The organism is Lachnoclostridium phytofermentans, from assembly GCF_000733755.1.
In the GTDB taxonomy this organism is placed as follows: Bacteria; Bacillota; Clostridia; order Lachnospirales; family Lachnospiraceae; genus Lachnoclostridium; species Lachnoclostridium phytofermentans_A.
Genome location: NZ_JPOF01000003.1, coordinates 722,501 through 953,186 on the forward strand (window position 1 = coordinate 722,501; position 230,686 = coordinate 953,186).

The window sequence follows — 230,686 nt, forward strand, 5'->3', positions numbered from 1 at the left end:
CTTCCTGCCTTACATAAACGCTTTGCAAGCTGTAAATCATTTTCGCCCAAAACATACTCATGTGCTTCATTATAATAGCTATCCATTCTTGCCCAGCTATTCATTGGATTTCTTGCTCCTCGAATAGCATTTTCCATATTCATTACACTTGTGTTCTTTACACTTAACATCCCTTATCCTCCTTGCATACTTCCATGAATTATAATTTACTCATGTATTCATCCATGGCTTCTGCCACCATTTTTGAATAATACACTGCCTCTACTACGGTCTTTGCACCATTTACAACATCTCCTGATGCAAATATACCTGGGCGTGAGGTTTCTCCACATTCATTCGTAACAATTAATCCTCTCTTGTTAACATCGATTCCCTTCGTTGTGGAAACAATCTTATCCTTTGGTCCCTGACTAATTGCGATTATAATAGACTGTGCAGGATAAAGTTTTGCACTTCCTTCTACAATTTCCATATTACCTTCTTCATCCCAGGTTACTGTATTCATAATAGGACCATCTTCGGTTAATTCAACGGTAGACTTACAAGTTTCAAAGCGAACACCATCAATTTTTGCATACTCTACTTCATGCACACTTGCTTTGATTTCTTCACGATGAGAATATACTGTAACTTCCTTAACCCCTTTTCTGATTGCGGTTCTTGCAACATCCATTGCAGAATTCCCTGCACCAATGATTGCAACAGAATCTCCAAGTTCAAAGGAATCTGGATTTACAAGATAGTCAATTGCATAATGAACGTTACCAAGAGTCTCACCCTTTAAGTGTAACGCATTTGGTCTCCAAACACCAGTACCAACAAAAATTGCTAGATAACCATCACGGAATAAGTCATCAATCCCGATAGCACCACCAATCGTAGTATTAGGACGGAACTTAATGCCTAATTCTAACATCTTTTTTTTGTAATTATCAAGAATTCTCTTTGGAAGGCGGAATTCAGGAATACCGTAACGAAGGACTCCACCAATTTTTTCTCTCGTTTCAAATACCGTTACATCGTAACCTTTTTTTGCTAAAAGAATAGAGATTGTAATTCCAGCAGGACCAGAACCAATCACTGCTGCTCGTTTATTTTTCTTTTCTTCTCGATCTAACTTCATATGTTCAAAATAAGTGCTAGAAATATAATTTTCTATGCTGCTTATGTGTACCGGCATACCCTTCTTACCTAAAATACAATGTCCTTCGCATTGCTTGTCGTGGTCACATACTAATGAACAAACAATAGACAGTGGATTATTCTCAAAAACCATCTCTCCAGCTTTCGCTATACCACCATTTAAAAATTCTTGTATCATGGTTGGAATCTGTGTGCTGATTGGACAACCAGTCATACAGAGTGGTTTCTTACAATTTAAACATCTTTTCGCTTCATATACTACATGATCTGCCATAAAAAAGCCCTCCTTATTACGGTCAGTTAGTTACAATATCCGTTTGGAATTTAATTATATACGAAAATGTTCAAATAGCAACAATCGTTAATAAATTGACATTTTCCGAGTATTATTCTATGAAATCTCCAACAATATCATATGCTAATTTCTTCAATGCTTTTAAAGAGAAGTCCTTTCCCCGTTTTCCTTTTAATATATAGTGTTTTGAGGCAAGTTTTTGCGTATAATCGGATAATTTATATACGGAAAAGTTATAATCACCACCACGTTCATAATGTGTCACTATAGGAGTTAACAACGCTTTTTTAATAAAAGTTTTATTATTTTCCTTCACAATAGTAACATTGGCTATGCCACCAAGCATACGGTCAGTATAATCCATACTTGAGACATAATTACCAAGAGAATAGTACACTAGAGTTTTTTTACCATTCTCACCTTCTATCCATTCAATTGGTTGTAATACATGTGGGTGTGTGCCTATGATTAAATCCACACCTTGCTCGTTAAAAAATTTTGCATATTCTTTCTGATATTTATTCGCCTCATAAACATACTCCGAACCCCAATGGGGAAAAACAACAATAAAATCCGCTTTCTTCCTAGCCTCTTTTAGCTGGCTTTTAAGCCTATTCTTGTCCATAATATTGACAAGGTATGATTTGCTAGCTGCTAAAGAGTTCCCATTAAGGCCATAGGAATAATTTAAAAAAGCGAAGGTAATCTCATTTTTCTTAACATAGGTAACCTGATTTGCCTCTTCTTTCGATTTATATATACCGATTGGTGTTATCTTGGGATATCGATCCCAATAGTTTAATGTAGTAAGAATTCCTTTCTCTCCCTTATCCATTGTATGATTATTAGCATGAAGAACGATATCAAAACCCGCCTTAGCAATGGCATGTCCCACTGCTGTCGGAGAACAAAATCTAGGATATCCACTATACCCCATCTTTTTTGTACCAAATATAGTTTCCTGGTTAATTACTGAAATATCCGCTGCCTTAATATCTTCTGTCAATTGTTCAAATAGATGATCATAATTATACTTCCCGTCGCCCCTCTTGCCGCTATCAATTACTTTCTGATGAAGTAAATTGTCTCCTACCGCTAGTAAGGTAACCATAGATTGTTGATCAGTTTCAGTTTCAGTTTCTTCAGATTTAATAGGATAATCTTCTGATTCCTGATTATCGCTTTGTTCCTTACTATTTTCTAGTTCTATACTATCTTTTTGATTTATATCTGTTTGATCTATATCCTTTTGCTCCGCACCGTTTTTTTCTTCTACATTGCTTTTTTGTTCTTCTTTTTGATCTATATCACTGTTTTGTTCTATACTGTCCTTTTTCTCTGTATCGCTTCCTTGCTCTGAGTCTCCTTCTTTGTAAAAACTAATATCGTACTTTACTGCTGCAGCCTTCTCCAAAATTCTTTCTAATTGGTTATCCTTATCTTCGGGAACTGCCTTAATACCTGTATCTACAGATAGAGTAAACACCCCTGTTTGTTTTGTATTTACTCCACACCCTAACAAAAAGAAAGTAAGAGTTATCACTAGTCCAATGAGTCTCAAATATCGCAGATTCGTTTTCATAATCCCTCCAAAAAATAATTTTGAAACAATACATGTTAATACTAACGAATTAGCAAATATTTGTCAATCTTTTACATTTTGTATTCTGCCTTTCCTTTTGTATTATGGTACCGAAAACCATTGCATATTTAGATTAAATCTTCTATAGTAGTTATGATAGTATCGTGATACTAAGGACCCAACAAAATGGGGCCAAGGAATATAGATCAATATTGAGGATAATTATGGACACAAAGAAAAGTATATTAATATTAACGACTGGTGGCACGATAGCCTCCCTTAACAGTAACGAAGGTCTTGCTCCGGGTTTAAGTGGCTCAGATCTTGGAGGTTTTCTTGCTGGGATTTCAGAAAATTACCTTATTACAATCAAGGACATTTTAAATTTAGATAGTTCTAACATTCAGCCTGAAGAATGGATGTTTATCGCAAAAAATATTTTTGATAATCATAACTCCTACGATGGTATCGTAGTAACCCATGGTACTGATACAATGGCGTATTCCACTTCCGTTCTTTCTTTTATGTTAAAGAACCTACCGATTCCAGTGGTATTCACTGGTTCTCAGCTTCCACTGACACATCCACTTACAGATGCTATGGATAATTTAAGATATGCGCTTGCTATGGCAGCAACAGGAATCCCTGGTATTTATCTTGCATTTCATCGGAAAGTTATCTTAGGATGTCGTGCTGTTAAAGTTCGAACCACTGGTTTTGATGCTTTTGAAAGCGTTAATTATCCACTGGTTGCAACCATTGATGCTAATGGCTTTAATATCAATACGAATGCAATTCAACCAATAACAGGAAAAGTCGTTTACAAAGATAAACTTTGTAATGATGTTTTCTTAATAAAGTTGACACCTGGATTAAATCCCGAAATATTCGATATGTTAGTAGAAATGAATTATAAAGGCATAGTTATAGAAGCATTTGGCTCTGGTGGCTTGCATTTTGTAAACCGAAATCTTATGGAGAAACTAAAAAAACTTGTGGATGCCGGGATTCCAATTGTTGTCTCAAGTCAGTGTCTTTATGAACGCAGCGACTTATCCATCTACCAAGCAGGTCAACTAGCACTAAAGCAAGGTGTGATTCCAGCTTATGATATGACTACAGAAGCTGCTGTAACAAAGCTTATCTGGGCCCTAGGCCAGTCGAATGATGAGGAAGAAGTTCGTAAAATGTTCCAGACAAATTATGCAGGAGAAATCAACTTAAATAAACCTGCACATGCATAGCGATTAATTCATATGATAATATTGGAGTATTCCTAGTGAATACTCCAATTCTATATTGAAGGTAGTAATTATTTCATCAACTTAGCGTTCTTTGCTAATCTTATCTCATCACTAAACTATGACAGACACTTGTTGACTTTCCATTTACTTTCTTGTAGAATGTTGATGTCAGTCCAAGGCAATCACCTGACAGAAATGTCTTCTCCAATTTTAGGAGATAAAATTAGCGCCATGTACCTCTATTGGACGGGAAATTTAGAGGTTAACGAGGTAGGGAGTTAGCGAATTTTCGGCGGATGCTCTCTCGTACAGTTTGAGTGCGTAAGGTACTGAAAAAATGGCAGGTAACTGCAGCACAACAGCAGTGCTATCAAACAACAACGTAATGCACTTTGACAACTAAAAACAAAAAGGAGAATTTTTATGTGTGGTATTATTGGATTTACCGGGCACTTAAATTCGGCCGAGGTACTGCTTAAGGGACTCGGAGAATTAGAGTATCGCGGTTATGACAGTGCAGGGATTGCATGTTTTATGGACGGAGGAATTCATGTAATCAAATCTGTAGGAAAAGTAGCAGCATTGAAGGAGAAAGTACCGGCTACAATTACCTCTTCTTGCGGTATTGGGCATACCAGATGGGCTACTCATGGTGGAGTATCCGAAGTAAATGCTCACCCACATTCCTGTGGAAAGGTTACTTTAATTCACAATGGTATTATTGAAAACTATCATGAACTGGAAAATGAACTGAAAAATGGTGGACGTCATCCAATTTCTCAAACAGATACCGAAATAGCGGCAATGCTTCTCGATAGCTTATATGACGGTGATGCCTATAAAGCAATCAAGGCAGCGGTAGATAAATTGGAGGGCGCTTATGGATTCTGTATTCTATTTTCAGATCAACCTGACGTAATCTATTGTATTCGAAAAGGCAGTCCGCTTGTGGCCTGTAGCACAGAACAAGGCTCCGTAGTCGCTTCGGATATGGTAGCTCTACTCCGTTATTCGAAGGATTATTTCGTATTGCCTGAATTTCATATAGCAAAGCTTACGAAGACTTCCATTACGCTTACTGACTTAAACGGAGAGCTCGTTGAACCAGAGATATTAAGTGTTACCTGGGATATGTCAGCGGCACAGAAGAACGGATTTAAGCACTATATGCTAAAGGAAATCTATGAGCAACCAGAAGCAATTACGCGTACGATTGCTCCTAGAATCAAAAAGTATAGTTCAGAGGACGATTTCAAAAATGAATATTTCCTTCCTGACTTAACTTGCGATCATATTCCGGATTCGTTATTTTCTGATGTCAATCGAATCATTATTACAGCCTGTGGTACTGCAATGCACGCTGGACTGATGGGCAAGGTATTAATTGAACGCCTTCTTCGTATTCCTGTCACCGTGGATATTGCTTCAGAATTTCGTTACCAGAATCCGATCATCGATCAAAATACGTTAGTGATAACAGTATCTCAATCGGGAGAAACTGCGGATACCTTAGCAGCATTAAGACTTGCTCATGAAATGGGTGCAAAAACTCTATCCATTGTAAATGTGAAAGGTTCTGCGATAGCAAGAGAAAGTGACTATGTATTCTATACACATGCAGGTCCAGAGATTGCAGTTGCAAGCACGAAAGCTTACACTGCCCAACTCTCCGCATTTTATGTGTTAGCCTTCCGTTTTGCTTATGCAAAGGGTTGTCTTACAAAAAATGAGGTTTCCAATTATCTTAAACAGTTGTATGGTGTTGTACCAGCAATCGAAGAGGTATTAAAGCAAGCTGATTACTTTAAGAAAATTAGTAAGGAGCTTATCTATACAGAAAATCTATTCTTTATCGGTCGTGGTATGGATTCTGCTCTTGCCTGCGAAGGATCGATTAAGTTAAAAGAAATAACTTATATACATTCGGAAGCTTATGCTGCTGGCGAATTAAAACATGGTACTCTTTCCTTAATTACGGAAGGAATTCCTGTCATTGCATTAGCAACTCAGTCTAACGTATTATCAAAGATGGTGTCTAATATGAAAGAAGTTCGTGCAAGAGGTGCTATGGTTATCTGTATTACCACTGCGGATGCAGTGATAGAAAACTCCCTCTACGATTTCCGCATTGACATTCCAGCTACAAAAGATCTCTTTGCTCCTTATACAGCAGCCGTGGCTCTACAGATGATTGCGTATTATACTTCTGCTGCAAGAGGCTTAGACGTTGATCAACCGCGTCATTTAGCAAAGTCTGTAACGGTAGAGTAAATAAGTTGCTTCAGCAAGCTGTCGCACTTATTAACAAGGAAAAGCACGCTAAGCGAACTATTCCTTGTCATGAATTATAAGAACAAAAGGATGGGAAAACTTTTCCCATCCTTTTATATTCTTCTATATGATAACCTCATGTTTTATGTATGAATTTATCTATCCTTCTTTTTTATGCACTTCACTTAATTCTAATACTACAATATTCTTATATGGTACTTTCTTTGAATCCTCTGTTTTTCATAACTACTATATAAGAACATCTACGTGCTTATCATACCTATTATCCATATCTTTTTGGTTTTCTTCCTTGTCTACCATCTCAGTATTATTCTCTGTATGATCCTTTGCTACTTTTAATTCACCTTTTTCCTTATCTGAAGAAATAGTAATTTTCGAATCCTTTTCCTTACTCTTTAACTCCTCTTTTTGGTCCTTAGCGAGTTTATTTAACTTGCCTAGTTTCTCACTAAATCTCATATCAATCCGAGATAATCTTTGGTTAGTTTCTGAAACATTATTAGAGAGACTATCGCTAACCTCACCTGACTTTGCCATGGATAATTCCAACTCTTTTGTAGCGACTCTTAACTCTCCTTCTGTTTTTACCTTTAACCGGTGAATCGTACCAACCTCCGACATAACCGTGGACGCCTCTGTGAGAAAACTCTGATGTAACTGTTTTTTGTATTCCTCTTCCGTCATATCCTTATGATTTGTTACTGATTCTCTCTGTTTCTTTTCAATCTCTTCTTGGGCATTTTCCTTTTCTAATTGCTGTAATTGCTGCTGCCTTGCAACAATTTGATCTTTGATACCACTAATCTGCTCTTGAATTTCTTTTCTTCGCGCTAGTTTTTCTTTCGCTGATAACTCTTCATTCGCACCCAGTGAATTTAATTCTTCTTGATATTGCCTATACTGTTCTTTTAAAGACTCTAAAAACGAGTCTTCTCGCTTGTTAAGACTTAAGTCTGTGGCAAGAATACTATTTCTTTCTTCCTCTTTCTTATTATCTTCTTGCGACGACAACCCTTGAGTATATTGGTTCTGTCCAAAGGAAAGCGATGAAGTATAGGAATATCCCCCCGTAGCACCTATGTTCATAAAAGTCACCTCTCATTCTCTGTATTAATTCTTTATGTTCTAACATAAACTCTAACATACATATCGTCAACTCCTTCTAAAAATTAACTATTCTATAAAGAAATGTGATTACGCATGATACTTCCTTGTCTGGGTATGCTATGTAGGATTCTTAATCGAATTTTAATTGTATTTTCTTTTCCCTCTCTCTATAATGGAACTACTATATTATCAAAAACAAGTGGAGTTAATTCTTTCACTCCATGAACATGTGTATGAATAGAGGTTATTATGCAAAAGTTTAAAAATCTATCCCGAAAAAAGAAAATACTATATAGTATTCTCTCTGTGTTAATTGTCTATCTAATATATGTCGTTATTAGCGTAACCATCCCCTTTGCAAATCCACCTGAAGTTAGCGAAGATTTTAAAAATAACTTTAGTTTAAATAGTTTTTACAGTGATACCAGATCCGTAGACCGTGCAGCTGTGGTAGAAACTAGTCAAGATGCGCTTGATGTTCGTATACATATGATAAATCAAGCCAAAGAAAAGATTGCAATCTCTTCTTTTTCCATTAAACATGACCGCAGCTGTAAAGAAATTGCCAGTGTAGTCTTAGCAGCAGCCAATCGTGGCGTTAAGGTTCAGATATTAGTGGATGGTTTAACTGGTTTTATCGATATGGGAGCTGACCCAATCTATTATGCCCTTGGAACACATGAAAATGTTGAAATCCGTTATTATAATATGCTGAATTTACTAAAACCCTGGACAGCAAATGGTAGGCTACACGACAAATATCTCATTATCGATGACTCGTTACTACTCCTTGGTGGCAGAAATATCTCTAACTATTTTCTTGGTGAATATAATACCAATGTCTTAAGTTATGATAGGGATATCTTTGTATATAATACTGCAGCTGAAACAAGTAGTAGTAAGGAAAGTGTTTTAACTCAAATATGGAGCTATTTCGAATCCGTTTGGAATGCAAAAGAAAGTGAACCAGTCTTTGATCGCGTTCCGAGACATAAGAAAAATAGCGTTACAAAAGCTTATGAAACTCTTGGTTCCATCTATCAGGACTTAAAAACAACGCAACCACAACTTTTTACCGAGGGTGATTACGTGCCAGTTACCGTCCCAACAAATAAAATCACTTTAATCACAAATCCAATTCATATTATGGCAAAAGAACCTCTCATCTGGTATCAGATGGTGGAACTTATGAAAAATGCGAAGAAACGTGTTTATATTCAAACTCCATATGCTGTATTTGACTCCAGTATGTACAATGACATGAAAGAAATTAGTAATAAGGTATCAGATTTTCGAATGTTAATTAATTCTACCGCTGGGGGCGATAATGTTATGGCATCTTCGGACTATACTTTTAATAAGCCTAAGGTTATCAAAACTGGTGTACAGATTTATGAATTTCAGGGAGATCACTCGATGCATGATAAATCTGTTTTAATAGATGATGATATTTCCATTATTGGTTCTTTTAATGCTGATATGCGAAGTGCTTATCTGGACACAGAAGTTATGATTGTCGTTCATGGTACTGAATTTAACAAACAGTTGGAATCGTATATGTATGCTATGCAAGATAAGTCCCTTCCAGTTCTTTTAGATGGAACCTATGGATCCAATGGAGATGTGATACCTCTTGAACTTTCAACTGGAAAGAAGATGCTCTATAACATTACCTCAGTTGTATTTCAGCTGTTCCGCTTTTTGTTGTAATTTAAAATAATCAGACTAATATATCAATCGCAAAATAAGGTGGTATTCTATTCGCAGGATATTCTTATCAGATTTATACTGTAATTAAAAAAGCGAAGAGGATAGTGATAACATCTCACTCCTCTTCGTTTTATTTTTCTGCAATTATTCCGTACTGATTTCGATCATTCCATCATACCTGCTGGAGTAATAGACTTTAATATCATTTACTTCTTGTTATAATATCCTTTAGCTCCTGCACAGAAAACTCATAATTTGTATTACAAAAATGACAATTTACTTCAATTGGCTTTCCGTCATCAATCATCTCTTGTAAGTCCTTCTTACCGATACTTACAATAGCCTTTTCTACACGTTCTTTCGTACAGTTACAGGTAAACTTGGTTGGTACCTTATCTAATATGGTAAGACCAAATTCCCCTAGAATTTCTTCTAAAATTTCTTCTGGTGTCATCCCTTTATCTAACATTGAAGTAACGGATGTAATTTCTCCGATTTTTTCTTCTAATTTTGAGATCACTTCCTCTTCTGCAAATGGTAACAACTGAATAATGAATCCTCCTGCACACCGTACGGTATTGTCACGATTCATCAACACTCCAAGTGCTACTGAGGATGGAACCTGTTCTGAAGTTGCAAAGTAATAAGTTAAATCTTCTGCAATCTCTCCGGTAACCAAATCTGTCTGTCCAACATAAGGCTCTTTCAGTCCCATATCCTTAATTACACTAAGAACTCCGATATCAAGGGCTTTACCAACATCTAATTTCCCTTTAGGGCTAGGAGGGAGATTAACAACATTTTGATAGGCATAACCTTTGACATTCGCACTTGAATCCGCGGTAACAGTTAATCCACCAATTGGCCCGCTACAAGTAATCTTTAATGTTAAAAGATCCTTATCTCCCTTCATCATACTACCCATCATTGCTCCAGCAGTTAATAATCTTCCAAGTGCCGCAGTTACAACAGGGCTTGTATTGTGAGCTCCTCTCGCAGTTTCAACAATTTCCGTTGATACACAAGCGAATGCTCGTATCTGGCTATTGGCTGCAGTTGCACGTACTATATAATCATTCATCATTTTCCTCTTTTCTGCGCTGCTTTTTTCTCTGATGTTTGTGAAATCAGCGCTACACAAACATACCAATTAAGTAAATTATAAATACAACTTCTTCTCTTGTTTTTTCTCCCGTGCAATGACATAAATACGTTCACTATCATTGGTTGGTGCGTCCTTCGTCATTGCATCATAAGCAGTCACATATTCCATACCTGCTTCTATTAATAAAGATTTGATTTCCTCAAGCTCATAGGCCCTTTGGTAATGGGTTTCCTCCATACGCTCATAAAGAGAAGTTGTCTCTAATTCCTCATCCTCAAGCTCAATTTCTGTTTTTTTATAGATTGTAATATCATATTGATTGATTGCTTCTTTTTCATGATAATAGTTTTCCCAGATAAAGCTGCAATCCTCTCTGTTCTCTGCAATCGTAGTCTCACCAAGGATATCTCTGTATTTATGAACTGTGTTCATATCAAAAATAAATATTCCTTGTGGATCCAAATAGTTATTTACTAAACGAAAGACCTGCTTAAGCTCCTCCGGTTTTGTAATATAATTCATACTATCACAAATACTAACCACTGCGGCAACAGTACCATATAACTCAAATTCTCTCATATCTTGATTCAGGTATAAAATATCGTCAAAGGAATAACCTGCATCCATATCTTTTTCCCTGGCAATCTCTAACATGTCTTCTGATAAGTCAATTCCAATCATATCATACCCAAGTTCAAATAATCTTCTGGTTATACTTCCAGTACCACAACCAAGTTCCAGTACTAAACCATCCCTTACTCCGTATTCTCTTAATAAACCAGCAAGATACTCTGACCATTCCTCATAAGGAACATTATCCATAAATGTATCATAAACATTAGCAAAACCTGTATATGCTTGCATTCTTGTTCTCCTTCCAGTCAAAGGGTATTCTAACCACTGTTTCCCTTCCTCATTCCCTCATTGATGCTACCTAGTATTGAAGCTGTAGTCTTAAATTTTACTAAATTCAGTACTATTTCTATAAAAAAACAGATGACATTTTCAATACCATCAAAAAGGACTGAAGTAAAGTAGTATCAAAATTTCATACCAAACTTTACAACAGCCCTTATTATATCATTATTCCATTGTCGCTTCAATGTATTCTAGAAAATGAAAATCGGCAAATTTCTTCTATTATATAATTTATGATATATTCTTTCCATGCATTTTACCTAATGTTCTATCGAATCTTACAGCTTACGATATACCGGTTTTAGCGTTGGGTATAATTCACGGAATACCTCGTATTTCTTATTATACTTTTCTACCAAAGCTGGATCTTTTGATATGGTATCTGTTACGCGGATTAATTTATCTGCTGCCTCAGACACTGTCTCATAAGCACCGCATCCAACTGCTGCGAGCATTGCTGCACCATATCCAGGTCCTTCCTCGCAAGCTAATTTTTCAACTGTGACATCTAAGATATTGGCTACTAACTTACACCAAAGATCACTCTTTGCTCCGCCACCGATTAATCTAACGCGCTCTACTGTAACACCAAATGAACGAGCGATTTCAACAGCATCGCGAAGTGCAAAGGTAACTCCTTCTAAAACAGCAAGTGTCATATCTCCTCTTGTTGTGTTCATTGACATACCGATAAATGCACCACGTGCCGAAGGATCATTATGAGGGGTTCTCTCGCCCATAAGGTATGGGAGGAAATAAACCTCATTTTCCCCTAAGTTTCCAATCTCTTGTTGTTCTTTTGCGAACTCTTTGGTTCTTAAGATATCTTCCATCCACCATTTGTTTGCAGATGCAGCGCAAAGCATACAGCCAAGGAAATGAAATTTACCATTTGCATGTGCAAAGGAGTGAAGTGCATTATTTTCATCTACTGCAAAGTTATCCGAAGCAATAAATACAGTACCGGAGGTTCCAAGAGATACACTACACATACCATGTTCTATTGTTCCCGTACCAATCGCGCCTGCTGCATTATCACCAGCTCCTGCGATTACCTTAACATTTGTCGTAAGACCCAATTCTTTTGCAGCAGTCTCAGTAAGTGTTCCAACTACTTCATAACTCTCATAGATTTTAGCGAGTTGATTTTTATGTATTCCTACAATTTCAATCATCTCATCGCTCCAGCACTTATGCTCGACATCAAATAACAGCATTCCGGAAGCATCTGAAACATCAGTACAGTGTACTCCTGTAAAACGATATGCAAGATAATCCTTTGGTAACATAATTTTTGCTATGCGATTAAAAATCTCAGGTTCCTGTTTCTTAACCCACAACAATTTTGGTGCGGTGAATCCGGTTAACGCCATATTCGCTGTATATCTAGAGATTTTTTCTCTTCCGATTACATTATTTAAGTAATCACATTCTTCTCCGGTTCTACCATCGTTCCAAAGAATTGCAGGTCGAAGTACTTCGTCGTTACTATCTAAGATGACAAGTCCATGCATCTGTCCACCAAAACTAATTCCTGCAACTTCTTCTTTCTTCACATCCTTGATTAATTCCTTTATACCTGCAACGCTCTGGCGATACCAATCTCCCGGATTTTGTTCCGACCATCCGGTTTTTGGGAAGAACAATTCATATTCCTTTGATACCACCTTAGTAATCTCACCATTCTCCCTCATCAACACAAGCTTCACAGAAGAAGTTCCTAAATCCACACCAATATAATACATCTGCTACCTCCCATATCACTCTATCCTATTTCATTTAGCTCTGCCAAGCGGTACTTGGAATCCGTTTCGCTACTTCCTCGTAACCTTACAGCTTTGCTACTAACTCAGTAGGTGCTTTAGCACTCACTGAGATGAAGATGTTCCCCCTGCTTAGAAGCAGAGGACTTCTCCCGTAAGATTATATTGTTTATTTACTAAACAATATGATTATGGTATAATCATATCAATATACAAAACGAGTGTCAAGAGAGATTCTTACGGTTTCATTATAAGAAATTAAGAACATCGGCACGTTTAAGAAAGGACGAAATTCTATCATGGTTTTAGGTAGTAAAGAACTGATACGAGATATTAATAGTAAGCTTGTGCTTGAAACAATTTTACAAAATGAGCCAATCTCCCGTGCAGCCATCTCGAAAAAATTAGGACTAACCAAAGCCACTATCTCTGCTATCGTTAGTGATTTTATTAATGATAAATTAGTAGTAGAAATTGGAAGTGAGGATACTGGGCTAGGCCGTAAACCAATTCTGTTAAGTTTTCATAAGAAAGCTGGTTATGCTATTTGTGTTGATATCGAGGTTTCCAGAATCTCCTGTATGATATCAGATCTGAAAGGAGAACAACGTAGTGTCAAACAAATCAAAACACCTTCTGAAACAAACCTAGTTCCAGTCTTAATTGATCTCATCCAATCTATGGAGTCTGAATATGAAAAAACACCTTATGGTCTCATTGGTATTGCCATTGGAATCCATGGTGTAGTTCATCAGAACAAGGTATTATTTACCCCTTATTATAACTTACATGACATTAACTTATCAGAACAATTGGGTAGTTATTTTGGAGTTCCTGTATTTTTAGAAAATGAAGCAAATCTATCCGCTCTTGGAGAAAAAGCATTTCTTCCTGAGACCTATACCTCTCTTGCAAACTTAAGCATTCACTCGGGTGTTGGTCTTGGTATCATTTTAAACAAGCAATTATACACAGGATATCATGGAAACGCCGGTGAATTTGGTCACACCATCGTTGTAATGAATGGTCGCACTTGCCCTTGTGGAAATCAGGGTTGTCTCGAACAATATGCTTCTGAACGCGCTCTATTAAAAGAGTATAGAGAAGATGCTTCCTTAGATGATTTATTGTCAGCCTACGAGAAAAGAGAGCCAAAAGCAGTGGAAGTGATGGAGCATTTTATCAAATACATGGCTGTATGCGTAAATAATCTTCAAAACACCATTAGCCCAGAAATTATTATTATTAACAGTGCCTTTACTAACGCTTATCCGGAATTAGCTGAGATGATTACAAAAAAAGTTAGTAATAAGTTAGTGGATAAGATTCCGTTAATCGCTTCCAACCTAAAAGATCATTCTATTCTGCTTGGTGGTATTACTGTATTGGTGAAAAACTTCCTCGGTATTAAAAATCTTAGTTTAGCAACCAAGAATTAACAAGAAACGCATAGAAAATTATTACGTAAAGTTCCAACACTTACTCTAATAATTATCTATGCGTCTTTTTAAATTCTGTCTTTTTTATTTTCTGTCTTTTATATATTCTGTCTTATTTATATTCTGTCTTATTTATATTCTGTTTATTTGTATTAATTAAGATACAAACGATTACAGACTTTCTAACGTTTCTTTTGCTTCGAGCAACTCTGTGCGATCACAGATATAAGGAATGGCTTGTTTATGTATTACAATATTTGCCTCTGTTGTAGTACCACCGTATTCCCCATCTAACGACCAAGGCATATCACTCTCTGAACTAATTTTAACAGAATGGACTCGATGATAATATATGTGTTTTCCCGTAATCACATTATGCATTAAATCATTGACAATACCACTTAATTCCACTAAATTATGTGGTCTACGGATCAGGATTAATTCAAATAATCCATCATTTAATAACACTTGTGAGCCTGTAATTCCTCGAAAACCTCCAATGGAATTTGAATTTGCTAACATTCCATAGATAAAATCATCCTCCACCACCTCATCCTCATGTTCGATACGAAGATGGTAAACCTTAACGCTGTGAAGTTTACTGATACCACTTAAAATATATGCCATACGACCGAGAACATTTTTAAAATTCTGTGGAGTATCGTACGAAACATCCGTAAATAGTCCAAATGCTGCTGTATAAGTAAAATACGAGTTGTTCATTGATCCGACGTCACATAACAAAGTAGCACCTTTCACTATAATTTCAGCTGCTTTTTCCATGTCTTTTGGAATATTTAGACTATACCCAAAGTCATTTGTTGTACCGGAAGGTATGTAGCCAACCGGCAGGGAACAACCAACTTCCATAAGTCCTCCAACTACCTCATTTAAAGTGCCATCTCCACCAGAGCATACAATGGTATCACATCCGTTTTGGGTCGCATATTCCTTCGCTATCTCTCTGGCATCCATTTTTTGTCTGGTAGGATATATCACAACCTCACAATCAGTTCTTAAGAATATTTCTAGGATTTGTGAAAGTTTCGTCCGTATTCTACCTCTACCTGCATTTGGATTATAGATAAATAACATCTTTCTTCGCATTATCAATGTCAACCTTTCTATTTTCCTTGCTTGGAACAAGCATGATTGATCAATCATGATGATTCATTTGCTTTTCCATAGCTTTTCTTTTTCTTGTCATAATGCCACCGATACGGCCAGTTTCTTTTGCCGATAATGACCCCCAGCCCTCACGTAATACTTGATCAAAGAGACCTAGTTCTTTTGCAATCTCGTACTTCATCATATCTTCTGGCTTAACTTTGGACAAATCAATCGGTTTTCTTGTTTTTCCCATATGATATACTCCTTATTGTGTTGCAACAAGGGGAAAATGTCAATCCCTAAATAGTTCCATTTTCCTCCAATTGCAAATAATTTTCATGTAATATTATCCTTTTGGAGTATATCCATTTTAGCCTGCCATAAACATAGCGAATTATATTACTTTAATTTCCTTACCAAGAGAAAATGAATAGATTATCTTTTCCTTTACCTTTTTTTCCAGTAACTGATTCAGAGCTCGTTCATAATATCGTATTTGTTCTTGATATCGCCTTATCAGTTCTTCTTCCCCGAATTCTCCTACTGAATCTGTTTTATAATCTACTAGAACAATTCCATCCTCTTCTTCAAAATAAACATCGATGATACCTTGTATTAAGACTAAGTCCTCACTTTCGTATTCTTCCTTAACTTCTCTAGCCGGAATACCAATCACAAATGGTTGTTCTCTATATAAACATCCCTTTTGCCATGCAATCTGCATACGACGAGCGAGATCTGATTGAAAAAAACCGGAAAGACGATCATAATTGATACTCGTAATAGATTCTTCCTGTATAAGCCCACGATTTACTAGCTGTAAAGTAAAATCCATTAACTCAGCTTTGGTATTACTTTTTGAAAAATCGACCAACTCCAGGATTTTATGAAACAGATTTCCACGTTCCGTCCCTCTTAGTTCTTTTTGCTCTGATAAAAATTTAGGTATCGTTGGCTCTATTAAAGCATCACTTTCCTCCTTACTTTGAGGGAAGATCTCTGTTAATTCCTCATCTACCTGTTGACTTAGCTTTTTTAGTTCACTTACTGTAGTCTTGATTGGTAACATCGCTTCTTTTTCATACGGATATCGGAAAGACAGTTTACTTAAGAGGTTATTTTCTGGTAGATTCTCACCGAATTCTCCCGAACTTTCTAGAAAATTAGTAGGGTCTAGCTCCTCTTGTTTCATCCTAAGATCCGTCTGTTTATCATATTCATCTTCTAATAAATCATTTGGTGTGAGCATGATTACCCGAATTCTAGGGTCACTAAGAGCTACTGGCCCAACAAACGAAAAGTAATCTTTAGCCGAAGCCAGTGTTTGAAACCGTAATGGGGTTACCCCTGGTGTTGCATCTTGTCTCCATCTCACGAACAAATCATTTGCATCGTTTGCGCTACCTATCATAATAAGCTTTTCTTTGGCTCTAGTTAACGCAACATACAAAACTCTTAATTCTTCCCCTAGGTTATCAAGTACAATATTCTTTTTAATAACCTGTTTTAATAAGGTCGGACACTTGGTTCTTAGCTGATAATCAATGCATTCCGGTCCAATTCCATAATCAGCATGAAGTACAATTTTCTCTCTTGCATCCATTGTATTAAATTGTTTTCCCATACCAGCAAGTATTACTACAGGAAATTCCAACCCTTTACTTTTGTGAATACTCATGATTTTAACTGCGTTGTCCTCTTGTGAAAGTCCACCGGCTTCACCATAATCAATTTCAAATTTTAGTAACCTTTCAATATAACGGATAAATTGAAATAGGCCATGGTAGCTACTTTCTTCAAAAGACAGGGCATGTTGAATTAGCTTAGTTAAGTTGTTTTTCCGTTGCTCTCCCCCCGGCATAGCAAAGACAAAAAGATCATAACCAGTTTCCTTAAATAACTCTAAAATTATCTCATGTACCGGAAGGTATACTGCCTTTTTTCTAAGCCGATCAAAAATAGCAAAAAACTTATTTAACTTCACTCCTACTTCTGTAGATTTTAAATCTACAGAATCCATATTCTCTATGCTATCTTGTTCACTTATCCAGTTTGCTTGCGTAATACCATCACATACTGGTTGGTCCATATCCTTTTCTTCAACCTTATAGTCTTTGGCACATTCTCTTGCAGCATCATAAACAGATAACTTCTCCGCTCCTTTGGAATGTTTCAACCTAATCATTGATAGTTGTTCCGCATTTAACCCTACAATTGGAGAATAAAGAATAGCGGTTAACGGGGCATCCTGTCTTGGATTATCAAGTATTCTTAGATAGTTTAAAACCGTTTTTACTTCCAGTGTTTGAAAATACCCTGTCTGTGTATCAGAATATGCTGGGATTCCTTCTTGCTTTAACACTTCCGTAAAGGTTTCCGACCAACCAGACATCGTGCGTAGTAAAATTACAATGTCGCGGTAGTTGCAGCGTTCTTGTCTCTGTTCTTCTCCGCTCCTCTTAGTAACTAAGAATCCACTATCCCCATGCACTAATTGTTTAATACGCATAGCGACGGCTTTTGCTTCCAGTTCTCTCTTACTTAGTTCTATGGGATCTTCATCCAACGACATGAAATCCAATCTATCCGTGGCTTCCGATGTTGTATTTTCCTCTTCCTTTAGATTAAGAATAATTAGTTCTGTTTTTGTATCCGAAGATATGGAAGATGTATTTTCCATATCTATCTCTATCTCTGGGAATCCTGCTCCTGGATAAAGCGAAACTTCTTTGGTATATTCAATTCCTCCTAATCCCTTTGTCATAATCTTTTCAAAGACTCCATTAATGCTATCTAACACTTCTGCTCTGCTTCGGAAATTCTTACTTAAATCAATACGACGGTACAACCCTTCTTCTGTCGAATACCGTTCGTATTTTTCCATAAATAGTTCAGGTCTGGCCATACGGAATTTATATATACTCTGTTTCACATCGCCGACCATAAAGACATTCGGGCAGCCATTTAAATCCTTAGAGATACTGTTTAAGATATATTCCTGAACGTAGTTACTATCTTGATACTCATCAATCATAATCTCTTCAAATTGCTCGCTCATCTCCCTTGCAACTTTGGTAGGGACAAGTTTTCCATCCTCTTTTGTAACTAAAATATTAAGGGCAAAATGCTCGATGTCCGAAAAATCCACAAGATTTTTCTCTTCCTTCGCAGACTCTATTCGATTTAAGAAGTCATGAGCTAACGATAGTAACACCAGCATAGGCTTACGGACTTTCATCATGTCGGAAAGCATGTCTCCCACAGGTTGAAAAAAGAAATCATCGGCGATATCAGAAAGTATCTTTTTGACCATCTGACGCAGTCCTTTTACCTCTTCTTTTCTCTCTTCTGTTGTATCTGCCCATTTTTTGGTTGATAACCTGACAAAGGATATCTGTTGAAATTCCTCTTGATATTCTTCGTATGTCTTTAAGGAAAGAAGTTTCTCTATCATTTCTTGATCTGACAGTAATGCATCGAGATAAGGTCTAGGTCCATCTGGAAAGTTTGTAATTTCAATCGCTCGTATGCATAAATCGGAAGCCTCACGAAGGAGTATCTTAACATATTGAAGAAGTTGTAACATCCAGCTAGTTTTACTTAAATCCTCCGTGCTTTCAACCATAAAGTCCTTTTCTCGCTCTTCTAACCATTCATGCGGATAAGGATAACTCTGAGAGAACTGATAGAGCTTTAATATGAAATTCTCAATTGGCTCATCTGATTTTGAGGCGGAATAACATTCCACAAATTCTAAAAAATCCTCCGAGCCTTCCTCATACTTTTCTTCCAACAATGTAGCTAAAACATCAGATTTTAATAATGCTAGTTCTGCTTCCTCTGCAATACGAAACGAAGGATCTAAATCAATCGTATGAAAATGATTTCGAATTACTGACAAACAAAAGCTATCAATTGTTGTAATTTGAGCATTATATAAAAGTGTCAGCTGTTTTTGTAGATGAACATTGTCTGGCTGTTCTAATACTTTCTTTTCAATCGCAGCACCGATTCGTTCTCTCATCTCTCCTGCTGCTGCCTTTGTAAATGTTACTATGAGTAACTGATCTATATTGATCGGAGAGTTTTCAGACGTAATGCGATTGATAATTCGCTCCACCAAAACAGCAGTTTTCCCAGAGCCTGCTGCTGCAGAAACTAAGAGATTACAATCTCTGATATCAATTACCTTCTGCTGTTCCGGTGTCCAACTCATCTTTGCCAAAAAACTCATCCTCCTCTTTCATTAAACTCCATACTTCATCCTTATTTAAAGTCTTTAAATTACGATACGAAAACCCGTTTACCCTACAGTCAAATCCACAAACAGACTGAAAAGAACAATATGCACAAGCATTTCGATTCTTCGCCTTATAAGGATTATGACGAACCTTACCGTCCATGATTTGTTCACTAAAGCGGTGCATCAAATCTTTGATATAATCCATCAAAGCATTCAGATCCTCTTCTTTTGCAATGGAAGATCTCTTGGTATAGGTTCCATCCTTCCCAGTTTCTACCGGGATTACCGTTGATTTCGTGGATGGTGCCAATTCTCCCTCTTCCCCACGAAAACTGGTATCAAGTAGCGGAACTACAGCCTTAGATGCATTTACAAGTCCATTCATAGCCAACTTCTTTTCAATATCCTCTTCGATAGAGTTTGACTTTGTAACAATTGGATCATCTAAATTGTAGTAAAATACTCCTGCTGGATGTACCTCATGATTTGGATACTGCTCTTTCATTAACTCCATTGCAGCACTTAAGTAAACGCCAAGCTGTAATTGTAAGCCATAATACAAACTCATCAAGTCAAAGGAGGTACTACCTGACTTATAATCAATGACTTTAACATAGAGCTTGCCATCCTGTTCATATAAGTCAACACGGTCAATACGTCCCCTTAAATTTAGATATCGATCTGCATGAGAAAAATATTGCTCGTAGCTTCCAGGTTCAAATACTCCCTGTTGTAGTTGATGTGTTAAAGTCTTCGTAGTCCTCTGTAAAATTCGCTCTACCCTGGTTGCCAAATAGGCACTCCGCTTAGAGCTTTCCAGTATTCCATTACCAAAATTCTCTACTGTCTCTCTTACACATCGCTCTCCCAGTGATATTCGAATGTCATCTGGTAGTTCATTCCACGCAATCCCTAGATCCTTTAATGCTTCCCCAAACCTCTCCAATGCTTCATGAAACAAGCTTCCTATATCAGGCATAGAAATCTTATATTCCTGACGTTCCTCTAAATTTAATCCATACTGTAGAAAATGTGCAAACGCACATGCTGCATATTTTTCCATACGAGTTACACTGCCAAGCAAAGTTTCACCATAAAGTTTCCTTGCAACTTCTCTGGTTAATCCTTGTTCGTAATTTTGATAAAATACCCCCTGCAAGACACGGTCTATCGATATCCGTCCTTTTATTTGTCCGCTCACATAGAGATGATATACTTCCTTCCAAAGTTTCGGTTGCTCCCCCTCATAGTCACGAAGGACAGATATTAGATAGCTTAATCCCTGATCCGTACCAAGTAACTCGTCTTCCCTTAATTTTCTATCTGCATCATAAATCTTTAACTCTGGAAATATTTTGCTAATCTTTCCAAGCAAATAAGAGGCTCGTATCGACTTCCCGGAAGCATCTAATTTACTGTAATAAAGATACAACTTATTCTGTGGCTTTGTTAAATTAAGATAGAGATAAAACTCTGTCAGATAAGCGGTCTGACGTTTTGTAGGAGATAATTCAATTTCATGATCTGCAAATAACTGCCGTTCTGCATCAGATAAGATACCACCACCAGGGTTTGCTTTCGGTACAATACCATCATTAACTCCTAAGAAAAATAATGCTTTAATATCTTTTAATCTAGTACGTTCGATATCACCAACAAGAATCTGATCAATACTTGGGGGAATCAAACCAACCTTCGCTTCACGAAAACCTGTATCAAGAATATCCCTAAATTCCTTTAACGGTAAGATATCCTCTCCTAGTAGTTCCACCATTCGGTCAAAAATCTCAAGAATCATGTGATAGATTTGCTCATACTCTTTTGCTCTTAGCTTATCTTCTTCCTCTCCATGTTCCTTGAATTTCTTGATAAATCTATTTGTTTTTTCTTCGATATGATAAGTACATAATAGGTCATATAAAGAGAGAATACACTCCCTTACAGAGGAATTCTTATCTGTTAATGTCTCATAAAGAGGTGTAAACACTTTTAAGATACAGCCTCTAACAAAATTAATTTTCTCTAAATCTATTTCATAATTAGTCCGGTACTTTTTCTGCCATTCCTGTTCATAGCGGTATTTTCCTCTTATTCCAAATGCTATCACATAGTTTTCAAAAAGGTCTATCTCATCCGTTGAAAAATCCGTCAAACCGCACTTTAAGAAGCGAAAAACTGCTTCATAATCAAAATTATGAGTTACAACATCAAGTGCTGAACGCAGGAACTCCACCACAGGGTTAGCCAAAATATTTTTCTTATGATCCACAAAACATGGAATTCCAGCAAGCTCTAACTCTCTTTTTACTATATCGCCATAAACCTCTATGGCTCCAGAGACGATAGCAATGTCTTTATATCGGTATTGTTCTTCTCTAAGTAATCTTGTAACTTCTATTACTGCATGCCGTGCTTCTGCCATTGGATCTTTTGCAACTGTAATTGTGACGTCTTCTTGCTCTTTCCTGTAGGGCTTATAAGGATAGCGAAAGATGTTCTTTTCTAGTGCAGAAAGTGCCATACTATTGTGAAAACGATAGGAGTATCCTCCATTTTCTTTTGCAACAAGGATTGGTTGTTTTATCTCAATCCTTTCCGTAATCGCAAGATCCGTAAGTTTTTCCATCATCTTACCACTAAGATAAAATAATTGATGCTCCTCCTGTTTACGGTTGATCTGGCTTTCTTCCATCGTAATTGTTATCGTTACGGACTTTGCTTTTTTCATTAAGTGTGAAAGTAACTTATATTGTGATGGTGTAAATCCCGTAAATCCATCCAGAAAAATATCACTGTCATTTACCAAGGAGGAATCCTCAATAACATCGCAAAGAAGGTCTAAGATTTCCTCTGAATTAATGTATTTGTCCCGAAGGAACTCTTCATATGCTTGATAGATTGTCATGATGTCCGTTAATTTATGATTAAGAAGTGGCTTCCCATTTGCAACTTCCTTCATTCTTTGTAGTTCTTCTGAATGAATACTGTACTGAGCTAATTCTGAGATAATGGATTTCATTTCTTCAATAAATCCCTGTTTCTTTACATTAGCACCAAATAAAATTAAGTCTTTTCGCTTCTCCATCATGACTTTTTTAACAATCATGCTTTTCCCAGTATCTTCAAGAACCAAACGATCATTCCCACCCGTTTCCTCAAAAATTCGATAAGCTAAACGAAGGAAGCTAAGAATATCAATGTTATGAATTCCTTTCTTCGGATGCATCGTTACCAAGTCCTTTTGAGTTTGGAGTGTAAACTGTTCTGGCACTAATATTAGATATTTCCCTTTTGGCCCCTTTAGCGAGCTCTCTATTACATTTTTGTATAGTTGATAGGTTTTTCCTGCACCGGAGCCGCCAATTACAAATTGTAGTGACATTCTCTCTCCTCCTTTCAAGTTACTTATTTGGTACATCATGATACCGATGCAATTATAAAATATTTAATTATCTATCCATTAGGTTTCTATTTTAATCTTATCATATTTTTTCTGTTCGATTAATAAACTGTATAAAGCATAATTGGGAGGAAAAACAGATGTCACATACAAAAATAGTTGTAATTAAACTGAAACAGATTATATATGGAGTAATTTTTGCAGTACTTGGTATTATATTACTCGTATTACTTCTGGCTTTGTTTAAATCCGGCAAGAAGGATTCCGGGACGAATGAAGATAGCGCTAAGTATAAACCAGGCGTTTACTCTTCATTAGTTACCCTAAATGACAGTATACTTAACTTAGAAGTCGTTGTTGATAAAAATCACATCAACTCGGTTCAATTAATCAACCTGGATGAAGCAGTTACAACCTTGTACCCACTAGTAGAGCCGTCCATCATTTCCATTGCGAAACAGCTATGTAATGATGTCGATATTGCCTCTATTCAAATCTCCGAGGATAGCAAATACACACAGACTCTCCTATTAGATGCTATAGAGCAAACTTTGGAAAAGGCGCTTATCACACCAGTAGATCAGCAAGTAGAAACAAAATAATAACTTCCTTATCGTGCATAAATACATATGTGAGTACTTATCCTGACTTTCTTTCCCCAAAACGGGTTGTTGCAATTGTTTGCAGCAACCCATTTTTTATATCCTTATATTATGATTATCTTGAAATACTTTCTAAGTCTTTCATCCATAAAGAAACTGATGCATCACTTGGCATACGAAGATCACCACGTGGAGATACTGCAACGGAACCAACTTTGGGTCCATCCGGCAGACAAGAACGTTTATACTGTTGCTGAAAATATCTACGATAGAATATCATAAGCCAACGATAAATTATTTCCTTTGAATAGTCTCCCTCGAATGCATAAACTGCAAGACGATATATTTTCGAAGGTGAAAATCCAAACCTTAATACATAATACAAAAAGAAATCATGTAACTCATATGGTCCCACCACATCCTCTGTTTTTTGAGCAATCTCACCATCTTTTGGAGGAAGAAGTTCTGGACTTACTGGAGTATCTAAAACATCTTCTAATACCTTTTTAAGTGTATCACTCTTTGCTTCTGCTGCAAAATACGCTACAAGATAACGTACCAGAGTCTTTGGAACAGATGCATTTACGCCATACATCGACATATGGTCCCCATTATAGGTTGCAAAGCCCAAGGCAAGCTCCGACATATCTCCAGTACCAACAACGAACCCATTTACTTGACTTGCAATATCCATTAAAACCTGAGTACGTTCTCTCGCTTGTGAATTCTCAAACGTTAAATCATGAGTATTAATGTTATGACCAATATCTCTAAAATGAAGTTCAACTGCCTCATTAATTCTTATTTCACGTAATGTAGCGGACAGCTCCTTAACCAGCAGGATAGCATTTTGATACGTTCGATCTGTTGTTCCAAAACAAGGCATTGTAACCGCTATGATTCCCTTTGGATCAAGCCCTAACATATCAAAAGCCCTTTTTGCTACCAAAATTGCCAGAGTAGAATCTAGGCCACCTGAGATACCAAGCACAACAGATTTTGCTCCAATATGCTGGATACGTTTTTTTAGTCCTAACGCTTGTATATGAATAATTTCATTACAACGCTTTTCCCGTTCTTCCTTATTGGATGGTACAAATGGTGCTTTATCAATGAAACGCGTTAACTCTAACTCGAAATCATAAGTAGTATTATTTTCATCAGAGGTTGAACCATACTCTAGATAAGTATATTCTTTCTTCTCTTCCACAAGATAGGTTGAGATCCTTCTACGCTCCGAGATTAATTTTTCAAGATCAACTTCCGAAACGATAACTCCATTCACAAAACGTTCTGACTCCGCAATTACCGTTCCATTCTCCGCTATCATATTATGCCCTGAGAATACCAAATCTGTTGTAGATTCCCCTTCTCCGGCACTTGCATATAGATAACCACATACCAAACGTGCTGACTGATTACTCACCAATGTTTTTCGATAAATATCTTTTCCGGTAGTTTCATTACTAGCGGATAGATTTAAGATAATAGTTGCACCGGCTTCACATAACCCACCACTTGGTGGCTGTGGTACCCATAAATCTTCGCAGATTTCTATTCCTACTTTTAGATTAGGAATCTCTCTATGGCAAAAGATAAGATTGCTACCAAATGGTACTTTTTTATGATTTATTGTGACGTACTCTACGATATCATTTCCTCTTCTAAAATGACGTGCCTCATAAAATTCAGAATAGTTTGGAATATTTCGTTTTGGTACCATTCCAAGTAATTCTCCTTGATATAGTACTGCTGCAACATTAAATAAATTACCATCCTTTAGAAAAGGTAGTCCAACGGCTATTAGTGCATCAATATCCTTACTATACTCGATTAGCTTAGTTAACCCATCTAACGCTCCCTTTAATAAAGTGTTTTGTAAAAATAAATCTTGGCAGGTATATCCAGTAACACAGAGTTCTGGACATAAAATTACCATTGCTCCCTTTTGTCTTGCCTCTTCTATCCGATGAATTATTTCATTTACGTTATATTCACAATCAGCAACCTTAATATTCGGTGTTATAGCCGCTACTTTCACGAATCCGTGTTTCATTGTCTCTGTCCTTTCTTAATCCGAAACTTATCCTTATGTTATACTAAAAGCCATACATAAACTTAAGTGATATTATACCACATTCCTATTTGATTATCTATGTATTTTGCAGTCCCATTCCATTTCCTTCCTAATTTCAAATAGATACAGTGGTACAAACTAACACGTGATAACACTCTTCTTCTAAGATATATAAAATGATATACGATATTTTACTTTGGATCCATGTTGCAAATGCTTATACAAAATCAATAATGTATACATAACTTAGATTTACAAAAGAATAAATCATTATTATAATACAAGAAGTATCTAACTGTGTTCTAGGATGAAAATTTAGTTTTAGATACTATGTAATTATTTGATGTTATTTAGTTTTTAAGACGTGATGTAGTTTTAAGATATATCGGTTACTAACACCCCTGGGAGGATTCCTAATGTTACCACCTATAGAAAACAAAAATCATAATATGATGAATAATCAATTAATAGAACTCTTATCTAATTGCACTTTATGTCCAAGAGAATGTAGGGCCAATCGTTTTAATAAAACTGGCTATTGTGGCATGCCAGCAACCGTCTATGGCGCAAGAGCTGCTCTTCACCTATGGGAAGAACCTTGTATTACAGGAAAGGAAGGTTCGGGTACTGTTTTTTTTACTGGTTGTACACTTCGTTGTGTTTTTTGCCAAAATCATAATATTGCAAATGGTTCGGTTGGAAAGGAAATTACAATTGAGCATCTTTCTGAAATTTTTTTATCTCTTCAAGAAAAGGGCGCCACGAACATTAATCTGGTAACTCCAACTCACTATGTACCACAAATTGTCCATGCTCTAAAAATTGCGAAGCAAAATGGACTTATTCTTCCGATTATTTACAATACCAGTGGATACGAAAAAGTCTCTACTCTTAAATTATTAGATGGGTTCATCGATGTCTATCTACCTGATTTTAAATATATGGAAGAAGACCTTGCACTTCGTTATTCGAATGCTAAAGATTATCCTACCATTGCAAAGGAAGCGCTAAAAGAAATGGTTCGTCAGGTTGGTTCCCCTACCTTTAAAAAGGATAGGATAGTTCGTGGCGTCATTGTTCGCCACTTAGTCCTTCCAGGACATCGAACAGATTCCAAGAAGATACTACGATACCTTTATGAAACCTACCATGATACCATCTTTCTTAGTATTATGAATCAATATACCCCTCTTACTGGGTTGACAGATTACCCTGAGATCAATCGAAAAGTAACAAAGAGAGAGTACAACGATGTCATCGATTATGCCATTGCGCTTGGGATTACAAATGCGTTCATGCAAGAAGGTCAAACTGCAAGTGAAAGTTTTATTCCTGAATTTAGTTTTGAAGGAATCTAGAGCCAGGGATGGCTTCTTTTTGCTTCGCAATCACTCACGACACCCTTGCTATTGGCTCTGTCTTTTCACTTCAAGGGCAGACTAAGGTCTTTAACCCTTAAGACTGCATCCATACTGGGTACTTTGTCGCGCCGAATCCATAGGGTGAGTGTGCATCTCTCGGAGAGTTTTATTAGATAGGAAATTGCGTTGTAATTTCCTATCTAATAAAAAAAAGACAGCAAACGCTGTCTTAAAAAATCTTTTTTTTATAACCCCCAAAATGCCGGTTCCTGTATTTTGACTCCTAGCACAAGCTAGGTGGGTAACCGCAAGTAAGTTTCTGCCTTCCACTGCAAACGGAGGCTTGACATCCGCTTACCAATATAGGAATCCCTTTTAAAGTATTGTAGGTTCAAAATAACAAGAGTATCGAGCACCCCAGGTAGTTAACTTGGTATTATTATATCCCAATTTTATGACTTTTTCAAGTATTAATAGAATGTAAATATTGGTTTCCAATATTAATTACATTATATGTCGAATTATCACCTTTGTTCCAATTCTTCCTCTGTTATATAATCAAATGAGAATACAAATTCAGTACCAACCGAAAGGGTACTGAATACTTCAATTGTTCCTTCATGTTTCAAAGCAATTTGACGTGCGATAGCAAGCCCAAGACCAGATCCCTTTGCATTTTGACGTAACTTTGATTTATAAAATTTATCAAATATACTAGACAATTCCTCTGTGGCAATTCCAATACCTTCATCTCGAATCGAAATACGAAGTTTTTCTCCTCTGGTTATTGTGATATATATCGTTGAATCTTCCTTAGAAAATTTAATTGCATTATCACAAATTACTAAAAACATCTGACGCAAGCGGTCATAATCTCCATACATCAATTGTACGTCATGATCATTCTCTAAACATACGCTGATGCGCTTTTCTTTCCCCATTGTTCTAACTGTCTTTAAGATATCATCAAAAACTTGAGTTAAATTAACAGGCTCTTTTTCAATGACAAAATCAGGATTTTGCATTTTCGCTAATATTAAGAGATCTCCAACCAAACGCTCCATACTTTTACATTCTAATAGCATCTTCTGATAATATTGCTGCTTTGTGGATTCCTCTTCAATTACACCGTCAACTAAGCCCTCCGTATATGCGCGTACTACAGTAATTGGTGTTCTAAGCTCATGGGATACATTAGCAAAGAAGTCCATTCGCATTTGATCAAGATTCTTTCTAACAACCTCATTTTCCATTAACTTATCCGTTAATAAATCAATAGTTCTAGCTAAATCTCCAATTTCATCTTTCCTATCAATTCCTGTTTTAGACTCATATTTTTTTTCTGCTAACAATAAAGCTGTTTGACGCATCTTCGCGATTGGTCTGACTAGCTGCCTAGCAAAAACAATTGCAAAGATAAAAGATACAATTAAAGCAACTACCATACTGAGGTAAATCATTGATTTGGTATCCCTAATTGACTCTGTTTGTCGCTCTACTTCTGCATTCAATAAGATTGCACCACATACCTCACCATTCGCACCTTTGACTGGAACTCCAACAGAAATCACATCAAAACCATAAGTTTTACTATAACTAATCCGGTAAGTATCTTCACCCGCAAACGCGCCTAGATATATTTCTTGATACTCTTTGGTTAAAGCTTGTAAATCCATCGTTGTCATATCAGGATTCATAGGTGCACTGGCGTTCGGGTTCGAAACTACCCAAACATCCTGTGCAACAATACCAACTTCAAGAAGAACCTTTATATAAGACAAACTGCTTTCATAGTCTTTGTCAATGATAAATTCATTATACCTCTTTGCAATAGCCTTCGCTTGACTAAATAATTGCTGCCTTGTATTATTTTTTGTTGCCTTTTCACTTAGCTGAAGAAAAACACTTCCAAGCACAAGAGCAAAAAGCAAAACCATAAGTGCATAATTTACATATACTTTAAAAAATAAGCGATTATATAATCTGCTCTTTTTTTTTATTTTATCTTGAGTAGTTCCAGATGCCTCTTCCATTCCTTTGCTAATTAAATCTATATTCTTCTCATTCATCGCACATCTTCATCAATCTCAAATTTGTATCCTACACCCCAAATCGTTTTGATGGACCAATTTGGATGATCTATCGCATCAAGTTTTGCTCGCAAGCGTTTTATATGGGAATCTACAGTTCGACTGTCACCAAAATAATCAAAGCCCCATAGACTATCAAGCAGGTTATCTCTCGTAAAAACTTTATTTGGATTACTAGCCAAAGTCCACATGGTTTCGATTTCCTTTTTTGTTAAAGAAATCTTAGTGCCACCGATATGTAACGTATATTCCTCCAGATTAATCTCTAAGTTTGAGAAGGCTAATACATTCTCTGAAATTTGTTCTTTTTCCTTCTTAGTCATTCGCCGTAACACCGCTCGGACTCGTGCCATAACCTCACTCGGACTAAAAGGTTTTACTATATAATCATCAGCACCAATGTCTAGCCCCATAATCTTTTCAAAGTCTTCTCCACGGGCTGTAATTAATATAACTGGTACGTCAGATTTTGCTCTGATTTTTCGGCAGACCTCATAACCATCTTCCTTCGGCATCATAACATCTAATAATACAACGGCTGGGTTGTATTGTCGAAACATCCGGATTGCTTCTTCCCCATCGGCAGCAATCACCGGTACTAAATCTTCCTTTTTCGCATAGGCTGCCAGTACATCTGTAATATCTGGATTATCATCTGCAATAAGAATATGTTGCACTTAAGCCACCTCCATCTCAACATCACAACTTTATCTTATGAATAATTATATTAAATGATACAAATACTAAGGGTATAATAAAACTTATATGAGATTACCTATATTGTATTTTATTACATAATAACCCAAGTATATCTACATTATATTGAATAAAGTCATATAAGACAAGAGTTTTTTCGAAATAAAATCTTAATATTTTAGCATAGATTCTTAAGATTTTTTAACGTTTTGCCATTATTCTGACAAAATATCCTTTTATACTAGACTTGGATGTGACACAAAGAAAAATAGTAAGGAGGACTATGTTATGACCTATAGCAAATTTAAAAAGTGCATATTTGTCCTTAGTTTCCTACTTATCTTTGTATTGTTTTTGCCTTTTACCGGTAAGGGCTCTGAGGCTTATGCAAAAACAAATACAGAAGAGACTTCTTCTGCCTCAAAAGATACCCAATCCGAAATAAAATTAAATGTAAAAAGCAAAGATTTAGTGAAAGGCAAAACTTATTCACTAAAAGTATACAATGTTACAGAAACTCAAACCATCACTTACAAATCCAGTGATACCAATATAGTCACTGTAGATGATAAGGGCGATATTACTGGTGTTGAGATAGGAACCGCATCGGTTACCGTTACTGTAAAAGAAGGTAATAAGACAATTGGAACCTTACAATGTGATATCAATGTTGGCGTACCAGCGATTAGTATTCGTTTTACTAAAACAGAGTTAAAGATGGCTCTCGGTCAGAAGACTACATTGAAGTATATCATTGCTCCGTATAATACTGTCGAAACTGCAAAATTCTCCTCTGCCGATTCTTCGATTGTCTCAATTAGTTCTGGTGGTAGAGTTACTGCAAAGGGAGTTGGAGTTACTACGGTTTATGCAATTGTTGATAATGGAATAACAAAATGTACCATCACAGTGGTAGAAAAAGATGACACAATTCAATTTGAAGATGGCGATGAGTTCGTGGAGCCAAGTAAAACTCCAGAAGCGACCATAAGTCCAACAGCAAAAACTACTTCTAATCAGTCATCTGGCTCAGCAAAATAATTTAGATAGACCATCCTTTCGATGGTCTATTTTTTTTCCAATAATTTTGATTTTTTTGAGAATACTATCGATAAGGAACTCAGCAAAGAAAGATACGTTTCGCGTTCTTCCTTGCCATGATTTAAATTTCGGAGGTCTTTATGATATTTTCCTCAAGTATATTTCTCCTGGTATTTTTACCCTTCGTATTAATAATATACTATACTCTCTATTCCCAACGGTTGGCTCAAAATATTTTTTTATTTTTAGTCAGTCTACTCTTCTATGCCTGGGGAGAACCTTGGTTTGTATTAATTATGCTTCTCTCCATCCTTGTTAATTATGCAATCGGCCTAAATATTGATTTGCATCGCAACAATCAGGTAATTAGTAAAATTTTACTTACTATCACCGTGCTATATAACCTTAGTATCATCTTTCTATATAAATACCTGGCATTTACCATAACTAATATTAACACACTTTTCTCACTAACGCTACCAGTTCCAGATATTGTACTCCCTATCGGAATTTCATTCTTTACTTTTCAAGCTATCTCCTATGTCATTGATGTTTATCGAGGTCAAGGGGAAGTTCAAAAAAATCCGTTAAATGTTGGCCTTTATATCGCCCTATTCCCTCAGTTAATTGCAGGTCCTATCGTTCGCTACGAAACGATTGCGAATCAAATTAATCATAGAAAAGAGAATATAGCAGACTTTTCTGAAGGCTGTGTTCGTTTTATTATCGGTTTATCAAAAAAAGTATTATTATCCAATAACTTCGCTATTGTAGCAGATAAGGCTTTTTCACTACCAAATGATCAACTGTCTACAGCATTTGCGTGGCTTGGAGCAATTTCGTACTCGTTTCAAATCCTTTTTGACTTTTCTGGATACTCCGATATGGCAATTGGACTTGGCAAGATGTTTGGTTTTCATTTTGATGAAAACTTTAATTACCCTTATATCTCTGCTTCCATTTCGGAATTTTGGAGAAGATGGCATATCTCCTTAGGTAGTTGGTTCCGTGATTATGTATACTTCCCACTAGGTGGAAGTAGGGTGGATTCCAAATGGAAACTTATACGTAACCTGTTTATTGTCTGGGTATTGACCGGAGTATGGCATGGAGCAAATTGGACCTTCATTGCTTGGGGTTTTTTATATTTTTTATTAATAACTATAGAAAAATTAACTCGTTTTGAAAGAACTTCTGGATTAAGAATCGTAAGGCACATTTATACCTTATTCTTTGTATGCCTTGGCTGGGTATTGTTCCGCTCTATTGATCTATCTCAAGCATGTACGTATCTTGGCTCAATGTTTGGAATAGGTGGTCGTTACACAGATTCTCTGGCAAGATTTTATTTTCTAGATAATTTAATTTTTATAATTTTTGCAGTTATTTGCTCTATGCCTCTTTTGCCATACATGAAAAAACGTTTCCATTATCACGATTTAAAAATCAGCTATATCCTAACCCCTATTTTTTATATTGTGTTATTTTTTGTATCACTCACCTATATTATAAAGGGTGCTTACAATCCTTTTATCTATTTCAACTTTTAACGTTATTATGGGGTTGGTGTGAAAAATCAAGATTTTTCACATGAAAATTTGGACTAGCACACAAAGTTACCCTCTTTATTAAAAGGCGCTGAAAAGCAGAATAGGGGTTAAGATGGACAATAAAAAAAACTCATTGCATATTGGAAGACTAATTACAGCAATATTATTTCTCCTTGTGATTATGTTTTATTTTATTATTTTATGGATGAACTCACCAAAAATAATTTTGGAGATTAAAAGCTCAGTTAAAAATTCTTTCATAGAAAATGTGGATCAAGATTTTGAGAATGGTAAGCTTAACGATGAGGTGATTGAAGATAGAACAATTGCTACTAAAACCTCATTTTCAGAAAAGCTTGGCAATATATTCTCAAAAACAGAGTCTGTAATCAATGATTCTATTCCTGGCAAACTATCCTTGATTGATTGGAATGGCTTGACACAACGGCTTTTACTAAAACGTATGATACCAGAACCAAATGATAACAATACCGTCTATAAAATGGATAATGGCCAGTTAACCTATACTTATCCAGATATTGGGGTGCGAATTGCTCATAAGAATTTTACAGTACTAAATAGATATCTTAAATCAGTCGGAACAAAACTCCTCTATGTACAAGCACCATACAAAGTAAACCAGGATAATAATGAGTTACCTTATGGTTTAGAAGACTATCCTAACAAAAATGCTGATAAATTGCTAGAAGGTCTACAAAAACTTAATATTGATTTTATAGATTTTCGAGAGGTCTTCTCCAATAACTTTTTAGATTACAAAAAACTTTTTTATAACACAGATCATCATTGGACAACAGAAACTGCTTTTTTTGCTTATCAGTATCTCCTTGATTATATAGAGAAAAATTATGGTTTCCAATATAATAAACAGACTTATAATGGAGCAAATTACAATCAACTCACCTTAAAGCAATCCTTTATAGGTTCTTTAGCAAATAGAGTTGGAAAATGGTATGCTGGTATTGACGATTTTACTTTTATTTATCCAAAATTTAAAACCAAGCTCACTTATATGAAATATGATGCGAATGGGTCCCTCTATCTAGTTCGAAATGGTACCTTTGAAGAATCCGTATTCTATCCAGAACGCATGGATAATCCAGATACTCCTCTTGCTTATCGGGATAACTGCTACCTTGGTGGTAACCCTGATCTCGGCCGAATCATTAATCATAAAGTGCATAAAGGAAAGATTTTATTTGTCCAAGATTCTTTTGGTAAACCGATTGCTTCTTTTATGGCTCTAAACTTTCATGAGGTTGACATTATAGATTTGCGTTATTTTACTGAAAGTTATTTAATGGATTTTATTAAAGACGAAACCATACCTTATGACTATGTTGTTATTTTGTATAACCCTTCTGCATTAAAGCGTTCCACTTATTATAGACAATTTCGGTTTTATGATTATGAATAAAAATTATAAAGTAGATTGTATTTACTAAGTGTAAAATCGGATAATCGCATTCCACTTTCGCTACTAGCTCTACCGCATTACCACTATTTTTTGATTTTAAAACAGGGAAGCCCTCCGCTTACAGAAGCGGTGGACTTCCCTGTTTAGGTTGAATTATTGGACGATAATCGTTTGAATAGGTCCATAACCATTTTTGTTGTAACCATAAACCTTTACTGTTTCACCAGCTACAAGTTTAGGTACTTTAATAGAAAATGTTCCATCTTCAGATATAGTTCCTTGATAATTTACATTATTAATCTTAGCAAAAACTTTTGTTTTTGAATTTTTAACAGTTACATTTTCAACGGAATCTAACAAGAAAATATCAACTTTGCCTTCAATGATCTCCATGCCGCTGGACAAATTCTTCACCTTTGGCATATCAGGAGCATACTTTTCTACAGTTACTACAAGCGGATCACTCATTGTTGTTAAGTTCATCGCATTAAACGTTACTATAGTGCCAGAATCCACCTTATCTATGGAGAAGCTATGAACATACCCTTTCTGCTTCTCGCTATATTTTCCCTGTTTGGATTCATAAAGCGTATTTCCAACCAGAGCATAAAGCATACAATCTTGATTAGTCACTACTTTCATTGTCTTATTGGTGTTGGTAAGTTTGGTAATAAGTTTTGGAACTCCTGGCTTTTCATACTTCACAATTTTAGAGTCAAATGCTAATAACTTTCCTAAATTATTACGCTGATATGCATATACCATCTCACCAGATATTAACTTTTCTTTTAATTTGTAAGTGAAATCTCCATTGTCGTTGGTAGTTCCATTAACAATTGCTTTTCCAGTTTCAGTTGGAATCACAAGTGTGACTTCTCTTTCCGGTAAATAAGTAATGTTTATTTCTTTTGTACCATATTCTATATCGCCTATTGTTAGTTTACCAAATTTGTCATAACTTGATATATCTTCTACTGTAACAGTAGTATGCTTACTATAACGATAGTCCTTGTTATTTATATCTTCAGCATATATGGTGATTTGTTTCCCATATGGTAATGTTGTACCAAGATCAATAGCAAAATATCCACTTTCATCTGTCATATCTTTAATTATAACATCGTCATACTTAACTGTAATCGATAACTGTTTATTATCCGATGATGACTTAACACTACCATAAATTACAGAATCAATATTGGTTAATGACATAACGTCTGGAGTATAAGGTCCACCTTTTAATACGGTTGTCGAAGTGACTCTGCTTATTCTACCAACATGATCAATGTTATATAGCTTAACATTAGAACCTACCTCAATATCAGGAAGATACATTTTAAACCTTCCATCTTTATCCAGTATTTCGTCAACTTCAATAATACTATAACCATCTAAATCCAAATCCGCGCATAATTCAAGTCTTTCTTTGCCACCGAACTTTGGAACATATACTCTACGTCTGATATCAACTATAGCAATTACCAATGCTCCATCTTCGTTTGTCATACCTGTTAACGCCTCTGCATTATTATAATATTTATCAACAGACAATACATCAGGGCCACTTTTTTTAACTTTTACTTTAACTTTCGCACTTACTCGATCATTCACTTCGTCTTTTTGATAAACATTAAGGTAGGTTCCTGCCTTCTGAGCTGGAACTGAGACACTATAAGAACCATCCATTAACGATTTACTTTGATAGCTTTTGCCATCTGGAGTCTCAACAATAACGGTTACATTACCTTCTGCTCTACCTGTTACTGACGCTTTTTTGTTACTATATGACCATACCTTTGGTGCTGCCATTTCTTTTACACCGATATTATCAACAACTAGAGTATATAACTTCTTCGCACCGTTATTATCTTCCACTAGAATTGAACACTTTACATTGCTCGTAATCTTAAACCTATGGTTATCAACTGTTCTTGCAAGTATCCAATCACCAGCCACCCAAGTTTGGTCTCCTAAAATATACTTTACACTCTTAATACCTGCGCTTGAAAATGCATCGACATAAATTTCATAGCCTGTAGCGATAGGATCTAAAACTCCTGGAGCTACGACAATATGAGGTTCATCAATTTTATTATTCTCCTTTTTACTGCATAAATAATAATTATACTCCTCTGTTTTCACTAGCGTTTTGTCATACCAAGTTTTTGCTTTCGTAAAATCATCCGCCATTGCTGGAAGACTTAGAATGAATTTTTGATCCTTCTTTAAAGCTAAACTCCAGTTATTATCAACGAAAGGCTCATAAGCTCCGGCCTTTACTTCATTTTGTAAAAATTCTGTTATTAATACTTGAGTACGATATAAGTTACGTACCATTTGTGTCTTTGCCCACTTAAATAATGGATTTGTATTCGCTAAGGAGGAAAGTGAATTTGCTGCAATAATGAACTCCATATCATCCGTTACGGCTTTTCCATTATAAGTTAGCTCTGTGATTCTTCTTGTATTATTTATCTTAATACCATTAATATTATATCTAGGCTCTACATAAGGATCAATTGTATAATAGATTCCATCAAACACAAAATAGTTCTGCCATTGATCTGCCCATTCATCTGCTATTAACATGGTACCATCTTTATCTTTTGGGTCCATCGTATTATACATACCAGCACACCATTCCATCCACTCACGTAACTGTGCACCAGTCACTTTATAAAGACAAGTATACTGACGATATGATTGAAGCGTAAATAAATCGGACTGCTTTACTTGTCCACTAATTTGAACATAATCATCTGCGGAGTTTGCACCATAGCTATAGTTCGATGCAGCAGCGATTACTGGGTAATTTGCATATGTTTTATCAAACCGCTCAATATACCTTCTAGCATAGGCGATTCTTGCGTCATTTTGTAATTGTAGTGCATTACTATCCTCTAGCAAACTAAAGAAGTTTTGAATGGTTGCTCCGTCTTTTATATTAGCAACGACATGAGAACGATAGCTTTCCATCTCCTCTTTCCATTCAGATAGAGTATCAACGATTGCCTTGTTTTCTGTCGTTTTATAATCAGAAACATGACGATTCGAACCTTTCCTAGAAACGATTTCAAACTTATCTGCAGTTTGATCATATTCAAGAGTTAAATCTGCAATTCCAATCGAACGGGCTAAATTCTTTCCCATTACCATAACTTTTCCATTCACAATCCCATTTACAGGGTCAACCCCTGACATAGAATTATAATAAAGATTCGATTTTGGATCTGGGAAGGCATTGTGCTCATGTCCACATAGTACAACATCTACCTCATCAATTTTAGTCAAGGCGTAAGCAGCATTCGTAGCCATATATTCAGGTTCTTCCTCACCAAAGCCAGAGTGAACTAAAGCTACTACAATATCTGCACCTTGTTCCTTTAGTAACTTTGATTCCTTACGGACATTTTCTACAATGTCTTCCCCTTTCCATATACCAGTATAGTCATCCGTCTTTGTCGATAAAGTAGGAATCGTTTCTCCAATGATACCAATATTAAGAGTAACCTTTTTCCCGGATTCCGTTACCACTTCACGGGTTATCATCATATTTTGTAAAAAGGGATAGGAATTGTCTTTTGAGTTTTTTAAATTAGAAACAACTACTTTATCTATTAAACCAGCACCTGCGAGCTGCTGTAATATATAGTCTTTTCCATAATCAAAATCATGATTTCCTAAGGTGATTGCATCATATCCTACCAATGCCATCGCTTGATATATTGGTTGAATAGCGTCCGAATCCTGATCCATAATATATTCCATACTAGCATCGAATAGAACATCACCAGCATCCAGGGTAACCGCATTACTTCTTCCTACTTCTTCCCTTGCTTTTTCAATTAATTGATAAGCACGAGATAATCCAGAGTTTGGAAAGCTAGTACCTCCAATATAGTCTGTACTGCTGACTGTACCATGTAAATCCGTTGTTAGAATAAATCTAAAATTTACCTTTTCTTTTTCTTCCTTTTTCTTTGAATTATCCTGATTTTTATCTGAAGTGGCGCCCGTAGCCGCTTTCTTCTCTGCCTGGGTTTCGGTCGAACTATTTTCCTGTTTCGTATTCTCTGTAGTGGCAGCCATTGCCTGTTTTTCTGGTACTCCTGCTGCCAAACATCCTGCTGTCATAGCAACGGCCAGCAGGGCTGTAATTGTTTTCTTTAAGTACTTCTTCATTGTTTTATAAGCCATTTCATCATCCTACCTTTTGCCTTTAGTTAACGACATTGCTATCCTTACTATCTTTTAATGTTAGTGAAAAATTAAGGCAAAGATAAGTCAAAAGATTAAACAATTCATAACAGTTATGAAGTAATTATTGATATGAAAAGAAGTTCTAAGACTATATTAAGTAGCATTAGAACTTTTTCTCATACTTTCCTATAAAAAATCTATGATTCACAGTATTAATGAAGAAGTTTCCTTATTCTTTAGCTAAGCATTCCACCCAACATACCACTTGCCGCAATCATTAATAGTTTTTTACCATACTCTAGGAAATCGACCGGGTTATCTCCCTTCACTAAAAGAGATATTAATATGTACACAATAAAGTAGACCATAGCTGCTATTAGTCCCCATAGAAATCTCTTTTGTTCTACATGCTTTCCAAGATAAAAACTCCCAATGAATACTGATAGTACAGTAATTGCAATTACTGCCACACTAACTGCTGTTCCTCCCATACCTGTTAGATGCATCATAAAAGAAACAATAAGTAGTAAAAACAAGGTTATAACATACGAAGTAACCAAGGACTTTAATAAATAAACCGCTCGAGATTTCGTTGCAGACATCCTCTCCATCTTCTTTTCCTTTCTATATGTACAAAATTCTAGTGTATTATATGAGCGAAAACAGGCTATTATAACCTTAGTTTGCATAGATACTTTACTCATGTTATACTAAAATCATGCATAAGAAAGGACGGATGAATCATGAAGTATGTTGACCTCCATGTACATACGAATGTATCAGATGGAACTCTTACCCCAACAGAAGTAGTTAACTTAGCTGTACAAAAGAAATTAGCCGCCATTGCTATCACAGATCATGACACCATCTATGGAATTGAAGAAGCAAAAAAAGCTGTTGCGACACAACAAAAAAATGGATATGAACTAGAACTGATTCCCGGAGTAGAAATCTCCGCTGAATATAAGAAAAAAGATATCCATATCCTTGGCTTATTTGTCAATGAAAAGGATATACATTTACAAGAAATTCTATCAAATGCACTTGACGAACGAGACCAACGTAACCAAAAAATGATAAATAACCTAAGAGCTGATAATATCGATATTACGCTGGATGCTCTTTTATTTGATGAACCAAACACAGTAATAACAAGAGCTCATTTTGCACGTTTTTTAATTGAGCATGGTTATGCTAAAAATAACAACGAAGCCTTCTCTAAATATCTAGGATATGATACAAAGTACTATGTTCCTAGAAATTATTTAACACCAAAAGATGCTATTTTATTAATATTACGTGCTGGAGGTATCCCTGTCTTAGCACATCCACTCTTATATCATCTAACTTTAGAGGAACTCGACGATCTTATTTCTGAACTTAAGAGCTTTGGACTTGTAGGAATAGAAACAATTTACTCCACGAATACGGGCTTTGATGAAGGAATTATTAGACGCTATGTAAATAAATATGGATTATTAATGACAGGTGGTAGCGATTTTCATGGTAGCAACAAACCTCACATTGAGCTTGGCAGCGGTATGGGTAATTTAAAAATTCCATATCAAATTGTAACAATGTTAAAGGATTATCTTAATAGAAAATAGTAGTAACAAGAAAAGCACGCTTTTCGAGCTTTTTGTTGCTAGAAACAAGGAAAAGTACGCCTCGTGAACTTTTCCTTGTCATGAATAAAAAAGCCATTGAAATACAATAACTTGTTTTCAATGGCTTTTTTTCTACTATTAAGTTCTCTTATTCTATAAATGATTTCTTCTTAGATGATTTCTTCTATAAAATAATTCTTCTTTAAATTATTTATTCTCTTCCGTAGCTGGTTTTTCAACTTCAACAACCGCTGACTTCTTCATAGGTATTCTACAGTTCTTATTGTTACCAAACTCTACAATAATAACTTCATCCATTACGTCGATTACAACACCATAGAAACCACTGGTTGTTAATACACTATCACCAATCTCAAGTGAAGATATTAATGCATTCATCTGTTTTTGTTGCTTCTTCTGTGGACGAATAGCCATGAAATAGAACAAACCACCGATGATAATAATGTATCCTATCATCCATGTCCATGACATTGCTCCTCCCGTTGCTGCACCGTCTGCTAAAAATACTAATTGATTCATAGTAATCCTCCTATAGATTCTCATTATAATTCAATGCTGCTGATTCACTAATTTCCCTGTTCTGCAGCAAATCCTTCTAATTTCTTCTTCTTATAATTTGCAAAATTTTGATTTTCTATTGCTTCTCTAATCTCTTCCATCATCTTGTTGTAAAAATACAGGTTGTGTGTTACTAAGAAACGTAACCCTAGCATTTCTTTTGCTTTTAACAGGTGACGGATATAACCACGACTATAGGTCTTACAAACTGGACAACCACAACCTTCTTCAATCGGACGATCGTCTAGTTCATACTTTGCATTGAGTAAGTTCATTTTACCATGATTTGTATAAGCATGTCCATGTCTACCATTTCTGGCTGGATATACACAATCGAAGAAATCTACTCCTCGTTCCACTGCTTCTAATATATTCGCAGGAGTTCCCACTCCCATCAAATAAGTAGGTTTCGCTTCTGGAAGGTAAGGAACTGTTTCTTCAATGATTCGATACATATCGTCATGAGATTCCCCAACGGCAAGTCCTCCTAGCGCATAACCATCCAAATCAAGCTCTGAGATTCTCTTTGCATGCTCAATACGAATGTCTGCATAGGTTCCCCCCTGATTGATACCAAATAACATCTGATGTTTGTTAATCGTATCTTCTAGAGTATTTAACTTTTTCATTTCATTCTTACATCGTATTAACCAACGTGTAGTTCTAGCAACGGAATCCTCCATATACTCTCTTGTTGCTGGATGTGGAGGGCACTCATCAAATGCCATAGCAATGGTAGATGCTAAATTAGATTGAATTCTCATACTCTCTTCCGGTCCCATAAAAATCTTACGACCATCTACATGAGAGTTAAAGTAGACTCCCTCTTCTTTTATCTTTCTAAGACCAGCTAAGGAAAATACTTGAAAACCACCCGAGTCTGTTAATATAGGCTTATCCCATACCATAAATTTATGAAGACCACCCATCTTCTTTACAACTTCATCTCCTGGTCTTACATGAAGATGGTAGGTGTTACTAAGCTCAACTTGTGTTCCTATTTCTTGCAAATCCATTGTGGATACTGCACCCTTAATGGCTGCTGCCGTGCCGACATTCATAAATACCGGGGTTTGTATCTTCCCATGTACGGTTGTAAATTCGCCACGCTTCGCATTTCCATCTTTACAGATTAATTTGTACATTTTTACTCCATTCTGCACATGTTTTTACTCTTTGTGTTGAAATGAGTTTTCTCGCTTTCAGCACTTTGTCCTAATTTTTCCGTACTACGTACCGTAGTACAAGTATACCTTCATTGCACCTGTTTTTCAACTAAATTTTTTCTAAACGGTTTTATTTGCTTCTTTCATATTGTTAACAATATTTCCATTTATAGTCATACATTTATTTTCCTTTGTCTATTGACTTTTTATACCAATATATGTTGGATGTTTGTGCATATTCCCAAAGTATAAAAGGTAAATCCCAATAATACATCCGAACTTTTTTGTGCATTGTGCTAACTGTTTTTGTAGTATATTAGACTTATATTACATAGGATGGAATAGATATGTTGAACAATTGCCAAGTCCTACTTTAATCACCTCAGTTCTTCGTATTTGATAGAAAATACTAAGGAAGCGATGCATTCTCAAGTACCGATCGACGATGCAGAAAGATTCACAAAGGAAATGTAAAATATCACTTAAAAAGGAGATGTGTCTTGTGGATTTTGATGTACTGTTTTTTCAAATCGTATCTATTATTACCGCCGCATTAGCATTTGGAGCTGCGTTTTTCCTTTATCGCTGGGTAAAGCAACAGCCTTCCTCCAATCAAAAAATTGCTGCTGTTGGTAAATTGATACGTAATGGGGCTTTTACATTTTTACGTAAGGAGTATAAAACCTTATCTCGTTTTTGCGCAGTTGCTGCAATTGTTATTTTTCTATTTCTCCCTTCACCAATTTGGGAAGGAAAAGTTTTATCCAATTTACTAATGGCTATTTCTTATGTATTCGGTACAATTTTTTCTGGAATCGCTGGTTATGTTGGTATCAGTATCGCAACGATTGCAAACATAAAATCAGCCGAAGCAAGTACAAAGGGAATTAAGCCATCCTTTATGTCCGGTTTTCGTGGCGGTGCCGTTATGGGTATGGCAGTAGTAGGTTCCAGCCTCCTTGGTGTAACTTTAGTATTGTTATTAACTGACAACACTACTGCATTACTGGGATTTTCCTTTGGTGCAAGTTCCATGGCTTTATTTGCAAAAGCAGGTGGTGGTATCTTTACTAAAACCGCAGACATCAGTGCAGATTTAGTTGGTAAAGTGGAACTTGGTATTCCAGAAGATGACCCAAGAAATCCAGCTGTTATCGCAGATAATGTCGGTGATAATGTTGGAGACGTTGCAGGAATGGGCGCAGATCTATTCGATTCAAACGTAGCCTCGATGTCAGCTTCTTTGGTTATGGCATCTGCAATTGATAAGGCAGCTGGCGGAAATCTAAATGCAAGTATGGTATTTTGTTACGCTTCCATCGGTCTATTCGCTTCCATTATCGGTGTTCTAACAGCAAAGATGGATAAAAAAGGTAATCCAACCAGAGCTCTCAATAGTAATACCTATGTTACTACTGTTATCTTCGGTGTACTTACTGCACTGGCAACCTTAGTTTTTAATTTCAAATGGGAAATATGGTTTGCAAGTACCATAGGTCTAATCGTAGGCGTAGTTATCGGTGTTGCAAGTGATTACTTCACTGATGATCGAAGAAAACCAGTACATCAGGTTGCAAAAGCCAGCGAATCCGGTCCTGCATTCACTATTCTATCTGGTATTTCCTATGGCCTTATGAGTACCCTTCCATCCATGGTAGGTATTGGTATCTCTGCAATTGCAGCCTATAAGATATGTGAACCTTTAGGCGATGGATATGCGATGTTTGGTATCTCTATGGCAGCCGTTGGTATGCTATCGATTGTTGGTATGATAATTTCAAATGATGCCTATGGACCAATCGTAGACAATGCTCGTGGTTTAGTTGAAATGGGGAATTTAGGCGAAAAAGCACTAGAAGTTACTGACTCTTTAGATAGTGCTGGTAACACTGTAAAAGCAGTAACCAAAGGCTTTGCGATCGGTGCTGCGGGTCTTACCGTTATATCTTTACTTGGTGCTTTTATCAGTGAAGTCAATGTGGCTGCTGTTGAACTAGGAAAACCATTAATCGAAGGTTTTGATATAATAAATCCACTAGTTTTCTTTGGCCTATTAGTTGGTGCTGCTATCCCTGCATTATTTTCTTCCATGTTAATGCTTGGTGTTAACCGTAACGCTCAGCGTATGGTATCTGAGATACATCGTCAATTCGAAGAAATTGATGGCTTAAAGGAAGGTCGTGAAGGCGTTACACCGGAATATGACAGGTGTATTGAAATTGCAACCAAAGGAGCAATCAGAGAACTTATTCCAGCTGGACTTATGACAATTGTTTCTACCCTATTGGTAGGACTTATTGGCGGTGTCTACGCAATCGGTGGATTTATTACAGGAAATATTCTTAGTGGCCTACTCTTTGCTTTGTTTATGTCAAACTCTGGTGGTTTGTGGGACAACACAAAGAAGTATGTAGAATCTGGGCATCATGGTGGTAAAAATTCTGCGACCCATAAAGCTGCGGTTGTTGGTGATACTGTTGGTGACCCATTTAAGGATACTGCAGGGCCATCTATTAATACACAGATTACCGTGGTTTCCTTAGTCGCATCCTTAACTGCTGCTATATTCCTTGCATTCTCATTCTTTGGTTAATCAATATCTAGCTCTTGGTTTATGCATTATATTATTATGAAATCGAGAGTATAATATAAAAAATTATGAACTCACAAAAATCCGTCTTACCGAAACTCGATAGGACGGATTTTTATGATTATTCAATTGGCTAACGTATTTTTTAATTTATCTAGATAAAATCTCAGCTCCCTGTTCCGTAATTAAGATGGTATACTCCCATTGAGCAGAAGGTTTTCCATCTTCTGTTCTAATAGTCCATCCATCCATTTGGTCTTCTGTAACCCCTGCCTTCCCCAGATTTATCATAGGTTCAATCGTAAAGGTCATTCCTGGAACTAATAAAATGTCTGTATTCCTTCTTCCTATATGGCTTACCCAAGGTTCTTCATGAAAATCAGTTCCAATACCATGACCACCAATATTTCTAACTACTGTATAACCGTTCTTTTTTGCATGTTGGTTAATCACATATCCGATATTCCCAAGGAATCCCCATGGTTTTGCTTCCGAAAGACCAAGTTCTAAACATTCTTTTGTTACCTTAACAAGTCTTTCCTTCTCTTCTCCTACTTCTCCAATACAGTACATACGAGAAGCGTCACCATAGAATCCATCTACGATTGTCGTACAGTCAACATTGATAATGTCTCCTTCTACTAGGATTCTATTCGGATCTGGGATACCGTGACAAACCACTTCATTAATAGAAGTACATACACTTTTAGGATAACCATGATAGTTTAAGCAAGCTGGAATTCCACCTAGCCTTTTCGTTTCTTCTTCTACTAATTTATTTAATTCTTCCGTAGAAACCCCTGCCTTAACAAAAGGTTCCACATAATCAAGTACAAGCGTATTGATATGACCTGCCTTTCTCATTCCTTCTATCTGTTCTGGTGTCTTAATCATATCTCTGGAGGGTACCATCGCTCCTCCTCTTGCAAACTCTGCAATTCGCTCATCAATTTCCATATGACAGCTTTTATACTTTTTGCCGCTATTACACCAGCACATATCATTTCTACCTATTTTCATTTCCTACCTCCTACAATTTACTTTCTTATATGATGAGAGAAAAAAATACTATACTTTATTTTATAGACTCCCAATAAACATATATGAATTTTTTTCTCACTTAGTATTGTATCTATCATTTATGCTAAGTCTTTCTAAATTATCATACATTCGAATCAAGAATTCAATACCTAAAACAGGAATCTACTATTTTCTCACTCTCTCAAAGGACCTATGAAGCACATTCTTTACACAAATTTTTTCCTATCTATGTTTTTCATTTTACCTAATAATATGCCTACTTATGCAGCATACTCTTATAATAAGAATTCTTCTATAATAAGAAATCCTCCTATTAAATATAATCACTTCACAAAAAAATATTTACCACTCATATCGATTCTCTTAAGATTTTATTACAGCAAAAGAAAATTGTTGAAAAATAGAGAATTATTGGATATTATATTTTTGAAATCTATAAAAAGGAGTTACTATGACTAATCCATCACCAGAATTTCATCTAGCCGAAAAAAGAAGAAAGATTACTAGTATAATTTCACTGCTTTTATTCTTCTTGTTTTCCATTGCCGTTTTTTGGTTTATTGGAATCAGGATGCTAGAATTAGTATCGCAACCCGATAAATTCCGCCAATGGGTGGATGATTTGGGATTTAAAAGCAGACTAATCTTTATTGGAATGGTTGTACTTCAGATTATTGTTGCAATTATCCCTGGAGAACCACTGGAGATTGGTGCTGGTTACGCTTTTGGTGTATTTGAAGGTACTCTACTTTGTATAATTGGTATCCTTATTGGCAGTACCTTGGTTTTCTTATTCACTAGATTTTTTGGTGTGAAATTTGTAGAAGCTATTTATCCAAGAGAAAAGTTTATGAAATATAAATTTCTTCAGAATAAAAAGAAATTGAATCTAATCACGTTTATATTGTTTTTAATACCTGGAACCCCCAAGGATGTTTTAACATACTTTATTGGATTAACCCCTATGAAATTATCTACTTGGATATTAATCACCTGCACAGCTAGAATTCCTTCGGTTGTTACTTCAACGATCGGTGGAAATGCTCTTGGGCTTAAAGATTATAAATACGCTATTATTGCATTTGCAATCGCTGTTGTTATCAGTGTCATTGGACTTTTTATCCACCGACTGATCAATAAAGTTCATAACAAATCCACAATTACTGAATCAAATCAACAAGAGTGATTCAAATTACAAATAAATTCAAACTATTCTGCCTTTTGTATTTACCTTTGCCATGAAAAATAAGTCTAATCAAGTTTTCTTAGAAAAACTTGATTAGACTTATTTTTATGAAACTTTTTCTTTCTTTGTGAGTTTTACTCGTTTTATTACTTTTAATCTTGTAAACTCCTCCCTTTCCTTTTCTTCGAGGGCATTCGCAATTTCCTTCGTAAGTTCGGTATAATAAGGGATTGTGATATTTTTTAAAGCATTCGCTCTTTTCTGGGTTTTCTTAATACTCGTAGCTAATCGATAGGCGGCATTCTCCACCATAGAAAGACGAATGGTTAGCTCTTTTACTTTGTTAAAGTGCTTGCATGCCTCATCCAGTGATAATCTAGTATCATAAAATGCATAACTTGGTACATTATCCTTATTTCTATCATAATCCACGAGCGGTATCTCTGTTCCCATAATACTTCTTGTTTTAATCTTGATAGAATCCTCGATTGGAATTGCATGACTTAACGCATCCACGTGATGAATCCCCATCTCTATGTTGGCTTCTTGTAATGCCAAATAAGCAGCAGAGAACGTTGCATCCAATTCCTTTTGAATGTTCCTCGAGGAATTGATAAGCTCCAATAGCTCACGGATAAGAATGTTACGTTTCTTATCCATCAGCTCATAGCCTTGTTTAGACAAAGCTAAGGAGTTTTTTGCAAGGATATAATTACCCTTGGTTGGAAATGAATTTTGATCCATATGCTCACTCCCTTGCTTTCTTTCCGTAATACTTTGCTAAAATCTTCGTATCGATACGGTCTAACTCCTCTTTTGGCAGAATTGCAAGCAATCTCCATCCAATGTTTAACGTGTCTTCAATGGAACGGTTATCCTCTTTCGTCTGAGTTACAAACTCTTGTTCAAATGCTTTACCAAAGGCAAGATACTTTTTATCAAGATCGGATAATTCGTCCTCACCAATAACGCTTGCAAGTGCTCTTGCTTCTCCAACATGAGCGTAGCAAGAGAATAATTGGTTTGCCACATCCTGATGGTCTTCTCTCGTAAAACCTTCACCGATACCATCCTTCATCAGACGGGAAAGCGACGGAAGTACATTGATCGGTGGATAGATGTTCTTTTGATACAAAGAACGTTCTAGAACAATCTGCCCTTCTGTAATATATCCCGTTAAGTCTGGAATTGGATGTGTGATATCATCATTTGGCATCGTTAAAATTGGTACCTGTGTTACAGAACCCTTACAACCTTTCACAATACCTGCTCTTTCATAAATAGTAGCAAATTCACTATATAAATAACCTGGATATCCTTTACGGCTTGGAATTTCTCCTTTTGCAGAGGATACCTCACGAAGAGCCTCTGCAAAGGAGGTCATATCGGTTAAGATTACTAGTACATGCATTCCTTTTTCAAATGCCAAATATTCTGCTGCTGTCAATGCAACCTTTGGAGTAATCAAACGTTCAATGACGGGATCACTTGCCAAGTTAAGGTACATAACAACATGAGAATTAGCTCCGCTTTCCTCAAAAGTACGACGAAAGAAATCAGCAACATCGTATTTTACACCCATTGCTGCAAAAACAATAACGAACTGTTCGTCTTCCTCGCCTCCAAGAGAAGCCTGAGTAACGATCTGAGCTGCTAACTCATCGTGTGGTAAACCGTTTCCAGAGAATATCGGAAGTTTCTGACCACGGATTAAAGTTGTTAATCCATCAATAGCGGATATACCGGTACGAATATAGTTTCTTGGATATTCTCTCTGACATGGGTTTAATGGCTCTCCATTCACATTACGTTTCATCTCCGGAATGATGCTGCCAAGTCCATCGATTGGTTCACCTACTCCGTTAAACACACGTCCGAGAATTTCCTCGGATAACGCAAGTTCCATTGGATGTCCGGTAAGTTTGGTTCTTGTATTATCAAGTGCCATATCCTCTGTACCTTCAAAAACCTGGATAACAGCTTTATCTTCATAACTCTCAACAATACGACCAATTTTTTTCTTATGCTCATCTACCGTAATTTCTACAATTTCTTCATAGGAGGCGTCATTAACTCCTTCAAGTACAATCAATGGTCCATTGATCTGACTTAAGCCAATATATTCAACTGACATCTCTACCCCTCCTTTATGCGTTTGTCTCTATAAAATGCTGATAGAATTTATCAATCTCAGTTTTATAAGTATCAAATTTTGCGAGTTCTTCATTTCCTACATCGTATTTCATTGAAATAATATGGTCAAAGATTGGATTCTCTCTTAATAGTGACATAGGCATGTTCATCTCAACCAACGACTTTGCTTTTTCATATAAGTAAAGGATTGTTTCCATCATCTTCATCTGTTTCGCAAGTGGCACATACGTGTCGGAAGCATGGTATGCATTCTGCTGTATAAACCCAAGTCTTATAACCCTTGCAATCTCTAAGGTTAGTTTTTGGTCATCTGGCAGAACATCACTACCAATTAACTTAACGATTTCATTTAACTTACTCTCTTCTGTTAAGATACGTAAAACTTCGTTACGATAATCCATAAAATGAGTTCCAACATTCTTTGTATACCAAGGTGTCAAATCATTCAAATACTCACTGTAGCTTGTTAACCACTGAATTGCTGGGAAATGTCTTGCATAAGCAAGAGACTTATCAAGAGCGAAAAAGCAACGAACAAATCGTTTGGTATTTTGAGTAACTGGTTCTGAAAAGTCACCACCCTGTGGAGATACCGCACCGATAATCGATACACTGCCTTCGGAACCATTTAAATTTTGAACATAACCTGCTCTTTCATAGAAAGAAGATAGTCTGGATGCCAAATAAGCAGGGAAACCTTCTTCTGCAGGCATTTCTTCCAATCGACCTGATAATTCACGAAGAGCCTCTGCCCAACGAGAGGTAGAGTCCGCCATAATAGCAACATGATATCCCATATCACGATAATACTCTGCTAATGTCACACCAGTATATATACTAGCCTCACGAGCTGCAACCGGCATGTTTGACGTATTAGCAATCAATACCGTACGGTCTAAGAGAAGCTTTCCTGACTTTGGATCCACCAACTTAGAGAAGTCTTCCAAAACTTCCGTCATCTCATTACCACGCTCACCACAGCCGATGTAGACGATAATATCCGCATCAGACCATTTTGCCAGCTGATGCTGAGTCATTGTCTTTCCAGTACCAAAACCTCCAGGAATCGCAGCGGTACCGCCTTTTGCCAGTGGGAACAAGGAATCTAGAATTCTTTGACCAGTAATTAAAGGCTTACTAGCTGGGAATCTCTTTCCAATTGGTCTTGGAATACGGATTGGCCACTTCTGTGTCATCGTAAGATTTACTTCTTTTCCTTCTCTATTCTTAATTACAACGATCGTATCTTTAATTGTGTATTCACCATCGGATACAATAGAGATTACTTTACCTTCTACGTTTGGTGGTACCATAACTTTATGCACAATTGCAGGAGTTTCCGGTACTTCAGCGATTACTTTACCACCATACACGAGGTCGCCAGGAGTTACGGTAATGTGTGTTTGAAATAATCTTTTTTCATCAAGGGAGGGAATATTAACACCCCTTGAAATAAATGCTCCGGATTGCTTAGCAACCTCACTTAACGGACGTTCAATACCATCAAAGATATTACTAATAATACCAGGAGCTAACGTTACGGAAATAGCACTTCCTGTTGAAGTTACCTCATCTCCTGGGCGTAATCCTGTAGTTTCTTCGAATACCTGAATGGTTGTCATTCCCTTTTCCAAGCTGATTACTTCACCGACAAGATTTTGTTTTCCTACTAATACCATCTCAGCAATACGAAATGGTTGTTTTCCTTTTACATAAACAACAGGTCCATTAATTCCTGTGATTTTTGCTGTTTCATTCATGGAAGCTGCCTCCCTTCAAAGCAAAGCATTCCTTTGCCTCTTCCCACTTACTTAAGAAGGATTCATTTATTACTACATTTTTATCCGGTATTACAGCTCTGGTTCCACCCCAAAAGTCTGTAGTACTGATTTCAACTGTAATATTGAATTCCTGACTTAGCATGGTAGCCTTATCCGCATCCGTACTATTAAGATATAATGTAACAGGGCGATCTTTGGCAAATTCCTTCGCTTCCTTGATTTGTTTTTTTAACAGTTCCACATATTCTTTTGTTTTCATAAACTCTGTAAGACTTAACTTTACCTTTGAGAACAAGTCTTCTGTTATTTCAGTGGCTCTGTCCTTATATAAATGACGAATCTCTAATGTCTTTAGAGCGAGGGCAGTATTTTTTTCACGCATTAAGCGTTCCATCTCTTCTTTTAGATAAGCATCTGCCTTTCTTCTCACTTCTTTTTTATGCTGCTCCAATTCTTTTTCAAGGAGTAGCCTATATTCTTCTACCATAGCTGTATTCTGAGCAGTAGCATTGTCAACTGCCATGTTATAGAAGTGTTCTGCTTTTTCTTTGATGTTCATAACAGACTAACCTCCTTATAATTTCAATCCGATTGCCTGACTTACATAGTCTGTGATAAAGTTAGGATTTCTACCTGTACCATGGCGGTCTGGGATTTCAACAATTAACGGCAAACGGCGATGTAACTTGACATCATTTATAATATCAGGGAAATCTTGCTCTAGCTTCTCTGTAATTAAAATGATACCGATCGATTTATCAGCAACCGCCGCCTTTAATTGCTCCTCCAGATGGTCTTTCGAGTGAATTATAACACCTTCTACTCCCGCCAAGCGCATGCCAGTATAGGTATCCACATTATCACTGATAAGAAACATTTTCATTTAAACTCCTATCCGCGTGCCAAGGCACGCACGAAATCATAATTATCCATCTCTTTATTGGTCTGGCTGTTGACTAAGCATTTAAAATCATAAAGGAAATTAACATACCATAAAGCGCTACACCTTCTGCAAGAGCAACGAAGATTAATGCCTTACCCATAATCTTAGAATCTTCACTTAAAGCACCAAGAGCTGCACTAGCTGCGCTAGCTACGGCAATACCAGCACCAATGGTTGACATACCTGTAGATAATGCTGCTGCAAGAAAACGTAAGCCTTCTCCTGCTGCCGGAGCTGCCTCAGCTGTAGCTTCAGTAGCTGCCAATGCGACTGTACTAGAAGCGCTGTGGAACATAAGTAAAGATCCTACTACTACAGTTGCAAAAAATACAAAAATTTGAGAACCTAATACCCATTTGGTAGTTTTTTGTTGTTTCTGTTTTTTAAACATCATATATCCAATTGGTAAAAAGAAATTTAATACTAAAATGCCTGCTATAATATAATTTGTATACATATCTAACACTCCTTTTTTTATGAGTTAATCGGCTTATTCGCCACCACGTCTTGCTTTGAACTCTTTTCCTGTTCCTGAATAGAAGCGGCTGAACATCTCATAAAACTCCAGTCGCAATACCTGAATACCTACAATCAATCCTTCTAGTCCAGCAACCAATGCATTACCAAGAATAATAACAACGATATTTGGATGTGCTCCTTCCGCATGTGCAAGTAATAATACTACAGACATCATACCTGCATGGCTTAGTGCGAAAGCACCCACACGCACGAAGGAAACTGTATTTGTTATATAACTTAATATAACTTCAAACATCTCAAAAAAGGTTTCAAGGAAAAACATTCCCTTGCTTCCAGGAATTAAATCATTCTTCTTTTCTAGAAATCTTGTAAGCGGTTCTTTTATAAAAATGAGAATCAAAGGAATTACAATTGTTACGATTAATAATAAAACACCCGGTAACGTATGCCCTGTAAATAACAATACCACGATTCCTACTACAGAGGCGTAAAATACAAGACCTGCGATACCATTGGTATCAAAAAATATCTTTTCTATATTCTTTTCACGAATACCATTCACAATATTTAATATCATTGCAATGATTATGAGAAAAACACCAAATCCAACCGCAGTAATTAATACCGTCATCGGATTTTTCATTGGATTCGTCCAAATAGGTTCTAGCCATTCTTCAAATCCAAAGACACTACCATATAAGAAGCCAAATATTGTGGAAAATATTCCTGCACAAGATAATATTGCAGCAAGATTTAATTTTTTAACTTTATATAATATATAGCCACCAATTACAAGACATAAGCCTTGGCCAACATCACCGAACATCATACCGAACATAATCGAATAGGATAATGCTACAAATATGGTAGGGTCGACTTCTTTATAAGCTGGTAAGCCATACATCTTTATGAATGTTTCAAATGGCTTAAATATTCTAGGATTTTTGAGCTTCGTGGGGGGTTTTGAGGTAGTACTACTCGCATGATCATCCACGAAACAAGTTACCTCATGATCCCCTCCAATCTCCCTAAGGAATTGTTCCGTATCCTTCTCAGACATCCATCCGCAAAGAATATAATAAACCTCTTCTTTCTGCCTAGTACAAGCAGCAAGTTTTCTTATTTGTTGGTTATCACAATACTCTTTTAATTTTTCATAGGCGGCAACAAAGTCCGCTGCATGCTTTTTCAGTACATCCTTCATTGTGAGTAGTAATTCATCCTGTTGTTTTAACAAAGCACGGCGTTCCTGTTTTAAGCCCTGGTTGATGTCATTTAAGGTATCAGAATATCCTTCTGGGAAATCCATATCTTCAAAATGCAGGGAAGATAAAATAGCGTCTACCTTTGTTGCATGAATCGTTGGTACAAAATAAGCACCATAAACATAGTTCTTATCTGACTTACATTCTACGAAAATAGTATTCATATCTTCATAGATATATTTGGTTAACTTCTCATAGTAATCAATTGCGATACGTCCAAATTGACAACGTATAAATTGAAAGCTATTCACCTTAGAGAGCTCAAGATCAAAGGAAAGATAAGGTTTTATTTCCGCTTGCCTCTCAGCAATATCTTCTAACTTCTCTTTAATTTCCTTCTTCTGCACCTCAAGATCATCTAGCATCAGGTGCATCTTATCAAGTAAATCTTCTGCCTCTTTATAGGTGATTTCGCGTCCAGAAGGCTTTATTTCTGGACGAAGTTGTTTCATGGTATCTTCTGCTTTTAACACACTTTCCCGATACGTATTCGTGTCCACGTAAGGAGTAAGATTGTGTATATCGCTTAGTTCCGACAGAGCATTTTCAACGTGTAACTCATATTTACTTAAATACTGAGTAATCACACGATTAATATCCTCCTTCGGACCTGTAATGCGTAAAAACTTCATTTTCTCAATCACCGTAATTCACCTCCATGTGGTTAAGTTACATAATTAAATCTTAATAATCAGTTGTAAAATATGATCAGAATCCAATCCATAACGGATACACTCGAGTAAAGTGGTCAAGTTATCAAGCTCTAATTCTTTCAGATAAAGATAATTTAAGATAGGTGCAATACTTACCGGAAACTTTATCTTGCTGTATTGATAAGCAAGAAAAATAGCTTCAAAGTAAGCTCTTTCCATATCATCCTGATTAAGATTTTCCTTCTCAATCCGATAATTTGAGGCTTGTAGAACATTCGTAAATTCCGATATTGAACTCGCATTAATCATATTCATTAATTCATGCTGTTTTAATTTATAGGAAATTGGAATGATGACCGCCAGAATATCTGCTGGTTCTAACGCATAGTATTTTTTACTACGATATATCATCATAATATTCGCAACGTCGATTCTTGTACCGATTGCTCTTGTGAGAACCTCTTGTTCTTTCCCTTTTAGTACTTTATTCTTTCGTTTCCATAACGCCTTATAGTAATAAACATCCAGCTGCATCTCTAAATCAAACAAGGATTTATGAGTCGAATTTAACATTCGTACAAATAATGGATAATATTCCGTCCCAGACAATACGTTTGTAAATTCCTCTAAATTTCTTGCATTCTCTAATTCTATCAGCCGTAGAGAAGAATGTTCTTTAAAAATCTCTCTATATACTCCAAGATTTAATTTAATTTCTGGACTAAACAATTTTTGCAAGCAACTTTTTAGCATTAATACTTCATAATGGAAAAATACTAACTTTAATATCTCTCTTTGCTTTTTATTAGCAAACCGATATAGTTTAGCAAAACTGTCATAGAGCGAGTTTTTTAGTACCATCTCTATCTGCCCTCTGTGTACGGCATTTTCATTAAGACCCGCAAAGAATGGCTGATATGCTTCATGAGATTTAAAATATAGGACAAATTCATTGACTGAGGTCATCTCGGAAAGTTTTCTGTAGCCATCGTCTTTGATGAGTTTGCTCTCCATTGCCTTTGATTTTGTAGTGATACCACTGTACGATAGTAATTTACCTGACACGCGATCACTCTCCTATCAATTGCTTCATAATTTGCTTCACCAAATCATCTTGTTTGTTACTATATTCCTGATTGAGCTTTTCGAGATTTTGTTCATACTCCTGCATCATGTTTGCTCTGGCCGCTTCTACTTCACTTTCATTTTTCTTTCGCAAATGTTCAACCTTTTCCTCAACTTCTCTATTCAGCTGATTATCATACTCTTCAAGGTCTACTCTGCTCTTTTGATAGATTCGTTGCTTTTCATCTTCGGCTAGTTTTAAAATATTGGTTGCTTTCTCTTCAACTTCTACCATTAAACTAAGTATCTGCTCCATGCCACACCTCCTAAATCTCATTTTATTTCAACTTTCACACACTTCCATAACTTCCTCTCGATAGGAGAACATGTATTCTGCCTATTCTATACCCATTTTCAGGAAGTTAACCCAATTATTAGGGATATACTGGAAAAGTAAGAAAATCGTATTCATAATACTCTTTTCTACTACAAAATCAATCCTTTTTTCTTTCCTTAACAAAAACTTAACAGCTAACTTGACCAATTTTAGCGTCGTTTAAGGTATTAATTACCAGAATATCATCCTCCTTTAATATTGTCTCACCATGCGGAACAACCGTTTCCTCACCTCGTTTTATTAGAATAATCAAGGTATCTTTCGGCAATTTAAGTTCTGATATCTTCTTACTAACCCAGGAATGATTGATACCAAGATATTCCTCATAAAGACTAGTCCCCTCGCCTTCATCAAATTGCGGTGCACATAAAATTACAACATCGCCTTTTACTAAAACTGTATCTCCATTGGGAATTAATGTCTTATTTTCTCGAAGGAGCATAGAAAGACGCATGTCAATAGGCAAACTAAGTTCATTCACTTTATAATTTTCCCAAACATGTCCCTTGGATATAGACAATTTAACAAATTGTAATTTTGTTTCTTCTTGATAATCATTAAATGTCTTTAATACATTCGTTGCATCGTCAACCATATCTAGTTTCCTAGATGCAAATGGTAACAGTGTCCCCTGTATCGCCATGGAAAGTAAAACTATACAGAAAACAATATGAAATATATCATTCTCAACAAAAACATCACTTGTCACAGCAAGAATGGCAAAAACGATTGAGGCTGCACCGCGCAAGCCTCCGAAATTTACTACTCCCTGCTGTTTTAAGCTTGCTTTTGCTGGTGTCAAAAATAGTGCAACTGCAATCGGCCTTGCTATAAAACTAAGAAACAAAACGATCGCAATCGATGGTAATAATACCTTTGGTAACTGAGATGGGAAGGATAGTAAGCCTAGCAAGAAGAAAATCAAAATCTGTGCCAAGCCTGTAACCCCATCAAAAAAATGAACCAAGGTAATCTTATTTTTAATATTTTGATTCCCTAATATAATGCCCATTAAGTAAACACTTAAATAACCATTTCCTCCAAGAATGGTAGGCACTGCATACGCCATAACGACAGCTGCAAGCATAAATATGGTGTCCAGCCCACCAGTTAAGAATTTTAGTTTATTAAATAACCATAAGGTAGCAAAGGCAAAGAATATTCCAAACAATACACCATAAACTATCTGTGCAAATAATAGATAACCAAAGGAATATTTATGAGTGCTTCCCATCAAAGATAATACTAAGATGGTCAGCATATAGGAGCAAGGATCATTACTTCCACTTTCTATTTCTAACAAAGATGCTGTATTGTATTTTAAGTTCAGTTTTTTAGATCGTAAAATAGAAAACACAGTAGCAGCATCCGTAGAACTAATGATAGCTCCAACTAAAAGACCCTCTAATGAACTCATCTTTAATACAAAAGTGCAGAATAATCCTGTTAAAACTGCTGTAACTAGTACACCAAATGTTGATAACAATATTGCTTTTCCAACGACTGGTTTGGCAGCTTTCCAGTTTGTCCCGAATCCACCATAAAAAATAATAACAATAAGTGCTGTAGAACATAATTTTTCCGCAGTAGCATAATTATCAAATGGAATCTTTCCCAAACCATCCGTACCAAATAACATACCTAACAGAATAAAGATAAATAATGCAGGTACTCCATAACGTTGTGAAATACCTGAACAAGCGATACATAATAAGATGACTATCGCACACAACAATAAGGCTTCATTCATTTTTTCTCCTTTAAACGTTTAAACAAATTTTTAATTGTTAGCTGCTAACATATTTTTGTATTTGACTAGCTCCCAATTTTTATTCTAATAGAAATATACACATAGTATTCTATAATTTAAAAAAAGTATCAATCCTATTTTAAAGTATTAATTTTTGGCGTAATCTTCCTATTTGATATAACTTTTATTTATATTATATAGGAAAAGGTAGAAACTATCTACCCTTTTTACAAAGAGGTTAAATAATTCCTATATTTTCGTGATTTTCGGGATTTCCTCTATTGCTAAATAACAGAAAATACAGTATAATATTCACATATATTGGTATATTTGATAGGATTCGCCATATTCCTTCTGGTTATGACTATTATTCACAAATGAGAAGGGTATCAACACCTAACACATGGATAACCGCTTACTAGATAGTCCATCGGTTAAATTATCTGATCAGAAAGGAAATAGTATGAAGAAGAAATCATCCATTATTTTCAAACTGCTCGCCTTAGGATTAATTCCTCTCATTGTACTGGATTTCATTGTTACTTTATTCAGTACCCGTATTCTATCCGAGAGTATCGAGGCAGAAATAAAAAATTCCTTAAAATTTGTTACGGCTTCGATTATAGAAACTTATACGAATCTTTACGCAGGGGATTATTCAGTTGATATCACAGGATCTTTGTATAAAGGTAAGACCTCTATATCAGGAGATAATCGACTTTTAGACTCTATTAAAAACAGTGCTGGTTTTGATTCCACTTTATACTATGGTAACAATCGACTTTTAACAACGATTGAAAGGTCTAGTGATGGTGGTAGAGCAGTCGGTACTTCTGCAAATGAACAAATAGTCGAAACTGTACAGAAAAATCAGCAAGAATACTTTTCTCCAAATATTATAATAGAAGGTGTATCCTATTATGCTTATTACGTTCCTCTTCTAAATTCCGATGGCTCTACTATCGGTATGGTGTTTGCTGGGAAACCGAATAGTGAGGTACAACAGAGTATTCAAAATCAAACCATGCGTATCCTATTAATCTCTACAGTGGTTATCATACTATCAAGTATAGTAACAATCATAATTGCAAGAAGATTATCAAAGGCATTAAAATCTACGAAACTTTACATAAAACAAATAGCCAATGGAGATTTAACTACAGAAATTCATCCTAAGTATTTAAGACGAAAAGATGAAATTGGTGAGATTTGTGAGACTTCTGTACTACTTAAAAATACACTGTTATCGATTATACAAGACATTATGATATCTACCAATCAGCTAACAGGAACATCAGAATCACTTGCAATCACTGCAGACAATACAGATTCCACAATTAATGAGGTTACAAAAGCAATTGATGAAATTTCGAATGGAGCAATGAACCAAGCTCAAGAAACACAGACAGCAACAGAAAGTGTGCTTAACATCGGAGAACAAATTGATCATATTATCAATGAAGTGGAAGCCCTAACAGAAAATGCAGGTAAAATGTCAAAAGCAGAGCATGAATCCGCTGCTATCATTGCAAAACTAGGTGACTCCAATGATAAGACGATGATGTCCATTAAAAAAATCTCAGATCAGACCAATACGACAAATACATCTGCCAAAGAGATTCAAAAGGCGGTTGGCTTAATTCAGTCCATAGCAGAAGAAACCGATTTACTCTCCTTGAACGCAAGTATTGAAGCTGCTAGAGCCGGTGATGCCGGTCGAGGATTCTCTGTAGTTGCCGAGCAGATTCGAAAGCTTGCAGACCAATCAAGATTCTCAGCAAAAGAGATTGAATTAATTACCCACAGATTACTTGAGGAATCAAATAATACGGTAGAAACTATGAAAGAAGTAACATCTAATATTGAGAAACAACAAATTCGACTGAATGAGACTAAGAATAAGGTAGTTGAGGTTGCGCAGGGGATTAAAGGCTCTACTCGTAACATAGACTCTATTAAAAATATGATGGCTATCTTAGAAGCCTCAAAAAATACAATAGTAGATGTGATATCAAGCCTCTCTTCCATCTCTGAGGAAAACGCTGCCGTTACGGAACAGACTTCTGCTTCCACTCAAGTACTGAATTCATCAATCGATAGTCTTTCTGATTCTTCAAGAAACTTAAAACAACTTTCTGAAAAATTGAAACAAAAGTTATTGATTTTTAAAATTAACTCTTAATGATAATTTCAGAATAAGCAAATTATCACTAATGCTTATTACTATTTAGAGGTATCTCAGTTAAGCGAAAAAGGCTGCTACAAAAGATAACAAACTTTTGTAACAGCCTTTTACATCGTAGTATATAACAGAAACCTTATTTTTACTTTAATTTATCATTACTCTTCTAATAAACTTTTGCTTTAATCTGCTTTTTTCCATTTAGTATATTAATTTATAGTAATGTAATCCCGTTATTACTTAATTTCTCAATATCCTCTTCTCTCCACAAAGATGATTGAACCTCCCCAATATGGGCTTTACGTAAGAAGAACATACAGATTCTACTCTGTCCAATACCACCACCTATGGTGTAAGGAAGTTCTCGATTTAGAATAGCCTTTTGAAATGGAAGTCCAGCACGATCCGTACAACCAGCAATCTCTAATTGATTTGCTAATGATGTTTCATCCACACGGATACCCATCGATGACAATTCAAGTGCAATATCAAGAATTGGATAATATACGATAATATCACCATTTAATGACCAATCGTCATAGTCTGGTGCTCTTCCATCATGTTTTTCACCACTTGCAAGAGCTCCACCAATCTGCATGATAAATACCGCGCCTTTTAGCTTTGCAATCTTGTATTCTCTTTCTTTCGGTGTATCATTTGGGTACATATTCTCTAGTTCCTGAGTTGTAACAAATGCTATTTCTTTTGGAAGAATTTTGCCTATGTACTCATATTTATCCGAGATGTAGTGTTCTGTATCTTTTAATGCCTGATACACACTGCGTACCACTGACTTTAAGGTTTCCACATTTCTTTCATCATGAAGGATAATTTTCTCCCAATCCCATTGGTCAACAAAGATAGAATGGATATTGTCCGTATCCTCATCACGACGAATTGCATTCATATCTGTATAAAGACCTTCTCCATAAGCAAAGCCATACTTCTTTAAAGCCATTCTCTTCCATTTCGCTAAAGAGTGAACAATCTCCACTTTTGCGTCATCTTGCTCTTTAATTCCAAAACTAACCGGTCTTTCTACTCCGTTAAGATTATCATTCAATCCAGTTTCTGGACGAACGAATAAAGGTGCAGAGACACGTGTTAGATTTAACTGTTTCGCAAGCTGTCTTTCAAAATGGTCCTTAACATGCTTGATTGCTCCCTGCGTTTCCTTGATATCTAGAGCGGAGTGATAGTCCTTCGGTAGTAATAATTCTAACATTCCTCTACCTCCTATAAAAATCTCGCTTTCTATATCATATCCTTACCTGATACGTTAGTCAATAAATATATTTTTATAGTTATCGAAATTGTGTATAATTATAAGTTTTTTATCGTGTTAAGCCAAAGTAGAAGACAGAACTCCCTATTGTCTCAATCGATTATCAAATTGTTGCATTGCTTTCGTTCTAGACTTGAGATACAGCATAATTCCTATAATTGCTACAATCAGTTCCGTTGTTGGGAACACGAGCCAAACACCCAACATTCCTCCAAGCGAGGATAGTAAAAAGGCCATCGGAATAATAATTAAAAAACCACGCAAAATTGATATAATATGTGCTGGTCGTGCATAATCAGTCGATGTAAAATATACAGATATTATGATATTAAATCCAGCAAATATACATGCTGTAAAGTAAATCTCTAAACCTTTTACGGCAATACTTTGCAATAACTCATTCTTCTCACTATTAAAAATACTCGCTATCTGTGGCGCTCTAAAAAACACAGTCAGATAAATAATTCCAGAAACAACTATCATAGAAATCAGAGCATATCGTAAAATAGCCTGTACATTTCCACGATTACGAGCTCCATAGTTACTACTTATTATTGGTTGTATCCCTTGAGCGATACCTGTATAAATCGAAATTACCACCAGTGAAAGATTTGCAATAATTCCATAGGCAGCTATTCCTACATTTCCTTGCAATCTCAGTATGATTATATTAAAAACGATCATAACAATACCAGAGGAAACCTCTGTAATAAGTGATGGAATTCCACTTGATACAATGCTACTAATAAGTTTCCTAGAGAAGTTACATTTCGTTAAGTGAAAACAATTCTTTTTCCGAAAAAAGAATGGCGAGAGAATCAGCATACTAATCACTGGTGCAAGACCAGTAGCTAGAACAGCGCCGAATATCCCCATGTTAAGTGGAAACATAAAAACATAATCAAGTACAATGTTCGAAAAGCTTCCACCAAGCATTGCAATCATGGATAGTTGCGGAGAACCATCATTTCGCACAAAACATAAAAGAACATTATTCAATAGAAACATAGGCGCAAATAATAATATTACTTGTAAATAAGTTTTACTCATATGTAAAACTTCTCCCTCCGCACCCAATAGCATTACAATGTTTTCGGAGTAAAAAAGTCCAAGTACAAAGAAAATAGTAGCAAAACCTAGTGCTAAAAAAACAGTATTCATAAATATTTGATTTGCGCTATCTGTTTCATTCTGGCTACTTTTAATAGAATACCCCGTAGCACCTCCCATGCCAAGCATTAAGCCACTTCCATGTATGAAACTATAAACTGGAATTGCAATATTGAGTGCAGCCAATCCATTCGTCCCAAGCCCTTTGGAAACAAAAAAGGTGTCCGCCAAAATATAACAGGACAACCCTATCATTCCAAGGACGTTTAAGGATGAGTATTTTAAAAAGCTCTTCAGACAATCCGTATTTTTCATAAATTAACCTCCATACAAAAACAAGAAAAAGCGCCAGAGTTTCATATCTTCTATGGCCTAACGATATAAAACTTGACGCTTAATTTCTTTACTCGGCAGTAAAGAATAAGTCAATTGCTTATTCAATTTTGCGTTTAGTGTAGCACAGGATATCCTGGTTGTCAACGTACAATGCTGTCTTTTGCCCTATGTTGTATAAAGATATTGCATTATTTTGTCACTTTGGACTTCTTTTGTATCTACAAATAGGCAAAGAAAAAGCCTTGAAACATTTTGTTTCAAGACTTTCTAAGTAACAGGGGCAGTAGGATTTGAACCCACGACCTGCGGTTTTGGAGACCGTTATTCTACCAGCTGAACTATACCCCTATATTTGATTAAATTGTGTCACTCACTGTGCTTTATTATGATACTATGAATTGTCATAATTGTCAAGAGAAATATGAATATAATCTTTCACTATCACAAACACTGATAAATAGCATAGTTAGGCTTATTTAACAACGTTACCACTTTATTATGTAAATTTTACCATGTTTCATTTCGATTTTTTTCCGTTATTATCTCACTTTTTTTACAGAAAAGAATACATTATTATAGTAAATTAATTCGGTAGACTAATAAATTTGCATGTAAGTAGTCTCTATTTTTTAGTGCGAAACAAGTGCAGGAGAAGGAGTAATGATGTCACAAATAGCAAAAGAATCTTCATTTAGTAATAAAGAGTCTAGGAACCTAGAGGCAAAAGATTTCCATTGTTACTACAAAGCACCATACTGTCCTAATAATCCATATGCGAAGCATTATATTAATTCATATAATGCTGTAATTCATGACTCGCAATCCCAAAATCTTTCGTCTAAAAAACATAGTAATCGCGACTATGAGAAACATTAATTTTATACATCAAAAAAAGATTCCATAAGAGTAGTTTTTATATAAAAAAATTATATTATCTTATATACTATAAAAACTATTCCTTGGTAAAAAAGGGTGCCTCAAAATGCATATATCTACATTCTGAGGCACCTATGTTTTTTTACATAAATTGGTGCTTGGATACCTTTTTGAATCAACAGTTCCAAGCCATACAAACTCTCAAAAATTTGTCATACATATAACTATACTAACTTTCTACCCATTAAGACACCCATGACCGATGCCATCATAAGACCTCTCGTCCATCCAGAAGAATCTCCTAGACAGTGAAGCCCCTTAATGTTTGTATCAAACTCTGGTGTCATCTTAATACGGTTACTGTAGAACTTTAATTCTGGCGAATATAATAAGGTTTCTGTACTTGCAAATCCAGGAACAACATGATCGACTGCCTGAATAAAATTAATAATATTGGTCATAGCACGGTATGGCATTGCTGCAGTAATATCTCCGGCAACTGCATCTGGTAGCGTTGGTTTTACATTGGATTGACTTAATTCCTTAGGCCAGGTTCTTTTTCCAGAAAGAATATCTCCATAACGCTGCACTAGGATATGTCCGCAACTTAACATATTTGTTAATTCGCCAACCTTTTGTGCATAAGCAATCGGCTGATTAAATGGAACACTAAAATTATGAGAAACAAGAATAGCAAGGTTCGTATTGTCTGACTTCATTTCTTTATAGGAATGACCATTTACGACTGCTAAATCATTATCATAGTTTTCCTGACTAACAAACCCTCCAGGATTTTGACAGAAGGTACGTACTTTGTTCTTAAATGGAGCTGGATATCCAATTAACTTGGATTCATATAATACCTTATTTACATCTTCCATAATTTCGTTACGAACTTCCACACGAACACCAATATCTACGGTTCCCGGCTGGTGAGCAATATCATGTTCTTCACATATTTTTTCAAGCCAATCAGCACCTTTACGTCCTGTTGCAACAACAATGCTATCTCCCATTAACTCAATGCAATCCTCTTGCTTTACAACGTTTTCAATAATTGCACCGGTACAGGTATTGTCTTCAATAATAATATTTTTGCATATATAATTAAAATAAATCTCTACACCGTTTTCTAACAGATATTCTTCAATGCTTTGATAAATCATTTGTGCCTTCTCTGTTCCAAGGTGACGAATTGGACAATCTACCAATTTTAAACCAGCATGAATCGCTCTTTTACGAATTTCCTTTGTTTTTTCTGGCTGACTAATTCCCTCAATTTTGTCATCAGCACCAAAATCCAAATAAATTCCATCGGTATAATGAATTGTTTCTTGAGCAAGATCTTCACCAATAAGAGTTGGTAAATCTCCACCCACTTCATAGCTTAACGATAATTTTCCATCTGAAAAAGCTCCAGCACCGGAAAACCCTGTTGTGATATGGCAAAAAGGTTTACAATTTACACATTGCTTTGTTTTTGTTTTTGGACAGCTTCTCTTCTCTACAGGACGTCCTTTTTCAACAATTGCAATCTTTTTTTTGCTTCCTTTTTTGATCATCTCAAGCGCAGTAAAAATACCTGCTGGGCCTGCACCAATAATCACGACATCATAGTGTTTCATCTGCATCTTCCTTTCGGTAATTCCTTCATCAGTTTACTGATTCGAAACTTTATTCTGTTACTATAAAGCGGTGAAAAAAGCAGTTGCGTTCATATCCCCTTATTTTCATTCTGATATGTTTACAAATGTTTCTTAACCTTATTTATTATAGATGACCTGAAAACTTGTGTCAAGCAAAGAACTAGGTACCAAGCTCAAACTATTATATCTTGAATTGTTCCACGATTTTTTGTAAGTCTTTTGCATGTTCCAATGTTTCAGATACTTTCTCAGAAGTTTTTCCAGTAAGTTCAACTGTATTTGAGGTTTTTTGTGCAATATCAGTTACACCAGTTGCTGCCTCAGACACCGTATCGTTGATTCCATTAATCGCCTCTGCTATGTCTTTAATTGTTGTCTGTAAGCCATCAATAGAGGTGTTGATAATCGACATACTATCATTAAATTTTAAGGCATCATCGGAATATTGTGTACTAACATTACGAAATCCTGTATAGTCATTCAAAACTGTGTTTTCTAAGAAATCAAGCGTCTTTGATAAACAATCTGCCATATTATTTACAGCATCTTGTACCTCCTCCACAATATCCGTAATATCTTTTACCGTTCTAGTGGATTGATTTGCTAAGTTACCAATCTCTGTCGCTACTACAGCGAATCCCCTTCCTGATTCACCTGCCCTTGCAGCTTCAATCGATGCATTTAAGGACAATAAACTTGTTTGAGAAGCAATCTCCATAATTGCTTTCGAAAGAGTTTGTATTCTTTCTACAGATTTTGATTTTTCGATTGCTGTCGTAGTCCTCACTCTTACTTCCTCATACATCTGCTTTGTAAGATCACTGGCATGTTCTGTATTGGAATGAAGTTCTTCGGCTCTTTGCATGATTTCCTGAGCCATAGATTTTCCTTCCTCTGTAAGATGACTAATCTCCTTTGTATTATCTTCGATATAAACAATATTTGCATTAATGGATTCCGTTGTTGCTGATGTTTCTTCCATTCCAGCTGCTAGTTCTTCTGCTGTAGCTGAGTTATCACTGGAATTTTCATTTACTTCATTGGCATAACGAGTTAATTCTTCTGCATTGCTTCCGATACGGTTGGAAGTATTTGTTAAACTATTAATCATAGCAATGATATTTTCACGCATTTTTCCTATTGCACGACTCATATCGCCAAACTCATCTCGATGGGTATCCAGTTTCTTTTGCCTATCATCCTCAGTAAAGTTAAGCTCTGAGATTCGATTGACTGCTTCTGTTATAATTAGCGTAGGTTTTGCTAATATGTATGCAATTATTATTCCTACGATAATTGCTATAATTAAAATAAAAATATTACCGTTTATCATTTTACGATTAAACTGTTCCATTGGTAACATAACTTCCGATTCATCAGCAGTAAGAACAAGAATGAAGTTATCAGTGTCAGAAATATAATATCCTGCATATTTCATAACACCTTGAAATTCATAAGTAATCGTATTGTTCTCAGGAATAACTCCCTGTTTTATTTGCTCCACGATTCCCTTTACTACGGAATTCTCAACTTCTGCTCCAACCTTATCCTCGGTCGGATGATACAACATGATTCCAGCTTTATCTACTACATATGCATAACTAGAAGGAATTCCTTCTAATGAAGTATCATGAAGGAGTGTCATATAATCCTCATAAGTAAGAGCTTGGTCTTTTGTATCCATCTCATTTTGCAACAAGTGTCCATAAGCACCAGTTATATCCATCATACTGGTCTTAGTTTTCTCATCGATCGCTTTTTCGAAACTCGGAAAAGCTGTCAATAGGTTAAAAATCGACGCAATAGCAGTAATTATTAGCACAACACCTATAACTTTGACTTTCATAGTACGAAACATACTTGTTTTCACTGTTTTTTTCATCTCTTTTCTTATTGAATGGTCATTTAAATTAACTGTATTCATTCCACATTACCTCCACTCTGTATTATTATCTTCTACTCCTTCTACCATTTTTCTACTTTTTTACCATGCTTTTCAGAAATTAAAATAAAAAATCATATATTTTTCATATTTCATGTATTTATCGGTATATTTTGATTGAATCTTTATATATTTTGTTTATTAATTTTAAAAACTTATTTGTTCCAAATATTACAATAACTTGATATACAAATATTTGTAAATATCTGTTGTTTTTTAGCGCATATTTCACAAAAAGAAAAATTATAATTGACTAATATTTCTAAAACTGATATATTAGTGCGTGGTGAATTGTAAGCCGTTACATACTGAAAAACACATACTGAATATCGTAACTTCCTCACAACAAGTTACGTATCTACGTTACTTTATCGACTGTCTAACTATAGAAGGAGTATCTATGAGTAAATGTTTCAACGTTAGCAAGTATCCTTACTTGTTTTCTCTCATTCTCCTCATGTTGCTATTAACCGGATGCAATAAGACTAGTTCTCCCATTCCCCCTCAGACTTTACATATACCAACAGCATCCTCATCCGGAGCACTTTATCAACTTGGGGACCTATTTTCAACCCTTTGGACAAATGAGTTGTCCTATATTACTGCAAACTCCTATGAAAGTAATGGAGGTATTGAGAACTTAACTCTATTACACCAAGGAGATGCAGAGGTTACGTTTGCTGTAACAAGTATCCTATATGAAGCTTATCATGGGATAGGAGATTTCGAAGAGAAAGCAAACGATAATTTACGTGTTATTGCTGGATTATACTATAACCCAAACCAGATCGTTGTTTCTAAAGACACAAATGCAAAATTTCTTACTGATTTAAAAGGACTTTCTTTCTCTCCTGGGGCAATTGGAAGTACTACCATAAAAGAGGCTACACAACATTTTAAAGTTTTGGGCATTGATTTAGCAGAGTACTGTGACTTAGTGAATTCGGGATTTACAGAATCTGTGGAGTTACTAAAAAATAATGATATCAAAGGTGCATGGATTATGGCAGGTATCCCAAACCAAGCGGTAAGCCAAATGACAAGTGAAGCTGGCGCACATCTCATCAGTATCAGTGACTTAACTATTACACAGCTCCAACAGAACTATCCGTGGTATTCCAAGTATATTATCCCTGCAGGAACCTATGAAAATCAAGATACCGACATAACCACATCTGCTGTCAAATTAGCATTATGTACAACTACTGACTTAGATGTACAAACAGTATATGATTTAACAAAAACCCTATGGGAGCATATGGATTCGTTAAAGGAGAAAAACAGCACATTACGCTCTGTTAGTCTAGAAGGAGCTGTCACAGACCTTGCTGGATTACCCCTTCACGATGGTGCGATGAAATATTACAAAGAAAAAGGCATCATCAAGTAAACTGCGAAACGTTTCCTGATGATGCAATCTTATGCTATACTAAATGCCAAACCAATGAATTTGGTATAGACTGCTTTTTATAGAAAAAGCTGTTGCATTTTTATTTCAGCTCTGCATCTAGTAATGGCGATGTTTAAGAGAAACTCCTCTTAAACTTGATATAGAGCTTATAAAAAAAATGCAACAGCTTTCTAAATTTTAATACTACTCTTCTTTATTAAATTCTTCTAATTCATCTTCAAGGTTTGGAAGATTTTCTTTGTGAATTAGTTCGTCTTCAAATTCTTCTTCTACCTGCTTTGCTAAATCTTTTGTAAATACAAGATAATCTTCATTCTCTAGCTCTTCGGAAGTATCCTCTTTCTGAAATGAAGATTCCTCTTCTTCTGGTAACAAAGAGTCATATTCGTACTCATTCTCATCTTCTTCCTCTACGTCCGGTATTTCATCTGATATACCCAAAAAATCATCTTGCTCTTTTTTACTGGAACGAATTCTCTTAGGACCTTCCATCTCTTCATCTTCATAACTATCTTCTTCTCCAGTTATCTTCTTCTTGATCGCATAGAAGATTCCTTCAATCATTATTGTCATAACAAGGTAAAATATAATACAGACAAAGATAGAAAAGAATGGATACATTGTTCTTTGACCAATCCTAGTCATAACCTCTGTTAAGTCATTTACTGAGATATAGGAAACGATAGTAGTCCATTGTAATAATAAAATTGCTAGTCGTTTTACCATGAATAAGGTATCTTCCACTGTTTGCGGTAAGGTTACTGTAAAATACACCTGTTTTAATCTTCGAATTACAACTGCATCCTGATGTTTTTTTGCTTCCCTCACCTGTCTTGCGATAATTTGTGCAAAATGACCTGCACCATATAATCCTATTGCAATTCCCGATATTAATGTGATACTAAGATGAAGTCGTTTAAACACTACATAATAAAATAGCAATAATAACAATACTACTGGTGTACTACGGAATATAAAACTTATCGCATGCGCTAATCCCGAGATTCCTCTCTTATGGTATGACATAAAGTAACTTAACACAGATCCAATTACTACTGTTACCACCCATGCAATCACTACTAAAATAATTGTCACAATAACGCTTTTTGCGATTAGATAATATGCTCCGCCGGAGATCAGATTGTTATTTATCGCATCAAAGATATTTCTGATAAAACTCATATTCTTTCCTCCTCTCAATTCCAGATATCTCATCAAAGCTAGCATAACATTGGATGAGAAAATTCAAAAAGAATCACTCTGGAATTCCCTATATTTTAGTAATCATCATAGATGATTACCGCCTTTCATACTTTATTCTAAAACCAGGTAAGCGTATTGATTCATTGTATAGTAACCGTCAGTCATACAATATGTTTTTTTCGTATCCACTGTATTTTTACTAGTTCCATAGCTAAAGAGCACATCTACCTTACCACCCATTAGCATGGAAAAACTCGTATCATTTTGAAGGTATACATATCGTATCTCTTTTTCTAATATCTTACCTACTTCATGCATCAAAGCTACGCTAAATCCATATGGTTTTTGCTCAAAGTCTACCATATCGATAGGAGGTAAAGCACCCGTAACACCTACATATATCGTACCATTGGTAGCTTTAATTTTTTCAAAATCCTTCGCATACATCGGTTTGATTTCTTCTGCCTCAATATAGGTAGATACAAGAGTTTCTAAAGTTCCATTTTCTTTTAGCGTGTTCAATGCTTCGTTAATGTCATCTTTCAATGCTTGATTTTTAACAGAAAGTGCCATACCAAACTCAAGTCTATCTTCGGATGCCTTTGGAATCTCAAGCTTTCGGATTCCTTTCTCTGTTCGGGCCAAATAATCTGCTGACACATCAGGAAACCAAGCGACCTGGATCTCATTGGTTTTCAACGCTGATAGTGTTTCATTAACATCAGGGTAGGAACGATATCCTCTTAACTTAACTCCTAGTATACTGTCAAATAAAATCCTTGCACTATTATCTGGCATCTTTGAAGCTACGCCTCCCATTGTCTTTCCGTTAAGTTCCACAACAGCTTCTAGCTTATCTGAGGTTACCTTAGCTCCATCATTAAAAAATCCCGCACCAGCACATAGTAGACAAAGAATTGCTAGAACTGCCACCGTTATCCATTTTGATCTCGTTCTCATCATCTTAAAGTCACCCCGATTATCTTTTCATTTCGAGTCCCTACAACAATTTTATTCTCATATACTGCTGCGGTTGCCTCGATTCCGCCACCAACATCAATACTATCAACGACTTTTCCAGTAGTAGCATCAATTAACATAAGCTTATTATTATAAGCTCCCTGTAACAGATAAGCATCTCCGCTTGCTGTATAAATAATATTTGCAGAGCTCCAAGAATCTGTCCCTAAATCTGTTCTCCAGATTTCCTCCCCAGTCTTTTTATCTAACGATACAAGATAACCACCTTCAACGTTAGGAGTCTTTGAAACAAAGTAAAACACAGAATTTGAAACGATTCCTTTACCGGCAATACCTGTTGCTAAAAAACCGCCTGCTAAACCTGCAACACTATGAACTTCATAAGGTTTTCTCCATACAATTTCACCAGTAATTGCATTTAACTTATATACACTCGCCTCACCCATATTGTGGCTGTCTTTTCCATACTTTAGGGTAGTGGCAACATAAATATACTTTTTACCATCCTCTTCTTTATCAAAGATAATAGAAGAATTCACATCATCTCCAACATCTTGTGTCCATATCAGCTCCATGGTATTTAAATCAATGCAATTTACTACTCCACCATTATCACCAAGATAAAGATAATTTTCCCACACGCTACCGCTACATTCACTACCCCATACATGATAATCTTCTGAGGCACGAGCAGCACTATATACAACACGAACTTCTTCCGATGGTGCGATCGATAGCGTTCCTTTTACCTTATCATATTTTGTATTAAGCTTTAACGTATATAATACACCATTTTCGCCTGGACAGATAATCGTGTCAGATTCCACATGGAAGATGGCTGAACTGTCAAATGCATGCCAAATACGTGGTGCTATAGGATCGTTCATCGCAAACTCGTATAGTTTCGAGCCATCGATCAAACTATAGATATAGATTCTTGGACTTATACACTCTCCATATACACCGGTTTGTGCATCTCCTGATCCCATCACTAACATCGGAATACCACCTGGGTGAAGTGAAGCAGTTCCCTTAAAGGTCATGCCAACGTTGATTGCATCTCTCGTTGGTTCCCCAGTATCCATATCTAAAAAGTGAACATACCCATCCATTCCAGGATAGATTACTTCTACAAGCCCTTCCTTTTTCTTAGCAGCATCATAAAGATTCATGATTCTCTTCGTCTCATCATCCCATTTAACAACCAATGGTTGGCCTGTCCATCCATTGCCAGACCAATAATCAACCCCATTACTTTTTAATACCTTTCCTGTTGTAAAAGACCAGATATTAGAATCAAACTTTTTCTCAATAAGATTAGCATAACCATAAGCTTGGTGATTTCTATAATAGTCACCACGGAACGTATAAACTCCCTTTAATTGATCCATTCCAGACAAATCCTCTTCTGAAAATGTCAGATCATAAGGACGTTTATAACTCTTAACATCTACCCCATTCACCTGAATACGAGTAGACATCGATAGCACATTTGGATTAGTATTTTTCGTTGCCCTTGGATGCGCTTCCTCAGCACCTTTGGCATTATCAAGGTATTGCTCTACTGGAAGACTTCCTCTTGTGTCGACGGTATAATTATATAAATAGCTAAAGCTTCCCTTTACTTTTACTAGTAATTTAAAACCATAAAACCCAGCTCCTAGTATGACTAGAACTAATACGCCGATTAGAATCCGAAATGTAATAGACTTTGTAAATCTTTTCTTTTTATCCATATTCATCCTAACTCCCATCTGCGTGCTTTACACGCATACATATCAAGAAAACCTCTATTTTAGTGCCTTGTCGCCTTTTTCTAACATATTTTTATTACGCACATGTATAATAAAGAAGGGTTTCCCACAGATTCACAGTTATCATATAGAATATTACCATCTTTGTCAACACTTATAACATTATCCAGGAAAGGCAAACAAGGAAAAGTACGCTTCGCGAACTTTTCCTTGTCATGAATAAAAAAGAATGTAAGCAAGTATAAACACAAAACCGTTGTTAATACACCTACATTCCCTCTTCTATTACTTTGAGCCAATTGCGTCCTTCTCTGAATCACAGTTTACACACTCTTCAATTCCCTCAATATCTTCACGATGAACTGCAACTTCATTCTCCATGATATGTACTAACTCACAGGCATAACTAGCCTGTGTAGCCAATGTGTCGATATACTGCGAAACGGTTATCCCAATCAATTCTTGTTCTTCCACCATCGACATCACATGTTCTAACTCTTTTAGTTTTTCCCCTTGTACTCTTGCTAAATGATCTTTCAAATGATTTGCAACACAATAATTGATCGCTTCCATCTTAGAAATAAGCTTTTGTATCTCAAGTGAAGTTTCTGAAACAAGGCAACATAATTTATCTTGTTCATTGAGTACATCAAATGTAGTCTTCTCTACTTGATCTTGAGAACTATACAGCTTTTCCATAATCTCTTGTAAAGATTCGCTTTGCATGATTACCCCCATCTTTTATCTTACTACCCTTTGCACGCTTTCGCTCACAGATAAATTAAGAGTTGAAACTTAGTTATTTTCCACCTAAGACCAATTGCATGCCATAAATTGTAGCATTTATTCTTGCAACAATTTAAATAATTCTCTCACGTTATTAACACCGATGAGACGGATTCCCTGAATTTTAATATGCTGTCGATTTACCTGAGGTAAAATACAGATTTCATACCCCATCTTCTTAGCATCATTCACACGTTGTTCTGCCATGTTTACCGCGCGAACTTCTCCAGTAAGCCCCACTTCTCCAAACACAATTGTTTTACTACTAAGTGCTCTATTTTTATAACTAGATATCAGTGCCATCACAATGGCTAAATCTAGGGCAGGTTCATTTATTTTCATACCACCAGCAACATTTACATAAGCATCACAGAAAGATAACTGTATTCCCAATCGTTTCTCAATAACTGCCATTAATAAATTAACACGATTATAGTCCGTTCCTGCTGCTGTTCTACGGGGCATGTTTAAGTTGGATTGACATACTAAAGCCTGTACCTCAACCAACATGGTCCTTGTCCCTTCCATAGAGGCTGCTATAATAGATCCTGGTTCATCCTCCGGTTTTCCTTGGAGCATATACTCGGAAGGATTCATCACTTCTGCCAAACCAGTATTCTTCATTTCGAATACTCCAATTTCATTCGTAGACCCAAATCGATTTTTCACCGCTCTAAGAATACGATATGCTGCGGTATTATCACCCTCAAAATAGAGTACAGTATCTACCATATGCTCTAAGACTCGTGGACCAGCCACAACGCCTTCTTTCGTCACATGTCCGACAATAAATATTGAAATCCCCATTCCCTTTGCCAAGTGCATCAAGGCTCCTGTTGATTCTCGTACTTGACTTACACTTCCTGGCGATGCACTGATTTCTTCTTTAAACATCGTCTGGATTGAGTCAATAATCATAATCTCCGGAGTATCCCTCGATACAATGTCTTCAATCTGGTCTAGGTTTGTCTCAGAAAGTAATAGCAGTTCGCCTTGAAAGGTTCCAAGGCGCTCTGCTCTCATTTTAATTTGTTGTTGAGACTCCTCACCGGAAACATATAGTACCTTCTTTTTTGCCGTGGTAAGCTGTCTGCACATCTGAAGTAGCAACGTGGATTTTCCTATACCAGGATCTCCACCTACTAATACCAAAGACCCTTTGACAATTCCACCACCAAGTACACGGTCAAGTTCTCCGATTCCTGTGATAGTACGATTTTCTTCTTCTGTTCGTACCTCTGAGAGATACTTTGGAGTTTCCATTTTTCTATTGCTAGTTCTGTTAACCGATGTCTTTTTTACAACAGGTTCTTCGGTAAAGCTGTTCCAAGATTTGCATCCAGGACACTGTCCTACCCATTTTGCAGATTCAAACCCACATTCTTTACAAAAAAATACGGTACTTTTTTTTGCCATGTTTTATTTCTCCCATGTTATTGCATCGACCAGTTTACTAAACAGCCGATGCAATTGCATCGTCCATAAATTAATTTATTACTGTTTACTGAAAGTCGATGCAATTGTTTCCGATACTTCACTCATTAGTGTTTATAATTTTATAACACGTACCTGAACATCTCTCTCGCAATTAAGCTCTGTACTAATCATTAATTTTCCACCTAAATTTGTCTTCATCTTACCAACATTAGTTCCATCAATGAAAATTTTATATTCTTTCTCTGGCTCTAATTCTAATGTAATCTGAGCATCTTCACTGCCCTTTACATAGAAACTAACTTCTTTTTCAGATATATCCAAATGAGATACTGCTGTCCCCGGTACAGACTCATAAACAAATAGTCCATTTTTCTCTAATTTCGTAATCTCATAAAATGTCTTTACTTTATATAAATCTCCGTTATGTTGGAAATCCGAAACTTTCTGTTTCGTCTCTAAGGTATAATCACCAAAGCTAATTGTGCCATCCTTTTCTTCACGAATCAGATTCTCATTTAATGCCATTTTCTTATCCTCCTGGTATTGTTTCATAACCATCTGTTTTTAGGGTTATTAAAATAACTAATACTAACTAGTTGATTTTTCTATATATGCATTATAATATAATCCTTACTATAATGCTACTAAATATTCTGTATTTCGACGAATTTGTATAGAAAATGAGTTAGATATTCCCTTCAAAAGAAACTAATTACAGTTTTAGCATACCATAAACAATACTATGCTTTTTGTCGCCTTTTTTATAGTTGTTCGCAACCTTATGAAATCAGTTGGAAATTTTGTTTACTCTGTCTTAGCTTTTCTGGTTCGTTTCTTTTTCCCTGTCATGACAATCTGATTTTCTTTATAATTAACTGTTACAAAATCCCCCGAACTAATCTTACCTTCTAAGATTTCTTCTGCTAATTTGTCTTCAATATAACTTTGTATTGCACGACGGATTGGTCTTGCACCGTATTTATCATCAAAGCCTTTTTCTGATATAAAATCAATCACACTTTCCTCTATCGTAAGCTTTAAATCCATTTGCTGTTCACAGCGTTTTTCAATAATCGCTAACATAATACGAACAATGTTCTTAATATCTTCTCTTGTTAAGGAATGGAATACAATAATCTCATCAATTCGATTAATAAACTCTGGCTTAAAGATTCGTTTTACCTCCTCCATAACGCCTTCCTTCATTCGATTATAATCTGCTTTCTCATCGACTACGGAGGTAAATCCCAGCTTCTTCGGTGATATAATCCTCTCCGCACCAGCATTTGAAGTCATGATGATAATTGTATTCTTAAAACTAACTTTTCTTCCCTGTGCATCTGTGATATGCCCATCATCCAATACCTGAAGTAAAATATTAAATACATCCGGGTGCGCCTTCTCAATTTCATCGAATAATATCACGGAATATGGATTTCTGCGTACCTTCTCGCTTAACTGTCCACCTTCATCGTACCCAACATATCCAGGAGGAGAACCTATCATCTTCGATACACTATGCTTTTCCATATATTCAGACATATCAACTCGAATCATGGAATTCTCGCTTCCAAACATCGCTTCTGCGAGTGCTTTGCTTAGCTCAGTTTTTCCAACACCCGTAGGTCCAAGGAACAAGAAGGAGCCAATTGGTCGATTCGGATCTTTTAACCCCACTCTGCCACGGCGAATCGCTTTAGCAACCGCCGAAACCGCTTCCGACTGTCCCACAACACGTTCATGCAATATTCCCTCCAGTTTCATGAGACGCTCGCTTTCTTCCTCTTCCAGTTTCTTTACCGGAATCTTGGTCCAGCCTGAAATCACCTCCGCAATTTCACCCTCTGTTACCATTAGTTTATTCTCTTCCCTAGCCTTTTCATGCTCAATCTTCTGACGATTTAGTGTATCTCTTGCTCTATCTTGTTTTTTCTTAATTTCACTAGCTTTCTCAAAGGCCTCTGCTTTAATAGCTTCTTCCTTCTCTGCTTCCAGTTCTGCAATCTTTTCTTCTAACTGCTTCATCTTTGGTGATACTACGTACGTGCTTAATCGTACTTTTGATGCAGCCTCATCCATAAGATCGATTGCTTTGTCTGGTAAATAACGGTCATTAAGATATCTCTTTGATAGTTTTACCGCTGCAATTACAGCATCATCGGTGATCACAACATTATGATGAATTTCATAACTAGTGCGTAGTCCCATTAAGATTTTGATGGTTTCATCTTCAGATGGTTCTTCCACCACAACTGGTTGAAAACGACGCTCTAATGCTGCATCCTTTTCAATATACTTACGATATTCTTCTCTTGTAGTCGCACCAATTAATTGAAGCTCTCCACGTGCTAGGGATGGTTTTAAAATATTAGAAGCATCGATCGCACCCTCTGCTCCACCTGCACCTATAATAGTGTGTAATTCATCTAAAAATAACAGCACATTTCCATCATAAATAACTTCTGATATTACTTTCTTAATACGTTCCTCAAATTCACCACGATATTTTGAACCTGCTACCATACCAGATAAGTCTAAAGTCACTACACGTTTATCCTTAATGGTATCTGGTACATCGCCTTCCACAATCTTTAATGCTAATCCTTCTGCAATAGCAGTCTTACCAACACCTGGTTCACCCACCAAACAAGGATTGTTCTTCGTTCTTCTGCTTAGAATCTGAATGACACGATTAATTTCATTTTCTCTGCCAATGACTGGGTCTAGTTTTCCTTCTTTTGCATAATCCGTAAGGTTTCTACTATACTGATCAAGCGTAGGTGTAGAGGATTTTCCCTTCCCTTTTCCCTTGGTTGCACTGAATTCACTCTTCGCTGCATTCATATCAACACCAGCTGCTGCTAAAGTATCTACATAGAGTTTTTGAATATTAATTCCTAGAGTATTTAGTAATCTTACTGCAATACAGTCAGTTTCTTTCATCAAAGCAATCAGTATGTGTTCTGTGCCTATTTGCTCTGCATTCATTCTTTTTGCTTCTTTGTCACTTTGTTCCAAAATTCCTCTTGCTCTGCTTGTGAAATTGTTATTACCTGTGATTTTCACTGGCGTATTTGGTGCAATTAATTGATTGACTAGCTCTAAAACTTTTTCTTCTTCAACACCATTTGTTTCAAGAACTTTAGAGGCAACTCCGTCAGCCTTTAGCAAACCAATGAGTAGATGCTCTGTTCCAATATAATTATGCATTAAGCGGAAAGCGACATCAGTTGCCAGATTGATTGCCTCTTTCGCATTTTCGGTAAATCTATCTCTCATATATTCCTCCATTCTTCTTTTAAAGCTGTGGTAGCTTTTTATTGATGTATTCCGCACGATAGCGGTCTCGTTCACCACGTCCGATACTCTTTCCCAGACTCTTTTGTAAATTTGCTGGCGTTATCTCCATCATCAACTTATGAATATTAATAGGTTCTTTTAATTTTATAAGATCCTCATCCATTCCTAGCTTTAACTGAGATAACATCATGAGTGCATCAATGGTATTAATACTCTTTGCATATTTTAATACACCATAAGAACGGTATACCTTATCTTCAATTTCATCGCCATTCATGTTTAGCAGAAATTCTCTGCGTTTTCTTTCTTGCAGTACTGCTTGATCCACGATTTTTTCCAAATTATCAATGATCTCTTTTTCTGATCTCCCAAGGGTTGTTTTATTGGATATCTGAAAGATATGTCCTAACCCCTTGGTACCTTCGCCATAGATACCTCGAATCTGTGCTCCGTACCTGCCAATTTCTTCTGCAAGTTTATCAATCTTACCTGAGATATTTAACGCTGGTAAAAATACCATATAGGAGGCCCTAAGTCCAGTTCCAACATTAGTTGGACAACTTGTTAAATAACCATATCGTTCATTAAACACATAGCCCAACTTCTCAGAAAAAAAATCATCGATTCTATCCGCATCTAAAAATGCCTTTTCCATATTCATACCGCTTGCAACAGCTTGAATGCGAAGATGATCTTCTTCATTCACCATAACACTGATACTCTCATCTTGAGAAACTATAAGTCCTGTTTCTACTTCCTTTTCTGCAAGGAGAGGGCTGATAATATGATATTCCACCATGGAGGCTTTATCGATATCTCGTAATTTGTTAACACTGCATTCATAGAACTTCTGATTTTCTTTCAGTTCTAGGTCTTTTGTAAGTCCAGTAACTTTATTCACAAGCTGTATCGCTGACTCTCTATTCATTCGTTCCTGAAAATAAAATCCTTTGATGTTCCTTGCAAGGCGGATACGGCTAGAAATTACTATGTCGTTATCCACCGACTGCTCTTCATACCATTTTTTCATAGCCTACCTCCCTTTAAACCTTTTTCAGTTCTCGGATTCGGTCTCTTATTCTTGCAGCTTCCTCGTATTCTTCTTGTTCAATTGCTTGCTGTAATTGTATTGTTAGTTTATCCTCTTCCGAGAGTTCATTTACGATACGATTCATTTCACTTTCATAGCCTTTCGGCTTTTTCCCTGTATGAGTGTCTGCTCCATGGATACTTCTAAAGTTCTTGTTTAACACCTTACCAAAACTACTATAGCAATCTTCACAACCAAATTTTCCTAGCTTTAAAAATTCTTCGTAACTTAAACCGCAGCTTTTACACTTGGTAATTGGTATTTCTTCCTCATTTTGCTGTTTTCCAATACTATCAAGTAGCCCAAATAGCATCCCTCCTAAAGAGAGGTCATTCCCATCTCCTTGTGGAAAATTTAGAAAGGAACTATTCTTAGATGCACAATCCGAGCATAGATGCTGCTCTTTTTTCTTTCCGTTAATGATTTCCGTATAGTAGATTTTCGCTTCTTTCTTTCCGCAAATATCACATAACATATGGTTACCTCCTATCTGGAATCACAGGAGAACTCTCCCATGATGCTGTCCATCAGCTCATGAATCTCCTCACAACTAATATCTTTACAGATAGCCTGAGCTAAAATCACCCTCATCTGACTCTTCAGTTCAGCAATTGCTCTAATCTTATCATAGTCGAGTGCGATTACAGCTCCTCTTCTTCGGTCAAGTTTTACAAATCCCTCTTGTTTTAATATAGTATAAGCTTTATTCACTGTATGCATATTAATACCAATATTTTCTGCTAATTCTCTCACCGAAGGAAGATTATCCCCTTCTCTGATTTCTGAGGTTGCAATTCCCAGGATTATCTGATTTCTTAATTGAATGTAAATTGCTTCATCACTATTAAAGTCAATGGTTACAATCACATTCTTCACCTCCTTGCTGTATTACAACGTGTTCTCGAAGTTATATCTGTTATATTCATACTATAACACTATGATTCATTTGTCAACTGATACTACTTAAGACTAGTTTGGATGCAATCACAAAGGTACTCAAAAAATCATCTTCATCACAAATATTATGCAACCACGCAAATTCATATCGTTCTGAAAGTATAAATTTAGAACAAATCATCATCTTGGTTCGTTTTCATACGAAGCATTAATCGTATCATACCAATCAGAAGTATAGCGCAAATGCCACACAGTACTATAATAACGATAGTTAATTGACTTATTTTTTCTTCAAACTCTTTTTTCTGTACCTTTAACTCTAGATTATAGTTTGTAACAGGAGAGCTCTCCTCTTTTTCTGTGATTGCCTGCTCTGTATAAAGCTGGATTGTCTTTTCTGTTCGGTCATATCGATAAAGAGAAGTATTCCCAAATGGGTTTTCTAAAATCATTAGTAGAAAATCTTCTTTCAGGCTATCCTTCCGTTGATAAACTGGTATAGCGCAGCCGTCAACAAGAATACTACTCTTTACATATCCTTTAGGTATAATAATATTGTTTTCCTCCGAAACTACGGTATAATTGTACTGACCTAATATCTTAATCTTACCAGCTTCTTTCACTGCTTTAAAACTAGGAGCATCTCCAACGTCATTTTCATTTTTCTCTTCTGACTGATAACTTTCTTCTTTTAGTACTTGAATTCGGTACTCGTCAGTATCTCCACTTTGTGCAGTTACTTTAATCACAATAGTATTATTGCCAAACTTTAACGAGTCATTACCTGTTACACTCACTGTTGCAATAGTATCCTCTGGTATCGCACTAATCACGATTTTCTCTGTCTCTGGTCCAACCATAATGCTATATTCTTTTACGTTTGATTGAAAAGAAGGAGTTAAGGTACCTGGGCTTACTTTTAATATACTTAGATTCGTATTCTCTGAAGCAGCTTCCTGGGCATGAATTGTGATATTCCCAGAATATGCTGACACAGACATCGGGTCTCCTGATTCGAACTCATATGCAATTGGATTTTCGGTCATTAATAGCTGACAGTTTCCAACCTCCAATGCTTTAAATCGCAACACATATTTTCTTTCACTTTCCGAAGCAGATGCATTTGTATCCATAAAACGAAGCATTCCATTGCCACCGGTAACACATGCTGGACCTGAAATAAATTCTATGATTTCTGCATTATAGGAAAGATAACCTTCAAAGTCACCAAGAGTACTATCGGAAGCTATTACAATCGATATCTTAAACTCTTCCTCCTTACTTACCTCTTCTGTTGGTATTTCAATCTTTATGGTTGCACTGGCAGCTAAACTATTCGTACTAGGGAAATGAAGGAATAAAATACAAAGAAGCATGCATAGAAAAAATCTTAAGCTTTTTTTATACCAGAATTTCATAAGTTCTCCTCTCGTTTTAAAAATCCCATAAAATTAACCATTCGTTTTGAAACCTTAGTTTCTTACCGGTTAGTTAACTCTATGGGATTTCGTTTTATTATTGTAGATTGTTCTTCCACTCTATGAGTAATTAATAACCCACTTTGTATTCAACCATCTTTTATTGTAATTCTCGTACAACTGAAATCTTATACTCACGTAAATCTCCACTTTGAGCAATTACCATAATGGTAATCTCGTTAAGTCCTTCATTTAATGGCACAACACCAGTTCCACTAAGAACTGCCTTACTACTTACTGTAGTAGCCGATATATTAATTCCCTCACAACTGTTAGGTACAACCAAAGAGAACTCTTTCGTATTTAGTATGTCAAATGTTGGTGTTAATGTCAAATCATTTCCATTTAGATCTTTTATACTCAAAGTCTTTAAATAATTGTTCGGATTATACTTTGTAGTTGGTGCAGCGCATGGAATCTCAGGCATGTTTAAGTAAACAGGAATGGAAAATACCAATGGGAGATTGCCAATCTGAGCATATGCTGTTCCAACCTTCTTTCCTTCAGAAAATGGCGCTTCTACATTCGCCATATACTGATGAGAATGGGTAGAGGTCGGAGTTACATTAAATTTTTGGAGGTAAATCGTATCTTGACCACGATTGATATAAGAGTCACCAATAATAAATGCACCACCTACGATGGAACGATACCTATTATTCCAAGGGATTAATGATTTCATATTTAAAGTTGCATTTGTACTACCATTTTTCGCATACTTTAAACCATTTGCAATTGCACCACCTGCTACTGTGGAATGATAAGCACCAATATTATAAAAATTATATAACCCTTCCCATCCGCTTACGGTACCAGAGACACTATTACTTAAAGAAGAGGTGCCAGTTACTACCTCCTGCTTTACACGAGAAGCAAGATGATATGGACTTACGCCTGAATATTCTGCTGCTTTCATAAATGTCTCACCATAGGTAATACTTTGTGTTGCACCAAAATCATCAGTATAAGTATACCTAGCATTCGATAGAGGTGTATACTTTAGAATACTTTCAACACCACTTAGGTTCTGATAGGATGGTTTATAGGTTAACACTTCAAACTGGTATACTGACTTTTCATCAAGGAAGTTTCTTGGATCCATGTAATACGCAATTGCTTCTCTTGAGGCAGTAACCCAAGTGGAGCCATCATATACTATAAAACTATCTGTTTTCCAGTTATAAGCTTTCTCCTCTAAGGATTTCCACTCTATTCCTTTACTATTTGATATTAAATTCTTACCAGGAACACTTTGATTATTAATTACAGTATTCCAATCAAGTCCGGTGTGATAAGCCTCGAACTTCCAGTCAGGATATAATTCGTGAAGAGCACGTAAATATGGCTTATAGCTCTCTGGAAATCCCTGTATTGTTAGTTGTTGCTCGAAATCTTGGTTATCTGGTAGTGTTGGGGTTGGCGTTGGGACACTGGATCCAGAATCACCATCCACTATAGTTGATTCATCAATTTTAACGTAATACTCATTCACATAGCCAGAATATTCGATGCCACTTTGGGTGAATTTAATATGAAACCAATAGATATTATCCTCGTAATACTTTCCATACACCTTTACTGTATCATTATTATAGAGTGTTACTGCATAGCCTGCGTTATTTTTAACGAAAGAGCTACTATAACCAGGTGCTTGTTTTACAACGAGAGCTGTTGCATTAATTATTATACCATCCGCTGTGAAAAGTTGAGCTGTTGGAGTTGGGGTTACGGATGGCTTTGGTGTAACAGTAGGTGCCGGCGAGGATGTTGGCTTTGGTGTTGCTGTTGGTGTTGCTGTTGGTTTTGGCGTTGCTGTTGGTGTTGGCGTTGCAGTCGGTTTCGGAGTAGGAGTAGGTGCTGGGCCACTCGCAAGTAATGTTACTGAATTTGCCTGTAGGTAACCAGTTACCGTCTCACCTGATTTTGTATAAGATACCTTGAACCACTTTTCATTCGAGGTTTCCTCTGAGATCAAGGTTACCTTTGTCCCTTTCGCGAGATTTACAATCGTTCCACTCTTATATTTCACATAGCCAGCCGTTGTTTTTGCGGAAGTTCTCAATCTCGTGTTGCTAGTTAAAATTGATGCGGTCGCTTTCTCTGTTAAGGTTAATTTAACATAGTTACTAAGAACATGCCCAATTGTCTGTTTTTTGTTAACAGTAACAGCTACTCGGTACCAAGTTTCACTTCCTACCTTAACCTGATTCAGTACGGTTAGTTTTGTATTCTTTGATAATGTCCCCAATACCTTGCTTTTTGTAGTTGCATCTTGTCTAAGATTTAGCGTTGATGCTGTAATAACGCCCGGTATTTGAAAATCCTCGTCTTTATCAATTGGTTTCTGCGTTGGAGTTGGAGTATTTGTTGGCTTCACCGCTTCGGTAGGTGTAGGTGTTACAGTTTCACCTGGGGTTTCAGTTGGAGTTGGAGGAACTCCAGTATCTTTTTTCTTCCCAATTAACTCTAAGTCATTCTCGGTTACAAATCCAAAATAAGTAATCGAAGGTTCTTTATAACTAATTCGAAACCACTTAGTACCTGCTACTGTTTTCTCCTCAGACACCCATACATAGGAATCTTTCGAAGCTTTAATCAACTCTCCGTCATCGGTATACAAATCCTCTGCTGTTTCGGAAGCTAACTTTTTATAGATGATTTCTTTTGTAGGCTTTGCATAAAATCCACTTCCAACAGTTGCAGTAATATATTTACTAAGCATATAGCCAGTTACTGTTTTTTTATTCTGAACAAAGGAAATCTGATACCATTTATCATTTCCATCGTACTTTTCTTTTAAAATGGTTACTTTGGTATTTTTATTTAGAGAAGTAACCTTAGCACTGCCTGTTGTTGCATCCTTTCTTACATTGACGCCCTCTGCATTTACTTTTCCTGCGAGATTGATCTTATGGCTCGCTGGTGTTGTTGAGGTGTTTGAATTATCCGTCTGATTATCTTCTTCATTACCATCAGAATTAGAATTATCCTGATCACCACCTGTTGTTACTTTTGTTCCATCTAGTTCTACATAACGCGCAGGCAAGTAACCATAATATTTCGCTCCGTCATAGGTAATACGAACATAAAACCATTTTTCATTTCCTATTCTTTTTTCTGCTGTCAAATATACAGCTCGGTTTTTATTTAAAATTAATTTTGTTCCATCCGCAGCAGATACCGTCTTATTTCCTTCTCCTGCATCAAGTTGCATAGCTATTTTATTAGAACGAATCTTACCATAAAGACCACTCTTATAATTCATTTCAATGTAAACAGCTAATACATATCCCTTTACTGTTTTACCGTCTAATTCTGTTTGGATTTGATACCAACAATCCTCACCATTCCACTTTGTCCCTATTACGGTTACTGAATCACCATTTACTAAGGTTCCTAAAACAGCACTTGAGGTATTGCTATCTTTTCTTATATTTAATTGTGATGCGTTTACTGTCGCAGGTTGTTTTAACTCATATGTTGTCGAAGAACCGTTAGTTGGTGTAGGTGTTGGAGTTGGAGTTGTTGTTGGTTTACTTTCTGTATTCTCCACCTTTTTTATGTAGGTTCCTAACGAAAAGCCTGTGATTTTTTTCCCACCAAAGGTAGCTTCAATCTCATACCATCCATCTTTTTCTGATAATATTGTTACCTCCTGATCCCTTACAAGGTATACATCTGCACTACCTGAGGTTACTTTATCATACGAAGTTCCCGGCCCTTTTCTAACATAGAGCGTTGATGCTGTACAAATACCTTTCGATGCTGCATATGCTTCATCTGGTCTCTGCCATATTAGATTTGGAATCAGCATGCTGATGCACAATATCCATATAATTAATCGTTTGTGTTTCATTTCTAATCTCATTCTAACCTCAATTCTGGCGCTTTAACGCCCTTTTATAACGGTAGTCAATTTGTAAGTCAGCACAAATTGACGATTGATATCATTTAATATATCAATAAGAAAAACCATCTACCCAAAAGAATTCACTTTGTCATCTGCAATCGCCTAATCTATATTATCAAAGCTAGTTAATCCTACTTTCACACACACTATTATAACACAATAAACCATTTTAACCGACTTATTTCTCCATTTTTATTGGTTTTTTTCACTCGTTTCCATACTAAATGGGATATATGGCAGTATTGTGGCATCTGAGTTGAATTTATTACTATTTCCATTGGTATATCTGTCATCACAAGATAAAAAAATAAACCGTTTCACTATCTACATGATAGGAAACGGTTCATAACATCACTTTATGGACTAATTCGATTTTAAAGTATTTTTTATTATCCTAACTCTTGAAGCAGCATACAAGCCATGCAAATAACTATCGATTATGCCTCTTCTATCGCTTTTCCAATATCGTTTCTCTTATATTTATTAGAAAACTGTACCCATTCTGTTGCTTCATAAGCTTTCTTACGAGCCTCACGCAGATCTTTTCCGGTTGCGGTTACTCCTAACACCCTACCACCATTTGTTACGATACCCTCATTTGTCTTCTTTGTACCTGCATGAAAAGCATAATAATCTGTTTTATCTTCAAATGCAGAAAGACCATGGATTACAAATCCCTTCTCATAATGTTCAGGATAGCCTTCGGATGCTAACACAACACAAACCGCAGCATTATCGTAAAATTCCAAAGGGATTTCCTCTAGCCTTCCATCAATACAAGCTTCCATTACATCGATGATATCATTCTTCATTCGTGGTAATACTACCTGTGCCTCTGGATCACCAAATCTCGCATTGTACTCAAGTACTTTAGGTCCCTTCTCGGTCAACATAAGTCCACAAAATAGGATACCGGTAAAGTCTCTGCCTTCCTTTTTCATAGCATCAATGGTAGCCTGATAAACGTATTTCTTACAAAAATCATCTATCTCCTTAGTGTAGAATGGGCTTGGAGAAAAGGTTCCCATTCCGCCCGTATTTAGCCCTTGATCACCATCTTTCGCACGTTTGTGATCTTGAGCACTTGTCATAGGCTTGATTGTCTTCCCATCGCAAAAAGCCAATACTGATACTTCTCTACCAGTCATAAACTCCTCTACCACAAGACGATTTCCTGCTTCTCCAAACTGCTTATCAAGCATAATGCTTTTTACACCATCTAGGGCTTCTTCATACGTATTACAAATTAATACTCCCTTTCCAAGTGCAAGTCCATCTGCTTTTAATACGATTGGATAATGAGCAGTTTCTAGATACTTAATTGCCTCCTTGGCAGAATCAAATGTCTCATACGCCGCTGTAGGAATTTGATATTTCTTCATTAAGTCTTTCGAAAATGCTTTGGATCCTTCAATAATAGCAGCATTCTTTCTAGGTCCAAACACTCTAAGTCCTTGCGCTTCAAAAACATCTACGATACCGCCAACAAGGGGATCATCCATACCAATAATAGTTAAATCTACTTCTTTTTCCTTTGCAAAGGCTACTAACTTGTCGAATTCCATTGCTCCGATTGCTACGCACTCTGCGATCTCTTCTATACCGGCATTACCCGGTGCACAATATATTTTAGTAACACGTCTGCTTTCCGAAACTTTTCTAGCAATGGCATGCTCTCTTCCGCCACCACCTACGATAAGTATATTCATAATTACCTCTTTTCTACGTCATCCACTAACTCACGATAGCAATGTTATCTTTTATCTTTACTCTACCGTTCGCTATTGCATCAATAGCCTGAGGAAGAATGATCCACTCTGCTTCCTCCATCACCCGCTTTTGAAGACTTTCTGGGGTATCCGAAGGCTTTACGCAAACTGCCTTTTGTAAAAGAATCGGTCCAGAATCTGTTCCCTCATCTACAAAATGAACGGTTGCCCCCGTTATTTTATTTCCTCTTTCTAACACAGCTTCATGGACACGTAGACCATAAAAACCTGCACCACAAAAAGAAGGAATTAAGGACGGATGGACGTTAATTATTTTATTTGGATAATTTTCTACTAATGCTTTTGGTAAGATGACTAAAAATCCAGCCAATACGATTAAGTCTGGATGATAATCATCAATAGTTTTTAAAAGCGCTTCATGGAATTCTTCTCTTGACTCAAAGTCTTTGGGAGATACGCTACAAGCATCAATGCCATAATTCCTTGCTCTTGTTAGAGCATAGGCATCCTTTTTATTACTTATAACCGATACGATTTCCGCATTGCTAATACGACCTATTCGAATACTATCTATGATAGCCTGAAGATTGGTTCCACCACCGGATACCAGCACTACGATTCTTAGCATAGGCAGATTCCCTTCTCTCCATCCTTAATCTCGCCAACAATATAAGCTGTTTCTCCTGCCGCTTTGATTAAGTTTACTGCTTTGTCTGCATCTGCTTTATCAACAGCAACCATCATACCAATACCCATATTGTAGGTATTATACATCATATGCTCTTCAATACTTCCATCCTTTTGTAACATTTTAAAAATTGGTGGAATGTCATAAGAATCTTTTTTTACAACAGCAGTAACACCCTCACGTAACATTCTTGGAATGTTCTCATAAAATCCTCCACCAGTGATATGAGAGCATGCTTTTACTTCCACATTCTCTGTCTTTAAACTATTCAGTGCTTTTACATAGATTTTAGTTGGTGTAAGAAGAACTTCTCCAAGTGTTGCAGAAAGACTTTCATAATACGTAGTAAGAGCTTCCTTCTTCATATTAAATACTTTACGCACCAAAGAATATCCATTGCTATGAATACCAGAGGAAGCAATTCCAATTAAAACATCACCAGCTTTTAAGTTTTCTCCTGTAATTAATTTCTTCTTGTCAACGATACCAACTGCAAATCCCGCAAGATCATATTCATCCACTGGATAAAATCCAGGCATTTCAGCTGTTTCACCACCAATTAATGCAGCATTCGACTGTTTACAACCTTCTGCTACACCACTAACAATCGTAGCAATCTTCTCAGGCTCATTCTTCCCACAGGCAATATAGTCTAGGAAGAATAATGGCTCTCCACCAGCGCATGCTATATCATTTACACACATAGCAACACAATCAATCCCGATCGTATCATGCTTGTCTAATACAAAAGCAAGTTTTAACTTTGTACCAACACCATCGGTACCAGATACTAAGGTAGGTTCCTCCATGTCTTTAAAGGAGGCCAAAGAAAATGCACCCGAGAAACCACCTATTCCCGTTAACACCTCACTTCTCATCGTTCCCTGAATATGTTTTTTCATCAGTTCTACAGCCTTATAACCTGCTTCAATGTCTACTCCTGCTTTCTTGTAATCCATGGATACCCTCCTGATAATGTATTTTAAAATTTCTTCTTAGCTCTCTTTTGTTTATTTCATGATTGATAGATTCGCTTATCTTCTCTTATTTTCACAACCTATTTACGAGTATCATTCTACCATATGTTCCATCCTTTGTCGTTAATTTTCCATTCTTAATTTCTTATCTCATTTATTATTCTAACTTATAAGCCTATAAGCTATGCTATAAAAATGCACCCATACTCTTATAAATTAGGTTCCTATTTTCAAGATTTTTATTATTCAAATACAGATGCAAAACTATTTTATATTTTATAATATTGTGTTGTTGACAATACTGTATATCATACAGTATAATGTATCCAGGAGGTGGAAATATGGGTGATGAAAAGGACTTAGTTTCTGGCTTAATACTAGAACTAAGAAGAGGTACTTTGATCCTTAGCGTTTTGAGCTTATTAAAAAATCCAAGATACGGATATTCTCTTGTACAAGCATTAGAAGAAAAAGGCGTATCCATAGATCCTAATACATTATATCCACTGCTAAGAAGGTTGGAGAAACAAGGTTTATTACAAAGTGAATGGGAAATGGGTGAATCAAAGCCTCGTAAATATTACCATAGAACTGAATTTGGGAATACAGTCTATTCCCAATTAAAAGAGCAATGGCTTATGATGTCTGAGAATCTGAATCAATTATTAATGGAGGAGTCTTGATGGAAAAACAACAAAATGATTTAATGAATCGGTATATATATCAAGTAATCTCACAACTTCCGAGAGATCAAAGAGCAGAAATAAAGATGGAACTAGAAGAACTCATTAGTGATATGTATGATGCCAGAAATAATGATACTGATATGGAGAATATTTTGCTTGAACTTGGAGATCCAATGGAGTTTGCAAAACGTTACCGAGATGAAAGTAAATATCTCATTAGCCCAGAATACTTCGATGATTATTGCTGGCTCGTTAAAATTGTATTGGCTGCCGTTGCGTTATCCGCAATTGTTTCTTTTATTGTTCAACTCCTATTTAGTGAAAACAGTTTGCTTACTTGCTTAATAAATTTAGCTAGTACTTTGTTTATGGGTAGTATTTGTGGCTTTGGAATAATTACTCTTATCTTTGCTTTTCTACAGCACCAGCATATAAAAGTGGAATTTCTTAAAAAATGGAAACTCGATCAACTAATGAGCACGAATGGAGATTTTGATGTACAGACATGGAAACCAGAATATCTCCCTAAGGTACCTGATAAAAAGGCTCTCATTAACAGAGGGGATAGCATAGCAGGTATTATCTTCACAATAATATTTGCCATTGTTATTATCTTGCTGCCTTCCATTGAACGCTTGGGCATTATGACCAAAAATGGTGTTAAGGTCATATCTCCGATTAACATAGAGGTCTGGAATATTATATTACCAATGATATTAATAAGTTTTGTTATTGGGATAGCTTATGAGATTGTAAAACTAATCACAGGTAGATATAACGTACGAGTAATGATCATGTGTATTATTACTGGGATATTTCAGATTATCATAACTTTTATACTTTTAAAGATGATTCCATTCTTTAATCCTGATTTTATAACTTTTCTAGAAACTGAAATAGGAGCTACATTAAATTCTAATTTTGATTTTATCTCCTGGTGGAATTCGGATTTTATTATTAATTTCCTACTTTTCTTTGGCATCATGGTTGAGTTAATAGAAATGGGAGTAACCATCTATAAAACTTGGAAATATGGTTTAGATTCAAGAGGATAAGTATATAGATTCAAAAGGTTATGATTTTTAGGTATAATAGATTTAGAAGCACGCTTCGCGTACTTCTCCTTGTCATGAATTAACAGCTTTAAGGAATACTATCTTTAAAGCTATAAGATGAATTAACAAAAAGGTGAATATGCCATTTAACCAATGGGCCGATTCACCTTTTTCATATCAATATAATCTATCACCTAAAACTGCACTACAACTCTTTATCACCCTTGCTACATTGCTTATTACGTTTCGTTCTTTAAACAAATAAATTAACATTAGATTCTTCTGCATCTCCAAGGTAAGTTGCAACTCCAGCAAACTCTACCCCGTCAAGTAATTCTTCTTTCGTAATTCCCATGACATCCATCGACATTGTACAAGCAACTAGCTTAATTCCACTCTTCAATGCTTGCATCATCAATTCTTCCACAGAATTTACATTCTTATCTTTCATTACTTTTTGCATCATCTTCGTTCCCATACCGCCCATATTAAGCTTTGACAGCTTTAATTTCTTGCTGCCTCTAGGCATCATAGCACCGAACATTCTATCCATAAATGGCTTCTTTACTTTCACTTTTTCTGGCTTTCTTAATGCATTTAATCCCCAGAAGGTAAAGAACATAGTAACAGGTCTTCCAAGCGCTTTTGCGCCATTTGCAATAATAAAGGAGGCTAATACTTTATCTAGGTCACCGCTGAATACAATTATTGTCTTACCTTGTGGTAGTGTGGTCGGAACAATAGAATTTAAAATCGAACACGATTCATTTCCTTTTTTGATGTATACGGTATTTTCTTTTGAGCCACGCTCTACTTTTACTAAGGTGTTTCCTGTTCGTCTACACCATGCTTCTACATCTCGTGCAAATCCCATATCGGTTGCAGTTACCTTTATTACTTCCCCATCCTTACATTTGGAAAGTGTCTCATTTACCTTTAAAATAGGTCCAGGACACTGAAGCCCACAGCAGTCTAAGATATGGATTTCTTCTACCGGTATCTCTTTTAATGCTTCGCTTCCCATTAACGCTTCACTCTCTTGCATTTTTTTCATAGGAGCTTCTGCTGCCTCTACTTTTTCTGAACCATTCGTTAAACTTTCTTCTGATCTCATATCTTCCTCATTCTTTTTATATGCATTGAAATATACTTCATGATGCATCGCCTTATAAAATGAAGTTCCACCTGATAACACCTTCACTTTATGAAATCCATGTTGTTCCAAAATTCGAGCTGCATTATAGGAACGTACCCCAATTGCACAATATGGAACAATCGTTTTATTTTTATCTAACTCATCCAATCTTTGTCGTAGCTGTCCAAGAGGTATGTGATAAGATTTTGGTATCTGATATACCATTCGTTCTACTTCTTCTGTTACATCAAGTACGATATAGTCTTTCGATTGTTCTTCCTCTGCTAGAATCTCATCAAGCTCCTTAGGTTCAATAAAACTTACGAGACCATTTAAGATATTCTCAGCGGTAAATCCCAGCATATTAACTGGGTCTTTTGCTGAAGAAAATGGTGGTGCATAAGCAAGTTCAAGTTCCGTTAGATCATGTACTTTACCACCTAGCTTCATCACAGTTGCTAATGTATCGATTCTCTTATCTGCTCCTTCCACACCAACGATTTGACCACCATAGATTTGTCCCATCGTACCAAATATAAGCTTTAGTGCCAAAGTAGTAGCCCCCGGATAATATCCTGCATGTGATTTCTGATAAATGAGCGCGGTATGATAGTCAACATCCTTCTTCTTACCAAGCTGCGTTAACATTCTCTCATTTACCCCGACACTAGCGCTTGTTAAGTCAAATACTTTTGCGACCGAAGTTCCCATTGTACCTTGATACTTTAAGTTATCTCCAGCAATATTATCAGCAGCTATTCTTGCCTGCTTGTTAGCTGGTCCTGCTAAAGGAATCATTGTTTTATTTGATAGAATTGGATTCTCTACTTCTATTACATCGCCGACTGCATAGATGGAAGGGTCTGATGTCTGTAGATATTCATTGACAACAATACCACCACGCTCGTTAAGTACAAGATTAGCTTCCTTTGCAAGTTTACTATTTGGCTTGATGCCGATTGATAAGATAACCATATCTACAGTACAAGATTTTCCACTGTTAAGTAATATCTTTGTTTTCTCACCATGTTCCAAGGCTTTCATACCATCGGATAAGATTAACTCCACTCCCTGATTTCGAATCTGTTCATGAAGTAGCTGTGCCATTTCAAAATCCAGCGTTGGCATCACTTGATTTTGCATCTCTATCATGGTTACAGATAATCCTGCGGCATGAAGGTTTTCTGCCATCTCAATTCCTATAAAGCCGCCACCAATTACTGCAGCACTCTTTGGTTTTTCTCTGTTTAAGTACTCCTTTATAGCATCTGTATCTGGAACATTCCATAATGTAAAAACATTCGAAGCTTCAATTCCCTCAATCGATGGGCGAATTGGAGAAGAACCTGTTGCTATAATAAGTGTATCGTAACTTTCTTCGTAAGGTTCTGCTTCTCCAGCCTTCTTTACGATTACTTTTTTCTCCTCGGGATTGATTTTCACTACCTCACTATGAACTCTAACATCAATATTAAACTTAGATTTCATTCCGGCAGGTGTTTGTAATAACAGGGCATCTCTACTTTTAATCACATCACCGATATAATAAGGGAGACCACAATTCGCATAAGAGATTTCTCCCCCTTTTTCAAAAACTATAATTTCCATCTCTTCATCACGTCTTCGTAAGCGTGCTGCCGCAGTAGCCCCGCCTGCTACTCCACCAATAATCACTGTCTTTTTTCTCATCGCTATCCCTCCAATTAAGATTTTTAAAACTAATATTTATAACAAAATACAACTTATGTGAAATTGCGTAGCTATTTCTCATAAAATGTGCGTTATTTTGCACCGTAAATCCGATGAAAGGAACTGGCTTTGGGTTCCATTCATTTAACTGGATCATACTCTTTCGTATTTCGTAAAATCTATTCTTATCTTTATCATTAGATACCACTTATCAAAATAATCTTTCAAAATGATTGATTATTTTTTAACAATATAGATTAGATATGAGGTATCTTACCTTTTATATATTTTATGAACAGTATAGCTCTGTAATAATTATCCGTCAGTGATTAAATCACATATCCTAACTGCAGAACAAAGAGCTATTACATAATAGGGTTAAACCTATTGTTGTAATAGCTCCTTTTGTTTACTTAGGATGATTTATTGTTTCGTTCTAATGTTATACAAAGCTTAATTATTGGGGGATTACTTCATGTATTCTTTGTAGCCAACATTCTCAAGCTTCTCTTTTTTTACTAATACAGAAGCTTTTAACTCTTCTTTGTAAGCTTTTAACTTCTCGAGCAATTCTGGATCAGAAGTTGCTAATATTTTTGCTGCTAAAATACCTGCATTTGCTGCTCCATCAATTGCCACTGTTGCTACTGGAATACCTGCTGGCATTGAAACGATGGAGTATAGGGAATCTACACCGCTTAATGCTTTTGAGTGAATTGGTACACCGATTACTGGCATAGGAAAAATAGCTGCTGACATTCCTGGAAGATGTGCTGCACCACCTGCACCCGCAATAATTACTTTGAATCCCTTTTCTTCTGCTTTTGTAGCATAATCAAAGAAAACGTCCGGCATTCTGTGCGCACTAATTACAGTTATCTCGTAATCAATTCCAAATTTCTCAAGCATTTCTGCTGCCTTACTCATTACTGGAAGATCTGAGTCGCTTCCCATTACAATTCCTACCTTAGCCATGTTAAATACATCCTTTCCTTTTGCTTTCTATCTTTAGGTAACTCCCCACTTTATGGAGAAGTAACTTTTAAAAGGGTGATTACTTCTCTTCTTATTGAAGCTCTTTTAATGCATCATTTAATTGCTCTGTCCCTGGTAGAACAAAACGCCCATCTTCTATAATCATAATCTTTTGATTATCCTTGGTATACACTGAAATCTCTTTGATTTCATCATAAGGAATCGTAATGTCTGTATGACAATTTACATAAGCTTTTGCCATATCGGTATGACGAAGGGCAGATACCTCATTTTCTCTTGCGACAATCTCTTTCCCATCCGGATTATATACCTTATGATCCTCGCTTCTACTGTAGCAGGTATCGCCTACTGCAAAATGTGGTCCTGTTTTTTCTGCAATTAGAATTGGCAATTTGCGCTGAATATCAAATTTACGGCCCATTACATATGCTGTTGTATTAGTTCCTATTGCAAACTCTCCCAGAGGAAGAGTATCTCGGTTCATTAAGATATTCTCTTTAACATAGTTCGCATTTTGATCACTGTCAGTAAAATTTGAACAGCTATAGTCAGATATCATACCATCTTCAAAACAGATCTTTAAATCCTTATATTCTAAACCGTTTAAGAAAACCTTGCTCACATTTAAACAGCCATTCGTTCCTGTCAGCTTTGGTGAAGTAAATACTTCTCCAACCGGAATATTAACATCCGCTGTACAGTTCTCAAATATTGTTTCCTTCTCAGGGTTCTTTAGTTCATAAAGCATTACTTTTAAGTCTGTTGTATTCCCATTCGCACCTAAGATTTGGCAGTATACACCTTGATCAAGTGCATCAATGATGTGTTGCTGGATTGCTTTATATTCTTCATTATCCAGATTATTTACTTTGACAGTCTCAGCAAATATATCCTGGAACTTATCTCCGATAGATGGAAGTGGATAAGCAATAATGGTAAAGGAGATTTCCTCTGATTTGATAAACTCCTGCATCATTTGACTTATCTGTCCTTGTGACTGTGTATTTAATTCTTGTTGTTTTTTATCCAAATGAATTACTTCTGGTTTATTCACTGGCTCAAAGTCTGGTTCTCCAAAAGTTTCTAACACAGCTGGACCTGCGTAGGAAGCACATTCCACACGGTATTTTTCCATTGCTGCTTTGGTAGCGACCAAATGACGCTCTGCATAGTTTTTATCAAAGAAAAGTCCTTTATCAAATCGATGGTCGTATTCATATTGTGGGTTAGGACTTGTTGCATAGTAACCTACTTTTCTACCACCCTTACGATTAATCACATCAGTAGCAACACGGTAAACCGTTACTTTCTTTCCTAGATTCTCAAAGTTTTGAAATGCATAACGCATCATACGTTCAAATCCAATGCAGGTACGAATTCCTACAATGCTTTTCTTTGATAAGTCCGCACCCATCATAACAAAACCACGTACATAACCTTCGGTATAAGTATCTGCCATCGCTTTTACTTCCTTAGGTGAAAGTTCATTTAAAAACTCGGCAATTTTTAATTCATTATCTGTAATATATTCTCCGTATTGATAGAGATATCTAAGGTCTGATAAATCGGAATCCATAATAATATCATAAGCAAAGGTATAAGTTGGATCATACATCTCACGCACACGCATGTCCATAAAGTCTTCTGCATAATCGCTCGCAAAGTAATAAATGGCACGTTTTACGTCTTTATAAGTATATTCATCCTCTTCTTCAAAGTAATTGTACACTTCAATAAAGAGTTCAACAGACATGGTAAATGGTAGTAACTTATACTCAAAAGCACATGGAATTAAAGAACGAACTTCTGTTGCCAAAAAGGTTATAATCTTACCATATTCCTCACCAAATACCGAAACTGCATAAGCAGGATTTGCATAACTTTGGTTATAATTATTATCTAGAATATCTTCATACAGTTCCGTGTTTTGCTGTTTTAACTGCTCTAGTGTTAATTTTGCCTGCTCTCCACTTTTTACTGCTAACGCTATATGATATAACTTTAGTAAAAAGGCAGCATTTTTCTTAAAAAAGTCACGGTACTTCTCACACACAGTATCCTCAGTTAACATTACCTGTAAGCGTTCCATCGATAATGATAGCCTCTCTAATGCTGCTTCATTTTCTTCCTGTAAACGTTGAATCGTTCTCATATTTCACCATTCCTTCTTTCTATGCTTTCTATTTTGCTTTTGTAACTAAAGAAAGATTTTAATCTTCTTTGAACTCTATTTAATTTTTCATTTGCTTTCACATTTATTTAGTAGGCTCTCTACTTTACTATAATCTCTCAATGTTTAAATCACAATTCCTAGAATATACAAGCAAAACAAGCTTATCATCATAATACCATTGATGCCAATCCCTAGAATAGGTGCAACCAGATAAATATCTTTTTCTTGAAAACTCTTATATCCTGCAATAAAACCATAAATAGATGCCAAAAAGGTTGTTATACCAACTGCACCCAGAACGATATCCCCTTGCCCCTTATTGATACCTGAGATAAATGAAATGGTGAAGAAGGATATGATTACAGCTAGTCCTAACAAAAATGACAGGATTCCATTCTTTGAATGCACTCTTCCTTTAAATTTATACTTTGCTTTTTTTAGTATCATGAATTCCTCCTGTTATTTTGCCTGTGATTATTCCATACGATATTTATGGTGACTACTCTTTCTTACTTTGTATACCGTATAAATCGCAAGCATAATCCTGTAGCATATATAGCCAAGTACTCCTCCAATGGTATTAAGTAATAAATCATCAACATCAAAACTTCCTATTTGATAAAGAAGTTGTATTGTCTCAATCGTTAACGTAAGTCCAAAACTCCAAAAAAGAACAGAGAAAAAACCTCTCCGCTTTAAACTAATCATCGGTAGGCAAAACCCAAATGGCATAAACGCAGCTACATTCCCTACCATATTTACCAAAAAACCTTCCAGGCCGACTTCCCTCCGATAAATGAAAAAACGCTTTATTTCTCGAAATAACACTAAATTATAACGGTATCCATTACTCGTATCTGTTCTTCCATATCGTTCACTAAAAAAAAGAAAGTATGACAAACAGGCCAAATAGCCAAGAAAAAGTATCCATACCAATGCTCGTTTTCCCGTAGTTAAATTACACTTCAAAACACATACTCCTATCATGTCATACTAGAATCTCTATTATTATACACTAGCATTTCCACATATTCAAGAATAACAAAATTGTCATACTTAATAAAATAACCAATTTCTATGATTTTAGCCTATGATATGATTTATAAAAAGTTTAAAAAAAGGAGTGCATAAAACAACAATTGTCGTTCCATGCACCCTTTTTATTTATAACAAGGTAAGGTTAGTAAAAGGTACCCTTTCTTGTTTTAGTATGTTCTCTGAACGGACAGCGGTGAACTAATTATCGCTGCATTATTTTGGTAATCTACAAAGTAATTATTGGTTAAAATCAGATAGGAAGCGTTACCAATCGCTTGATTAAAGCTTAGGTAAATCACTTTTCCGCTAACATAGCAGCTTGTAGGTGACACATAGCTACTACCAGTATAAACCTGGAATGTTCCTGTCCCTGTTACTGGTTTGGATAATTCGATTTCTATACCATATGGAGATACTTGCTTACAGCTAACTACCGTAGCAGCTGTATTCTCTATCAAGGTAAGTGTTGTGTTATAGACCTTCATCTCACCATAGGAACCATTATAACCTTTAAGTCCCCTAATAGTTAACGCATGAGTCCCTGTGTTTGTTATTGCACCATTCGCAAAGGTTAAAACTACAACTGCTTTATTATTATCCTGCTGTTCTATTACTGCACTGATAGGATTAGTATAAGATCCTAATGTATAATTCGACACATTTGCAACGCTTGCTAAATCAAGCTTATAATTAAAGGTGACAATTAACTTACTTGGATTGGAAGCATCCTGTATTACTGAAGATGGTGCTGGTAAGTTTGATGAGCTTCCTGTGGATTTTTGAACCTGTATTGTGGTTGAAAGAGAGGCATTACTTAAATTGTCTAATACAAAATCCTTTGGTATTGTAATATTGTAAGTACCACCTTCTAGTGTCAGGTTATCTAATGTAAGTGTTACTGTCTTATCCTCCACTGAACCAGTGTATGTGAAATTCATCGGTAGTATATTACCATTGTTACTATACACTAATGCTGATAAGGAACTACTAATATTCGTAAGGCTAACTGTTTTGTTATAATTCAAGATTAATTTATTAACAGGCACTCCATTTTGCATACTACTTGTTAACTCATAACTTAATAGTATTGGTGGAGTTGTATCTAGGGTAAAGTCAACTGCTCTTGTCTGGTTAGCATTTACTGAATAACTAGCATTATAGTTTCTCCAGCCTGAGAAGGTAACTAACTGATTACCTGTTAAGTTAGTATTAATAATTGTGTAATTAACCTTTTTATTATTATCCGGATCTACCGTACCATAAGAAACTAACCCATCAATTTTAGCATAACCTGCAGTTTCAATTGGTGCGTCAAACGTTGCTGTTAACTGAGTTTTATTTATTCTTTCCACCTTAACTATGTTTGCTAACGCTTTTTCTGTAGCATCACATCTTACAATAACAGAAAGTACATAAGGTTCTGCTTCATTCCCCTTTAAGTCTTTAATTCCGGTCATCTCAACCATTGCATTCACAACCTTTTGTCCAGTTGCCATTAAGTCGATTGTCAATGTCTTTTTATCACTGCTTAAGATATAGTTGTTTGCATTTCCAATATAATTCTTTACATAAGTATTGCTTTCACCATAAACTTGTAAAATACTTAGTTTTGAGATGTCAATTGCTTCACTAAATTGAATTTGCGCTTTGTATCCGTTATCACTTATTGTTGTTTCCGTATAAGTAGGTCCTTTGGTATCAACAAAATCGTTTTGGAAAGCTGCTGCCTGAACTGGAGTTCCATCAACAGTTTCGGTCTTATTAAAGATTGTAGTAACATAAACTCCTGCAAATTCACCACTTGCAATAATATTTAACTCCATTAAATCCTTAGATAGCTTCGCACTTAAATTTCCTAGTGCTGTTGCTTTATTACCCGGTGTAATAGTAATCGCACCACTTATTAAGTTACCATTTCCATCAATAACACTTGATTTACGGATTGGTGTATTAAAGGTAATCTTAATTTCATTCGAACTTACTAAAGAAACTCCTAATGCCTTAGGTTCAGTAACAGGTGTTGGTGTTGGCGTAGGAGTTACCGTTGGTGTAGTCTTAGGTCTTACTAAGATATATGTTCTTGCTACAACTTTATTTGTAGATTTCATTGCTTCTGTCTTATTTACACCAATTCTTGCTTCTAACACAGTAATACCAGGTTTCACACCAGTAACAATACCTGCAGAATTCACTGTAGCATAAGTAGTATCTGAGATACTATAATAGGTAGAATCTGTAGATGTTGATGGAGTTAACTTTGTGTTGAAGTCATACTTACTTCCTACTTCAATAATATGGGCATTAATTTCATCATGTACTACATTAAGAGTAACACTAGTAGCTGGAATACGCTTCTTTACTGTTATCTTACTGCTTAACTGTTTTTGAGTACCATCTTTAAAATAAACAGTTGCTGTTATTGTTGCTGTACCTGGTGCGACTGATGTCACAAGACCCTTTCCGTTTACTGTGGCAACCTTTGTATTCGAAGATTTCCATGAGGTTTTGGACATATTAGTAGCATTTTTCACCGACAGTGTATATGTGTTACCAGCTACCACTGTCTTGCTAGTTGCATTCAGTGCTATTGAAGCAGCATAAGCATTCTGTGTCTGACTTACTGCTATTGTACTGAACATTACTGCAAACATCACCGCAAAAGCTATGAGTCTCGCGTTTATTTTCTTCATTTTTTCTCCTCCTAGTGTCAAATTTAGGACATTTCCCCTTTATATTCTAATATTAGAGATTAGTTTTGTCAAAACTATGTTAAAACACTTATTTAATGGTAAATTAAGAAATATGTAACAAATTCACTACTCGTAAGTTCCATTGCCTTTAATGAATTATATATGATAAAAATATCTCCTTATGTCTGCTAAACTTATATAAATAAGTAACCTCACAAAATATTAATTCCTTATACTTAAGAAAACCGGGTATAACAACCCGGTTTTCTCTATACTTCAGTTATAGCTGTTCGAATGCGCTTATTCTTATCTATCTCTATCTCAAGTAATAGACTCTACTGTCTTAACTCAATTCCAAGTGCTGACAGTCCCTTTAGAATCTTATTCATTACTTCTGTAATATCCTTATCTTCTAACGTACGGTCCAATGCTCTAAAGCTTATAGAGTAAGCCATTGATTTATACCCTTCTTTAATCTGAGCTCCTTCATAGATATCGAATAAGCTATAATGTTCTAATAGCTTACCACCATTCTTACGAATCACTTCTTCTACTTGGCCAGCTAAGATTTCTTTCTTCATAACCATACTAATATCTCTGGTAACTGCTGGGTATTTAGCAATACCTGTATACTTCACATCATAGCTTGCTCTTGCAACGATTTCAGGCATATCAAGAACTGCAACATATGCTTTCTCACCAATATCATAGTTATCAAGCACTTCTGGGTGAACTTCACCTAAGTAACCGATTAAGGTTCCTTCGTAGTAAATATTCGCTTGACGGCCTGGATGAAGGAAGGTTTTTCCTGAATTAGGATCATAAGTTAAGATACCTTTCATCCCGACTTTCTCAATAAATTCTTCCACAACACCCTTTAGGTCAAAGAAATCACCAGCACCATAGAAACCTAGAGTAAACTGCATTCTCTCATCTGGTAATTCAGTTACTGGAAGTGCCTTTGGTAAATAGATATTTGCAAGTTCATATAAACGAACATTTTTATTACGACGATTATAGTTTGTAGAAAGTGAGCTTAGCATACCGTTTAATGGTAAGGTTCTCATCACACTATAGTCTTCGCCAAGAGGATTTGATATGGTTACCGTTTCACGCAGTTTATCCTCTGCTGGTATTAATAATTTATCATATACCTTTGGACTTTCGAAAGAATAAGTCTGAGCTTCTGAGAAACCAAACTGTTCCGCCATCGCTCTTGCTTCATTTTCAATACGAAGTTTAAAAGTAAGCTTACCAGTAGTAGCCTCACCATTAGGGAGCGTTGATGGGATATTATCATAACCATAAAAACGAGCTACTTCTTCATCTAAATCTGCTTGGCATTCTACGTCTTGTCTCCAGCTTGGAACGATAACTTCGTCTGTTGCAGGATCAAATCCTAAGTCTACCATCTTAAAGTAAGAAAGCATTGTTTCTTTATCAAGAGAAGTGCCAAGTACCTTATTGGTACGCTGCCAATTAAACTTCACTCTCTTTTCTCCACGTACTCTTGGATATACATCCACTGCTCCGCCAACAACCTCGCCTACACCAAGTTCTTCGATTAACTGACATGCACGGTTAATTGCTGCCATTGCTGTATTTGGATCTAACCCTTTTTCAAACTTTGAGGAAGCATCGGTACGTAAGCCTAACTTCTTACTGGATAGACGAATGTTAGTACCATCAAAGCATGCTGCTTCGAGTAATAAGGTCTTTACATCATCTGTAATCTTTGAGTTTTCACCACCCATAATACCGGCAATAGCAACTGGCTTTTCTGCATCACAGATCATTAACATACTGGAATCAAGTTTTCTCACCTGACCATCTAACGTTACAAATTCATCTCCATCATTTGCACGTTCTACAATAATCTTATTTCCTGCGATTAAGTCTAAGTCAAACGCATGCATTGGCTGTGCGAACTCTTCCATTACATAGTTTGTGATATCAACAATGTTATTAATCGGACGAATACCACAAGCAGATAGTCTTCTCTGCATCCATAATGGGGATGGGCCAATCTTAACGTTCTTAACTACTCTAGCAACATATCTACTGCATAGATCTGCATCCTTAATTTTTACTTCCACATATTCTGCTACTTTTTCATCATTACCTGTTTCTTTCACAACAGGAGGAACGAATGGCTTGCGAAATGTTGCTGCTGCCTCCCTTGCAATACCAAGTACACCAAAACAATCCACACGGTTAGAAGTAATCTCATACTCAAATGTAACATCATTTAATCCCAATACTTCAATCGCACTAGAACCAATCTTTACATTCTCATATTCCTTTATATCACTAAAGATATAGATACCATCTTCTGGTGCCTCTGGGTACATCTCTTTGGAAGAACCTAACTCTTCGATGGAGCACATCATACCATTAGATTCCACACCTCTTAGTTTCCCCTTCTTAATCTTAATTCCACCAGGAGTTTTACTTCCATCATGTCCGCCAGCAACACGTCCTCCGTCTAATACCACTGGTATTACGTCGCCTTCTTTTACATTCTTTGCACCAGTTACTATTTGTACGCTATCTCCCTCTTCCGATATCTGAACCTGGCATACAATTAATTTATCCGCATCTGGGTGTTTCTCTATTTTAAGAATCTTACCAACGATGATTTTCTCTAAATCAGCGTCAAGTCTTTCAAATCCTTCTACCTTAGTTCCGCTTAAGGTCATCGCATCAGTATAGTCCTGTGCTGTCACGTCTAATTCTGGAACATAAGCTTTAATCCATGAAAGTGGTGTATTCATAATTATTCTCCTTTCCCGCGCATAATGTGTTATGCGCTACCTTCATCTAGAATTGTTTTAAGAATCTCATATCATTCTCATAAAGAAGTCTCATATCATCTATTTCATATTTGAGTAGTGCGATACGCTCAAGACCCACACCGAATGCAAATCCTGTGTACTCTTCTGGATCAATTCCGCTCATTTCAAGAACATGTGGGTGAACCATACCGCATCCTAAGATTTCAATCCAACCGGAACCTTTACAGAAACGACATCCCTTTCCACCACATTTGAAGCAGGATACATCCACCTCAGCGCTAGGCTCTGTGAATGGGAAATGGTGTGGTCTGAACTTAACCTTTGTCTCTTCTCCAAATAACTGTTTTGCAAACTCTGCTAACGTTCCTTTTAAATCAGCAAATGTGATATTCTTATCGATTACTAACCCTTCAATCTGATGGAAGCTTGGAGAATGTGTTGCATCCACTTCATCCGAACGAAATACTCTTCCTGGTGCAATCATACGGATTGGAAGTTTTCCTTGCTCCATAACATGTACCTGAACTGGGGAAGTCTGTGTACGAAGTAAGATATTGCTTGTAACATAGAACGTATCCTGTTCATCTTTCGCTGGATGATTTGCTGGAATATTAAGCGCCTCAAAGTTGTAATAATCGTACTCAATTTCTGGACCTTCTACTACTTCATAACCCATACCAACGAAGATACGCTCTGCCTCTTCTAATGCTATTGTATTTGGATGGCGATGGCCAAGCATAGGTTTCTTAGCAGGAAGTGTAACGTCGATTGTCTCTGCCTTCATCTTTGCTTCACGAAGCAATTTTTCAAATGCTGCCTTCTTACTTTCTAGTGCTTCCTCTAAAATTTCTCTTGCCTCATTTACTAACTGACCAACTTTGGGACGATCTTCTGGTGCCACATCCTTCAATGATTTTAAAACAGAGGTTAATTCCCCCTTCTTACCTAAGAAATTCACTCTGATTTCATTTAACACATCTAAGGTCTCACTTGCATTAATTTGACTCAATGCTCTTTCCTTGATTTCCATCAATGTTTGTTTCATAGTAATGCTCCTTTCTTTTCGCTGACTTAATCTCTTTCACATAGACAAAACACACAATATTCGCTCTAACACGGATTTAAACTTCTCTGGTTCATTTTAACCACAAAAAAACTCCGTCCCCAAAAAGGGACGGAGTATAAAAGCTACCCGCGGTACCACCCTAATTCCCATTATAAAAATAAGGAGAATAACGAATCCTTATTCCTAACATAGGCACTTAAGTTATGCGTAACGTGCATATACGTCATATCCTACTAATGTTAACCCTGTGACTTTATTTTTTTGGAGGTAGGTTAACATATTCAAATATGCAGCTCCGGTGAGAAAATCAATTAAACTCTGAACTCGGGGAAGCTTTCAGCCGGTGACTTCCTCTCTCTGATAGAAAAGTTTAATCTGGTTGCCTGTAGCAACACCTTCATAGCCTTTTTCTTATAGGGGTAATTCTATCATATATTTTTCTATTGTCAAGTGCTCAATTTTGATTTACTATGGATATAATATAATAATTAAGAACTTTTTAAGTTAAGATCGGAGTTTGTGCAATGCTGTTTATTTCAATCGCAAGAGTCATTCGGGTATTTAGTCATAAACTAAGAGATGATTATATCAGTGCCTTTTCCGCGCAGGCAGCATTCTTTATCTTCATCTCCTTTTTCCCGTTTGCTATGTTTTTATTATCCATTATGCAATACCTTCCATTTACAGAAAGTGAAGTAATGCATGCCTGCAGAACTGTTTTTCCTGCAGCAATTCAAAGTTTTATCATCTCTATCATTACTGAGCTTTACAATAAGGCTACTTCAACAACAATACTATCCGTTACTTTGGTTGCTGCGCTATGGTCCTCTTCCAAGGGATTTTTAAGTATTATCCGCGGAATGAATGGAGTTTATGCGAATACTGAAACAAGAAATTATATTATCATACGTATTAAATCAGCGATTTATACCGTTCTTTTTGCCTTGATGATTATTTTATTTCTTGTAATTTTTGTTTTTGGAAATCAGCTCTATCTTTGGATTGTAAGACGTTTTCCAGTATTCACAGAGTTTGCTCTTCTTATCATCAGTTTACGTACTATCGTAGGTCTTTGTTTGTTAATTGCTTTCTTTTTGTTTATTTTTATGGTAGTTCCTAACCGAAAAACCAAGTTGATTAAAGAACTTCCTGGAGCAATATTATCTTCTTGTGGATGGGTGATTTTTTCTTATCTGTTTTCCTTCTATATTGATAATATGAGCAACTACTCTTATACTTATGGCAGCCTTACTGCAATCGTGTTATGCATGGTGTGGCTGTATTCCTGTATGTACATGATGTTTATTGGTGCTGAAGTCAACTCAGTACTATCAAACCCTACTGTTCTTTCTGCACTTAAAAAGTTGTTTAGTAAGAAACAATCACAGGAGTAAACTAAGCCAATTCTGCACCTTGCCCAATCTTTACTACAACTTTTGTCCTATTTGAAATCAAAGATAACGTATAAAAGTGGATACCACCTAGTCTATTCATGGAGCTTAAATTTCCATAGAAACCCTAGTCTGTATCCACTTTGTTCTTTAAAAATTCTATTATTATCCACAGATTAACGCTTTTGACACAATTTCGTGTTTACAAAATACTTTAGAATTCTATTCTGCTTTTCTTAAACCTAAATTCACTCTACTCATAGATTACTTCTAAATTAGCATCAGTATAGTAATGCTTTAAGATTTCCTCATAGCTTTTTCCCCTGCTAACCATCGTTTTCACACCATTTTGCGACATACCAGTTCCGTGACCAAAACCACCACCAGTTAGTGTAAATGTTGTCTTCGAACTCTCGTTACTCTTATCGATGACAAAAAAAGCACTTGGTAATAATGACATTCCATTGACTGTACTGCCATCCAATCTCACCACTTCCGTTGCAACTGGAGCTAATAATTTTCTTATGTTCGTCTGATATCTTACTAATACAGTGTTCTCAGTTCCTTTGATTAGCAATTCCTTTATAATACCGCTGCTTCCTCTCGTAATAACCTTCATATCGGCCAATGTCCCAATCGTAGATACTGGAATGCTTTTAAAGACCTTTCCTTCTACAATCGTTGCTCCCGGGATCTCGGTTGCATCATTTAATTCTTGTGAACGTACGTAGGTTAATATCGATGTCTTATTACTGTTATAACAATCCGCTAAATACTTATTGATCTGTTTGCTTAATGTTGCCACGTCCATGGTTACATTCCATCGATACATTAAAAATCCACTATCATAAGTAGTTACAGCCTCTTCTTTTTTCGTACCATCCGTCATGACAGAAACTTCATCTTTTGCTAAAAAGCCTCGAAACACCTCATCTTTTGAAAAGTCAACAGTCATTCTCTCCTCGGTTTGAAGATTTCCTGTTAAATATTTCGCCTCCTTCGCATCCTGCCAGACATCCTCAATACTTGCAGTATGCCCACAAGAAGTAGAAAAATAGTAAGCTGTAATTACCTTTCCACCTTGCGTTAACACCTTCCCATAAGTATCCTTTACTGCCATAATCGAAGCATCATTTTCTGCCACATTATTGTATACCTGGCAGCTTACACTATCATCAACATGAGCACCGTAGGCACTGTATTTATTGGCATATAACTGATTAAAAGCATAACTTCTTGCACATACTGCTTGCACTTTTAAAGCTTCATTACCGTAACTTACCGGCATTTCACTCGGAACTACTGCATACAAATATTCTTCGATACTAAGTTCGTTAATCACGATGAGGCCTTTTTCATTCACTGAGATTTCCATTGTCCCTCGATATTTTGGTACACCTAAATTACGCTTCACATTCAAAAGCGCAACTTTCCCATGTTCTTCTAATGGAGTAATTTTAATACGCCCATTGGTCATAAGCTTACTATCTTTTGTTATGGTAAATTCCTCATCTTTTTCAAAGCGTACGGTCTCTTCTCCATTGTCAATGGTATACGGGCAATCGACTGTAAAAATAATCGAATCATGATAGACACTTTGATAATTACTCGAATTAATTAGAACACGAATATTTTCTGCCTTGATTTGATCCCTGATTAAGGCTGCACATATCTTTCCTTCCGAGACAACAAAGTCTGTTACACTATATCCCACTAAGATGTTATTGGTTTTTTCCATCTCCATCTCACCAAAAAGCTTGTAAATCCGATAGTTATCATCGAGTGGTAGAACCCCATAGCCCTCCACCTCAATCTCATTCTTACCGGTCACTAAAACCTTCCCTCTGATGATATCAGGCTTTATTGTAACACTCGTAATAAGCCCATCCGTTAAAGTTAAATCCCCGACCTTCTCTGTAAAACTATCCGATAGCGTAAGGCTCGTTTCAAAAGTTCTTGTAATTCCAGAGATAAAGGTTTTTATTTCTTTTCCTTTTCCTTCAATCATATATACATTCTTTAAAACTACTGGCTTGTCTATCTGCGCTCTCACATAAACTAGCTCATCTGCACAGGTTAATACAGAAAGGTATCTCCCGACATAATCATCTTTGTTTTCCTTTCCTCGAAACGGAATTGCTTTACTGGGAGGCTCGTTCTCTGGCTGAAATAAATCCTGATAATTTCGAAAATATGTAGTCTGATATTGATTGCCATCCTGAGCTAATAGATTATCTCCTGCTTCTGATAAGCTTCCAAGGAAATATAGCTCTTGATAGGAAAGTTTGGTCTTACCTTTTAACATTGATATCATTGTTTCATAAATGGAGAGAAATTCAGTTAACAATAATTCATCTTTTTCTCTGACCGTAGAAAATCTATCTGGAAATGATTTTTTAAGTCCATTATAATCTATTTCATACAAATCTGTTATCATAAACAGCATGTCTCGAAATTCTCCGCAGGTAATATTCTCTAACAACCTTGCTTTCTTGTCTTCTTTGGTCGCATTACTAACAAATCCTGCATTAATTGCAGCATTTAAATATTCACTATACTCCTCTTTCGCTGAAACATCAGAAAATTCACTTAGGAAAGATAATTCCTTCCTTTCCTCCGAAGTATAAAAAAGGTAACTAAAGAGTCGCATCGCTTCTGCACGAGTAATACGCTCCCCCTGCAAGGTGTTTGACTGTTCTCCACCATCGTTATCTTTTGTTCCACCTAAAATATTACGAAATAAGAGTATGATAAATATAACAATACAAATCCCTGCTAATATTAATTTTTTTATCCATTCCTTTTTGTTCATTCTATCCCCCATTCTGGCACAAGCTTTCTGCACTTATGAAGCCTTCACCAATACAAGATAAGACAATAAAATGTCTCACTTGTCATGAATAAAAAGTGTAAATTGACTTTTAATTTTCCTGCTACTCTCGATAATTATTTTGCTTTTTTTCAATAGCTTGTATCTCTTATAAGCTAATATATTAGGAACAGAATAATAATATTCATCAAACTTTCTTGTACAATTTTTACTAAGTAAATCACTGAAACAAGAAAAAGTACACTTCGCAACCTTTTCCTTGTCATGAATGATAATTTCCTCATGCATCTTCTTTACAAAAAAAGAGCTGTTGTCATACGGTATCTACTTCACAATAAATACATTTTCAACAGCTCTATTTTCTTATTCAAATAAATCAATCGATAGAAACACACATTGCCTTCTTCACTTTAGCAACAGTCTCCTCACCGATTTTATTCGCTTTTTCACTACCAGCCATTATAATGTCTCTTACCTCTGGCTTACGTGCTTCATAATAGGCACGTCTGTCACGAAATGGATCAAGCAACTCATTTAGTTTTTCCGCCAAACGCTTCTTACAAGCAACACAACCGATATTCGCTGTACGGCATCGATTGCAGATATCCTCATGTTCTGAAGGATTAAACACCTTATGGTATGCCTGTACTACGCAGATTTCTGGATTTCCTGGGTCTTTTAATGTAATACGATTTGGATCAGTAACAGCAGCTCTTACTTTCTCGTTGACTGTTTTCGTATCATCGGAAAGGTAAATCGCATTACCAAGGCTCTTACCCATCTTGGCATTTCCATCTAAACCAACTAATCTAGAGCAAGAGCTAAGCTTTGCTTTTGGCTCGTGTAATGTCTCACCGTATAAGTCATTAAAGCGGCGTACTATCTTTCTTGTCATCTCCATATGTGGAAGCTGATCTTCTCCAACAGGAACTAAATCAGCGTTACAGAAAGTGATGTCCGCAGACTGGCTTACCGGATATCCTAGGAATCCATAGGTTAAATCTTCATATCCATATTGTGCAGCCTCTGTTTTAATCGTTGGGTTATGACGAAGCACATTGACAGATACAAACATAGAATAAAAAACTGTTAATTCTGCAATCGCTTTGATTTGGGATTGTTGAAATATCGTCACTTTATTTGGATCAAGGCCGACCGATAAATTATCCATCGCAACATCATAAATACTCGAATTAATCAATTCTGGTCTTTCAAAATGCGTTGTTAATGCTTGAATATCAGCTAATAAAATAAAAGTATCGTATTCATCTTGTAACTCTACACGTTGGGAAAGACTTCCCACATAGTGTCCAAGATGAAGTTTTCCAGTTGTACGGTCACCAGTTAAAATTCTCTTCTTTACTTCACTCATGATTTTCCATCCTCTCAAATAAATACAAATTGTTTATTAGTGACAACTTTTCTTAATGCTAAGCGAGCGCATCACTTCGGAGCACTTTTTAAATTATTCAAGAAAAGCGCGTATTGCGAACGCTTCCTTGTTATCAATATAAAAAAGCTTCTGCCCCTGCTCCTACAGGGACAAAAGCCTAAACTTCTGCGGTACCACCCAGATTGGTGCAAAGCACCCACTCTATCTGTAACTTACTGATTACAGTCCCATGGATAACGGTTGGGGATCCGTCAACGTCTACTCCCTTACGGTTTCAAGTTGCCCTCACAAGTCCATTCAATAAGCTTTCGTTACTGTATTCCCACCTACAACAGCTCTCTGAAAACTCCTTACTTATCTACTTCTCCTGATCATCGGTTTCTCTTTTACTTGTAGTATATCGTCTGTATTTTCGTTTGTCAAGGCATGAGTATCTACCATTGACAAAAATAGTTCTGCAATTTATCTTAAGCAATCACATCGCTCATAGAATATAGACCAGGACCTTTACCAGCTAAATATTTTGCGGCTGTGATCGCTCCCTTGCCAAAGATAGCCTTGGAATAAGCGGTATGTTTAAACTCAATTACTTCATCCGTACCTGCAAAGATTACTTCATGTTCACCGACAATATTACCGCCACGAACTGCACTGATTCCAATTTCTTTCTTATCACGTTTTTCACGAACCTTAGATCGGTCATACATATAATGATACTCTTTATTTAGTGCTTCATTAATCGCATCCGCAAGTGCAAGTGCTGTACCACTAGGCGCATCCACTTTTTGATTATGATGTTTTTCAATGATTTCAATATCGTAATCTGCTTTCGCAAGTACATTTGCTGCAACACTCACTAATTTAAGTAGTGTATTTACTCCCAAAGACATATTAGCAGAACGAAGAATTGCAACTTCTTTCGAAGCTTCTTCGATTTTTTTAATATCCTCATCAGAATAACCTGTTGTACATAACACCAAGGGAAGATTTCGTTTTTTAGAAACTCGAATTAACTCATCTAAGCTCTTAGGAGAGGAAAAATCAATGACTGCATCCGCTGCAACCGTACACTCTTCCAGATTTTTAAATACCGGATATGGATTTCTTCCATCATCAAAAACATCCACTCCAGCAACAATCTTCGCATTTTCATCCTGTGCTACCAAATTACTGATTACCTGTCCCATCCTTCCGTTACAGCCAACCATTATTATCTCTGTCATGACTTCACCTTTCCTTTGTCTATGTTATCTGAATTTTCAGGGAATCGATTATAACGATTCCCTGAAAACTATTCTAATAGAAAGTTTTAGTGCCACCTTCTAATCCTTATATTTTCTTCCTATCGATCGGTAATAAATCCTTTTTTTTATATTAATTAGATTAAACCAACTTTTTTCATCTCTTCTGCAAGAACTTTTGCATGATCCTCTTCCATCTCTGTTAAAGGTCTTCTTAACTGGCCTACCTCAAATCCCATCAGGTTAAGCGCCTTCTTTACCGGTATCGGATTTACCTCGCTAAAAAGCGCATTAATCACTGGTAAATACTTTAACTGAAGTTCTAAGCTACCCTTTGTGTCCCCTGCAAGGAATTTAGCTACAATATCATGTGTCTGTCTTGGTGCGATATTGGACAATACAGAGACAACTCCAAGGCCTCCTAAGGACATTACTGGAACGATGGATTCATCGCATCCAGAATAAATATCAAGTCTACCTTCACATGCATGCACTAATTCTGCAACCTGAGCAATATTTCCGGAAGCTTCCTTCATTGCAACAATGTTATCTACTGTTTTAGATAATGTCGCAGCAGTTGCTGGTAGGATGTTACAGCCCGTTCTTGATGGAACATTATATAACATCACTGGTAAATCAATAGAATTAGCAATCGCAGTAAAATGCGTGGTTAATCCTTTTTGGGTTGCTTTATTGTAGTAAGGTGTTACCAAAAGTACAGCATCTGCACCAGCAACCTGCGCTTCTTTTGATAAGAATATCGCGGTTTCGGTACAATTCGATCCTGTTCCAGCAATCACCGGTACTCTTTTCTTTGTGTGCTCTACTGCAAAACGAATACACTCTATGTGTTCTTCGTGTGTCAGGGTTGAAGATTCTCCTGTTGTACCACATATAATTATACTATCAGTTCCATTGTTAATCTGAAAATCAATAAGCTCACCTAGCTTTTCGTAATTAACTTCTCTGTTTTCCTTAAATGGCGTAACAATAGCCACACCAGCACCAGTAAAAATTGCCATAACAGCACCTCCATGGATAAATTGGCATAAAAAAAGCCGACGCGGAGTCGACACTAAAGAATTCTACTACATTACCAAGTGATACCCTAACGCTTTGTAAATAGGATATGATTGATACATTCTTTAGGTAGCTCTCCATCAATAAGTTGATGACAGTCCCATGATTCTTCATCATACGACCAGCTTTACATACTTCAGGGTATCTAAAGCTTCGGCATCTCATCCTTTCAACAATCCTCTACTATGCCTGACATATCCGATTGTTTACTGATAATTGATGCACCTCTACCAATTGTTGTTCAATTGTAAAATCATATTATCACCACAATCTCTTATTGTCAACCCAATCTTACACATATTTCTAAATTCTGCGCTTTGACTCCATTTATTCCATCTCATTTGTTATTATTATATTCGAAACATAAAAAAAGGGTGTTGCTTCCAACACCCCTCTTTTTATTATGTTATATATGGAAAGCAGTATACCGCTCTTGCTAATTATTATGCAAGAAGGTTATCGTTATTCTTCCTCACTATTCACATACTCTAGCTTACTTACAGAAACTTCATATGCTACTCTCTTCTCAAAATCAGTTTCACCAGTTTTCTTCTGATACTCACGACTTTGAATTCTGCCCCATACCTGAATATGTCCACCAACTTCGAAACTTTCTGCAAATCTAGCATTTCTACCCCAGCATATGCATGGAATGTAATCAGACTTACCATATGGACGATTTACTGCAAGTAAGATATCTGCAATCTCTCTTCCAAGTGGGGTCTTACGATATACTGGTGGTTTGCAAACGAAACCATCCAAGAAAATGTAGTTTGGCTTTGCATTTTCGGATTCTTCCTCGGTTACTTTAATCTCTCTGGCAAATACAGAAAGCACTAACCGATTCTTACTGTCTTCATGACGATTATAGGAACGGAATTGTCCGCTTACTTCTACGAACTTTCCTTTATAATTTCCTTTCACATCAATCAAACGTTCTGATACCATCACTGGTATTACATCAAATGAGTTACTTAATCTTCCAACAAGTACCTCCAATAAATAGAAGCCTTCTCCAAAGACTTCATGGCTAAAAGTAAATTCACTGATTACCTCGCCTGCAACACTTACTTGATTGTTATCAAATACTTTATCTGTCATGCTGTATGACTCCCTTCTCTTCTTCTGGTTCGTTCAGATTTTCTCTACAACTAATTTGTATTCTATCTGTCTTCATTATATAAGGAATATATTTACAAATCAATCATTTTTGGTATTCAATTTTTGACATAATTCTTGTCAAAAGCACTCCCTTCCTTGTTTCACTATACCATTTTCCTCATAATTACAGTTCTTTTGTGTACTGCTACCTTCACCCTTGCAGTAACTACCGTTGTTAGAACACAACCTTTCCGTCAAAGCACTTCTGACCGTATAGAAACACTTTCATAACCTTGGTTATTTTGGAAATGTTTTACTTGTGAATTTTTACTAATTATAACCTAGAATCACAATGAAAACAAGTTATTTTTTTGTTAAGATTTGTCGTATTATGCTTGACAAAAAGCAGAGAATATCTCTATATTGTTTCTATTGTTAAGATTTTGGCACTTTTACCATTACCTCTGTGTTAGTTATGTGGATAAAGGTCGGAAAATATACTTATACTTTAAAATAAATGTAAGGATCCATATTCATTTTTAAGTCAATTACAATAAATAGATCCAATATTAACTCACAGGAAAACATAATACCTTTTACGTCATAGTAATCTTTTCTATCCATATGCCGAAAATTTTCTGACTACCAAACCAAACATATTAATTTCTATTAATTATAGAACTTATTTTATAGCACTCACATAACCTACCATTTAGTAAAAACAAGAATTTTCTTGTAAATTCATGAAAATATGTTACAATACAAAAGTTGAACAGTGAACGATTAATTGATGGACCATTAAAGAAAGAAGGTTTCAAATGAATACGAAACGTGAAAATGTAAGAAATATCGCAATTATTGCCCATGTCGATCATGGTAAGACTACGCTCGTAGACGAGCTTCTAAAACAGAGCGGTGTATTCCGTAGTAATCAAGTTGTAGAAGAGCGCGTTATGGACTCTGGTGACATAGAAAAAGAACGTGGTATTACTATTCTAGCAAAGAATACGGCAGTTACTTATAAAGATGTAAAAATTAATATCATTGATACACCAGGTCATGCAGATTTTGGTGGTGAAGTAGAACGTGTTCTTAAGATGGTAAATGGTGTTGTACTTGTTGTCGATGCCTTTGAGGGTGCTATGCCTCAGACTAAGTTTGTTCTTAAAAAAGCTTTGGAACTTAGTTTACCAGTAATTGTATGTATTAATAAGATTGACCGTCCAGAAGCTAGACCAACCGAAGTTATTGATGAAGTTTTAGAACTCTTCATCGACCTAGATGCGAACGAAGAGCAACTTGACTGTCCATTCGTCTTCGCTTCTGCGAAATCAGGAATCGCAATTCTTGAATTAGATGACACTCCAAAGAACATGGAGCCACTCTTTGAGACAATCCTTGAATACATCCCTGCTCCAGAAGGAGACCCAGATGCTGGCACCCAGGTACTCATTAGTACCATTGACTATAACGAATATGTAGGACGTATTGGTGTAGGTAAAGTGGATAATGGTGTACTTCGTGTCAATCAAGATGTTGTTATCGTAAATGAACATGAACCAGATAAGTTCAAAAAAGTAAAAATTAATAAGCTTTATGAGTTCGAAGGTTTAAAAAAGGTAGAAGTTTCCGAAGCCACCGTCGGTGCTATTGTTGCTATCTCTGGAATTGCAGACATCCACATTGGAGATACCATCTGTTCCACTGATAATGTACGACCAATCTCTTTCCAGAAGATCTCTGAGCCGACTATTGCAATGCACTTTATTGTAAATGATAGCCCTCTTGCTGGACAGGAAGGTAAATTTGTAACCTCCAGACACTTAAGAGAACGTCTTTTCCGTGAATTAAATACTGACGTCAGCCTTCGTGTCGAAGAGACCGATACGACCGAAAGTTATAAAGTATCCGGTCGTGGTGAACTTCATTTATCCGTTTTAATTGAGAATATGCGCCGTGAGGGCTTTGAGTTTGCAGTTAGTAAAGCAGAAGTATTATACCACTACGATGAAGCTGGTAAAAAACTTGAGCCAATGGAAAGAGCATATCTTGATGTTCCTGAAGAATTCTCTGGTACTGTAATTGAAAAATTAAGTCAGAGAAAAGGTGAACTTATTGGTATGTCAACTGCAAATGGAGGCTATACTCGTCTAGAGTTTTCCATCCCTGCCAGAGGCTTAATTGGATACCGTGGTGAGTTTATGACCGATACAAAGGGAAATGGTATCATTAACACCTCTTTTGATGGCTATGGCCCATATAAAGGTGACATCCAGTATCGTAAGCAGGGAAGCTTGATTGCTTTTGAATCTGGTGAGGCAATTACTTATGGTTTATACAATGCACAGGAACGTGGTTCCTTATTTATCGGACCTGGCGAGAAGGTATATTCCGGTATGGTAATTGGTCAAAATGGTAAGGCAGAAGATATCGAGATCAACGTATGTAAAAGAAAACAGCTTTCTAACACTCGTTCCTCCAGTGCAGATGAAGCGCTTCGTCTTACACCTCCTAGAGTATTAAGCTTAGAGCAGGCGTTAGAATTTATTGATACTGACGAATTATTAGAAGTTACTCCTAAGAGCTTAAGAATTAGAAAGAAGATTCTTGATCCTACGATGAGAAAGAGAGCGAATAGGGGTTAGGTTTTAGATATAGAAATTAGATTTAAGGACTTCGGTTTATGAACTTCAAGTTTATTATTTAGATTCATTGATTATGTTTTCTTGATTGAAATAATATATTTATAAAAGCCCACTATTCTTTATTTTAGAGGAATAGTGGGTTTCTTTCTTGTTTTCATCCTTATCACTATTTTTTGTAGTTTTAATGCTTATAGGCAGTAAATGTTTTTGGATATAATAAACTCCCATTTTGTAGTTTCCCCATTCTAATGCTGTCCCATAAGTGTTGGTCACTATATCTTCTAACTGACAATAGCCTCTCTTCGTCAGGAATTGTAAAAGCTCTAGACATTCACAGGTGCTGTCCATTTAATTTTCACATCATCGAATTTTTGCTTTACGTTATTGCCTTCATCTAACATTCCATATATAATAACCTTATTAAGAAAGGACATCATAATTATGAGCTTATCAAATTACTATTCCTCCGGAGAATTTGCACGCATGGCTAATGTATCAATTCGTACCATTCGTTTTTATGATAATCAAAATATTTTAAAACCTTCCTTTGTCAAGCCATCGGGTGCACGTTTTTATACAGATTCAGACTTTGCTCGCCTTCAACAAATTCTTTTACTAAAGTATCTTGGGTTTTCATTAGATGAAATACGAGAAATGACTATTAATGATACCGATTATCACTTTATGCTAAGCGCTTTAAACCTACAGAAGAAGCTTGTACAGGACCGTATAGAGCAAATGCAGCTCGTGGAGAGTGCTATTGAGAATACAGTATCCGCCATTGATCAACATCATCAAGTTGATTGGTCACAGGTGCTAAACTTAATTCATTTAACAAGTATGGAAAAAAGTTTAAAAAGTCAGTACCAGAGTGCAAAAAATATTTCAACACGTATCAGATTACATAAAGAATACTCTACCAACACTCAAGGCTGGTTTCCATGGATATATCAACAATGTCATATTACCGATGGTATGAATATTTTAGAACTTGGATGTGGCAACGGTGCATTATGGACTGAAAATATACAATACTTGCCTAACAAGACCAATATAATTCTCTCTGATCTATCAGAGGGCATGCTACGTGATGTTCGAAGAAGTATCGGACCAGAGGATAATCGATTTTCTTTTCATGCGTTTGACTGCCATAGTATCCCTTATGAAGAGAATACCTTTGATCTGGTTATCGCAAATCATGTCCTGTTTTACTGTAAAGATATTCCTCTGGTATGTAAAGAAGTCTCTCGTGTCTTAAAACCAGATGGTATCTTTTTATGCAGTACATATGGTGAAAATCATATGAAAGAAATAAGCGAATTGGTGCAGGAATTTGATAATCGTGTAGTACTGTCCGCAGAAAAGTTATACGAGCACTTTGGTTTGGAAAACGGTCAGAAGCTTCTGAAAACTTATTTCTCTAATATTCACTTAAAGAACTATGAAGACTCTATTCAACTTGACCGACCGGAACCATTAATTGAATATATCCTCTCCTGCCATGGTAATCAAAATCAATGGATTTTAGACCGATACAAGGAATTTCGTTCCTTTGTAGAAAAGAAGACAAAAAGGGGATTTCATATTACCAAGGAAGCAGGTATTTTTGTATGTAATTAATAATTATCTTATTGTAAACTTATAGCAATAAAAGTCTTATGCAAAAACTTTTATAAACTGTATTCGTTATCGATTTAAAACCAATTTGTAAATTATTTATAAAAAATAAAAAAAGTACTTGAAGGTGACCTTGCGTCACCTTTTATAATATAACTAGACACCAAGCTACTACTGAATAAGGACATTCATCGTTCTTAAATAAACGTATAGAGGAGTTATTTATGAAAGGAATTATTTTAGCGGGCGGTTCTGGTACTCGCCTTTATCCACTGACCATGGTAACGTCAAAACAGTTACTTCCGATTTATGATAAGCCAATGATTTATTATCCAATATCAGTTCTAATGAATGCAAGCATTCGCGATATTTTAATTATCTCTACGTCTCAAGATACTCCGCGTTTTCAGGAACTCCTAGGTGATGGACATCAATTTGGTGTAAATCTATCTTATGCTGTTCAACCTAGCCCTGATGGACTTGCACAAGCTTTCCTTATTGGCGAAGAATTTGTAGGTAATGATACTGTTGCCATGGTTCTTGGCGACAATATTTTTGCTGGCCATGGGTTGAAAAAACGTTTAAAATCAGCCGTAGAAAATGCGGAAAAAGGAAAAGGTGCAACTGTTTTTGGTTATTATGTTGAAGACCCCGAACGTTTTGGTATCGTAGAATTTAATAAAGAAGGCAAAGCAATTTCAATTGAAGAAAAACCAAAGATACCCAAAAGTAACTACTGTGTTACTGGGCTATACTTCTATGATAACAAAGTGATACAATATGCTAAGGATCTAAAACCAAGTGCTCGAGGTGAACTTGAAATTACTGATCTAAACCGCATCTATTTAGAAAATAACAACTTAAACGTTGAATTACTTGGTCAAGGGTTTACATGGTTAGATACTGGAACACATGAAAGCTTAGTAGAAGCCACTAACTTTGTTAAAACAATGGAGTCCCATCAGCATCGAAAGATCGCTTGCCTCGAAGAAATTGCATATCTTAATGGTTGGATTACAAAAGAGAAAGTATTAGAAGTCTATGAAGTGTTTAAGAAAAACCAATATGGCCAGTACTTAAAAGATGTACTAGATGGTAAATATCTAGATATTTTAAACTAATTATCATTGATTAGATAAAAAAAGGAGAAAAATATGACTATTATTGTAACTGGCGGTGCCGGATTTATTGGAAGCAACTTTATCTTCCACATGTTAAACAAATACCCAGACTATCGTATTGTATGCCTTGATTGCTTGACTTACGCAGGAAACTTATCTACTCTTTCTCCCGTAATAGACAATCAAAATTTTCGTTTTGTTAAAATAAATATAACAGACCGTGAAGCTGTTTATCAATTATTCGAAGAGGAACACCCTGACATTATTGTCAACTTTGCTGCAGAAAGTCATGTTGACCGCTCGATTGAAAGTCCAGAAATCTTCCTCGATACGAATATCAAAGGAACTGCAATACTAATGGATGCTTGCAGAAAATTCGGCATCCAAAGATATCATCAAGTATCTACGGATGAAGTATATGGCGATTTACCACTTGACCGACCTGACCTCTTCTTCACCGAAGAAACACCAATCCAAACTAGTAGCCCTTATAGTTCCTCCAAGGCAAGTGCTGATCTCCTCGTATTAGCTTATCACCGTACTTATGAACTACCCGTTACCATTAGCCGTTGTTCAAACAACTACGGACCATATCACTTTCCTGAGAAATTAATCCCTTTAATGATTGCTAATGCCTTGAACGATAAGCCCCTTCCTGTTTACGGAAATGGTGAAAATGTGCGTGACTGGCTCTACGTGGAAGACCATTGTAAAGCAATTGATTTGATTATTCACAAAGGGCGTGTTGGCGAGGTATACAATATTGGTGGTCACAATGAAATGAAGAATATTGACATTGTAAAAATCATTTGTAAAGAGCTAAACAAACCAGAAAGCTTGATAACTTATGTTACAGATCGCAAAGGTCACGATATGCGATATGCCATCGATCCTACCAAAATCCATAATGAACTAGGCTGGCTTCCAGAAACTAAATTTGCAGAAGGGATCAAAAAAACGATTCTGTGGTACTTAGAACATAAAGAATGGTGGGAAACTATCATCTCTGGTGAATATCAAAACTACTATGAAAAAATGTATAGTAACAGATAACCCTCAGATTAGGTAAATAACCTTTCTCTATCCCTTGATTGTTGCTAAAAACGGAGGACATATTAAAATGAGAATACTTGTAACAGGTGTCAAAGGGCAACTCGGATACGATGTTGTCCTCGAACTTACAAAAAGAAATCATGAAGCGATTGGTGTAGATATTGAAGAGATGGATATCACGGATAAAACATCTGTTGATAGAGTCATGAAAGAAGTAAAACCAGAAGCAGTCATACACTGTGCAGCATGGACTGCAGTAGATACAGCTGAAGATGATGATAAAAAAGAAATAGTCCATCAGGTGAATGCTATTGGAACTATAAACATTACAAATGTATGCAAAGAACTTAACATTAAGATGATGTATATCTCTACCGATTATGTGTTCGATGGTCAGGGAACCGATGCTTGGTTGCCTGAATGCAACGACTATAAACCTCTTAATGTCTATGGAAAGACCAAACTGGAAGGCGAACTTGCTGTATCTACTACACTTTCTAAATATTTCATAGTTCGTATTGCATGGGTTTTCGGTAAAAACGGAAAGAACTTTATTAAGACAATGCTGAATGTTGGAAAAAACCATAATAAACTTACCGTTGTGAATGATCAGATTGGTACACCGACATATACTTATGATTTGGCAAGGCTTCTAGTTGATATGATTGAAACCGAAAAATATGGATACTATCATGCAACTAACGAAGGCGGTTATATCAGTTGGTATGATTTCACAAAAGAAATCTTCCGTCAGGCTGTAAAATTAGGTCATTTAGAATATTCTGAAGACCGATTAATCGTAACTCCAGTTACCACCGCTGAATATGGTGCGTCAAAGGCTAAAAGGCCATTTAATAGTCGCCTAGATAAGAGTAAGTTAGTAGAAAACGGATTCGAACCACTCCCAACCTGGCAGGACGCCCTTAGTAGATATTTAAAAGAAATTGAATTCTAGGAGTGAAAATTATGGGACAGATAAAAGTAGAAAAAAATGTTGGTGGAATTGAAGGACTTTGCATTATCGAACCTACCGTTCATGGTGATACGAGAGGATATTTTATGGAAACATATAATCTAAATGATATGGAAGAAGCAGGACTTACCATGAAATTTGTTCAGGATAATCAGTCTTGCTCCACTAAGGGTGTACTGCGTGGCCTTCATTATCAAAAAGAGTTTCCACAGGGAAAATTAGTCCGAGTAATCAAGGGGATAGTATTCGACGTTGCTGTGGACTTAAGAAGTAATTCTGAGACTTATGGAAAATGGTACGGAGTTGAACTTACCGAAGATAATAAAAAACAATTTTATATTCCAGAAGGATTCGCACATGGATTTCTAGTATTATCCGACGTTGCTGAATTCTGCTACAAATGCACTGACTTCTATCATGCTGGAGATGAAGATGGTTTGGCATGGAATGATCCTTCAATAGGGATTGAATGGCCACAAGTGGTTGGGGAGTATAAGGGGAAGGCTTCAGGGGAAGGATATAGACTTATTGATGGAACAAGGCTAAAGCTTAGCGAGAAGGATCAACACTGGGATAAAATAAGATAGATTAAAATTTAGAACTGTACATTATATTAGCAACAAGCTTACCTCCTAATGATGTTAAAAAATTTAATTAAGAGAGCTAATAGGTTGATATGCTACCCCTATATAAGACAATGAAATATAAAAGTCCTATATGGGGGTATTTCTATGTCTAGAAAAAGAAAGTTGAACCAGTGGATAAAGTAATCATTGTTGAGAATATCCCCTCGTTCTTCTTATGCTGTCATTAGCTCAAAAACAATTTTACTACACTTTACAAGTTCCGAAACAAAAGTGTACTCTTGTGTAGAATGCACCTCATTCATACCGCATGCTATGACAATACCTGTGATTCCATGACGAACAAAATTATTATTATCACTCCCTCCAAAGGTCTTAACATAGTTTGTAGGAATATTTAGCTTATTACATGCTTTTTCATATTTTGTAACGACAGGATGCGTTTGATCAATTTCATACGCGATACAACCAAAGGAGGTTGTAAAATCGCACTCTGCACCATGTTTTTTTGCAACATCCATAAAAACATCATGAATTTTATCAACTTCATGAACTGCCTTATCATGATTTAAGCTTCTAGCTTCCCCCTCGATGGTACAGACTTCAGGTACAATATTTTTTGCCAATCCACCAGTTATCGTACCAATATTTACTGTTGTACTTTCATCGATGCGCCCTTGTTTTATCTGTCCGATAGCATCTGCTACCGCAGCGATTGCATGTATTCCATTCTCTGGAGCAAATCCAGCATGCGCAGCTTTTCCAATCATCTTGGCAGTAAAGGAAACTAGTGTTGGTGCACTTAACGCTGCAGTTCCAACCTCGCCAGTTAAATCAAGTACATAGGCTTCTTTTGAACGAATTAAGGAATAGTCAAAAATCTCACTACCTAGTATATAAACCTCCTCTGCAATCGCAAATAATACTTCAATACTTCTATGAGGAATTCCTTGTTCTTTTATCATTCTTAAAGCTTCTAGGATAGCAACAATTCCAGAAATATCATCAGCTCCAAGTACAGTTGTGCCATCACTAGTGATCTTACCATCTACTTGCACCACTGCTTTTTTATTCTTTGAAGGCTCTACGGTGTCCATATGAGCAGAAAAAAGAATTGGATCTCCTGGTAGCTCCCCTTGTAAATATCCATAGAGGTTACCGCAGTTTCCGTTATAATGTATCCCTGCCTTATCTTCTACTACATCGAATCCTAGTTCTACAAGATCTGCTTTTAACTGGTCTGCCATTTTCCGTTCACCAAATGAGGGTGAATCAATTTCTACTAACTTACAAAACTCCCTAACAATACGTTCTTCCTTCATCTTTAAGCCCCCACCTTTTGACTTAAAATATATTTGCTATTCAAGGCTTTCATAACTCTTTTTTTGTATCTATTTTACCTATACTACTTTAACATCTTTAAATTTTCTATTCCACATTAAGCTTCTGTAATCCCAATAATATCTTTTACTACTTCACCTGCAATTATTAAACCTGCTACCGATGGTACAAAGGACGTACTTCCTGGAATAGCTCTTCTTTGTGTACATTTTCTTTCCGCACCTGGAGGACAGATACAACCAGTTTTACAACTAAGTGCCATATCTGAAAGTGGCTGTCTTACAGGTTCTTTGGAATATACCACTTTTAATTTCTTAATCCCTCTTGTTTTTAATTCCTTACGCATCACCTTTGCAAGCGGACATACTGATGTTTTGTATAGATCTGTAACTTCAAATCTGGTAGGGTCTAATTTATTACCCGCTCCCATACAACTGATAATTCTTGTATTTGCTTGATTTGCACGTAAAACTAATTCAATTTTTGCAGTAACCGTATCAACAGCATCTACAACATAAGAGTACTCGCTAAAATCAAAACTGTCAGCATTTTCAGGCATAAAAAAACACTGATGGGTGTTTACGATGGCATTGGGATTAATCTCAAGAATTCTCTCCTTCATCACATCTACCTTGTATTTACCAACTGTCTTTCGTGTGGCAATCAACTGCCTATTTATATTCGTTAGGCAAACCTTATCGTCATCGAATATATCAAAGGTTCCAACTCCACTTCTAGCAAGAGCTTCTACTGTATAACTACCAACACCACCAATTCCAAACACCGCAACTCTGGATTTAGACAGCTTTTCCATTCCTTCTGTTCCTAATAATAATTCTGATCTTGAAAATTGATTTAACATAAAACTCCTCTTTCTTATAATATCTTAGTGATAGAATTTTTTTTGTAAAATATTCACTAATTAATATTTTACTTATGAATGTCCTACTTATGAATGTCCTACTTATAATGTCCTACTTATAATGCCCTACTTATAATGTCCTACTTATAATGTCCTACTTATAATGCCCTACTTATAATGCCCTACCTATAATGCCCTACCTATAATTTTCAATTATATTCTAATTATTCCTATATATTTAATATGAATTAGTATAGATATTTTCATGCACAAAGTCAACCCTATATCTATAATGATAAATCGATTTTTTTTACTTCTTAACTATGCTTGTTATACATCCTCTGAAAGCTCTTACGAATTATCATACTAAATCTTTACGACGTTTCGCTAAACATTAGAATCAAACAAGAAAAAGCACGATTCGCGGACTTTTCCTTGTGATGAAAAAAAGTTCATGAAAGAAAATATATCTTCCTTCATGAACTTTTTTATCATTATATGTTATAGCAACTTGCTATTTCTATATCTCTTTATGTACATTCGCTGAAAATAAAGCATCTTTTCCAATTGCCTGACTGAGTCTTTGTTGCAAATACTTTGGAAAATCTTGATAGCGTTTTATTTGTAATTGACTAAACATCTTACCATATACAGTTCTTAGATAATCTTTTGTTATGATTTTACTATTAAGCCCTTCTAATAAATCCTCTGTAGCCTTTCTCTCCACGGATGAGATGGCAAAAATAGATTTAGGTCCATACCAACCACATGCATTTTGGACGCAATCAATAATATCTTTTTCAATGCGACTTAGTTTGTCAAGATTCATCTCAATGGTTCGGATCCCCTGCTTCCTTAGCCCTTCATAGAGGCTTAAGTAAGGCATCTGATTGTAAGTTAATTGCGCATCCTCATCAAATATTTCCTCACCCAAAAAAACAAGGGCTAGTATCTGTGAGTAAAACAATATACTTTGAATCTGCCTAGGATTTATTTCAGCATTTGCCTGATTTATAATATATTGTGCTGATACATGAAGCTTCGAACGCATCATTACATCCAATACTGCTTTCTTGCTTTTCTTATAAGCAACATTGGTAATCTTACTTTGATTTTCCATAAGTATCCGATAATAATACATTGGGCTTTCTGCAATCTCTTGTAATTTCTCAGTATATTCCAAAGTTGGAATATCGCCATCCAGATAACGAATTACAGTGGTTTCTCCCCACCCCAGTAATTTCGCTAATGGCTTTTTTCCTATGTTGTACATCTCCAAAATCTCTCTGATTTGGTTTACGCTGATGACTTTTTCATTAAATAATTTTCCTATGATATCCCCGCTCATATTAACCCTTTCCCTTCTAATTGGTTCCCCTCTTAGCTATATCCATTCTTTGAGTCTGATGCTTTATCGCTTACAGCTCTAAATTTAGTATTTTCTGAAATCGTTTATGCCCGTAGCAATAATCTTGATACCGCGTATGATTCGTTCAAACATTCCAAGTCGATAAAGACTAACTAACACCATCCCAACTGGAATACCAAATATCATACCGATAACATTATAGAGTTTATACCCTATAAACATAAAGATCAGAGTATAAAAAGGACTAATTCCAATGCTGTCTCCTACCATCTTTGGTTGTAATACTTGCTTAATGATTTGGCAAGCAAGATATAACACCAATATAACAATGGCTTCCACATATTTTTCATTCAAAAATGCAATGATTGTCCATGGCCAGAACACTAAGCCAGTTCCAAGCACTGGTAAGAAGTCGATTATTGCTATAGTAAGCGCTAGTAAAATTGAGTAACTAATCCCCAGAATCTCAAATGTTAAAAACATTACCAACGTTAGAATACTCATAATCTTAAACTGCGCCTTAAAATATCCACCTACAGCAGTCTTAAAATTATCACTTATAATTCGGTAAAAACGCTTGATCGATTCTGGTAAGACCTTGTTGGCAGCCGCAATAATATTCTCACGATCTGCAATAAAAAAGTAAGTAGCCAATATTGTAATAATAATCATAAATACCATATTGGCAAAATTCATGACGACGCCTCCAGCTTTTAAGACACTGGTGAAATCCACTCCACTTAATAGCTTGTCTAATGATCCTTGTGCACTATTATTTAAATTATCCAAAAACGTTTTCAAGCTTTGTGGGAGTGCTTCATACAGCCTTACAAACTTAGTCGAAATGCCCTCTAAGGTGTCGACAATTTGTTGTGCTATATTTGGTATATCTGAAATCAGATTGGAGATCTCGTGAAATAGCATAGATAAAACCAAATAGAGCAAGCCAAATATTAGGGCCAAAACTAGAATAATGATAATAGCAGAACCATGCTTCCTGGCTATCTTTATCCTTTTTTCCATAAACTTAACAAGAGGATTAGCAATGAGTGACAGTATATAAGCCACTACAAACGGAAGAAAGAATGCTAATAACTTTGGTCCAATCAACAATAGAATTACTCCTAACAGGATGGTCAGTAATAGGTTTACAATAATTTTAATATAAATGACCCAATTGTTCTGCATTTTATCACCTCTAATATGTTGGTCTGAGGTCAGTATAGCAAATAATGTAAAATTTTACAATATCAAACCAACATAATTCCATAATTTTCGCTCATTTTCGTTATCAATAATCGTTGTTCTTTGTGAGTTTCGCACATTTCGCGAGAATATTTTGTTCACATTCACTTTACTGTGACTATTTTAGTTCTGAATATTACTATCTGTGGACAGAAACTTTCTGAATTTCCGAAACTTTAGCTTTCCACTCGCCCCTTCATCCATAACGTAGAAAAGAATATTACTGCAGAAATAATAACTATCATTGGACCAGTAGCTAGATTTAAATAATAACTTAAGATTAATCCCAAGATACCTGAAAACACTGAGATTAAAATGCTAAATAAGTGATACTCTCTCATATTAGAGGAGATATTTCTTGAGGCAGCGGCTGGTAAAATTAACAAGGCATTTAAGATAAGTAACCCTACCCATTTAATGGATAGCATTACAATTAGAGCAATGAGTACTGCAAATAAATTCTCAATCGTAGCTATATTTACTCCTTTACTCCTTGCCAGACTCGTATTTAAGCTTAACGAATGAAGCTTATTAAAACAAGTTACAAAGAATACTAGTGTAACAGCAAAAATAATTACCAATAAACCGATCTCTTTCGGAGTAATACTTAATACATCTCCAACAAATAAAGAGGAGTACTTTGAGAAGTTACCTCCGCTCGATAATATAACTAGACCAATTGCCGTACTGGTAGAGGAAAACACTGAAATTATAGTATCCGTCGATGCGGTGTTATTTCTCTTAATAAAATTAAGCAACAATGCAAATACCACAGCAAATGCAATGGTAGAAAGGTTCGTATCCCCTATTCCAAGTATTACACCAATTGCCATGCCGGTAAACACAGAATGCCCTAGAGCATCTGAAAAAAATGCAAGTTTGTTATTCACGATCATAGTTCCTAACATTCCAAATAGCGGTGTAATCACTAATACCGCTAGTAATGCATTTTTCATAAAATTGTAGGAAATAAATTCAAATGGAAGTACTGCTTCCATTAAGTGATAAATTGTATCCATGGTTTCTTACCCTCTTTGTGAATTCGAATTGAAAAGTATTACAATTAGAATTTATTTTCTTGCTTGCTATATAGCTCGTAATATATATTCACTAAAACTTTACTCTTATCATTTTTTCTAGGATTTTTTTCAATATGATAACCTAATTTACTAATTACTTGAATCATATTAGAGTTCTCTCTTATTAACTATGATCCAAATACTTCTCGAAACTCCTTACTTGATAAAACCTCTTTTGGTGTACCTTCCTTTAAGATATGTTTATCTAGTAGAATTACATAATCCGCATATTGTTCAACAAATTTCAAATCATGTGATACCAAGATAAACGCACAGTCATAGTTATTTTTAAGCATTTCAACATTCTTATAAAAAAGTTCCATACCATTCCGATCAATTCCAGAGACCGGTTCATCAAGTAAAAGCAAATTTGGCGTTGGGGTACATGCAATGGAAAGCATTACCCTTTGTAATTCACCACCGGATAAATCACAAACTCTCTTATCAATTAAGTCCTGAGCTTCAAAAAAACGAAGTTTTTCTTTGATATTCTCATATAGTCGTTTTTTCCTTGGTAAAAATACAGGTCGCCGATCGATTAATCCTGCAAACATATCATAAACACTGGTTGGTGTATTTTTCTCTACATTTAAGGATTGAGGAACATACCCTATCGTCATCTTAGGTAGGGTGTTATTCTTCATATCTTTAAATTCAATGGTCCCCTCATGCTTTAATTCACCCAGAATCGCTTTTATTAAGGTAGATTTACCAGCTCCATTTTTACCAATGATAACTGTTAATTTACCGCAATGAATATGCAGATTGATATGTTCAATAATCGTTGTCTTTCCTATCGTAACACCGATATTGTTCATACGGATACAATGAAGTCCACAGGCTCCTTTTGAGCAGGATTCGTGCTGGTTTATACAAGAAGAACAGGAAAATCCAACCTGTGATTTTGTCTTCTTTATATTAGGGGAAGATTTATGTGATTTTTCTTGTTTCATACTATCCTCAATTCTGGCGTTATAACACCTTACTCTAGCAATTATATCTTTAGCACACTAGCTTAGTTTTCTTTAAAAGATTAATCTTTTCAACAATTCATGAAGCTAAGGAGTGAGTTATCCACATAACACTTATCACTTATCACCTTATCTCAAATCACTTTTGATCTTTTAATAAAGCTTCTTTTAACATCTCAATATTTTTTTTCATACCTTTAAGATAAGAGTCCTTATTGACTCCCCCCGTCACTAAAGAGTCCATCACATAAACCGTTGCATTGGTCTCAGCCTCGATTCGGTCTGCAATGGTATGTTCGTACTGCTCTTCCGTAAAAAGATATTTAATATCGTGAAGATTTATTTCTTCAATTACCTCTGCAATCTCCCCAGCGCTAAGTGCTGTTTCTCCATCGGTATTCACTGCATGTACTACTTCCATTCCAAGCTCTTCCGCTAGATAAGCAAAAGAATCATGGAAAATGATAATTTCAGCACCATTTGCTATCTCTTTTATGGATTCTATCTCTTCTTTTATAGATTGTAGCTGTTCTAAGTATTTATCTTCATTTTTTCGATACATTGCTTCATGGGTAGGATCAAATTCACAAAGCCCTTCGGTGATAGTTTGTATTTGCTGCATGTAACGATGTACATTAAGCCAAACATGTCCATTCAAGTTACTATGAGTGTGAACGTGTGAGCTCTCTGATTGATTACTGCTATCGTCATTGGTATGGATGTGATCATCTTCTGGATGGTTACTACTTTCTTCATCTGTATGGTCGTGGTCATCTTCTGGATGGTTACTACTTTCTTCATCTGTATGGATGTGATCATCTTCTGGATGGTTACTACTTTCTTCATCTGTATGGTCGTGATCATCTTCTGGATGGTTACTACTTTCTTCATCCGTATGGTCGTGATCAATTTCTTCACTATATTGATTATACAACTCATTATCTTCTTGATAAGACTCTCCTGAATGATTATGAGTACTTCCTGTTAAGAAATCCATGCCAGCGCTAGAATCAATCACTTGAATTTCTTCTTGCTGATTTAGTACGTCTTCCATGAATTCTTCCATGTCACCACCGTTTAATATAACGACTTGTGCACCTGACAAAGTTCTCATATCCTTTGTTGTTAACTGGTAATCATGGACACATCCAGTTTGATTTTCCGTTAAGTTAACCACCTGAACCCCATCGATTCCATCCGCTATATTAAGGGCAGCGATATACATTGGATAAAAGGAGGTGACTATCGTAAGTCCCTCCTCCTGATACTGCTTATTCTTTCCCTGTATTTTAATTGCACCATAGCTAATTAGTGATAGTATAAGCATCACTGATAGCAAAAATTTTAATTTTCTTTTCATATAAACCTACATTCTGGTGCATTTTGCACCTTATATCACAAAATTTGTATGATTACCATTCATATGCGAATAAATAAATACGCTAACTGTCTTATAAGCTAACAGCTTAGTGTATTACAAACTACTAATATCCATGAAACCTAACTTATTCTCTTCCTAAATAATAAGCAATGAGAAAACCAATTGCAAATGTCAAAACACTTACGAGAATACTAGCAACCGTAATAACTCCAACACCAATCCCCATATAGATAGCAAATGGTGAGGCAAGCACAAGCCCAAGTATCGCAAAATAAGTCCTTTTCTCATAACGAGAAAGCAAAAACTCTATAATTTTTGCTATAGCAAAGATACCAACAAGAACTCCAATTCCAAATGGTGCAAGAATTGCTACATTATGAAGTATCGTATCGAAATTCCATGGTGACAATGCTTTTATTGTTGAATTAATAGTCTCTATGATTGGATTATAATAGCCTAGGATTAACAGAATCATGGATCCACTCACACCTGGAATCACCATAGTTGCCGATGCAATCACACCTATGATAAATAATTTTACCATCTGAATCACAGAAACTGATAAGGTGATTTTCGCTTCTTTATCACTTCCAAAGATCTGAAGGAGTATAATAAGGGCAAAAAATACTATAAATAAAACTACACTTATTGCATCAAACCCATGAGTTTTGCTCGTTCTTTCAGTCGAAGGTTTTTTACTAACCTTTTTTATTAGGATAGGTACACCACCCAGGATAAGACCAACAAATAGAGAACCTGTCTGTAATGGATACTTTTCAAAAAATGTTTCAATAAAATAGGATAACCCAATAATTGCTACCAACATTCCAATCCCATAAGGAAGCAGAGTCATAACACTTTTCTTAAATTGTTTAAAAAGATTGGTGATTGATCCAATGATACGGTCATAAATTCCCATCGACACAGCCATGGTTCCTCCACTCACGCCTGGAATGATATTGGCAATGCCCATTAATATACCACATAGTATGTCTTTTAAAAATCTCATAGGTGGATCCTTTCTTTTGTTGTTATATATTACTTCTACGCCATAAGCGAAATTGCTTCTTCTAAGTCATATTTTCTTTTAATTCCTAAGATTTCTTCGTTTACTATGATATAAGTATCACTTCTATCACTATAAGTATTGCTACTTACTTAAGAAAATAAACCAAAGGACACTAATGCTGATAAGATTTAGTGATCACTTTCATAGGTTGTAGCAGCAACTTCTTCTTTTAGTTCGGACTTATAGATATAAGTCCCTACAATATCACTAACCATCTCACGAATATAATCACTCTCTTCCGTACAAGCATGGTAAAGCTCTTCTAATTGTAAATAAAATTTTTCTTCATCAAAATTAATAGGTTGCCCTATATGAATTTTACTATTTTGAGTTTCCATCAATCCCTCTTCTTCTAAGAGAAGTTCCTCAAATAGTTTTTCTCCTGCCCTTAATCCCATAAACTTTATTTCAATATCTTCCCCAGGAACATAACCCGATAGACGAATTAAATTTTTCGCCAAATCAAGGATCTTAACCGGTTCGCCCATATCCAGGATAAAAATTTCTCCACCCTTTGCATAGGCACCAGCTTGTAACACTAAGGAGACAGCTTCTGGTATTGTCATAAAGTAACGAATGATATCTGGATGAGTCACTGTTACTGGTCCTCCAGCTTCGATTTGCTTCTTAAAAAGTGGAATTACACTACCGTTACTTCCAAGTACATTACCAAAACGCACTGCTACATAATCTGTTTTGGAGCATTTATTATACGCCTGTATAATCATCTCGCAGATACGTTTTGTAGCACCCATGATATTGGTAGGATTAACTGCCTTATCCGTGGAGATTAATACAAACTTCTCCACTCCGTAACGATCAGACGCCTGCACTGTTTTTAGTGTACCGAAAACATTGTTTTTCACAGCTTCATTTGGACTATCTTCCATCAATGGAACATGCTTATGCGCCGCAGCATGATAAACAATATTAGGACGATATTCATCAAAAATTTTATCCATTCGCATCGTATTACGCACTGATGCTATCAAAGTAACTAAATCTAGGTCAGGATACCTTCTCTGTAATTCTTGTTGTATGTCATAGGCATTATTTTCATAGATATCAACAATAATTAACTGCTTCGGTTTATGACTTGCAATTTGCCTACAAAGCTCGCTACCAATGGAACCACCGCCTCCAGTAACCAATACAACTTTACCTTTGACATAGCTCATGATGGAATCTAGATCCACACTGATGGGGTCTCGTCCAAGCAAATCTTCGACATCAACACTTCTAAGCTGTGCTGTACTTACCTCTCCATTTACTAATTGATAAATTCCAGGTAGGATGTTAAGTTTACATCCCGTTTCTTTACAAATGGATACTATTTCACTAATCACTTTCCTTGAAACAGAAGGCATCGCAATAATAATTTCATCAATATTAAAACGTTCGACATTATCAAGTATTGTATTACGATTACCGACGACGCGTATACCGTGAATGTAACGACCAGCTTTATCTTCTGCATCATCAATAATGCACTTCACAGTCTTATGGATATGGGTACTATTTAGTAGTTCTTTAATAATCATATTGGCAGCTTCACCAGCACCGATTATCATAACATTTTCACCAGTAGTTTCTATGCCTCTTTTCCTTAACTTCATTCGTAATAAACGGTATGTAAAGCGAGAAGCTATTGTGAAAAATACTAGAAAAGCGGCATACATAAAGTAATAGCTTCTTGGAATCGGCAGCCCTAGTATATTCATCCCAACAAATTGGACGATGGAAGCTGATAAGGAAGCCACCACGATTTTTTCAAGTTCTGATATTCCGGCATAAATCCAAAGACTATGGTAGAGCTTAAAAAAGTAGTACGTCAAAAGAACTGTGACTATATTGATTGGCATATATTCCCAAATGCTATCCAAATATCGTAGCTCAATACTCTTATAATTAAAATCAAATCGAATAAGTAATGCAAGTCCACTAGATAGACATATAGCACATACGTCTATTAGAATTAGGAATACTCGTCTGATTAATAGTTGTTTGTCTTTAATATACTGCAACATTTATATTCTCCATAATTTAATTGAATTCACTTAACCTAGTACATAACTAAACAATTATAGCACACAGGTCTATGTGGTGCAATTTTTATTCTATGTCAGAATTATGTCAAATCTATTCTAAATTAAGTTTTTGTAAGAAAGATTTCTTGAAACAACACCTAAATAGTGTATAATGATTATATCATTATTATTGAAAGAAACAATACTTATAAGGAGAAATATAAATGTCTAATAACTTAAAGAAAAAAAGAAATAACGGTTACATAGACAAGAAACATGTAAATACAACTTCACTAATGTTATTATTTCCATTGTTTCTCATAGTTACTGTTTTACCGCTTATCGTAAGTATGCATAGTTATAGTGCTGGATTGGGGACTTACAACTGGTTTCCTGCTGATGATACGGCATATGACTTTTTCTTATATTATAAGCAATGGTTTTTTGTATTTATTGCAGGGCTCTGCCTACTCATTCTAGCTATCAAATCAACCTTAGATAAAAAATTCTTAAAAACACATCTGGCTATTTATCCTCTTATTGGATATGCAGGTTTAGCCTTAATCTCTACAATAGTATCAGAACATCGATCTTTTGGTTTTAGCGGTATTTTTGAACAGTTTGAAAATGTGTTCTGTTTACTCGGATATGCGCTAGTTGTTTATTATTCATTCTTAGTTTTACAATCTTACTCGGAAATTAAGCTACTGATAAATGCATTAGCGATCGGAGCTCTCATCCTTGGAATAATTGGTTCTTTTCAGGCTTTTGGACTCGACTTTTTTAATACCGATTTAGGGAAATCACTTATCGCAGAAAAAGGAGTTGATCCATCTACTCTAGAAATGGCATTTGAAAAGGGAAGAACATATGCTACTTTATATAATCCAAATTATGTCGGGGTTTACGCCTCTATGATCATTCCATTGTTTATCGTTTTATTTTTATTTAAGAATAAAACTTATGAATATGTACTTTATGGACTTGTTATCATAACTCAAGCAGTCAGCATGTTTGGTTCTCAGTCCAAAACAGGTCTTATTAGTATTGTAGTTACAGCAATCCTCGCATTACTATTATTAAGAAAGATATTATTACGCCGTTGGTATATCGTTCTACCTATTATAGCAAGTGTGTGTATCGGCTTTATCGTTATTAATACTATTCAAAATAATGCATACCTTAATGCTATAAAAAATGCATTCAGCAATAAAGAAGAAATAAAACCAAATTTATCGAATATGATAACGACTTCAGATCACATTGAACTTACCTATAAAGGAAATACTCTAATTATATCACACAATAATGACAACAGCTTAATCATTAAAGATACAGCTAATAATCTAATTAATACAGAAGTGATAGAATCAGAAGCATCTGAACATGTTCTTAAAATACTTGATAATCGTTTTGATGGTATATCACTTGTTATTTTTTTTGATGATATTGTCGATTTCGGTTTATTAATTGATGAGACACCTTGGTATTTTAAATATAATACAGAAACTAAGCAATACCAATTTTATAATCGATATGGCCGCTTTTCACCATTAGAAAGCGCGCCTAGCATGGTATTTGACGGACACGAAACTTTTGGCTCTGGAAGAGGCTACCTATGGTCAAGAACTTTTCCTTTATTATCTGATCATATTATTCTTGGTTCAGGAGCAGATACTTTTGTATTTGAATACCCTCAGTATGATTATGTTGCTATGACAAACTATGGTTTCGGTGCTGAATTGATAACAAAACCTCACTCACTATACTTACAAATAGGGGTTCAAACAGGTGTACTCTCACTTCTCTGCTTTATGGTATTCTATGGAATCTATTTTTTTAAGAGTATCGTCTTATATATAAGAAAAAAAGAATTGAATATTAATGATGCTCTAGGTATCGCTGTATTAGTGAGTAGCTTTAGCTATATGGTTAGTGGAATTACAAATGATTCTAGTATAACAGTAGCACCAATATTTTGGTTATTAATGGGGATTGGATTGGCTATCAATAGGATTGTAAAGTTAGATTCTTTATAAAACAGGTTCTATAATAAATGTTGGGGCATGTGAATTAAACTATTCACATCTCCAACATTTTTCTTTATAATAAAAAAACCTCCCAGTGCCAGTCGACAAACAAACCACTAGAAGGCTGCAATAATGCATAGTTATTGTATCAATAAATCATTAAATTTAAAAGAGGTAAAAGTAAAAAATATAGTACATACTGATACTTTTGTAAAAATTTTCATACAAACACTCCCCAAAGAACAAAAATGTCCTTGCTGTGGCAATGCAACCAAACAAATCCACGATTACAGAACCCAAACAATTAAGGATTTACCTTTTCAAGAGAAGAACTGTTATCTGGTACTTTAAAAACGTCGCTACCGTTGTTCTTGTGGTAAACGTTTTTTTGAGAAATACGACTTTCTAGCTCGTTATCAGCAACGCTCCGTTAGGCTTACTCATTCTATAGCGGAACAACTTCGTGACTCTGTATCATTAAAGTATGTAGCCAAAAGAAAGAATGTCTCTACAAATACCGTATCAAGAATACTGGATACTATCAATTACTCTTGTCCTTCTCTCAAAGATACAGTTGCTATTGTTGAGTTTAAAGGGAATGCTGACACTGGTAAATATCAATGTATCCTGGTAAATCCCAAGCAACATACAGTTATGGATATACTACCAGATCGGACTCAATCTCATTTATCAGAATACTTCCGAGGGATTGATCGTAGTCAGCGTAATCGCGTAAAGTTTTTTATTTGCGATATGTGGCAGCCTTATGTAGACATAGCACATGCTTACTTTCCAAATGCTCAAGTTATTATTGATAAATACCACTTTATTCGACAAGTTACATGGGCAATCGAAAACGTTCGTAAAAGACTACAAAAGACTATGCCCGTTTCATTGCGAAAATACTATAAACGAAGTCATAAGCTTATATTAACACGCTATGATAAGTTGAAAGACAAGAATAAAGATGCATGTGATTTGATGCTACATTACAATGATGATCTTAGAAAAGCCCATATGCTTAAAGAATGGTTTTATCGTATTTGCCAAAATCCCAAGTATGCTATTCAAAGAACTGAATTTTATGAATGGATTAAAAATGCTGAATGTTGTGGTATGAAAGAGTTCGAGAAGTGTGCTACAACATACCGACACTGGTCAAAATACATACTAAATGCTTTTAAGTATGGACTAACAAACGGTATTACAGAGGGATTCAATAATAAAATTAAAGTAATAAAACGTATCTCTTACGGAATTCGAAACTTTAAACGTTTAAGAACACGTATTTTACACTCTTGTAACTAAATAAAATCAGACTGGCACGAAGGTTTATTTGTCATGCCCAAAAACAGCTATATTAGAAACCCAACATAAAAATAGCTCTATATCCAGCATGAAGTGCACCCCAAATGTTAGACAAAATAACTTTGGAGGTGCATTTTTAATGTTAAAGAAATATTCATATGATATAAAACTTAAAGCAGTATTAGATGTAATAAATAATGGATTATCTAAAAATAGTGTAGCCAAGTCTATCGGAGCTTCCACTACTGATATTCGAAAATGGGTAAGAATGTATGAATATCATGGACCTGACGGATTGAATATACAGAGCAGAAAATATAGTGGAGATTTTAAAGTATATGCTGTAGAATATATGTATTCTAATAATCTTTCTTCTCCAGAAGCGGCTGCTAGATTAGGTATTCCTTCAAAACATCCTCTTTCTGAGTGGGAACGAATTTATAACACGTTTGGTCCAGATGTATTACGTCTTGGAAAACGAGGAAGGAATAATAAAAAAATGATGAAGAAAGTAGCTCCAGCAAAGAATCTTGCTAATCTTACTGAAAAGGAGTTAATTTTAGAAGTACAACGACTTCAAATGGAAAATGATTACTTAAAAAAATTGAACGCCTTAATTCAAAAGAGAAGAGAATTAGAACAGAAGACAAAGTAGCTGTCATTTCAGAATTAAGGCGTAAATATAAATTGACAGCTCTTCTAGAATATATAGGTATTCCAAGAAGTACATACTACTACTATTTAAATCAATCTATTAAATCAGATAAATATGCTGATATAAAAATAATGATTAATAATATCTATCATGAAAATCAAGGAAGATATGGATATCGACGTATTACTCTTGAATTGAAAAATCGAGGTTTTATTATTAACCATAAAACAGTTCAACGTTTAATGAAAAATATAGGATTAAAATGTATGGTACGAATTAAGAAATATCGTTCATATAAAGGTGAAGTTGGAATAGTAGCAACAAATCTAATTTCAAGGAACTTTTATGCAGATAGACCAAACCAAAAATGGACTACAGATATAACTGAATTTTCAATGTTTGGTGAAAAATTATATCTATCCCCCATACTAGATATGTATAATGGAGAAATATTAAGTTACAGTATTAGTAAACGTCCTGTCTTAGGTCAGGTTTTAGATATGTTGGATGATGCTCTTGAAAAAATAAATGACGATTCAATTATTATCCTACATTCAGACCAAGGGTGACAATACCAACATAACAGATATCAGGAACGTTTAAAAAGTAAGGGGATTATACAAAGTATGTCCAGAAAAGGAAACTGTCTAGATAATGCAGTAATGGAAAATTTCTTTGGGATTCTTAAATCTGAATTACTTTATTTGAGAAAATTTAAATCGCTTGCCGAATTCAAGCTAGAACTTATAAAGTACATAGATTATTATAATAATAAAATAATGGCTCTATAATAAATGTTGGGGTATGTGAATAAATTAATTCACTACTCCAACATTTTATTTTATAATAATAAAAAAGCCTCCCAGTGCCAGTCTACCAAAACAATCACCAGGAGGTTGCAATAATGCATAATTATTGTATCAATAAATTACTAGATTTAAAAGAGGTAAAAATAAAAAATATCATTCATGCGGATTCTTTTGTAAAAATATTTATTGAAACTAAGGCAAAAACTCACACTTGCCCTTCCTGTGGTGCTAAGACAAATAAGGTTCATGATTACAGGCAACAGACTATTAGGGATCTACCATTTCAGATGAAGGACTGCTATCTAATACTTAGAAAAAGACGTTATCGCTGTGCATGTGGTAAAAGATTCAGTGAAAAATACGATTTTTTAGCACATTACCAACAACGTACTACTCGACTTACTAAATACATCGTAAATGAACTTAGACAAAGCGTGACTTTAAAAACCGTAGCCCGTCGAGCGAATGTCTCAGCTACAACTGTGGCGCGAATTCTTGATACTATTCATTATACTTGTCCTTCTTTAAAAGAAGCCATTTCAATTGATGAATTTAAGGGGAATGCTGAAACTGGAAAATATCAATGTATTCTAGTAAATCCAAAGCAACGTTCTATAATGGATATCCTCCCAAATCGTTCACAAGCGCATTTAGCCTCTTATTTTAAAGAAATAAACCGAAGTGAGCGGTACCGCGTAAAGTATTTTGTATGTGATATGTGGCAACCTTATGTTGATTTGGCTCATAGCTTTTTCCCTAACGCTCAAGTCATAATCGATAAATATCACTTTGTTCGTCAAGTTACATGGGCCATCGAAAATGTACGTAAAAGACTACAAAAAAGCATGACTGCAACGATGAGAAAATACTATAAACGCAGTCATAAACTAATTTTAGCAAGGTATAAACAACTAGAAAATAGGGATAAAAAAGCATGTGACATTATGTTACTTTATAATGATGATTTAAGAAAAGCACATATGCTAAAAGAATGGTTTTATGATATTTGTCAGAATACAAAGTACTCAATCCAAAGAACAGAGTTCTATGAATGGATCCGCAATGCTGAAAGTTCAGGTATTAAAGAGTTTGAAAAGTGCGCTGCAACATATCGGTATTGGTCAAATGAAATATTAAATGCTTTTAAGTACGGAATTACAAACGGTTCCACAGAGGGCTTTAATAACAAGATTAAGGTTCTTAAACGTACCTCATATGGTATCCATAACTTTGAACGTTTTCGTACCCGTATTTTACACTCTTGTAACTAAATAAAAACAGACTGGCACGAAGGTTTATTTGTCATGCCCAAAAATAGAATTTCTAGAACCTCTACATAAAAACAGCTCTAAATCCAGTAATGGGGCATGATTGAGTCCAATCATACCCCAACACTTGACAAAGAGCCCATGAAAATAGCTCTATATCTAGTAAAGTAGCGGGTTCCAGCGGAACCCGCCCCAACACTTGACATAGAGCCAAAAGAATAAAGAGTAAACTAAAAGGATTAAGTCCTGTTCAATACAGAATTCAATCCTCGTTAGTTTCATAATAATATTGTCCAACTTTTTGTTGATTGTCAAGTAAAATTGACCCACTTTTATGTTTAAATCTGACCCACCTTAGTTTTTTTATATTGGTGGATCAGATTTGTTTGTTATTTCTGTTTTTTACACTGTGAATTGACCCACCCTGTTAGTGTGTGACCATCTGATAACCATCCTGTATCAATGTAGTTTTATCAACAATGATTCGCTTTGATATGGAATCTATTGTGACATATTTGCTTAATTCCAATAGTCGATCACCAATCAGTTCTTGTATTAGCTTGCCCATTGCTACTGGGCGACTGTCGATTTGGTGTTCTTCCATACTTTTGATATGCTGTGGGATGATTGGCGAACACAGTTCCTCCATACTCATGAATACATTCTCTGTATTCTGTTTCGTATTGAATTTAAAGTAGTCTTTTTCTTTGTCATAAGATAGTTCAGGATGTTCGCACATTCTTTTGAAGACAGAGTAGGGATATTTTATGTTATATTTCGTTTTCAGTAATGCATAAACGGTTTCTTTCCCGTTGGAATTGTATAGTTCAGCAAGTTCTTTCAGTTTTTCAGTTTTTACTTTTGACATATGAATTCCTCCTGGTTGAATGGCAGTTCTACATCTGGATATGACAATCGCCATTCAGCGAACTGTAATGCATGTTTGCTGGATTCTTCTTTTGCTTGTTTGATTTGTACGTTTGCTTCCTCTAGCAGACCATTATTTCGAAGGATCTGTTCATAAATTCTCATACTAAAAAGCACTTCATTCAAATCTTTATGTAGATTATCAATGGTATCTTCTCCGCGAAGTCTGGCAAGATAGTTATCCTGTTCTCTTTTAGGAAGCTTCTTTAAGGTCTGTCGTATTTCTTCTTCATATCGATAAACTTCAAAGAAATCGCATGGCTTACCGGATTCAGAAGTAGCCATGGAACTATTCTCATAAACACTGTTTCCTGCTATAACCCATTCATGTAATGCAGTCCGTTCTTCGGATGTTATTTCTGTATGTTGTTTCTCATATTCAATCAGCTCATTCCATAGATAAGCTGCTTTTTCTTTGCTAACGTTATCCATTTATATATCCTTTCCGTTTTTAACACTTAATTTTGACCCTTTGACACGATAACTATCTCCAGTTATACTTAGCACATGACAGTGATGCAACAGCCGATCAAGAATGGCAGTTGCCGCAAGCTGTCCAGTAAACAGTTCGTCCCATCTGCCCATTGGCAGGTTGGTCGTTATAATGAGGGAGCTTTTTTCGTATCGTTGGCGGATGATCTGGAAAAACAAGCTCTCTCTTTCTCTATCCATTTTTATGTACGATAATTCATCAATGATTAGTAGATCAATTTTTCCTAGTTTTTCAATGATATCCGCTAATCGTCCTATGGTCATTTCTTCATAAAGCTTATCTACCAATTCCTTTGCATTTACAAAAAGTACTTTTTTCCCTTCCTTACACGCATTGATTCCGATGCCTGTAGCAATCATACTTTTTCCAACACCTGGTGGTCCAATGATAATGATGTTCTCATGTAACTGTAAAAAATGTAGTCTCCCAAGTTCTTCTATTTGCTCCTTATCCAAGGTATGATTAAAACTATAGTCGATATCATTCAGTGATGTGAACGTATCAAAGTTCGCCTTTTCCAGCAACAGTTCCTGACGCCTGACATTCTTACCTTCTTCCTCAACAGAGAGCAATCGTATTAAAAAATCCATGTAATCCAGATCATCTGCCTCTGCTTCTGCAATGATATCCGAATACTGCTCACGCATATCTACCAGTTTGAACCTTTTCATCATCTCATCTGCATAGGTCTTTTTATCTTCAGCTATTGTCTGCATGGTATTTCTCCTTTGCAAATGTCTTCATAATAACTACAGTCTCTTGTCAGAGAAGTTTCAGGGATCGGATTCAGCAAATCTGATTTCTGACAGGAAGTCATGAGAGTACGTTCTCCATCATTGTATTCTTTCAGAAGAGCCTTAAATCCTTTGATGTCCATTCTGTCCTCATCAACTGCTATACCAATCAGCTGATCCATTACTTCTAGACTGTACAATTCTTGAAGTTCCATGATCTTTCTTGCATAATGGGTTGGTTGGTCAAACTTTCTTCCCGCAGCATCTAGATATCGGATGCCATTGCTGTATCTTTGCGTAAAATCACGTCGTATCTGTGGAATAGAAGTGCTGACTTTGGGAGCAATTGCTTCATAATGGGTTGGTTCTGAAAAGGTGTGGTGTTTCTCATCCGATTGTTCAAAGCTCATGATATAATTCTCTTTTGCATCATAAAGCTCGATACGAAAGCCATATATTATACGGAATTGCACAGTCTTACCAACGTATTGTACAGGCACACTATATTTGTTACTATTAATGCTTACAAAGCTGTCAGGACTGATTTTTCGATTCTGCATCTTTTTGATACGATATCTACTTTGGGGTAGTGGCAGTAGAAGGGCCTTTTCCTCTAGTAGGTAATGTTGGTTCGGAATCCGCTTTGTGGTAGTATGTTTTTCGTCACACCATGCATCAACTTTTTGTTTCACTCTGTGACTCAGGTCCTCCATATTTGCAAAACGATTCCCCTTTATGAACTGATTTTCTATGTATTTAAATGGGGATTCGATTTTACCTTTTTTTCGAGGCCAGTAACAGGGACATGCATTTAATTCAGTTCCAAGATGCTTAGCCAGCATCAATGCATGGGGATTGTATCGTACTTCCTCTCCTGATTTAGGATTATTTTCGATTACAAGAGCTTTGGGATTATCAATTAGAAGTTCTAATGTAATACCTCCAAGAGCTTTGAATAATTCCTGAATTGCTTCATAGATTGCTTCCGCATCTACTTTGAGTGAAAAACATACTGCCTTTTTGCGTGATGCAGCCAGAATCATAGCAAAACAGTATACTTTCCGATAGCGACCGCCAATCAGCACCTCGTATTCCGTCCAGTCGAACTGTGCTTGATCGCCCGGTGGACTTTCATGTCTTACCGTTGCTTTTTTACTGATGTGATTGCCAACATCTTCGTCAACTTTCCCTAAGAGTCGATAAATCGGGCCAATACTTCCTGTGTACCCTTTGCCTCTTAACTCTCGAAAGATTCGAGTTCCATTAAAGTTGTACGGATCGCAGCGCCATTCAATGATCAGTTCCTTATAGTTATCTAGTTTGGATGAGTACGATGTCCTATGATAAACTGGAGGTTCTGTCATATCAAGTAGTCTCTTTACAGTGTTTCGTGAGATCTTCAGAATCTTTGCCGTTGTTCGCTTAGATTTTGTCTGCTTGTACACTTTTTGTACAGCTGCCCAGTCTTCCAAATCTTTCACCTCTGTTTTCTCCTTCCTGTATGAGTTACATACAGAAGGTATTTTACAAATCATATAGAGGTGGGTCAATTCTAAGTGTTAAATTTTCAAGGAACAGTGTATATCAGAAACAGGATTACTTACTCATTGCCCTTCTAGGGTGGGTCAATTTTCCTCGTAAATCCTGGGTCAGTTTTAAGTATAAATCAACACTTTTTGGGGTCAGTTCACACTTGACATAGAGCCATAAAACAATTCTACAAAATAGATAAAAGAAACGGAAGCATAGTATCAAACTACTTATGTTTCCGTTTCTTTTATTGTTTCTTTAAACTCCACTAATTGATAATTTCCTTTTTCTAATATAGATAACGATTTATCATACGTTAGATCTCCAAATACTTTTTTAAATACACTTATATATTTTCTAAGAACATTGATCATAGGATTAAGTATCTTAATCCCTGTAATACCGTGACCATGACAGCTTGCAATTTCTTGAACTAGATTAAATGTATTTACATATTCTACATTTTGAGGATGGTAAATTCCATCACTACCACTATTAATAATTTCATATAAATATATAGATAAGTTATCAATATAGATCATACTTCTTTCATTTTCAATCTCTGGAAAAAAACGAACTCTACTTGCAAGTCGAGAAAGTACTTTATAATTACCTGGACAGTCTTTCCCATATACCATCGGTGGTCTCACAATAGCTATTTTAAAGTTATCATCAGCAAGTTCTAGTAATTTTTCCTCTGCAATAAGTTTCGTTCTTCCATAGTAATTATCAGGTTGAGGTATAGAATCTTTGTTTATTCTGATAACACCACTTCCATATACAGCCATGCTACTCAAAAATACAAAATGTATTACCCCTGCTTCTTTAGCTAATTGTGCTATTTCTATAGTTTTTTCAACATTACAATGATAGTAATCAGAAAAATCAATTTTTCCTGCTTTCTGATGAACAATACTTGCGACATGAACAATACTATTAAATTGGCTATAATCTAGTTTCTTAAAACTATCGTCACGCATGGAGACCGTCGCTACATCTACTGGTAAATCATTATGACATATGTATTCTTTTAATCCATTACCTATATAACTATGAATTCCAGTAATTAGTATACTCTTAGTAGATGACCTTTCCATAAAACTATGCCCCTCCTAATTGTCTAACGCTCTCTGCCTTCTCTAATCCCATCACGTGAAAGTACGCTGCCTACAGTTCCTAAGATACACTTAGTATCAAAAAGAAAGGAAATATGTTTCACATATTCGCCATCATACTCCGCCTTTTTTTCCAACGTCAAAGTATCTCTTCCATTAATTTGAGCCCATCCAGTTAGCCCAGGTCTAACATCATTAGACCCGTTATGATCTCTAAGTTGAATCAAATCATCTTGATTCCAAAGTGCTGGACGTGGACCTACAAAGCTCATATCACCTTTTAGAATGTTCCATAACTGTGGAAGTTCATCAAGACTTGTCTTTCGAAGGAACCTTCCAACTCCTGTTATGTATTGGTCAGCATCAGTTAAAAGATGCGTAGGACAATCTTTAGGTGAATCAATATACATAGTACGAAATTTAAACATCCTAAATGTAACTTTATTTTTCCCCATTCTATCTTGTACGAAAAAGATTGGACCCTTTGAATCTAACTTAATTAGAATAGCTACAAGGAGCATTATAGGTGATAATAGAATACATCCTATTAACGAAACCAGAATATCACAGATTCGTTTAAGTAATTTAGTATACATATATTTTGCTCCTATTTCTTCCTTTAAAGTTCGTGTGAAAAAGTTAAATACCTTAAGCTCTATGTTAGTTTATAACAGTGGACATAAAAATTTAACTGCCAAGATGCTGCTTGATTACCAACTAACATAAGTTATTTTATCAACTCTCTTGTTATAATAATCGATCATTATAAGTAAATCTAACGCATTTCTCTTCATAACCTATAAAATTATTCTTATATCGGTAATTCAATATACCTCCTTCATATTTAATTACATTCTTTAACTTGATTATTTCGCTATTCGCTAGCTTAATCGCATTACCGTTTATATACATTATAAAATTATTTAAATCAATATAATCTTTATTTATTAATTCATAATAATTATTTTTATCATCTTTTAAAGCAATCTCAGTTTCACTACATATACCTTCAACATAGTTAGAAATTTCGCTACTCTGCTCAAACTGTACATATACTTCTTCATTAATTTTAACGTTTTGTTTTATAACTGTATAAACTTCGTATGCTATTATTGGTACGTCAAAATTATAACTTTTGTTATCTAAACAACAAAATGTAATTCCTGTGCTCTTATCCTCTAAATATCTACTATCATATAATTTTAATGTTAAATGCGCATCATTCACGTCAAATTCCTTAAATCCATATATACTAATTCTAAAATCAACAAATGGTTTTAAATATATTTGAGTATATTCACACAATTTTATAGAAGTATCCCTCTCTGCTGTACCATCAAGTTTTAATCTTCCATTAATAAGCTTTATAATTTTTATGCCGTCTTGACAGTTTGGTAATTTATCTAGTTGTAACTTAATAAGGTTTTTATTACGGCTCTCTACTACTAATGGATATTTACCGTTTTGATTCCAAAAACCTTTCCCAAGTATTCTACATTCCTTATACTTAGAACCATTTATAGTTACTACACCTGTTGTTCCTCCACAATGTGTAGCTAATAACCTATCACATTTTGCTAATAATGCAATAGTGACATAGTATTCTTCTCCTCTTAAGTATTCTTCATTTACCCTCTTTTTAGAAGTATTTTCCCTCATTATTACAGCTAACCTTGAATCACCAGTATCTGTATATCTATTTTGGCTAGTGAATAGTAATCTAGATTTAAAAACATCCTGAAATTTATTTAGAATATACTCATCTTCTGTACATAAATATATGTACTCATATTTATATTTTGCAACATATTGCTTTGCAATTTCAATCATTTCAAAAACATCAATAGGTATTGCATGATCTTTAGGTTTCGCATAGATGTAATCTGTTCCTCTACATAATATTCCTAGTACTTTATTTTTTTTAGGAAATAACTTTCTATATTCTTTATTTACTTTTTTAATTAATTCATTTCTTTCATGTATATAATTTTTATAAATATACTGACGATCGGACATATGAAAGTTATCATATTTTATGACATTCATATTATTAGATCCAATAATCACACATTCACTCGAATATACTTCTGATAACTTATATTTAGAAAGTGGTTCAAAGTAATTTTCCCATGCATTAACTAGTCCGATGCTATTTTCATCTAAATACAAATTCTTATAATTTTGCATATCAATTACAGGTATTAATTTATTATCTAAACAGAATTTTAGCTGTCTTATAACATAATTAAACATCCAAAATAATCCTGTGTTCTGAGCTGGAATCATTACATAGAATTTAACATTATCATTTAACACTCCAAAATTAAATTCAAATAGAGGCTCTTTTAAATCTTTTTCATTTATATACTCTGTATATGAAATAATCTTCTCATTCTTTATATTGTAATCATTAACTAGTCGATTACACATTTCTTTAGATTTCTTTAAATCTGTGATTATTATTTTATCAAATTGAATAGTATTTATATCTTTTAAATCTAGATATTGAACGTTTAATTTATTTGTATTAACATAATTTTCTTTGTTATCATCAGTACAAGCAACTATATCATAATATGGCAAGGGAAAATACTTTATTATTAAATTTAAATTTTTCTCTTCTAAACCATAAATAATTAACTTTTCTTTATTATTCTTTTCTCGTCTTTTAAACATTATATTCGCTCCTATCAATCTTTATAGGTTAATTAATCTTGTACTAATCAATGCTTATTCTGAGATTATTTCCATCCAGATTGAATTAGTTAAAGATAAGCTATCTTTTCATTACCTTAATATATTCATCACAAACATCAACAGCGTTTCCCACCATCTTTATCTCACCCTTATTCAACCAAATTACTTTATCGCATATACGTTTAACTTCATCTATCGAATGAGAAACATATAATAACGTTACACCTTTATTTCTCATTTCTTCCATCCTTTTTTCACACTTTTGTTTAAAACTAATATCCCCAACAGAAAGTATCTCATCAACAATAAGAATCTCTGCATTCACTATTGTTGCAACTGAAAAAGCCAACCTTGCCACCATACCAGATGAGTAATTTTTTATTGGTGAATCTAAAAACTCATCTAATTCAGCAAATTTAACTATTTCATCGAAATGCTCCTCCATGAATTTTATGGAATGTCCTAAAACACATCCATTTAAAAATATGTTTTCTCTAGCTGTCAAATTGCCATCAAAACCTGCTCCTAATTCAATTAATGGTGCTACTGTACCATTAATTTTTATATTTCCAGTATAAGGTTTAATAATACCACTGATTACTTTTAATAAAGTTGATTTACCAGAGCCATTAGAACCTATTATTCCCCATGACTCACCTCGATGTACATTAAATGATACATTTTTTAAAGCAAAAAATTCTTGAAATACAAGCTTTCGTTTTATCAGTCTTATAAAATATTCTTTCAAATTATCTATTTTTTGATTTGATAAATTAAATCTAACACTAATATCTTTTACCTCAATCATTATATCATCACTACTATTTTTATGCTGATTTATTGCTTCTACACTCATTTTATTTGATGAATAGTTATTATTCATACCTTCCTTTCCAATACTTAATCTTTATAAATAATACTCACTTATATTAATCAAAAGACTATTAGATTTTCAATACTTAACTACTTATTATTAAGCTAATTTAATTAGATGTATAAGATAAATCTATCTTGACTTCTTCTAAAACACAAAACACCAATTAAGATACTTATTATTGCTGAAACTATGCCACCCATAATTAGTTGTTCATCTGGAAGTACTCCATCATATACTATAGCCCTAAATTGTGAAACATAAAAGTACATAGGATTAACCCTTGAAACCCATTTTGCTACCAGATCAGGTAGCACTTCCATCGGATATATAACTGGTGTAAGATATACCCACGCAGTTGTAATAGCATTATATATATATTTAATATCTCTAAAAAAAACATATGCTTGAGCTAAAAAAAACCCTAATCCTAAACAAAAAACGAAAAGTTGAATAATTACTATTGGTATAAAAAGTAAGGTTAATGAAAACTTAGCCTTTGTTACAATCATAACAATAAATAGTGCAGCAAGCGAAAACACAAAATCCACTAAGGAACTGCTGACTTTAGCTAAAGTAAATATACCTTTAGGCACATATGTTTTCTTTAACAGTGCACCATTATCTACAATAGACCCTAACGCTAAATGTGTAGATGAGTTCATGTAATTAAATATCAATTGACCTGAAAACAAATATACAGGAAAGTTTTCAATATTTCGTTTAAATAATTTTGAAAATACAATAGTCATTACAATCATAACCAGTAACGGATTTAGTACACTCCATAGATATCCTAAAAAGCTTCTTCTATATTTCAATTTTAAATCTCTGGTAACAAGTTGCCTTAATAAATCTTTGTACTTAAAGTTTCTTTTAATATTATTTATAATTTCAAACACATTTTACTCCTAATCTAATTTACTTTATTCTATTGTTTTTAATATATCTTCATATACACGTTTTGTATTATGATTATCGATGTGATTGAAGAATTTATCACGACGATTCTTAATATATGAGTAGTCATAATCTCCCTCTAGTATTGATATTAAATCATCCAAAGTGTCTACAGCAAGCCCACAATTTGCTTCTTTAAAAACATCTCTTATAGTATAATAATTATCATATTTTGCTAATGGAGTATAATATATTGCTACACCATTAAGTTTATATATAAAATCATATGCAACTGACGAATAATCAGTTATTAGATACTTTGATTTGCTAAAATAGTTATTAAACTCTTCTCTGTCTGAAGAACTAATAACATTTATTCTATTAGATATTGTTTGTAGCATCAATTTCAGATTACGAAATTTATCTTTGGATATAGATGGATGACTGGCATAAATAATAGATAAATTTGTACATTTAATAATTTTATAACAAATATCAATTATATGCTGTATGTATTCATTTTCTATATTTTTTCTCCATGTAGGAAATAGAAAAACGTAGTTCTCGTCAATCTCGGAATTATACCATTTATCCATTCTTGGATATCCTAATACTTTAATATTACTGTGACCATTACATTTTTCCAAAAATTCTTTTTCATAATTTGAACAACAGTAAATACAATCAACATTACCAAAGTTGTTTTTATTTAAATAATAAGAATCCTTATCATAAGATATACCGTGTAAGACAGCTATAAAATTATAATTAAAATATGGATATAAATATAAAGATTTTTCATATCCATATATAGGAAAACACCACCATGATACAATCATTGTTTTAGCTTTTATAGCATAATCTTTATGTTGTTTTGAGTTAAGTATTATCATATGATCCTTGATTTTTATATTTTTTTCTCTCTCATAATTAAATTTAGATGTTACAAAATAAGCATTATTATTGTATTTTAAGTCTTCTAGAAATAGCATGTATGCATTATCATTCGCATTATCTAGTGTCTCAAAATATAGTATATATTTTTTATCTTGCTCTTTCATTAGTTCCTTTAAAAGTTGGCTTTCTTCTTTCTTGTTGATTACAGATGCCTTAGAATATTCTAAAAACTCATTTTTATTAACTAGTGATAAATGATTTTTATTTATAATAATAAAGTAATTTTTTTTAGATAATTTATACATATTAATAAAATTAGCTATTTCTAAATTTAAATTATCATTATCTTCTTGATAGAATTTAATACTAATCTTACCATTTTTAGATATTGGAAGTTCGAAAATATATAATCTCTCATTACTTTTATTTAAATAGCAATTAAAATAATGCTCATAATCAAATTTATATTGATTTAAAGCATGATAATATTTATTTTGGTAATATACCTTTATGTTATCTATTATATCACTTGAAACTGATATTCTCAAAAAATCATTATCTTCTTGTATATCAAATATTTTTATGTTTTTTATATTATTACAATTATATACTTGAATTTCTTTTTGAAAATCTATTTGATAATTTTCTAAATCATTATTAGCTTTTTGATTTTCATTGTAAAATAATCTTGTAAAAATATCTTTAATTGTATTACTAAATACATGCATTGAAAAATGATTTTCATATATTTTTCTTGCTTCCTCTCCAATTTTGCTTAATTCATTCTTCTTATTATGTATCTTAATAATGACATCAGTTAAATCCTCTACATCACCAGTCTTTATAACATATCCATTATTTCCATTTTTGATATAGGATGCAGTTCCAGTATTGTCTGAAACTATAACTACTTTATTTAACATCATACCTTCAGTTGCTGTAATTGGCATTGGATCATCTAATGATGGATTTATAATTACGTCAATAAAAGATAATAAATTAATAACTTCATTATTATTTAATTGTCCTAAGTATTTTACGTTCGAATATTGTTTTGATAATTTTTGAATTTCATTAAGTATATCATCATCATTATTTGGTCCTATAAACCAGAATTCTGACTTACTTATTATATGTTCAGATAAATGTTTTATTGAGTTTACTAAAATTTTTTGTGCTTTTCTTTCACAAATAGATCCTATTAAAGCAAATATAATTTTGTCTTTATTATATTCAATTGAAGAAGAATATTTATCTTCAATTCCATAGAGTAATAATTTAGATTTACTTGAATCGACATATTTATCAGTAAACTTTTTACAATACTCACCTACAGAATAAACCTCATCTATAAACTGAAATATATTTTTAAGATCAATTACACTATTTTTTTCAAATTCCATTGATCCTTCATGAACCCAACATAATTTATATGGTTTGGTATTTTTTAGTGAATTTACTAATTGTAGAGTAACTAAAGTATTGAATATTATACAATCGAATATATTAATAAATCTATAGGAGATACTATCTAATGGACAATATTGAAAACTTGATAAATTTTCTAGAATTACTGGTATATTATTACTTTCTAACTCACTTAACATTGGACCATTCTTTAATGACAAGAATATTGGATAATAACCTATTTTCTTTAACTCTATAGCCATGTTTAATAACGCCCTCGGTGCACCCGTTAAATCTAAAGTGTGGGTTATCAGAAGTAATATTTTACTATTAGGGTTTATTTTTTTATATTCATTTATTAAAGAAAGTAACGAAGGCCCAATATTGCTAATACTATTGCTACTCGTTGAAAAAATCTTTCTATTTTCGTATTTCCCATATATCTCATAATGGAATAGAGGGTTAATATTACAATCTTTAACATCTGTATATGTTTTTAAGTACAATTGACCATCAAATTTATTACTAGGATTTCTACCTTCTTGCCAACCAAATTTAATATAATGTTCTACAGCATCAATTCTCTCATTTTTTACATCTGGATTATTACATAGATACCATTCTTTATCAAATAATTCTGAGTTTTTTATACTCCTATATTCTCTTCCAAAATATAACTTAATTTTACATATTGATTTTATGTGATTATATATATTTTTTTTAATACTATTAACTGTAATCATTATAGTTTTTACTCCTATGTCTTTAATTAAATTTATCTTAGATTATATTATTGATATATTCAAATTTTTTTGAGAAAAGTTAATATTATAAAAAGGATCATAATTCTTAAACTCAGGATGCTTTATATACAAGTAGTCTCTTTCATTTTCTAAACGTTTTAATTTTGTTTTATCCAATAAATCAGAGCCACGGCTTAATGATTCATGATGTAATACCTTAACATCATTTCTAACAACATTATAAAAACCACTCTTATATAATCTTATACATAAATCTACATCATTGTAAGCAATAGATAAACTTTCATCAAACTGTCCTATTTTATTAAAGATTTCTCGCCGTATAAGCATACAAGCTCCTGTAACAGCTAAATAATTATACGTGTAGATATTCCTTCCAAAATAATACATTTTATCATCTCTTTTATTCAATAGTATATGACTTGGACCAGCATCTAAATTAATAATACCTACATGTTGTATCTTATTTGTGTTAGGATATAATAACTTAACGCCAACTGCGCCAACATGGGAAATCATACCTTGACCAACTAATATATCTAACCAATTATTATCTAGAATTTCTGTATCATCATTCAAAAATAGTAATAATTCACCGTTTGCATAGTTTTCAGCAGTATTACACATTTTTGAAAAATTAAATTGGGTTTTATAATAAATATATTTTACAAACATTCTGTCACATAATTCTTGATACTTTTGCTTATTTACGCTATCGCTACCATTATCTATAACAATAATTTCATAATTTTGATACTTCGTAATAGAAATAGATGACAAACATTTTTTTAGTACTGCATAATTATCTTTCGACGGAATAATTATACTTACTTTAGGACTTGATTTATTAACATACATTATATTATGCTGAAAATATCTTTTATTATATGTCACTGCTCCATCTAAGTGCCTACGCTTCAATGCATCCTCTTTACATCTTTTTATAGCATCGATAACATATGGTTTTGAGCTAATACTCTGAGCAGTAGAGTTCTTAGTTTTTCTCCAATGATATAATATTTGGGGAATATGTCCTATATTATTACTTAACTCAGTGAATCGTAAGACAAAATCATAGTCTTGTGCCCCATCATATTCACTACGGTAACCACCAATTCTCAAAGCTATATCTCTTCTAAATGCAGATAAGTGGCAAATATAGTTAAAAGACATCAAAGTATCAGGGGACCAGTCAGGTTTAAAGAATGGGCAATGTCTACCTCTAAGAAATGAATACTTATCCTCATCACTATATATAAAGTCAAGATTTCTATTTTCATTCAATAATATAGCAATCTCATTGAGAGCATATTTTGATAATATATCGTCACAATCAAGCATTACTATAAAATCACCTTTAGCCATCGCTATCCCATCATTTGATGCTTTTGATATATTACCATTAATACCTCTATACTTTATGTGTATTTTATTATATAACTCATATTTAAGTAACTCTTTTTTCACTGATTTTTTAGTTGAACAATCATCTACTATACAAATCTCCCAGTTTGAATAAGTTTGCTTAATAACCGATCTAATACATTTATTTAATATCTTACTATTCACATTATATACTGGTATTACAACAGAGAAAAGTGGCGTATAACTTAAATTCAAATGAGTAGTTTCTCCATAATTTCTCTTTTCTTTAGCTAATATCCAAATTTTAAAAATGAGTTCTTTTAATATATTATTATCAAGCTTTTTTAATAAAATATAAAAAAATGTGCAAATTCCTTCACTTTTAATAATACTTACTACTTTCTTAAAAATTGCTATCATATATTTTACCTCTCTACAATAAGCCTAATATTAGTAAAACCTTCATAATTAAATTATCTAGCTTATTTTGTCTAAATAATTCCTTTTTATATAAAATTTTTATTCTATAACTAAAACTGGTTTTAGAAAGTAAGAAATCTTTTAAGATTTCTTTGTTAACATCTTCTAAAGAATAAATATTTTGTAGCTCCTTAGCTTGTAGATAAAGTAACGAACGATTACGATTAAAATTTTTAATTCTTTTGAGATAGTGAAAAAAAATACCACGAGATACGCCTATTACATTATTCTGATGTTGCCTATATAAAACATATGACTCGTTGTCTCTATAAACAGTACCAAAACAAGAGGCAACTAGATAAAACCAAAAATCATGCATTATGGCGAAATTAGGTCTTTTTACTTGTAACAATTCAAATAATTTTTTATTAAGTACAGCTGTACATCCTGTACACATATTTTCTACTAAAGCATTTCTAAAATCTAGTTTAATATTATTATATTGAAACGGTGGCTTAATACTTTCTAACTTTTCATTAACAATATTGGGTTCACTGCAATAAAGATACGGTATGTTCTCATTTTGTGATAAAATTTTTAATGCTTTACTTAATTTATTAGATAACCAAACATCATCTTGATCTGAAAACGCATAATAATCAGCATTTATTTTACATTGCTCAATTAATTCAAAAAAACTATTAGAAGCACCAATGTTACTTCCGACATAATAAGCTATACGTGGATCTATTTTTGCATATTTTTCTAAAATATCTACTGTTCCGTCCGTCGAACCATCATCCCTGATAAATAATGCTGTCACCCTATAATCTTGTTTTAATATACTTTCCAACTGTTCTTCTAAATACTTTTCTCCATTATATGTAGATAACAAGATAATAACTTTTTTAGTCATTTGTTCTTTCCTCAAGATTCTCTTTAATATCACTAAAAATTTTATACATCTGCTTGTTTACCACATTTTCACTAAAATTACTAAGAGTATTATAGTTTTTATCGATCATGCATCTTTTCTGTTTTTCTTCCAACGTATATATTCTAATTATAGATTCCATTACATTATCAACATTACATGGATTTAACATAATTCCTCCCTGGTTTTTAATCAGATCTTTATTGCCTCTAATATCTGAACAAATAATAGGTAATCTAAAGGCCATCGCTTCCATTAAAGCAACTGGTAGTCCTTCTTGACGTGAAGGAAATATAAACGCATCCGATACCATAAGGATTTCTTTAACATCACTTTGATATCCTAAAAACTTGATATATTTATTTAACTGCAAATCATTAACTAGCTTCTTTAATTTTAGTTCTTCTTTTCCCATTCCACATATAACATATACTAATCTTTTTTTTATTTCGTCAACCTTTTCTTCATTTAAATATTTTAGTAATGTTACAATTTTACGTGATGATGTATTTACTAATTTATAAACAGCTCTAATTACCACTTCATGATTTTTCCTTTTTGTTAACTCACCTATACTCAATAAAATAAAAGCGTTAGTATTTAGAAGCAATTTTTTTTTTGTATTCTCTTTATTACTTACTATACATTCACTAAGGTTTATCCCAACCCCTGGAACATAAATAGTTTTACCATTAGAAGGTAGTTTAAATTTTTTACTTCTATCATAATCCTCGGAATTAATTGTTATTAATATATCCGTATAATGAGCTAAAAATTTTTCAATCGGAAAATATACAAACCAACTTATGAGAGATGAACCTTTGAAAAAATGGAATCCATGTGCAGCATATATTATTTTTAAATGTCTTTTTTCCTTTATCTTTATTAAACTTAATCTAGCCAATGCACCTCCTATTGGCGTTTGACAATATATTAAGTTATAACTATTACTATAATATAGTTCTAACAATTGCTTAAAGGAATTATAGTTATTTTTAACATCATAAATCTTTCTTGGAAAATCTATTTGATGGTATATTATTTTTAACTTTTTTAAATCTTTTTTAAAGACTTCAATACTATCTAAATCACATGCATTACCCTCTAAAAAATTACATGCTATCTCTACTTCAAAACCTAATTTTTGAAGTAGACTTATGTTATTCATATTAAATTGTTTTATCATCGATGCTACTGAAGCTATCATTAACACTTTCATTTAATCTCCTTACAGCTCAACCTATCTTTTTATAATAAACTTAAAATAATTTTCATATTTATTAATATTTCATTATAATATTCAATAAGCAAAAGATACATATAAATAATTGCCGTTAGAAAACTAAGTAATATGTCTTTCACATTCACAGATTCACTAACCATCGTAAATTTATTTAATAAATTCTTACTGCTCCCTAACTATTATCATTTGAATAAAATCTTATACTAACACCCTTTGCTTATGGCATTAAGATTTTACAATTTTTATTAATACTTTAATATTCAAAAAGCATCACAAACAGCGTCATCTTTGCAAATTATACGCTGTACCGATGCTATATTATATTATATTATCATAAATATTACATAATTTCAATAATGAAGGTAAGATCAATACGATGAACTGTGTAGGATTTCAATACATGTGTTACAACTCTGATGGCTTAACTGAGTCTTTACGTGAACTATCACGCAAACCTCATTCACACCCTAACCAACACACTGGAACTGAAATTAAACTTACTCGTGATACACGGTGCCGTAATCCTCATGAAGGACTTGTATTTTCCGGGTAAAACTCATGCAACGTGGACATAAAAAATCTATCTCTGTTTTATACCGCTTTTCTAGAAAGGAAAAATTAATGGCTATTAAACCACCTAACCCAAAGTATATTCAAACTCTATGAATAAAGGAAGTACCCTGAACAGCGCATCCAAGTCACCGAAAATCCCATTCCTGTTTCTTGTACCGTTGTTGCTACAAAAGGTCAGAGTTTCTATCACTATAGTGCAATCGACGAGTACTCCAGATTTCATTTTGTAGAGGCCTTTAACAAATCCAACATTGTGATGAACCTATTTAAAAATAATCTTTCATATCAACATCATCATTTTCTTCATCTCTTCCGCCTTCGTCTGCGGCAGCACATGCGTATATAAATCGAGTGTCATCGTGATACTACTATGCCCCAATATCTCCTGCACCACCTTGGGAGGGATTCCATTCTCTAAGGCTCTCGTAGCAAATGTGTGCCGTAAGGTATGAGGAGTAAAATATTCAAACTTCTCATCCATCCCTTTGTCTTTTCCCATTGAATTTTTGGAAAAGTACTTTTCATTAATGCTATCCACAATATGAACAAGCTGTTGTCTAATATGCTGACCTGAAAAAGGTTTTCCACCCTCTCTTAAGAACACCAGGTCTTCTAGTCCTTCCATCGGCTTCCAATCGCTCCCCATAGAAAGTTTATGTTCCTTTTGCACTATTCGATATCTCTTTAACATCAATTCAATATTTGCTAACAACGGTATACTCCTATTACTCTTATCAGTTTTTGGTGTATCCTTATAATATTCCATTCCTTTTCTCGTACACTTTAAGGTTCCACGGACAGTTATCTCATTTTTATCAAAGTCTATGTCACGCCACTCTAATCCTGTCACCTCTCCAACTCTTAAACCTGTTGCTAATGACAATTTTATCATTGGTTCCAATTCATGCCCTGTAATTTCTTTCAATAATATCTCTTGTTCGTTTAAAGTAAGAACCCTTCTTTCTTTTTTCTTTTCTCCCCTTGGTAATGTAGTTAAATCTACAGGATTCTTTTTCACTAACTCATTTTTTACAGCTTGTTTAAACATAGCACCAAGTAAAACATGAATAAGTGATATTGTGGATTTAGAATAGCCATTTCTGGATAAATCATTATAAAGCTTTTGTATATGTTCTCCCCGAATGTCTTTCAGCAACTTTTTTCCCAAAGCTGGTCCTACATAGTAGTTATACATACATTCATAACTTTCAACGGTACCTTTTTTTACCGTCATAGATTTATACTCATTTAACCAAGTTTCATACCATGAATTTAATGAAATCCTTTCTTCCTTTGCATACATGCCATGCTGTATTTCATACTTCGCATTATTAAGCCTTTCCTCAAGCTCTTTTACATCTCTTCCGTATAAACAATAACGATGCCCTTCGTAAGTATACCTTGCCTGATAACGCCCGTCAGAACATCTAGTAATACCTTTCGGTAGGTTTAATGACTTTTTTTCTTTCTTCTTTGCTTCCTCCTTACTAACTAGTAGATTTTCCACGCCAAAATCTTTCCTTGCATTCATTTTTTCTTCTTTTTTTCTCATTTGTACTTTTCCAACTCCTTGTTCCATGCATTTTCACCTTTCTCCTCTTAGAGGAATTCAATCCAAGTTCTTTGTATACAACCTAGCTTAAATCAAAAGATGCATCATATAATCTTTAGTAGGCCTAGGATTGATGCCACTTTTCTTCCTACTACTGGCATCATTTGGCATCAATCTGGCATCATTGCATTAAATCATCAAATATTTTTTATGAAAATTCTCTTGATTTTACTAACTTAGAGATATTTTATGTATTTATCTAATAACTTAATACATCATTAACAAGATGCCAGAAAGTACATGTATTGGTAATGAAAACACAAGAAATTGCTGAGTAAATATAAGAAAAACACATATACTAGGAGGAAGAAGAAAATGAAGAATTTCTTTAAGAAACTAGCTTTCGTTTTAGCTTTGGCTATGGTTGTTCTTGCAATCGCACCAGCAGCAAATGCCAGTGCTGCTGCAGCGCCAAAGTTAAATACGACAGGCAAAAAGTTATATCTTGAACAAGATGTAGCTACGGGAAACTATAAGGACTACTTTACGTTAAAGGTTTGGAATAAGGGTGATTACAAGGTAACATTCAAGAGTATGAATCCAGAAATCGCTACAATCCATTCTACAAAAGGTACTGTAAAAGCGAAAGCAGTTGGTGAAGCTTTATTAAAAGCAACTGTAACTAATACTAAGACTGGTAAAGTTGTAAAGAACTTAGAGTGTAAAGTATGGGTTAAGAGAAATGCTGTTGAAATCGGTGTTTCTTCTGCATCTGCAGCAAAGCTTGATAACGTATTAGCTATCGGTGATAAGGTTAAGCTTAACATCTTTAGAAAAGCTGTTACTGGTCAGGTAGCTTGGCAGCAGGCTGATAAGACTATCGTAACTGATTACATTGCTTGGTCTTCTAGCAACACTAAAGTTGCTACAGTTGACAAGTGGGGTACTGTAAAGGCTGTTGGTGAAGGTACAGCTACAATCACAGCAAAATCTTTACAGACAGAAGATAAGACTGTTCCAACAACAAAAGAAGTGAAATTAACTGTAACTGTAGGTCAAAAGGGCCTTGTTTCTGCTACTCAAAAAGATTTAGAGAACATCAACTTAACTTTTGGTCAAGCAGATGATATGAAAGAAGTTAACAAAGATACTATAAAGGTATTTGCTTTATCTGGAACTACAAAAGTAGCTCAATCAATCAAGAAAGTTACAGTAGATGAGAAAAATCCTAAGAATGCAACTGTAGAATTATATGTACCATTCACTAAAAATACTACTTATGTAGTAGAATTCGGTGGAAAGTCTGTTGAATTCGTAACAGTAAATCCAGTTGCTGAAAACGTTGCTAAGATTGAAATCTTAACTAACGAAGCAGTAAAGAATGAAAACACAGAAATTAAGTATGCTCTTTACACTGAAAATGGTGTAGATATCACAAAAGCGATCGAAGGTAGAGTAGACATTACTTCCGATAGCCATGATGCTTATATTGATAACAGCAGAAAGACTATTACTTTCTTCGAATCTGGTAAGGTAGCAACTGTGAAAGCTGTATTCCATACTTATAACTACAATGAAGCTGGAGTTGAGAAAACTATCGAAACAACAGCTGCAATTAAGTCTGTTGATAAGGCTTCTGTTTCTGTAACAGGAATTAATGCTTGGACAATCACTGCAAACAACAATACAGTTGATTTCTCCAAGGATGAATTAAATCACAAGTTATCTTTAAGTGATAATGGATATTACTTAATGGTTCAGTTATTAAAGTCTGATAAGAAGACTGAAGATAGCAAGGATAACAGCAAGTTTACATTTGAATCATCAGATAATACCGTATTAATCGTTAACGGAAAACAGTTATTTCCAGTTAAGACAGGTAGTGCTACAGTTTTAGTTAAATATGAAGGTACTATCGTTGGTACTATCGAATTAACTATTTTACCTGAGAGAGAAGCTGCAACACTTACTCTTGAATCCAACAAGACAATGCTTTCTTTAGGAAAAGATTTCGATGTAGCTACTATTAAAGTATCTGTAAAAGATCAGTTAGGTGCAGATTATACAGCAAAAGAAGCAAAAATTCAGTTACTTTCTGGCCCAACAGGAGCAACTGCACCATTTACTTCTGCTACAACAATCACAAACAATAAGATTGAAATTAACGGTAACCAATTCTCCAAAGCAGGTGTATACCAGTTCAAGGTGACTATTGGTAATCTTACAAAGGTATTCTCTTTAGACATCAAAGAAGTTGGTGAAGTAACTGGTCAGAAACTTGAACTGTCCTCTAATAAAGTTGATACAACATTAGTTCTTTCTAACAAAGAAAATACTAATGCAAGCAAAAATGTATCCATTAAACTTTTCAATGTAGATAAGTTTGGTTACAAAGAATCTGAGATTACTAATCTTGTATACGGTTTAGAAGCTGCTAAAGCTCAGATTACTGGTGAAACAGGAACAGCATTCTACTACGAAGTTACTTCTCCAGAATCTGTAACAGTTCCAGGTTCTACTGGAAATGATACTGTAATTAACACTGCTACAAATAACTTCCAGCCAATTACAACATCTGGTTCTTCAATCTCTAAAGCTAAAACTGGCTCTTACAAAGTTGCTGCTTACAAGTTAACAAAGAACGGTACTAATGATTTTGTAATTGCACCTGTTGGTGTTGATTTTATTAATGTAGTTGATAATCAACCATCTGCTGTAGTTATCCAGAACGAAGTTAAAGCTTCTGCTTCTACAATTAATGGTGCTTTAGCAGCTGGTGATATCGAAATCAAGCTTGATATCGATAACAATGGTATGTTAGATAAGATTAACACTAACTGTGTTGTGAAAGAGTTCTTAGGTGCTGAAGCTAGTGGTAATAATGTATATGTTAAAACAGTTTCTTATGACGCTTCTGTAAATTACGCTGGGCAGACATACACATTCAATATGATCATTGATGTTAATAAGAACTTAATCTTAAAATAATCTAAAATAGTAAACTACTACAAGTAAAAACTACACAACAAAAAAGAAGGTTGGAAATCTCCAACCTTCTTTTATTTAATCTTAATTACTTAAGAGTAGTCCATAAGTTAACATCAACTTTAACTTCTACTAATACAGTAGCGTTATTGTACCTAAGTGGTACTTGAATTGTAACATCGTATACGAATACGTTCTTACCATTTCCTTCTACACCAGCAAAGTTTACACCAACAATATCATTAGAATTAACTTTATTGCCATTGTACTTAACTTCGATAAAGTCACCAGCCTTAATAGCATCTAAAACTTTACCAGAAGTACTTGCGGATTGATTAGACTTAACATCGAAGGAACCCTTAGCCTGGCTATCAGTTACTGTGAAGTAATCAACATCCATAGCTACATCTACATAATTAGCGCCATCATATGTCACCTTATGAGCAGTTACTTTATAAGTTCCAACTTTTGCTTTAACTACGAGAGCACCACCTGTTACAGTCTTAGTTGTGATAGGCTCGAATTTGCCAAGTGTATGAGCACCAGTAGCAACATCGATCTTACCATCAGGACCTTCAAGAGTATAGTAGAAAGCAGTCTTAGCCTTATCAGTACCTACAACTCCCTTAGCAGCTGTAAGATCAGTTTCGAATTTCTCTGTCTTAACTTTGTAACCGTTAGCAGCATATGCATCTAAGCCAATTGTTACATCAGCAGAAGAAGTGTTAGCACCATCTGCTTTGATTGTAGTATCAACTTTAGCATTATTGATAACGATATTATAAGAGCTAATTGCATTATTTGTACTTGCGGAATCACTTACAGAGAAGTTAAAGTATCTAACCTGGTTATTATCAATAGTTAACTTATACTGATAAGTTCCATTCTCAAGAGCTGTGAAATCATCAGTAGTAAATGTAACAGTATACTTACCTGCTGTATTAGCATCAGGTACTACGTTAACTAAAGGAGCATTTGCTGGAGTTACAGCACTTAAAACTACAGGTTTGTTAATTCCATCACCTAATTGATCCTTTAAAACAACAGTAGCTACAAGTGTATCATCTGCTTTAGGGATACGAGATAATGCTGTCTTAGATAAATTAACATCAACAGATGCTACATCTCTCTTACCTACTACAGTTACTGTTAAAGCGTCAACTACAGAATCTTTGTACTTAACAACTACTACAGCTGTACCAGCATTAACACCACTTACAACGTTACCGTTAACAAGTAATACATTATTGTTAGAACTTGTGAATGTAAAGTCTGTTGGGTTATTTACTGTATCAGCAGTCTTGTTATCGGATAACTTGATTTTAATATCAAGTTCCATAGCATCACCAGATGCAAGCTGAGTCTTTACTGTACCATTTTTGAAATCGAAATCAGAACCAACTTTAACTAAGGACCACTTAACTGTTTCCTTAAAGTTAATAGGAGCTGCATCAACACATGTGATTAATCCTTCAGTTGTTAATGTCTTCTCTTGGTTGTTCTCATAAATGTAAGTATGGAATACAGCCTTTACAACTGCTGTAGTACCAGTAGTGAACATTGTAATTTTCTTATCAGCTGCATTTAAGTAAGCTCCGATAGCATCAGTAGATACAGTCACGTTATTTCCTAATGCAGAAGTAACGTCAACATCACCAACATATACTCTAACCTTAAGGTCAGTTGCTTCGTTCTTAACTGCTAATGCCTGCTCAATTGCTACACTTGTAACATTGTTTACAGAAGGATCAACAGTAACGAATTCTTTTTCAGTATCGCCATATACGAATACATATGTTGTATTCTTTGGCATTGTTGTATATAACTCGATAGTAGCTTTGGACTTATCATTGCTATCAAGTTTATATTCTTTAACTGTCTGAAGAACTCTTGTATTACCAACTAACTGGTATACTTTAACAGTCTTAAGCTCATCAGCTGTTACTTCTTGACCGAATGTCACATTAGCTGTTGTTAAGTTCTTCTGAGTTGCGCTAGTTAAACCAGCAACAACACTTACCTTATAGCTTGCAGACTCACCTTTAGTTGGTCCCTGTGGCTGAGTAGCTGTAGCTGTGATAGTAGCTTCACCAGCGCCAACAGCTGTTACAGTACCCCATTTATCAACTGTAGCAACTTTTTCATCGCTAGAAGTCCACTTGATAACGTCTGTACATGTAGCCATATCGTTCTGAGTCCAGATCTTCTTGTCTCCAACCTGTCTGAAAACATTGATCTTAACTTTAGCGCCTACTGCTAATGGAGACTCGATAGCTTTCTGGCTACCAAATCCAACCTTCTCAGCATTTTGTTTTACCCAAACAGTTGCTTCGCGCTCATATTCCTTGCCAGCTTTGTTTGTAAGAGTAGCCTTAACTACTGCTTTACCAACACCAACTGCAACTACTGTCTTGCCTTCGATAACAACAACATCTTCATCCATACTTTCCCATGTTGCTGTATATCCAGCTGCGTTGTTAAAATAGAAACGATAGCTATCTGGAATCGTTCCTGTTAGGTCGCCACCGATGTAAAGAATCTTGCTAGTCTTCTTTAAAGAAGGTGCTTTAGCTGCTGCGTTTGCTGTAGCAGGTGCAACAGATACTAAGACCATAGCAAGGGCTAATACGAAGGCGAGTTTCTTAAAGAAATTCTTCATATTCTTTCTTCCTCCTTAAAATATATGGTTTTGTATTATATTGACTTACGTCACATATCGAGTATAATGGAATTGTTAATGATGTATTAACAATTCGAAAAACTCTAAAATGTGCATAAGTAAATATAATCGTTCCAATAACAAGATGATTATAACAACTATCGTAGGAAAGGTCAAGTCTTTTTGCTTACAAATTCACTTTTTGTCCCCCATTCTAAGTCTTGTTTCTATACAATTCGATAAAGAACCTTATTTGATTTGCCACAATATTTCGACAAATTAAAATTCTTTTACAAACTGGGCAAAACATCTGGGTAACTATCCTACTATCCTGTAACTGGATTGATTATATCTAGCCAAATAACCTGCCTCGCCGGGCAATTCTCCAAACCCCTACTACATCCCTATGGACATTTGTCTGGATGTGACTGTAATTGTCTATAGTCATGCTCGCAGAAGTCCCGGGCATTTGGTTTTGACTTACCTCTATAATGCCTTTTCTTTGTGTCAAAGATATGTCATGCAGTTGTCACATTTAGACTATTTTGAATTTTGTGATTTTGTACAATAAAATTTAGTTTCATTTAGCAATTTTTCTTTAAATATCATCCATTAAGTATATCATTAGCCGTTCCCTGGGTCTTTCTTTTTACTACACCTTATTTTAATTCTGGCATAATCCCTTGAAATGCTGTGTATATAAGTACAAGAATAAAATACTGAAAAATAATTCTTCCTTCGAAACTCTATTTCAGAAACTCTCTATCCTATTCTCTAATATTACTAAATCACGAATACACTCTCTCCTTATTAGCATCAATCAAACAGAATCTACCTCAGAGAGCATATGACTTATGAGAAATTGCAGAGCACAATAAATCAAAAAAGGGCCTTGCCGAATCCACTCAGCAAAGCCCCATTTATTAATCTTCATTTCTTTTAAATATACTAACCTATCTTAACCCCAATATCTCTTCCACCATCTCCTGCATCTTCTCTTTCTCACAAACCATCTTATGAAGTACAGGTGCGGTACGAATTTCTTCTATTGCCTGAGGTATCGTAGTTTTGCTTATTTCACTAAGCTGATCTATTAACTCGAAATCAGACTTGCTTTCTGTTTCCACTTCCAATGCTTCCATTACACTACGAGTAAATTTATATGGACTAGCTGTGGAAGCGATTAGTGTCTTTATTGCATCACCACTCGCAGCTTTATAGTTATAATATACGCTTGCAGCTACCGCGGTATGTGTGTCAATAACGTAATCTGCATTCTCATAAACACGTTTAATAGCTGCCTTAGTTTCCTTTTCTTTTGCATAACCACCTACAAAATCGGAAAGTTTTTGTCTCATCTGAGTCGTAATTTTATATTTCCCATCTTTGGAGAGTTGACTCATAAGCGTTGCATTATTCCTTGCACGTTCTTCCGCAGTCTCACCGGAAATCAAATAAATCAAACGTTCTAAGTTGCTTGAGATTAAGATATCCATAGATGGTGAGCTTGTTAAGATAAACTCACGATTCCTATCGTACTCTCCAGTTGTAAAGAAATCATATAATACTTTATTCTCATTGGAGGCACAGATTAATTTACTGATTGGAACACCAAGCTCTTTTGCAAAGTATGCAGCTAAAATATTACCAAAGTTTCCGGTTGGTACAACAACATTTAGTGGCTCCCCTTTATTTAGCTCGCCATCATGAAGCAGACGGCAATAAGAATACACATAATACACTACCTGAGGAACCAAACGGCCAATATTGATAGAATTTGCAGAGGAGAATAAGTAGCCTTTTTCCTGTAAGCTCTTTGCAAGCTCTCTATTATTAAACATCTCTTTCACACCAGTCTGTGCGTCATCGAAGTTTCCATGAATACCGATTACATAAGTATTAGCACCCTTTTGCGTAACCATCTGCATTTCTTGAACATGACTTACTCCGTCCTTAGGATAGAAAACAATGATTTTTGTACCAGGTACCTCTGCAAAACCAGCAAGTGCTGCTTTGCCCGTGTCACCAGACGTAGCAGTAAGGATTACGATTTCTTCTTTTACATCATTCTTCTTCGCGGCTGTCGTAAGTAAGTGAGGCAAGATGGAAAGTGCCATATCCTTAAATGCAATCGTTGCTCCATGAAATAGTTCAAGATAATAAGCTCCATCCGCTTTCTTTATCGGTGCTATTTCCTTAGTATCAAACTTATCATCATAAGCAGAATTGATACAGTGCTTCAATTCTTCCTCTGAGAAATCTGTTAAGAATAGTTTCATAACTTCATAAGCTATTTGCTGATAACTCATGCTAGCTAGTACTTCTAGACTTATATTAAGCTTTGGCAGTTCGGTTGGCACAAACAGTCCACCATCAGAAGCAAGTCCTTTTAAGATAGCTTGGGATGCTGTAACCTGTTCACGATTATCACGGGTACTTTGATACAGTAAATTCATGCTCTTCTCTCCTTTATAGCCTTCGATTCTATTCTATGTTAATTTATTTAACACTTTACTTTGTTAATGTAAGTTCAAAGTATTATATCATGATATTTTAGACGTGACAAGTCAGGATTATGAAAAAATCACGTAAAAAATGATACCCATTTCAGCAATTAAGCACAAGTTGTTCAATATTTTTAGGTAATAATAGAATCGAACATAACCTTCCGTTTTTCTTAAATGCCAATAAAAAATGCGAGTACAGACCGAATATCCAAGATGTATTTCACATAACTGGACATTACTAACTATACCCGCTTTTATAAAACTTCTTTTCAATTAATCATAATACTTATATCAGTTATTTATAGTACCTAATTCATTTGTTGTAGCTTTATGTTTCCTAATTGTTATCAAAGATTGCTTGTTTCACCCCAGTAGTATCATTACTACTCCCACCTAATCTAATTAGCATCCTCTTAAGTATTCCTTTTTGCTTAAATACAAGATCATACTCACAGCTCCAACTCACATAAATACTAAAGCATTCTCTCTACTACTTGTCCTTATAAAATTCATGGCATCCATACTTTACCACCTTACGAAGGCTGTTATCAAACCAAGATGCTTTCTTTTGGCTTGTTAACCTTCTAGCAAAAAAATACAGAGCACCATTACTATAATCTTCTCCCTCAAGTGCACGGCTTACTGCTTCGATTGTTTCATCGGTTACCTTCACTGACCAAAATCGTCCATCCTTTGTTGGTGAGAACTGATAGGTATTTCCGTTCTTTTGAAACACCACTTTTTCTACCGTATTAGGGAATTTTTTGCTATTTACTCGATTTAATATAACGTTTGCTACCAATATCTTTCCGTAAATGTCCTCTCCGGTTGCTTCTGCCTCAACAATACGATATAAAATATCAAGCTCGTCCTTAGATAAAGTCTTGACCATTTTTTTGTTATATGATTTTACCAAAGAATCAGATTTCGATGTTGCTTTAGTAGATTCTTCTTTCTTACTTCCAGAATCTTTCTTTGTACTTGCTTTTACCTTTGTACTTGCTTTTACCTTTGTACTTTCTGTTGCCTTGGTCTTTTCTTTCAAGGCTTCCGCTTTTTCTTTGTTTTCTTCATTCACCACAAAATTTTCAGCAGATTCACTTGCTAGTGCAGTTACCGCTTCAAATGAAGCAGCGGTAGCTAAGTTAGCTAATTCCTTTTCGGAATCATCTAGACCAAATAAAGCAATATCTCCATCCTCAGGATCCATCGTAATATCATACATCATTTGTTTTATTTGTTCCTTTGGATCTGTAATTGCTACTTTTGTTGCAATATTCTCATCAGTAAATGTTTCAACGTCTTCTCTTGTTAACTCCCCTTGATATAACTGTTCAAGCGGATACGCAAGAAGTTTTGTTTCTAGCAGCTTCGCATTGTTCTTTTGATACTCTAAATCTTGATCTAAATCTTGAGCATCAATATCTAGTTCCACGGTTTCGTGCGTAGCTGCATTTACCATATACTCTAGGGAGTACAGGTGTAACCCATGGAAATCTCCGAAGGATGAAACAAGAAGTATAGCAGCCAAAACATAGGCAACAATCGCAATTCTTTTGCTGTGTTTATATTGAATACCTTTCTCAAAGTGCATTTCCTTGTCTTTCATCGTCCGAAGAAATGAATGTATTTTTAACATGTGATTTCCTCTTTCTTTCACTTTTCCGACAAAGAATACTGTGTAGTATATCACTCCAGTAGACTTAGTCAATTCGACATCTATATAAAGCGTTTCCAGTCATTCCCAAAATGACCGGTGTTTTCGCATGAGTTGTATTATAGCATGGGGCAAATTACTGTCAATAAGGTTGCCATAATTTCGTCACATACAGAGAGAAGAAAATTACCTCTCTTTTCCACATGTGTAAGAAATGCACAAGTTTTCGGCCTAAGATGGAGTTTAAAATTAGGCATATTTACAAGACTCAAGATTATAAATTGTTACGCTTTTGTTAAGAATTATATACATAAAAATTTATTTTTATACATACATGCTTAATATCATTCAATTCTATAGCTGTAGAACACCTATATTTACTACATTTATATGTTTTAGGGCGTCTATTTTTATCCAAAGTCATGTAATAATTATGTAACAATTAGTCATATTACGGTATTACTGTCGTAATCTTCGACAAATATTTCTGTGTGTATCACCTTAGCCTCCGCAACTTGAATTTGCACCAATGTTTTCTTGCAATCCCTCTGATTGTTGGGTATAGTTAATTTAGATAACATCTATGGAATAGCCAATTTGAAAGTACTTTCATAAAACATATTATATATAGAAGAAACTCATTCAGAAAAGAGGTGATAACATGCCATTACCAGGAGTTTATGTGGCAAACAAGAAAAACGGAGAACTCTATTATCGTTCTTCCATTACCTACAGAAATAAGCATATCAGTCTCGGAAGTTTTGATACCGAAAAAGCTGCTCATGCAGTATATCAGTCTGCACTGAAAATATTAAATAAGAAAAAAAGCATAAAAAAAAGCCTTCCTACTGCGGAAGCCTTTTATGCCTTACGTTCTCCAATATCCTTTGATAAATGGATTATGTTATTAAACTTTAGAGATAATGGAATTTATTGCCGCACTCCGATTTATTTGCAGCACAAATACTTCTTATATTATCTGGATGAACACACCCCTCTTAAGTTTGACGCAGATGATTTATTTTATTATATGTATCATCGCATAATGAGAAGAGGCGGTCACTTATTCGTATCTGATTATGGAATGCAGGTAAATATCCTATCCCGCTATGGGATAAAAAACTTTGCTGTCGCAGGACGAGACTATCGTTTTTCCAACGGTGATTCGACAGATTTTCGATATGGTAATATAAAAATTATCAATCGTTATCATGGAGTTCAAAAAACAGTAGTAAAAGGGCAGGAAATTTACACTACAAGAATTCATATCAACGGCGATTATATTGTAGGTAAATATGGAAGTGAAATTGAGGCAGCAATAGCCTATAATAAAGCCGCTTCTTTATTAAAGAGTAAAGGTCTTGAAAAAGACTTCCCTGAAAACTATATCGAAGGTGTGGATCATATTGCCTATGCGAAACTATATAATTCCCTTCGAATCAGTAAAAAACTACGAGATTTACCAAATTTTAATTGACATTTTTTGTTTTTTATTCCCAATAATATATTGTCAGAAAACTTTTTCAAAAAAGAGTACCTTTTTTCGATATTTTATGATATAATACAAGTATATTTTTCTTCTTCCATTTTCATAGTTCTATAAGAACCGCACGCTAACGCGTGCGTTTTCTTTTTTTTACTGGAGTTATAAGCCAAGAGGAAGCAACCATAAGTAGAATGGATACTGCACTTTGGGCAAGAATACTTATCGTAAACCAATGGTCAATTAGATAGTTTGCCGCACGGCTATTGGTTCGCCAATCAGTAAATGCTCCTGCTTCAATTCCAATCTGACTTTTTAAAAGTGAAAAAAAAGTAAAAATAGGATCAAATAATAGTGTAGCGATCGTAATATTGACTTCAGCCATACCATCCATCTTCCTAATCCCATAGACAATCTCTTGTCTCATACTCCCAAGTGATTCAATCAAATGTCCACCAAGTAGCAACATTGCAAGCCCTATCGTTATAGTAATTACTGTCATATAAGAGCAAACTGTGGAGAGCGTTGTTCTCTTACATAAGCTAGAAAAGAAAATACCAATACTGCCAAGATAAATGGAAGTAATAAACAAGAACAACTGAAACTGCAATAATTGCAGAAAGGTAATTCCACCAACAGCAAATACCAGTGCTATAATAGGCAAAGAAGAAACAGCTAGTAATAGCATTAAACTAAGGGATGCCAGTAGTTTCCCCTGTACAATTTGAAATGATGTCATGCGAGTTGATAGTAAAATATCTAATGTCTGCTTTTCTCTCTCTCCAGAGATTGCACCAGATGTCATCCCTGGAATTAAAAACAGTACAAGTAAAAACTGAGCACCAGTGATAATACCATAAATAGTAAGTATATCGGAATAATTGACTGAGCTTCCAATCTTTTGCGCCCCTTCAAACGTTATGTAGAAAGCTAAAAGACCAAATAAAGATAGGCACCCATTAAACACTGTCAATAAAACCGCAGTCTTTTTCATTCTTGCATTTTGGTAAATTTCCCTAAGATAAACAGAGTTTATTTGCCACATCTCATTTTCTCCTTTCTATTTCGTCAGTCTAAGAAATATCTCCTCTAAGTTTCCCTCTTCTCTTTTATAAGAGGCAATCGATACTCCATTAGCAATCAACCTTGTTAATAATTCCGCTTCCTTACTCTCTTCTCCATAAAAATGGAACGAGATACTTCCTTCTTTACTTGCAATATTCGTTACCTCCGGCATTTCCTTTAGTAACTTAATTGCAATATCATGACCACTCATAATTTTAATCACTAGTGGATTCTCTGCTTTTTGTTTCGCCATAATTTCTTTCATCGGCCCCTCAATCACAAGCTTACCACTTTCAATGATTCCGAGGTTAGTACACATTTCCGAGAGGTCTTTAAGAACATGAGAACTTAATAATATCGTAACTTTTTGTGCACATAGATTCTTTAATACTCCTTGAAGTTCTAACCTCGCTCTTGGTTCAAGGCCGGAAGCTGGTTCATCAAGTAACAAAAGTTTGGGCTGGTGAAGTAAGGTTCTTGCTAGACATAGCCTCTGCTTCATCCCCCTAGAAAGTTCATCCACGTAGTCATGCTTTTTTTCTCTTAGATTTACAAGTTCAAGTAACTCATCGATTCTTTTTTCTGCTGGATTTCCAACAATACCGTAAATACTAGCATAAAAGGAGAGATACTCTTGTGTATCTAAGTTATCATATACACCGAAAAAATCTGGCATGTATCCAATCTGTTCTTTCACATGTCTTGGATAGCGGAGGGCATCGATCCCATTAACCCAAACTTCACCGGAATCCGCAGATAAAAGAGAAGCTATGATTTTCATTGTCGTTGTTTTTCCTGCACCATTAGGACCGACAAAGCCATACAGTTCTCCCTTATGAAGTTCCATATTAAGCCCCTCAAGAGCATACGACTTACCAAACTTCTTTACTAAGTTCTTTATTACTAACATAGCTCCTCCTTTCTTGTTGATTGATTTCTCATTCTATTCTTTAAATTAATCCCTTACTACTTGAAAGTAAAAAACACTAATTCGCCTTTTTTATATAAGAGATGATCGGGATAGCGAAAACACCGCTCATCTCAACGTCTTCACCCTCATACTTAATCTTTAACTCCTGCTCTTCATTTAGATAGTTCTTAAGCTCCGATGCATTTAAAGAAACATCGCCATTAACAGCGTTTACCTTCTGATATCTTCCATCCTGTAATATATCAGATCGAAATACTAAATCATATTGGCTTGTGGTTCTATTATAGAAATATATCTTTTTTGCCATCATATTATAGTTTTCACTTTGATCTAAACTAATCTGAAAGATATCTGCTAGCAATAGTTCTGTGATTTCATCTTCCTTTGGAAGCTGATATTCTAATTCTAAACTATTCGTATAGACATAGCGATACGCACTGTCATAATAGTTATTTCCACCTACCTTTAGATAGCGATCAAGATTAGGTACTAGAGTTTCATTTCCAGTTGTTGTATTAACTTCCAAAGGAACTAACATCATAGAAACCCCATAACTTACATGGTTGCTTGATAAGGCTGAGAAAGGATGCTCCTTTGGTAAGTTCTCTGTAAACCCTATGAGATATGCTCCTTCTTTCGCATAAAGGCCACTTTCTATCACCAAACTAAGTGCGTTATTTTTTCTATTCCGTTCTGGCGATACCTTCTTTTCTTGATTTCCAATCTCTACACTAATCGCATTTGTATTATACAAAATACCGTCTATACTGTTATTATACTCTTGATTACATTCTTCTAATAAAACACTCTCGCCGCTTTCTAACTTACCAAGCAAAGCAACTCTACCATTATAATACACATATGCTTCCTCAAAATTCTCCGAAGAATCATTTGACACACTTCCACTCATAGAACTTTCCGTAACTGAAACCTGACCTGTTATTTCATTCTCAAATTCTCTAGCGTATTCTAAAGAGAAATACTGTGATGTGAATGCTGGAATATGGTTAAACTCCAGGGCGTAGCCATCCTCTGACTTTAACACCGAGGTAGTAACTGCATCTGGATAGGCCAACGTTTCAAATGATTTCTCTTTGTCAAATACCTCGTAAAATGTTGGGTACTGATACTTTCCCGCGATAATTTGGTCTGCATTTCCAATACTTAACTCTGTCTTTTTGTTTGAGGATAAATAAACATTTACATTAGATTCTCCCTCAAGAGTATTGGTATTAGGATCTAAAGTTTCTATATTAACATAAGAGATGTACGGTTCTGTAATTCTTGTATTCGTCCCCATAACATACACAATACAAGAAAAAATAATGGAGAGACTAGGAACAACCACCCAAACTAAGATATTCTTTTTCCTTTTCCGTAAAATAAAGTACAAGAGAGGTCCAATGATAATAATGTAGATTGCTAATAACATGCTATATGGAAAAACTTTCGGGACATTGATAAGATCCGAATTTTCTAAAACTCCTTGAACTCTGTAATTATCAAAGTTTGAATAGTTCTCTACTTCTACCTTATCCTTTACAACATTCGGAATATCCTCAAGTACCTGATCAACAATGGAAAGATAGAAGGTATTTAGCAGTTCGCCACTAACCCCTTCATTCACTAATAATTCTTCTTCTGTTATTCCCTCCATACCAAGTGGAAAGTGAAATACTAGAACATTTCCTTCTCCATAAGGTACTTTTTCATATATTGTTAGTTCATTCGATTCCTTCCTTTTAGTAGCATTCGTGGTTGAATATATATAAACAGGTTTTTCGACTTCAGTAAACTTTAAGTCACTGATTATCTTAGTTCCTAAAATAGATTCTCCAATATAAGAGACACACTCTTTTTGTGGGTCTTGTTTTTTCAGATCTTCCTTATATTTTAAATTGGAAGCTCTGGAAGTTTCATATCCTTTCACTTTTAATAAAAGATCCGAAAACTCAGAAGAGTTATTCATAGATATCTTTGCATTTTGCATAGATATTTCGGAATTATCTTCTGCAATGCTTAGAATATCAAGGTTACTAAGCCACTTAATTGCGGGCATTCCCTCTTGATAGTAAGCTTCACTTCCAAGTACCAATGTTCCGCCTCGTTTCACAAATCCTAATATTGCCTGTTGCTGTTCCATAGTCAAATTGGATATTGTAAAGTTTTCAATCACTAAGACATCTATAACGTCAAGTCCAATATAATCACTTGGAAAATTACTTTTATCCAAGGAAACGCATTTATTTCCAAAATATTCAAAATACGACAGTGGAGCCGACATATCACTTAAAATTCCCACGTAATAATAGGTTCCTAAGTTTACGACATTAAGGGGAATTACATCTTCTACAATTGTATCCTTATCCGTAGTAATAATCTCAAATTTCATCCCTCTACTGGCTCTGTTTATGGGAATATTTAATGTTACAATATTTTTTTCTAGTCCTAGAATCGTCGTTTTAGTTGCATAGCGAATATTATCTTGTTCTTCATTTATTAACGTGATTGCTACTTCACCCGAAAAACTTTCCCCTTTATTATATATTTTTGCGGTTAACTGCATGGTTCGGCCATATCTACCTTGTTGTTCCAGGCCATATTGTAAAGTCACTACAACTCGGTCATTAACCAAAACAATTGGGTTCCCACTTTGAGTGGTATTTCCCAGATTCGTTTGCGGAGCACTTGCTGCAGCTACATCACTTACGTTACATAGCAATAGTAGTATAGCAAACAATAAGCATAATACACGTAAATGTTTCATGTAGCTCCTCCTTTCCTTCCTTAACCGATTGGTAATACCACTTCAAAAACTGTTCCATCTAATCCACTTCGTGCCTCCACATGACCGCCGTGCATCTCAAAAATATTTCTTGCAATTGCTAAGCCAAGACCTGTCCCACCATGCTCTTCATTCCTTGAGTATTCTACTCGATAGAATTTCTCAAAAATGTGCGCTAGGTCTTTTTTCGGTATAACCTCACCAAAATTTGTGATGGTTACAATTACTTCTGTATCCTTTACCTCCAGATGAAGAATTACATTCTTACCATCTGCACCGTACTTTATAGCATTTCCAATTAAATTAGCAAATGCTCTAGCCAAATAATCTCCGTCCGCATCCACAACCGCAGATGGAACTGTAGAATCAAAGCTATATTCCAATCCATACTCTTTAAAACTTGGATAGAACTCATCCAATAGTTGATAAAGCATCTTTACTAAATCAACTTCTTCTTTATTAAACTTAACTTCCCCGAATTCAAATTTGGTATAAGAGAATAAATCCTCTATCAGCTTTTCCAGGCGAATTGACTTATTATAGGCAATCCCTATATACTTCTCCTTTGTATCTGCTGGAAGGTCTTTTCTAGATACCAAATCTAGATATCCTATGATAGAAGTCAATGGGGTTCGTAAGTCATGAGCTACGTTTGTAATTAGCTCATTTTTCTTATTTTCTGTAGTTCGTTCTTCTTCTATAATCATCTTAATCTCAACTGCCATACGATTTAGGTTCTGAGCAATTCTTGTAAATTCATCGTCATTACGAAGCGGTATCCTTACATCAAAATTACCAGTTGATAATTCATCAATACCATTTGATATTTCTCTAAGATAAGTACTCATCTTCTTTGTGAAGATTAAAAAATAAGTAATAAATGATAGAAAACCAATGAATATCGCAATCACGTAAATCACTAAATTAAACTTGTTATTGCTTTGAGTGTTTTTTGTTGGTTTAATATCTGCTTGTGTATTTTTCGAGTTTATGGATTCTCGGTAAATATCTTCATTAACCGAATTATTGATACTATTAGAGATTTGATTTTTATAATTAGACGTTGTTGTTTCCAGTGTCTGACTTACTTCCTGATTAGGTTGCAATGCATAAGAGATAAAATTAACAACTCCTAAAAATATTAGTACTGTAATTAAGGCCATGATAGCACTTACGATACTGTACCATAAGTTTCGATATCGAAAACTGTGAATAAATTTGTCTTCCATCGTGGTCCTCCATCCTTGGATGAAAAAGCTGAATAACCCCTACTTGTCAACGAGAAATTCCTTCTTACCTTTTCTCATTGACACGCGAAACAAGTAACAAGAATTATTTTTCAATCTTGTACCCAACACCCCATACTGTTTTGATGATTTCTGCATTCCTTGAGTCCATTTCGATTTTTTCTCTCAGTCTTCGAATATGTACCATAACCGTATTATTCGCTTCATACATCTTTTCGTTCCATACGCGCTCGAAGATTTCATCCGTACTGAATACTCTTCCTGCATTGGAGGCCAGTAAATATAATATATCAAACTCAATTGGTGTCAATCTTACTTCTTTTCCGTAAGCTATAACAACATGGGTTTCTTTATTAATCACCAAATGAGTCACAGCAATTTCCTTTTCATTCTTATCCTCATAAGTACTAGGATTGAACTTTGTAAATCGTCTTAGCTGTGATTTTACACGCGCCATTAATTCAAGAGGATTAAATGGCTTAATCAAATAATCATCTGCACCTGTGCTAAGGCCTATGATTTTATCTATGTCTGCCGACTTTGCACTTAGCATGATAATTGGAACTGTACTGGTTTCTCTTATCTTTTTACACATACTAAGTCCATCAATACCTGGCATCATAATATCCAAAATAACAAGTTTTATGTTCTCCTTTTGGAGGATCTCGAGTCCTTCCATGGCATTGTATGCTTTAAAGACCTGATATCCATCACTTACTAAATGAATTTCAACCAATTCTGCTATCTCTTTATCATCATCAACTACTAAAATATTTATCTCCTCTGCCATTTCTGAATAACCTCCTTACTAGACATATCTTATCATACCAAAGTACTAAAATCTTTACTTTTTTCTTACAAAACCCTAGTTTTTCTTGTACTGTTTCCTTAAATACAATTTTGCAAAACCAGCTTATTCCTGCGTTTCCTAATGTTATTTCTATATTACTTTAAATCCTCACTTTTACATAAAAAAATGAGACTACCTCCATGTTCTGCAGATTTGCCGAACCGGAACCAGTCTCACAATCATGACAAGTCAGAATCTAACTGGCTCATCTTAAGTTTCATCGAAATTGAGTAGTACTATAAGCCGGGTTCTGTATTTGATGATCATCTATCTTGACTGTATGTTACCATACAGCTCCTTTGCCCGTTACCGGACAAAACGCGACCTACCTAAGAGCACGGCGGGCCGCCGTATCGCTCTCATACCCTAAGGTATTTGTTTGGTCTTGCTTCGAGTGGGGTTTACACAGCCTTCTCTGTTACCAGAGAAGCGGTGGTCTCTTACACCGCCATTCCACCCTTACCCAACCTTACGGTTATTATCTAACCTTAAGGTTAGGCGGTTTATTTTCTGTTGCACTGGCCTTAGAGTCGCCTCCACCGGACGTTATCCGGCACCCTGCCCTATGAAGCCCGGACTTTCCTCACCGATAATAATCGGCGCGATCATCTGTACTACTCAACCTTAGTATGCTAACATGAATTATTTCATTTGTAAAGAAGTTTATCCTTCCAATTATAAAGAATAAGAGATATGGGAAGGAAGAATTTTAGATACAAGTATTAAGCTTATCAAACAATAAAAGCATACATAGTATTAACATTAAAATCTTACTAATGCATAATGGTATTGTAACTAGTGTTTCATGAAAGCAGATTTATTAATCAGACTTTAAAGCAGCTTCCACCGATAAACTCACGAATAATAGAATTCTTTGGAATATCTTCTGAGCTAACCCCAAGAAAGTAATCTAAAAATTTTAATAATCGCTTCGCTTCTAAATATTCTTTACAATCTTTATCGATTCCAAACAAGATTGGCTCTGCATATTGCTTTAAAACAGATAATTCATAAATTAAGGCAGAGTTAAACATACAATCTGCTTCTTCTTGGAACGGGAAGATATTCTCCTCTTCTCCACGACGTACCGATGCCCACATCGCAATTGTCTCGCGAGCAGAGGTTCCCCTCGTTCTAGCATCTCTTACCATTCGACGAATTAATCTTCCGTCCGTAGTAGGAATACGGTTATGTTCATCAATATTAAGCTGAGTTAATGCACTAATGTAAATTTTATATTTGCTCTCTTTTGGTAGAGAGTAGGACAATTCATCATTCAAACCATGAATACCTTCGATAACTAGAATATCCTCTGGCCCTAACTTCTTATAGTTTCCTTTATATTCTCTCTTACCGGATTTAAAATTAAAGTTTGGTAGTTCTACCGCTTCTCCATTCAATAAAGCAGTCATATCCTTATTAAATTGCTCTATGTCGATGGCATGAATGGATTCAAAGTTAAAGTTACCAAATTCATCTTTGGGTGTATTTTCACGATTTACAAAATAGTCATCGACAGCAATTGGATGCGGCTTATATCCAAGGGTACGTAACTGAATTGACAAACGATGAGAGAATGTAGTCTTACCAGAGGAAGAAGGTCCTGCTATCATAATAAACTTCTTACTACCAGCACTCTTAATTTTTTCTGCTATTTCTGCTATTCTCTTCTCTTGTAACGCCTCTTGAATCAGAATGATCTCATTCATGTTTCCCTTGGTTATCTCATCATTTAAGGAGCCAACCGTAGAAATCTCCATGGTTCTTCCCCAATGATTGGCTTGCTGAAGAGTTTCAAACAAACGTTTTCTTGGTTTAAACTCTGGAACCTTCTCTGGCTCTTCTTTGGTTGGTAGCATTAAGATAAACCCATCTTCGTATGGAAATATATCAAAATACTTTAAGATACCAGTGCTTGCCGGCATATAGCCATAATAATAATCCTCAAAGCCATCTAAATTATAGAGGTTTGCACTGGAAACACGGCGGTAGCGAAACAGTTTTTCCTTATCATACATCTGGTATTTATGGAATAACTCTACTGCATCCGCTGTAGCAATGGAACGTTTCATAAATGGTATGTCACGTTTTATAATGGCTTCCATCTCTTTCTTAACTTTCTCCATTAATGCAGCATCTACTTTAACTTTTCCATCCAATTCGCAGTACAGTCCTGAGCCAATTGAATGTTCCACTCTTATCTTTTCAATATTTTCATGCCCTAATACACGATAAATCGCTCTTATCATTACAAAGATAAGCCCTCTGGCATAAGTCTTGCGACCAGCATCTTCTGAAATTGTAACAAATTCGATTGTACAGTCCTGTTTTAATGTTTTAAACAGCTCACGTAATCTTCCATTCATCAATACAAGAATAATCTCATGTTTAAATTGAGACTGATATTCCTTGCTGATTTCTAAATAAGTCGTACCCTGTTTGTATTCTTTTGTCACGCCATCAATCGTGACTTTAAACATTCCCATATACTTATTACCTCTTTTCTGCGCTGCAGCGTAACATCAAGTCTGTGGTTGCAGCGCAGACACAAACTTATCGAGTGAATGAATTCTCATTTCCTCTTGTATTTCTTGTATTCTAAGATTGGTAGTATTGTAGGGCAGCATCTAAGATTTCAATTTCCTTTTGCAGTTGCGCATATCGTTCCTGACTTTTTAAAGAACCATTGATTTCTAAGCTTTCTTTTATTTTCATTGATTTAGCTTTCTCTTTTTCAAGGTATTGTTGCAAGATTGGATGCTTCCTCTCTAAAAGATACTTTCCATATCTATTATATAATTCTCTCAATTCCTTGGTGACATCTTCTCTCTCCTCGCGTAAGCTGCTCTGGTTTTCCTTTAATAAGGTAGAACAACATTTATCATGAGGCAAGGAATCACAACCTAGTTCTTGATGTGACAATATATCACTGCTACCTTTTTGATGAGGTAACGCGTCACAGCCCCATCTTTGATGAGGCTGTGATGCATAAAGTACCGTATAATACTTACCTTCGTCAATACACATATCCTCTTTTGTAATTTCGAAGTTCAGATTATGTAGATACTCTCGTACCCGCCAGATTTCTGACTGTGGCTGTAAAATAAGCTCTTTTGCCGCCTTTACGCACTCGCTACCTTCTTCTAGTATCTTAATCATTAGGGGTCCCCCCATGCCAGCGATGATGATCGAATCTGCTTCCTTTGGTTTTAGCTTGTGTAATCCATCAGATAATCTTGTCGTTATCAGATTCTCCAAACCGTAGCTAAGGATATTTTCCTGTGCCCGAAGTAATGGTCCCTCATTCACATCAAGTGCTATTGTCCTCGGTGCAACCTTTCTTTCTACAAGATATATGGAAATGTAGGCGTGATCACAGCCTACATCTGCAACCACATTTCCTTTGGTGACACAATCAGCCACCATACGCAATCGTTTTGATAAGTTCATGTAAAACTAGTTTCCTTCCTCTATTTCCTATCTTTACTCTAAATAGTCCTTTAACTTACGAGAACGGCTTGGGTGTCTTAATTTGCGAAGTGCTTTTGCCTCAATCTGACGGATTCGTTCTCTGGTTACATTAAATTCTTTGCCTACTTCTTCTAGAGTTCTGGCACGACCATCATCTAATCCAAAACGTAATCGTAATACTTTTTGCTCACGGTCTGTTAATGTGCCAAGCACCTCCATTAGTTGTTCTTTTAATAAGGTAAATGCTGCTGCTTCAGCAGGAACTGGTACATTATCATCCTGAATAAAATCACCCAAGTGGCTATCTTCCTCCTCACCAATTGGTGTCTCCAGAGAAACTGGTTCTTGAGATATCTTCTGAATTTCACGCACACGTTCTACTGGAATATTCATTTCCTTCGCAACTTCCTCGGGAAATGGTTCTCTGCCAAGCTCTTGTAATAGCTGACGTTGCACACGGATTAATTTATTTATCGTTTCTACCATATGAACCGGAATACGAATTGTTCTTGCCTGATCCGCAATTGCTCTGGTAATTGCCTGACGAATCCACCAGGTTGCATACGTACTGAATTTATATCCTTTTCGATAATCAAATTTTTCTACTGCCTTAATTAATCCAAGATTCCCTTCCTGAATCAAGTCTAAAAACTGCATGCCACGGCCAACATAACGTTTTGCTATGCTAACTACCAGTCTTAAATTTGCTTCTGCAAGTCTTTTCTTTGCATTTTTATCCCCTTGCTCCATACGCTGAGCAAGTCCAATCTCTTCATCTGCACTTAAAAGAGGTACCTTACCAATTTCCTTTAAATACATTCGAACTGGGTCTTCTGTACTAATTCCTTCTGGTACTGTTAAGTCGATTTTAGACAATTCCTCTTCTTCAGCTTCAATCAAGGCTAAATCGCTTTCATCAACCTCATCATCTACTTCCTCTAATTCTGGTGCACGCAAAACATCAATATTATGTCCCTCTAAATACTCATAGATTTTCTCAATACGGTCCGGATCCATCTCCATATCAGAGAAGAAATCATTAATCTCTTCGTATTCTAGTACATTTTTCTTCTTTTTTGCATACTCCAACAATTCTTTCAGCTTCTCGTGAAATTTTGCCATGGTTTCATCCATAAATAGCTTCCTTCTTTCTTCGTCTGAATGTTGTAATTATTCGATACCCTATATTTTCACAGTTTAACCATGATTTAAAGAACTATGCAGTTTCTCCAAGCCATACTGTTCTTTCATTACATTCTGAAGTGCCATGATATCATTGTCTTCTATCGCCCTCTTATAAGCAATGTCAAGACTCGCTCTTTTGACACGTATCACCGTATCTGCAAAAAGTTTTCTTCTCTCTGCTTCTGTCATCTCAAGTTGGATGGAAGTTGAGAATAGACTGGCTACTTCATTTTGCATTTCTTTGCTTTCAAAGCGATTAATAATCTTAGCAGGAGTAACTTTATGCTCACTTTCGTATTGCTCAAAGACCATATTAGCGACCTCTCGATATAATTCCTCGGTAAAATCATCCGCGGTTATAATTCCATGAATTCGGTCAAACGCCTTGGAATCATCAATCAGCCAGGTCAGCAATATCTTTTGTGACTTCTGCATCCCTTCTTCCGGTCTGCTTTTTTTCGCATTTTGCTCCTTTTCTCGCTCTCTCGTTTCCTTCGCTACATTCACTACTGTCATTTGGGCACCGTAACGATTTACTAGTTTCCTTAAATTTTCATAGGAGACATTGTATTTTCTTGACAATGCCTCGATGTAATTATTACGTTCAATTTCCTCTGTAAATACCAACAGTTTCTTAGCCATCTCATTGAAGAATTTCGTCTTTTGTTCCGGATCCTCTAAATCATAATCCCTTTCCAAGACTGAAATCTCAAAGAAGAAACTATTCAGTGCTTGATCAATTCTCTTTTGATACTCTTCTGCGCCAAGTGCCTTAATAAATTCATCCGGGTCCTTATAAGGTTTCATATCGATTACCTTTGCAGAAAGTCCAGCTTCCTTTAATATCGGTATTGCTCGAATCGCTGCTGCCACTCCGGCACCGTCGCTATCATAGGTAAGATAAACTTCCTTCGTATAACGGGACATTAATCTCGCCTGTTGTGGTGTAAATGCAGTTCCTAAAGATGCTACCGCATTCTGAAATCCTGCCTGATGTAATGCGATTACATCCATATACCCTTCGCAGATAAGAAAATAATTCTTCCTTGATGTTCTAGCAAAGTTTAATCCAAACAAATTTCTGCTTTTATCAAAAATAATGGTTTCCGGAGAGTTTAAATACTTTGGTACTCCATCGCCCATCACTCTACCACCAAATGCTATTACTTTATTGTTCCCATCCATAATAGGAAACATGACTCGGTTCCAAAACTTATCATAAGCTCCTTTACTTTCTTCCATTGTAAATAAGCCAGATTGCCTTAATAAGGTATCCTCATACCCTGCTTTTTTCATATATTGATATAAATCATCGGAGTATTTGGTAGAATACCCAAGCCCAAACTTTGTAATTGTTTCTTCGCTAAGTCCCCGATTTCTTAAATAAGCAAGCGCCTCTTCTCCCTGCTTACTTCTAAGTTGGTAAAAATAATACTTACCAGCCTCCTTATAAAGCTCTAGCACTCTTGTCTTTAAATCTGCTGCCCTTTTCGCTTCTTCCGAATACTCTAATTCCGGTAGTTTCACTCCAGCACGTTCAGCTAAAACACGTAACGCTTCCACAAAGGTGTAGTTTTCATATTCCATCAGGAAGGTGAACACATTTCCCCCAACACCACATCCAAAACAGTGATACATTTGTTTTGAGCCACTTACGGAAAATGACGGAGATTTCTCATTATGAAATGGACACAGTCCCATGTGGTTGGCGCCACGTTTTTGCAATTTAACATAAGAACCAACTACATCAACGATATCATTGCGTTCTCTAACTTCTTCCACAAGTTCCTCTGGATAATACATAGCAAGCTCCTCATTTCTCATCTGTTGCATCTATAAGTACATTAATTTAAAAATCATGATTATATCCCTAATAGACATCCCACGCTGAAGGAATCATGATTTCTTTATATTTCGCAACTGCATACCGATCAGTCATACCAGCTATATAATCACATACAACTCTACCAGCTGGCTCCTTTTTCTCTTCTATCATAAATAAGTATTCCTCCGGCAAGCAATCAAGATGTGAATTATAGTAAAGATAAAGCTGCTCTATCATCTTCTCTGCTTTTGCTTCCTGACCTTTGGCAACAGGATTCGTATACACACTGCGAAACATATATTTTCTAAGCTCTAACATAGCCTCTTGCACTCGTTCTGACATTATAATATCGGCTGTTCCGTAGCTATGAATAACAATATCATGAATTAAGGTATTCAACCTCTCAACGGGGTTATGTCCAAGAACGTCCGTGAATTCTCTAGGAATCTCATCCTCCTTTATAATTTGCCCACGGATGGCATCATCTATGTCATGATTGATATAAGCAATTTTATCCGATAGCCTTACAACCTTTCCCTCTAATGTTGATGGACTACCGGCAGTCTGATGATTTTTTATTCCATCCCTTACTTCTTTCGTAAGGTTTAGCCCTTTCCCATGCTTTTCCAATAATTCCACTACTCGAATGCTTTGCAAGTGGTGTTCAAAACCACCCTCACATACACGGTTTAGTGCTCGCTCTCCTGCATGGCCAAAAGGGGTATGACCTAAGTCATGTCCTAAAGCAATCGCCTCAGTTAAATCTTCATTCAGCTGAAGTGCCTTAGCAATTGTTCTCGCATTTTGCGAAACTTCTAGAGTATGAGTCATTCTGGTTCGATAATGGTCTCCTTCTGGGGCTAAAAACACCTGTGTTTTCCCATTGAGTCGACGAAATGCTTTGGAATGTAAAATTCTGTCCCGATCTCTTTGATATACCGGGCGAATATCACAAGCAACCTCTTTTACATCTCTTCCAAGGGAACAATCACTGAATGCTGCATAGGGACTCAAATACTCATGCTCTCTTTGTTCCTGAAGCTTTCTTATGTTCAGTTTCAACTGTTCCATCCTAACCTCCATTCTTAAATAAACGAAGCCATCTCGATTGAAATCCTTATTCATCTTATTCAATTGTGAAAGGTGACGAACCTTGTCCCAAACTTTCTATAACGGTATTTCAATGGGATATGATATTGTAGTATACTACTATAATACCCTCTACTATACTATTCTACAAAATAATTCGAATTCCTCTTTTTATTTAGAAAATTATCGCAAAGAAAGTTTATCTCAAAAACATATACCTTTCAAATCGGTGTGTCTAATCACGTGTGTATCGATAGAAAAAAGCACCTTGAAATGCTTTTTATAGACCAAATAATGAGAATTATAGAAGAGGAATAGTCAAGAGCACTTCTCCTTGGAATTAATAAAAAGAGGTACAACAGATTTCTCACTCCACTGTACCTCCAAATTATTTACTTAGTTTCTTATAAAAGATTACTCCAAATCTTCACTGATCTATTATTGATTTCATATTGTAATCCTTAAGAAATATTAATGTTTAGATCCTCTACGAAAAATCTTAGTTATCCCTGGAATGTTTTCACCTTCTCTTTTGTCCGATGTTTCTTATCATATTCTTTCATACTGCCACAATGACTTGGACAATCGGCACATCCACAGCTACAAAACTTACCCGCTTTTATTTCTCTAACTCTTTTCCTTACAACATAGAAGACATATGCCCCTAACAGTAATACTATTATTAATGTTGGCCACATACACATCCTCCTTTCTATAAGCCTTATATTAACACCTAGCGCAATTCCACATCGATTGGTAACTGATACTGCCATTAACGTGAAAAATCATCTTTTACTTTCCCACTAATACCTGTCTAGCGCTAAGATTGTTTTAAAGGCTTGTAATAAAACTTGCAATCTGGAAAAATAACACCGACACCAGATAAGCAACACTTAATTGAAACAGTATCGAGAATATCGTCCATTTCGTGGAGTTTAATTCTCTCTTTACCACAGCGATTGTCGCAACACATGGCGTATATAGTAAACAAAATAGCATAAAGGAATAAGCATTAATCGCGGTAAAATTCTGACTGGACAATAAGTTGATTAAGTTATCCATTCCTTCCCCAGAACTGATATTTGCAATTCCATATAGTACGCTAAAACTAGATACTACAACCTCCTTGGCAGCTAATCCAGAGATAAGAGCTACAACAACTTGCCATAATCCGAGTCCCGCTGGAACTAAAATCGGACTAAGAAACTTTCCAAAGATTGCACCAAAGCTCTGTGACATATCTTCTGTCATACCTTGTGGTCCAAAATTTAAGATAAACCAAATTACTATCGATGCAAGGAATATCGTAGTCCCCGCTTTTGTTAAATAATCCTTTACTTTATCCCAAACATAGATAATAATCGTTCTTTTGTTTGGTGTTTTATATTCTGGTAACTCAATCAGAAGAGGACTCATACTACCTTTATTCCCGAGTTTGTTCATTACAAAGGCAGATATTACTGCAATAACCAAACCTATCACATACATAGAAAAGGCAGCTAACATAGCGTATCGTCCAAAAAACATCTGCGAAAATAGCACGTAGATTGGAAGTCTGGCACTACAGGACATGAACGGTGTGACTAAAACTGTTCTTCTTCGATCCCTCATATCCTCTAACGCTCTGGATGCCATAACCGCAGGAACGGTACAGCCAAATCCAAGTATCATCGGGATAAAGGCTCTTCCGGAAAGTCCAAGTTTCCCCATCAAACCATCCATCACATATGCAACTCTTGCCATATATCCACTATCTTCTAAGAAAGCTAATGCAAGAAATAGGATAAAGATATTTGGTAAGAAAGTAAGAATTCCACCAACACCAGCAATAATACCATCAACTAATAACGAAATCAGTATCTCACTCGTACCAAGTGATTCCAGTCCATTTAGCACCATGCTAGAAAAGCTTTCAAATCCAACTTCAAAATACCCTTTTAGAAAATCATACTTTTGATGAATAATCTCAGCTTCATAACTTTTATCAGCAATTCCTGATAAATCAATAGGTACAAGATTCATTACCTCTTCATCATGCTCTAAAAGTTTAAGCGCATACCAGCGATAGTTTTCAGTTTCAAATTCAATTTCCATCATGCGATCAATGAGCACATCAATCTTATCTTCTATTTCATCACTATAAACCATCGTTAATTCATGATGATGTTCATGGGCATGACTGCTTTCCTCTTCCACTTTATTTGGATGCTGATGTACAATACTATTATGACGACACTTTTCTTTATGGTGTGCTACGGTATGCATTAAAATATCTAAACCAGTACGTCTTCTCGCTGAAACCGGGATACATGGAATCCCTAACATCTCAGGTAATCGATGCATATCAATCTCCATACCACGCTCTTCTACGATATCCATCATATTTAACGCCAAGATAACCGGTTTTCCAAGCTCTATTAACTGTAACGTAAGATATAAATTTCTTTCTAGTGCAGATGCATCTGCAACGTCAACAATGACATCTACCTCAGAATCTAAGATAAATTGTCTCGTCAGCTTCTCTTCCATGGTATAGGATGTTAAGCTATAAATCCCTGGAAGGTCTACTAATTTAAAACGATGATCATGGTATTTCATCGCTCCTTCTTTTTTTTCAACCGTAACTCCTGGCCAATTGGCTACCTTTAATTTAGCACCAGTATAGGCATTAAATAATGTCGTTTTCCCGCAGTTTGGATTTCCAACAAACCCAACTTTTAATTCCTGCTTTTCTCTGTGATTCTCTTCTTGAATCATGGTTTACTTCCTTTCATTCGGCACTTACTACATTGCTGTCTATTTATATCTTCTTTCTTTTCTACCTTGATTGCTATACACATTACTCCTCTTCAATATGAATTGCTTCCGCAATCTTTCTTCCGACTGCAAGTCTTGTTCCACGTACACTAAAAATAACAGAGCCTCCACGTTTATTATTTAAAACCTCAATCTTAGTGCCATCAGTTAATCCAAGCGCTTTTAATCGAATTTCCGTTCCTTTTTCTAACTGAATGTTATGAACAGTATAGGTTTTGTTTGCCTTCCCATCCACTAGTGTCATGTCGTCCACGTCCTTTTCTTCATTCCTATAAATTTATTGAGAATAATTATCATTTACAAGTTCATTATATGAAGAATTCCTACATCTGTCAATGTAGAATTTGCAAATCATAAGAATTTTTGTTGAAATTACTATCATCATGAAATAGTACATATCCTTCCAAGTTATATTATGACAAAAAAATAAGACTGCCACATGTGCAACAGTCTCAGTACTTTAAAATCACAATATAATGATGCGAGAAATCTAACTTACGAAAATAACTTCTTTTTTATTAAAGCTAACAATTTGATTTGGACTGACATAATAGAAAATCCGCCAGCAATTCCAGTTAATAATCTCCTCTTATTATTAGATTCATTGATCTTTGCCTGCTGTATCGCCCAATCCGCAAACATTACAAAAGCTCCTGTGATAGAGAGTTTTTTATGAAATCCAAATATCATATAGCACGGAATTGCGATCAGATAACCTAAGATAACACCGACGCAGCGAGCGCATACCGGGAATTGATAACCGTGATAGAAAAAACTTCTCTCTGGCTTTTGATGGCATCCGGTGTATTCTCCAATTCTCATAAGCTTCTTCCACATTTCATCATGTTTTTTACGTACAGTAATCTGCATACTCCCCTCCTTAACTATCGTCATACTAAGAATTTAACGGCTAACTATGCTTATGTTCTAAATTTTCTTCCGCAATGATGGCATACCCAGAATGATCGCCTTATAGTATGTGATTTTCCCATTCCACATAAGCCACATACCCAACCAATTGGCCCTAAAATTAGATAACCACAACAACCTTTTCCGAATCCATACCCCTTTTGATTGGTTTCAGACTCTTCCACAATAACACAGCGATCATCCCCACAATTTGGACATCTCATATCTATATCCTCCGCATTTATAATGAATTCCTTTTCTTATTTATAGCCAGAGTTTAGCATACTTAGATGCGTCCTGCAACGAATCTAGGAATTTTTAATTCGGTGCTTTTCTATTTCTAATCAATCTCTCATTTCTTTACTCAAAAGTTCCTATTATAATCTGCATTATACATAACGAAAAAAGCTGCTCAAAACAGATTCAAAGCAGCTCATTGCCACAATTTCTCCTCTGTTTAGAACAGCCATATGCTTTACACTAAATTAATTCCAATTTCTTTAATACATTCTCAAATTTCGTTTGATCGATTGGTTTCCCTGCATATGCAACACAACCAAGCTCGAAGGCTTTCGTAACATTTCTTCCTTCACTTAAAGCAGTTGTCATAATAATCTTTGCCTGTTTTTCTTCAGGAATGCCTTTTTCTTTTTCTAAATCACGGATTCCCTTTAATGCTTGATAACCATCCAATGCCGGCATCATAATATCAAGACAAACTAAATCATATGGTTCATTTGATTCAAGTGCCATCGTAAAGGCATCTACTGCTTCCATCCCATCTACCGTAATATCACATTCTCCGTATTGCGATAAAAATCGAAGCATAAACTTTCTACTTGCAAAATCATCTTCCGCTATTAGTATCTTCACTGAATCCTCTCCTCAAAATTATTACCTATCCCAAGGTTTACAATAATACCCGTTGTAGGGAAAACGTAAAATTACATGAAAACAGTTCTTCTTAGGCATATTCCTTCGTTATTACGACTTATATGGATAAGATATCTACACTTTCCCTTGTAGTATAATGTCATTATACACCGTTTTTTGTTAATAATCTAGTCACTTTCCAAAATTTCTTAAAATATGAGAAAATTAGTTTAAGATTCCTTTTTCTTTCATATACTCCATTACTGCCCTAAGAAATATATTCATTTCCTCATCCGTTCCAATACTTACTCTAAGATAATTAGATATCCTTGGTTTATTAAAGTGTCTGACGTAAATATGTTCTTCTCTTAAAGCTTCAAATAATTCTTTAGCCGAAAGCTTCTCATGGGTAATAAATAAAAAATTCGTTTTGGAATCTGGCATCTGAAATCCTAAACCACGTAGTTCTCTCTTTACGTGCTCTCTAGTTGCTATAACTTTATCCAGTGTCTCATAAAAATAATCCTTATCCCTTACAGCTTGTGCTCCACATACAATGGAAGGATAGTTCATCGTATAAGAATTATAGGATTCTTTTACATTCTTTAAAGCTGTTATCAGTTCTGGATTTGCCATAGCATATCCAATTCGCATACCTGCCATCGATCTTGATTTGGAGAAGGTTTGTACCACTACTAAATTGTCATATTTTTTTAACAGCGGCAATGCACTTTGCCCACCAAAATCTACATATGCCTCATCTATGATTACAATCGCGTCTTGATTTTTCGCAATGATATCCTCAATCACACTAAGGTCCTCAGAGATAGAGGTTGGAGCATTTGGATTTGCTATTACAATACCTCCATTTACCTTATAATAGTCTTCTTTTTTTATGTGAAAGTTCTCATCTAAAGCTGGCCTTTCATATGGTATTCGGTATAAATTTGCCCATACATCATAAAAAGAGTACGTAATATCCGGAAATAGAATCGGTTTTTCGGAGTTAAAAAAAGTCAAGAAAGACATTGCAAGAACATCGTCAGACCCCACTCCTACAAATATTTGATCTGTAGTTAGGTCATAAAATCTTGCTAGTTCTTCTACAAGTTCTGTTGCTTGTGTATCTGGATATAATCGTAACATTTCGGATTGATTATTTAACAAGCCTTCCATATTCTTTGTTGGTGGATATGGATTTTCGTTGGTATTTAACTTGATTTTATTTAAATCTTTAGGCTGCTCACCTGCCACATAAGGCGTCACCTGTCTTAAATTCTTTTCCCATTCTCTCATGATTTCCCTCATTTCTGCGCTGTTTTTACCCGATTTACATCGATAAAAAGCTCTGGTATTATTTTTCATATTCTTTCGCCAGTTGCTCAAAGTGAGGTAAGGCACGCTTGATCATATCATAATCTACGCAATACGCTAAACGGAAATACCCAGGGCATCCAAAGGAGAAGCCAGGTACAACTAAAATATTATGCGCTTTTGCTTTTTCAACAAATGCTTTATCATCCTCTTCTAATGCCTTTACAAATAAATAAAATGCTCCTTCTGGCTTTATGCATTCATACCCATAGGATAATAAACTTTGATATATAAGTTCCCTGTTTCTATTGTATATCTCAACGTCTACTTCAGCATCCAGACAACGAGACACAGCACGCTGAATAAGGGATGGTGCATTAACAAATCCAAGAATACGGGTAGCTACGTTTGCTGCTGCCTTAATATCTTCTGCCTCATCAAGTTCATCTGGAAGGACAAGATATCCAATTCTCTCACCCGGAAGAGATAGAGATTTACTAAACGAATACCCAACGATTGTATTCTTATAATATTTCGTTAGATAAGGAACCTTCACCCCATCATAAGCAAGTTCACGATAAGGTTCATCTGAAATCAAGTAAATTGAGGACTTATATTCCTCCTGCTTTTGTTCTAAAATACTTGTTAATTTTTTAATTGTTTCTTCGGAATATACAACGCCTGTTGGATTGTTCGGCGTATTTACAATTACCGCTTTTGTCTTCGCAGTTATTTTATACTTAAATTCCTCTAGGTTAGGCTGAAAATCTTTAGTATTTGGTGAAATAATTACAAGGTTAGCATCAAAATTACTTACGTAATTACGATACTCTCCAAAAAACGGAGCGAATACAATTACTTCATCGGAAGGGTTTAGAAGTGTCTTAAATATTACATTGAGCCCTCCTGCCGCTCCAACTGTCATCACAATATTATGATGGTGGAACTTGGTACCAAATTTTTGGTTGAGAGAATTTGCAACCTTTTCGCGAACATCTTCATATCCAGAGTTATTTGGATATCCATGAACAAGATTCTGGTTCTCTTCATTCAGAACTTCTATGATTGCTTCTTTTACTCTATTTGGTGGCTCTACGCTAGGATTTCCTAGACTAAAATCGTATACGTTTTCCGCTCCATACTTCGCAGCCATCTTCTTTCCTTCTTCAAACATTGCACGAATTACTGAACTGTTTTTTACCAAATCTACCATCTTGCTTGAAATCATCTCTTACCCTCCATTACTTAAAATTAAGAAGTGTGAAATACCATAGCTTTCACACAATCGCCTATCACTATATACTGGAAAGGTTGAAAGAAATAATATTTCCTTCAACCCTGCCTTAGTTTTATTGCATTAATCGAATGTTCCTATAGTCAATGACCATATCAACACACTTTTCAAATCCTAATTTACTACTATTTAAGCACAAATCATAATTCTCAGCGCTCTTCCAATCTCTTCCTGTGTAATATTTATAATACTCTGCACGGTGCTTGTCAATCGAAGTTATTTTTCTTGAGGCTTCTTCCTTCGAAAGACCATCTAGTCCCATCACTGTTTTCACACAGTCCTCAAATGGGGCATGCACAAATACCCTAATGACATGATCCACATCCTTTAGTACATAATCTGCACAACGCCCAACCATGACACAGGAAGTTTCATTTGCTAATTCTCTAATTACCTTTGCTTGATAATTAAATAAATTATCATTGGATACAAAATCATCCGAATCCGGAGGAATTAACTCTCCCCTGTATTCCTTCTTCGCTATTCGGAATAAAAGGCTTTTCTTTACCGTCTCGTCAGCTTTCACAAACAATTCTTCATTGATACCGCTCTTGTCCGATGCTAGTCTCATAAGTTCCCTATCATAATAATGAACATTAAGGCGTTCCGCTAACATCTTACCGATAGTTCTACCACCGCTTCCGTAACCGCGTGCAATTGTGATTACAAATTTATCACTCATGACATATCCTCCTTCCACTCATAAAACATGCCTCTTAGTAGGCTGGAAGTTTGTGCCGAGGATTACACAGGCACAAACTTTATGTGTAAATAGGAGCGCTTTTGCTCCGTAGAAATTCTTAGGCAGCGTTTTTAGATGCCTTAGAATTTCTTTTCACACTTATTCCCCTAGGTATGCCTTTTTTATAGAATCATTATTCATCATCTCATTGGCGTCACCAGATAAAACAATCTTACCAGTTTCCAGTACATAAGCCCTATCTGCAATAGATAGTGCTTTCTTCGCATTCTGCTCTACTAATAACACCGTAGTTCCATTCTTACTTATCTCCTGTATAATATTAAATATTTCTGAGACGAACAAAGGAGATAATCCCATGGACGGTTCATCTAATAACATAATCTTTGGTTTTGACATCAGTGCACGCCCCATAGCAAGCATCTGCTGTTCGCCTCCGGATAAGGTTCCGGCAATTTGTTTTTTACGTTCCGAAAGTCTTGGAAAACGTTTATAAACTTCTGTCAATGTTTTCGTAATCTCTGCATTATCTTTTCTACTATAAGCACCCATCATCAGATTTTCAAATACGGTAAGCTCAGAAAATATTCTACGTCCTTCCGGTACATGCGCCATACCAAGCGAAACAATCTTATGCGCTGGTGTTTTTAATAAATTATGTCCTTCAAAATCTATACTGCCATGTTTAGGAGCCACTAAGCCGGTAATGGTATGTAGGATTGTGGTCTTACCAGCTCCGTTGGCACCAATCAAAGCGATAACTTCTCCTTCATTTACCGTGAAGGAGATACCCTTGATTGCTTGAATTACTCCATAATATACATCTAAATCTTTTATTGTTAACATCGCCATATTAGCACCTATTCCTTTCTATCATTCGCCAAGATATGCGGTTATAACCTCAGGGTTATTTAAAACTTCAGACGGTGTTCCCTTTGCCAACTCCATACCAAAGTTTAGTACCAGTATCTCCTCACAGATCCCTGTAACAAGCTTCATATCATGTTCAATTAAAAGAATAGTTATTTTATAGCGGTCTCTAACTAATCGAATCGTCTGCATCAGCTCTTCTGTTTCATTTGGATTCATCCCTGCTGCTGGCTCATCAAGCAACAGTAGCTTTGGGTTCGTAGCAAGAGCTCTTGCAATTTCTAATTTACGCTGTTTACCGTATGGTAGGTTTGCGGCTAAGACAGACGCTTGCCCCTCAAGGTCGAAAACCTTAAGGATATCTAGTGCCATCTTATCCATTTCTTTTTCTTTCTTCCAATAGGAAGGTAGTTTAAATAAAGTTGCAAATAAGGAATAATGTACCTGATTGTGTAAAGCTACTTTTACGTTATCCAGTACTGTCATCTTCTTAAATAATCGAATATTCTGAAATGTTCTGGCGATTCCGGCTCTATTAATCTGAGCTGGCTTCTTTCCGTTTAACAATTTATCTTGCAACATAATACTGCCATCGGTTGGCTGATATACTCCTGTTAATAAATTAAAAAGTGTTGTTTTACCGGCACCGTTAGGACCGATTAATCCGTATAATTGTCCTTCTTTAATAGAAAAGTTCACTTGATCTACCGCTCTTAAACCACCAAAGGAGATTCCTAAATTCTTTACTTCCAATAATGCCATCTTAGTGTTCTCCTTTCTTTTCCTGTAATTTTTTCGGTTTTACTTTCCCCTGCGGTACTATTTTTCGAAAGAAACCTTTTATCTTTTCTTTCATCTCTCCTGAATTAAGTAACATAATAATGATCAAAGCTAGTGCATACGTTAGCATACGGTAATCACCAAACTCACGGAATTTTTCCGGAAGGTAAGTTAAAAGAATCGTTGCAACGATTGTACCTGGAATATTTCCCATCCCACCAAGTACAACAAAGATTAGAATATCAATTGATTTGTTATAATCAAAATTACCAGGGCGTAAAACACTGTAGGTATGTGCATATAAAGCTCCAGCAATTCCAGCAAAAAAAGCTGCAACTGTAAACGCAAGAATCTTAAACTTAGTTACCGGAATACCCATTGCTTCTGCTGCTACATAATTTTCACGGACCGATAGAATTGCCCTACCATGTCTTGATTTCTTTAAGTTAACTGCTACAAGTATTGTTAATATCCCAAAGATATAAATCCAGGTATAGTTCGCATATTCTGGAATACTTGATAATCCCATCGCTCCACCGGTAATGGACATGGTGTTGATAACAGACCTTATAATTTCAGTAAATGCCAAGGTAACGATAGCAAGATAGTCGCCACGTAAGCGAAGTACCGGAATTCCAGTAAGTACACCGAATAACGCAGCCATAACACCCCCAATGATAAGTGCAAACACAAAAGATAAGAACCCTGGTAATCCTGCTGCCTGTGTAGTAAAAATAGCACTCGCGTAAGCACCAATCGCCATAAACCCAGCATGACCAAGAGATAATTCACCTAAAAATCCTACTGTAATACTTAAGGATACCGCTAAAATAATATTAATTCCAATACGAGGGATTAAAGACGTCATCTGACGGCTTAAGATGCCTCCCTCCATCATATAATAAACAGCTACATAACCTAAGATAATAGCAGCTAAAGCTATCACTGATTTTATAAGAACGTTTCTGTTTCCCTTCTTCTCCATACCGTTCACCTACACCTTCTCTATTCTATTCTTGCCAAGTAACCCGGATGGTTTTACCAGTAAGACAAGTACAAGAATTCCAAAAACGATGGCATCTGCAAGTTCTGTTGAGATATAAGCTTTACTTAAACTTTCAATTACACCTAGCAAAAGTCCGCCAAGCATTGCTCCCGGTATACTGCCAATACCGCCAAATACTGCCGCTACGAAAGCCTTAATTCCAGGTAAGGTACCAAGTGTTGGTCTTAAGGATGTGTACTGACTGATAAAAAGAATACCCGCAATCGCTGCAAGCATGGAGCCAATCGCAAATGTAATCGATATCGTTCGATTCACGTTAATTCCCATTAGCTGTGCAGCTTGTTTATCCTCCGATACTGCTCTCATTGCACTTCCGATTTTAGTTCGATTAATAAATAATGTTAATAAAATCATACAGACTGTAGTTACTAAGAACGTAACTATCGTAATTCCTGAAATGGTTATCTTCCCTATTTGTAAAGCTGGCACCTCAATAAAAGAAGAAAAAGGAATCGGGGTAGCTTTAAATATTAAAAGAGCTAAACTTTGTAATAAATAACTCACGCCAATAGCAGTAATTAAGACTGCTAAGGATGGTGCTTTACGCAGTGGCTTATATGCCACTTTCTCAATTGTAATTCCAAGAATGGTACATACTAACATCGTTAATATCACTGCCACTACTGGAGGTAGGTTTACTTTCGCTATAAATATGTATAAAGAATAAGCTCCTACCATGATAATATCACCGTGGGCAAAATTTATCATCTTTGCAATACCATATACCATGGTATAACCAATTGCTATTAAAGCAAATATACTACCGGATCTTAATCCATTAATTAACTGTTCAATAAACTCCATACCATCACCTCATTTAAGTTTTAATTTCGGTAACTTCCTCTCCGAAATGCTTCGCTTGCCTCAGAAAATTAGGCATATTACATTCTACTTCAATACTACTTTAACCACTTTTTCTGTGTCAAGCGAAGAATTTCGCTGTAAGCAAAACATTTCCGAAACAGCCTTTTCTGCGCTGATTCGGAAATGTAATTCTGCCACATCGCTATTTCAAGTCGTTTGACCGCTATTACTGTCTTGCAGTATAATTGCCATCCTTTATCTCGATGTATTTTGCACCCTTATTTGGCTCACCATCTGCGGTAAAAGATACACTACCAGTAAGACCATCCACCGTAATCTGTGTCATCGCAGAAATTAAATCTTTACTTTCAACAGAAGAAGCCTTCTCTATCGCTGCTTTTATTACATATACGGTATCATAGCCATCTGCTGCAAACTGATCTGGAACCGCATCATACTTGGTCTTATAAGTTTCAACAAACTGCTTTATCGCAGGAGCTTCATCATTCGCAAAGAATGGACTTAAGAAGATTGCACCTTCAAGAACAGCTGGGTCCTTAACTTGTGCTAGCACACCATCCCAGCCATCACTTCCAAGGAAAGGAAGATTCATTCCAAGATCGCTTGCCTGCTGTGTAATATATGCTGCATCATTGTAATAAGCAGGAACAAAGATTACTTCTGCATCGGTTGCTTTAATTTTGGTTAATTGAGTATTAAAATCAATCGCACCCTTTCCAAATGCTTCGGTAGCAACAATAGTACCACCATTTGCAGCTACCTGATCGATAAAAGCAGTCAAAATACCAGTACTATACTCATCAGAGTTATTATAAATGATAGCTATCTTTTCATAACCTAACTCTTTTGCAAGGTTAGCCATGGTAACACCCTGTAATGGATCTGTAAAACATAAGCGGAACGCATTCTCATATTCTGTACATCCAAGTGCAGAACCAGAAGGACTAATCTGAAGGATTCCAGCTTCGAAAGTATCCTTTTTTATTGCAAGGCAAGAACCAGATGTTACTGAGCCAAGAATTGCTTGTGCTCCCCAGTCCATTACCGTATTAAAAGCGGAAACTGCGATATCAGGACTCGCTTGATCATCAGCGAATTTCATTTCTAGTATGTATTTCTTATCACCTACAGTTACACCACCTGCATCATTAATTTCTTTGATCGCTATCTCTGCACCATTCTTTACAGAGATACCATAGGAAGCTGCTTCTCCAGTTAATGGTCCAATCGCTCCAATTTTAAAGGTAGCTGCTCCACTTTCATTTGCTGTACCGCCATTTTCATTGCCATCACTTCCCGGCGTAGTTCCATTATCCTTGGTGCCACAACCAGCCAAGGACACTACCATAGCTGCTACAAGACCTAAGCTTGCTAACTTTTTTAAACTTTTTTTCATAGCATTCTCCTCTTTCCTTCCATATAGTAACAACTCGACATCTCAAAAGAGACGGCAAATTGTTTCTTCCAAGAGCTAATTTCTCTTGCAAAGATTGTATTTTAAGTTCTCCCCTGTACCACTTTAACGCTTATAAACGTCACTATGTTAAAGCGTTGTGATTTAAAAAGAAGACGTCAAAAAAGAGAAAATCCCTCTCTGGACGCCTTTTTATGTCACTATAATACTATTGGGCTAATTGTTTGTCAAGTCCCCACCGCATTTATCACAAAATTCTAGTCCCTCTAATGTCATTCCACCGCAGTCAGGACAAATAATTTTTTCTGGCATAATCTCCATCTCAAGAATCTCATATTCACAGTCCTTTGTCATTCCCTGAGATACAGAAGGATTGCTAACAGGCGCTGTCTTTGGAACAGTTATTGTTTTTATGTTCCTTGGCGCTGTATTTTTACATTCTAACTCAGCGATGTCTATCTTTTTCTTTGGGAATACACGTAGGAGTTTATTCATTAACGTCATATACTCGCACCCTTTTCATTCATCTAGCACAATTATAGTACTGAAATGATATCTTTGCAAGTAGAATACGTTACTCTATCGATTACGTTAATAGTACGAATGCGACATGGAAGTCATCTATACGGTAAGTCGTAAACTTTCAAACGCACCATAGATATCAAGGATACCATATCCCCACTGCCTATCTGGATAATCTGTTCCTATTCTTCTTGCTCCCTTTATCATTAAGGTTTTCACATTCGTTGTATTAAAGTAAAAATTATTTTGCCTAACAATCGCCCATTCTAATAAGAGCGCTGCTCCACCTGCTGTGTGGGCTGCTGCAATGCTAGTTCCGCTTCTAGTTCCAAACGTGTTATCAGGTACAGGGCCATAGATATTCACTCCTGGCGCTGTGATGTCAGGTTTTACTCTACCTCTTCTTGTATAACCACGTCCAGAATTAATATAGATACTACTATTAACATGATTACATGCTGCCACAGTAATAGGTCGAAAAGCATTTCCAGGGTCAGTGATGGTAACATCCGGATCAGGCTTAATAAAATATGTATTGGATGTCATAAAATCCCGTATTGGCAACCAAAGATCATATTCATTGTTAAAAGACTGTTCACGAAACACCCTAATTTTCCAGATACCTGGTGTTGGGTCTTGAAATCTCATAAAGATTAACTCATCACCAGTTCGCCGTTCTATCACCCTGTAATCAATAAAAATAACCGTAGGTTCAAATAAAAAGGAAATTACTTGACTATTGTCCACCCTTGGTGGAATCCTTTGTATATACTCCCCGCTCGGTGATACAAATCCAACAGAGTATACACTAGGTGCTCTGACCCAGAACTCTACTACAAAACCTTTTTCTCCAGCTCCTACGTTCATCTCTACATCTTCAAATTCCTCTGCTTGAGGGACAATTCCACGGTAATGTCCTCCATTATTTGCCTCATTTCCAGTTGGAAGTACAATACAAATTCCTGTATTGTCGGATAAGTTTTCTAAGTACTCATCCCAAATCCCGCTACCATCATGCCCGCCAGAGCTTGTTCCAACACCAATGCAAATAACAAGTGGTTTCCCCGCCTCTATCGCTAGTTCAAGCAAATACTTGGTCCCCATTAAAAGATCTGTTTCCTGATAACACTCTACACCATCTCTTATATAATAGTAATCCCTTAAATATTGTTTCGCCTGTTTTAACTTTACCATTACAATATCCGCCAGCGGAGCTACTCCAGTAAAGTCATTTGCATTATCAATATTACCAGCCGCTATCCCTGCCATGAATGTACCATGACCATTCGTATCCGTAGAAGGAACTATGGATAACGGAGTATCACTGCGCAGCGCTTCATTTATTTGTTCCCTTGTATATTCCGTCCCATAATAAAAACCTTTTGGAGGTGTACCTGTTTGTATCGTTTGATCCCAGATTCGAAATACACGTGAGGTGTTATCTGCATTTTTAAAAACTTCATGCTGATAATCAATTCCAGTATCTACAAATCCTATCAAAACATCTCTTCCTAATAAATTTAAAAAAGTCTGTCTACGAATTTTCTGCACACCAATATACTCCATATTACTCTGATCCATAAGACCATAGCACTTTGGAAATGTACTGTAGTAGAAACTAAATCTTTGTACATCTGAAAAATCACTCACTGGCTGATGAACTATCGCATATCTTGGATTCACAGATTGTACGCAATCTGCATCATAGAATTTCATCATATCAGATATTGTGCCTCGAACTAAAGCAAAATAGTCTATCACATTCTCAGAGAGGATAGCTTCTCTGCATTTAGCATTCAAGTCAGCGTCACCGTTCATTCTTTCACCACATAGTTTCTTTTTTATAATCTATGCGTTCTTTCTTAATATTAATCTTAATTACTAAGCAAATAAAGCTTCGTTATTTACTGATTACCCAAAAAGGTCCATTATCAGCCGCCCAAGCTTTTGCTTCATTCACTATAAATGCTGGCTCATAGGATTCCTTGGTTAACTCTTTACTATTTGGATCAGCAACTAAGATTTTACCATCTTCTGTGATACCTCGAAGAACAATAAAATGTCCACTATTTGTAAAGGTTCCCTTTCCCATCAAAGCAATTACTAAATTGCCCGCAGATAATGCTTCCTTTAATTTATCTACAGCTTCTGGTGTGTTTTCTATGCCTTCCACCTTAAGACCGAATGCTTTCGCTGCATCTGGGATTAAACCATGAATAGAACCACTACCCGAATACCAATATCCTCTATCATATGCCCACTGACACATTTGTTCAGGGTCAACTTTGACACTCGTAAAGGCAGAAATCACCATAGCAAGGGAAGTAGGCCCACAACCGTATTCTCCTATGGTATCTGAACCTCCGTAGAACTTTTGTCCCCATCTAGGATCTGTCTGCATGTAATAAGTCAAATCAACTGCTCCGCTACTTTGAAGTAGTTCTCCGGATTGTGCTTCTGATAAATTTGCTAAAAATGTTTCCTGACTCAAATCGCTCGAATTACCATAGGCTGCATTAGAATCATCGGTGTTTCCTGCACCAGCACCTGTTCCATCAGATACACCTTTCTCTGGTTCAAAACCATTATCCTCTGGAGAAGTCGAATTCCCATCCTCTGTCTCTGGAGTTTCTGTTTGCGAAGGGTCAACTTCTGGCGTAATTGTTATATTACCTGCCTCTGGCGTAATTGTGACATCATCAGCTTCTGGCGTTATTGATGCTTCTGGTGTAATCGTCACCCCGTTCTCAGTATTTGGTTTCGCTCCTGCCTCTTCACTGCCTTTTCTTGTAATCTTTATTCCTGCATATACTCCAATGAGAATTATCAAGCACAAAAGCTCAACCGCAATCATGCGGTTAAGCCTTGCTCCCTTACTACTTTTCTTTCCTTGCATCACTGACTCCTTATCTTAGCCTCTTATCCTTTTTGTGTCAGCATAGGTGTCTTAACACTTCCGCGCATTTCAATCACTGGTGCTCCCTTTTTCTCAATATAATCTCTTGTGATTGTTACACGACCAATGCTATCATCCTTTGGTATCTCATACATGATATCTAGCATAAACTCTTCTATTATGGCACGAAGTGCACGTGCACCTGTTTTCTTCTCCATTGCTTTTTCGGCAATCGCTTCTAATGCACTCTGATCAAAATTTAGATCAACCTCATCAAGAGCTAATAATTTCTTATATTGCTTCAGTATTGCATTCTTAGGCTCAATCAAAATCTTAGTTAACATATCCTTTGTTAGAGATTCTAAAGAATAAACTACAGGAAGTCTTCCTAAGAATTCTGGGATCATACCAAACTCACGTAAGTCATCCACCGATACTTTTTGTAAAAGATTTGGATCATCATCATACTTATCTTTTAGATCCGCAGAAAAACCGATGGATGATTGTTTATTCAAACGTGCTTTGATAATTTTATCAAGATCTGGGAATGCTCCCCCACAGATAAACAGAATATTTTTCGTATTTATTGTTGTTAATGGAACCATCGCATTTTTACTGGTTGCACCAACTGGGACTTCTACCTCACTACCTTCTAACAACTTTAACAAGCCCTGCTGTACGGATTCTCCACTTACATCGCGATTGTTCGTACTCTTCTTCTTCGCTATCTTGTCAATCTCATCGATAAAGACGATTCCCTGCTCTGCTCGCTCTACATCATTATCCGCAGCAGCTAAGAGTTTGCTAAGAACACTTTCTACGTCATCACCAATATAGCCTGCTTCTGTTAAGGAGGTTGCATCTGTGATTGCTAGCGGCACATTTAATATTTTAGCTAGAGTTTTAACTAAATAAGTTTTACCGCTACCAGTTGGTCCAATCATTAGCATGTTAGATTTCTCAATATCCACATCTTCCATCAATAGATTGTCGGAATCCGTTTTCTTTGCAACACGCTTATAATGGTTGTATACAGCAACCGAAATCACCTTTTTTGCATGATTTTGACCAATCACAAACTCATCTAACGATGACTTTATAAGATGAGGGGCAGGGAGCTTTTTAATATCAATTACTTTTTCTTTTCCCTTCTCCTCCGTTTTTTTTGCTGGCTCTTCTGCTCTTTTTTTGATTTTTTGACGATTTGGAATATCTTGTTGCATCATATATCCCATCATTGCTGGATTTAATGCAGACATATCCATATAAGGGTTGTTTCCATTATTCATTGTATCAAAAGTCTTTTGCATACAATTTTGGCAAATGCAGATATTCCCTGGTACGTGAATCATCTTCCCAGCTTTACTTTCTGGTCTTCTACAGATATAACAAATCTCTTCGTATTTATTCTGATCCTCGTTATTATCGAGGTTGTTATCTTTATTATTTTCATTACTCATGGATAGTTCTCCTTCCAATCTATAGCTATGGATGTCGCAGTATCAACTAGAGAGCAATTTGATTACCCTCTTTTATATCTTTCCTATTGTCATTATAACGTAATCCTTGGTATTAGACAATAGGTTGCAAACCCCGTTACCCCTTCCTTAACTCTTTTTCATAAACTCTGTCTGACACTTTGGGCAACGAATCATTATCTTACCTTTTCCCTTAGGGACACGAATCTTTTGCTTACACTGAGGACAAGAATAAATATGGTGAGTCTTACTCTGGCTGCTTCGATATTTTAATTTGTTTATGAAATACTTTACTTTATCTACTTGCTTTGTGTAAAATAAATTCTCTTTATATCTCTTCTGATGATTTCTTGAAAACATACGAAATGTACTATATACAATTAAAATTAGCGCTAACGTATAAAATACCTGAGGTAGTACAAACCAAGATAACAGTAAAAAGACCATGGCTACCACTGACATTGCTCGTGAAAATGCGTCTGAACCATATCTTCCTACCATAAATCTGGCGATTGCCTCTCTCCATCTCATAACCTTACCTCCAATTTTTTAAAATGGGAATCTTCTCATTGATTCCTATTAACTAAACTTGATATGATGTTTTTTATTGTAGCCCTTATATCACAAACATTCAAATTAAATTTTCGTTAAATCGAACTAGTCGATCTATCACTCTGTTATTAATCCATATAAATACTATCGATATTATTACCTCCAATATTATTTTATCCAATATAATAATTATCGTATTATAACGAGACAATACAACCATCGTTGCCTTATATGAAACATTTATTAAAAAAAGAATACCGTAACATCAATGTTACGATATCCTTCTTTTCCATATAATCATAATTATCCAAACAACTCCTTCTTGTCAGAAGCAGTATAAATAGTTGATTCCTAATGCACAGCTTAGGTAATTAAAATCTAATAGGCAGTTCGGGTAATAGAAACCTAATAGGCATTTTTATTAATAAATCCTTTGAATATGGTTAAAAATAATATCTTAAAATCAAGCCCAAGTGTCCAGTTCTCAATATAATACAAATCACATTCAATACGCTTTCTTATTGAGGTATCACCACGATATCCATTGATCTGAGCCCATCCGGTTAGACCTGGACGTACCTGATGCTTAATCATATAGCGAGGAACTTCTTCCTTAAACTTCTCTACAAAGTATGGTCGCTCTGGCCTTGGACCGACCAAACTCATATCACCACATAGGATATTAAAAAGCTGTGGTAATTCATCAATACTTGTCTTACGAATAAAACGTCCAATCGGTGTCACTCTGCTATCATTTGCTGTTGTCCATGCCTTCTTTTCCGTCTTTTCCGATTGAACAACCATAGAACGAAACTTGTACATCTTAAATTCTCTATTATGAAGACCTACACGTACTTGAGAAAAGATAACAGGCCCTGGGGAAGTGCACTTAATAATTAGAGCAACCACAGCCATTGGTATGGAAAACAAGATAAGTGCAACGATAGCCCCAAAGATATCTACCAATCGCTTGATCACGCTGTTAAATGTATTACTTAAAGGAACATTACGGATATTAATCACTGGAAGACCATTCAAATCTTCCATTACCGGTATTGATGGAATAATATTGTGATAGTCAGGAATAAACTTCGTATGAGCACCCGCTTTTTCGCAGAGCCCTACCAAGTACTCTAATTTTGAGTATTCATTAATGCTTAAAGTTACTACGATTTCATCTAAATCATTCTGAGCAAGGATTGACTGTAATTCCTCTGTATTTCCAATTACTTTCACTTTTTTATAAGTAGTTCCAACTTCCATGGTATCATCAAGAATACCATAGATATGATAACCCCAGTCCGGATTTCCGGCTATTCTATCAATATAACCTTCTGCTGCACGACTATAGCCAACAATAAGGATATGTTTTTGATTAAAGCCTTTCTTTCGTAACTCTCTAAGAATCTTCGTTAGAATCAATCGAAAAGAGATACCAAACATAACATTTACTGCTGAAAAGATAACGGAGAATTTACGAGATACATCCATATCTTTCGCAAAAAAAAGTACCGTTGTAAATAATAAAAATCCTAAGATATTCGCCTTCACTAAGTTCCATACCATAATACGCTTGCTATGGCTTCGTTGAGGCTTGTACATATTACTAATAGAATATATAATTAAGTATCCGGGTACTAATACATATAAATAGCGTACCAAATAAGTCAAATTATAGAACTTCTCTTCAAAATCCAATCGAAATAACGGAATTTCACTTAAAACATAGAATCGTAAGAAATAGGCTGATATATAGGCTAAAATAATTAATATACCATCAATAATTATATGAAATTGGTTTAATGTTTTTTGATTATCTTTTATCATTCATTACTCCTTTTAATGAGTCTGATCATCATATTATCTAAACGAAAAGTAAGAATACTGCCATATGTGTCATATGTAAAATAATTGAAATTTATGGCAAAATTATTGCAACTAACTTAAGTATTTCTTACTATAAAATCAAGTAGCCAAATAAAAGTACTATACTGATTATATCAGATAGTTTACAAATATATAGATTTTTAAACATTTCTTCACATTATATTCACAAACTATTGATACTATGGAACAAAGAAATCCAAAACAGCATCCGCTGATTCATCAGATTTCAATTATAGACACTTTTGTTAAATATGCAAGTACTATTTTATGTATAAAGGAGTAATCTAATATGGCAGAGAACAATTCAAGTTTTGGTAATACAAACGAAAATCAGGAAAAGTCTCAAAGTACCTACAGCTTCTGGGCCGAACAAATTGGTCAAAATCAAAACGCTACCAATACCTCCTCCCAGAATGGAGAGACAAATTATAATAATAGCTATGAACAAACTTCATACTCTCAAAACTTTAATAATCAAGGAAGCCCAAGCTTTCATGATATACCTCCAACAGGCGATATCCCTCCTAATAAGAAAAAATCAAATGTTGGTAAAGCTACAGGATTTCTTTTAAAAGCGGTATCCTTTGGTGTTATTGCTTCTTTAACTTTCCTTGGCTGCAATGCATTATATCGAAGTTATGATAATAATTCTCAAGGGAATGGTTCTTTCTTAAATAGTAATGGATTAAATCTTGATCCTGTTAGCAAGGATAATAAACTTGCCTCCACAATCGTATCAGAAAACGTCAATATACAAAGTACCGACGTATCCGATATTATAGAGCAGACGATGCCTGCTACCGTAGCGATTACCAGTACCGTAAATCAGACATTTAACATCTGGGGGCAGGAATATGGTCAGGAATTAGACGGTGGTGGTTCTGGTATTATTATTGGCAAAACTGATAAAGAATTACTGATTGCTACCAACAACCATGTAGTTGCTGATGCAAAGAAGATTCTTGTTACTTTTATTGATGAGTCAACCGCAGAAGCCACAATAAAGGGACGTAACTCCTCTTCTGATCTTGCAGTTATTTCTATTGATGTAAGCAAACTTAAGAAGGAAACGCTAGATCAAATAAAAGTTGCAAAGCTTGGTAATTCCGATGATATAAAGGTAGGACAAATGGCGATTGCTATCGGTAATGCCCTTGGCTATGGTCAGACTGTTACTGTTGGTTATATTAGCGCTAAAGAACGTGAGATTACTGTGGATACTGGTAGCAAATTAGAAGTTCTTCAGACGGATGCTGCAATTAATCCTGGTAACAGTGGTGGTGCTCTAATCAACATCAAAGGTGAAGTTATCGGTATCAATTCTGCAAAACTTGCTAGCACAGATGTAGAAGGTATGGGGTATGCAATTCCAATTTCGAAAGCCTACCCAATCGTAGATGAGTTAATGAATCGTGAAGTTCTTGCTGAAGATGAAAAAGGTTATCTTGGCATTTACCCTCAGGATGTAAATGAAGAATACGCAAATGCTTATAATTGGCCAGTAGGAGCATATGTATATAAATTAGTGGAAGGTGGTGCCGCTGAAAGTGCAGGCATCTATCAGGGCGATATCATTACTGCGGTAAATGGAACAACGGTCAAAACAGGTGATGAATTAAGAGAGGCGGTTAACTCCTATCGATATGGCACAACCGTTAAGATAACACTAATGCGTCTGATTAATGGAGAATACAAAGAAATGAATGTGGATGTAGTCTTACAGGCAAATACAACGGAGAACCAAACAATTACTCCAACAGAGACTCCAAAGGAAGAAGATGATAGAATTCCTGAAATCACAAGAGAACCACAGCCATAAATCACAACACAAAGTTGTTAAGTAATGCTGTAAAAAAGAGTAAACGTAGATTAGGTAATTCTGAAAACAAGAATTCCTACTATTCAAAGTAAAAGAGCAAAGGTTCAAACCCATAACTGCCCCCAATAAGTTAGATTATATCAGTTCTAACTTATTGGGGGCAGTTCGTCACTTGGTCTTTTTCTCTTATAACTGTTTTCTGACAGACGTCATTTCCTTTTATCAACTATATTACTTATTTTTTACTATCAGCTCTTTTTATTACCTGCTCGATACGATCCGCAACTTTGATTGAAGCTTTTCCGGTTTCCTTCACTTCCAGTTCTTCTAGAAATAGCTGTACTATATCTCGTTTAGAATCCTCGTAATCTCGAATCTTCTCGAATAACTCTTCCTGCGTATAAGCAATTGAAAACGGAAGTGTAGGGAAGTCAAAGTAGAAACCTCTCTCTTTATTATAGTGCATATAATCCTTCGCGTATAAAAAGACAGGACGATTCATCAAAGCAAATTCAAACATGGTATTGGAATAATCAGTAATTAGAACATCAGAGATTAACATCAGTTCATACATATCTTTATAGGAACTTGCATCAATACGATCTCCCTGCTTCTTTAACTGTGAGCTCTGCTCTCTCACCAGTGGATGAAGTCTCTCAATTGCAATGAACTCTCCTCCAAATTGTTTCGATAATTCCATGCAAAGAGCATCATAATTAAGTTCATAGACCGAGGTATCCTTTGAATTACGATAAGTTGGTGCATACAGAACAATCTTTTTCTTCTTATCAATACCTAAGTCACGCTTTATCCGATTCTTTCGGTGCTCATTTTCAGAAAGCAAAAGATCCATTCTTGGGCTTCCCCACTCTGCTATCTCACCGTGAAACCAAAACGCCCTTCGATACATCTTTGTACAATAAGTACTATTGGATACATACAAATCCGTCATTAAAGAATCCTTTTTTGCACGCTTAATATAAGTTTCCCCTAGATATTCTTCACAATCACCTTCTATTTTCTTAAGAGCAAATCCTCCATGCCACAGCTGTATATAATACTGTTTTTTTCGCTTCTTGATATAACCTTCTTTTCGGTTACTTTCAACCCACACTTTAGCGGTAGCAAGTGCATAGATTGCCGATAGTGTATTGGTCTTTTTCACCGTTACTAAGTTAGAGACTGTAACATTCTCTGGACGATTGCATATAAAAATAAGCTCATAAGGTTTCTTTCTGCCTATAAGCTCTTCCGTCACATATTTCACGTTATCGCCAAATCCCCATACATTCATTAAAACGATCCGATTCTTCTTAATCGGAAAGAGTCGAAACAGATAAAAGAATACGGTAATGAAGCCATACCGTATTCCTTTATATAGTTCAATGAGAGGTTTTGGCATTAGCCTTTTCATTCTTTCTCTCATAATCGCTCCAAAATCTCACCAAACTGCTTTCCTGTCTTTTCCCAGCTTAGCGTATTTAAGTATTCTTGTGCATTCTTTTGTTGCTCTCTAAGAACCTCTGGAGTAGAAATTGCACTTTTTAATTTGTGATATAAATCTTCTGGGGACATCTCAACTAACGTAGCACAATTCTTAGGGAAAAAATACTCAAAAGTACCCTCACTAAATTCAATGAGCGGTAATCCAGTCGCTAACATCTCATAGGGTACGGTACAGATATTTGTCATGGATGCTACTAGACCAAAATCTACCTCTTCATAAAGAGACCGTAGCTCTTGTTTGTTTAACATACCTATATTTTCTCCACCCCGTACCTTAAAGGTTTTCGCTTCACCATAATACTTCGCAGTAAGTTTAATTCCATCTTTTGATAGCATCTTACTAACTTTTTCAATCATATATTGAACCACACAAGGAAGGCGCTTTCCATAATATTTAAGATAGACTGCAATTACGATCTCTTTTTTGTGTGGGTAGCTGTCAAAATCTCGCTCCTTCAATGGATATTCTGCTCTTTCATATGGGAAATCAACAATATCAATTGGGGAAACAAGTTTGCACTCCCGCTCAATCATCTGCTTATTCCAAGCACCTAAACTTACCATATGCAAGCCCTGCTCATATGTTTTTTTCGCCATTAAAAACATTTCGCCAAAGGTATAAAAGTATGGTTCGTAATCCTGAACATAATACATCTTGTAACTACCTAGTTTCTTAATATGCGATACGGTATCCCAACCAGTAGCAACCACAACATCAGGACATTTTTTCTCATTAAATTTTCGAAAGGAGGCAGCAGTTAAGAAAGTTCCTTGAACTCCTGGTAGATTACACTTAGCAACATACTCCATCTCTTCCTTGCTTTGTGACTTATATACCGCATAATATACGTGATATCCCTGTTTTGAAAGTTCTGTTCCTAAGCGTAACACCGATGTCTGCCCACCAACATAACGAACCATACGAGTTAATAAAAAACAGATTGTTTTTACTTGCTTAGGTGGAACATTTTTCACAACAGAAGGATCATAATTTTCTAATAAAGCGTTGACACGATATGCATCCACTCTTGCTTGTACGCTATGAATCAAACTGAGTAATGTTCGTTTTCCCTCTCGGATTAAGGCTTCCATGTGAGTCCTCCATTGTATCTTTATTGTAAGTTACTATTATTTATTCAACCTCTGCTCATATAAATTACATATAGTCTCTGAATCTCCCTGTGCAACAAGTCTACCTTTCTCAATGATAATAGCGCGGTCACATAAAGATCGTACTTGGGCAAGACTATGTGATACAAACAAAACAGTAATTTTTTTGTCAAACATATCTTTTATTTTCTTTTCACTTTTCTTTCTGAATTTGGCATCACCTACCGATAATACCTCATCCAAAATTAGAATTTCTGGTTCTACAACCGTTGCTATGGAAAATCCAAGTCTGGCTTTCATACCGGAGGAGTAGTTTTTTAATGGTACATTAATAAAATCTCCTAACTCAGAGAACTCAACAATTTCATTATACTTCTCCTTTATAAAACTTTTGGAATAGCCAAGCACTGCTCCATATAAATAAATATTCTCTGCACCAGTATATTCTTTATCAAATCCTGCTCCAAGCTCAAGTAATGGTACAATATTCCCATTCTTTGTTACCGATCCTTCGGTTGCTTTTAGCACACCAGCGATCACTTTTAATAAAGTACTTTTACCTGCACCATTTAAACCTAGGATGCCGACACGCTGTCCCTTTTTTACCTGAAATGATACTTCTTTTAGAGCCCAGAATTCATTGTAACGAAGTTCTCTTCTAAATAGCTTTATAGCATACTCCTTCATACTGTCAACTTTTTCTGCACTCATATTAAATCTAACACCAACGTTATTTACTTTTAATGCTATGTTATTATCCATTGTTCCTCCATTCAGTTGCTATTCCAGGTTACTGTTTCGTAAAACACATCACTAGTAACCTATCAGCCAGTAATACATATTAATCCTCATTCCTGCGTATGGTTATTTTGAAACTAATGCGAGTAGAACGCAACTATAAAACTTTTGGTTAAAAAAATTTTATTTTCACATACGCTCATGACAGTTTTAAATATATAATACAAACTTATCTTGTTTCTTATAAAACATGAACACACCAACAATAAGCACAACAACACTAAATGTAGCAGAATACAGAAAATACTTCGTGTTCATGGGTTGTCCTAAGATGGCGTTACGGAAATTTTGAATAATACCAAACAGTGGGTTGTATTTTAAAATCCACGCATTGTTACTTGCAAGTATCTTTGACGGATTATAGAAAATAGCGGAAGCATACATAATAAGCATTAGGATAACACCCCATAGATATTCTGTATCTCGAAAGAATACACCTAAGGTTGCTAAAATAAATCCAGTACCTACCGTTAATATAAGTAAAGTTAACATAGGTATGATAGCTTCAAAAATATGCCACGTAGGTTTTATATTCTGTACGACTGCCACTACAACTAAAACACTTAATGAAATCATAAATGTTACAAAACCTGATAAGGTTGAGGCTAGTGGATATATATACTTTGGTACATAAACCTTTCTTATCATTGCACTGTTTCTACGAATTGACTTTAAAGCCAGCTTGGTACCATTGGAAAAATAGGAATATAACAAACGTCCACATAGTACAAACACTGGAAAATTTGGTGTATCATGTCCCATTAACGTAGTAAATACAATCGTCAATACTATCATTGTCAATAATGGTTCTAGTAAAGTCCATAATAATCCAAGTACCGAATTTCGATACTTTAATTTAATATCTTTTTTTACTAGTTCTCCTAGTAAGTATCTATACTTATTAAAATTGCTGAATATTCTTTTCAAATTATCCTCCATTCTTACTCACGCTTTTACGAATAGAAAGCTTGTACCGAGGATTTATAAGGTACAAAACTCCTTAGTTAGACTATAAAATTTCTAACAGGATTTCAAATAAACGGATTGCCTAAAGCCAAACGTAAAAAGACGTTACGAAAAAATTTGCTACATAATCTACCAGAGACAGTATCTCATTCAAGTAAGGATATGTCAATAGATAAGATTATGTAGCAGCATACGTTACTACTAAATATAATCGGAACTAAACCTGCGTTCCAATCATTGGACTTAAGGTGAAAGAACGCACCCTTCATCATAAGTTTCTAAAATAAACTTCTGATCATCCTACTATAAGTAATACAACCTGTTAATTGCGCTGAATAAGCCTCGTAAAGAAGCTCTTGTAATATTGGAACTGGTACCAACACCAAATACGGCTTTCCCGGATTCCTTATCCATTACATGTATATAGGCTGCTGCCCTAGCATTCGCTCCTTCTCCAAGAGCATGCTCACTATAATCAAGAATCTTTATCTTCTTTCCGACAACTTCTTGTAATCCATGATGTACTGCATCAATTGGACCATTGCCAGTAGCCTTAAATACTTTTTCTTCTCCATTGTTAAGGTAAGTTACTGTAACAATGGTATCATAGGTATCATTAGAATCAGACACATCCTCCATCTTGCAGCGTACGAAATGAAGTGGTTCCTTTCGTTCCAGATAACAGGTTTTAAATTCCTGCATAATTTGCTCTGGAGCTACTTCTCCCTGCTTTTCGGATATTCGTTGAATGACATCCGCAAATTCCTTGTGCATTGCTTTAGGAAGCTTATATCCATAGTAAGTTTCCATAATAAAAGCAACACCGCCTTTACCTGATTGACTATTAATACGTACAATCGGTTCATAGCATCTGCCAATGTCTGCAGGATCAACCGGTAAATAAGGTACTTGCCAATATTCCTGATTTCTATCCTTCATGGCTTTGGTTCCCTTATTAATCGCATCTTGATGGGACCCGGAAAATGCAGTAAATACTAATTTTCCTGCATATGGATGTCTTGGATGTACTTGCATTTTACATAAGCGTTCATAGATTTCAATGATCTCATTTACATTTTCAATGTTTAGCCTAGGATCAATTCCTTGCGAAAACATATTATATGCAATCGTTAAGATATCCACATTACCAGTACGTTCCCCGTTACCGAATAAGGTACCTTCCACTCGGTCCGCACCAGCTAAGATCGCTAACTCTGTGCTGGCTACTCCCGTTCCTCTGTCATTATGAGGATGTACACTTAAAATAATGCTTTCTCTGTTTTTCAAATGCTTTGACATCCATTCAATCTGATCTGCATATACATTCGGTGTATTCATCTCCACCGTAGCAGGTAGGTTAAGTATTATCTTATTCTCTATTGACGGTTCCCAAATATCTTGAACCGCTGTACAGATTTCTAAAGCAAAATCGAGCTCCGTTCCGGTGAAACTCTCCGGTGAATACTCTAATATGATTTTACCCTCAAAATCCTTTGCATATTCCTTAACTAACCTCGTTCCTTGCTCTGCAATTTGAATGATTTCTTCACGATTCATGTGAAATACAACATCTCTCTGCAGAGTAGAGGTTGAGTTGTAAATATGTACTACCGCTTGTTTTACTCCTTCCAGTGCCTCAAAGGTTTTTTTGATTAAATGATCTCTACACTGTACTAGAACCTGAATGATAACATCATCCGGTATTAATTTACGGTCAACTAACTGCCTTAAAAAATCATATTCAATTTGAGATGCACTTGGAAATCCAACTTCTATTTCCTTAAAACCTAATCTAACTAAAAGGTTAAAAAACTCTATTTTTTCTTCCACAACCATTGGTTCAATCAAAGCTTGATTGCCATCTCTTAAATCAACACTACACCATGTTGGTGCTTTGGTTATCTCCTTGCTTGGCCATTCACGTTCTGGATACGTAACGACAGGATTTTTCTGATACCTCTTATAATTAATCATGCTTTACCTCATCTCTGCGCTGCACTTTTCTTATCTAGTTTGTGGTTGCAGCGCAGACACAAACTTTTGAATGAATGATTTATCTTTCGCTCTCTCCCCGAATACCTTTCGATTATTATATCAACACTTGTTTTATAAGTCATTCGAAATTCAGCACAAATTGTTCGATATTTTAAGTTATTTTTCGTGATATTCTACAAATTCTGATTCAAGAGCATCTACCATCTTGTCAAATGCTTCCTCCTCATTCTCCCCATCGCAGATTACCTCAACTTCATCACCAAACTTAATACAAGCTGACAAAACACCCAATACGCTTTTTGCATTTACGGTACGATTGCCTATTTTTAATTCTATTTTACATGGAAATTCCATTGCTAATTTACATAGATCCCCGGCTGGTCTAAGATGAAGACCTGTTTCGCTTTTGATTACAACCTTACCGCTTATCATTTCTACCTCCATTCCTGGCCTAACCTCTATGATAGAGTATTGCCTAGGGAGTGTCATAGATTCACCTACGACACTCCCTAGTCACTATAGTCACCATCGACTTTTATTTCACTCTTATTCTCTCTCCACTACCTCAACACTAATAGTAACTGGTTGAATTGTGAGTTGATCATTCGCCTTATACTGTACTGTAACCGAATGGGTTCCCAGTCCATAATTCAATAAATCAATATATGGCCGTATCGTTAGCGCAGATACTTCACTTAAAGATTCTGAAACACCCATGACACGTACATTAATATTTCCAAGTGTCTTAAAAATAACCTCATAATCACTATCTAGGTTTTTCACCTGAATATCCGACATACGTACAGATAAATCTTTACTTTCCAATCGATCAATTTTCACAGTAATATCAAAGGTATTGCTTTCATCAACTAAGGTATATACTCCAGGATATGCATCTTCTAAGATGGTTTCAATATTTCTTTTCTCTGGGAAGGTTTCTTTCTTCCCGCTAATGTCGATCTGCTGCTTTAACCAGTAGATCTTATCCAGATCTTTCTGCTCACCAGCGATTGTAATGTTTTTTGGTTCCCACACAACATCGGTGCATTTATAACCATAGGCAGGAGTACCAATCGGTGATACTTGAATAGGTATTGTTTTTGTTGGTAAAACAGTAATATCCACTGTTACTTCCTTGGTTTCAAAATCCAGTTTTTCCGTGTCAATAATATACCCATTCTCATCATAAACAATAAGGTTTGACATAACTTGATAAGAGCTACTTGCTTGATCTACGTTAATCTCTACGACAACATCCTTAATCTTAGCAATCTTCTTCTTAGACCCAGAGATTTCAATAATATTAGGATTAGCGATTAATTCCGTGACATAGTACCCTTCCTTCGCCTCTCCCGTTTGTCTTACGTTAACCCGAAAGGTTTGCGTATCCAGTTCTTCCAGTGTCAATGTCATCATCTGAGTTTGCTCTAATATCTCAATTTCATCGGCATTGTATTTGTATGATTCCTTTGGTGATACGTGAATTGGCACTGCATTCACCATAGACATTTCATTAAAATCAGCGACCGCTATAAAGTCAGTATTCTTTAATCCGTCGATAATCGAACGTTTTCCTCGAACCTTTATTGAGATAATATCGCCAGACTCCACATCATAACGCTTGTTATGTTGTTCCATAGTCTCCGTATTGATGGTTTGAACTTCAATATCATCAATCGTACTGATTATGTAGGGGTCTGAGATATTCATAATCATCACCCAACATAAGACAGCGATAAGGAAAGATATGATTTTAAGCGCTATATTTCTAGTTAGTACCTTTTTCATTCTTTCTCTTTCCCCTCCATAGCTTTATCTTCTTTACTTCGCTCGGTGCCTTTTTTTGTATTTCCGAAAGTTTAGCCCTTAAATAATCCCCATCAACACTACGGATTAATTGACCGCCCTTTGCAATCGATACCTTACCTGTTTCCTCCGAAACGATAATTGTAAAACTATCTGTTACCTCACTAATACCAACCGCAGCACGGTGTCTTGTTCCTAAATCTTTTGATAGTCTCATATTGTCTGAGAGCGGTAGATAACAAGTTGCTGCTGTAATTCTATTTCCCCGTATGGTGATAGCACCATCATGGAGCGGTGTATTGTGTTCAAAAATATTAATTAATAACTGACTACTTAATACCGCATCGAGGGCAATACCAGTTCGCTCAAACTCACCTAATGATACCTCTTGCTCAATTACCATCAAAGCACCAGTTTTTGCCTTCGCTAATTCAAAAGTTGCCCTTACCAGCTCATTCAGTGTTTCATCAGAAAATCGTTCTGGTTTTTCTTTGGTTTCACTTAGATAGAACAACGGAGAGACGATACTCTTTTGTCCAAGTTGTTCTAACGCCTTTCGAAACTCTGGCTGGAATACGATAATTAATGCTATGATACCAACGTTAATCGTATTCACAAAGATCCAGATTATCACATTAAAGTTAAAGATGTAGGCAATGACCCAAAAGACAAACAAGATCACTAATCCTTTCATTAAGGACCATGCACGTGTTGTCTTTACCCACTTAATCACATTATAGATTAAGAATGCCAGTAAGAATATCTCAATGATATCCGTTATCTTTAATTTCGGTAAAGAAAGGCGTACCAAATAGTCTTGTATAAACGTCTTAATTGATTCCATGCTTACATCCCCACCCTAATCGTATCTTTCTTATCGTCTTCGATTCATATTGTCTTGTAATCTTGCTTCTCTTGCTTGATTATCACGAATGCGACGTTCCATTTCTCTTTTATCTTCGTCATCATCCTCAAAGGAATCGTCAATTTCTTCTTCAGAACCACGTTGTGCATTAATTCTCTTCACTTTAACGTTGGTCATGCTAACTTTAATTTTAGGAACTGCTTTTACATAATAATAGTAATCATCGTCTTCAAATTGAACATTTTCTACAGCAGTATAATCAAGCACTCTACGGAAAAATTGAATCGCAACTACAATTACAGCAGAAATCAAGGTTCCTAAAATCATTGTACCAATCTGTTTTGGTATGTCAAGTCGAAGGTCTACGATTAAAAAGCCAATTATGGTGGTTACAGTACCAGCACCGATTGCGATTTCAAACGCATACTCAATCTTTAATCGACGTACTACATAAACTACTGCTATTACTAAAGCAAAGACAATAATTGACATAATCATTTGTTTGTTAGCAACGATCTTATCAATAATATTAATAAATACCGGGAATATATCATCCATACTGGTAATATCTGTTGCGGTAGCTACTTCTTCTTGAATAACATGGATAATATAATAGATTGCCACGCCACAAGAAGCTGGTAGTATTGTGATTGGACTAGCAATTAGCCCAAGTAATAACGGTACTGTATATGGAATATGAAGTGCATACAAAATCGGAATACCTAATACTACATACCCGAAACTTGGAGTATATCTTATAAAAAAGCAATATAATATGATATAAATAAACACCAATAATATAGCAAGTAACGGTGCTACCGAGTAGACATGTGCTAAGGATAATACCATGGCTAACAATACTAAGATAGCGGATGGAGTTACCGCGCTTACCACCGATAATAGTAAGACAATGGTGATTTTATTAAGCTTATCATCATATCCGATTGCCTTATTAATTACCATAAATACAATCAATGCGACGATAAATTTTATCGCTGGATTTAAGTAGTTCTGATATTTTTGATAGATTTCGCGAAGTTTCTCACGAAACTCAAGAATTTGCATCATAATGAAGTATCCTCCCTTTGTGACTCATTCATAAGGCTACCATCCTCCTCTTTATAAATGATACGAAGCCTTTTTAATAAATTAAAATACTTGGATAATTTTTTCCTTGAACGATCGTACTTTATTGAGTACCCAATCAAAGTTCCGATGATTGATATTGTTTGTAATACTATAAAGTATCCAAGAATTGTCATTCCAATGGAGCGATAATCCAATGAAACCGCATTCTCAATCAAATACTCTGACTTATAGATAAAAATCATAAATAGTAACAACAAATAACCAAAAGCGGTTGCTGTAATAGATTTTAATACCTGAAGTCTGACATAATCTGTTTTATAATACTTACTAAGTCGAATGTCCTCTTTGCCTTCCTCATTCTCATAGGCAGCAAGTTTAGTCATCAACCTAATTTTCCTGTTATTTAGCATTTCGCGCCTCCTTACATTCTTACCCATTGCGCTTTGCGCACAGTGAGGTTTGAATCCTATACCTCTCACTAACTTCATTGCGAAGATATGTATCAAAGTAACTGCTCAATATGAATGCAATCGAACAGTTACCTCTATTTTTCACCTATTTTAACTGATATATTCCATCTTCGCAAAAAAGCAATTACCGCATAATACAGGCAGTGTAACGTAAATATTATATCACAATGATTTTTGAATATCGATAGTTTTTAAAAATTTAAATATTCTGTAATACATTCCCATCTTATTTGAACAACTTGCTCATCATCTGATTCATCTTTTTACGATTTTCATCCGCTTCTCTATCATCGATCCGTATGATGCCGTTATCATCAATGAGTAAGTCACCCTCCTTTGCTTCCATTGGAAGTTTATACTTTGGAATATTCACCATATCCTTTTTCTCATCCTCGCAGACTGCGTAGGTTCCTTCAAATCTGTCAATAATATATTTCATAAACTAGCTCCTTGCTTTCAAGTATTATTGTATCGGAGATGCATTATGAGACAATTGTTCTCCATATGATGTTCGTTCATCGATGACATGTTACATATTTTTATAACTCTAGTGTTCCCTCGAATGTAAGTCAAATGGTGATACATTGTAATCCATTCGAGGTTATTTCATCGGAGTTACATTGCACGTTAGTTGTTTTCCATCCGATGTTATAACATCGGAGTTACATTACACGTTAGTTGTTTTCCATCCGATGTTATAACAATAGTACCTTGTTCATCGGTACGGAAATAAGGAATCTTATACTCCTTAAGCATCTTGATTGTGCTTTTACTTGGATGTCCGTAGGAATTATCCTTCCCTACTGTAATAACAGCATACTTTGGATTCACTGCTTTCACAAATTCTTTCGTTGATGAGGTATTACTTCCATGGTGAGACAGTTTTAATACGTCTGCACTCAAATCAAGCTTAGTAGCTAGCATATCCTCCTCGGCTTCCTTCTCAGCATCACCGCACATTACAAATGAGTGTTTCCCATTACTTACTTTAATTCCAATTGACCAATTATTTAGTTCATTTTCATAATCTCTTCCCGGTGCTAAAAATGTTACAGTAACAGCACCAAAGCGAAAACTCTCTCCAGGTTTTGGTGCATGGAGAGTATTTCCGGTTTCCATTACTGCCTTTAGTACATCTTCATATGTTTTTGAAGTATGTTCTTTTTTTGGCGCATAAATCTTCTTAACCTTAAATTCCCGAATGACAGAGTCAATGCTTCCAATATGGTCTTCATGTGGATGAGTCATAATAACAGCTTCAAACTCTTTTACACCTAGGTCATCTAAATAATCAAGTATAACATCTTTATCGGCATTATTGCCTCCATCCACCAGCATGTACTTCTTATTATGTTCGACTAAAATACAATCCGCTTGACCTACATCAATGAAATGAACCTTCATTAGCGGATCATCAGTGACCTCTGCGGATGTTGCCTTGTTTCCTTCTGCTTGCTTTCGTTGGTCAGTCGTATATACATACTGTCCAATTACTAACATTATAATAAGTAATAGTATGGAAACTATGCTAATCTTCTTACTTTTTCTCATCTGAAATTCCTCATTTTTTCTTTCTCTTATGTTACTACAAACTAAGTCAGTCAGCAAGTTATCAAACTAAAATAGGAAAAAATCTCTCTTTTTTTACTTACTTACGCATCAAATTTAGTAAAACTGCCTAATTGCACTAGAAAAAAGTTGCTACACAGTAAGCGGCATTCTACCTTCCTATGCCCCTTCGCATTGTACTGTATAACAACCTCTTATCGTGGTTCTGTCAGAATTATATCCAATTCACTATTCGCTTAAACTCCTATTGCCTTGAATAGAAATAGATTTGTAAATAACTTCTCTTAGAAAAACACCATTACCTATATTTAATTCTATAAGCAATGGTGCTTCCATGATTTTCACTATTTTATTTATCTAAGCTCTTCATTGTTGGGAACAACAACACATCACGGATTGCAGCAGAATCCGTTAATAACATTACGAAACGGTCAATACCAATTCCGATACCACCAGTTGGAGGCATACCATATGCTAATGCATTTAGGAAATCTTCGTCCATGGAGTTCGCTTCTTCATCACCAGCAGCTTTTAATGCCTCTTGTGCCACAAAGCGTTCTCTTTGATCGATTGGATCATTTAACTCAGAGTATGCATTTGCCATTTCTCTCTTCGTAACAAATAATTCAAAACGTTCTGTATATTCTGGATTCTCTGGTTTTTTCTTTGTCAAAGGAGAAATTTCAACTGGATGATCTAATACAAAGGTTGGTTGTATCAGATGTTCTTCTACAAATTCTTCAAAGAATAGGCTTAAGATATCGCCTTTTTTGTGTCTATCTTCAAAGGAAACATGATGCTCTTTTGCAAGTGCTTTTGCTTCTTCTTCTGTCTTAACCTGGTCAAAATCAATTCCTGTATATTTCTTAACTGCTTCAACCATGGTAATACGCTCAAATGGTTTACCAAGGTCAATTTCGACACCTTCATAAGAAATCTTTGTTGTACCAAGTACTTTTTCTGCTACCGTACGGAATAGTTTTTCTGTTAAATCCATCATTCCGTTATAGTCTGTATATGCTTGATATAACTCTAATAAAGTAAATTCAGGATTGTGACGAACGGATAACCCTTCGTTACGGAACACTCTACCGATTTCATATACTCTTTCTAATCCACCTACAATCAATCTCTTTAGGTATAACTCTAGGGAAATTCTTAAATTCAAGTCCTCATCTAAAGAATTGTGGTGTGTCATAAATGGTCTTGCTGCAGCACCACCAGCATTCTTAACTAAAACTGGAGTTTCTACTTCAATAAAGTCTTCTCCATCTAAGTAATTACGGATTTCACGAATGATAGCAGAACGCTTAATGAATGTTTCTTTTACTTCTGGATTCATCATTAAGTCTACATATCTTTGACGATATCTTGTATCTGTATCTGTTAATCCGTGATATTTTTCAGGTAATACTTGTAAACATTTTGATAATAAAATGATTTCAGTTGCACGTACAGAGATTTCACCTGCATGTGTTTTAAAAACTTCACCCTTGATTCCTACAATATCACCGATATCGAATTTTTTAAATCCAGCATATTCTTCCTCTCCTATGCTATCTCTTTGAACATAAGACTGAATATTGCCAAGCTTGTCCTGAATATTAATAAATGAGGCTTTTCCCATTACTCTCTTTGTCATAATTCTACCAGCAAGTGCTACTGTCTGGCCTTCTAAACTCTCAAAGTTATCTTTGATCTCTGTAGTATGATGGGTCACATCATACTTCATCTTCTGAAACGGATCTTTTCCTGCTTCTTGTAAATCAGCAAGTTTTTGCATTTTTACTTTAATTAATTCATTTACGTTAACTTCCTGAGTATTATTTACGTTTTGAACCTTATTCTCCTCTGCCACTGTTTTCTTCCTTTCCTTTTACTCGCATCCATAGTTAGCAGTATCTTATCTACTTACGGATTCGATATGCACATTGTTATCATAGAAAGCGACCATTTAGTATGCTGTTGCACCTCTTATGGTCGCTCTTTTTTCTGCGCATTGCAGCCATTATACATCTTAATTCGATTTTTGAATCTCAAGAACTTTATATTTAAAGATATTGCCATTGATATCAACTTCAATCACATCATCTTTTCTTGCGCCGATTAATGCTTTACCAACTGGTGACTCATTTGAGATTTTTCCTTTTAAGCTATTTGCTTCGGTAGAACCTACAATCTTATATTCTAATTCATCATCATATTCCATATCTAAGATTCTTACCAAGCAACCAATGTTAATTTTATCAACATCTACCTCGTCTTCAACAACGACTTCCGCATTTTTTAAAATCTTATCGATTTCTTCGATTCTTGCCTCTATGTCTCTTTGCTCGTCTTTCGCTGCATCGTATTCTGCATTCTCTGACAAATCACCTTGTTCTCTGGCTTCTTTGATCTTCTGAGCAACCTGTTTTCTCTTGTTTACTTTTAATTCTTGTAATTCATCCTCTAATTGTTTCAGCCCTTCATAGGTCAAAATATTCTTCTTCTCCGCCATTGAAATACCCTTCCTCCATACTACATTATTCTCTTGTGAATATATCTCTGCAGTCTAGCTAATAAGCATAAAAACGATATAATACCAATATTCAAAGTATTATATCGTATTCAAAACCTCTTGTCAACAAGACCAAAGGGATATATTATGAAATCCTTATCGACACAAATCTTTCTTTTTCCTGATAAAAACAATTGAATTATCTAAGATTTGATTCATTGTTTTATCAACTAATCTTCTAGTTCATTTATATGACCAAAAATGAATTTCCATACATAGTTTCGATTGTATGAATTAGTATAACAGAAACTCGCAGAAACATACTTATAACACTTAGGTAGTTGCTGACTAATCTTTAGAAAATTACCAGTTCAATTTGAAGTATGATTTTTTTCTATATTAAATAAGTAACATATAAATACGTTACATAATAAATAACCATATTGTACCATTTTTCACAAGTTAAGTTATTTTTTCCTTATATTTCTTTGTTTGTTATGGAGAATTTGCTTATTTTTCGGTTGAAAACAAAAGAAAGCCTTTACTATTTAATGGTTTAGTGATAATCTTTTATGTAGGTATTTTTTAAAATACATTAAACCTAGGTAATTATAGATATCTTATAATTACCATTCTATAAGGAGGATATTCAAACATGGCTAGAAAAATGAAAACCATGGATGGTAATACCGCTGCGGCTCACGTGTCATATGCATTTACCGATGTAGCGGCAATCTATCCAATCACACCATCTTCACCAATGGCTGACTACACAGATATGTGGGCAACTCAGGGAAGAAAGAACATCTTCGGACACGAAGTATTGTTATCCGAGATGCAGTCTGAAGCAGGTGCAGCAGGTGCTGTTCACGGTTCGTTGCAGGCAGGTGCATTAACAACAACCTACACCGCATCTCAAGGTTTATTATTAATGATTCCTAATATGTATAAAATCGCTGGTGAGTTATTACCGGGCGTTATTAACGTTTCTGCACGTGCTCTTGCAAGTCATGCACTTTCCATCTTCGGAGATCATTCCGACGTTTACGCTTGTCGTCAAACTGGATTTGCTATGCTTTGCTCAGGTAATGTTCAAGAAACTATGGACTTAGGTGCTGTAGCTCACTTAACAGCAATCAAAGGTCGTGTTCCTTTTATCCATTTCTTTGATGGTTTTAGAACATCACACGAAATCCAGAAAATCGCTATCTGGGACTACGAAGATTTAAAAGAAATGACTGATATGGACGCTGTAGATGCTTTCCGTAACAGAGCTTTAAATCCAGAACACCCAGTTCAAAGAGGTACTGCTCAAAACCCTGACGTATTCTTCCAGGCAAGAGAAGCTTGCAACCAGTATTATGATGCAATCCCTGAGCTTACACAGGAGTACATGGACAAGGTTAACGCAAAGATCGGTACTGATTATAAATTATTCAACTACTACGGAGCTGCTGATGCAGATCACGTTATTATCGCTATGGGTTCAGTTTGCGATACTATCGAAGAGACAATCGATCATATGAATGCAAGTGGTGCTAAGGTTGGTCTTATCAAGGTTCGTCTTTACAGACCATTCTCCGCTAAGCATTTATTAGAGGCTATTCCTGCATCTGTTAAGCAGATTACAGTTCTTGATAGAACAAAAGAGCCAGGTGCACTTGGTGAGCCTTTATACTTAGACGTTGTAGCTGCTCTTAAGGATACTAAGTTTACTGATATCCCTGTATTAACTGGCCGTTATGGTTTAGGTTCCAAGGATACTACACCAGCTCAGATTATCGCTGTTTATAATAACAAGGAAAAGAAGAATTTCACAATCGGTATCAACGATGACGTTACTCATCTTTCCCTTGACCTTCCAGAAAATCCAGAAACAGCTAACAAGGGTACAACTGCTTGTAAATTCTGGGGACTTGGTGCAGACGGTACTGTAGGTGCTAATAAGAACTCCATCAAGATTATCGGTGACCATACTGATAAGTACGCTCAGGCTTACTTTGATTATGACTCCAAGAAATCCGGTGGTGTTACTATCTCCCACTTACGTTTCGGTGATAGCCCAATCAAATCCACTTATTTAATCAACAAAGCTGACTTCGTTGCTTGTCACATGCCAGCTTATGTTAGAAGATATAACATGGTACAGGATCTTAAGAAGGGTGGTACTTTCCTCCTTAACTGTTCTTGGAACATGGAAGAAATCGAGAAGAACCTTCCTGGTCAGGTAAAACGTTATATGGCAAAGAACAACATTAAGTTCTACACCATCGACGGTATCCAGATTGGTAAGGAAGTTGGTCTTGGCGGACGTATCAATACTATCCTTCAGGCTGCATTCTTTAAATTAGCTAACATCATTCCTATCGAGGATGCTGTTAAATACATGAAAGACGCTGCTACTGCTTCTTATTCTAAGAAGGGTGATGATATCGTTAAGATGAACCATACTGCAATTGATCGTGGTGTGGAAGGTCTTGTTGAGATTAAAGTACCTGCTGAATGGGCAAATGCTGAAGATGAGAATTTAGCTGCTACTGCTACTGTTGGTAGACCAGAAGTTCTTGATTATGTTAACACTATCCTTCACAAGGTAAATGCTCAGGACGGTAACAGTCTTCCTGTATCTGCTTTCGTTGAGAATGCAGACGGTACTGTACCTCTAGGAACAGCTGCATACGAGAAACGTGGTATCGCAATCGATGTTCCAGTATGGAATCCAGAAATCTGTTTACAGTGTAACCTTTGTTCTTATGTATGTCCTCATGCAGTTATCCGTCCAGTTGTAATGACTGAGGAGCAGGCTGCTAATGCTCCAGAGGGAATGAAGATGGTTAACATGAAGCAGATGGAAGGCAAGAAATTTGCTATTACTATCTCTGTACTTGACTGTACAGGATGTGGAAGCTGTGCACATGTTTGTCCAGAAGTTAAGGGTAACAAAGCTCTTAGCATGGATTTACTTGAGAATCAATATGATACTCAAAAATACGCTGATTACGCAGTAACATTAGAGACTCCTGCTGAAATCCTTGAGAAATTCAAAGAAACTACAGTTAAGGGTAGCCAGTTCAAACAGCCATTACTTGAGTTCTCCGGAGCTTGTGCTGGTTGTGGTGAAACACCTTACGCTAAATTAATTACTCAGTTATATGGTGATAGAATGTACATTGCAAACGCTACTGGATGTTCTTCCATCTGGGGTGGTTCCTCTCCATCTACACCTTATACAGTAAATAAAGAAGGCAAGGGTCCAGCTTGGGCTAACTCCTTATTCGAGGATAACGCTGAATTCGGTTTCGGTATGCAATTAGCTCAGGTAGCTCTTAGAAAACGTTTAATCGAATCTGCTGAAAACTTAATCGCTAATTCCTCCAATGCTGATGTAAAGGCTGCTGCTGAAGAGTTCCTTGCAACAAAGGATAACTCCACTGCAAATGCTTCTGCTTCTAAGAAATTAGTTGCTGCATTAGAAAATTGCGGATGTGATAATGCTGACAGAGCAAACATCTTAAAGAACAAGAGCTTCTTATCTAAGAAGTCCCAATGGATCTTTGGTGGTGACGGTTGGGCTTACGACATCGGTTTCGGTGGTCTTGACCACGTAATCGCTTCCGGCCAGGATGTAAATATCATGGTATTCGATACTGAAGTTTACTCCAATACAGGTGGACAGTCCTCTAAGGCTACACCAACTGGTGCAATTGCTCAGTTCGCTGCTGCTGGTAAAGAAGTGAAGAAGAAAGACCTTGCTGCAATCGCTATGAGCTATGGTTACGTATATGTAGCACAGATCGCTCAGGGTGCTGATTACAATCAGTGTATCAAGGCTATCACAGAAGCTGAGAACTATCCAGGTCCATCCTTAATTATCGCTTATGCACCATGTATCAACCATGGTATCAAGGGCGGTATGACAAGTGCTCAGACTGAAGAGAAGCGTGCAGTTGAAGCTGGTTACTGGCACTTATTCAGATTCAATCCTACTTTAAAAGCAGAAGGAAAGAATCCATTCGTGTTAGATTCTAAGGCTCCAAAGGCTAGCTACCAAGAATTCCTTCAGAGCGAGGTTCGTTACAACAGACTTAGCAGAACAAATCCAGAAAGAGCTGCTGCATTATTTGCAAAAGCTGAGCAGGATGCTAAGGAGAAGTACGAGAAGCTTGTAAAGATGGCTGAGTAATTTTAAGCAATATAAGATAATATAATTATATTTTAAGAAAAAAGAAAGAGCTGTACACTAGCAGATAACTGCCAGAGCACAGCTCTTTTTATAACTTTGGCAAAGGAGTACATATGAAATTACATTATAAAGGGAGATATAATTTAAATAAAGAATCCCTACCACTCTCCTTGGAGGGGTTTTATCTCTGGCGTGTGCCTTTCCCCATGAATTACTTCATGCATTATGTTTCAAAGAAGATGTCTACCTTTACACAAACTTAAAACATGGGATGCTATTTGTCGTCGGACCTGAAACTATGAGTAAGGGGCGATTTATATTCATGTCACTGTTACCCAATCTTGCATTCGGCTTCATTCCATATATTATTGCACTAATCATACCGTCTCAAAGTACTTTGGGTGTCTTTGGTGCTTTATCCATAGCGATGGGAGCGGGAGACTATATTAATATATTTAATACAATAACCCAAGTACCAAAAGGAGCCAGAACATATTTATATCAGTTTAATTCTTTTTGGTATATGCCAGAGTAGTCTTACACTAATAGTAGAAATAAGCAAAGGATCACTGTAATGAAATGGCATTATCATTAAAACAACAACCGACAGATAATCATAGGAGTGTTTGTCGGCTGCTGTTTTGTCTGTATTCTTGTTACAGATGTCATTAGTTTCATAGTAATTGAGAATAGCCTTAATGGAATAAAATACTTCCGCTAAGCCAAATGCTCGTAATTTTTAACTTTCCATACCAGCATCTAATATTCTTTGTAGTTTTTTGGTAGCGAGGAATTTGTGATCACAAAGCCCATACCCATATTGATAAATATTCACTTTCCATAAAGATATTCCCAATTAAGCTCCAAATCTTCTTCCAAAACAATTTCCCCAGTTTCCGAATAAAAACGTAGCTGAATAGGATAGCTATCAATTATATTAGTCCTAAAATCTGCTATTAGTCCCAAGGTAAAAATCAGATGCTCTAAATTGTCATCTCTTTCCCATTCAAACTTAGGTTCTTTTTGATTCACTATATGAAAAGAATATACTCCATCTGTTTCCCTTATTCCCTCATATGTGTATGTATTCGTTTCCTTTTTTTCGTTACGATCTATATATTCAAAATTAATTGATAGTTCCGCCCTCATTGGTTCTTTCATGTTCGTTGCTACAAAAATCAAGGCATTGTGAAAACTTGAACTATTGTGTGGAATCACGGTTATATCACCATGGCTTTTGTAACTAAATAAGTTCCTACCTTTCCACAAATGATAGTTTTTATCAATAGTTCCAACTTGAATATAATCTTGATAAGTTGCTAAAACGATTTTTGTATTAAAAGAGCTTGGATCTTCACTAATCACAAGGATTTCAGATGGTCCGCTTAAATATGCTTTTTCCATCTTACGAAAAGCATCCACAGGAGAAAAACTGGCGAAATCCACAACAATAAAACACAATAATAATAGGAGTGATATCAGGACTAAATTACGGATGATACGCCACTTTCTCTTTAATCTTGGTAACTTAATCATAGGTCACCTCCCTCAACTGTTGGTATTCGAAGTCGAAAGCTTCTTCCTAAAAAATCATATTGCAGTTCTATCCATTCTGCCTCTGGCGCTAAATTATTCACCCACACCTCAAACTGACTGCTAAATAGTCGCTCCACTGTAAGATTTCCCACGATACTAGGTTCTCTTCCATACCTTCTAACATCTGTATAAAAATTCCCTAGATTATCAATCGCTGTCAGACGTTCTATGATTCCTCTCGGAGCATCCAAAAAAGGACTATGTTTGGCTTTTAAAATGAACTTAAAAACATCATCTCCATATAATTTATCTTCTACCTCATATTCCACCTTCCAATGAAGAACGTTTGGCACAGACAATTGATAACCTTCTATAGTTGCTTCACAAGTCGGTGTTAAATCAGCAATTAACGTATATTCATTATAATTATTATATTGATCACGATTCTCTTCCCAATAATCCTTTTGTGGCTTTAGCTCCTCTATCATATTTCCAATCCCGCCAACCTGTTTACTGACAAAAAATATTAAGAGAATAGAAAACACTAGAAGCAACTGAGTAAATCTCCACAAATAACCCAAGTATGGTCTATGTATTTTTCTCATCATAAGCCCTAGCTCAGTGGCATCTCCCATCGCTTCAATCGCTGATTTCATTGCTTCTTCACGCTTCATGCCATCGTTTTCAAAGTCATTTGCTTTATCAAATAGATGTGCAAGTAATTCTTGGTATACCTGCTCTCTATCTGGTTTAAATCTTATGTATCTGCTCGCTTCGTGGCTCCAATGATAGATGTCTGTAATGTTTGTTTCATTCCTCTTTTCTTTCATTTAGCCTCCTAATACAACAAGATTGACTTTCTTGGCGAAATACTCCCACTCCTGAGTTCTTTTTATTAGATATTTCATTCCCTTATCTGTGATTTTGTAATACTTTCTCTTTCTTCCATTCTCTGCCTCCATCATACGGGACGTTACATACTTTTCTTTCTCTAACGTGTGAAGAATTGGGTAAAGTGTTCCTTCTTTTAGTTGAAATGCATTTTCAGACTTATTCGCAAGTTCTACCACCATTTGATATCCATACATCTCTTCTTCTTTAATTAATGATAGAATCAATAATGTATGGCTTCCACTTAATAAATTCTTATCAATATTCATCGAATCCCTCCCTTTATACCTTGATAATCTAGGTATATTATACCTAGGTCATCGAGGTAAGTCAAGAATAAATATGCCTGTTCAAAAAGCAAAACATTCCATCAACAGATTCATTATTAATAGTGCAGTGAGCAATTTTGTGTTAACATTAGATATAAGCGAATCCTCTTTCTTTTTTTGTTTGATCACAAATACTAAAAGAAATAGTTTCCGTTTCCAGTTCTAATTGAATAGGCGAACCCCTATATTTTACACTTCTGTAATACCAGAAAATAAAATTGCTAGCATCATTGGTATGCTTTATGCAAGGATTTTCTTATTCTTATCTGCTAACTTAATATTGGAAAGGGGGATGCGGTAAGATGTGGCATGAGCGTTTAAACAAAGCAATTGACTATATAGAGGAAAATTTAAATGGATCTATCGACTTTGATGTCGTGGCAAAGATTATGTGTCAATCCATTATAAATTTTCAACGAACATTTTCTATTATAACAGACTTTTCGATACACGATTATATCCGAAGGAGGCGTTTAACCCTAGCTGCTTTTGAATTACAAAACAGTAAAGAAAAGGTAATTGATATCGCTATGAAATACGGTTATGAATCGCCTGAAGCATTTACTCGTGCTTTTAAAGAAGTACATGGAATATCACCATCAATAGCACGTAAAGAAGGCAAAGAGCTAAAAACTTTTCCCCGCATCACTTTTCAATTAACCATAAAAGGAGATGTAGCAATGGATTACAGAATCGAAACTAAGGATGATTTCTCGGTATATGGTATCGAGAGAATGATATATACGAAGGAAGGTAATGGTTTGTCAGAGATTCCAGAATTTTGGATGAAATGTGCCAAAAACGGTAGCTTAGAGCGTTTAGCAAATTCAACGAAGACTACCTGTTGTATTAATGCAATCTGCAGTTACTATGAAACAATAGGAGATTCCTATCCTTACATGCTCTTTGTTCCTTTTACAAGCGACAGCGATGCAAAAGGATATAGAAAGGTCAATGTGCCAGCAGCAACCTGGGCTGTGTTTAAAACCGAAAAGCATACACAAGAACAAACTTCAACCATCCTTCAAGGTCTAGTTAAGCGAGTATACACAGAATGGCTTCCGACTGCAAATTATCAGAAATTGGATGGTTATGAAATGGAACTCTATTATCAAACCGATGATGGCATGTTTTATTGTGAAGAATGGGTAAGAGTAATACCGAAATAAAATAGCAACTTATCTGTTGCTCCTACTAGAGGAATACCTATCTGTAAAACAAAAATACCCCATCACTAATGATATGATGTGATTTCAAAGTCATGGGGTATTTTTGTGCTTCTAGCATTCTGTTTTTCTAATTGATTGTTTTTGGGTTTATTCTATACCAAAGCTTCCTTTAAAGCAGGTCTTAATGTCTTCCAATCCGTATAACACAAATCAAAAATCATTGTTCCATCACTATAATCAATACAAGCTTTGGTTCCGATTTTTAATAACTCTTCGGTATTAAGATGTGGTAGACTCATCGATGCCATCATTGGTACTTGATGGTTTGTAACAATATTTCCTATGGTTGTATACTTTTCAATCATCTCAGAGGTCTCATAGTAACAACCAATCATTAAGAAATCAATAAAGTCTACATAACTGGTTTTACTGTATTCTTCTGTATAAAGTTTAGAAACAGGGAAATTAAGTCTCTCATTATATCGAAAATCTTTACTTCCCCAGTTCACACCATTCTGATAATATAAATCGAACCAAGACCCAACATAGGCAGCTAAGGCGATTGGCCTGCCTTGAGCTTTTGCATAATCATCCACTAATCCTCTTAATCTTTTTGCAAAGCCTTGAATAATACTACTTCTGAAGGTGAGCCATTCTAAATATAGCGGTCCAAATATCATCTTTTGTTCTGAATCAAAGGAATAAATATCTCCTGGCCATTGAACTAATTCTTTTCCTTTGTTCTTAAGATACTCTACAAACTGAATTCTGGTAACTTCACTAAAATCAGCATATTGATTATCGTATCTTGTACGATCCATGATGATACCATCGACTTCATAATGATCAAGCAGTTCCTTCACTCGCAATAGTTCAAAGTCTTGAACCTCTTGATTTGCTGGATTTACATAGCACAACATACAATTTCTCTTGGTTTCTAATACACTTTTTAATTCACCTTGATCTTCAGGAACATGAAGTACTTCTGCCCAATCCGGATGAGTATTTGGTAAATCAATAGCAAAATCATTCGTTGCGATATTTCCTTCCACAAAGAAGTTAAAACTTGCATAAACCCTTAATCCACTCGCATGTGCTACTTTTACAAACTCATCTAAGAAATCAATCTCCATCTGGATGGCTTTCTTTGGATTCGTGGTTTCAGTCATATACTTTGCTTTGGATAAGGTAGCTTTCTTATAAGCTGCATACCCTTCGCATCCTTTTACATCAAGTGCAAACGCTGTAATTCCAGCGTCCTTTGCTGTCTTAATTAAGCTTTCTATTTTTTCTACCGTATTGGTTGTCTCTGCATTTACATACTGTTCCGCCCACATTATAACTTCTTTAGGTTGATTACTTGGCTGTTTATAAAAAACAATATGCGTATGTTTTGAATCTGCTAACTCTTCGCCATCTTCTATCAACGTACAATCGATATAATTTGCACCAAGTGTTAATGGAACAGAAGCTATAAAGCTATCACTTGGAACTGATACTGTTATTTCTTTAAAGGACCCTTCTCTGCCATCTCCAACCATGATTCTTAACTCGTATTTCTTATCCTTATGGAAATGTTCTAAGCTTCCTTTCAGTAAAAAGGTATCCTCTTCCACCGTTGCATATTCTTTGGTCCTCATGGTAAGAAATACACTGGTAGAATCCATACGTTTTGCTATAAGGGTTGAGAGGTCCTGATTATTAATATAGTTCACCCCTAACTTATAGCGAACGACATCTCCTTTTTTGAAACTATCAAAAATATGCTTTGCAAAAGGATTGGTTCCTTCTTCTATCTCTAGCTTATTATCTTTCTTTCGCAAAGAATCCATAATGGAAGTTAATTCACCTTCCAGATATACAACCATAGCTGCACTTGCAGTCTTTATTTTCTCAAGTGACGTAATGGAACCAAGTTCAGTGCTATAAACCTCATTCTCGATAACAAATACGGCTTCAGATACCGCTTGATTCTCATCAATACAAATCAATAGAGAATTCGATAACGTAGATAGTGTTATATTACTTAATTGATTCGTTGTTAATAGATGTAATATGTCTTTCTGACTACGATCTTTCGTATCTTTAATTTCTTCTTTCTCTTCTATATTAACATAATCAATCGGGAATAATTCTCCATGACTTGTGAAATCATATACAAATGCGGTTTCTATACACAAACCTTCGATATGAACCTGACATTCTTTCATTTTGCCTCCATTCCAAAGCACACTTTGTGAATTTTCAATCGATGAGTAGAGGAGTAATTATACTCCCTTACTCTTTCTTAAATTAACTACCTCTATCTAGAATCATTACTCAGTAAAAATATCTAGTGTCACACTATCAAAGATAAAATAATCAAACGAATCTTTTGCTTTCTTATATTCTTCTTTTGATTGGATCATCCATGCGAACCTGGTCTCCTTGAATACTCTTCTGCATATTTTTACTGATAACATAACCTTTTCTTTATAATTAAACGCAACAAAATCAGGCTTCGTTAAGAAGTTCCATAAGAGGTTCAGCCAAGTATAATACCTGATTTTATTCCAGATTCTTTCCCACGAATAAAATTTGCGGATGATTGACCACGTAACACCTTTGGACGATTCTTTCGAAACCTGTGTGGCACACATAGGAATGGTATCCTTGTTTCTAATATCCCATTCTAGGCTACAAAATCTTAGATGATATGGATTCTGTCGTCTTCGCTTTATTTAATTTTGATTGATGATAATGCTTTGTAAAATATAATAAATACAAAATATCCAAAATATAGAATTGTACCATGGAGGTAGAAGACGCGCCTCCATCTAATGGTCCTTCATTCGAACCACATGGGATGACAACATCGGATATATTTGCAAGATGAGAGTTTACATACCTTGTTATGCTAACTACCTTACAGCCATTGGATTTAGCAATATTGGCGATTTCTATCGAATCCTTCGTAGAACCAGAATAAGAAAAAATAATTGCTAGATCACGGCTTGATAACAGTGCAGCAGACATAAACTGCATATGGCAGTCTGCAATATGTTCTACGTTTGGAAGAATTCTCATAAACTTCATCTTCGCTTCTAACGCAATAACGCCAGAAGATCCCAAACCAAAAAATTGTATTTTGTTCGCTCCAGATATCATATCCACTACTTTTGTAACAGCTTCAAAATTTAAGCCCTCATAGGTTTCCGTTAGCGCAGCGATATCGACTGCCAGTGCTTTTTTGCAGATGGTTTGAATATCATCATCCTGACTAATCGAGCCATTAATGGTATAATCGGAGCCTGTTCTCACCGCTAGATCCTGCGCTAAAAACATCTTAAACTCCTGATAACCATTTAATTTAAGTGCTTTACAAAAACGAAATACTGTAGTGTCCCCAACACCACATACCTCAGCCAAATCTGTAATTGATGTATATAATACCTTCTCCGGATTCTCAAAGACAAAATCAGCTACTATTTTCTCTGATTTTGTAAATTTTGAATAGGAACCTTCAATTCTTGCAAATATTCCCTCTGCCATAAGTACCTCCCCTTATTTTTGGATTGCTTGTACATAACGTTTTGTAATATCCATTGGCCTAGTAATTGCAGTACCTACAACAGCTGCATGTACCCCACATTCCATGGCCTGTTTTAATTGATCTGGAGACCAAATGCCCCCTTCTGCTATTACCGGAATTTTACTATCCTTTGCGAGTTTTTGCAACATTTTAAAGTTCGGTATTTCCACGCCTTTTGTCTGTTCTGTATAACCACAAAGGGTTGTTCCAACCAAATCAAACCCTATCTCACTCGCGTGGATTGCCTCTTCATAAGTAGCACAATCTGCCATAAACAATTGATTTGGATACTTTTCTCTTACTTC

170 protein-coding genes, 1 tRNA gene, 2 other RNA genes, 4 pseudogenes, 1 riboswitch and 1 other annotated feature (2 of these 179 cut by a window edge) are annotated in these 230,686 nt (G+C 35.6%); of the genes and pseudogenes, 36 read left to right on the forward strand and 141 right to left on the reverse strand.

The annotated features are described in order from the left end of the window. The 3 genes from CC92_RS0108620 to CC92_RS0108630 form a co-directional block, all read right to left on the reverse strand. Positions 1 to 170, reverse strand: partial view of a hypothetical protein gene (locus tag CC92_RS0108620; RefSeq protein ID WP_029503296.1) — the 5' portion only. It extends 460 nt beyond the left edge of the window; 170 of the gene's 630 nt are visible here — the first part of the coding sequence; it begins with the start codon at positions 168 to 170; its stop codon lies off the left edge, out of view. 29 nt (positions 171 to 199) lie between these two features. Beyond that, positions 200 to 1,417 carry an NAD(P)-dependent oxidoreductase gene (locus CC92_RS0108625; RefSeq protein ID WP_029503295.1) on the reverse strand — a complete coding sequence of 406 codons (1,218 nt, stop codon included), beginning with the start codon at positions 1,415 to 1,417 and terminating at the stop codon, positions 200 to 202. A gap of 112 nt (positions 1,418 to 1,529) precedes the next feature. Then, positions 1,530 to 3,020: a CapA family protein gene (locus CC92_RS0108630; protein WP_051650753.1), complete on the reverse strand. Its 1,491-nt coding sequence runs from the start codon at positions 3,018 to 3,020 to the stop codon at positions 1,530 to 1,532. A 224-nt stretch (positions 3,021 to 3,244) separates the two neighbouring features. Here CC92_RS0108630 and CC92_RS0108635 point away from each other — a divergent pair, with 224 nt between their 5' ends. Both CC92_RS0108635 and glmS read left to right on the forward strand, forming a co-directional pair. Continuing rightward, positions 3,245 to 4,264 (forward strand): asparaginase, encoded by a 1,020-nt coding sequence (locus CC92_RS0108635; RefSeq protein WP_029503293.1) that lies wholly within the window; start codon positions 3,245 to 3,247, stop codon positions 4,262 to 4,264. A gap of 423 nt (positions 4,265 to 4,687) precedes the next feature. Then, positions 4,688 to 6,535: a glutamine--fructose-6-phosphate transaminase (isomerizing) gene (glmS, locus tag CC92_RS0108640; protein ID WP_029503292.1), complete on the forward strand. Its 1,848-nt coding sequence runs from the start codon at positions 4,688 to 4,690 to the stop codon at positions 6,533 to 6,535. 249 nt (positions 6,536 to 6,784) lie between these two features. Here the strand turns inward: glmS and CC92_RS0108645 are convergent, their stop codons facing one another. After that, complete coding sequence (locus tag CC92_RS0108645) at positions 6,785 to 7,642, reverse strand: FlxA-like family protein (RefSeq protein ID WP_029503291.1); 858 nt, start codon at positions 7,640 to 7,642, stop codon at positions 6,785 to 6,787. A gap of 270 nt (positions 7,643 to 7,912) precedes the next feature. Between CC92_RS0108645 and CC92_RS0108650 the strand changes: the two genes are divergently transcribed. After that, positions 7,913 to 9,373 (forward strand): phospholipase D family protein, encoded by a 1,461-nt coding sequence (locus CC92_RS0108650; protein WP_029503290.1) that lies wholly within the window; start codon positions 7,913 to 7,915, stop codon positions 9,371 to 9,373. A gap of 202 nt (positions 9,374 to 9,575) precedes the next feature. Here the strand turns inward: CC92_RS0108650 and hslO are convergent, their stop codons facing one another. The 3 genes from hslO to xylB form a co-directional block, all read right to left on the reverse strand. Then, positions 9,576 to 10,454, reverse strand: coding sequence for an Hsp33 family molecular chaperone HslO (gene hslO, locus CC92_RS0108655; RefSeq protein ID WP_029503289.1), 879 nt, complete (start codon positions 10,452 to 10,454; stop codon positions 9,576 to 9,578). 78 nt (positions 10,455 to 10,532) lie between these two features. After that, a complete protein-coding gene (locus CC92_RS0108660; RefSeq protein WP_029503288.1) occupies positions 10,533 to 11,342 on the reverse strand; it encodes a class I SAM-dependent DNA methyltransferase in 810 nt (269 codons plus the stop codon). A 332-nt stretch (positions 11,343 to 11,674) separates the two neighbouring features. Further along, positions 11,675 to 13,141, reverse strand: coding sequence for a xylulokinase (gene xylB / locus CC92_RS0108665; protein WP_029503287.1), 1,467 nt, complete (start codon positions 13,139 to 13,141; stop codon positions 11,675 to 11,677). A 317-nt stretch (positions 13,142 to 13,458) separates the two neighbouring features. On the opposite strand from xylB, the gene CC92_RS0108670 reads away from it, so the two are divergent. Next, the gene (locus tag CC92_RS0108670) at positions 13,459 to 14,598 is read left to right on the forward strand and encodes an ROK family transcriptional regulator (protein ID WP_029503286.1); all 1,140 of its coding nucleotides are present in this window, start codon (positions 13,459 to 13,461) and stop codon (positions 14,596 to 14,598) included. Positions 14,599 to 14,769: 171 nt separating this feature from the next. Here the strand turns inward: CC92_RS0108670 and CC92_RS0108675 are convergent, their stop codons facing one another. From CC92_RS0108675 to addB, 4 genes are all read right to left on the reverse strand, one after another. After that, entirely contained in the window at positions 14,770 to 15,705 is a 936-nt protein-coding gene (locus CC92_RS0108675) for a diacylglycerol/lipid kinase family protein (protein WP_034218432.1), read from the reverse strand. A 49-nt stretch (positions 15,706 to 15,754) separates the two neighbouring features. Then, the gene (locus CC92_RS0108680; RefSeq protein WP_029503284.1) at positions 15,755 to 15,961 is read right to left on the reverse strand and encodes a small, acid-soluble spore protein, alpha/beta type; all 207 of its coding nucleotides are present in this window, start codon (positions 15,959 to 15,961) and stop codon (positions 15,755 to 15,757) included. Between the two features lie 141 nt (positions 15,962 to 16,102). After that, a complete protein-coding gene (gene addA / locus CC92_RS0108685) occupies positions 16,103 to 19,924 on the reverse strand; it encodes a helicase-exonuclease AddAB subunit AddA (RefSeq protein ID WP_029503283.1) in 3,822 nt (1,273 codons plus the stop codon). Further along, positions 19,890 to 23,333, reverse strand: coding sequence for a helicase-exonuclease AddAB subunit AddB (gene addB, locus CC92_RS0108690; protein ID WP_051650751.1), 3,444 nt, complete (start codon positions 23,331 to 23,333; stop codon positions 19,890 to 19,892). Before addB ends, addA begins: the two co-directional genes overlap by 35 nt. Positions 23,334 to 23,491: 158 nt before the next feature. Here addB and CC92_RS0108695 point away from each other — a divergent pair, with 158 nt between their 5' ends. Beyond that, positions 23,492 to 23,953, forward strand: coding sequence for a hypothetical protein (locus CC92_RS0108695; RefSeq protein ID WP_029503281.1), 462 nt, complete (start codon positions 23,492 to 23,494; stop codon positions 23,951 to 23,953). Between the two features lie 115 nt (positions 23,954 to 24,068). Here the strand turns inward: CC92_RS0108695 and CC92_RS0108700 are convergent, their stop codons facing one another. Further along, entirely contained in the window at positions 24,069 to 26,009 is a 1,941-nt protein-coding gene (locus tag CC92_RS0108700) for an NAD(+) synthase (protein WP_029503280.1), read from the reverse strand. A gap of 437 nt (positions 26,010 to 26,446) precedes the next feature. On the opposite strand from CC92_RS0108700, the gene CC92_RS0108705 reads away from it, so the two are divergent. Beyond that, positions 26,447 to 27,388 (forward strand): radical SAM protein, encoded by a 942-nt coding sequence (locus tag CC92_RS0108705; RefSeq protein ID WP_242841351.1) that lies wholly within the window; start codon positions 26,447 to 26,449, stop codon positions 27,386 to 27,388. 250 nt (positions 27,389 to 27,638) lie between these two features. Here CC92_RS0108705 and ssrS read toward each other — a convergent pair. The 3 genes from ssrS to CC92_RS0108715 form a co-directional block, all read right to left on the reverse strand. Next, positions 27,639 to 27,818, reverse strand: a non-coding RNA gene (gene ssrS / locus CC92_RS22155) — 6S RNA. A gap of 97 nt (positions 27,819 to 27,915) precedes the next feature. Continuing rightward, positions 27,916 to 29,460 carry a sensor histidine kinase gene (locus CC92_RS0108710; RefSeq protein WP_051650750.1) on the reverse strand — a complete coding sequence of 515 codons (1,545 nt, stop codon included), beginning with the start codon at positions 29,458 to 29,460 and terminating at the stop codon, positions 27,916 to 27,918. Further along, positions 29,457 to 30,158 carry a response regulator transcription factor gene (locus CC92_RS0108715; RefSeq protein WP_029503276.1) on the reverse strand — a complete coding sequence of 234 codons (702 nt, stop codon included), beginning with the start codon at positions 30,156 to 30,158 and terminating at the stop codon, positions 29,457 to 29,459. The genes CC92_RS0108710 and CC92_RS0108715 overlap by 4 nt, the downstream gene beginning before the upstream one ends. A 307-nt stretch (positions 30,159 to 30,465) precedes the next feature. On the opposite strand from CC92_RS0108715, the gene CC92_RS0108720 reads away from it, so the two are divergent. From CC92_RS0108720 to CC92_RS0108730, 3 genes are all read left to right on the forward strand, one after another. Then, entirely contained in the window at positions 30,466 to 31,218 is a 753-nt protein-coding gene (locus CC92_RS0108720; protein WP_029503275.1) for an Ig-like domain-containing protein, read from the forward strand. Positions 31,219 to 31,358: 140 nt separating this feature from the next. Continuing rightward, complete coding sequence (locus CC92_RS0108725; RefSeq protein WP_029503274.1) at positions 31,359 to 32,768, forward strand: MBOAT family O-acyltransferase; 1,410 nt, start codon at positions 31,359 to 31,361, stop codon at positions 32,766 to 32,768. A gap of 112 nt (positions 32,769 to 32,880) precedes the next feature. Beyond that, entirely contained in the window at positions 32,881 to 34,206 is a 1,326-nt protein-coding gene (locus CC92_RS0108730) for an alginate O-acetyltransferase AlgX-related protein (RefSeq protein ID WP_029503273.1), read from the forward strand. 153 nt (positions 34,207 to 34,359) lie between these two features. Here the strand turns inward: CC92_RS0108730 and CC92_RS0108735 are convergent, their stop codons facing one another. Both CC92_RS0108735 and CC92_RS0108740 read right to left on the reverse strand, forming a co-directional pair. Further along, a complete protein-coding gene (locus CC92_RS0108735; RefSeq protein ID WP_029503271.1) occupies positions 34,360 to 38,403 on the reverse strand; it encodes an Ig-like domain-containing protein in 4,044 nt (1,347 codons plus the stop codon). 239 nt (positions 38,404 to 38,642) lie between these two features. Next, positions 38,643 to 39,017: a TIGR04086 family membrane protein gene (locus tag CC92_RS0108740; RefSeq protein WP_029503270.1), complete on the reverse strand. Its 375-nt coding sequence runs from the start codon at positions 39,015 to 39,017 to the stop codon at positions 38,643 to 38,645. 132 nt (positions 39,018 to 39,149) lie between these two features. On the opposite strand from CC92_RS0108740, the gene CC92_RS0108745 reads away from it, so the two are divergent. Continuing rightward, complete coding sequence (locus CC92_RS0108745; protein WP_029503269.1) at positions 39,150 to 40,013, forward strand: PHP domain-containing protein; 864 nt, start codon at positions 39,150 to 39,152, stop codon at positions 40,011 to 40,013. Between the two features lie 207 nt (positions 40,014 to 40,220). Here CC92_RS0108745 and yajC read toward each other — a convergent pair whose 3' ends face one another. Next, positions 40,221 to 40,553 carry a preprotein translocase subunit YajC gene (yajC, locus tag CC92_RS0108750; protein ID WP_029503268.1) on the reverse strand — a complete coding sequence of 111 codons (333 nt, stop codon included), beginning with the start codon at positions 40,551 to 40,553 and terminating at the stop codon, positions 40,221 to 40,223. Between the two features lie 47 nt (positions 40,554 to 40,600). Then, positions 40,601 to 41,737 carry a tRNA guanosine(34) transglycosylase Tgt gene (tgt, locus tag CC92_RS0108755; RefSeq protein ID WP_029503267.1) on the reverse strand — a complete coding sequence of 379 codons (1,137 nt, stop codon included), beginning with the start codon at positions 41,735 to 41,737 and terminating at the stop codon, positions 40,601 to 40,603. Between the two features lie 523 nt (positions 41,738 to 42,260). Here tgt and CC92_RS0108760 point away from each other — a divergent pair. Then, positions 42,261 to 44,351, forward strand: coding sequence for a sodium-translocating pyrophosphatase (locus CC92_RS0108760; protein WP_242841350.1), 2,091 nt, complete (start codon positions 42,261 to 42,263; stop codon positions 44,349 to 44,351). Positions 44,352 to 44,498: 147 nt separating this feature from the next. Here CC92_RS0108760 and CC92_RS0108765 read toward each other — a convergent pair whose 3' ends face one another. Then, positions 44,499 to 45,368, reverse strand: coding sequence for a methionyl aminopeptidase (locus tag CC92_RS0108765; protein WP_029503265.1), 870 nt, complete (start codon positions 45,366 to 45,368; stop codon positions 44,499 to 44,501). Between the two features lie 472 nt (positions 45,369 to 45,840). On the opposite strand from CC92_RS0108765, the gene CC92_RS0108770 reads away from it, so the two are divergent. Beyond that, complete coding sequence (locus CC92_RS0108770) at positions 45,841 to 46,575, forward strand: TVP38/TMEM64 family protein (RefSeq protein ID WP_051650749.1); 735 nt, start codon at positions 45,841 to 45,843, stop codon at positions 46,573 to 46,575. Between the two features lie 105 nt (positions 46,576 to 46,680). On the opposite strand, the gene CC92_RS0108775 is transcribed toward CC92_RS0108770, so the two are convergent. The 10 genes from CC92_RS0108775 to CC92_RS0108820 form a co-directional block, all read right to left on the reverse strand. Continuing rightward, a complete protein-coding gene (locus CC92_RS0108775; RefSeq protein WP_029503263.1) occupies positions 46,681 to 47,319 on the reverse strand; it encodes a V-type ATP synthase subunit D in 639 nt (212 codons plus the stop codon). A gap of 4 nt (positions 47,320 to 47,323) precedes the next feature. Next, positions 47,324 to 48,709, reverse strand: a complete 1,386-nt coding sequence (locus CC92_RS0108780) for a V-type ATP synthase subunit B (RefSeq protein WP_029503262.1) — start codon at positions 48,707 to 48,709, stop codon at positions 47,324 to 47,326. A 13-nt stretch (positions 48,710 to 48,722) separates the two neighbouring features. Then, a complete protein-coding gene (locus CC92_RS0108785; RefSeq protein WP_029503261.1) occupies positions 48,723 to 50,489 on the reverse strand; it encodes a V-type ATP synthase subunit A in 1,767 nt (588 codons plus the stop codon). Next, complete coding sequence (locus CC92_RS0108790; protein WP_029503260.1) at positions 50,482 to 51,069, reverse strand: V-type ATP synthase subunit E; 588 nt, start codon at positions 51,067 to 51,069, stop codon at positions 50,482 to 50,484. The genes CC92_RS0108785 and CC92_RS0108790 overlap by 8 nt, the downstream gene beginning before the upstream one ends. Before the next feature lie 15 nt (positions 51,070 to 51,084). After that, positions 51,085 to 51,393, reverse strand: a complete 309-nt coding sequence (locus tag CC92_RS0108795; RefSeq protein ID WP_029503259.1) for a V-type ATP synthase subunit F — start codon at positions 51,391 to 51,393, stop codon at positions 51,085 to 51,087. A 73-nt stretch (positions 51,394 to 51,466) separates the two neighbouring features. Further along, the gene (locus CC92_RS0108800; RefSeq protein WP_029503258.1) at positions 51,467 to 51,910 is read right to left on the reverse strand and encodes an ATP synthase subunit C; all 444 of its coding nucleotides are present in this window, start codon (positions 51,908 to 51,910) and stop codon (positions 51,467 to 51,469) included. Positions 51,911 to 51,943: 33 nt separating this feature from the next. Continuing rightward, positions 51,944 to 53,842 (reverse strand): V-type ATP synthase subunit I, encoded by a 1,899-nt coding sequence (locus tag CC92_RS0108805; RefSeq protein WP_031420311.1) that lies wholly within the window; start codon positions 53,840 to 53,842, stop codon positions 51,944 to 51,946. Positions 53,843 to 53,875: 33 nt separating this feature from the next. Then, the gene (locus CC92_RS0108810) at positions 53,876 to 54,916 is read right to left on the reverse strand and encodes a V-type ATPase subunit (protein ID WP_029503256.1); all 1,041 of its coding nucleotides are present in this window, start codon (positions 54,914 to 54,916) and stop codon (positions 53,876 to 53,878) included. A gap of 4 nt (positions 54,917 to 54,920) precedes the next feature. Then, positions 54,921 to 55,232 (reverse strand): hypothetical protein, encoded by a 312-nt coding sequence (locus CC92_RS0108815; RefSeq protein WP_029503255.1) that lies wholly within the window; start codon positions 55,230 to 55,232, stop codon positions 54,921 to 54,923. A gap of 208 nt (positions 55,233 to 55,440) precedes the next feature. Continuing rightward, positions 55,441 to 57,063 carry a potassium/proton antiporter gene (locus CC92_RS0108820; RefSeq protein ID WP_029503254.1) on the reverse strand — a complete coding sequence of 541 codons (1,623 nt, stop codon included), beginning with the start codon at positions 57,061 to 57,063 and terminating at the stop codon, positions 55,441 to 55,443. Between the two features lie 463 nt (positions 57,064 to 57,526). Here CC92_RS0108820 and CC92_RS0108825 point away from each other — a divergent pair, with 463 nt between their 5' ends. Beyond that, positions 57,527 to 59,245: a methyl-accepting chemotaxis protein gene (locus CC92_RS0108825; RefSeq protein ID WP_162175515.1), complete on the forward strand. Its 1,719-nt coding sequence runs from the start codon at positions 57,527 to 57,529 to the stop codon at positions 59,243 to 59,245. 214 nt (positions 59,246 to 59,459) lie between these two features. Here CC92_RS0108825 and asnA read toward each other — a convergent pair whose 3' ends face one another. The 3 genes from asnA to CC92_RS0108840 form a co-directional block, all read right to left on the reverse strand. Continuing rightward, entirely contained in the window at positions 59,460 to 60,470 is a 1,011-nt protein-coding gene (asnA, locus tag CC92_RS0108830) for an aspartate--ammonia ligase (protein ID WP_029503252.1), read from the reverse strand. Positions 60,471 to 60,614: 144 nt separating this feature from the next. Beyond that, positions 60,615 to 61,955 carry an MATE family efflux transporter gene (locus CC92_RS0108835; RefSeq protein WP_029503251.1) on the reverse strand — a complete coding sequence of 447 codons (1,341 nt, stop codon included), beginning with the start codon at positions 61,953 to 61,955 and terminating at the stop codon, positions 60,615 to 60,617. A gap of 296 nt (positions 61,956 to 62,251) precedes the next feature. After that, positions 62,252 to 62,324, reverse strand: a tRNA-Trp gene (locus tag CC92_RS0108840). Positions 62,325 to 62,636: 312 nt separating this feature from the next. On the opposite strand from CC92_RS0108840, the gene CC92_RS0108845 reads away from it, so the two are divergent. Beyond that, positions 62,637 to 62,852, forward strand: a complete 216-nt coding sequence (locus CC92_RS0108845) for a hypothetical protein (RefSeq protein ID WP_029503250.1) — start codon at positions 62,637 to 62,639, stop codon at positions 62,850 to 62,852. A 224-nt stretch (positions 62,853 to 63,076) separates the two neighbouring features. Here CC92_RS0108845 and CC92_RS0108850 read toward each other — a convergent pair whose 3' ends face one another. Continuing rightward, positions 63,077 to 64,477: an NAD(P)/FAD-dependent oxidoreductase gene (locus CC92_RS0108850; protein ID WP_029503248.1), complete on the reverse strand. Its 1,401-nt coding sequence runs from the start codon at positions 64,475 to 64,477 to the stop codon at positions 63,077 to 63,079. Positions 64,478 to 64,679: 202 nt separating this feature from the next. Next, a complete protein-coding gene (locus tag CC92_RS0108855; protein WP_051650748.1) occupies positions 64,680 to 66,422 on the reverse strand; it encodes a methyl-accepting chemotaxis protein in 1,743 nt (580 codons plus the stop codon). A 418-nt stretch (positions 66,423 to 66,840) separates the two neighbouring features. Between CC92_RS0108855 and CC92_RS0108860 the strand changes: the two genes are divergently transcribed. Then, entirely contained in the window at positions 66,841 to 67,830 is a 990-nt protein-coding gene (locus CC92_RS0108860) for a TAXI family TRAP transporter solute-binding subunit (RefSeq protein WP_051650747.1), read from the forward strand. 204 nt (positions 67,831 to 68,034) lie between these two features. Here the strand turns inward: CC92_RS0108860 and CC92_RS0108865 are convergent, their stop codons facing one another. The 15 genes from CC92_RS0108865 to purM all read right to left on the reverse strand — a co-directional run bounded on the left by CC92_RS0108865 (position 68,035) and on the right by purM (position 88,064). Next, complete coding sequence (locus CC92_RS0108865) at positions 68,035 to 69,033, reverse strand: ABC transporter permease subunit (protein ID WP_029503245.1); 999 nt, start codon at positions 69,031 to 69,033, stop codon at positions 68,035 to 68,037. Positions 69,034 to 69,165: 132 nt separating this feature from the next. Continuing rightward, positions 69,166 to 70,017: a substrate-binding periplasmic protein gene (locus CC92_RS0108870; RefSeq protein WP_029503244.1), complete on the reverse strand. Its 852-nt coding sequence runs from the start codon at positions 70,015 to 70,017 to the stop codon at positions 69,166 to 69,168. Further along, positions 70,014 to 71,771: a PQQ-binding-like beta-propeller repeat protein gene (locus tag CC92_RS0108875; RefSeq protein ID WP_162175514.1), complete on the reverse strand. Its 1,758-nt coding sequence runs from the start codon at positions 71,769 to 71,771 to the stop codon at positions 70,014 to 70,016. Before CC92_RS0108875 ends, CC92_RS0108870 begins: the two co-directional genes overlap by 4 nt. 303 nt (positions 71,772 to 72,074) lie before the next feature. Then, entirely contained in the window at positions 72,075 to 72,515 is a 441-nt protein-coding gene (locus tag CC92_RS0108885; protein ID WP_029503241.1) for a hypothetical protein, read from the reverse strand. 117 nt (positions 72,516 to 72,632) lie between these two features. Further along, a complete protein-coding gene (gene radA, locus CC92_RS0108890) occupies positions 72,633 to 73,991 on the reverse strand; it encodes a DNA repair protein RadA (RefSeq protein WP_029503240.1) in 1,359 nt (452 codons plus the stop codon). Positions 73,992 to 74,123: 132 nt separating this feature from the next. Then, on the reverse strand, positions 74,124 to 74,537 hold the full coding sequence (locus CC92_RS0108895) for a hypothetical protein (RefSeq protein WP_029503239.1): 414 nt from the start codon (positions 74,535 to 74,537) through the stop codon (positions 74,124 to 74,126). 279 nt (positions 74,538 to 74,816) lie between these two features. Further along, positions 74,817 to 77,291, reverse strand: a complete 2,475-nt coding sequence (locus tag CC92_RS0108900) for an ATP-dependent Clp protease ATP-binding subunit (protein ID WP_029503237.1) — start codon at positions 77,289 to 77,291, stop codon at positions 74,817 to 74,819. A gap of 19 nt (positions 77,292 to 77,310) precedes the next feature. Beyond that, a complete protein-coding gene (locus CC92_RS0108905) occupies positions 77,311 to 78,342 on the reverse strand; it encodes a protein arginine kinase (RefSeq protein ID WP_029503236.1) in 1,032 nt (343 codons plus the stop codon). Positions 78,343 to 78,355: 13 nt separating this feature from the next. Continuing rightward, positions 78,356 to 78,877: a UvrB/UvrC motif-containing protein gene (locus CC92_RS0108910; RefSeq protein WP_029503235.1), complete on the reverse strand. Its 522-nt coding sequence runs from the start codon at positions 78,875 to 78,877 to the stop codon at positions 78,356 to 78,358. 11 nt (positions 78,878 to 78,888) lie between these two features. Then, a complete protein-coding gene (locus CC92_RS0108915; protein WP_029503234.1) occupies positions 78,889 to 79,269 on the reverse strand; it encodes a GntR family transcriptional regulator in 381 nt (126 codons plus the stop codon). Between the two features lie 197 nt (positions 79,270 to 79,466). Next, on the reverse strand, positions 79,467 to 80,717 hold the full coding sequence (locus CC92_RS0108920; protein WP_029503233.1) for a cadherin-like beta sandwich domain-containing protein: 1,251 nt from the start codon (positions 80,715 to 80,717) through the stop codon (positions 79,467 to 79,469). A gap of 160 nt (positions 80,718 to 80,877) precedes the next feature. Beyond that, the gene (locus tag CC92_RS21575; RefSeq protein ID WP_051650745.1) at positions 80,878 to 84,645 is read right to left on the reverse strand and encodes an SH3 domain-containing protein; all 3,768 of its coding nucleotides are present in this window, start codon (positions 84,643 to 84,645) and stop codon (positions 80,878 to 80,880) included. Positions 84,646 to 85,124: 479 nt separating this feature from the next. Continuing rightward, positions 85,125 to 86,396 carry a phosphoribosylamine--glycine ligase gene (gene purD / locus CC92_RS0108930; protein ID WP_029503231.1) on the reverse strand — a complete coding sequence of 424 codons (1,272 nt, stop codon included), beginning with the start codon at positions 86,394 to 86,396 and terminating at the stop codon, positions 85,125 to 85,127. A 25-nt stretch (positions 86,397 to 86,421) separates the two neighbouring features. Beyond that, complete coding sequence (purN, locus tag CC92_RS0108935; protein ID WP_029503230.1) at positions 86,422 to 87,045, reverse strand: phosphoribosylglycinamide formyltransferase; 624 nt, start codon at positions 87,043 to 87,045, stop codon at positions 86,422 to 86,424. Continuing rightward, positions 87,039 to 88,064 (reverse strand): phosphoribosylformylglycinamidine cyclo-ligase, encoded by a 1,026-nt coding sequence (gene purM / locus CC92_RS0108940; RefSeq protein ID WP_029503229.1) that lies wholly within the window; start codon positions 88,062 to 88,064, stop codon positions 87,039 to 87,041. Before purM ends, purN begins: the two co-directional genes overlap by 7 nt. A 359-nt stretch (positions 88,065 to 88,423) precedes the next feature. Between purM and CC92_RS0108945 the strand changes: the two genes are divergently transcribed. Both CC92_RS0108945 and CC92_RS0108950 read left to right on the forward strand, forming a co-directional pair. Further along, positions 88,424 to 88,765: a PadR family transcriptional regulator gene (locus CC92_RS0108945; RefSeq protein ID WP_029503228.1), complete on the forward strand. Its 342-nt coding sequence runs from the start codon at positions 88,424 to 88,426 to the stop codon at positions 88,763 to 88,765. Then, positions 88,765 to 89,823, forward strand: a complete 1,059-nt coding sequence (locus CC92_RS0108950) for an HAAS signaling domain-containing protein (protein WP_029503227.1) — start codon at positions 88,765 to 88,767, stop codon at positions 89,821 to 89,823. Before CC92_RS0108945 ends, CC92_RS0108950 begins: the two co-directional genes overlap by 1 nt. A 253-nt stretch (positions 89,824 to 90,076) precedes the next feature. Here the strand turns inward: CC92_RS0108950 and CC92_RS0108955 are convergent, their stop codons facing one another. The 8 genes from CC92_RS0108955 to pheS form a co-directional block, all read right to left on the reverse strand. Beyond that, positions 90,077 to 92,647: a CoA-disulfide reductase gene (locus tag CC92_RS0108955; RefSeq protein ID WP_029503226.1), complete on the reverse strand. Its 2,571-nt coding sequence runs from the start codon at positions 92,645 to 92,647 to the stop codon at positions 90,077 to 90,079. Between the two features lie 468 nt (positions 92,648 to 93,115). Continuing rightward, a complete protein-coding gene (gene purE, locus CC92_RS0108960) occupies positions 93,116 to 93,622 on the reverse strand; it encodes a 5-(carboxyamino)imidazole ribonucleotide mutase (RefSeq protein ID WP_029503225.1) in 507 nt (168 codons plus the stop codon). 91 nt (positions 93,623 to 93,713) lie between these two features. Beyond that, positions 93,714 to 95,795, reverse strand: coding sequence for an aminopeptidase (locus CC92_RS0108965; RefSeq protein ID WP_029503224.1), 2,082 nt, complete (start codon positions 95,793 to 95,795; stop codon positions 93,714 to 93,716). Between the two features lie 144 nt (positions 95,796 to 95,939). After that, positions 95,940 to 96,263, reverse strand: coding sequence for a DUF6142 family protein (locus tag CC92_RS0108970; protein WP_029503223.1), 324 nt, complete (start codon positions 96,261 to 96,263; stop codon positions 95,940 to 95,942). A 27-nt stretch (positions 96,264 to 96,290) separates the two neighbouring features. Beyond that, positions 96,291 to 96,785 carry a VanZ family protein gene (locus tag CC92_RS0108975; protein ID WP_242841349.1) on the reverse strand — a complete coding sequence of 165 codons (495 nt, stop codon included), beginning with the start codon at positions 96,783 to 96,785 and terminating at the stop codon, positions 96,291 to 96,293. Positions 96,786 to 97,021: 236 nt separating this feature from the next. Next, positions 97,022 to 99,544, reverse strand: coding sequence for an Ig-like domain-containing protein (locus CC92_RS21580; RefSeq protein ID WP_051650744.1), 2,523 nt, complete (start codon positions 99,542 to 99,544; stop codon positions 97,022 to 97,024). A gap of 335 nt (positions 99,545 to 99,879) precedes the next feature. Beyond that, positions 99,880 to 102,318 (reverse strand): phenylalanine--tRNA ligase subunit beta, encoded by a 2,439-nt coding sequence (pheT, locus tag CC92_RS0108985; protein ID WP_029503220.1) that lies wholly within the window; start codon positions 102,316 to 102,318, stop codon positions 99,880 to 99,882. A 46-nt stretch (positions 102,319 to 102,364) separates the two neighbouring features. Then, positions 102,365 to 103,384 (reverse strand): phenylalanine--tRNA ligase subunit alpha, encoded by a 1,020-nt coding sequence (gene pheS, locus CC92_RS0108990; protein ID WP_029503219.1) that lies wholly within the window; start codon positions 103,382 to 103,384, stop codon positions 102,365 to 102,367. A 545-nt stretch (positions 103,385 to 103,929) separates the two neighbouring features. Between pheS and CC92_RS0108995 the strand changes: the two genes are divergently transcribed. Continuing rightward, the gene (locus tag CC92_RS0108995) at positions 103,930 to 104,799 is read left to right on the forward strand and encodes a YihY/virulence factor BrkB family protein (protein ID WP_051650743.1); all 870 of its coding nucleotides are present in this window, start codon (positions 103,930 to 103,932) and stop codon (positions 104,797 to 104,799) included. A gap of 250 nt (positions 104,800 to 105,049) precedes the next feature. Here CC92_RS0108995 and CC92_RS20885 read toward each other — a convergent pair whose 3' ends face one another. The 5 genes from CC92_RS20885 to CC92_RS0109025 all read right to left on the reverse strand — a co-directional run bounded on the left by CC92_RS20885 (position 105,050) and on the right by CC92_RS0109025 (position 112,441). Further along, positions 105,050 to 107,608 carry a SpoIID/LytB domain-containing protein gene (locus tag CC92_RS20885; RefSeq protein ID WP_034218426.1) on the reverse strand — a complete coding sequence of 853 codons (2,559 nt, stop codon included), beginning with the start codon at positions 107,606 to 107,608 and terminating at the stop codon, positions 105,050 to 105,052. Between the two features lie 394 nt (positions 107,609 to 108,002). Then, entirely contained in the window at positions 108,003 to 108,998 is a 996-nt protein-coding gene (gene trpS, locus CC92_RS0109010; RefSeq protein WP_029503216.1) for a tryptophan--tRNA ligase, read from the reverse strand. A 163-nt stretch (positions 108,999 to 109,161) separates the two neighbouring features. Beyond that, positions 109,162 to 109,403, reverse strand: a binding site (T-box leader). Between the two features lie 83 nt (positions 109,404 to 109,486). Further along, on the reverse strand, positions 109,487 to 110,242 hold the full coding sequence (gene dapB / locus CC92_RS0109015) for a 4-hydroxy-tetrahydrodipicolinate reductase (RefSeq protein ID WP_029503215.1): 756 nt from the start codon (positions 110,240 to 110,242) through the stop codon (positions 109,487 to 109,489). Between the two features lie 155 nt (positions 110,243 to 110,397). Beyond that, positions 110,398 to 111,282, reverse strand: coding sequence for a 4-hydroxy-tetrahydrodipicolinate synthase (gene dapA, locus CC92_RS0109020; RefSeq protein WP_029503214.1), 885 nt, complete (start codon positions 111,280 to 111,282; stop codon positions 110,398 to 110,400). A gap of 120 nt (positions 111,283 to 111,402) precedes the next feature. Beyond that, a riboswitch (Lysine riboswitch) is annotated at positions 111,403 to 111,578 on the reverse strand. Positions 111,579 to 111,802: 224 nt separating this feature from the next. Continuing rightward, complete coding sequence (locus CC92_RS0109025) at positions 111,803 to 112,441, reverse strand: single-stranded DNA-binding protein (RefSeq protein WP_029503213.1); 639 nt, start codon at positions 112,439 to 112,441, stop codon at positions 111,803 to 111,805. An 818-nt stretch (positions 112,442 to 113,259) separates the two neighbouring features. Between CC92_RS0109025 and typA the strand changes: the two genes are divergently transcribed. From typA to rfbC, 6 genes are all read left to right on the forward strand, one after another. Continuing rightward, positions 113,260 to 115,086 carry a translational GTPase TypA gene (gene typA, locus CC92_RS0109035; protein ID WP_029503212.1) on the forward strand — a complete coding sequence of 609 codons (1,827 nt, stop codon included), beginning with the start codon at positions 113,260 to 113,262 and terminating at the stop codon, positions 115,084 to 115,086. A 441-nt stretch (positions 115,087 to 115,527) separates the two neighbouring features. Beyond that, complete coding sequence (locus CC92_RS0109045) at positions 115,528 to 116,706, forward strand: MerR family transcriptional regulator (protein ID WP_029503211.1); 1,179 nt, start codon at positions 115,528 to 115,530, stop codon at positions 116,704 to 116,706. Positions 116,707 to 116,927: 221 nt separating this feature from the next. After that, positions 116,928 to 117,824: a glucose-1-phosphate thymidylyltransferase RfbA gene (gene rfbA / locus CC92_RS0109050; protein WP_029503210.1), complete on the forward strand. Its 897-nt coding sequence runs from the start codon at positions 116,928 to 116,930 to the stop codon at positions 117,822 to 117,824. Between the two features lie 33 nt (positions 117,825 to 117,857). Continuing rightward, a complete protein-coding gene (rfbB, locus tag CC92_RS0109055) occupies positions 117,858 to 118,877 on the forward strand; it encodes a dTDP-glucose 4,6-dehydratase (RefSeq protein ID WP_029503209.1) in 1,020 nt (339 codons plus the stop codon). 37 nt (positions 118,878 to 118,914) lie between these two features. Continuing rightward, positions 118,915 to 119,832, forward strand: coding sequence for a dTDP-4-dehydrorhamnose reductase (gene rfbD, locus CC92_RS0109060; RefSeq protein WP_278245256.1), 918 nt, complete (start codon positions 118,915 to 118,917; stop codon positions 119,830 to 119,832). 11 nt (positions 119,833 to 119,843) lie between these two features. Next, a complete protein-coding gene (gene rfbC, locus CC92_RS0109065; RefSeq protein WP_029503207.1) occupies positions 119,844 to 120,437 on the forward strand; it encodes a dTDP-4-dehydrorhamnose 3,5-epimerase in 594 nt (197 codons plus the stop codon). Between the two features lie 212 nt (positions 120,438 to 120,649). Here rfbC and CC92_RS0109070 read toward each other — a convergent pair whose 3' ends face one another. From CC92_RS0109070 to CC92_RS0109115, 9 genes are all read right to left on the reverse strand, one after another. Further along, positions 120,650 to 121,756 (reverse strand): M20/M25/M40 family metallo-hydrolase, encoded by a 1,107-nt coding sequence (locus CC92_RS0109070; protein ID WP_029503206.1) that lies wholly within the window; start codon positions 121,754 to 121,756, stop codon positions 120,650 to 120,652. Positions 121,757 to 121,872: 116 nt separating this feature from the next. After that, positions 121,873 to 122,637: a tRNA threonylcarbamoyladenosine dehydratase gene (locus CC92_RS0109075; protein ID WP_029503205.1), complete on the reverse strand. Its 765-nt coding sequence runs from the start codon at positions 122,635 to 122,637 to the stop codon at positions 121,873 to 121,875. Positions 122,638 to 123,157: 520 nt separating this feature from the next. Continuing rightward, complete coding sequence (locus CC92_RS0109080) at positions 123,158 to 123,985, reverse strand: hypothetical protein (RefSeq protein WP_029503204.1); 828 nt, start codon at positions 123,983 to 123,985, stop codon at positions 123,158 to 123,160. 84 nt (positions 123,986 to 124,069) lie between these two features. Continuing rightward, positions 124,070 to 125,194: a sporulation integral membrane protein YtvI gene (ytvI, locus tag CC92_RS0109085; RefSeq protein ID WP_029503203.1), complete on the reverse strand. Its 1,125-nt coding sequence runs from the start codon at positions 125,192 to 125,194 to the stop codon at positions 124,070 to 124,072. A 233-nt stretch (positions 125,195 to 125,427) separates the two neighbouring features. Next, entirely contained in the window at positions 125,428 to 126,270 is an 843-nt protein-coding gene (locus CC92_RS0109090) for a metal ABC transporter permease (RefSeq protein WP_051650742.1), read from the reverse strand. 188 nt (positions 126,271 to 126,458) lie between these two features. Further along, positions 126,459 to 127,283, reverse strand: coding sequence for a metal ABC transporter ATP-binding protein (locus tag CC92_RS0109100; RefSeq protein WP_197035790.1), 825 nt, complete (start codon positions 127,281 to 127,283; stop codon positions 126,459 to 126,461). Between the two features lie 157 nt (positions 127,284 to 127,440). Next, positions 127,441 to 128,661 (reverse strand): metal ABC transporter substrate-binding protein, encoded by a 1,221-nt coding sequence (locus CC92_RS0109105; RefSeq protein WP_029503199.1) that lies wholly within the window; start codon positions 128,659 to 128,661, stop codon positions 127,441 to 127,443. A gap of 145 nt (positions 128,662 to 128,806) precedes the next feature. Next, on the reverse strand, positions 128,807 to 129,691 hold the full coding sequence (locus tag CC92_RS0109110) for a DUF368 domain-containing protein (RefSeq protein WP_029503198.1): 885 nt from the start codon (positions 129,689 to 129,691) through the stop codon (positions 128,807 to 128,809). Between the two features lie 188 nt (positions 129,692 to 129,879). Then, a complete protein-coding gene (locus CC92_RS0109115) occupies positions 129,880 to 131,778 on the reverse strand; it encodes a polysaccharide biosynthesis protein (RefSeq protein ID WP_029503197.1) in 1,899 nt (632 codons plus the stop codon). A 224-nt stretch (positions 131,779 to 132,002) separates the two neighbouring features. Between CC92_RS0109115 and CC92_RS0109120 the strand changes: the two genes are divergently transcribed. From CC92_RS0109120 to CC92_RS23630, 6 genes and pseudogenes are all read left to right on the forward strand, one after another. Then, on the forward strand, positions 132,003 to 133,817 hold the full coding sequence (locus CC92_RS0109120; protein WP_029503196.1) for an O-antigen ligase family protein: 1,815 nt from the start codon (positions 132,003 to 132,005) through the stop codon (positions 133,815 to 133,817). Between the two features lie 123 nt (positions 133,818 to 133,940). Then, a pseudogene (locus tag CC92_RS20890) lies at positions 133,941 to 135,116 on the forward strand (ISL3 family transposase). A gap of 139 nt (positions 135,117 to 135,255) precedes the next feature. Then, complete coding sequence (locus tag CC92_RS0109130) at positions 135,256 to 135,771, forward strand: transposase (RefSeq protein WP_029503195.1); 516 nt, start codon at positions 135,256 to 135,258, stop codon at positions 135,769 to 135,771. Beyond that, positions 135,750 to 136,547 (forward strand): annotated as a pseudogene (locus CC92_RS20895) (IS3 family transposase); the annotation flags it as partial. The gene CC92_RS0109130 and the pseudogene CC92_RS20895, both read left to right, overlap by 22 nt. A gap of 128 nt (positions 136,548 to 136,675) precedes the next feature. Continuing rightward, positions 136,676 to 137,851 carry an ISL3 family transposase gene (locus CC92_RS0109140; RefSeq protein WP_029502023.1) on the forward strand — a complete coding sequence of 392 codons (1,176 nt, stop codon included), beginning with the start codon at positions 136,676 to 136,678 and terminating at the stop codon, positions 137,849 to 137,851. A gap of 209 nt (positions 137,852 to 138,060) precedes the next feature. Continuing rightward, positions 138,061 to 138,132 (forward strand): annotated as a pseudogene (locus CC92_RS23630) (IS3 family transposase); the annotation flags it as partial. Between the two features lie 143 nt (positions 138,133 to 138,275). Here CC92_RS23630 and CC92_RS0109145 read toward each other — a convergent pair. From CC92_RS0109145 to CC92_RS0109210, 14 genes are all read right to left on the reverse strand, one after another. Next, positions 138,276 to 138,716: a hypothetical protein gene (locus CC92_RS0109145; protein ID WP_029503194.1), complete on the reverse strand. Its 441-nt coding sequence runs from the start codon at positions 138,714 to 138,716 to the stop codon at positions 138,276 to 138,278. Then, a complete protein-coding gene (locus tag CC92_RS0109150; RefSeq protein ID WP_029503193.1) occupies positions 138,704 to 139,207 on the reverse strand; it encodes a hypothetical protein in 504 nt (167 codons plus the stop codon). Before CC92_RS0109150 ends, CC92_RS0109145 begins: the two co-directional genes overlap by 13 nt. After that, a complete protein-coding gene (istB, locus tag CC92_RS0109155) occupies positions 139,208 to 139,984 on the reverse strand; it encodes an IS21-like element helper ATPase IstB (RefSeq protein WP_031420320.1) in 777 nt (258 codons plus the stop codon). Continuing rightward, positions 139,972 to 141,483, reverse strand: coding sequence for an IS21 family transposase (gene istA, locus CC92_RS20900; protein WP_034218423.1), 1,512 nt, complete (start codon positions 141,481 to 141,483; stop codon positions 139,972 to 139,974). The genes istB and istA overlap by 13 nt, the downstream gene beginning before the upstream one ends. Positions 141,484 to 141,762: 279 nt before the next feature. Then, positions 141,763 to 142,629 carry an NAD-dependent epimerase/dehydratase family protein gene (locus tag CC92_RS0109165; RefSeq protein ID WP_029503191.1) on the reverse strand — a complete coding sequence of 289 codons (867 nt, stop codon included), beginning with the start codon at positions 142,627 to 142,629 and terminating at the stop codon, positions 141,763 to 141,765. 23 nt (positions 142,630 to 142,652) lie between these two features. Continuing rightward, positions 142,653 to 143,243 carry a sugar transferase gene (locus tag CC92_RS0109170; RefSeq protein WP_029503189.1) on the reverse strand — a complete coding sequence of 197 codons (591 nt, stop codon included), beginning with the start codon at positions 143,241 to 143,243 and terminating at the stop codon, positions 142,653 to 142,655. A 151-nt stretch (positions 143,244 to 143,394) separates the two neighbouring features. Next, positions 143,395 to 145,323, reverse strand: a complete 1,929-nt coding sequence (locus tag CC92_RS0109175; protein WP_029503188.1) for a hypothetical protein — start codon at positions 145,321 to 145,323, stop codon at positions 143,395 to 143,397. Positions 145,324 to 145,423: 100 nt separating this feature from the next. Continuing rightward, on the reverse strand, positions 145,424 to 146,227 hold the full coding sequence (locus CC92_RS0109180; protein WP_330372731.1) for an ABC transporter ATP-binding protein: 804 nt from the start codon (positions 146,225 to 146,227) through the stop codon (positions 145,424 to 145,426). Positions 146,228 to 146,331: 104 nt separating this feature from the next. Continuing rightward, on the reverse strand, positions 146,332 to 147,120 hold the full coding sequence (locus tag CC92_RS0109185) for an ABC transporter permease (protein ID WP_330372730.1): 789 nt from the start codon (positions 147,118 to 147,120) through the stop codon (positions 146,332 to 146,334). A gap of 24 nt (positions 147,121 to 147,144) precedes the next feature. Beyond that, the gene (locus CC92_RS0109190; RefSeq protein ID WP_029503185.1) at positions 147,145 to 150,165 is read right to left on the reverse strand and encodes a glycosyltransferase; all 3,021 of its coding nucleotides are present in this window, start codon (positions 150,163 to 150,165) and stop codon (positions 147,145 to 147,147) included. A 42-nt stretch (positions 150,166 to 150,207) separates the two neighbouring features. Continuing rightward, positions 150,208 to 151,971 carry a glycosyltransferase family 2 protein gene (locus CC92_RS0109195; protein ID WP_051650740.1) on the reverse strand — a complete coding sequence of 588 codons (1,764 nt, stop codon included), beginning with the start codon at positions 151,969 to 151,971 and terminating at the stop codon, positions 150,208 to 150,210. Positions 151,972 to 151,984: 13 nt separating this feature from the next. Beyond that, positions 151,985 to 152,887: a glycosyltransferase family 2 protein gene (locus CC92_RS0109200; protein WP_029503183.1), complete on the reverse strand. Its 903-nt coding sequence runs from the start codon at positions 152,885 to 152,887 to the stop codon at positions 151,985 to 151,987. Then, positions 152,880 to 154,124 (reverse strand): glycosyltransferase, encoded by a 1,245-nt coding sequence (locus tag CC92_RS0109205; protein ID WP_034218421.1) that lies wholly within the window; start codon positions 154,122 to 154,124, stop codon positions 152,880 to 152,882. Before CC92_RS0109205 ends, CC92_RS0109200 begins: the two co-directional genes overlap by 8 nt. Positions 154,125 to 155,001: 877 nt before the next feature. Beyond that, positions 155,002 to 156,300, reverse strand: coding sequence for a tyrosine-type recombinase/integrase (locus CC92_RS0109210; RefSeq protein WP_051650739.1), 1,299 nt, complete (start codon positions 156,298 to 156,300; stop codon positions 155,002 to 155,004). A 348-nt stretch (positions 156,301 to 156,648) separates the two neighbouring features. Here CC92_RS0109210 and CC92_RS0109215 point away from each other — a divergent pair, with 348 nt between their 5' ends. Beyond that, positions 156,649 to 159,261, forward strand: a complete 2,613-nt coding sequence (locus CC92_RS0109215) for an Ig-like domain-containing protein (RefSeq protein WP_029503180.1) — start codon at positions 156,649 to 156,651, stop codon at positions 159,259 to 159,261. Positions 159,262 to 159,346: 85 nt separating this feature from the next. Here the strand turns inward: CC92_RS0109215 and CC92_RS20905 are convergent, their stop codons facing one another. From CC92_RS20905 to CC92_RS23005, 3 genes are all read right to left on the reverse strand, one after another. Continuing rightward, a complete protein-coding gene (locus CC92_RS20905; protein ID WP_034218419.1) occupies positions 159,347 to 161,917 on the reverse strand; it encodes an Ig-like domain-containing protein in 2,571 nt (856 codons plus the stop codon). Positions 161,918 to 162,870: 953 nt separating this feature from the next. Then, positions 162,871 to 164,373, reverse strand: a complete 1,503-nt coding sequence (gene thrC / locus CC92_RS0109225) for a threonine synthase (protein WP_029503179.1) — start codon at positions 164,371 to 164,373, stop codon at positions 162,871 to 162,873. A gap of 541 nt (positions 164,374 to 164,914) precedes the next feature. After that, entirely contained in the window at positions 164,915 to 166,063 is a 1,149-nt protein-coding gene (locus tag CC92_RS23005; RefSeq protein WP_051650738.1) for a cell wall hydrolase, read from the reverse strand. A gap of 679 nt (positions 166,064 to 166,742) precedes the next feature. Between CC92_RS23005 and CC92_RS0109235 the strand changes: the two genes are divergently transcribed. Beyond that, the gene (locus CC92_RS0109235; protein ID WP_029503175.1) at positions 166,743 to 167,558 is read left to right on the forward strand and encodes a hypothetical protein; all 816 of its coding nucleotides are present in this window, start codon (positions 166,743 to 166,745) and stop codon (positions 167,556 to 167,558) included. Positions 167,559 to 167,694: 136 nt separating this feature from the next. Here CC92_RS0109235 and CC92_RS0109240 read toward each other — a convergent pair whose 3' ends face one another. From CC92_RS0109240 to CC92_RS0109390, 31 genes are all read right to left on the reverse strand, one after another. Then, entirely contained in the window at positions 167,695 to 168,609 is a 915-nt protein-coding gene (locus tag CC92_RS0109240) for an ABC transporter permease (RefSeq protein ID WP_029503174.1), read from the reverse strand. Positions 168,610 to 168,624: 15 nt separating this feature from the next. Further along, the gene (locus CC92_RS0109245; RefSeq protein ID WP_029503173.1) at positions 168,625 to 169,539 is read right to left on the reverse strand and encodes an ABC transporter ATP-binding protein; all 915 of its coding nucleotides are present in this window, start codon (positions 169,537 to 169,539) and stop codon (positions 168,625 to 168,627) included. A 76-nt stretch (positions 169,540 to 169,615) separates the two neighbouring features. Further along, positions 169,616 to 172,327: a hypothetical protein gene (locus CC92_RS0109250; protein ID WP_029503172.1), complete on the reverse strand. Its 2,712-nt coding sequence runs from the start codon at positions 172,325 to 172,327 to the stop codon at positions 169,616 to 169,618. 20 nt (positions 172,328 to 172,347) lie between these two features. Further along, the gene (locus tag CC92_RS20910) at positions 172,348 to 173,574 is read right to left on the reverse strand and encodes a sensor histidine kinase (RefSeq protein WP_029503171.1); all 1,227 of its coding nucleotides are present in this window, start codon (positions 173,572 to 173,574) and stop codon (positions 172,348 to 172,350) included. A gap of 103 nt (positions 173,575 to 173,677) precedes the next feature. Beyond that, positions 173,678 to 174,382 (reverse strand): response regulator transcription factor, encoded by a 705-nt coding sequence (locus CC92_RS0109260; protein ID WP_029503170.1) that lies wholly within the window; start codon positions 174,380 to 174,382, stop codon positions 173,678 to 173,680. 283 nt (positions 174,383 to 174,665) lie between these two features. Further along, positions 174,666 to 175,063, reverse strand: an RNA gene (gene rnpB / locus CC92_RS21740) — RNase P RNA component class A. Positions 175,064 to 175,266: 203 nt separating this feature from the next. Then, the gene (locus CC92_RS0109265; RefSeq protein ID WP_029503169.1) at positions 175,267 to 176,922 is read right to left on the reverse strand and encodes a nucleoside kinase; all 1,656 of its coding nucleotides are present in this window, start codon (positions 176,920 to 176,922) and stop codon (positions 175,267 to 175,269) included. A gap of 118 nt (positions 176,923 to 177,040) precedes the next feature. Further along, positions 177,041 to 177,892 (reverse strand): tRNA (adenine(22)-N(1))-methyltransferase, encoded by an 852-nt coding sequence (locus CC92_RS20915; protein ID WP_029503168.1) that lies wholly within the window; start codon positions 177,890 to 177,892, stop codon positions 177,041 to 177,043. Between the two features lie 33 nt (positions 177,893 to 177,925). Beyond that, complete coding sequence (gene rpoD / locus CC92_RS0109275; RefSeq protein WP_029503167.1) at positions 177,926 to 179,047, reverse strand: RNA polymerase sigma factor RpoD; 1,122 nt, start codon at positions 179,045 to 179,047, stop codon at positions 177,926 to 177,928. 63 nt (positions 179,048 to 179,110) lie between these two features. Then, the gene (gene dnaG, locus CC92_RS0109280) at positions 179,111 to 180,901 is read right to left on the reverse strand and encodes a DNA primase (protein ID WP_029503166.1); all 1,791 of its coding nucleotides are present in this window, start codon (positions 180,899 to 180,901) and stop codon (positions 179,111 to 179,113) included. Between the two features lie 67 nt (positions 180,902 to 180,968). Beyond that, entirely contained in the window at positions 180,969 to 181,979 is a 1,011-nt protein-coding gene (locus CC92_RS0109285) for a deoxyguanosinetriphosphate triphosphohydrolase (protein ID WP_029503165.1), read from the reverse strand. 536 nt (positions 181,980 to 182,515) lie between these two features. Next, the gene (locus CC92_RS20920) at positions 182,516 to 182,710 is read right to left on the reverse strand and encodes a FeoB-associated Cys-rich membrane protein (protein ID WP_034218418.1); all 195 of its coding nucleotides are present in this window, start codon (positions 182,708 to 182,710) and stop codon (positions 182,516 to 182,518) included. A 133-nt stretch (positions 182,711 to 182,843) separates the two neighbouring features. After that, the gene (gene feoB / locus CC92_RS0109295) at positions 182,844 to 184,769 is read right to left on the reverse strand and encodes a ferrous iron transport protein B (RefSeq protein ID WP_029503164.1); all 1,926 of its coding nucleotides are present in this window, start codon (positions 184,767 to 184,769) and stop codon (positions 182,844 to 182,846) included. Positions 184,770 to 184,851: 82 nt separating this feature from the next. Next, entirely contained in the window at positions 184,852 to 185,073 is a 222-nt protein-coding gene (locus CC92_RS0109305; RefSeq protein WP_029503163.1) for a FeoA family protein, read from the reverse strand. A gap of 251 nt (positions 185,074 to 185,324) precedes the next feature. Next, complete coding sequence (locus CC92_RS0109310) at positions 185,325 to 185,699, reverse strand: DUF2085 domain-containing protein (protein WP_029503162.1); 375 nt, start codon at positions 185,697 to 185,699, stop codon at positions 185,325 to 185,327. Between the two features lie 50 nt (positions 185,700 to 185,749). Beyond that, positions 185,750 to 185,962, reverse strand: coding sequence for a hypothetical protein (locus CC92_RS0109315; RefSeq protein ID WP_029503161.1), 213 nt, complete (start codon positions 185,960 to 185,962; stop codon positions 185,750 to 185,752). Positions 185,963 to 186,218: 256 nt separating this feature from the next. Next, the gene (locus CC92_RS0109320; RefSeq protein WP_029503160.1) at positions 186,219 to 186,611 is read right to left on the reverse strand and encodes a response regulator; all 393 of its coding nucleotides are present in this window, start codon (positions 186,609 to 186,611) and stop codon (positions 186,219 to 186,221) included. A gap of 225 nt (positions 186,612 to 186,836) precedes the next feature. Then, positions 186,837 to 187,907 carry a histidinol-phosphate transaminase gene (hisC, locus tag CC92_RS0109325; protein ID WP_029503159.1) on the reverse strand — a complete coding sequence of 357 codons (1,071 nt, stop codon included), beginning with the start codon at positions 187,905 to 187,907 and terminating at the stop codon, positions 186,837 to 186,839. A gap of 58 nt (positions 187,908 to 187,965) precedes the next feature. Continuing rightward, a complete protein-coding gene (locus CC92_RS0109330) occupies positions 187,966 to 189,153 on the reverse strand; it encodes a pyridoxal phosphate-dependent aminotransferase (RefSeq protein WP_029503158.1) in 1,188 nt (395 codons plus the stop codon). A gap of 121 nt (positions 189,154 to 189,274) precedes the next feature. Then, on the reverse strand, positions 189,275 to 189,901 hold the full coding sequence (locus CC92_RS0109335; RefSeq protein WP_029503157.1) for an AAA family ATPase: 627 nt from the start codon (positions 189,899 to 189,901) through the stop codon (positions 189,275 to 189,277). A 159-nt stretch (positions 189,902 to 190,060) separates the two neighbouring features. Continuing rightward, positions 190,061 to 190,771, reverse strand: coding sequence for an ABC transporter ATP-binding protein (locus tag CC92_RS0109340; protein ID WP_029503156.1), 711 nt, complete (start codon positions 190,769 to 190,771; stop codon positions 190,061 to 190,063). Between the two features lie 21 nt (positions 190,772 to 190,792). Then, positions 190,793 to 191,551, reverse strand: a complete 759-nt coding sequence (locus CC92_RS0109345) for an ABC transporter ATP-binding protein (RefSeq protein WP_029503155.1) — start codon at positions 191,549 to 191,551, stop codon at positions 190,793 to 190,795. A gap of 1 nt (position 191,552) precedes the next feature. Further along, positions 191,553 to 192,554 carry a branched-chain amino acid ABC transporter permease gene (locus CC92_RS0109350; RefSeq protein ID WP_029503154.1) on the reverse strand — a complete coding sequence of 334 codons (1,002 nt, stop codon included), beginning with the start codon at positions 192,552 to 192,554 and terminating at the stop codon, positions 191,553 to 191,555. Positions 192,555 to 192,563: 9 nt separating this feature from the next. Further along, complete coding sequence (locus tag CC92_RS0109355) at positions 192,564 to 193,439, reverse strand: branched-chain amino acid ABC transporter permease (protein WP_029503153.1); 876 nt, start codon at positions 193,437 to 193,439, stop codon at positions 192,564 to 192,566. A 226-nt stretch (positions 193,440 to 193,665) separates the two neighbouring features. Then, the gene (locus tag CC92_RS0109360; RefSeq protein WP_029503152.1) at positions 193,666 to 194,856 is read right to left on the reverse strand and encodes an ABC transporter substrate-binding protein; all 1,191 of its coding nucleotides are present in this window, start codon (positions 194,854 to 194,856) and stop codon (positions 193,666 to 193,668) included. A 234-nt stretch (positions 194,857 to 195,090) separates the two neighbouring features. Then, positions 195,091 to 195,378, reverse strand: a complete 288-nt coding sequence (locus tag CC92_RS0109365) for a hypothetical protein (RefSeq protein ID WP_029503151.1) — start codon at positions 195,376 to 195,378, stop codon at positions 195,091 to 195,093. Between the two features lie 117 nt (positions 195,379 to 195,495). Next, entirely contained in the window at positions 195,496 to 197,214 is a 1,719-nt protein-coding gene (locus CC92_RS0109370) for a S8 family peptidase (protein ID WP_029503150.1), read from the reverse strand. Between the two features lie 82 nt (positions 197,215 to 197,296). Beyond that, positions 197,297 to 198,292 (reverse strand): C39 family peptidase, encoded by a 996-nt coding sequence (locus tag CC92_RS21590; protein ID WP_051650737.1) that lies wholly within the window; start codon positions 198,290 to 198,292, stop codon positions 197,297 to 197,299. A 23-nt stretch (positions 198,293 to 198,315) separates the two neighbouring features. Further along, positions 198,316 to 199,752: an ATP-dependent Clp protease ATP-binding subunit ClpX gene (clpX, locus tag CC92_RS0109380; RefSeq protein WP_029503147.1), complete on the reverse strand. Its 1,437-nt coding sequence runs from the start codon at positions 199,750 to 199,752 to the stop codon at positions 198,316 to 198,318. Between the two features lie 147 nt (positions 199,753 to 199,899). Continuing rightward, positions 199,900 to 200,301, reverse strand: coding sequence for a hypothetical protein (locus CC92_RS0109385; protein WP_029503146.1), 402 nt, complete (start codon positions 200,299 to 200,301; stop codon positions 199,900 to 199,902). 426 nt (positions 200,302 to 200,727) lie between these two features. Then, a complete protein-coding gene (locus CC92_RS0109390; RefSeq protein WP_029503145.1) occupies positions 200,728 to 202,149 on the reverse strand; it encodes an undecaprenyl-phosphate glucose phosphotransferase in 1,422 nt (473 codons plus the stop codon). A 349-nt stretch (positions 202,150 to 202,498) separates the two neighbouring features. On the opposite strand from CC92_RS0109390, the gene CC92_RS0109395 reads away from it, so the two are divergent. After that, entirely contained in the window at positions 202,499 to 204,028 is a 1,530-nt protein-coding gene (locus CC92_RS0109395) for a S1C family serine protease (protein WP_051650736.1), read from the forward strand. 235 nt (positions 204,029 to 204,263) lie between these two features. On the opposite strand, the gene CC92_RS0109400 is transcribed toward CC92_RS0109395, so the two are convergent. The 14 genes and pseudogenes from CC92_RS0109400 to greA form a co-directional block, all read right to left on the reverse strand. Continuing rightward, positions 204,264 to 205,454, reverse strand: coding sequence for a CDP-glycerol glycerophosphotransferase family protein (locus tag CC92_RS0109400; protein WP_029503143.1), 1,191 nt, complete (start codon positions 205,452 to 205,454; stop codon positions 204,264 to 204,266). Then, positions 205,451 to 206,626 (reverse strand): hypothetical protein, encoded by a 1,176-nt coding sequence (locus CC92_RS0109405; RefSeq protein ID WP_051650735.1) that lies wholly within the window; start codon positions 206,624 to 206,626, stop codon positions 205,451 to 205,453. The genes CC92_RS0109400 and CC92_RS0109405 overlap by 4 nt, the downstream gene beginning before the upstream one ends. 36 nt (positions 206,627 to 206,662) lie before the next feature. After that, positions 206,663 to 207,406 carry an ABC transporter ATP-binding protein gene (locus tag CC92_RS0109410; RefSeq protein ID WP_029503141.1) on the reverse strand — a complete coding sequence of 248 codons (744 nt, stop codon included), beginning with the start codon at positions 207,404 to 207,406 and terminating at the stop codon, positions 206,663 to 206,665. Between the two features lie 186 nt (positions 207,407 to 207,592). Beyond that, on the reverse strand, positions 207,593 to 208,369 hold the full coding sequence (locus CC92_RS0109415) for an ABC transporter permease (RefSeq protein WP_242841348.1): 777 nt from the start codon (positions 208,367 to 208,369) through the stop codon (positions 207,593 to 207,595). Between the two features lie 342 nt (positions 208,370 to 208,711). Further along, complete coding sequence (leuA, locus tag CC92_RS0109420; protein WP_029503139.1) at positions 208,712 to 210,382, reverse strand: 2-isopropylmalate synthase; 1,671 nt, start codon at positions 210,380 to 210,382, stop codon at positions 208,712 to 208,714. 177 nt (positions 210,383 to 210,559) lie between these two features. Continuing rightward, positions 210,560 to 210,835, reverse strand: coding sequence for an HPr family phosphocarrier protein (locus CC92_RS0109425; protein ID WP_029503138.1), 276 nt, complete (start codon positions 210,833 to 210,835; stop codon positions 210,560 to 210,562). Between the two features lie 114 nt (positions 210,836 to 210,949). Further along, entirely contained in the window at positions 210,950 to 212,191 is a 1,242-nt protein-coding gene (locus CC92_RS0109430; RefSeq protein WP_029503137.1) for a YbbR-like domain-containing protein, read from the reverse strand. Beyond that, complete coding sequence (gene cdaA / locus CC92_RS0109435; RefSeq protein WP_029503135.1) at positions 212,172 to 213,053, reverse strand: diadenylate cyclase CdaA; 882 nt, start codon at positions 213,051 to 213,053, stop codon at positions 212,172 to 212,174. Before cdaA ends, CC92_RS0109430 begins: the two co-directional genes overlap by 20 nt. Positions 213,054 to 213,083: 30 nt before the next feature. Next, positions 213,084 to 214,142, reverse strand: coding sequence for a hypothetical protein (locus CC92_RS0109440; protein WP_029503134.1), 1,059 nt, complete (start codon positions 214,140 to 214,142; stop codon positions 213,084 to 213,086). Next, positions 214,139 to 214,573 (reverse strand): hypothetical protein, encoded by a 435-nt coding sequence (locus CC92_RS0109445; protein WP_051650734.1) that lies wholly within the window; start codon positions 214,571 to 214,573, stop codon positions 214,139 to 214,141. Before CC92_RS0109445 ends, CC92_RS0109440 begins: the two co-directional genes overlap by 4 nt. Positions 214,574 to 214,859: 286 nt before the next feature. Then, positions 214,860 to 215,072 carry a DUF3006 domain-containing protein gene (locus CC92_RS0109450; RefSeq protein ID WP_029503132.1) on the reverse strand — a complete coding sequence of 71 codons (213 nt, stop codon included), beginning with the start codon at positions 215,070 to 215,072 and terminating at the stop codon, positions 214,860 to 214,862. A gap of 209 nt (positions 215,073 to 215,281) precedes the next feature. Next, a complete protein-coding gene (locus tag CC92_RS0109455) occupies positions 215,282 to 216,184 on the reverse strand; it encodes a ComEC/Rec2 family competence protein (protein WP_029503131.1) in 903 nt (300 codons plus the stop codon). Between the two features lie 376 nt (positions 216,185 to 216,560). Then, a pseudogene (gene lysS, locus CC92_RS0109460) lies at positions 216,561 to 218,060 on the reverse strand (lysine--tRNA ligase); the annotation flags it as partial. Between the two features lie 159 nt (positions 218,061 to 218,219). Further along, positions 218,220 to 218,702: a transcription elongation factor GreA gene (gene greA, locus CC92_RS0109465; RefSeq protein WP_029503129.1), complete on the reverse strand. Its 483-nt coding sequence runs from the start codon at positions 218,700 to 218,702 to the stop codon at positions 218,220 to 218,222. 655 nt (positions 218,703 to 219,357) lie between these two features. On the opposite strand from greA, the gene nifJ reads away from it, so the two are divergent. Together nifJ and CC92_RS0109475 are read left to right on the forward strand one after the other, a co-directional pair. Continuing rightward, the gene (gene nifJ / locus CC92_RS0109470) at positions 219,358 to 222,885 is read left to right on the forward strand and encodes a pyruvate:ferredoxin (flavodoxin) oxidoreductase (protein ID WP_029503128.1); all 3,528 of its coding nucleotides are present in this window, start codon (positions 219,358 to 219,360) and stop codon (positions 222,883 to 222,885) included. Positions 222,886 to 223,072: 187 nt separating this feature from the next. After that, positions 223,073 to 223,420 (forward strand): DUF3267 domain-containing protein, encoded by a 348-nt coding sequence (locus CC92_RS0109475; protein WP_242841390.1) that lies wholly within the window; start codon positions 223,073 to 223,075, stop codon positions 223,418 to 223,420. Positions 223,421 to 223,716: 296 nt separating this feature from the next. On the opposite strand, the gene CC92_RS0109480 is transcribed toward CC92_RS0109475, so the two are convergent. The 3 genes from CC92_RS0109480 to CC92_RS0109490 are packed head-to-tail and all read right to left on the reverse strand — an operon-like array spanning position 223,717 to position 225,581. Continuing rightward, positions 223,717 to 224,421, reverse strand: coding sequence for a hypothetical protein (locus CC92_RS0109480; protein ID WP_029503126.1), 705 nt, complete (start codon positions 224,419 to 224,421; stop codon positions 223,717 to 223,719). Beyond that, positions 224,418 to 225,251: a permease prefix domain 1-containing protein gene (locus tag CC92_RS0109485; RefSeq protein ID WP_029503125.1), complete on the reverse strand. Its 834-nt coding sequence runs from the start codon at positions 225,249 to 225,251 to the stop codon at positions 224,418 to 224,420. The genes CC92_RS0109480 and CC92_RS0109485 overlap by 4 nt, the downstream gene beginning before the upstream one ends. Then, positions 225,252 to 225,581, reverse strand: coding sequence for a PadR family transcriptional regulator (locus CC92_RS0109490; protein WP_029503124.1), 330 nt, complete (start codon positions 225,579 to 225,581; stop codon positions 225,252 to 225,254). A gap of 362 nt (positions 225,582 to 225,943) precedes the next feature. Between CC92_RS0109490 and CC92_RS0109495 the strand changes: the two genes are divergently transcribed. Next, entirely contained in the window at positions 225,944 to 226,810 is an 867-nt protein-coding gene (locus CC92_RS0109495; protein ID WP_029503123.1) for an AraC family transcriptional regulator, read from the forward strand. A gap of 152 nt (positions 226,811 to 226,962) precedes the next feature. Here the strand turns inward: CC92_RS0109495 and CC92_RS0109500 are convergent, their stop codons facing one another. The 4 genes from CC92_RS0109500 to CC92_RS0109515 all read right to left on the reverse strand — a co-directional run. Beyond that, positions 226,963 to 229,020, reverse strand: a complete 2,058-nt coding sequence (locus tag CC92_RS0109500; RefSeq protein WP_051650732.1) for an alpha amylase family protein — start codon at positions 229,018 to 229,020, stop codon at positions 226,963 to 226,965. A gap of 105 nt (positions 229,021 to 229,125) precedes the next feature. Continuing rightward, complete coding sequence (locus CC92_RS0109505; protein ID WP_029503121.1) at positions 229,126 to 229,449, reverse strand: hypothetical protein; 324 nt, start codon at positions 229,447 to 229,449, stop codon at positions 229,126 to 229,128. Between the two features lie 37 nt (positions 229,450 to 229,486). Beyond that, positions 229,487 to 230,341, reverse strand: coding sequence for a MurR/RpiR family transcriptional regulator (locus tag CC92_RS0109510; protein WP_029503120.1), 855 nt, complete (start codon positions 230,339 to 230,341; stop codon positions 229,487 to 229,489). A gap of 12 nt (positions 230,342 to 230,353) precedes the next feature. After that, on the reverse strand, positions 230,354 to 230,686 hold the final stretch of the coding sequence (locus CC92_RS0109515; RefSeq protein ID WP_029503119.1) for an N-acetylmannosamine-6-phosphate 2-epimerase. It continues 360 nt past the right edge of the window; only the last 333 of its 693 coding nucleotides appear in the window; the start codon falls outside the window, past its right edge; the stop codon is at positions 230,354 to 230,356.

What these genes read in the sequence shown, in the direction of transcription:
- CC92_RS0108625 (WP_029503295.1), bottom strand. Translation starts at nt 1,417, where the DNA reads ATGGCAGATCATGTAGTATATGAAGCGAAAAGATGTTTAAATTGTAAG.
- CC92_RS0108630 (WP_051650753.1), bottom strand. Translation starts at nt 3,020, where the DNA reads ATGAAAACGAATCTGCGATATTTGAGACTCATTGGACTAGTGATAACT.
- CC92_RS0108635 (WP_029503293.1), top strand. Translation starts at nt 3,245, where the DNA reads ATGGACACAAAGAAAAGTATATTAATATTAACGACTGGTGGCACGATA.
- glmS (WP_029503292.1), top strand. Translation starts at nt 4,688, where the DNA reads ATGTGTGGTATTATTGGATTTACCGGGCACTTAAATTCGGCCGAGGTA.
- CC92_RS0108645 (WP_029503291.1), bottom strand. Translation starts at nt 7,642, where the DNA reads ATGAACATAGGTGCTACGGGGGGATATTCCTATACTTCATCGCTTTCC.
- CC92_RS0108650 (WP_029503290.1), top strand. Translation starts at nt 7,913, where the DNA reads ATGCAAAAGTTTAAAAATCTATCCCGAAAAAAGAAAATACTATATAGT.
- hslO (WP_029503289.1), bottom strand. Translation starts at nt 10,454, where the DNA reads ATGAATGATTATATAGTACGTGCAACTGCAGCCAATAGCCAGATACGA.
- CC92_RS0108660 (WP_029503288.1), bottom strand. Translation starts at nt 11,342, where the DNA reads ATGCAAGCATATACAGGTTTTGCTAATGTTTATGATACATTTATGGAT.
- xylB (WP_029503287.1), bottom strand. Translation starts at nt 13,141, where the DNA reads ATGTATTATATTGGTGTGGATTTAGGAACTTCTTCTGTGAAGCTTGTG.
- CC92_RS0108670 (WP_029503286.1), top strand. Translation starts at nt 13,459, where the DNA reads ATGGTTTTAGGTAGTAAAGAACTGATACGAGATATTAATAGTAAGCTT.
- CC92_RS0108675 (WP_034218432.1), bottom strand. Translation starts at nt 15,705, where the DNA reads ATGCGAAGAAAGATGTTATTTATCTATAATCCAAATGCAGGTAGAGGT.
- CC92_RS0108680 (WP_029503284.1), bottom strand. Translation starts at nt 15,961, where the DNA reads ATGGGAAAAACAAGAAAACCGATTGATTTGTCCAAAGTTAAGCCAGAA.
- addA (WP_029503283.1), bottom strand. Translation starts at nt 19,924, where the DNA reads ATGAGTTGGACACCGGAACAGCAGAAGGTAATTGATATCAGAGATTGT.
- addB (WP_051650751.1), bottom strand. Translation starts at nt 23,333, where the DNA reads ATGTCACTACAATTTGTAATTGGCGGCTCCGGTGCAGGAAAAACCTAT.
- CC92_RS0108695 (WP_029503281.1), top strand. Translation starts at nt 23,492, where the DNA reads ATGTCACATACAAAAATAGTTGTAATTAAACTGAAACAGATTATATAT.
- CC92_RS0108700 (WP_029503280.1), bottom strand. Translation starts at nt 26,009, where the DNA reads ATGAAACACGGATTCGTGAAAGTAGCGGCTATAACACCGAATATTAAG.
- CC92_RS0108705 (WP_242841351.1), top strand. Translation starts at nt 26,447, where the DNA reads ATGTTACCACCTATAGAAAACAAAAATCATAATATGATGAATAATCAA.
- CC92_RS0108710 (WP_051650750.1), bottom strand. Translation starts at nt 29,460, where the DNA reads ATGAATGAGAAGAATATAGATTTAATTAGCAAAGGAATGGAAGAGGCA.
- CC92_RS0108720 (WP_029503275.1), top strand. Translation starts at nt 30,466, where the DNA reads ATGACCTATAGCAAATTTAAAAAGTGCATATTTGTCCTTAGTTTCCTA.
- CC92_RS0108725 (WP_029503274.1), top strand. Translation starts at nt 31,359, where the DNA reads ATGATATTTTCCTCAAGTATATTTCTCCTGGTATTTTTACCCTTCGTA.
- CC92_RS0108730 (WP_029503273.1), top strand. Translation starts at nt 32,881, where the DNA reads ATGGACAATAAAAAAAACTCATTGCATATTGGAAGACTAATTACAGCA.
- CC92_RS0108735 (WP_029503271.1), bottom strand. Translation starts at nt 38,403, where the DNA reads ATGGCTTATAAAACAATGAAGAAGTACTTAAAGAAAACAATTACAGCC.
- CC92_RS0108740 (WP_029503270.1), bottom strand. Translation starts at nt 39,017, where the DNA reads ATGGAGAGGATGTCTGCAACGAAATCTCGAGCGGTTTATTTATTAAAG.
- CC92_RS0108745 (WP_029503269.1), top strand. Translation starts at nt 39,150, where the DNA reads ATGAAGTATGTTGACCTCCATGTACATACGAATGTATCAGATGGAACT.
- yajC (WP_029503268.1), bottom strand. Translation starts at nt 40,553, where the DNA reads ATGAATCAATTAGTATTTTTAGCAGACGGTGCAGCAACGGGAGGAGCA.
- tgt (WP_029503267.1), bottom strand. Translation starts at nt 41,737, where the DNA reads ATGTACAAATTAATCTGTAAAGATGGAAATGCGAAGCGTGGCGAATTT.
- CC92_RS0108765 (WP_029503265.1), bottom strand. Translation starts at nt 45,368, where the DNA reads ATGAAAATAGGTAGAAATGATATGTGCTGGTGTAATAGCGGCAAAAAG.
- CC92_RS0108770 (WP_051650749.1), top strand. Translation starts at nt 45,841, where the DNA reads ATGACTAATCCATCACCAGAATTTCATCTAGCCGAAAAAAGAAGAAAG.
- CC92_RS0108775 (WP_029503263.1), bottom strand. Translation starts at nt 47,319, where the DNA reads ATGGATCAAAATTCATTTCCAACCAAGGGTAATTATATCCTTGCAAAA.
- CC92_RS0108780 (WP_029503262.1), bottom strand. Translation starts at nt 48,709, where the DNA reads ATGTCAGTTGAATATATTGGCTTAAGTCAGATCAATGGACCATTGATT.
- CC92_RS0108785 (WP_029503261.1), bottom strand. Translation starts at nt 50,489, where the DNA reads ATGAATGAAACAGCAAAAATCACAGGAATTAATGGACCTGTTGTTTAT.
- CC92_RS0108790 (WP_029503260.1), bottom strand. Translation starts at nt 51,069, where the DNA reads ATGAACATCAAAGAAAAAGCAGAACACTTCTATAACATGGCAGTTGAC.
- CC92_RS0108795 (WP_029503259.1), bottom strand. Translation starts at nt 51,393, where the DNA reads ATGAAAATGTTTCTTATCAGTGATAATGTGGATACCTATACTGGCATG.
- CC92_RS0108800 (WP_029503258.1), bottom strand. Translation starts at nt 51,910, where the DNA reads ATGTATACAAATTATATTATAGCAGGCATTTTAGTATTAAATTTCTTT.
- CC92_RS0108815 (WP_029503255.1), bottom strand. Translation starts at nt 55,232, where the DNA reads ATGGAGCAGATACTTAGTTTAATGGTAGAAGTTGAAGAGAAAGCAACC.
- CC92_RS0108820 (WP_029503254.1), bottom strand. Translation starts at nt 57,063, where the DNA reads ATGAATGAAGCCTTATTGTTGTGTGCGATAGTCATCTTATTATGTATC.
- CC92_RS0108825 (WP_162175515.1), top strand. Translation starts at nt 57,527, where the DNA reads ATGAAGAAGAAATCATCCATTATTTTCAAACTGCTCGCCTTAGGATTA.
- asnA (WP_029503252.1), bottom strand. Translation starts at nt 60,470, where the DNA reads ATGTTAGAATTATTACTACCGAAGGACTATCACTCCGCTCTAGATATC.
- CC92_RS0108835 (WP_029503251.1), bottom strand. Translation starts at nt 61,955, where the DNA reads ATGAAAAATACGGATTGTCTGAAGAGCTTTTTAAAATACTCATCCTTA.
- CC92_RS0108845 (WP_029503250.1), top strand. Translation starts at nt 62,637, where the DNA reads ATGATGTCACAAATAGCAAAAGAATCTTCATTTAGTAATAAAGAGTCT.
- CC92_RS0108850 (WP_029503248.1), bottom strand. Translation starts at nt 64,477, where the DNA reads ATGAAACACTATGATGTCGTGATTATTGGTGCAGGCCCAGCAGGTATT.
- CC92_RS0108855 (WP_051650748.1), bottom strand. Translation starts at nt 66,422, where the DNA reads ATGAATACAGTTAATTTAAATGACCATTCAATAAGAAAAGAGATGAAA.
- CC92_RS0108860 (WP_051650747.1), top strand. Translation starts at nt 66,841, where the DNA reads ATGAGTAAATGTTTCAACGTTAGCAAGTATCCTTACTTGTTTTCTCTC.
- CC92_RS0108865 (WP_029503245.1), bottom strand. Translation starts at nt 69,033, where the DNA reads ATGAGTTTTATCAGAAATATCTTTGATGCGATAAATAACAATCTGATC.
- CC92_RS0108870 (WP_029503244.1), bottom strand. Translation starts at nt 70,017, where the DNA reads ATGATGAGAACGAGATCAAAATGGATAACGGTGGCAGTTCTAGCAATT.
- CC92_RS0108875 (WP_162175514.1), bottom strand. Translation starts at nt 71,771, where the DNA reads ATGGATAAAAAGAAAAGATTTACAAAGTCTATTACATTTCGGATTCTA.
- CC92_RS0108885 (WP_029503241.1), bottom strand. Translation starts at nt 72,515, where the DNA reads ATGCAAAGCGAATCTTTACAAGAGATTATGGAAAAGCTGTATAGTTCT.
- radA (WP_029503240.1), bottom strand. Translation starts at nt 73,991, where the DNA reads ATGGCAAAAAAAAGTACCGTATTTTTTTGTAAAGAATGTGGGTTTGAA.
- CC92_RS0108895 (WP_029503239.1), bottom strand. Translation starts at nt 74,537, where the DNA reads ATGGCATTAAATGAGAATCTGATTCGTGAAGAAAAGGATGGCACAATT.
- CC92_RS0108900 (WP_029503237.1), bottom strand. Translation starts at nt 77,291, where the DNA reads ATGAGAGATAGATTTACCGAAAATGCGAAAGAGGCAATCAATCTGGCA.
- CC92_RS0108905 (WP_029503236.1), bottom strand. Translation starts at nt 78,342, where the DNA reads ATGAAAAAATGGTATGAAGAGCAGTCGGTGGATAACGACATAGTAATT.
- CC92_RS0108910 (WP_029503235.1), bottom strand. Translation starts at nt 78,877, where the DNA reads ATGTTATGTGATATTTGCGGAAAGAAAGAAGCGAAAATCTACTATACG.
- CC92_RS0108920 (WP_029503233.1), bottom strand. Translation starts at nt 80,717, where the DNA reads ATGAAATTCTGGTATAAAAAAAGCTTAAGATTTTTTCTATGCATGCTT.
- CC92_RS21575 (WP_051650745.1), bottom strand. Translation starts at nt 84,645, where the DNA reads ATGAGATTAGAAATGAAACACAAACGATTAATTATATGGATATTGTGC.
- purD (WP_029503231.1), bottom strand. Translation starts at nt 86,396, where the DNA reads ATGAATATACTTATCGTAGGTGGTGGCGGAAGAGAGCATGCCATTGCT.
- purN (WP_029503230.1), bottom strand. Translation starts at nt 87,045, where the DNA reads ATGCTAAGAATCGTAGTGCTGGTATCCGGTGGTGGAACCAATCTTCAG.
- purM (WP_029503229.1), bottom strand. Translation starts at nt 88,064, where the DNA reads ATGGATTACAAGAAAGCAGGAGTAGACATTGAAGCAGGTTATAAGGCT.
- CC92_RS0108945 (WP_029503228.1), top strand. Translation starts at nt 88,424, where the DNA reads ATGGGTGATGAAAAGGACTTAGTTTCTGGCTTAATACTAGAACTAAGA.
- CC92_RS0108950 (WP_029503227.1), top strand. Translation starts at nt 88,765, where the DNA reads ATGGAAAAACAACAAAATGATTTAATGAATCGGTATATATATCAAGTA.
- CC92_RS0108955 (WP_029503226.1), bottom strand. Translation starts at nt 92,647, where the DNA reads ATGAGAAAAAAGACAGTGATTATTGGTGGAGTAGCAGGCGGGGCTACT.
- purE (WP_029503225.1), bottom strand. Translation starts at nt 93,622, where the DNA reads ATGGCTAAGGTAGGAATTGTAATGGGAAGCGACTCAGATCTTCCAGTA.
- CC92_RS0108965 (WP_029503224.1), bottom strand. Translation starts at nt 95,795, where the DNA reads ATGAGAACGATTCAACGTTTACAGGAAGAAAATGAAGCAGCATTAGAG.
- CC92_RS0108970 (WP_029503223.1), bottom strand. Translation starts at nt 96,263, where the DNA reads ATGATACTAAAAAAAGCAAAGTATAAATTTAAAGGAAGAGTGCATTCA.
- CC92_RS21580 (WP_051650744.1), bottom strand. Translation starts at nt 99,544, where the DNA reads ATGAAGAAAATAAACGCGAGACTCATAGCTTTTGCGGTGATGTTTGCA.
- pheT (WP_029503220.1), bottom strand. Translation starts at nt 102,318, where the DNA reads ATGAATACACCACTTTCATGGATTAAAGCTTATGTTCCAGAATTAGAC.
- pheS (WP_029503219.1), bottom strand. Translation starts at nt 103,384, where the DNA reads ATGAAACAAACATTGATGGAAATCAAGGAAAGAGCATTGAGTCAAATT.
- CC92_RS0108995 (WP_051650743.1), top strand. Translation starts at nt 103,930, where the DNA reads ATGCTGTTTATTTCAATCGCAAGAGTCATTCGGGTATTTAGTCATAAA.
- CC92_RS20885 (WP_034218426.1), bottom strand. Translation starts at nt 107,608, where the DNA reads ATGAACAAAAAGGAATGGATAAAAAAATTAATATTAGCAGGGATTTGT.
- trpS (WP_029503216.1), bottom strand. Translation starts at nt 108,998, where the DNA reads ATGAGTGAAGTAAAGAAGAGAATTTTAACTGGTGACCGTACAACTGGA.
- dapB (WP_029503215.1), bottom strand. Translation starts at nt 110,242, where the DNA reads ATGACAGAGATAATAATGGTTGGCTGTAACGGAAGGATGGGACAGGTA.
- dapA (WP_029503214.1), bottom strand. Translation starts at nt 111,282, where the DNA reads ATGGCAATTTTTACTGGTGCTGGTGTGGCTATTGTTACGCCATTTAAG.
- CC92_RS0109025 (WP_029503213.1), bottom strand. Translation starts at nt 112,441, where the DNA reads ATGACAGATAAAGTATTTGATAACAATCAAGTAAGTGTTGCAGGCGAG.
- typA (WP_029503212.1), top strand. Translation starts at nt 113,260, where the DNA reads ATGAATACGAAACGTGAAAATGTAAGAAATATCGCAATTATTGCCCAT.
- CC92_RS0109045 (WP_029503211.1), top strand. Translation starts at nt 115,528, where the DNA reads ATGAGCTTATCAAATTACTATTCCTCCGGAGAATTTGCACGCATGGCT.
- rfbA (WP_029503210.1), top strand. Translation starts at nt 116,928, where the DNA reads ATGAAAGGAATTATTTTAGCGGGCGGTTCTGGTACTCGCCTTTATCCA.
- rfbB (WP_029503209.1), top strand. Translation starts at nt 117,858, where the DNA reads ATGACTATTATTGTAACTGGCGGTGCCGGATTTATTGGAAGCAACTTT.
- rfbC (WP_029503207.1), top strand. Translation starts at nt 119,844, where the DNA reads ATGGGACAGATAAAAGTAGAAAAAAATGTTGGTGGAATTGAAGGACTT.
- CC92_RS0109070 (WP_029503206.1), bottom strand. Translation starts at nt 121,756, where the DNA reads ATGAAGGAAGAACGTATTGTTAGGGAGTTTTGTAAGTTAGTAGAAATT.
- CC92_RS0109075 (WP_029503205.1), bottom strand. Translation starts at nt 122,637, where the DNA reads ATGTTAAATCAATTTTCAAGATCAGAATTATTATTAGGAACAGAAGGA.
- CC92_RS0109080 (WP_029503204.1), bottom strand. Translation starts at nt 123,985, where the DNA reads ATGAGCGGGGATATCATAGGAAAATTATTTAATGAAAAAGTCATCAGC.
- ytvI (WP_029503203.1), bottom strand. Translation starts at nt 125,194, where the DNA reads ATGCAGAACAATTGGGTCATTTATATTAAAATTATTGTAAACCTATTA.
- CC92_RS0109090 (WP_051650742.1), bottom strand. Translation starts at nt 126,270, where the DNA reads ATGGATACAATTTATCACTTAATGGAAGCAGTACTTCCATTTGAATTT.
- CC92_RS0109100 (WP_197035790.1), bottom strand. Translation starts at nt 127,283, where the DNA reads ATGAAACAAGAAAAATCACATAAATCTTCCCCTAATATAAAGAAGACA.
- CC92_RS0109105 (WP_029503199.1), bottom strand. Translation starts at nt 128,661, where the DNA reads ATGAAAAGAAAATTAAAATTTTTGCTATCAGTGATGCTTATACTATCA.
- CC92_RS0109110 (WP_029503198.1), bottom strand. Translation starts at nt 129,691, where the DNA reads ATGAGATTTTTAAAAGACATACTATGTGGTATATTAATGGGCATTGCC.
- CC92_RS0109115 (WP_029503197.1), bottom strand. Translation starts at nt 131,778, where the DNA reads ATGTTGCAGTATATTAAAGACAAACAACTATTAATCAGACGAGTATTC.
- CC92_RS0109120 (WP_029503196.1), top strand. Translation starts at nt 132,003, where the DNA reads ATGTCTAATAACTTAAAGAAAAAAAGAAATAACGGTTACATAGACAAG.
- CC92_RS0109130 (WP_029503195.1), top strand. Translation starts at nt 135,256, where the DNA reads ATGTTAAAGAAATATTCATATGATATAAAACTTAAAGCAGTATTAGAT.
- CC92_RS0109140 (WP_029502023.1), top strand. Translation starts at nt 136,676, where the DNA reads ATGCATAATTATTGTATCAATAAATTACTAGATTTAAAAGAGGTAAAA.
- CC92_RS0109145 (WP_029503194.1), bottom strand. Translation starts at nt 138,716, where the DNA reads ATGTCAAAAGTAAAAACTGAAAAACTGAAAGAACTTGCTGAACTATAC.
- CC92_RS0109150 (WP_029503193.1), bottom strand. Translation starts at nt 139,207, where the DNA reads ATGGATAACGTTAGCAAAGAAAAAGCAGCTTATCTATGGAATGAGCTG.
- istB (WP_031420320.1), bottom strand. Translation starts at nt 139,984, where the DNA reads ATGCAGACAATAGCTGAAGATAAAAAGACCTATGCAGATGAGATGATG.
- CC92_RS0109165 (WP_029503191.1), bottom strand. Translation starts at nt 142,629, where the DNA reads ATGGAAAGGTCATCTACTAAGAGTATACTAATTACTGGAATTCATAGT.
- CC92_RS0109170 (WP_029503189.1), bottom strand. Translation starts at nt 143,243, where the DNA reads ATGTATACTAAATTACTTAAACGAATCTGTGATATTCTGGTTTCGTTA.
- CC92_RS0109175 (WP_029503188.1), bottom strand. Translation starts at nt 145,323, where the DNA reads ATGTTTAAAAGACGAGAAAAGAATAATAAAGAAAAGTTAATTATTTAT.
- CC92_RS0109180 (WP_330372731.1), bottom strand. Translation starts at nt 146,227, where the DNA reads ATGAATAATAACTATTCATCAAATAAAATGAGTGTAGAAGCAATAAAT.
- CC92_RS0109190 (WP_029503185.1), bottom strand. Translation starts at nt 150,165, where the DNA reads ATGATTACAGTTAATAGTATTAAAAAAAATATATATAATCACATAAAA.
- CC92_RS0109195 (WP_051650740.1), bottom strand. Translation starts at nt 151,971, where the DNA reads ATGATAGCAATTTTTAAGAAAGTAGTAAGTATTATTAAAAGTGAAGGA.
- CC92_RS0109200 (WP_029503183.1), bottom strand. Translation starts at nt 152,887, where the DNA reads ATGACTAAAAAAGTTATTATCTTGTTATCTACATATAATGGAGAAAAG.
- CC92_RS0109205 (WP_034218421.1), bottom strand. Translation starts at nt 154,124, where the DNA reads ATGAAAGTGTTAATGATAGCTTCAGTAGCATCGATGATAAAACAATTT.
- CC92_RS0109210 (WP_051650739.1), bottom strand. Translation starts at nt 156,300, where the DNA reads ATGGAACAAGGAGTTGGAAAAGTACAAATGAGAAAAAAAGAAGAAAAA.
- CC92_RS0109215 (WP_029503180.1), top strand. Translation starts at nt 156,649, where the DNA reads ATGAAGAATTTCTTTAAGAAACTAGCTTTCGTTTTAGCTTTGGCTATG.
- CC92_RS20905 (WP_034218419.1), bottom strand. Translation starts at nt 161,917, where the DNA reads ATGAAGAATTTCTTTAAGAAACTCGCCTTCGTATTAGCCCTTGCTATG.
- thrC (WP_029503179.1), bottom strand. Translation starts at nt 164,373, where the DNA reads ATGAATTTACTGTATCAAAGTACCCGTGATAATCGTGAACAGGTTACA.
- CC92_RS23005 (WP_051650738.1), bottom strand. Translation starts at nt 166,063, where the DNA reads ATGTTAAAAATACATTCATTTCTTCGGACGATGAAAGACAAGGAAATG.
- CC92_RS0109235 (WP_029503175.1), top strand. Translation starts at nt 166,743, where the DNA reads ATGCCATTACCAGGAGTTTATGTGGCAAACAAGAAAAACGGAGAACTC.
- CC92_RS0109240 (WP_029503174.1), bottom strand. Translation starts at nt 168,609, where the DNA reads ATGTGGCAAATAAACTCTGTTTATCTTAGGGAAATTTACCAAAATGCA.
- CC92_RS0109245 (WP_029503173.1), bottom strand. Translation starts at nt 169,539, where the DNA reads ATGTTAGTAATAAAGAACTTAGTAAAGAAGTTTGGTAAGTCGTATGCT.
- CC92_RS0109250 (WP_029503172.1), bottom strand. Translation starts at nt 172,327, where the DNA reads ATGAAACATTTACGTGTATTATGCTTATTGTTTGCTATACTACTATTG.
- CC92_RS20910 (WP_029503171.1), bottom strand. Translation starts at nt 173,574, where the DNA reads ATGGAAGACAAATTTATTCACAGTTTTCGATATCGAAACTTATGGTAC.
- CC92_RS0109260 (WP_029503170.1), bottom strand. Translation starts at nt 174,382, where the DNA reads ATGGCAGAGGAGATAAATATTTTAGTAGTTGATGATGATAAAGAGATA.
- CC92_RS0109265 (WP_029503169.1), bottom strand. Translation starts at nt 176,922, where the DNA reads ATGTTTAAAGTCACGATTGATGGCGTGACAAAAGAATACAAACAGGGT.
- CC92_RS20915 (WP_029503168.1), bottom strand. Translation starts at nt 177,892, where the DNA reads ATGAACTTATCAAAACGATTGCGTATGGTGGCTGATTGTGTCACCAAA.
- rpoD (WP_029503167.1), bottom strand. Translation starts at nt 179,047, where the DNA reads ATGGATGAAACCATGGCAAAATTTCACGAGAAGCTGAAAGAATTGTTG.
- dnaG (WP_029503166.1), bottom strand. Translation starts at nt 180,901, where the DNA reads ATGTATTATCCAGAGGAACTTGTGGAAGAAGTTAGAGAACGCAATGAT.
- CC92_RS20920 (WP_034218418.1), bottom strand. Translation starts at nt 182,710, where the DNA reads ATGTGGCCAACATTAATAATAGTATTACTGTTAGGGGCATATGTCTTC.
- feoB (WP_029503164.1), bottom strand. Translation starts at nt 184,769, where the DNA reads ATGATTCAAGAAGAGAATCACAGAGAAAAGCAGGAATTAAAAGTTGGG.
- CC92_RS0109305 (WP_029503163.1), bottom strand. Translation starts at nt 185,073, where the DNA reads ATGACACTAGTGGATGGGAAGGCAAACAAAACCTATACTGTTCATAAC.
- CC92_RS0109310 (WP_029503162.1), bottom strand. Translation starts at nt 185,699, where the DNA reads ATGCAGATTACTGTACGTAAAAAACATGATGAAATGTGGAAGAAGCTT.
- CC92_RS0109315 (WP_029503161.1), bottom strand. Translation starts at nt 185,962, where the DNA reads ATGAGATGTCCAAATTGTGGGGATGATCGCTGTGTTATTGTGGAAGAG.
- hisC (WP_029503159.1), bottom strand. Translation starts at nt 187,907, where the DNA reads ATGAGAGAATGGGAAAAGAATTTAAGACAGGTGACGCCTTATGTGGCA.
- CC92_RS0109330 (WP_029503158.1), bottom strand. Translation starts at nt 189,153, where the DNA reads ATGATTTCAAGCAAGATGGTAGATTTGGTAAAAAACAGTTCAGTAATT.
- CC92_RS0109335 (WP_029503157.1), bottom strand. Translation starts at nt 189,901, where the DNA reads ATGAGTGATAAATTTGTAATCACAATTGCACGCGGTTACGGAAGCGGT.
- CC92_RS0109340 (WP_029503156.1), bottom strand. Translation starts at nt 190,771, where the DNA reads ATGGCGATGTTAACAATAAAAGATTTAGATGTATATTATGGAGTAATT.
- CC92_RS0109345 (WP_029503155.1), bottom strand. Translation starts at nt 191,551, where the DNA reads ATGGCATTATTGGAAGTAAAGAATTTAGGAATCTCCTTTGGTGGTTTA.
- CC92_RS0109350 (WP_029503154.1), bottom strand. Translation starts at nt 192,554, where the DNA reads ATGGAGAAGAAGGGAAACAGAAACGTTCTTATAAAATCAGTGATAGCT.
- CC92_RS0109355 (WP_029503153.1), bottom strand. Translation starts at nt 193,439, where the DNA reads ATGGAGTTTATTGAACAGTTAATTAATGGATTAAGATCCGGTAGTATA.
- CC92_RS0109360 (WP_029503152.1), bottom strand. Translation starts at nt 194,856, where the DNA reads ATGAAAAAAAGTTTAAAAAAGTTAGCAAGCTTAGGTCTTGTAGCAGCT.
- CC92_RS0109365 (WP_029503151.1), bottom strand. Translation starts at nt 195,378, where the DNA reads ATGACGTTAATGAATAAACTCCTACGTGTATTCCCAAAGAAAAAGATA.
- CC92_RS0109370 (WP_029503150.1), bottom strand. Translation starts at nt 197,214, where the DNA reads ATGAACGGTGACGCTGACTTGAATGCTAAATGCAGAGAAGCTATCCTC.
- CC92_RS21590 (WP_051650737.1), bottom strand. Translation starts at nt 198,292, where the DNA reads ATGCAAGGAAAGAAAAGTAGTAAGGGAGCAAGGCTTAACCGCATGATT.
- clpX (WP_029503147.1), bottom strand. Translation starts at nt 199,752, where the DNA reads ATGAGTAATGAAAATAATAAAGATAACAACCTCGATAATAACGAGGAT.
- CC92_RS0109385 (WP_029503146.1), bottom strand. Translation starts at nt 200,301, where the DNA reads ATGAGATGGAGAGAGGCAATCGCCAGATTTATGGTAGGAAGATATGGT.
- CC92_RS0109390 (WP_029503145.1), bottom strand. Translation starts at nt 202,149, where the DNA reads ATGATAAAAGATAATCAAAAAACATTAAACCAATTTCATATAATTATT.
- CC92_RS0109395 (WP_051650736.1), top strand. Translation starts at nt 202,499, where the DNA reads ATGGCAGAGAACAATTCAAGTTTTGGTAATACAAACGAAAATCAGGAA.
- CC92_RS0109400 (WP_029503143.1), bottom strand. Translation starts at nt 205,454, where the DNA reads ATGAGAGAAAGAATGAAAAGGCTAATGCCAAAACCTCTCATTGAACTA.
- CC92_RS0109405 (WP_051650735.1), bottom strand. Translation starts at nt 206,626, where the DNA reads ATGGAAGCCTTAATCCGAGAGGGAAAACGAACATTACTCAGTTTGATT.
- CC92_RS0109410 (WP_029503141.1), bottom strand. Translation starts at nt 207,406, where the DNA reads ATGGATAATAACATAGCATTAAAAGTAAATAACGTTGGTGTTAGATTT.
- leuA (WP_029503139.1), bottom strand. Translation starts at nt 210,382, where the DNA reads ATGATTAATTATAAGAGGTATCAGAAAAATCCTGTCGTTACGTATCCA.
- CC92_RS0109425 (WP_029503138.1), bottom strand. Translation starts at nt 210,835, where the DNA reads ATGATAAGCGGTAAGGTTGTAATCAAAAGCGAAACAGGTCTTCATCTT.
- CC92_RS0109430 (WP_029503137.1), bottom strand. Translation starts at nt 212,191, where the DNA reads ATGAAAAAGGTACTAACTAGAAATATAGCGCTTAAAATCATATCTTTC.
- cdaA (WP_029503135.1), bottom strand. Translation starts at nt 213,053, where the DNA reads ATGGAATCAATTAAGACGTTTATACAAGACTATTTGGTACGCCTTTCT.
- CC92_RS0109440 (WP_029503134.1), bottom strand. Translation starts at nt 214,142, where the DNA reads ATGATGCAAATTCTTGAGTTTCGTGAGAAACTTCGCGAAATCTATCAA.
- CC92_RS0109445 (WP_051650734.1), bottom strand. Translation starts at nt 214,573, where the DNA reads ATGCTAAATAACAGGAAAATTAGGTTGATGACTAAACTTGCTGCCTAT.
- CC92_RS0109450 (WP_029503132.1), bottom strand. Translation starts at nt 215,072, where the DNA reads ATGAAATATATTATTGACAGATTTGAAGGAACCTACGCAGTCTGCGAG.
- CC92_RS0109455 (WP_029503131.1), bottom strand. Translation starts at nt 216,184, where the DNA reads ATGAGAAAAAGTAAGAAGATTAGCATAGTTTCCATACTATTACTTATT.
- greA (WP_029503129.1), bottom strand. Translation starts at nt 218,702, where the DNA reads ATGGCGGAGAAGAAGAATATTTTGACCTATGAAGGGCTGAAACAATTA.
- nifJ (WP_029503128.1), top strand. Translation starts at nt 219,358, where the DNA reads ATGGCTAGAAAAATGAAAACCATGGATGGTAATACCGCTGCGGCTCAC.
- CC92_RS0109480 (WP_029503126.1), bottom strand. Translation starts at nt 224,421, where the DNA reads ATGATTAAGTTACCAAGATTAAAGAGAAAGTGGCGTATCATCCGTAAT.
- CC92_RS0109485 (WP_029503125.1), bottom strand. Translation starts at nt 225,251, where the DNA reads ATGAAAGAAAAGAGGAATGAAACAAACATTACAGACATCTATCATTGG.
- CC92_RS0109490 (WP_029503124.1), bottom strand. Translation starts at nt 225,581, where the DNA reads ATGAATATTGATAAGAATTTATTAAGTGGAAGCCATACATTATTGATT.
- CC92_RS0109495 (WP_029503123.1), top strand. Translation starts at nt 225,944, where the DNA reads ATGTGGCATGAGCGTTTAAACAAAGCAATTGACTATATAGAGGAAAAT.
- CC92_RS0109500 (WP_051650732.1), bottom strand. Translation starts at nt 229,020, where the DNA reads ATGAAAGAATGTCAGGTTCATATCGAAGGTTTGTGTATAGAAACCGCA.
- CC92_RS0109505 (WP_029503121.1), bottom strand. Translation starts at nt 229,449, where the DNA reads ATGTGTGCCACACAGGTTTCGAAAGAATCGTCCAAAGGTGTTACGTGG.
- CC92_RS0109510 (WP_029503120.1), bottom strand. Translation starts at nt 230,341, where the DNA reads ATGGCAGAGGGAATATTTGCAAGAATTGAAGGTTCCTATTCAAAATTT.